The organism is Kitasatospora setae KM-6054 (genome assembly GCF_000269985.1).
In the GTDB taxonomy this organism is placed as follows: domain Bacteria; phylum Actinomycetota; class Actinomycetes; order Streptomycetales; family Streptomycetaceae; genus Kitasatospora; species Kitasatospora setae.
In genome coordinates this window covers 2346468-2577153 of the sequence record NC_016109.1, presented here as the reverse complement: position 1 = coordinate 2577153, position 230686 = coordinate 2346468, and the positions used below count along the sequence as shown (strand labels likewise).

203 protein-coding genes, 5 pseudogenes and 3 riboswitches (2 of these 211 only partly in view) are annotated in these 230686 nt (G+C 74.0%); of the genes and pseudogenes, 110 read left to right on the top strand and 98 right to left on the bottom strand.

Annotation, left to right across the window (positions count from 1 at the left end; genetic code table 11):
• On the top strand, positions 1-479 hold the 3' portion of the coding sequence (locus KSE_RS11405) for a DUF1697 domain-containing protein (RefSeq protein ID WP_014135458.1). It extends 73 nt beyond the left edge of the window; 479 of the gene's 552 nt are visible here — the last part of the coding sequence; the start codon falls outside the window, past its left edge; it ends in the stop codon at positions 477-479.
• 30 nt (positions 480-509) lie between these two features.
• Here the strand turns inward: KSE_RS11405 and KSE_RS11400 are convergent, their stop codons facing one another.
• From KSE_RS11400 to KSE_RS11390, 3 genes are all read right to left on the bottom strand, one after another.
• Positions 510-1478, bottom strand: coding sequence for a DUF1152 domain-containing protein (locus tag KSE_RS11400; RefSeq protein WP_014135457.1), 969 nt, complete (start codon positions 1476-1478; stop codon positions 510-512).
• 216 nt (positions 1479-1694) lie between these two features.
• On the bottom strand, positions 1695-2666 hold the full coding sequence (hemC, locus tag KSE_RS11395; RefSeq protein WP_014135456.1) for a hydroxymethylbilane synthase: 972 nt from the start codon (positions 2664-2666) through the stop codon (positions 1695-1697).
• Positions 2617-3141 (bottom strand): NUDIX domain-containing protein, encoded by a 525-nt coding sequence (locus KSE_RS11390; RefSeq protein WP_051055181.1) that lies wholly within the window; start codon positions 3139-3141, stop codon positions 2617-2619. Before KSE_RS11390 ends, hemC begins: the two co-directional genes overlap by 50 nt.
• 440 nt (positions 3142-3581) lie before the next feature.
• Between KSE_RS11390 and KSE_RS11385 the strand changes: the two genes are divergently transcribed.
• The 3 genes and pseudogenes from KSE_RS11385 to KSE_RS39895 form a co-directional block, all read left to right on the top strand.
• Positions 3582-4412: a helix-turn-helix domain-containing protein gene (locus tag KSE_RS11385; protein ID WP_033259612.1), complete on the top strand. Its 831-nt coding sequence runs from the start codon at positions 3582-3584 to the stop codon at positions 4410-4412.
• Positions 4409-4621 carry a DUF397 domain-containing protein gene (locus tag KSE_RS11380; protein WP_014135453.1) on the top strand — a complete coding sequence of 71 codons (213 nt, stop codon included), beginning with the start codon at positions 4409-4411 and terminating at the stop codon, positions 4619-4621. The genes KSE_RS11385 and KSE_RS11380 overlap by 4 nt, the downstream gene beginning before the upstream one ends.
• 58 nt (positions 4622-4679) lie before the next feature.
• A pseudogene (locus KSE_RS39895) lies at positions 4680-4943 on the top strand (NUDIX domain-containing protein); the annotation flags it as partial.
• A 21-nt stretch (positions 4944-4964) separates the two neighbouring features.
• On the opposite strand, the gene KSE_RS11375 reads toward KSE_RS39895, so the two are convergent.
• From KSE_RS11375 to KSE_RS11365, 3 genes are all read right to left on the bottom strand, one after another.
• Entirely contained in the window at positions 4965-5927 is a 963-nt protein-coding gene (locus KSE_RS11375) for a DUF1152 domain-containing protein (protein WP_014135452.1), read from the bottom strand.
• A 68-nt stretch (positions 5928-5995) separates the two neighbouring features.
• A complete protein-coding gene (locus KSE_RS11370; RefSeq protein WP_014135451.1) occupies positions 5996-6856 on the bottom strand; it encodes a siderophore-interacting protein in 861 nt (286 codons plus the stop codon).
• Between the two features lie 122 nt (positions 6857-6978).
• Entirely contained in the window at positions 6979-7338 is a 360-nt protein-coding gene (locus KSE_RS11365) for an arsenate reductase family protein (RefSeq protein WP_014135450.1), read from the bottom strand.
• Between the two features lie 117 nt (positions 7339-7455).
• On the opposite strand from KSE_RS11365, the gene KSE_RS11360 reads away from it, so the two are divergent.
• The gene (locus KSE_RS11360) at positions 7456-8751 is read left to right on the top strand and encodes a cytochrome P450 (protein WP_014135449.1); all 1296 of its coding nucleotides are present in this window, start codon (positions 7456-7458) and stop codon (positions 8749-8751) included.
• A gap of 159 nt (positions 8752-8910) precedes the next feature.
• Positions 8911-10101 (top strand): PP2C family protein-serine/threonine phosphatase, encoded by a 1191-nt coding sequence (locus KSE_RS11355; protein ID WP_081539377.1) that lies wholly within the window; start codon positions 8911-8913, stop codon positions 10099-10101.
• A gap of 24 nt (positions 10102-10125) precedes the next feature.
• On the opposite strand, the gene KSE_RS11350 is transcribed toward KSE_RS11355, so the two are convergent.
• The 6 genes from KSE_RS11350 to KSE_RS11325 all read right to left on the bottom strand — a co-directional run bounded on the left by KSE_RS11350 (position 10126) and on the right by KSE_RS11325 (position 16280).
• Positions 10126-11040, bottom strand: coding sequence for a transporter substrate-binding domain-containing protein (locus KSE_RS11350; protein ID WP_033259613.1), 915 nt, complete (start codon positions 11038-11040; stop codon positions 10126-10128).
• A 303-nt stretch (positions 11041-11343) separates the two neighbouring features.
• Positions 11344-11910: a hypothetical protein gene (locus KSE_RS11345; RefSeq protein WP_014135446.1), complete on the bottom strand. Its 567-nt coding sequence runs from the start codon at positions 11908-11910 to the stop codon at positions 11344-11346.
• Between the two features lie 34 nt (positions 11911-11944).
• Positions 11945-12442: a hypothetical protein gene (locus KSE_RS11340; RefSeq protein ID WP_014135445.1), complete on the bottom strand. Its 498-nt coding sequence runs from the start codon at positions 12440-12442 to the stop codon at positions 11945-11947.
• A complete protein-coding gene (locus tag KSE_RS11335) occupies positions 12439-14202 on the bottom strand; it encodes an alpha/beta hydrolase (protein ID WP_051055177.1) in 1764 nt (587 codons plus the stop codon). Before KSE_RS11335 ends, KSE_RS11340 begins: the two co-directional genes overlap by 4 nt.
• Positions 14203-14204: 2 nt before the next feature.
• A complete protein-coding gene (locus tag KSE_RS11330; RefSeq protein WP_014135443.1) occupies positions 14205-14549 on the bottom strand; it encodes a type VII secretion target in 345 nt (114 codons plus the stop codon).
• Between the two features lie 135 nt (positions 14550-14684).
• On the bottom strand, positions 14685-16280 hold the full coding sequence (locus tag KSE_RS11325) for an MFS transporter (RefSeq protein WP_014135442.1): 1596 nt from the start codon (positions 16278-16280) through the stop codon (positions 14685-14687).
• Between the two features lie 130 nt (positions 16281-16410).
• Between KSE_RS11325 and KSE_RS11320 the strand changes: the two genes are divergently transcribed.
• Positions 16411-17073 carry a TetR/AcrR family transcriptional regulator gene (locus KSE_RS11320; protein WP_014135441.1) on the top strand — a complete coding sequence of 221 codons (663 nt, stop codon included), beginning with the start codon at positions 16411-16413 and terminating at the stop codon, positions 17071-17073.
• A gap of 150 nt (positions 17074-17223) precedes the next feature.
• Here KSE_RS11320 and KSE_RS11315 read toward each other — a convergent pair whose 3' ends face one another.
• Together KSE_RS11315 and KSE_RS11310 are read right to left on the bottom strand one after the other, a co-directional pair.
• Positions 17224-18687, bottom strand: a complete 1464-nt coding sequence (locus KSE_RS11315) for a phytoene desaturase family protein (protein WP_014135440.1) — start codon at positions 18685-18687, stop codon at positions 17224-17226.
• Positions 18688-18768: 81 nt separating this feature from the next.
• Positions 18769-20166, bottom strand: a complete 1398-nt coding sequence (locus KSE_RS11310) for an MATE family efflux transporter (protein WP_014135439.1) — start codon at positions 20164-20166, stop codon at positions 18769-18771.
• A gap of 112 nt (positions 20167-20278) precedes the next feature.
• On the opposite strand from KSE_RS11310, the gene KSE_RS11305 reads away from it, so the two are divergent.
• Positions 20279-20803 (top strand): PadR family transcriptional regulator, encoded by a 525-nt coding sequence (locus tag KSE_RS11305; protein ID WP_014135438.1) that lies wholly within the window; start codon positions 20279-20281, stop codon positions 20801-20803.
• 52 nt (positions 20804-20855) lie between these two features.
• Here KSE_RS11305 and KSE_RS11300 read toward each other — a convergent pair whose 3' ends face one another.
• The 4 genes from KSE_RS11300 to KSE_RS38310 form a co-directional block, all read right to left on the bottom strand.
• Positions 20856-22340, bottom strand: a complete 1485-nt coding sequence (locus tag KSE_RS11300; RefSeq protein ID WP_014135437.1) for a pyridoxal phosphate-dependent decarboxylase family protein — start codon at positions 22338-22340, stop codon at positions 20856-20858.
• Positions 22337-23773: an MFS transporter gene (locus KSE_RS11295; RefSeq protein WP_014135436.1), complete on the bottom strand. Its 1437-nt coding sequence runs from the start codon at positions 23771-23773 to the stop codon at positions 22337-22339. The genes KSE_RS11300 and KSE_RS11295 overlap by 4 nt, the downstream gene beginning before the upstream one ends.
• Positions 23770-24426, bottom strand: a complete 657-nt coding sequence (locus KSE_RS11290; RefSeq protein ID WP_014135435.1) for a TetR/AcrR family transcriptional regulator — start codon at positions 24424-24426, stop codon at positions 23770-23772. The genes KSE_RS11295 and KSE_RS11290 overlap by 4 nt, the downstream gene beginning before the upstream one ends.
• 114 nt (positions 24427-24540) lie before the next feature.
• A complete protein-coding gene (locus tag KSE_RS38310) occupies positions 24541-27747 on the bottom strand; it encodes an AfsR/SARP family transcriptional regulator (RefSeq protein WP_158413054.1) in 3207 nt (1068 codons plus the stop codon).
• 235 nt (positions 27748-27982) lie between these two features.
• On the opposite strand from KSE_RS38310, the gene KSE_RS42080 reads away from it, so the two are divergent.
• From KSE_RS42080 to KSE_RS11250, 7 genes are read left to right on the top strand one after another with little or no spacing between them, the layout of a single operon-like run.
• Entirely contained in the window at positions 27983-29023 is a 1041-nt protein-coding gene (locus KSE_RS42080; RefSeq protein WP_014135433.1) for a ScbA/BarX family gamma-butyrolactone biosynthesis protein, read from the top strand.
• Complete coding sequence (locus KSE_RS11275) at positions 29014-29691, top strand: HAD family hydrolase (RefSeq protein ID WP_014135432.1); 678 nt, start codon at positions 29014-29016, stop codon at positions 29689-29691. Before KSE_RS42080 ends, KSE_RS11275 begins: the two co-directional genes overlap by 10 nt.
• On the top strand, positions 29688-31319 hold the full coding sequence (locus tag KSE_RS11270; RefSeq protein ID WP_014135431.1) for an FAD-dependent monooxygenase: 1632 nt from the start codon (positions 29688-29690) through the stop codon (positions 31317-31319). Before KSE_RS11275 ends, KSE_RS11270 begins: the two co-directional genes overlap by 4 nt.
• A gap of 8 nt (positions 31320-31327) precedes the next feature.
• The gene (locus KSE_RS11265) at positions 31328-33664 is read left to right on the top strand and encodes an MMPL family transporter (RefSeq protein WP_014135430.1); all 2337 of its coding nucleotides are present in this window, start codon (positions 31328-31330) and stop codon (positions 33662-33664) included.
• A complete protein-coding gene (locus tag KSE_RS11260) occupies positions 33661-34695 on the top strand; it encodes an NAD-dependent epimerase/dehydratase family protein (RefSeq protein ID WP_014135429.1) in 1035 nt (344 codons plus the stop codon). The genes KSE_RS11265 and KSE_RS11260 overlap by 4 nt, the downstream gene beginning before the upstream one ends.
• Positions 34692-35921 carry an alpha/beta hydrolase gene (locus KSE_RS11255; RefSeq protein WP_051055175.1) on the top strand — a complete coding sequence of 410 codons (1230 nt, stop codon included), beginning with the start codon at positions 34692-34694 and terminating at the stop codon, positions 35919-35921. Before KSE_RS11260 ends, KSE_RS11255 begins: the two co-directional genes overlap by 4 nt.
• A 44-nt stretch (positions 35922-35965) precedes the next feature.
• Positions 35966-38236, top strand: coding sequence for an MMPL family transporter (locus tag KSE_RS11250; RefSeq protein WP_014135427.1), 2271 nt, complete (start codon positions 35966-35968; stop codon positions 38234-38236).
• Between the two features lie 93 nt (positions 38237-38329).
• Here KSE_RS11250 and dacB read toward each other — a convergent pair whose 3' ends face one another.
• Positions 38330-39919, bottom strand: a complete 1590-nt coding sequence (dacB, locus tag KSE_RS11245; protein WP_014135426.1) for a D-alanyl-D-alanine carboxypeptidase/D-alanyl-D-alanine endopeptidase — start codon at positions 39917-39919, stop codon at positions 38330-38332.
• Between the two features lie 851 nt (positions 39920-40770).
• Here dacB and KSE_RS11240 point away from each other — a divergent pair.
• Both KSE_RS11240 and KSE_RS11235 read left to right on the top strand, forming a co-directional pair.
• Entirely contained in the window at positions 40771-42093 is a 1323-nt protein-coding gene (locus KSE_RS11240) for a hypothetical protein (RefSeq protein WP_014135425.1), read from the top strand.
• Between the two features lie 129 nt (positions 42094-42222).
• A complete protein-coding gene (locus tag KSE_RS11235) occupies positions 42223-44424 on the top strand; it encodes a tetratricopeptide repeat protein (RefSeq protein WP_014135424.1) in 2202 nt (733 codons plus the stop codon).
• A gap of 57 nt (positions 44425-44481) precedes the next feature.
• On the opposite strand, the gene KSE_RS11230 is transcribed toward KSE_RS11235, so the two are convergent.
• Positions 44482-46698, bottom strand: coding sequence for an MMPL family transporter (locus tag KSE_RS11230; RefSeq protein WP_014135423.1), 2217 nt, complete (start codon positions 46696-46698; stop codon positions 44482-44484).
• A 389-nt stretch (positions 46699-47087) separates the two neighbouring features.
• Between KSE_RS11230 and KSE_RS11225 the strand changes: the two genes are divergently transcribed.
• The 5 genes from KSE_RS11225 (at position 47088) to KSE_RS11210 (ending at position 51072) form a co-directional block, all read left to right on the top strand.
• Positions 47088-48272 (top strand): sensor histidine kinase, encoded by a 1185-nt coding sequence (locus KSE_RS11225; RefSeq protein WP_106437642.1) that lies wholly within the window; start codon positions 47088-47090, stop codon positions 48270-48272.
• The gene (locus KSE_RS11220; RefSeq protein WP_014135421.1) at positions 48269-48937 is read left to right on the top strand and encodes a response regulator; all 669 of its coding nucleotides are present in this window, start codon (positions 48269-48271) and stop codon (positions 48935-48937) included. Before KSE_RS11225 ends, KSE_RS11220 begins: the two co-directional genes overlap by 4 nt.
• A gap of 423 nt (positions 48938-49360) precedes the next feature.
• Complete coding sequence (locus tag KSE_RS42785; protein ID WP_014135420.1) at positions 49361-49534, top strand: hypothetical protein; 174 nt, start codon at positions 49361-49363, stop codon at positions 49532-49534.
• A 71-nt stretch (positions 49535-49605) separates the two neighbouring features.
• The gene (locus KSE_RS11215) at positions 49606-50034 is read left to right on the top strand and encodes a hypothetical protein (protein WP_014135419.1); all 429 of its coding nucleotides are present in this window, start codon (positions 49606-49608) and stop codon (positions 50032-50034) included.
• Positions 50035-50241: 207 nt separating this feature from the next.
• Positions 50242-51072, top strand: a complete 831-nt coding sequence (locus KSE_RS11210) for an SAM-dependent methyltransferase (protein WP_014135418.1) — start codon at positions 50242-50244, stop codon at positions 51070-51072.
• Between the two features lie 38 nt (positions 51073-51110).
• Here KSE_RS11210 and KSE_RS11205 read toward each other — a convergent pair whose 3' ends face one another.
• The 19 genes from KSE_RS11205 to KSE_RS11115 form a co-directional block, all read right to left on the bottom strand.
• Positions 51111-52082, bottom strand: a complete 972-nt coding sequence (locus KSE_RS11205) for a Scr1 family TA system antitoxin-like transcriptional regulator (protein ID WP_014135417.1) — start codon at positions 52080-52082, stop codon at positions 51111-51113.
• A 111-nt stretch (positions 52083-52193) separates the two neighbouring features.
• Positions 52194-52433, bottom strand: a complete 240-nt coding sequence (locus KSE_RS11200) for a DUF397 domain-containing protein (protein ID WP_014135416.1) — start codon at positions 52431-52433, stop codon at positions 52194-52196.
• Between the two features lie 246 nt (positions 52434-52679).
• Positions 52680-53549 carry an EamA family transporter gene (locus KSE_RS11195; protein ID WP_014135415.1) on the bottom strand — a complete coding sequence of 290 codons (870 nt, stop codon included), beginning with the start codon at positions 53547-53549 and terminating at the stop codon, positions 52680-52682.
• Positions 53546-54586 carry a 2,3-diaminopropionate biosynthesis protein SbnB gene (sbnB, locus tag KSE_RS11190; RefSeq protein ID WP_014135414.1) on the bottom strand — a complete coding sequence of 347 codons (1041 nt, stop codon included), beginning with the start codon at positions 54584-54586 and terminating at the stop codon, positions 53546-53548. Before sbnB ends, KSE_RS11195 begins: the two co-directional genes overlap by 4 nt.
• Positions 54583-55203, bottom strand: coding sequence for a thiamine pyrophosphate-dependent enzyme (locus tag KSE_RS11185; protein ID WP_014135413.1), 621 nt, complete (start codon positions 55201-55203; stop codon positions 54583-54585). Before KSE_RS11185 ends, sbnB begins: the two co-directional genes overlap by 4 nt.
• On the bottom strand, positions 55203-55727 hold the full coding sequence (locus tag KSE_RS11180; RefSeq protein WP_014135412.1) for a thiamine pyrophosphate-binding protein: 525 nt from the start codon (positions 55725-55727) through the stop codon (positions 55203-55205). The genes KSE_RS11185 and KSE_RS11180 overlap by 1 nt, the downstream gene beginning before the upstream one ends.
• Positions 55728-55741: 14 nt before the next feature.
• Positions 55742-56398, bottom strand: coding sequence for a pyridoxamine 5'-phosphate oxidase family protein (locus KSE_RS11175; RefSeq protein WP_014135411.1), 657 nt, complete (start codon positions 56396-56398; stop codon positions 55742-55744).
• Complete coding sequence (locus tag KSE_RS11170; RefSeq protein WP_014135410.1) at positions 56395-57363, bottom strand: TauD/TfdA family dioxygenase; 969 nt, start codon at positions 57361-57363, stop codon at positions 56395-56397. Before KSE_RS11170 ends, KSE_RS11175 begins: the two co-directional genes overlap by 4 nt.
• 105 nt (positions 57364-57468) lie before the next feature.
• On the bottom strand, positions 57469-58482 hold the full coding sequence (locus tag KSE_RS43805) for a FomB family phosphonate monophosphate kinase (protein ID WP_063747485.1): 1014 nt from the start codon (positions 58480-58482) through the stop codon (positions 57469-57471).
• The gene (locus KSE_RS43800) at positions 58479-59159 is read right to left on the bottom strand and encodes a maleylpyruvate isomerase family mycothiol-dependent enzyme (protein WP_014135408.1); all 681 of its coding nucleotides are present in this window, start codon (positions 59157-59159) and stop codon (positions 58479-58481) included. Before KSE_RS43800 ends, KSE_RS43805 begins: the two co-directional genes overlap by 4 nt.
• Entirely contained in the window at positions 59156-61432 is a 2277-nt protein-coding gene (locus tag KSE_RS11155; RefSeq protein WP_014135407.1) for an FAD/NAD(P)-binding protein, read from the bottom strand. Before KSE_RS11155 ends, KSE_RS43800 begins: the two co-directional genes overlap by 4 nt.
• The gene (locus KSE_RS39880; RefSeq protein ID WP_014135406.1) at positions 61429-63402 is read right to left on the bottom strand and encodes an aminotransferase class V-fold PLP-dependent enzyme; all 1974 of its coding nucleotides are present in this window, start codon (positions 63400-63402) and stop codon (positions 61429-61431) included. Before KSE_RS39880 ends, KSE_RS11155 begins: the two co-directional genes overlap by 4 nt.
• Positions 63399-64562: a nucleotidyltransferase domain-containing protein gene (locus KSE_RS11145; protein ID WP_014135405.1), complete on the bottom strand. Its 1164-nt coding sequence runs from the start codon at positions 64560-64562 to the stop codon at positions 63399-63401. Before KSE_RS11145 ends, KSE_RS39880 begins: the two co-directional genes overlap by 4 nt.
• Positions 64559-66226: an amino acid adenylation domain-containing protein gene (locus KSE_RS11140; RefSeq protein WP_014135404.1), complete on the bottom strand. Its 1668-nt coding sequence runs from the start codon at positions 66224-66226 to the stop codon at positions 64559-64561. The genes KSE_RS11145 and KSE_RS11140 overlap by 4 nt, the downstream gene beginning before the upstream one ends.
• Positions 66223-67206 carry a 2,3-diaminopropionate biosynthesis protein SbnA gene (gene sbnA / locus KSE_RS11135; protein WP_014135403.1) on the bottom strand — a complete coding sequence of 328 codons (984 nt, stop codon included), beginning with the start codon at positions 67204-67206 and terminating at the stop codon, positions 66223-66225. The genes KSE_RS11140 and sbnA overlap by 4 nt, the downstream gene beginning before the upstream one ends.
• 44 nt (positions 67207-67250) lie before the next feature.
• Positions 67251-68111, bottom strand: a complete 861-nt coding sequence (locus tag KSE_RS11130; RefSeq protein WP_014135402.1) for an isocitrate lyase/phosphoenolpyruvate mutase family protein — start codon at positions 68109-68111, stop codon at positions 67251-67253.
• 84 nt (positions 68112-68195) lie between these two features.
• Positions 68196-69797 carry an AMP-binding protein gene (locus tag KSE_RS11125; RefSeq protein ID WP_014135401.1) on the bottom strand — a complete coding sequence of 534 codons (1602 nt, stop codon included), beginning with the start codon at positions 69795-69797 and terminating at the stop codon, positions 68196-68198.
• Positions 69794-70039: a phosphopantetheine-binding protein gene (locus KSE_RS11120; protein ID WP_014135400.1), complete on the bottom strand. Its 246-nt coding sequence runs from the start codon at positions 70037-70039 to the stop codon at positions 69794-69796. The genes KSE_RS11125 and KSE_RS11120 overlap by 4 nt, the downstream gene beginning before the upstream one ends.
• A gap of 29 nt (positions 70040-70068) precedes the next feature.
• Complete coding sequence (locus KSE_RS11115; RefSeq protein ID WP_033260248.1) at positions 70069-71385, bottom strand: condensation domain-containing protein; 1317 nt, start codon at positions 71383-71385, stop codon at positions 70069-70071.
• Between the two features lie 228 nt (positions 71386-71613).
• On the opposite strand from KSE_RS11115, the gene KSE_RS11110 reads away from it, so the two are divergent.
• Together KSE_RS11110 and KSE_RS11105 are read left to right on the top strand one after the other, a co-directional pair.
• Positions 71614-72639: a helix-turn-helix domain-containing protein gene (locus KSE_RS11110; protein WP_014135398.1), complete on the top strand. Its 1026-nt coding sequence runs from the start codon at positions 71614-71616 to the stop codon at positions 72637-72639.
• 50 nt (positions 72640-72689) lie between these two features.
• Positions 72690-73979, top strand: coding sequence for an MFS transporter (locus KSE_RS11105; protein WP_014135397.1), 1290 nt, complete (start codon positions 72690-72692; stop codon positions 73977-73979).
• A gap of 40 nt (positions 73980-74019) precedes the next feature.
• Here the strand turns inward: KSE_RS11105 and KSE_RS11100 are convergent, their stop codons facing one another.
• The gene (locus tag KSE_RS11100; protein WP_051055777.1) at positions 74020-74301 is read right to left on the bottom strand and encodes a helix-turn-helix domain-containing protein; all 282 of its coding nucleotides are present in this window, start codon (positions 74299-74301) and stop codon (positions 74020-74022) included.
• 738 nt (positions 74302-75039) lie between these two features.
• On the opposite strand from KSE_RS11100, the gene KSE_RS11095 reads away from it, so the two are divergent.
• The 10 genes and pseudogenes from KSE_RS11095 (at position 75040) to KSE_RS11055 (ending at position 84140) form a co-directional block, all read left to right on the top strand.
• Positions 75040-75249: a hypothetical protein gene (locus tag KSE_RS11095; RefSeq protein WP_014135395.1), complete on the top strand. Its 210-nt coding sequence runs from the start codon at positions 75040-75042 to the stop codon at positions 75247-75249.
• Positions 75250-75273: 24 nt separating this feature from the next.
• Positions 75274-76098, top strand: a pseudogene (locus KSE_RS44530) (FAD-linked oxidase C-terminal domain-containing protein); the annotation flags it as partial.
• A 300-nt stretch (positions 76099-76398) separates the two neighbouring features.
• The gene (locus tag KSE_RS44525; protein ID WP_033260256.1) at positions 76399-77355 is read left to right on the top strand and encodes a TIGR03557 family F420-dependent LLM class oxidoreductase; all 957 of its coding nucleotides are present in this window, start codon (positions 76399-76401) and stop codon (positions 77353-77355) included.
• A gap of 778 nt (positions 77356-78133) precedes the next feature.
• Entirely contained in the window at positions 78134-79768 is a 1635-nt protein-coding gene (locus KSE_RS11085) for a PP2C family protein-serine/threonine phosphatase (RefSeq protein WP_081539373.1), read from the top strand.
• Positions 79769-79916: 148 nt separating this feature from the next.
• Entirely contained in the window at positions 79917-80390 is a 474-nt protein-coding gene (locus KSE_RS11080) for a hemerythrin domain-containing protein (RefSeq protein WP_014135391.1), read from the top strand.
• Between the two features lie 107 nt (positions 80391-80497).
• The gene (locus KSE_RS11075; protein WP_014135390.1) at positions 80498-80959 is read left to right on the top strand and encodes an SRPBCC family protein; all 462 of its coding nucleotides are present in this window, start codon (positions 80498-80500) and stop codon (positions 80957-80959) included.
• Between the two features lie 84 nt (positions 80960-81043).
• Positions 81044-81307 (top strand): hypothetical protein, encoded by a 264-nt coding sequence (locus KSE_RS46220; protein ID WP_014135389.1) that lies wholly within the window; start codon positions 81044-81046, stop codon positions 81305-81307.
• A 17-nt stretch (positions 81308-81324) separates the two neighbouring features.
• The gene (locus KSE_RS44520; RefSeq protein ID WP_014135388.1) at positions 81325-82614 is read left to right on the top strand and encodes a CinA family protein; all 1290 of its coding nucleotides are present in this window, start codon (positions 81325-81327) and stop codon (positions 82612-82614) included.
• A 177-nt stretch (positions 82615-82791) separates the two neighbouring features.
• The gene (locus tag KSE_RS11060) at positions 82792-83052 is read left to right on the top strand and encodes a DUF4235 domain-containing protein (RefSeq protein ID WP_014135387.1); all 261 of its coding nucleotides are present in this window, start codon (positions 82792-82794) and stop codon (positions 83050-83052) included.
• Positions 83053-83408: 356 nt separating this feature from the next.
• Positions 83409-84140 carry a hypothetical protein gene (locus KSE_RS11055; RefSeq protein ID WP_051055174.1) on the top strand — a complete coding sequence of 244 codons (732 nt, stop codon included), beginning with the start codon at positions 83409-83411 and terminating at the stop codon, positions 84138-84140.
• 811 nt (positions 84141-84951) lie between these two features.
• Here KSE_RS11055 and KSE_RS39860 read toward each other — a convergent pair.
• Positions 84952-85742, bottom strand: a protein-coding gene (locus KSE_RS39860; RefSeq protein ID WP_106437641.1) for an IS5 family transposase whose coding sequence is annotated in 2 segments (ribosomal slippage) — positions 84952-85427 and positions 85427-85742 — 792 coding nt in all. Because the reading frame shifts where the segments join, the coding sequence is not laid out codon by codon here.
• Between the two features lie 40 nt (positions 85743-85782).
• Positions 85783-86262: a hypothetical protein gene (locus tag KSE_RS42070; protein ID WP_148283086.1), complete on the bottom strand. Its 480-nt coding sequence runs from the start codon at positions 86260-86262 to the stop codon at positions 85783-85785.
• A gap of 550 nt (positions 86263-86812) precedes the next feature.
• On the opposite strand from KSE_RS42070, the pseudogene KSE_RS11040 reads away from it, so the two are divergent.
• Positions 86813-87343: pseudogene (locus tag KSE_RS11040) on the top strand (transposase family protein); the annotation flags it as partial.
• Between the two features lie 85 nt (positions 87344-87428).
• Here KSE_RS11040 and KSE_RS42065 read toward each other — a convergent pair.
• The 3 genes from KSE_RS42065 to KSE_RS11025 form a co-directional block, all read right to left on the bottom strand.
• Positions 87429-90620, bottom strand: a complete 3192-nt coding sequence (locus KSE_RS42065) for a P-loop NTPase (protein ID WP_148283085.1) — start codon at positions 90618-90620, stop codon at positions 87429-87431.
• A gap of 181 nt (positions 90621-90801) precedes the next feature.
• Positions 90802-91500 (bottom strand): hypothetical protein, encoded by a 699-nt coding sequence (locus KSE_RS11030; RefSeq protein WP_014135381.1) that lies wholly within the window; start codon positions 91498-91500, stop codon positions 90802-90804.
• 340 nt (positions 91501-91840) lie between these two features.
• Positions 91841-92848 (bottom strand): ISAs1 family transposase, encoded by a 1008-nt coding sequence (locus KSE_RS11025; protein WP_231873158.1) that lies wholly within the window; start codon positions 92846-92848, stop codon positions 91841-91843.
• Positions 92849-93787: 939 nt separating this feature from the next.
• Here KSE_RS11025 and KSE_RS39855 point away from each other — a divergent pair.
• The 5 genes and pseudogenes from KSE_RS39855 to KSE_RS46485 all read left to right on the top strand — a co-directional run bounded on the left by KSE_RS39855 (position 93788) and on the right by KSE_RS46485 (position 98097).
• Positions 93788-94578, top strand: a protein-coding gene (locus tag KSE_RS39855; protein WP_106437641.1) for an IS5 family transposase whose coding sequence is annotated in 2 segments (ribosomal slippage) — positions 93788-94103 and positions 94103-94578 — 792 coding nt in all. Because the reading frame shifts where the segments join, the coding sequence is not laid out codon by codon here.
• A gap of 108 nt (positions 94579-94686) precedes the next feature.
• Positions 94687-95541: pseudogene (locus KSE_RS39850) on the top strand (IS5 family transposase).
• Positions 95538-95936, top strand: a complete 399-nt coding sequence (locus KSE_RS10995) for a type IV toxin-antitoxin system AbiEi family antitoxin domain-containing protein (RefSeq protein WP_033260452.1) — start codon at positions 95538-95540, stop codon at positions 95934-95936. The pseudogene KSE_RS39850 and the gene KSE_RS10995 overlap by 4 nt, the downstream one beginning before the upstream one ends.
• Positions 95937-96028: 92 nt before the next feature.
• Positions 96029-96967, top strand: coding sequence for an IS630 family transposase (locus tag KSE_RS10990; protein ID WP_014135375.1), 939 nt, complete (start codon positions 96029-96031; stop codon positions 96965-96967).
• 66 nt (positions 96968-97033) lie between these two features.
• Positions 97034-98097 (top strand): IS630 family transposase gene (locus tag KSE_RS46485; RefSeq protein WP_456236163.1). Its coding sequence is split into 2 segments (ribosomal slippage): positions 97034-97481 and positions 97481-98097, totalling 1065 coding nucleotides; the frame shifts between segments, so codons are not numbered across the junction.
• A gap of 406 nt (positions 98098-98503) precedes the next feature.
• On the opposite strand, the gene glnA is transcribed toward KSE_RS46485, so the two are convergent.
• Positions 98504-99916 (bottom strand): type I glutamate--ammonia ligase, encoded by a 1413-nt coding sequence (glnA, locus tag KSE_RS10975; protein ID WP_014135372.1) that lies wholly within the window; start codon positions 99914-99916, stop codon positions 98504-98506.
• Positions 99917-100297: 381 nt separating this feature from the next.
• Between glnA and KSE_RS10970 the strand changes: the two genes are divergently transcribed.
• Both KSE_RS10970 and KSE_RS10965 read left to right on the top strand, forming a co-directional pair.
• Positions 100298-100765, top strand: coding sequence for an RDD family protein (locus tag KSE_RS10970; protein WP_014135371.1), 468 nt, complete (start codon positions 100298-100300; stop codon positions 100763-100765).
• 63 nt (positions 100766-100828) lie between these two features.
• Positions 100829-101743, top strand: coding sequence for an IS982 family transposase (locus tag KSE_RS10965; RefSeq protein ID WP_014135370.1), 915 nt, complete (start codon positions 100829-100831; stop codon positions 101741-101743).
• 144 nt (positions 101744-101887) lie between these two features.
• On the opposite strand, the gene KSE_RS10960 is transcribed toward KSE_RS10965, so the two are convergent.
• The 6 genes from KSE_RS10960 to KSE_RS10940 form a co-directional block, all read right to left on the bottom strand.
• Complete coding sequence (locus KSE_RS10960; protein WP_033258118.1) at positions 101888-102574, bottom strand: DUF4191 domain-containing protein; 687 nt, start codon at positions 102572-102574, stop codon at positions 101888-101890.
• Positions 102575-102742: 168 nt separating this feature from the next.
• Positions 102743-102895 (bottom strand): hypothetical protein, encoded by a 153-nt coding sequence (locus KSE_RS42780; protein ID WP_158413053.1) that lies wholly within the window; start codon positions 102893-102895, stop codon positions 102743-102745.
• Positions 102896-103071: 176 nt separating this feature from the next.
• Positions 103072-104028, bottom strand: coding sequence for a lipoyl synthase (locus tag KSE_RS10955; RefSeq protein ID WP_014135367.1), 957 nt, complete (start codon positions 104026-104028; stop codon positions 103072-103074).
• 117 nt (positions 104029-104145) lie between these two features.
• On the bottom strand, positions 104146-104949 hold the full coding sequence (gene lipB / locus KSE_RS10950) for a lipoyl(octanoyl) transferase LipB (RefSeq protein ID WP_014135366.1): 804 nt from the start codon (positions 104947-104949) through the stop codon (positions 104146-104148).
• 175 nt (positions 104950-105124) lie between these two features.
• Positions 105125-107017 (bottom strand): helix-turn-helix domain-containing protein, encoded by a 1893-nt coding sequence (locus tag KSE_RS10945; protein ID WP_014135365.1) that lies wholly within the window; start codon positions 107015-107017, stop codon positions 105125-105127.
• 211 nt (positions 107018-107228) lie between these two features.
• Positions 107229-108002 (bottom strand): 3-hydroxybutyrate dehydrogenase, encoded by a 774-nt coding sequence (locus KSE_RS10940; RefSeq protein WP_014135364.1) that lies wholly within the window; start codon positions 108000-108002, stop codon positions 107229-107231.
• 296 nt (positions 108003-108298) lie between these two features.
• Here KSE_RS10940 and KSE_RS10935 point away from each other — a divergent pair, with 296 nt between their 5' ends.
• Positions 108299-109915, top strand: coding sequence for a regulator (locus tag KSE_RS10935; RefSeq protein WP_202523297.1), 1617 nt, complete (start codon positions 108299-108301; stop codon positions 109913-109915).
• Positions 109916-109965: 50 nt separating this feature from the next.
• On the opposite strand, the gene KSE_RS10930 is transcribed toward KSE_RS10935, so the two are convergent.
• Together KSE_RS10930 and KSE_RS10925 are read right to left on the bottom strand one after the other, a co-directional pair.
• Entirely contained in the window at positions 109966-111291 is a 1326-nt protein-coding gene (locus tag KSE_RS10930; protein WP_014135362.1) for an FAD-dependent oxidoreductase, read from the bottom strand.
• A gap of 387 nt (positions 111292-111678) precedes the next feature.
• Entirely contained in the window at positions 111679-112602 is a 924-nt protein-coding gene (locus tag KSE_RS10925; RefSeq protein WP_033258117.1) for a TIGR01777 family oxidoreductase, read from the bottom strand.
• A 66-nt stretch (positions 112603-112668) separates the two neighbouring features.
• Between KSE_RS10925 and KSE_RS10920 the strand changes: the two genes are divergently transcribed.
• Entirely contained in the window at positions 112669-113172 is a 504-nt protein-coding gene (locus KSE_RS10920; RefSeq protein ID WP_014135360.1) for a GNAT family N-acetyltransferase, read from the top strand.
• A 116-nt stretch (positions 113173-113288) separates the two neighbouring features.
• On the top strand, positions 113289-113996 hold the full coding sequence (locus KSE_RS10915) for a hypothetical protein (RefSeq protein ID WP_033258116.1): 708 nt from the start codon (positions 113289-113291) through the stop codon (positions 113994-113996).
• A gap of 42 nt (positions 113997-114038) precedes the next feature.
• On the opposite strand, the gene KSE_RS10910 is transcribed toward KSE_RS10915, so the two are convergent.
• The 7 genes and pseudogenes from KSE_RS10910 to cobU form a co-directional block, all read right to left on the bottom strand.
• The gene (locus KSE_RS10910) at positions 114039-114554 is read right to left on the bottom strand and encodes a DUF4240 domain-containing protein (protein WP_014135358.1); all 516 of its coding nucleotides are present in this window, start codon (positions 114552-114554) and stop codon (positions 114039-114041) included.
• Positions 114555-114740: 186 nt separating this feature from the next.
• A complete protein-coding gene (gene sucB / locus KSE_RS10905; RefSeq protein ID WP_014135357.1) occupies positions 114741-116507 on the bottom strand; it encodes a 2-oxoglutarate dehydrogenase, E2 component, dihydrolipoamide succinyltransferase in 1767 nt (588 codons plus the stop codon).
• Positions 116508-116565: 58 nt separating this feature from the next.
• On the bottom strand, positions 116566-117972 hold the full coding sequence (lpdA, locus tag KSE_RS10900; protein WP_202523296.1) for a dihydrolipoyl dehydrogenase: 1407 nt from the start codon (positions 117970-117972) through the stop codon (positions 116566-116568).
• 367 nt (positions 117973-118339) lie between these two features.
• Positions 118340-119836: a leucyl aminopeptidase gene (locus KSE_RS10895; protein ID WP_033258115.1), complete on the bottom strand. Its 1497-nt coding sequence runs from the start codon at positions 119834-119836 to the stop codon at positions 118340-118342.
• Positions 119837-120061: 225 nt separating this feature from the next.
• Positions 120062-120886: an adenosylcobinamide-GDP ribazoletransferase gene (locus KSE_RS10890; protein WP_014135354.1), complete on the bottom strand. Its 825-nt coding sequence runs from the start codon at positions 120884-120886 to the stop codon at positions 120062-120064.
• 37 nt (positions 120887-120923) lie between these two features.
• A complete protein-coding gene (locus KSE_RS10885; protein WP_014135353.1) occupies positions 120924-122042 on the bottom strand; it encodes a nicotinate-nucleotide--dimethylbenzimidazole phosphoribosyltransferase in 1119 nt (372 codons plus the stop codon).
• An 11-nt stretch (positions 122043-122053) separates the two neighbouring features.
• Positions 122054-122602, bottom strand: a pseudogene (cobU, locus tag KSE_RS10880) (bifunctional adenosylcobinamide kinase/adenosylcobinamide-phosphate guanylyltransferase); the annotation flags it as partial.
• Between the two features lie 111 nt (positions 122603-122713).
• Here cobU and KSE_RS10875 point away from each other — a divergent pair.
• On the top strand, positions 122714-122914 hold the full coding sequence (locus KSE_RS10875; RefSeq protein WP_014135351.1) for a hypothetical protein: 201 nt from the start codon (positions 122714-122716) through the stop codon (positions 122912-122914).
• A gap of 59 nt (positions 122915-122973) precedes the next feature.
• Here KSE_RS10875 and KSE_RS10870 read toward each other — a convergent pair whose 3' ends face one another.
• A complete protein-coding gene (locus KSE_RS10870) occupies positions 122974-123618 on the bottom strand; it encodes a methyltransferase domain-containing protein (protein ID WP_014135350.1) in 645 nt (214 codons plus the stop codon).
• 266 nt (positions 123619-123884) lie between these two features.
• On the bottom strand, positions 123885-124487 hold the full coding sequence (locus tag KSE_RS10865; RefSeq protein ID WP_014135349.1) for a DUF3043 domain-containing protein: 603 nt from the start codon (positions 124485-124487) through the stop codon (positions 123885-123887).
• Between the two features lie 204 nt (positions 124488-124691).
• Here KSE_RS10865 and KSE_RS10860 point away from each other — a divergent pair, with 204 nt between their 5' ends.
• The gene (locus tag KSE_RS10860) at positions 124692-125480 is read left to right on the top strand and encodes a PspA/IM30 family protein (RefSeq protein WP_081539371.1); all 789 of its coding nucleotides are present in this window, start codon (positions 124692-124694) and stop codon (positions 125478-125480) included.
• 28 nt (positions 125481-125508) lie between these two features.
• Positions 125509-125802, top strand: a complete 294-nt coding sequence (pspAA, locus tag KSE_RS10855) for a PspA-associated protein PspAA (protein ID WP_014135347.1) — start codon at positions 125509-125511, stop codon at positions 125800-125802.
• Positions 125803-125874: 72 nt separating this feature from the next.
• Here the strand turns inward: pspAA and nadA are convergent, their stop codons facing one another.
• A complete protein-coding gene (gene nadA, locus KSE_RS10850) occupies positions 125875-127056 on the bottom strand; it encodes a quinolinate synthase NadA (protein WP_014135346.1) in 1182 nt (393 codons plus the stop codon).
• A 181-nt stretch (positions 127057-127237) separates the two neighbouring features.
• On the opposite strand from nadA, the gene KSE_RS10845 reads away from it, so the two are divergent.
• The 3 genes from KSE_RS10845 to KSE_RS10835 all read left to right on the top strand — a co-directional run bounded on the left by KSE_RS10845 (position 127238) and on the right by KSE_RS10835 (position 130235).
• The gene (locus KSE_RS10845; protein WP_014135345.1) at positions 127238-128164 is read left to right on the top strand and encodes an NADP-dependent oxidoreductase; all 927 of its coding nucleotides are present in this window, start codon (positions 127238-127240) and stop codon (positions 128162-128164) included.
• A gap of 84 nt (positions 128165-128248) precedes the next feature.
• On the top strand, positions 128249-128722 hold the full coding sequence (locus KSE_RS10840; RefSeq protein WP_014135344.1) for an Lrp/AsnC family transcriptional regulator: 474 nt from the start codon (positions 128249-128251) through the stop codon (positions 128720-128722).
• Between the two features lie 145 nt (positions 128723-128867).
• Positions 128868-130235, top strand: a complete 1368-nt coding sequence (locus KSE_RS10835; protein ID WP_014135343.1) for a pyridoxal phosphate-dependent decarboxylase family protein — start codon at positions 128868-128870, stop codon at positions 130233-130235.
• 16 nt (positions 130236-130251) lie between these two features.
• On the opposite strand, the gene KSE_RS10830 is transcribed toward KSE_RS10835, so the two are convergent.
• A complete protein-coding gene (locus KSE_RS10830; protein WP_014135342.1) occupies positions 130252-131142 on the bottom strand; it encodes a GNAT family N-acetyltransferase in 891 nt (296 codons plus the stop codon).
• A 197-nt stretch (positions 131143-131339) separates the two neighbouring features.
• On the opposite strand from KSE_RS10830, the gene erpA reads away from it, so the two are divergent.
• The gene (gene erpA / locus KSE_RS10825) at positions 131340-131693 is read left to right on the top strand and encodes an iron-sulfur cluster insertion protein ErpA (protein ID WP_014135341.1); all 354 of its coding nucleotides are present in this window, start codon (positions 131340-131342) and stop codon (positions 131691-131693) included.
• An 83-nt stretch (positions 131694-131776) separates the two neighbouring features.
• Here the strand turns inward: erpA and KSE_RS42060 are convergent, their stop codons facing one another.
• Both KSE_RS42060 and KSE_RS10815 read right to left on the bottom strand, forming a co-directional pair.
• Positions 131777-132397 (bottom strand): hypothetical protein, encoded by a 621-nt coding sequence (locus tag KSE_RS42060; protein WP_014135340.1) that lies wholly within the window; start codon positions 132395-132397, stop codon positions 131777-131779.
• 94 nt (positions 132398-132491) lie between these two features.
• A complete protein-coding gene (locus KSE_RS10815) occupies positions 132492-132710 on the bottom strand; it encodes a hypothetical protein (protein WP_014135339.1) in 219 nt (72 codons plus the stop codon).
• Positions 132711-132913: 203 nt separating this feature from the next.
• Here KSE_RS10815 and KSE_RS10810 point away from each other — a divergent pair, with 203 nt between their 5' ends.
• The gene (locus KSE_RS10810; RefSeq protein ID WP_014135338.1) at positions 132914-133891 is read left to right on the top strand and encodes a carbohydrate kinase family protein; all 978 of its coding nucleotides are present in this window, start codon (positions 132914-132916) and stop codon (positions 133889-133891) included.
• A 13-nt stretch (positions 133892-133904) separates the two neighbouring features.
• Here KSE_RS10810 and KSE_RS10805 read toward each other — a convergent pair whose 3' ends face one another.
• A complete protein-coding gene (locus KSE_RS10805) occupies positions 133905-135329 on the bottom strand; it encodes a cysteine desulfurase/sulfurtransferase TusA family protein (RefSeq protein ID WP_014135337.1) in 1425 nt (474 codons plus the stop codon).
• A gap of 363 nt (positions 135330-135692) precedes the next feature.
• Here KSE_RS10805 and ctaC point away from each other — a divergent pair, with 363 nt between their 5' ends.
• The 4 genes from ctaC to KSE_RS10785 all read left to right on the top strand — a co-directional run bounded on the left by ctaC (position 135693) and on the right by KSE_RS10785 (position 140220).
• The gene (gene ctaC / locus KSE_RS10800; RefSeq protein ID WP_014135336.1) at positions 135693-136550 is read left to right on the top strand and encodes an aa3-type cytochrome oxidase subunit II; all 858 of its coding nucleotides are present in this window, start codon (positions 135693-135695) and stop codon (positions 136548-136550) included.
• Positions 136547-138325: an aa3-type cytochrome oxidase subunit I gene (ctaD, locus tag KSE_RS10795; protein ID WP_014135335.1), complete on the top strand. Its 1779-nt coding sequence runs from the start codon at positions 136547-136549 to the stop codon at positions 138323-138325. The genes ctaC and ctaD overlap by 4 nt, the downstream gene beginning before the upstream one ends.
• Complete coding sequence (locus KSE_RS10790) at positions 138322-138738, top strand: cytochrome c oxidase subunit 4 (RefSeq protein ID WP_014135334.1); 417 nt, start codon at positions 138322-138324, stop codon at positions 138736-138738. Before ctaD ends, KSE_RS10790 begins: the two co-directional genes overlap by 4 nt.
• Before the next feature lie 231 nt (positions 138739-138969).
• The gene (locus KSE_RS10785) at positions 138970-140220 is read left to right on the top strand and encodes a L,D-transpeptidase (protein ID WP_014135333.1); all 1251 of its coding nucleotides are present in this window, start codon (positions 138970-138972) and stop codon (positions 140218-140220) included.
• Positions 140221-140275: 55 nt separating this feature from the next.
• Here the strand turns inward: KSE_RS10785 and KSE_RS10780 are convergent, their stop codons facing one another.
• A complete protein-coding gene (locus KSE_RS10780) occupies positions 140276-141736 on the bottom strand; it encodes a purine-cytosine permease family protein (protein ID WP_014135332.1) in 1461 nt (486 codons plus the stop codon).
• 109 nt (positions 141737-141845) lie between these two features.
• On the opposite strand from KSE_RS10780, the gene KSE_RS10775 reads away from it, so the two are divergent.
• Both KSE_RS10775 and KSE_RS10770 read left to right on the top strand, forming a co-directional pair.
• Positions 141846-142478, top strand: coding sequence for a TetR/AcrR family transcriptional regulator (locus KSE_RS10775; RefSeq protein WP_033258133.1), 633 nt, complete (start codon positions 141846-141848; stop codon positions 142476-142478).
• Positions 142479-142503: 25 nt separating this feature from the next.
• Complete coding sequence (locus KSE_RS10770; protein WP_014135330.1) at positions 142504-144105, top strand: amidohydrolase; 1602 nt, start codon at positions 142504-142506, stop codon at positions 144103-144105.
• A gap of 58 nt (positions 144106-144163) precedes the next feature.
• On the opposite strand, the gene KSE_RS10765 is transcribed toward KSE_RS10770, so the two are convergent.
• The 5 genes from KSE_RS10765 to ctaE all read right to left on the bottom strand — a co-directional run bounded on the left by KSE_RS10765 (position 144164) and on the right by ctaE (position 148894).
• On the bottom strand, positions 144164-144532 hold the full coding sequence (locus KSE_RS10765; RefSeq protein WP_014135329.1) for a GntR family transcriptional regulator: 369 nt from the start codon (positions 144530-144532) through the stop codon (positions 144164-144166).
• 109 nt (positions 144533-144641) lie between these two features.
• On the bottom strand, positions 144642-146300 hold the full coding sequence (gene qcrB / locus KSE_RS10760) for a cytochrome bc1 complex cytochrome b subunit (RefSeq protein WP_014135328.1): 1659 nt from the start codon (positions 146298-146300) through the stop codon (positions 144642-144644).
• Positions 146297-147364 (bottom strand): cytochrome bc1 complex Rieske iron-sulfur subunit, encoded by a 1068-nt coding sequence (qcrA, locus tag KSE_RS10755; RefSeq protein ID WP_014135327.1) that lies wholly within the window; start codon positions 147362-147364, stop codon positions 146297-146299. The genes qcrB and qcrA overlap by 4 nt, the downstream gene beginning before the upstream one ends.
• A complete protein-coding gene (gene qcrC / locus KSE_RS10750; RefSeq protein WP_014135326.1) occupies positions 147361-148182 on the bottom strand; it encodes a cytochrome bc1 complex diheme cytochrome c subunit in 822 nt (273 codons plus the stop codon). The genes qcrA and qcrC overlap by 4 nt, the downstream gene beginning before the upstream one ends.
• Positions 148183-148273: 91 nt before the next feature.
• Positions 148274-148894, bottom strand: coding sequence for an aa3-type cytochrome oxidase subunit III (gene ctaE / locus KSE_RS10745; protein WP_014135325.1), 621 nt, complete (start codon positions 148892-148894; stop codon positions 148274-148276).
• Positions 148895-149199: 305 nt separating this feature from the next.
• Between ctaE and KSE_RS10740 the strand changes: the two genes are divergently transcribed.
• The 3 genes from KSE_RS10740 to KSE_RS10730 all read left to right on the top strand — a co-directional run bounded on the left by KSE_RS10740 (position 149200) and on the right by KSE_RS10730 (position 152491).
• Positions 149200-149625 (top strand): response regulator, encoded by a 426-nt coding sequence (locus tag KSE_RS10740; RefSeq protein ID WP_014135324.1) that lies wholly within the window; start codon positions 149200-149202, stop codon positions 149623-149625.
• Between the two features lie 140 nt (positions 149626-149765).
• Complete coding sequence (gene trpD, locus KSE_RS10735) at positions 149766-150845, top strand: anthranilate phosphoribosyltransferase (protein WP_014135323.1); 1080 nt, start codon at positions 149766-149768, stop codon at positions 150843-150845.
• A 113-nt stretch (positions 150846-150958) separates the two neighbouring features.
• A riboswitch (SAM riboswitch) is annotated at positions 150959-151076 on the top strand.
• Positions 151077-151123: 47 nt separating this feature from the next.
• Complete coding sequence (locus KSE_RS10730) at positions 151124-152491, top strand: aminotransferase class V-fold PLP-dependent enzyme (protein ID WP_014135322.1); 1368 nt, start codon at positions 151124-151126, stop codon at positions 152489-152491.
• Between the two features lie 7 nt (positions 152492-152498).
• Here KSE_RS10730 and KSE_RS10725 read toward each other — a convergent pair whose 3' ends face one another.
• Together KSE_RS10725 and KSE_RS10720 are read right to left on the bottom strand one after the other, a co-directional pair.
• Entirely contained in the window at positions 152499-152780 is a 282-nt protein-coding gene (locus tag KSE_RS10725) for an Lrp/AsnC ligand binding domain-containing protein (protein WP_014135321.1), read from the bottom strand.
• Positions 152777-153580: a rhomboid family intramembrane serine protease gene (locus KSE_RS10720; protein ID WP_231873156.1), complete on the bottom strand. Its 804-nt coding sequence runs from the start codon at positions 153578-153580 to the stop codon at positions 152777-152779. Before KSE_RS10720 ends, KSE_RS10725 begins: the two co-directional genes overlap by 4 nt.
• A gap of 149 nt (positions 153581-153729) precedes the next feature.
• Here KSE_RS10720 and KSE_RS10715 point away from each other — a divergent pair, with 149 nt between their 5' ends.
• From KSE_RS10715 to KSE_RS10690, 6 genes are all read left to right on the top strand, one after another.
• On the top strand, positions 153730-153996 hold the full coding sequence (locus KSE_RS10715; protein WP_033258110.1) for a hypothetical protein: 267 nt from the start codon (positions 153730-153732) through the stop codon (positions 153994-153996).
• 283 nt (positions 153997-154279) lie between these two features.
• Positions 154280-155680: an NYN domain-containing protein gene (locus KSE_RS10710; RefSeq protein ID WP_051055772.1), complete on the top strand. Its 1401-nt coding sequence runs from the start codon at positions 154280-154282 to the stop codon at positions 155678-155680.
• A gap of 185 nt (positions 155681-155865) precedes the next feature.
• Positions 155866-156903, top strand: coding sequence for a C40 family peptidase (locus tag KSE_RS10705; RefSeq protein ID WP_014135317.1), 1038 nt, complete (start codon positions 155866-155868; stop codon positions 156901-156903).
• 392 nt (positions 156904-157295) lie between these two features.
• Positions 157296-157452: riboswitch (cyclic di-AMP (ydaO/yuaA leader) on the top strand.
• Between the two features lie 10 nt (positions 157453-157462).
• Positions 157463-158560 (top strand): C40 family peptidase, encoded by a 1098-nt coding sequence (locus tag KSE_RS10700; protein ID WP_014135316.1) that lies wholly within the window; start codon positions 157463-157465, stop codon positions 158558-158560.
• A gap of 228 nt (positions 158561-158788) precedes the next feature.
• On the top strand, positions 158789-159850 hold the full coding sequence (locus KSE_RS10695; protein ID WP_014135315.1) for a C40 family peptidase: 1062 nt from the start codon (positions 158789-158791) through the stop codon (positions 159848-159850).
• Between the two features lie 215 nt (positions 159851-160065).
• The gene (locus KSE_RS10690; protein WP_014135314.1) at positions 160066-161157 is read left to right on the top strand and encodes a gluzincin family metallopeptidase; all 1092 of its coding nucleotides are present in this window, start codon (positions 160066-160068) and stop codon (positions 161155-161157) included.
• 25 nt (positions 161158-161182) lie between these two features.
• Here KSE_RS10690 and KSE_RS10685 read toward each other — a convergent pair whose 3' ends face one another.
• Both KSE_RS10685 and KSE_RS10680 read right to left on the bottom strand, forming a co-directional pair.
• Positions 161183-162085 (bottom strand): carbohydrate kinase family protein, encoded by a 903-nt coding sequence (locus KSE_RS10685; protein ID WP_014135313.1) that lies wholly within the window; start codon positions 162083-162085, stop codon positions 161183-161185.
• A gap of 79 nt (positions 162086-162164) precedes the next feature.
• Positions 162165-163526, bottom strand: coding sequence for a glycosyltransferase family 87 protein (locus tag KSE_RS10680; protein ID WP_014135312.1), 1362 nt, complete (start codon positions 163524-163526; stop codon positions 162165-162167).
• A 268-nt stretch (positions 163527-163794) separates the two neighbouring features.
• Between KSE_RS10680 and KSE_RS10675 the strand changes: the two genes are divergently transcribed.
• Positions 163795-164937 carry a glycosyltransferase family 4 protein gene (locus tag KSE_RS10675; protein ID WP_014135311.1) on the top strand — a complete coding sequence of 381 codons (1143 nt, stop codon included), beginning with the start codon at positions 163795-163797 and terminating at the stop codon, positions 164935-164937.
• A 71-nt stretch (positions 164938-165008) separates the two neighbouring features.
• Here KSE_RS10675 and KSE_RS10670 read toward each other — a convergent pair whose 3' ends face one another.
• Complete coding sequence (locus KSE_RS10670) at positions 165009-166805, bottom strand: AMP-dependent synthetase/ligase (protein WP_014135310.1); 1797 nt, start codon at positions 166803-166805, stop codon at positions 165009-165011.
• Between the two features lie 248 nt (positions 166806-167053).
• On the opposite strand from KSE_RS10670, the gene KSE_RS10665 reads away from it, so the two are divergent.
• From KSE_RS10665 to KSE_RS10645, 5 genes are all read left to right on the top strand, one after another.
• Complete coding sequence (locus tag KSE_RS10665; protein WP_014135309.1) at positions 167054-167485, top strand: SRPBCC family protein; 432 nt, start codon at positions 167054-167056, stop codon at positions 167483-167485.
• Positions 167486-167493: 8 nt separating this feature from the next.
• Entirely contained in the window at positions 167494-168660 is a 1167-nt protein-coding gene (locus KSE_RS10660) for an ArsA family ATPase (protein WP_014135308.1), read from the top strand.
• Positions 168661-168709: 49 nt separating this feature from the next.
• Positions 168710-169039 (top strand): DUF5304 family protein, encoded by a 330-nt coding sequence (locus KSE_RS46215; RefSeq protein WP_014135307.1) that lies wholly within the window; start codon positions 168710-168712, stop codon positions 169037-169039.
• A gap of 196 nt (positions 169040-169235) precedes the next feature.
• Complete coding sequence (locus KSE_RS10650) at positions 169236-170177, top strand: ROK family glucokinase (RefSeq protein WP_014135306.1); 942 nt, start codon at positions 169236-169238, stop codon at positions 170175-170177.
• Positions 170178-170333: 156 nt separating this feature from the next.
• On the top strand, positions 170334-171092 hold the full coding sequence (locus tag KSE_RS10645; protein WP_014135305.1) for an endonuclease/exonuclease/phosphatase family protein: 759 nt from the start codon (positions 170334-170336) through the stop codon (positions 171090-171092).
• A 64-nt stretch (positions 171093-171156) separates the two neighbouring features.
• Here KSE_RS10645 and KSE_RS10640 read toward each other — a convergent pair whose 3' ends face one another.
• Entirely contained in the window at positions 171157-171816 is a 660-nt protein-coding gene (locus KSE_RS10640; protein ID WP_014135304.1) for a hypothetical protein, read from the bottom strand.
• A gap of 10 nt (positions 171817-171826) precedes the next feature.
• Entirely contained in the window at positions 171827-172609 is a 783-nt protein-coding gene (locus tag KSE_RS10635; protein WP_014135303.1) for an alpha/beta hydrolase, read from the bottom strand.
• 193 nt (positions 172610-172802) lie between these two features.
• Between KSE_RS10635 and KSE_RS10630 the strand changes: the two genes are divergently transcribed.
• The 3 genes from KSE_RS10630 to KSE_RS10620 all read left to right on the top strand — a co-directional run bounded on the left by KSE_RS10630 (position 172803) and on the right by KSE_RS10620 (position 175466).
• Complete coding sequence (locus KSE_RS10630) at positions 172803-173558, top strand: lysophospholipid acyltransferase family protein (protein ID WP_193365953.1); 756 nt, start codon at positions 172803-172805, stop codon at positions 173556-173558.
• 125 nt (positions 173559-173683) lie between these two features.
• Positions 173684-174796 (top strand): MacS family sensor histidine kinase, encoded by a 1113-nt coding sequence (gene macS / locus KSE_RS10625; protein WP_051055770.1) that lies wholly within the window; start codon positions 173684-173686, stop codon positions 174794-174796.
• Positions 174797-174812: 16 nt separating this feature from the next.
• The gene (locus tag KSE_RS10620) at positions 174813-175466 is read left to right on the top strand and encodes a response regulator (RefSeq protein ID WP_033258109.1); all 654 of its coding nucleotides are present in this window, start codon (positions 174813-174815) and stop codon (positions 175464-175466) included.
• A gap of 10 nt (positions 175467-175476) precedes the next feature.
• On the opposite strand, the gene KSE_RS42775 is transcribed toward KSE_RS10620, so the two are convergent.
• Both KSE_RS42775 and KSE_RS10615 read right to left on the bottom strand, forming a co-directional pair.
• On the bottom strand, positions 175477-175647 hold the full coding sequence (locus KSE_RS42775) for a hypothetical protein (RefSeq protein ID WP_014135299.1): 171 nt from the start codon (positions 175645-175647) through the stop codon (positions 175477-175479).
• A 530-nt stretch (positions 175648-176177) separates the two neighbouring features.
• A complete protein-coding gene (locus KSE_RS10615; protein ID WP_014135298.1) occupies positions 176178-178115 on the bottom strand; it encodes a phenazine-specific anthranilate synthase component I in 1938 nt (645 codons plus the stop codon).
• Between the two features lie 306 nt (positions 178116-178421).
• Here KSE_RS10615 and KSE_RS10610 point away from each other — a divergent pair, with 306 nt between their 5' ends.
• Entirely contained in the window at positions 178422-179753 is a 1332-nt protein-coding gene (locus tag KSE_RS10610) for a class II 3-deoxy-7-phosphoheptulonate synthase (RefSeq protein ID WP_014135297.1), read from the top strand.
• Between the two features lie 131 nt (positions 179754-179884).
• On the top strand, positions 179885-180139 hold the full coding sequence (locus KSE_RS10605; RefSeq protein ID WP_014135296.1) for a (2Fe-2S)-binding protein: 255 nt from the start codon (positions 179885-179887) through the stop codon (positions 180137-180139).
• A 30-nt stretch (positions 180140-180169) separates the two neighbouring features.
• Here KSE_RS10605 and bfr read toward each other — a convergent pair whose 3' ends face one another.
• On the bottom strand, positions 180170-180649 hold the full coding sequence (bfr, locus tag KSE_RS10600; RefSeq protein ID WP_014135295.1) for a bacterioferritin: 480 nt from the start codon (positions 180647-180649) through the stop codon (positions 180170-180172).
• Between the two features lie 299 nt (positions 180650-180948).
• Here bfr and KSE_RS10595 point away from each other — a divergent pair, with 299 nt between their 5' ends.
• Positions 180949-181578: a sulfite oxidase-like oxidoreductase gene (locus KSE_RS10595; RefSeq protein ID WP_014135294.1), complete on the top strand. Its 630-nt coding sequence runs from the start codon at positions 180949-180951 to the stop codon at positions 181576-181578.
• Positions 181579-181603: 25 nt separating this feature from the next.
• On the opposite strand, the gene pknB is transcribed toward KSE_RS10595, so the two are convergent.
• From pknB to thiO, 5 genes are all read right to left on the bottom strand, one after another.
• Positions 181604-183340 (bottom strand): Stk1 family PASTA domain-containing Ser/Thr kinase, encoded by a 1737-nt coding sequence (gene pknB / locus KSE_RS10590; RefSeq protein ID WP_051055172.1) that lies wholly within the window; start codon positions 183338-183340, stop codon positions 181604-181606.
• Positions 183341-183422: 82 nt separating this feature from the next.
• Positions 183423-183737, bottom strand: a complete 315-nt coding sequence (locus tag KSE_RS10585; RefSeq protein WP_014135292.1) for a hypothetical protein — start codon at positions 183735-183737, stop codon at positions 183423-183425.
• A 117-nt stretch (positions 183738-183854) separates the two neighbouring features.
• Positions 183855-184646, bottom strand: coding sequence for a thiazole synthase (locus KSE_RS10580; protein ID WP_014135291.1), 792 nt, complete (start codon positions 184644-184646; stop codon positions 183855-183857).
• A 3-nt stretch (positions 184647-184649) separates the two neighbouring features.
• Positions 184650-184859, bottom strand: coding sequence for a sulfur carrier protein ThiS (gene thiS / locus KSE_RS10575; protein WP_014135290.1), 210 nt, complete (start codon positions 184857-184859; stop codon positions 184650-184652).
• The gene (thiO, locus tag KSE_RS10570; RefSeq protein ID WP_148283084.1) at positions 184856-186055 is read right to left on the bottom strand and encodes a glycine oxidase ThiO; all 1200 of its coding nucleotides are present in this window, start codon (positions 186053-186055) and stop codon (positions 184856-184858) included. The genes thiS and thiO overlap by 4 nt, the downstream gene beginning before the upstream one ends.
• A riboswitch (TPP riboswitch) is annotated at positions 186023-186136 on the bottom strand. Its footprint overlaps the gene before it by 33 nt.
• A gap of 91 nt (positions 186137-186227) precedes the next feature.
• On the opposite strand from thiO, the gene KSE_RS10565 reads away from it, so the two are divergent.
• The 4 genes from KSE_RS10565 (at position 186228) to KSE_RS10550 (ending at position 189389) form a co-directional block, all read left to right on the top strand.
• On the top strand, positions 186228-187433 hold the full coding sequence (locus KSE_RS10565) for an NAD(P)/FAD-dependent oxidoreductase (RefSeq protein ID WP_014135288.1): 1206 nt from the start codon (positions 186228-186230) through the stop codon (positions 187431-187433).
• Between the two features lie 17 nt (positions 187434-187450).
• Positions 187451-187816, top strand: coding sequence for an Rv2175c family DNA-binding protein (locus tag KSE_RS10560; protein WP_014135287.1), 366 nt, complete (start codon positions 187451-187453; stop codon positions 187814-187816).
• On the top strand, positions 187813-188460 hold the full coding sequence (gene thiE, locus KSE_RS10555; RefSeq protein ID WP_014135286.1) for a thiamine phosphate synthase: 648 nt from the start codon (positions 187813-187815) through the stop codon (positions 188458-188460). The genes KSE_RS10560 and thiE overlap by 4 nt, the downstream gene beginning before the upstream one ends.
• A 269-nt stretch (positions 188461-188729) precedes the next feature.
• Positions 188730-189389 carry a VanZ family protein gene (locus KSE_RS10550; protein WP_033258108.1) on the top strand — a complete coding sequence of 220 codons (660 nt, stop codon included), beginning with the start codon at positions 188730-188732 and terminating at the stop codon, positions 189387-189389.
• Positions 189390-189417: 28 nt separating this feature from the next.
• Here the strand turns inward: KSE_RS10550 and KSE_RS10545 are convergent, their stop codons facing one another.
• The gene (locus tag KSE_RS10545) at positions 189418-190524 is read right to left on the bottom strand and encodes a polyprenyl synthetase family protein (RefSeq protein ID WP_014135284.1); all 1107 of its coding nucleotides are present in this window, start codon (positions 190522-190524) and stop codon (positions 189418-189420) included.
• A 171-nt stretch (positions 190525-190695) separates the two neighbouring features.
• On the opposite strand from KSE_RS10545, the gene metF reads away from it, so the two are divergent.
• Positions 190696-191610, top strand: coding sequence for a methylenetetrahydrofolate reductase [NAD(P)H] (gene metF, locus KSE_RS10540; protein ID WP_014135283.1), 915 nt, complete (start codon positions 190696-190698; stop codon positions 191608-191610).
• Between the two features lie 161 nt (positions 191611-191771).
• Positions 191772-192488: a hypothetical protein gene (locus tag KSE_RS38300; RefSeq protein ID WP_014135282.1), complete on the top strand. Its 717-nt coding sequence runs from the start codon at positions 191772-191774 to the stop codon at positions 192486-192488.
• 7 nt (positions 192489-192495) lie between these two features.
• Here the strand turns inward: KSE_RS38300 and KSE_RS10530 are convergent, their stop codons facing one another.
• A complete protein-coding gene (locus KSE_RS10530) occupies positions 192496-193884 on the bottom strand; it encodes a phytoene desaturase family protein (RefSeq protein WP_014135281.1) in 1389 nt (462 codons plus the stop codon).
• A 290-nt stretch (positions 193885-194174) separates the two neighbouring features.
• Positions 194175-194783 (bottom strand): DUF4126 domain-containing protein, encoded by a 609-nt coding sequence (locus KSE_RS10525; RefSeq protein WP_014135280.1) that lies wholly within the window; start codon positions 194781-194783, stop codon positions 194175-194177.
• Between the two features lie 483 nt (positions 194784-195266).
• Here KSE_RS10525 and KSE_RS10520 point away from each other — a divergent pair, with 483 nt between their 5' ends.
• The 3 genes from KSE_RS10520 (at position 195267) to KSE_RS10510 (ending at position 197266) form a co-directional block, all read left to right on the top strand.
• The gene (locus KSE_RS10520) at positions 195267-195752 is read left to right on the top strand and encodes an SAV_6107 family HEPN domain-containing protein (protein WP_014135279.1); all 486 of its coding nucleotides are present in this window, start codon (positions 195267-195269) and stop codon (positions 195750-195752) included.
• A 151-nt stretch (positions 195753-195903) separates the two neighbouring features.
• Complete coding sequence (locus KSE_RS10515; RefSeq protein ID WP_033258106.1) at positions 195904-196656, top strand: methyltransferase domain-containing protein; 753 nt, start codon at positions 195904-195906, stop codon at positions 196654-196656.
• Between the two features lie 232 nt (positions 196657-196888).
• A complete protein-coding gene (locus KSE_RS10510) occupies positions 196889-197266 on the top strand; it encodes a DUF3040 domain-containing protein (RefSeq protein ID WP_014135277.1) in 378 nt (125 codons plus the stop codon).
• 127 nt (positions 197267-197393) lie between these two features.
• Here the strand turns inward: KSE_RS10510 and KSE_RS10505 are convergent, their stop codons facing one another.
• From KSE_RS10505 to KSE_RS10490, 4 genes are all read right to left on the bottom strand, one after another.
• Positions 197394-199850: a transglutaminase TgpA family protein gene (locus KSE_RS10505; RefSeq protein ID WP_014135276.1), complete on the bottom strand. Its 2457-nt coding sequence runs from the start codon at positions 199848-199850 to the stop codon at positions 197394-197396.
• Positions 199847-201175 (bottom strand): DUF58 domain-containing protein, encoded by a 1329-nt coding sequence (locus tag KSE_RS10500; RefSeq protein WP_033258105.1) that lies wholly within the window; start codon positions 201173-201175, stop codon positions 199847-199849. The genes KSE_RS10505 and KSE_RS10500 overlap by 4 nt, the downstream gene beginning before the upstream one ends.
• Position 201176: 1 nt before the next feature.
• Complete coding sequence (locus KSE_RS10495; protein ID WP_033258122.1) at positions 201177-202124, bottom strand: AAA family ATPase; 948 nt, start codon at positions 202122-202124, stop codon at positions 201177-201179.
• 265 nt (positions 202125-202389) lie between these two features.
• Positions 202390-202905: a beta-class carbonic anhydrase gene (locus KSE_RS10490; protein ID WP_014135273.1), complete on the bottom strand. Its 516-nt coding sequence runs from the start codon at positions 202903-202905 to the stop codon at positions 202390-202392.
• A gap of 483 nt (positions 202906-203388) precedes the next feature.
• On the opposite strand from KSE_RS10490, the gene rsmH reads away from it, so the two are divergent.
• From rsmH to KSE_RS10410, 16 genes are all read left to right on the top strand, one after another.
• Positions 203389-204357, top strand: a complete 969-nt coding sequence (gene rsmH / locus KSE_RS10485; protein ID WP_014135272.1) for a 16S rRNA (cytosine(1402)-N(4))-methyltransferase RsmH — start codon at positions 203389-203391, stop codon at positions 204355-204357.
• A 126-nt stretch (positions 204358-204483) separates the two neighbouring features.
• Complete coding sequence (locus tag KSE_RS43235; RefSeq protein ID WP_033258104.1) at positions 204484-204954, top strand: hypothetical protein; 471 nt, start codon at positions 204484-204486, stop codon at positions 204952-204954.
• Positions 204951-207107, top strand: a complete 2157-nt coding sequence (locus tag KSE_RS44510) for a peptidoglycan D,D-transpeptidase FtsI family protein (protein ID WP_014135270.1) — start codon at positions 204951-204953, stop codon at positions 207105-207107. The genes KSE_RS43235 and KSE_RS44510 overlap by 4 nt, the downstream gene beginning before the upstream one ends.
• Positions 207108-207210: 103 nt before the next feature.
• On the top strand, positions 207211-208755 hold the full coding sequence (locus tag KSE_RS10470) for a UDP-N-acetylmuramoyl-L-alanyl-D-glutamate--2,6-diaminopimelate ligase (protein WP_014135269.1): 1545 nt from the start codon (positions 207211-207213) through the stop codon (positions 208753-208755).
• On the top strand, positions 208752-210155 hold the full coding sequence (locus KSE_RS10465; protein WP_014135268.1) for a UDP-N-acetylmuramoyl-tripeptide--D-alanyl-D-alanine ligase: 1404 nt from the start codon (positions 208752-208754) through the stop codon (positions 210153-210155). Before KSE_RS10470 ends, KSE_RS10465 begins: the two co-directional genes overlap by 4 nt.
• Positions 210152-211213 carry a phospho-N-acetylmuramoyl-pentapeptide-transferase gene (gene mraY / locus KSE_RS10460; protein WP_014135267.1) on the top strand — a complete coding sequence of 354 codons (1062 nt, stop codon included), beginning with the start codon at positions 210152-210154 and terminating at the stop codon, positions 211211-211213. Before KSE_RS10465 ends, mraY begins: the two co-directional genes overlap by 4 nt.
• Entirely contained in the window at positions 211198-212640 is a 1443-nt protein-coding gene (gene murD, locus KSE_RS10455) for a UDP-N-acetylmuramoyl-L-alanine--D-glutamate ligase (RefSeq protein WP_014135266.1), read from the top strand. The genes mraY and murD overlap by 16 nt, the downstream gene beginning before the upstream one ends.
• Positions 212641-212747: 107 nt before the next feature.
• Positions 212748-214115: a putative lipid II flippase FtsW gene (gene ftsW / locus KSE_RS10450; protein ID WP_014135265.1), complete on the top strand. Its 1368-nt coding sequence runs from the start codon at positions 212748-212750 to the stop codon at positions 214113-214115.
• A gap of 6 nt (positions 214116-214121) precedes the next feature.
• On the top strand, positions 214122-215228 hold the full coding sequence (gene murG, locus KSE_RS10445) for an undecaprenyldiphospho-muramoylpentapeptide beta-N-acetylglucosaminyltransferase (protein WP_014135264.1): 1107 nt from the start codon (positions 214122-214124) through the stop codon (positions 215226-215228).
• Entirely contained in the window at positions 215221-215997 is a 777-nt protein-coding gene (locus KSE_RS10440; RefSeq protein ID WP_014135263.1) for a cell division protein FtsQ/DivIB, read from the top strand. Before murG ends, KSE_RS10440 begins: the two co-directional genes overlap by 8 nt.
• Before the next feature lie 334 nt (positions 215998-216331).
• Entirely contained in the window at positions 216332-217552 is a 1221-nt protein-coding gene (gene ftsZ / locus KSE_RS10435) for a cell division protein FtsZ (RefSeq protein ID WP_014135262.1), read from the top strand.
• Positions 217549-218283 carry a peptidoglycan editing factor PgeF gene (pgeF, locus tag KSE_RS10430; protein ID WP_014135261.1) on the top strand — a complete coding sequence of 245 codons (735 nt, stop codon included), beginning with the start codon at positions 217549-217551 and terminating at the stop codon, positions 218281-218283. The genes ftsZ and pgeF overlap by 4 nt, the downstream gene beginning before the upstream one ends.
• Complete coding sequence (locus tag KSE_RS10425) at positions 218280-219068, top strand: YggS family pyridoxal phosphate-dependent enzyme (protein ID WP_014135260.1); 789 nt, start codon at positions 218280-218282, stop codon at positions 219066-219068. The genes pgeF and KSE_RS10425 overlap by 4 nt, the downstream gene beginning before the upstream one ends.
• 195 nt (positions 219069-219263) lie before the next feature.
• A complete protein-coding gene (locus KSE_RS10420) occupies positions 219264-219890 on the top strand; it encodes a cell division protein SepF (protein WP_014135259.1) in 627 nt (208 codons plus the stop codon).
• A 78-nt stretch (positions 219891-219968) separates the two neighbouring features.
• Positions 219969-220259: a YggT family protein gene (locus KSE_RS10415; protein ID WP_014135258.1), complete on the top strand. Its 291-nt coding sequence runs from the start codon at positions 219969-219971 to the stop codon at positions 220257-220259.
• A 46-nt stretch (positions 220260-220305) separates the two neighbouring features.
• Complete coding sequence (locus tag KSE_RS10410) at positions 220306-221649, top strand: DivIVA domain-containing protein (protein WP_033258101.1); 1344 nt, start codon at positions 220306-220308, stop codon at positions 221647-221649.
• Positions 221650-221812: 163 nt separating this feature from the next.
• On the opposite strand, the gene ileS is transcribed toward KSE_RS10410, so the two are convergent.
• On the bottom strand, positions 221813-224944 hold the full coding sequence (ileS, locus tag KSE_RS10405) for an isoleucine--tRNA ligase (RefSeq protein WP_014135256.1): 3132 nt from the start codon (positions 224942-224944) through the stop codon (positions 221813-221815).
• 609 nt (positions 224945-225553) lie between these two features.
• On the opposite strand from ileS, the gene KSE_RS10400 reads away from it, so the two are divergent.
• The 3 genes from KSE_RS10400 (at position 225554) to KSE_RS10390 (ending at position 227916) form a co-directional block, all read left to right on the top strand.
• A complete protein-coding gene (locus tag KSE_RS10400) occupies positions 225554-226054 on the top strand; it encodes a TraR/DksA family transcriptional regulator (RefSeq protein WP_231873154.1) in 501 nt (166 codons plus the stop codon).
• Between the two features lie 67 nt (positions 226055-226121).
• The gene (lspA, locus tag KSE_RS39845) at positions 226122-226913 is read left to right on the top strand and encodes a signal peptidase II (protein WP_014135254.1); all 792 of its coding nucleotides are present in this window, start codon (positions 226122-226124) and stop codon (positions 226911-226913) included.
• 130 nt (positions 226914-227043) lie between these two features.
• The gene (locus KSE_RS10390) at positions 227044-227916 is read left to right on the top strand and encodes a DUF3592 domain-containing protein (RefSeq protein ID WP_014135253.1); all 873 of its coding nucleotides are present in this window, start codon (positions 227044-227046) and stop codon (positions 227914-227916) included.
• Positions 227917-227946: 30 nt separating this feature from the next.
• On the opposite strand, the gene KSE_RS10385 is transcribed toward KSE_RS10390, so the two are convergent.
• On the bottom strand, positions 227947-229464 hold the full coding sequence (locus KSE_RS10385) for an FMN-binding glutamate synthase family protein (protein WP_014135252.1): 1518 nt from the start codon (positions 229462-229464) through the stop codon (positions 227947-227949).
• A 260-nt stretch (positions 229465-229724) separates the two neighbouring features.
• Between KSE_RS10385 and KSE_RS10380 the strand changes: the two genes are divergently transcribed.
• Together KSE_RS10380 and KSE_RS10375 are read left to right on the top strand one after the other, a co-directional pair.
• Positions 229725-230663: an RluA family pseudouridine synthase gene (locus KSE_RS10380; RefSeq protein WP_014135251.1), complete on the top strand. Its 939-nt coding sequence runs from the start codon at positions 229725-229727 to the stop codon at positions 230661-230663.
• 1 nt (position 230664) lies between these two features.
• Positions 230665-230686, top strand: partial view of a GNAT family N-acetyltransferase gene (locus tag KSE_RS10375; RefSeq protein ID WP_014135250.1) — the beginning only. It continues 455 nt past the right edge of the window; the window shows 22 of its 477 coding nt (coding positions 1-22); the start codon lies at positions 230665-230667; the stop codon falls past the right edge of the window.

The window sequence follows — 230686 nt, the reverse complement described above, 5'->3', positions numbered from 1 at the left end:
AGCTGTTCGCGGAGCTCGGGCTGGAGGGGGTGCGGACGTACATCCAGAGCGGGAACGTCTTCTTCCGCACTGCGGAGACCGACCGGGAGGCGCTGGTGGCCCGGATCGAGGCGGGGCTGGAGGCCGGGCTGGGCTACCCGGTGCCGGTGGTGCTGCGGACGGTCGGCGAGGTCGAGGCGGTGCTGGCGGCGGAGCCGTTCGCGGGGGTGGAGCCCGGTGAGGACAAGCGGCTGTTCGTGCTGTTCCTGTCCGAGCCGCTGCCGGCGGAGGTGCGGGCCGAACTGCCCGTCGTCTCGCCGAAGGGCGACTGGGAGATGATCGGCGCCACCCCGGGCGAGGCGTTCGTGGTGATGCACCTCCGCAACGGGCGGCTGAACGGCAACCCGGCCACCGCCTTCCCCAAGTCGTACCGGGGGCAGGCGACTTCGCGGTTCCTCCACACCACCGGGAAGATCGTCGCGGCGGCCCGGAAGGGCTGAGCGGCGGGAACGTCGTGGGGCGTCGCGCGGTCAGTGCGGGAAGGCGCGGGCCGGGCGGAGGCGGGGCAGTTCCTCGCGGAAGTCGGCGATCGCGGAGGCGATCTCCCGGGTCGTGGTGGTGCCCTCCAGGCGGTCGAGGTAGAGGTGGTGGGCGGCCAGGGCTTCGACGGTGGTGCCGAAGTAGAGCGTCATGAGGGGGTTGATGAACAGGGCGCTGTCGCCGGTGCGTTCGGTGAAGCGGGCGTCGCCGAACTCGCCGCGCAGGGCGGCGGCGACGGAGCCGTGCACGATGCTGGGGTGTTCGGGGCATTCGGTGCGGGCGTGGGTGACGGCGTCCAGGTAGTGGGCGGCCTCGGGGGAGTCGGGGGGAATGGAGAACGCGCCGAGGTAGCCGCCGTCGCGCTGGAGGGCGGCGAGGTTCTCCAGGACCAGGCTGTGGCTGACGCCGTGGTGGGCGTCGATGCCGAAGCCGAGGCAGGCGACCAGGCGGGTCGGCACGTTCCGGAGTCCGGCGACGGCGGCCAGCGAGGCCATGTCCTCCTCCGGGGTGCCGAGGCCGGCCTCGTCGCCGCGCAGCAGGATGTCGGTGCCGCCGTCGACCAGCAGGATCGCGTCCACGCCCAGGCGCCGCACCAGGGTGCGGTAGGCCGCGCGCAGCGGTTTCACTCCGACCGAGGCGAACGCCCAGACAGTGTCCGGGAGTTGCCGCGCGCGCAGCCAGCGGGCCAGCGAACGCTCGGGGAACCCGGTCTCGGCGGAGCGGGTGTCGGGCGTGATCCGGGCGAGGTGCGGTGCCTCCCAGGCGGTGCCGTCCAGGCCGTAGTGGTGGGTGAACGACAGGTTCGCCAGGTGCACCTCGCGGCCGGCGGCCCGCAGGGCGAGGGCGAGCGGCAGGCCCGCGTAGACGTCGTGGCCGCCGCCCGCGCCGGCGACCAAGATCCGTTCGGCGGCCAACAGGCGCGTGAGCAGGGGAGGTTCGAGGGCGCTCGTGGTGGTCACCGGGCGGACGGTAGCAGCCGTCGGCCGCCGGGGCGCGGGGTTTTCGGCGGCGCAGAGGCAACAGCTGCGGGTGGGGCTCCGAGGCGGTGCCGTCCTCGGGGGTGCACTTCCACGAGGGAACCTGCGGCGGGATCCTGCGCTCGAACGGCGGGGAAGGTGCGGCAGGGGAGGCGTGGCAGGCAACGGGTTCGCCAGGCCGCCGGCCCGCCGGGCGGGTCAGTGCGGGATGCCGGCGATGATCTCCCGCGCGCCCTGGCGGAGGAGTTCGGCGGCGACCCGGGCTCCGAGGGTGGCGGGGTCCTGGCGGTGCTCGTTCCACAGCATCGCGTTGGCGAACTTGCTGCCCTCGCGGTCGAACACCATGCCGCGCAGCGACAGTTGCCCGTCCGGCTCGGTGGTGCAGTACCCGGCGATGGGGCTGTTGCAGTGCCCGCGCAGGTTGTGCAGCAGCACGCGTTCCGCGGTCACCTCCCGCTGCGTGCGCGGGTGGTTGATCTTCTCCAGCAGGGCCGCCGTGGCCGGGTCGCCCTGGCGGCACTCCAGTCCGAGCACGCCCGCGCCGACGGCGGGCAGCATCTCGTCCATGCTCAGCACGTAGCCGGGACGCTCGATGCCGAGCCGGGCGAGCCCGGCCGCCGCGAGGACCATCCCGTCCGCGTGGACGTCGATCTGCTTCGCGCCGTCCAGCTTCTCCAGCCGGCTGCCGACCGCGCCGCGCACCCGCACGACCTCGAGATCGGGGCGGGCCCGCAGGATCTGCGCCTTGCGGCGGACGGCCGAGGAGAGGATGACCGCGCCCGGCGGCAGGTCGGCCAGCGTGCGGTACCCCGAGCCCTCGGGGAACAGCAGCACGTCCCGCACGTCCGGGCGTTCCATGTACGCGGCGAAGACCAGCCCGCGCGGCAGCGGCACGTCGCCGGGCACGTCCTTCACGCAGTGCACGGCCATGTCCACCGCGCCCGCCTGCAGCATGGCGTCGATCTGCTTGGTGTACAGGCCCTTGCCGCCGAGCTGCGCGAGGTCGCCCTGCCACAGGTCGGCCTCGGTGGTCACCGGCACCGTCTCGGCCACCAGGTCGGGGACGTGCTCGCGCAGCGCCGCAACGACCATGTCGGTCTGCGCGAGGGCGAGCGGCGAACTACGGGTGCCGATCCGCAGCGTCCTGGCGGGGTACTCGGCCGTCGTCATGGCGGGCCGTCCTTTCGGTTCGGGTCTCTCGGTAGGTGACGCTTCCGGGCCACTGGAGAGGCGCCCGGACCCGGGCGGCGACCGCGGGGTGCAGCAGCCGGCGGGCCTCGTCCCGGTCGGCCCACCGCCACGCCGACAACTCCCGCGCGTCCAGCACGATGCGGTCGGTGTCGGCCGCGCTGAGCATCGGCCCGGACCACAGGAACACGATCCGGTCCCGGGCGCCCTCGCGGCGGGCCTGGGCCCACTCGATGCCCAACAGGTCATCGGGCAACAGGTCGAGTGCGAGGGCCAACTCCTCGCGGCTTTCACGGCGGGCAGTGTCGAGCGGGGATTCCCCCACCTCGACCACGCCGCCGGGCAGGTGCCACGTGCCGATTCCGGCCGCCCGTACGATCAGCAGACGGGACGCGGGGTCGGTGCACAGCACGTAGGACGTGATCGGGTGTCCGGGGGCCTTGCTGCTCGACTTCACTCCCGCGGGGCGTTCGCGAACGGCGGGCGTGTCCGTCCGCATCGGCTGGGCGGGACCCGGTACGCCGTGTCGCAGGAACGGCACGTCATGTCGCCGCCCCGTGTGCGGGGCACCGGCAGGCCGGCCACGTGGTGGAGGAGTAGTGCGCCGGAAGTTTCCAGTCGTCCGGCACGGGGTCCGGATGCTCCTCCCGGGAGCCGTCGGCATCGACCGTGTAGACCCGGAGGGTCATCCCGCCCATTCGGGGCAACCGCTCCTCAAAGCCCGTTCTGTCAGCAGGTTTTCTTCCAGGCTCTTGCTGAGCGTCCGTCATGATCACTGCTCCGTAGCGTGGTTGCTCTCCGCGATGGTTACCGTCCGTGCTTCAAGCATCGACAGATCTGGCTACGATCGGAAGGGCTTGACCGTTGACTGGATCTGCTTGTCAAAGGGAGACGACCATGGAAGACGATCTCGAAGTTGACGCGGTGTCATCTCCGGCGCTTCGCTTCGGGAGGGAACTTGCCAGGTCAAGGGGTGCGCGCGGATGGTCGCAGACAGCGTTGGCCAAGCGCATGGGCTATGCCAACAGCTACGTCTCTCTGATCGAACGGGGTAAGCGCGCTCTGACTTTTACTTTCGCTGTCAAAGCCGATGAAGTGTTCGAAACCGGGGCTCGGTTCCAAGAGCTTTACCGCCTGTACTCCAGCTCCGCGCTACTGGAGGGCTTCTCGGAATTCGCCGAGGCGGAGGCAGGATGTTCACTGCTGCGGACCTTCCAGCTCAGCGTTGTACCCGGGCAGCTTCAGACGCCCGCCTATGCTGCGGCGCTCGCCGCGGCAGCAGTACACCGGGGTGACATCACCGAGGCGCAAGCCGAAACGAGAGTCTCGCTCTTGGCGGCTCGGCAAGAGTCTTTGCGGAGGGCCGACCCACCCCTCGTCCATGCGGTGATGGATGAGGGGTGCATCCGGCGGCCGATTGGGGGCCGGAGGGTGATGGCCGAACAGCTCGCCTACCTGGAGAGCTTGGCGAACAGCCCGCACTTCATGGTGCAGGTGGCCCCGTTCGACCTGGCAGAACGCGTGCCGTTCAGGATGCCCGTCGTTCTTCTCACCCTCGCGGACAGGTCAATCCTGGGGTACGCGGAGTCCTTGGCCCGGGGGCATGTGGAACGGGATCGCAAGACAGTGACGGCCTGGTCCGGACGCTACGATCGGTTGCAGGTGGAGTCCCTGTCGATGGCCGCTTCACTCGCCAGGATCCAGGCTGTTCGGAAGGAACTTGAATGATCGACATCGACCATGCCGACCTTCGCTGGGTGAAGAGCAGTTACAGCGACAACGGCGGCGACTGCGTTGAGGTGGCGCTCGGCGCCCATCCTGTCGTGATGCCTGTCCGGGACTCCAAGGACCCTGCCGGTCCCGTCCTGGTGTTCCCGACCGCCGCTTGGACGAGCTTCGTCGCTGCTGCTGCCGCAGGTGCGTTCGGCGAGCTCTGAGCTCCGCCGAACCCCCAACCTTGGGTGCTGCTGCTCGGGCGGCCGAGAGCCCCGCCATCTGCACGCCAGGTGGCGGGGCTTCGCCGTTCCTGCGCCGAGAGCCGAGCTGCCCCGCATAGTGGTGACCGGCAGTGAGGGGCGGGTGCTGCTCCAGCGGCGGACCGACAACGGCCTGTACGCGTTGCCGGGTGGCGCCATGGATCTCGGTGAGTCGCTTCCGGGGGGCGTTCGGGATATGCGTGAGGAGAGCGGCCTCGATGTGGAGATCACCGGGCTGGTCGGCACGTACACCGATCCCCGGCATGCGATCGCCTACTCGGACGCCGGGGCCTCGGGGCGGGTCTCAGTGGGGGAAGGCGCGGGGTGGGCGTTGGCGGGGGAGGGAGTCCTGGAAGCGGCCGATGGCGGAGGCGACCTGGCCGAGGAGAACGGTGTGTTCCAGGCGGTCGAGGTAGAGGTGGTGGGTGGCCAGGGCTTCGACGGTGGTGCCGAAGTAGAGCGTCATGAGGGGGTTGATGAACAGGGCGCTGTCGCCGGTGCGTTCGGTGAAGCGGGCGTCGCCGAACTCGCCGCGCAGGGCGGCGGCGACGGAGCCGTGCACGATGCTGGGGTGTTCGGGGCATTCGGCGCGGGCGTGGGCGACGGCGTCCAGGTAGTGGGCGGCCTCGGGGGAGTCGGGGGGAATGGAGAACGCGCCGAGGTAGCCGCCGTCGCGCTGGAGGGCGGCGAGGTTCTCCAGGACCAGGCTGTGGCTGACGCCGTGGTACGCGTCGATGCCGAAGCCGAGGGCGGCGACCAGGCGTTGGGGTACTTCGGTGAGTCCGGCGACGGCGGCCAGCGAGGTCATGTCCTCCTCGGGGGTGCCGAGGCCGGCCTCGTCGCCGCGCAGCAGGATGTCGGTGCCGCCGTCGACGAGCAGGATCGCGTCCACGTCGAGCAGGTCGACCAGCGCGCGGTAGGCCGCGCGCAGCGGCTGTACTCCGGTCGGGGGGAACGCCCAGACGGTGTCCGGGAGTTGCCGCGAGCGCAGCCAGCGGGCCAGTGAGCGTTCGGGGAAGTACCGGTCGGCGGAGCGGATGTCCGGGGTGATCCGGGCCAGGTCGGGGGCCGCCCAGACCTCCCGGTCGAGGCCGTGCAGGCTGCTGAACGACAGGTTCGCCAGGTGCACCTCGCGGCCGGCGGCCCGCAGGGCGAGGGCGAGCGGCAGGCCCGCGTAGACGTCGAAGCCGCCGCCCGCGCCGGCGATCAGGATCCGTTCGGCGGCCAGCAGGCGGGTGAGCAGCGGCGGCTGCAGGAGGCTCGTCACCAGCGGAAGGTACCAGGGGAGCGGGGGGAGCTCCGGGCACTCCGGGCAGTTCGCGGGGGCGGGCGGGGCTAGCGCTGGAGGTCGCGGAGGATCTCCTGGGCGTCGGCGAGGTCCTCGGGGGTGGGGGCGTCGTCCTGGGTGAGGCGGGCCCGCCAGTAGCCGGTGGCGTGGAGGGCGGCGCGGGGCAGGCCGCGGTCCTCGGTGAGGTGGCGGCGCAGGGCGCGGACGGTGCCGGCCTCGCCGGCCAGCCAGGCGGCGCCGGGGGCGGACGGGAGGGTGGCGGAGCCGAGGGCGGCCAGCAGCCGGGTGCCGTGCGGGGCGTCGCCGCGGTGGACCCAGTGGACGGTCAACTCGCCGAATCCGAGCAGGGGTTGCTCTTCCTCGGGGCCGGCCACCTCGATCCAGGCGTGGGCCCGGGCGCCGGCCGGCAGGGCCTCGGCCAGGGTGCCGAGCGCGGGCAGCGCGGACTCGTCGCAGGCGAAGAGCAGCGGCCGGCCGCCGTCCAGCGGGAACGGGCGGGCGAACTCGGGGGAGGGGCCGAACATCGCGAGCCGCTGCCCCGGCCGGGCCCGCGCGGCCCACGCGGCGGCCGGGCCGCCCGCGCCGTCGGTGCCGTGCAGGACGAAGTCGACGTCGACGGTGTGGAGTTCGGCGTCGTGGGCGCGGAGGGTGAAGGAGCGCATCCAGGGGCGCTCGGCCTCCGGGACGGCGTGGCAGGCCCCGTACCAGTCCATCAGGGACTGGCCGGGGGCCGGGGCGGGGAGGGCCGGGCGGTCCTGGCCGGGGCGCGGGAAGTACAGCTTGACCTGCTGGTCCGGCCCGGCGAGGGCGAACTCGCCGGGCGGCAGGGCGAAGGTGACCCGGACCGTCCGCGGCGTGGGCCGGTGCACGGCGGCGACGGTCAGGCGGCGGATCGGCAGGTCGGACACGGGCGCTCCCGGCGGGTGGAGGACGGACGGCTTCCGGACGTCGCCCAGCCTGCCGGGGGCCGCTGCCAGCCCGCTGTCAGGCCGCTGTCACCGGTGGTGCGGGGCCGGGCCCGGGGCGCGGTTCAGTGCGAGAGGACGTCCTTCAGCGCGTCCGGGGTGCGCCCGATCACCGTGTAGCCGTCGTCCGCGGTGATGATCGGCCGCTGGATCAGCTTCGGGTGCGCGGTCATCGCCGCCACCCAGCGGGCCCGGTCGCCCTGTTCGCGGCCCCAGGAGCGCAGGCCCAGCTCCTTGGCGACGGCCTCGTCCAGCCGGGCCACGTTCCACGGCTCCAGGCCCAACCGGTCCAGTACCGCCGTGAGTTCGGCGGCCGTCGGCGGCTCGTCCAGGTAGTGGCGGACGGTGTACTCGGCGCCCGCCGCGTCGAGTTCGCCGAGGGCGGTGCGGCACTTGCCGCACCGCGGGTTGATCCAGATCTCCATGGCCGCCCACCCTACCCACCCGGGCCGGGAACCCACCCGAGCCGGGCCGGGAACCCCGTTGCGCGGACCGGCCGTTGTGGAGAGAGCCGCGGGAACACCAGTGCGCAGGGGGAGAGCATGGACGACGTCATGGCGGCGACGGAGATCGTCGACGATCTGGTCGGACCGGAGGGCCGGCAGGACCCGTACCCCCGGTACGAGCGGCTGCGCGCGTACGGTCCGGTGGTGCGGACCGGCGCCGGGATGCTGGTGGTGACCGGCTACCAGGAGGCCGAGGAGGTGCTGCGCGCGCCCGGCTTCCTGGTCGAGGACGGGCAGATGCGGGCCGCCCTCGATCCCGGTTTCCTCGACCACCCCGGCGAGTACCTGCTCTCCTCGTCGATCCTGCAGCGCAACGCGCCCGACCACGGCCGGATGCGCTCGCTGATCGCCTCGGTCTTCACCCCGCGCCGGGTCGCCGCGCTCGCCCCCGCCGTCACCGCCGCCGTCGACGACCTGCTCGACGACCTGGCCCGGCGCGGCGCCGACGGCACCCCGGTCGACTTCCTGGACGCGTTCGCGTTCCGGCTGCCGGTCGGCGTGATCTGCGAACTGCTCGGCGTCCCCGTCGAGGACCGGCACCTGTTCCGCCCGCTCGCCGCCGACCTGACCGTCACCCTGGAGTTCGACCCGGACGAGGACGAGCGGGCCGCCGCCGACCTGGCCGCCGTCCGGCTCTCCGACTACTTCGCCGAACTCGCCGCCGCCCGCCGCGCCGACCCGCGCGACGACCTGGTCAGCGCCCTGGTGCGGACCGCCGACGCCGAACCCGACCGGCTCTCCGACCGCGAGCTGATCGCCAACCTGGCCCTGCTGCTGGTCGCCGGCTTCGAGACCACCGGCAACCTGATCGGCAACGCCCTGGCCCGCCTCTTCGCCCACCCCGAGGCCGCCGCCGCCCTGCGCGACGGCACCCTCGACCCCGGCGCCCTGGTCGAAGAAGTGCTCCGGCACGACCCGCCCGTCCAGCTCACCTCCCGGCTGGCCGCCCAGGACGGCCTCACCGCCGCCGGACTGCCCGTCGAGGCCGGCACCGCCGTCCTGCTGCTGCTCGGCGCCGCCAACCGCGACCCGCGCCGCTACCCCGACCCCGGCCGCTTCGACCCCTGGCGCTACCAGGCCGCCGACGGCCGGGAACCCGCCGGGCGGCCGCTCAGCTTCGGCAGCGGCCCGCACTTCTGCCTCGGCAGCCAGCTCGCCCGCCTGGAGGCCGCCACCGCCCTGCCCGCCCTGCTCCGCCGCTTCCCCGACCTCGCCCCCGCCGGACCGGCCCCCCGGCGCACCCGGCTGGTGCTGCGCGGCTACGGGACGCTGCCGGTCACCCTCGGGCCGGTCACCCCCGCACCGGTCGCCCCCGCGCCGGACGGCCGGTGACGCGGTCGGTCGGTGACGCAACTCACGACACGCTCCGCCGCCCGGCCGGAACAGGGCCAAGGTCCCGAGCCGTCGGGACCTTGGCAAGGGGTGGCCGGCCCGCGCCGCACGCGACCATGGGAGGAGCAGCACCCCCGTCCGGCCGCCGAGGAGGTCAGCATGGCAGCGCCGCCCGCCCCCGACGTCCGACCGGTCGATCCGGCTCCCGCACCGCCGCCGCGGCCCGCGCCCCCGGCCGACCAGCGCCGTCCCGCCGCGCCGTCCCCCGGCAGCGCCCGCTGGGAGGCCGCGATGGCCGCCGCGCTGCGCACCCCGACCTGGGTGCGGCTGCTGCCGGTCCTGCTGGTGATCGCCGACCTGGTGCTGGAACGCTCGATCCCCAGCTCCATCGCGGCCGGCTTCCTGCTCACCGTGATCCCGGTGGTCGTCGCGTTCAGCGGCGGCCCCGCGCTGGTCGCCGCCGCCACCGCCGTCACCGTCGTGCTGCAGGCCCTGCTCGGACTGCGTGCCGGACACCTCACCGAGCAGCACCACATGTGGACGTACCTGGCCACCGTGCTGGCCGGCACGATGGGCGCCGGACTCGCCTGGCAGCGCCGCCGCCAGGCCCGCGACCTGGTCCGGGTGCGGGCCGTCGCCGACGCCCTCCAGCACACCGTGCTGCGCCCCGTCCCGGCCCGGGCCGGGAGCCTGCGCACCGCCGGCCTCTACCACCCCGCGCAGGCGGACGTCGGCGTCGGCGGCGACCTGTACGAGGTGTGCGAGACCCGGTACGGCACCCGGATCCTGCTCGGCGACGTCCGCGGCAAGGGCCTGGACGCCGTCCGCACCGTCGCCGACGTGATCGGCGCGTTCCGGATCGCCGCCCACGAGACCGCCGGACTCGGCGAACTCGCCGACCAGTTGGACCGCGCCGTGCGCCGCGCCGCCGAACAGGACGGCGACCGCGAACTGTTCGTCACCGCCGTCCTCGTCCAGCACCGCCCCGGCACCGACCGGGTCGAGGTGGTCAACCGCGGTCACCTCAGCCCGCTGCTGCTCGCCCCCGGCCGGGTCGACGCCGTCCACTGCCCCGAGGACCTCCCGCTCGGCCTCGGCCACCTCGCCGCCGGTCCCGCCGAACCGCCCACCGCCGTCCCGCTGCCGCCCGGCCGCACCCTGCTGCTGCACACCGACGGCCTCACCGAGGCCCGCGACCGCGGCGGCGCCTTCTACCCGCTCGCCGACCGCCTCGCCACCCTCCCCGCCACCGGACCGGACGACGCGGTCGCCTTCCTCGACCACGACGTCCGCCGCCACGCGGGCGCGCTCACCGACGACGTGGCGGTGCTCGCCTTCGCCACCGGCTGAGACCCCGGGGGCGCGGCCCGCGGTCTACGGCCCGTTGGTGACCGCGTTCTGGATCGCGCCGACCGTCAGCTGGTGGTCGGCCAGCACCTGGTCGTACGTCCCGTCCATGATCAGCCGGTTCATCGCCCGCATCAGCACGTCCCGCAGCCGGCCGTCCTCCTTGCGCAGCGCGATCCCGAACGGGCGCGGCTGGATCTGCGGGCCGCCGATGTCGAACAGGGTGCCGTTCCCGACCGTCTGCACCGCGTACGTCGCCTTCGGGTAGTCGGTGATGTACGCGTCCGCCGGGCCCTTCAGGTTCTCGATCGCGGCGTTGTCGCTGTCCGTCTCCATGATCGTCAGCGGCCGTCCGGCCGGATCGCAGACCGCCTTCTGCCGGGCCGCCAGGTCGGCGTGCGTGGTGCCCTTCTTGACCGTCACGGTGTGCCCGCAGAGCCGGTCGATGTCGGTGATCTCCTTCGGGTTGCCCTTGTCCACGGCGATGCCGATGCCCGCCATGAAGTAGTCGACGAAGTCCACGCCCGCGTTGACCTGCTTGCCGTTCTTGTCCAGGCCCTGCTCGCGCTCCCGGGTGTCGGTGATCCCCGACATCGCGATGTCGTACTTGCCGCCCAGCAGGCCCGGCAGCACGTTCGCGAACACGCCCGCGTCCTGGAACTCCACCCGCACCCCCAGCAGCGACCCCAACTTCTGCGCCAGGTGCGGATCCAGGCCGTCCGGCTCGTTGCGGTCGTTGCGGTACACCACCGGCGCCGCCGTGAACGACGACCCCACCGTGAGCACCCCCGCCTTCCGCACCCGCTCCGGCAGCAGCGCCCGCAGGTCCGCCTGGTCGCTCGAACCGCCACCGATCCCGATGACGCCGCAGCCGCTCAACAGCAGCGTCCCGCCCGTCAAAGCGGCCAGCACGCTGCGCCTCCGCCCGGTCAACTGAGCCATTGCCGTCTCTCCCCGTGGTCGACGCGGAACACGACAAGCCCAGGGGCGACGGCCGGCACGGCGGCACGGCGCGCCGGAACGCGACATGGCGGTACCGAGGAAGACCCCTCGGCCGGCCGCCGTTCCGGCTAGATCGTTCCGACTATAACCAGCATGGTCACGTCAGCCCAATGCCACCCGCCAACTACTGTGCGTCAGACCGGTCCTGACGCCCGATCGGCACCGGTCGGCCCCGATTCGTCCGCACGGTGGGCACGCGGTGGGCACGCGGCGGGCACGCGGTGGGCGCCCGCCGAGGCGCGTTCAGGACCAGGCCGGGTCCTCGAAGGTCGGTACGGTGTCCGGCCCGCCGTCCTTCCCGGTCGGCAGCGGGCTCGGGGCGGGGCCGAACGGGGCGGTGCTGCCGGGGTCCCGCACCCAGGCGTCGGCGATCACGGTGACGTTGCCGACCGCGCCGACGCTGACCGTCACGCCGGTGCCGTCGGGGGCGGTGGCGCTCGCCAGGTCGGGAGCGCCGGTGTCGTGCGGGGTGTAGCCGAGGCCGCTCCAGTAGGCCCGGACCTGCTCCAGCAGGCGCGGCTGGTTGGCGGCCGACACCTTGGTCAGCACGTAGCGGCGGAGCGTCAGTTTGGCGGTGCCGTCGTTGTCCCGGGCGGCGTTCTCGTGCGGGACGGCCCGGTACGCGTCGTCGGCGTACCGGACGGCGGGGGTGAGCGCCCCGGTGGTGCCCTCGACCAGTTCGCGCAGCCGGGTACGGGCGGTGTCCAGTGCCACCACCGGCGGCTTCGAGCCGCCCGCGGACTCGCCGCAGCCCGCCGTTCCCAGGCCCAGCACCAGCAGTGCGACGGCGCCCGCCACCCGCAGCCTCATCCGTGTCCCCTCCGTCGGATCGCCTGCCCAGACCCTAGACCGACCAGAACGGGTCCTGCCGCCGGGGCATGGTGTCCATCGAACCGTCCGGTCCGATCGGCACCGTGCTGGCCCCGCCGAACGGGTAGGAGACGCCCGGCGCGGCCAGGCCGTCGACCCGGGCCAGCAGGGTGCCGTTGCCGGCGAAGCCGATCCTGAACTCGGCTTGCCCGTAAGGGGATTTGGCGCGCAGTACGGGCAGCACCGGGTCGTCCTCGGCCTCCACCGCCCAGCCGCGTTCGCGCCAGGAGCGGCCGAGTTGGGCGAGCAGGTCGGGGTAGCGGTGCTCGGCGATCCGGGTCAGCAGGTAGCGGCGCTTCTCCAGGTGGGCGGTGCCGTCCGGTTCGCGGGTGAAGGCGTGTTCGTGGGCGACCGCGACGTACGGGCCGTCTGCCCAGGCGACCGCCGGGACGAGGGCGGCGGGGGCGGAGTCGAGCAGTTCGTCCAGCGCGGCGCGTGCGGCGAGCAGCTCGGGCCCGAGGTCCTCGTTCATCGGTACTCCTGTCCGGACACCCGGTCGCCGTGGCCGGAGACGATCAAGCCCATGTTGCGCAGCGAGTGCCCGTCCCGGCCGTCGCCCTGGTTCCAGTAGTCGGAGTGCGATTCGAAGCCCAGCGGGCCGTCGGCGACGTCGAAGCGGTGCGCCCCGAACTCGCGGCTCGCCGGGTCCTGGCCGAACCACAGCTCGTCGGGGTCATTGTGCCCCGCGATCTTGTCGCCGAGGAAGCCGCCGGCCACCGCGCCGAGCGGGCCGCCGAGCAGGCCGCCGATGCCCGCGCCGATGCCGATGCCCTTGGCCTCGTCGTGGCTGGGCAGCTGGGAGACCGGGTCGTGCTCGGCCGCGCCGACCCACACGTGCCCCGCGCCGACGCCGAGTTGGGACGCCTGCTGGGCGCCGGTGCCGGGCGAGCCGACCAGGATGACGTCGTCCGCCGGGATCCCGCCGGGGCGCTGCGCGGCCTGGCCGACGGTGAACGAGCCGTACGAGTGGCCGAGCGCGGTGAGGTGCGCGGGCTGTCCCTCGTGCGAGGCGCGCAGGCCCTGGAGGAAGTCCTGGTAGGCCGCGCCGCCTTGTCTGGCCCGGTCGTCGCCGGCCACCGCGAACATGTCGGGGCTGATGCCCTTGACCTGCGGGGTGTCGTAGCCGAGCCAGGCGATCGAGGCGGTGGAGCGGCTCGGGTCGGTGTCGTGCGCGGCCTGCCACAGGTCGCGGGCCCGGTTGGCGTCGCCGCCCGCCATGTTCTTGACCTCGGTGTTCAGGCCGGGCACGTAGGCGACCACGTCGTCGGCGGTGTCCGGGTTGCCGTAGGCGATCGCGGCCCGGCCCTGGCCCTGGTCGCCGATCACCATCAGGTAGGCGGGGGGCTGTTTGCCCCGCTCCTCGGCGAGCCGGCCCTGGATCGCCCGGAAGCCCTCCAGCTTCTTCCGGTCCCAGTCGGAGAGGTCCTGGCGGCCGGAGAGTTCGGTGACCAGCCGGTCCAGGTTGATCCGGTTGGCCTGGTCGCGGGCGGGCGTCGGCAGGCCGTCGCGGTTGCCGAGTTCGGCCGGGTACGCCTGGAGCAGGCGCTGCTGTTCGTCCGGCGGGAGCGACTTCCACCAGGCGTTGACCTCGGTCGGCGGGGCGTCCTTGCCGGGCAGGCCGGCCCGGACCAGGTCCTCGCCGCCGCCGAGCGGGCTGAGCGCGTCGACCACGGCGCTGTTCAGGCGCATCGCGGCGGTGCCGGGGTCGAGGCCGGCGCCGGTGCGGGCGTCCTCGGTGTACCGGCGCAGGCGCTGGGCGGTGACCTGGTCGGCGTGCGCGGCCTCGGTGAGCGCGTCGGCGATCCGGTCGCGCAGGTCGCCGCCCTGCCGGGAGCGGTCGGCGGCGTCCGGGTCGTGGAGTTCGGCGGGGGTGGGCGCCGGCCAGGAGACGCCGCCGTCGTCGGCGACGGTGAAGCCGTGCGCGGCCGCGTAGGCGAGCGCGGCCCGCAGTTTGGAGCGGGCGCTCAGGAACGCCTCGGCGCCCTCGCGCAGCACCGGCGCGATCCGGGACAGCTCCAGGTGGGCGGCGGCCAGCTTGCCGGTGGTGCGGGAGAGCGAGCGGTGGGCGCCGTCGGCGGCGGTGCCGGTCCAGCCGGAGTGCCGGACGCGGCCGTCGACGCCGGTCCGCCAGGTGTCGGCGTGGCCGGAGAACGCCTCGGCCAGCGCGGCGTACGCGTCGGCGGCGCCGAACAGCCGCTCCGGGTCGGCGTCGCGCAGGGTGGGGACGTCCATGCTCACCGCCCCGCCGTCAGGCCGCGGGCGGCCTCCTGATCGGCCCGGCGGTAGTTCGCCGCGGTCCGCCGCAGGTCGTCGCCCTGCCGGTCCATCTCGGCGGAGAGCGCGTCCAGCAGCCGCCGCCACTCGTCGGTGCAGGAGTCGAGTTCGCCGCCGGTGCTCCAGCCGCGCAGCCCGGCCTCGGCGGCGTCCGAGGCGCCCAGCACCCGGGAGGTGCCGCCGGGGACCTGCTCGGCGACGCCGCTCGCCGTCCGCCCGGCCCCGTCCAACTCGCCCGGCTCCACCCGGAAGCCGTCCCCGCCGCCGCCACTGCCGCCGTTGCCGTCCGGGCCCACGCTCAGCACGCCATCCTCCACTGCCGGTGTCGGTCCGACCACTTGAGCCGGTCATGCTAGCGAACGGAGGCGTCGAAACCGTACGCGTTCACCACACTCGCTCAACTGCCCGCCGAGCCCGGACGGGTCGTGGCTGATGTAGCGTCAGATGGCGTCGGCTGGTGCGGGGTTGGGGACGGGTGCGGCCGGGGTGGGCGCCGGGGCGGCCGACGGCACGGCCGACGGGCGGAGCAGCAGGGCGACCAGGACGGCGGTCGCGGCGAGGGCCGCCGAGCCGCAGCGCAGTGCCAGGTGCAGGGCGTCCACGAAGGAGGCGTCCACGGCGGCCCGGACGGGCGCCACGGCCGGGGCGGCGTCCGCCGCGCCGTGGCCGGCGAGCGCGGCGACCGCGTGCGGCACGCCGTCCGCGGGCAGGCCGAGCCGGTGCAGGGAGCCGGTCAGTGCGCCGGTCAGCCGGTCGGTCAGGACGGCGCCCAGCACGGCGATGCCCAGCACACCGCCGAGTTCGCGCAGCGTGTTGACGGCCGCCGAGGCCATGCCGGTGCGCTCCGGGGCGACCCGCCCCAGCACCGCGATCGACACCGGCGTGAAGGTCAGGCCCATGCCGAGGCCCAGCAGCACCAGGGCCCACGCGTACGACCAGTAGTGCGCCTGCCCCGAGTACAGCGACAGCCCGCCCAGGCCCACCGCGCACAGCGCGATGCCCAGCGCCAGCGGCCGGCGCGGCCCGTACCGGGCGGTCAGCCGACCCGACAGCGGCGCCGCGAACACGATCACCACGCTCATCGGCAGGCCCGCGTACCCGGCGGCGGTCGGCGACCAGCGCATCACGCCCTGCAGCATCAGCGGCAGGAAGAACAGTGCGCCGAACATCCCGAAACTCACCATCAGCCCGCTCAGCAGTGCCCCCGCCAACACCCGGTCGCGGAACATCCGCAGCTCCAGCATCGGCTCGGCGACCCGCAGTTCGACCAGGACGAACAGCCCCAGCAGCACCGCCGCCGCCAGCCCGCAGGCCAGTACCCGGCCGTCCGTCCAGCCCCGGCCCGTGCCCTCGACCAGCCCGTACACCAGCGCGCCCAGCCCGCCCGCCGACAGCGCCAGCCCCACCGCGTCCACCCGCCGGGGGCGCGGCGCGACCTCCGGCAGCACCCGGTACGCCAGCACCAGGCCGACCAGGCCGACCGGCACGTTGATCCAGAACACGCCGGCCCAGCCGAACGCGTCCACCATCGGACCGCCGACCACCGGCCCGACCGACAGGCCCAGCGCCGAGACGCCCGACCAGAGGCCGATCGCCCGGGCCCGCTCCCGCTCGTCCGTGAACACCTGCCGCAGGATCGCCAGGCTGCCCGGCGTCAGCAGCGCCGCGCCGACACCCTGCAGCATCCGGGCCGCGACCAGCGCGCCGATCCCGCCGAGCCCGCCCGCGAGCGCGGCCCCCGCCGAGCCCAGCGTGAACAGCGCCAGCCCGAGCCGGAACACCCTGGTCCGGCCGTACCGGTCGCCGAGCGTGCCGCCGGTCAGCAGCAGCGCCGCGTACACCAGGCTGTAGCCCTCGGCGACCCACTGCAGGCCGCTGATGCCCGCGTCCAGGTCCCGGCCGATCCGGGGGAGGGCGATGTTGACGATGACGTTGTCCAGCATCGCCATGAACATCGTGACGCAGAGCGTGGCGAGCGCCTGCCGCTTGCGGCGGGCGCTCGTGGTGCCGGTGGTGCCGGTGGCGCGGTCGTCCATCTCTCCCCCTGCGGGCGTGCCGAATAGGCCCCTAACGGTGTTAGGGGCTGCGATCGCGCCCCCAGCATCGCTCTAACGGTGTTAGATTGCAAGCGCGAAACCGCGCCGTCCGCCGCCCCCAGGAGCAACCGTGGCCCCGCCCCCCGCGCGCACCGTCACCCGCGAACGCATCGCCGACGCCGCGCTGCTCGTCCTCGAACGCGAGGGCCTGACCGGCCTCTCCATGCGCAAGGTCGCCGCCGAGATCGGCGTCCAGGCCGCCTCGCTCTACTGGCACGTCCGCAACAAGGAGGAACTCCTCGACCTCCTCAACGACGCGATCATCGCCGACGCCGAACTCCCGCCCCGCACCGGCGACTGGCGCCACCAGTACCTGGAGTACGGCCGCCGCTACCGCGCCCTGCTGCTCGCCAAACGCGACGCCGCCAAGGTCGTCGCCGGACGCCTCGCCCCCGGCCCGCACATCCTCGCCGTCCTGGAGGACCAACTCGACCGCCTCCGCGGCGCCGGCTTCACCGACGCCGACGCCGCGATGGCCTCCTACCTGCTCTCCGCCTACGTCCAGGGCTTCGTCCTCCAGGAGCAGTCCCCCCTCTCCGCCACCGAAGCCGCCGGCGCCGGCCGCGGCCAAGCCGCCCGCGAAGCCGGCGACACCTTCCGCGCCCTCGCGCCCGACACCTACCCCAACCTCGTCGCCCTCGCCGACGACCTCACCGACCCCGACATGAACACCCGCTTCGAATTCGGCCTCCAACGCCTCGCCGACGGCCTCGCCACCCGCCTGCCCAAGTAGCGCCCCCGGGCGGCATGTTGTCCCGCCTGGGGCGGTGCTGGGCCTGCGGCCCTTGCTTCCCGCCTGCGGCGTGGTGTTCCGCTTGCCCAAGTGGCTTCTCTGGGAGGCGTGTTGTCGTGCCGGGGGCGCGGTGTTCGGTGGGCGGGGGTGTCAGGCGGGTGGGTGCGGGGCCAGGGAGGGGAGGCGGCGGAGGCCGAATTCGTGGCGGAGGGCGGAGCGGGCGGCGTAGTACCCGGGCATGCCGTGGACGCCGGGGCCGGGTGGGGTGGCGGCGGAGCAGAGGTAGACGCCGGGGAGGGGGGTGGTGTGCGGGTCGGGGCGGAGGGTGGGGCGGATCAGGGACTGGGTGAGGGTCATCGCGCCGGCCGCGATGTCGCCGCCGACGTAGTTGGGGTTGTAGTGCTCCAGTGCGGCGGCGCTGACGCCCCGGGAGGCCAGCACGGTGTCGGTGAAGCCGGGGGCGTACGCCTCGATCCGGGCGGTGACCAGGGCGACCGGGTCGGTGTCGTCGCCGTTCGGCACGTGCGCGTAGGCCCAGAGCGGGCGGGCGCCGGGGCGGGCCCGGGAGGGGTCGGCGGCGGCCGGGTCGACGACCAGGACGAAGGGGCGGTCGGTGCGTACGCCCCGGGAGACCAGGGTCTCCTGGCGGAACACCTCGGTGTGGCTGCCGCCGAGGTGCACGGTGGCGGCCCGGCCGACCTCCGGGTTCGCCCACGGGACGGGGCCGCTGAGCAGGTAGTCGACCTTGGCGGCGCCCGGCCCGTACCGGAACGCGGCCAGGGCGCGGCGGTAGCGGGCGGGCAGTCGGGGCGCGGCGATCCGCAGGAACTCCTTCGGGCCGACGTCGAGCAGCACCGCGCGGGAGCGGTGGAACTCGCGCAGGTCGGTGATCCGGCGGCCGGTGTGCACCCGGCCGCCGTGCGCGGTGAAGTCGTCGGCGAGGGCACGGGCCAGCGCGCCGCTGCCGCCGCGGACCACCGGCCAGCCGGTGCCGTGGGCGAGGTGGCCGAGCAGCAGGCCGACCGCGGCGGAGGCGGGTGTCGGCATCGGGCCGACCACGTGCGCGGCGACGCCGGCGAGCAGCGCGGCCGCCTCCGGCCCGGTGAACTGCCGTCCGGCCAGCGGGGTGCCGTGCCGCAGTACCCGTCCGGCGAGCAGGAACGGCACGGCCGGGTCGGTGGGTGGGTGCCGCTGGTCGGAGAGCATCAGGTCGACGAGGGCGCGGCTGCGGTCGAGCAGCGGTGCCATCAGGGCCCGCCAGCGCGGCCCGTCCGGTCCGAGCCGTTCGCAGGTGGCGTCGAGCGAGTGGTGGGCGAGGCCGGCCCGGCCGCCGTCCAGCGGGTGGGCGTAGCTGATCTCGGGGAGCAGCAGGTCGACGCCCCGGGCGGCCGGGTCGAACGCGCGGAAGAAGCGGGAGGCCGCCGCCATCGGGTGCACGGCGGCGCAGACGTCGTGCACGATGTCGTCGCGGAACAGCGCCTTCGAGCGCAGCCCGCCGCCCAACTCGTCGGCGGCCTCGTACAGTTCGACGTCCAGGCCGGCCCGGGCCAGTATCACCGCGGCGGCGAGCCCGTTCGGCCCGCTGCCGACGACCACCGCGTCCGGGGCGCTCACCGCGCGCTCACCGCCGCGCCCGGCACCGGCACCGGCACGCTCATGACCGTCCTCCGACCCGTGGGATCCCCGTTCGCGGCGTCAACGTACACCCCTGGCCGCGGTGCCGGGGCGGTGGCGCGGGTCGTCCCCGGACGGTTCGCGGCCGGGCGGTCCGGGCCGTTCCGGCGGGTCCGGGGGTGCCGCGCGCCGGTACAGCCGGGCGGCGGCCGCGCACTGCGCGGCCATGGCGGCGGCCATGGCCGCGCAGACGCCGGGCAGTCCCGCCCCCGACAGGGCGTGGGCGAGGGCCAGTTGGAGCGCCACCCCGTACGTGGTGATCCGGGCCAGGGCGGTGCTGTCGCCCCCGCCCTGGAACACTCCGCCCAGGGCGATGAAGCAGGCGAGCAGCACCAGGTAGGGCCCCAGGCAGCGCAGGTAGAGCGCGCCGGCGGCGGTCACGGCGTCCGAGGCGTGGAAGGCCAGCATGATCCACCGCCCGGCGGCGAGCAGCGCCAGCGCGGCGGCGAGCCCCAGCGTCCCGCCGAGGAGCAGCGCCTGCCGTCCGACGGCCCGCCGTTCGTCGTGTCCGGCGCCGAGCAGGTGGGAGGTGTGGATGGCGGCGGCCTGGCGCACCGCGTAGAAGGCCATCGTCGCGACGTACCCGGCCTTGGTGGCGATCCCGTAGGCGGCGACCTCGGTGACGCCGATCCGGGCGACGACGGCCACCAGGACGAGCGCCCCGGTCATCCGGACGACGAAGTCGGCCGACATCGGCAGCCCGGTCGCGGCGACCCGGCGGGCGTCGGCGCGGAGCGTTCCCGTCCGGGCCCGGGGGGCCCGGGCGGCCCCGCGCAGCAGGGCGTTGCGGCGGAGCGCGCGCAGCCCGCAGCCGAGCGCGGCGGTGCGGCCCAGCACGGTGGCGATCGCGGCGCCGCGGACGCCGAGCCCGCAGCCGAGGATGAGCAGCGGGTCCAGGGCGAGGATCAGTCCGTTGGCGAGCAGGGCGAGCCGCATCGGGGTGCGGGTGTCGCCCGCGCCCTTGAGCACGCCGTCGACCACGTTGCCCGCGAAGAACACCGCGACGCCCGGCAGCGCGACGGACAGGTAGTCGGTGGCGAGCGGCAGCGCGCCGCCCTCGCCGCCGCCGAGCACCAGCCGGGCGAGCGGCTCGCGGCACAGGAACCCGCCCGCCGCCACCACCGGGGTGACCGCCGCCCACAGCGCCCAGCCGCCGCGCACGGCGGAGCGCACCGCCGCCGGGTCGTCGGCGCCCCTGGCCCGGGCGACCAGCACGGTCGTGCCCGAGCCGGCGGCCAGGATCACGCCGAGCAGCAGGTTCTCCAGGTTGGTGGCGACCGCCACCGCCGCGACGGCCGCCCCGCCGAGCCCCGCCACCCAGACCATGTTGACGATCCCGGCGGTGACGCCCGCGAGCAGTTCCAGGTAGACCGGGTACGCCAGCGACACCAGCGCGCGCCGGTGCTCCGTCCCCCTCATGGCCGAGCCCCCCTCTTTTCGCTGTACCTCGAATCGAGGTACAGCGAAAAGAGGTAGCATGGCCGGGTCGGACGGGCAAGGGCCCGGACGGGCGTGGGAAGGGGCCGGCCGCGTGCTGGAGCTGTCGATTCTGGGTTTCCTCCACGAGGAACCCCTGCACGGGTACGAGCTGAAGGCCCGCATCCAGGGCCTCAGCGGCCACATCCGCCCGGTCAGCGACGGCGCGCTCTACCCGGCCATCGCCCGGCTGGTGAAGGCCGGGCTGGTCGAGCAGGGCACCGAGCCGGGCAGCGGCGCCGCACCCCGGCGGACCCTCTCCCTCACCGGGGCGGGCCGGGCCCGCCTGCGGGAGCGGCTGCGGAGCCCCAAGGAGGTCGAGATCACCGACGGGCAGCGCTTCTTCACGCTGCTCTCCTTCCTCCGCCACCTCCCCGACCGGGCGGAGCAGGCCGCCGTCCTCCGCCGCCGGCAGGTCTTCCTCGACACCCCGGCGAGCTTCTTCTACCGCGACGGCGAGCCGGTCCGGGCCGAGCAGGCGCCCGACCTCTTCCGGCAGGGCATGCTGCGGATCGCCCGCGCGACGGGCACCGAGGAGAAGCGCTGGCTGGCCGAGGCGATCGCCGCGCTGGAGGGCTGAGACCGCCCCGGCGCGATCAGCCGCTCCGGCGCGGTCAGCCGCCCAGGTACGGTCAGCCGCCCAGGTACGGGGAGTACAGCGCGGAGAGGAAGCGGGTCGCCAACTGGTCGCGCAGGTGCGGGGGGAGCGCGTCGAGGAGCCGGTTGACGCCGGCCATCCGGGTGCCGGACCCCGCCCCGGAGTCCGGGTCGGGGGCGAGGGCGAGGCCGGTGGCGGGGAGCAGCGAGGCGAAGGCGGCGTCGTCCAGCAGGTAGAGGTCGAGGCCGTCGAGCAGGGCGAGGACGTCGGTCGGCGGGGCGACCGGGCCGCGGGCGCGGACGGCGGCGACGCTCTCCCGCACCGCGGCGAGCAGCGCGTCGACGCCCTCGCCGCTGACCCCTGTGAGGGTGACGTGCAGGCTGGCGGGCAGGCCGTCGACGCTCAGCTGGGGCTGGAGGAAGAAGCCGCGGGCGCGCGACTCGTCGGCGAGCTCCCAGAGGTCGAGCGGGTCGTCGCCCGAGGTGCCGATGGCGACCAGGGTGGCGTCCGGGGCGCCGAGCACCCGCAGGCCGTCGATCGCCCCGACGCCCGCGACCAGCCGCCGGGTGGCGTCGAGCGCGGCGCGCCCCAACGCGCGGTAGCCGTCGGCGCCGAGGGCCTGCAGGGTGGCCCAGGCGCCGGCCAGCGGGCCGGCGCCCTTGCTGCTCTGGACGGTCGAGTTGACCACCGGGTAGCCGGGCCACTGGGCGCAGGCGAAGTACGCGGCGAGCCGCATCGGCTGGTCGCGGAAGAGCAGCACGGACGCCCCCTTGGGCGCGTACCCGAACTTGTGCAGGTCGCAGGAGAGCGAGGTGACGCCCGGCACCGACAGGTCGAACGGCGGGACGTCGGCGCCGGCCTCGGCCAGCCAGGGCAGCAGCCAGCCGCCGACGCAGGCGTCGACGTGGCAGGGCAGGCCGCGCTCGGCGGCCGCCGCGGCGATCGCGGCGACCGGGTCGACCACGCCGTGCGCGTACGAGGGCGCGGAGGCGACCAGCAGGACCGTCCGCTCGGTGCAGGCCGCCGCCATCGCGGCCGGCACCGCCCGGAAGGTCTCCGGGTCGACCGGCACCGCGACGACCTTCACCTTCAGGTACTTCCCGGCCTTGAAGAACGCGGCGTGCGCCGTCGCGGGCACCACGATCTCCGGTTCGGCGACCTCCGGCCGGGAGTCCCGGGCGGCCTTCACCGCCAGCATGATCGACTCGGTGCCGCCGCTGGTGAACACGCCGGGCGTGGCCCCGTCCCCGCCGAGCCGGGCGGCGACCGCGCCGACCACCCGCCGCTCCAGCGCGACGATGCTCGGGAACGCCGTCGGGTCCAGGCCGTTGACCTCCAGCATCGCCAGGTACGCGCCCTCGGCGGCGGCCCGCACCTCGGGCCGGCCGGCGTCGTAGGTGTAGGCGGTGGTGCGTCCGCCCCGGGTGGGCAGGTCGGCGGCGGTCAGCGCGCGCAGCTCGGCGAGCAGGTCGGCGGCGGGGCGGCCGGCCTCCGGAAGGAAGGACTGACGGTCCGTCATGAAAGGTCTCCAGCAAGGGAATCGGCGGGCTCGCCGGGTCCGCCGGGTTCGGCGGGGCCGCCGGGTTCGGCGGGGCCGCCGGGTTCGGCGGGTCCGGCGGGGGAGGGTGCGGCGGCCCGGCGGCGGCCGTACGCGCGCAGCGCGGGCAGCGAGGCCAGCATCAGCAGCGCCGGGACGAGGCTGAACCCGAGCAGGACGCCCGCCCGGGCCGTCGCGGTCTGCGCGACGGGGTGGTCGGTGGTGGCGGAGGCGAACCCGGCGGCGGCCAGCGCCAGCGAGAACAGGCCGGGCCCGGCGGCCAGTCCGGCCGTCTCGCCCGCCGTCCACAGTCCGGTGAACGCCCCGGACTGCAGGCGCCCGGTGCGCGCCGCGTCCGCGTGCACGGTGTCCGGCAGCAGCGACAGCGGCAGCACCTGCAGTGCCGCGTACGCCACCCCCAGCACCGCGCACAGCGCCAGCACCGCCGCGACCCGCGTCGTCCCCGTCCCGGCGGCCGGCCACAGCGCCGCCGAGGCCAGCGCGAACAGCACGGTCGCCGCCGTCAGGCAGCGCAGCCGCCCCCAGCGGGCCGCGGCCCGGCCCCACAGCGGGACGGCCACCGCGCTCGGCGCGACCAGGCAGACGAACAGCACCGACGTCAGCCCGTAGCCGCCCAGCCAGTACGTCGCGGCGTACGGCGCGGCCGCCAGCATGATCGCCACCGCCGCCGCCTGCAGCACGAACCCGCCCAGCAGCGCGAAGAACGCCCGGTTGCCGCGCGCCGTGCGCAGCGCCGCGAGCAGCCCGAGCGGCTCCGGCCCCGGCCGGGCGGGCACCCGGCGCGAGCCCAGCGCGGGCACCAGCAGCGTCACCAGCAGCAGGACGGCGACCACCGCGCCCATCACCGCGTAGCCGCGCCGCCCGTCCCCGGCCAGCGACACCACGGCCGGGGCCAGGCCGCCCGCGACCAGGATGCCGACGGTCAGGCAGACGATCCGCCACACCATGATCCGGGTGCGGACCTCGGGCCGGTCCGACATCTCGGCGGGCAGCGCCACGTACGGCACCTGGAACAGCGCGAAGGCGCTCGACGCCAGCACGAAGGTCACCGCCACCCAGGCGGCCGCGCCGGAGCCGGTCAGCGGGGAGAGGAACATCGCGGCGAACGCCGCTGGCAGCGCCAGCGCCCCCGCCAGCAGGATCCGGGTCCGGCGGCCGGTGCGCAGCGCCTCCCGGTCGCTGGCGGCGCCGACGGTCGGGTTGAACAGCGCGTCCCACGCCTTGGGCAGCGCCACCACCAGGCCCGCGACCCCGGCCGGCACGCCCAGCGCGTCGGTCATGAAGTACAGCAGCAGCAGGCCGGGGACGGTCGCGTGGATGCCCGTCCCGACCGAGCCCAGCGCGTACCCGGCGAGCTGCCGGCGGCCTGTCGCGCCGTCCGCCGCCGCGCTCACGACCCCGCCCCCAGACCCAGCTCGCGCAGCACCAGGCCGCGCAGGTGGACGCGGAACCGGGGGACCTGCGCGCGGATCATCGAGCGGCAGAAGCCGTGCACCGTCCACAGCACCGTCCAGACCGCCAGTTCGGCCCGCTCCGGCGGCACCCCGGGCAGCGCGGCGGCCAGCGCGTCGCGCACCGACTCCAGCAGCGGCCGGGCGTACTCCTCCTCCAGGCCGGCGAACTCGGCGGCGTCCGCCAGCCAGCGCCGCATCCACAGCGCCGGGACGTCCGGCCGCTCCAGGCAGAAGTCCAGGTACCGGTCGGCGAACCCCGCCGCCGCCCCCGCCGGATCCGCCCCGGCCCGCCCCGCGAACTCGCCCAGCGCCGCCGCCACCGCCGCCCGCTCGGCCTCGTGCGCCCGCCGCATCACCTCGCGGTACAAGTCGGCCTTGCCGCCCACGTGGTACGCCACGGTCGCGACGTTCAGCCCGGCGGCGGCCGCGATCGTCCGGGTGGTGGTGCCGTCGTAGCCGTGCTCCGCGAACAGCTCGGTGGCGGCCGCGACGATCCGCTCCCGGCTCAGGTCGGCCTGGCTGGGCGGCGGCGCGGGCGGGGACGCGGGCGGGGGCGGGGGTGACGACGCGCCCGGGGACGGTGGCTCGGTCATGGCGGGGAGCGTACGCGCGGCACCTCGGTCAATCAACCGTTTGATGGATGACGGGTGCATTAAATCCGCAGCCGAAGGAACGCGGCCGGGGCGCCCGCCACTTCCCGGGCGTCGTCAGCAGCCCAGCTGCGCCCGGTCGGCGGACGCGGGCTCGGGCGCGGTGGCGGGCTCGGGGTCGGGAGCAGCGTCCGGGGTGGCGCGGAGGCGGCCCTCGATGCGGAGGGCTTCGGCGGCCAGCGGGAGGTGCCCGAGGCCGGCGGCGGCGGCGCGGGCCCGGCCCGCGTAGTCCGCGGCGCGCTGGGTGTCGCCCCGGCGCAGGGCGGTCTCGGCGAGGCCGAGCAGGGCCTGGAGTTCGGCCCGGCGGTAGCCGAGGCGGGTGGCCAGGGTCAGCGCGGCCCGGTGGCGGGCGGCGGCGGTGTCGGTGTCGCCGGTGGCCAGCGCGGTGCGGGCCGTCGTGTTCAGGCACTCGGCCTCGATCCAGCGGTCGCCGTGCGCCTCCGCGACGTGCAGCGCGTTGCGGGCCTCGGCCAGGGCCTCCCGCGGCCGGTCGCCGCCGGCCCGCAGCAGGCTGAGCCGGGCGAGGGCGAGCGCCTCGGCGCGGCGGTGGCCGCCGTCGCGGGCGAGCGCGAGGGCGGCGCGCAGGGAGCGGGCGGCGTTCTCCGGCCGACCCAGGGCGGCGTGCAGGACGCCCATCTCGACCAGGGCCATGGTCTCGACGGCGGCCGCGCCGATGGTCCGGGCCAGCCGCAGCACCTGGGAGCAGTGCAGGGCGGCCTGTTCGGTGTGGCCCGCGTCGAACTCGGTCCGGCCCAGCGCCGACAGCGAGACGGCCAGGCCGAGTCGGTCGCCGGTGCGGGTGTGCGCGTCGACGGCGGCGGTCAGCAGCGTCCGGGCGGTCTCCAGGGCGCCGCGGATCCAGGCGGCCCGGCCGAGCTGGTCCAGCGCGGACGCCTCGATCCGGCCGAGGCCGAGTCCGCGGCCGAGCGCCAGCGCCTGCCGGGCGTGTTCGGCGCCCTCCTCCACCAGGCCGGAGTTGTGCTCGGCGTCGCTGAGGTTGAGCAGCATGGCGGCCTCGGCCCGCCGGTCGCCGGCCCGCCGGGCGGCGGCCAGTCCGGCCCCGGCCAGCCGGGACCACTGCGCGGTGCGGGCGTGCTGCTTGCAGAACGGCCGCAGTGCGTCGGCGAGTTGCCAGACGGGTGGGTACGGTCCGGCGGTGGCGGCGTGCAGGACGGTCGCCATCAGGTTGTCGAACTCGCTTTCCAGGTCGTCCTCTTCGAGGTCGGCGTCCGGGAAGTCGGGGTCGGAGAGGTCGGAGAGGTCGGAGAGGTCCGAGGGGTCCGAGGGGTCGGAGGGCTCCGAGGAGGCCGGGAGCGCCGGGAGGTCCGCGCCGGCGGCCCTGCGGTCGCGCCCCTCGGCGCGGAGCACGGCGGCCAGGTAGTGGCCCAGCAGCCGGTGCAGGGCCTCGTCCCGCCGGGCGGCGGGCACCTCCCGGTGGGCGCGTTCCTGGGCGAACAGCTGGAGCAGCTCGTGCGGGAAGCGGTAGCGGTCGGCGGTGCGTTCCAGCAGGTTGGCGACTTCCAGGTCGCGCATCCCGCGTTCGGTCGCGGCGGCTCCGGCGCCGGCCATCGCGGTGGCGGCCCGGAGGGTGAAGTCCGGTCCGGGGACGAGTCCGAGCAGGCAGAAGAGTTCCCGGTGGCCGGGCGGGAGCAGGTCGTAGGAGAGGCCGATCGAGCAGTCCAGCGCGGTCTGCGCCTCGTCCGGGACGGAGAGCGCGGCCACCCGGTCGCGGGCCAGTTCGCGGGCGATCCGGGCGAGCGGGAGGTCGGCCCGGTGGGCGGCGTTGGCGGTGACGATCCGCAGGGCGAGCGGGAGTCCGGAGCAGAGCGCGATGATCCGGTCGACCGCCGCGGTGTCCCGGGTCTGCCCGGGGCCGAGCAGCGAGTTGACCAGTCCGCGGGACTCCTCGGCGGTCAGCACCGGGACGATCAGCCGGTGCGCGCCCTCCCGCACGGTCAGGCTGATCATGCGGCGCCGGCCGGTCACCAGGACGGCGCACCGGTTGCCGCTGGGCAGCAGCGGCCGGATCTGGTCGGCGTCCCGCGCGTCGTCGAGCACCACCAGGACGGCCCGGCCGGCCAGGATCGACCGGTAGAGGCCGATCCGCTCGCCGAGGTCCTGCGGCAGGCGTTCGGCGGGCACCCCGAGGGCGCGCAGGAAGCCGCCGAGCACGTCGGACGGGTCGGCGGGCAGGCCGCGGCCGAAGCCGCGCAGGTCGGCGAAGAGCTGCCCGTCCGGGAAGAGCCCGGCGGCCCGGTGGGCGGCGCGCAGGGCCAGCGCGCTCTTGCCGACGCCGGCGGTGCCCTCCAGGCAGACCAGGGGTGGCGGCCCGGTGGGCGCCAGGAGTTCGGCGAGCCGGGCGGTGAGTGCCGTGCGGCCGACGAACACCCTTGGAGCGGGCGGGAGTTGGGCTGGTGGCAGGGCGGCGGGGGAGGAGAGGGCGGCGGGGGAGGAGAGGGCGGGCGGGGTGGCGGGGTCGGCCGGGGCCGCCCGGTCCGAGGCCATCCGCAGGACCTGCTCCTGGGCGGCCCGCAGGTGCGGGCCGGGGTCGAGGCCGTGCTCGTCGGCGAGCCGGCGCCGGGCCCGGTCGTGCTCGGCGAGCGCCTCGGCGGGCCGGCCGGCCTGGGCCAGGGCCAGCACGAGCTGGGCCCGGAACCGTTCGCGCAGCGGGTGTTCGGCGGTGAGCCGGCGCAGTTCGGGGAGCCGGTCGGGCAGTCGGCCCAGCTCCAGCTCGGCGTCGAACAGGTCCTCCTTGGCGGCGAGCCAGGATTCGGTGAGCCGCAGCCGCAGCGGTTCGATGCCGGGCCCGCCCATGCCCTGGGCCAGCGGGCCGCGCCACAGCGCCACCGCCTCGGCGAGCGCCGCCGCCGCGGCGGCCGGGTCGCCGCCGGCCCGGGCGGTGCGGCCCGCGGTGAGCAGCGCGTCGAACCGCTCGACGTCCACCGTGCCGTCCGGCACCAGCACGTACCCGGCCTCGGTCCAGGAGAGTTCGGCGACGCCCTGGAGGACGCGGCGCAGCCCCGAGACGTACTTCTGCACCAGGTTGACGCCGCGGTCGGGGGCGTCGGCGCCCCAGACCAGTTCGACGATGCGCGAGGTCGACACCGGGCGCCGGTGGTTGAGGATCAGGACGGTCAGCACCGCCCGCTGTCTGGGTGGTCCGAGGTCCAGTTCCGCCGGCCCCCGCCGCACCCGCACCGGTCCGATCGCCTCGAACCACGTCCCGCCCGCCATCGCCCCCGCCTCGTTGTCATCCGTGGACAACCGACCGGGCGCGACGCTACCACCGCGTTCCGGCCGGGTCCGCGCTTTTCCGCCGCCGTCACGGGGACGTCACGGGGCCGCTTCCCGACGGCTTCCCGCCCGGGTCAGCCGATGGGAAGCGCCGACCAGCACAGTGGTGGCCGAGGCGGGGCGCGGCGGGGGAACGCAGCGGACCCCGGGCACACGGCGGTGTCCCGCCCACGCGATTCCAGATGTCATACGGGGGATAACAGAAATGAACGCGATACCCGACGTCCTGCCGCGCGATCCGCAGGAGCACGGGCGGGAACGGCCCCGGCCGCAGGCCGACCTCCGCTTCGACGCGACGGTCCCGCGCGCCCTGGTACACCGCGCCGCGGTCGCCGAGGTGTTCGTCACCGACTCGGCCCGGATCACCGAGGCGGAGACCGCCGACGACCGGCACACCTTCGAGGTGGCCGCCCAACTGCCGCGCGGCCACGTGGTCGGCGAGCACGGCGACAGCTACGACTTCCTCCTGCTGGTCGAGGTGCTGCGGCAGTCCGGCGTGCTGGTCGCCCACCGCTACCTGGACGTGCCGCTCGACCGGGCCTTCATCTTCAGCGCCCTCAACCTGGACGTGGTCGACCTGGAGGCGCTGCGGATCGGCCGCCGACCGGCCCACGCCGTGCTCTCCACCACCGTCAGCCCGCAGCGCAACGGCGGCGGCCGGGTGCTCGGCTTCGACTTCACCGGCACCCTCTGGCTGGACGGCGAGCCCGCCATCGTCGGCTCCGGCGCGCTGACCTTCGTCAGCAGCCGGGCCTTCCAGATGCTCCGGGCCGGGAACCGCAAGAAGCTGGACGGCCGCTCGCCGCGCCACCCGCAGCTGCTGCGCTCCGAGCCCGCCCTGGTCGGCCGGCGCGACGAGGCCAACACGGTGCTGACCGAGCCCTCGGTCAGCGACTCCGGCACCGCCTCGGCGCTGCTGGTGGTCGACACCGGGCACCCGCACCTGTTCGACCACCAGTTGGACCACGTGCCCGGCAACCTCCAGCTGGAGGCCGCCCGGCAGCTGTCCGTCGCGGCGGTCGCCAAGCTGCACGGGCTGCCCGCGGAGAGCCTGGTGGTCACCGCCGCCCGGGCCGCGTTCACCGACTTCGCCGAACTCGACCTGGTCACCAGGGCGGTCGCCCGGGTCGGCGAGGCCGGCTTCGACGGCGGCCTCGGCGCCGTCACCGTCCCGGTGGAGATCACGGTGTCCCAGGAGGGCCTGCCGGTCGCCACCCTCTCGATCGAGGTGACCCAGTGGAGCTGACCCCCGGACACCCGCCGGTCGGGCCCGTCGACACCGTGGTGTTCGACTACGGCGGCGTCCTGACCAACCCGCTGCCGGAGACCTTCGCCGCGTTCGGCCACCGCACCGGCATCGGCACCGCCGACATCGCCAAGGCGTTCGCCGCCGCCACCGAGCGCCACGGGATCAGCCCGATGGCCGAGCTGGAGGTCGCCGCGATCACCGAGCGGGAGTTCACCGAGCGGCTGCTCGCCGAGCTCCCGCCGGGCTCGGAGGCCGTCCTCGGCGGCCGCCCGTTCGGCGAGCTGTGGTTCCTCGGCCGCCGGGCCAACGACCGGCTCGTCGACTACGCGCGCAAGCTCAGGGCCGACGGCCACCGGATCGCGCTGCTCACCAACAACGTCGTGGAGTGGGGCCCGCGCTGGCGCGCTACCCTCCCGGTCGACGAGCTGTTCGACGCGGTCGTCGACTCCTCCGCGGAGCGGGTCCGCAAGCCCGACCCGGAGCTGTACCGGCGGCTGCTGGACCGGCTCGGCACCACCGCCGAACGCTGCCTGCTGGTCGACGACACCGCGGAGAACTGCGTGGCCGCCGAACGGCTCGGCTTCAAGGCCGTGCTGTTCCAGGACGACGCGCAGGCCGTCCGGGACGTCGACGCGCTGCTGGCCGCCGGGGCGGGGGAGCGGTGAGCGCGGCCCCCGAGGTACTGGTCGCGGGCGCCGGGCCGACCGGCCTGACCGCGGCCTGCACCCTGCTCCAGCACGGCGTCCCGGTCCGGCTGGTCGACCGCCGGGCCTGCTTCACCCCCGAGCCGAAGGCCCTGGTGATGTGGAGCGGCGCCCTGGAGGCGCTGCACCGGCTCGGCGTCGCCGACGCGCTGGCCGAGCGCGCCCTGCCGCTCAACGGTGCCTCCTACTGGTCGGGCGGCCGCCGACTGGCCGGCGTCCGCTTCGGCGGCCTGTCCGGCACCCGCTTCCCCCGGCCGCTGTGCGTGCCCCAGCCGGTCACCGAGGAACTGCTCTACGAGCGGCTGCTCGACCTCGGCGGCCGGGTCGAGTGGGGCACCGCCGTCACCGCGGTCGCCACCGCCGACGGCCGCGCCGAGGTGGCCCTGACCAGGGCCGACGGCACTGCCGAGACCGTGTCGGTGCCCTGGCTGATCGGCGCCGACGGCACCCGCAGCACCGTCCGCGAGAGCATCGGCGTCCCGTACCCGGGCAGCAGCCACGACCGCGAGTTCGTGCTCGGCGACGGCCGGATCGACGGCGACCTGCCGCCCGACGAGGCCCAGTACCACCTCAGCCCGGACGGCGTCCTGGTGCTGGTCGCGCTGCCCGACGGCGGACACCGGATCTTCTTCGACCTGCCGCCCGGCACCCGCACCGGCCCGCCCGACGACGCCGAGCTCCAGCAGCTCCTGGACGCCCGCGGCCACGGCCGCTGGACCGTCCGGGAGACCTGGTGGACCAGCCGCTTCCGGGTCCACACCAAGGTCGCCGAACGCTTCCGGCACGGCCCCGTCCTGCTGGCCGGCGACGCCGCGCACGCGCACAGCCCGGCCGGCGGGCAGGGCCTCAACACCGGCGTCCAGGACGGCTTCGACGCCGGCTGGAAACTCGCCGCGGTGCTCCGCGGCGCCGACCCGGCCCTGCTCGACAGCTACGACCCGGAGCGCCGGCCCGTCTCCGCCAGGGCCGTGCGCAACTCCGAACGGCAGACCAGGCTCTGGCTGCTCCGGCCCCGCCCGGCCCGCGCGCTGCGCGACCTGCTGCTCGGCACGCTCGCCCGCACCGGCGCCCTGGAACGCCGGATCGTCCCCGAACTCGCCCAGCTCGACCTCGACCTGACGGCCAGCCCGGCCGTCCGGCCGACCACCGTCCCCGGCGCCCCCGTCCCCGGCCGCCGGCTCGGCGACGCCCCGCTGCGGCCGCTCCGCGGCACCTCGGCCACCAGCCTGCACGACTACCTGGCGACCGGCCGGCACACCGTGCTGATCGCGGGCGACGGCCCGGCCGCCGCCGACGCGGCCGAACGGGCCACCGCCGAACTCACCCTGCGCGGCCTGCCCGACCTCACCGACGTCCTGCTGCTGCTGCCGCCCGGCACCGCCGCGGACCTCCCCGCGGGCCCGGCGAACCCCGACATCGCGGCCGGCACCCTGCCCGGCCACCCGCCGACCCCCGGCCCCGCGCTGGCCTGCCTGCTGCGCCCGGACGGCGTGGTGGCCGGTGCCGTCGCCCTCGACCGGCCGGACGGGGTGGACGCGCTGCTGTCCGCCCTGCCGACCGGGCAGCGCTCCGCCGCCCCCGCCCCGTGAGGATCCCGATGCTCCACCGACTGAGCCGGACGGTCACCCTCCGGCCCCGCACCGTCCTGCTGTTCGCGCTGGTCTTCCTGATCAACGCGCTGGTCGTCGGGGCCGGGGTCACCGACCGCCTGCACAGCGGCGGCACCACCGACCCGTCCTCCGAGTCGGCGCACGCCGCGACCCTGCTCGAACAGTCCTTCCCCGGCGGCTCGCCCAACCTGGTCCTGGAGGTCACCGCCAAGGACGGCGGCAGCGTCGACCGCCCCGCCACCGCCCGGGCCGGCGCCCGGCTCGGCGAACGGCTGGCCTTCGAACCCGGCATCGCCGGCGTCGGCTCCTACTGGCAGACCGGCGCCGTCGAACTGCGCTCCGCCGACCACGGCAAGGCGCTGATCGTCGCCCGGATCGAGGGCGGCGAGGACCGCGCCCGGGCCGTCTTCGACCGGATCGCCCCGCACTACCGGGGCAGCCCCGCGGACCTGCCCGAGCTGGACGTCAGGCTCGGCGGCACGGTCGCCGTCCGCGAGCAGATGCAGGGCACCATCGCCGAGGACCTGGCCCGCGCCGAACTGATCGCGCTGCCCGTCACCCTGCTCATCCTGGTGCTGGTGTTCCGCGGCCTCACGGCCGCCCTGCTGCCGCTGGTCGTCGGGATCTGCGCGATCCTCGGCACCAACGCGGCGCTGCGGGTGATCACCTCCTTCGCCGAGGTGTCGGTGTTCGCGCAGAACCTCACCACCGCGCTCGGCCTCGGCCTGGCCATCGACTACGCGCTGCTCGTGGTCCGCCGCTTCCGCGAGGAGCGCGACCGCGGCTCGGAGGTCCGCGAGGCGGTCGCCACCACCCTGCGGACCGCCGGCCGGGCGGTGCTGTTCTCCGCGCTGACCGTCGCCGTCTCGCTCTCCGCGATGCTGGTCTTCCCGCTGTACTTCCTGCGCTCCTTCGCCTACGCGGGCATCAGCGTGGTGCTGATCGCCGCCGCGGCCGCGCTGATCGTGCTGCCCGCGCTGCTCACCCTGCTCGGCCACCGGATCGACTCGCTGCGCATCCCGCTGCCCCGCCGCCCGCGCCGCCCGGCCGCCCCCGACGGCGGGCCCGGCGCCGGTTGGTACCGGGTCGCGACCGCGGTGATGCGCCGCGCCCCGCTGTTCGCGCTCGCCGTCACCGCCCTGCTGCTGGCTGCCGGCGCCCCGTTCCTGCGGGTCCAGTTCGCCGCCGCCGACGACCGGCAGCTGCCGGCCGGGACCGAGGCCCGGGTCGTCCAGCAAGCCGTCCGGGACGAGTTCACGGCCGGCGCCACCGGCGCCGTCGACGTGATCGTCCGCGTCACCGCCACCGCCACCGGCACCGTCACCGGGCCCGACCGGGCCGCGCTCGCCGACTACGCGGCGAAGCTCTCCGCGCTGCCGGGCGTCACCGAGGTCGCCACCCCGCTCGGCCCCTACCGGGCCGGCGCCCCGGCCGGCGCCGCCGGGCCCGCCGACAGCGTCCGCACCGCCGACGGGTACGGCCACCTGACGGTGACCCCCGCCGACCGGCGCGGCGACGTCTCCCAGGCCAACCAGGACCTGGTCGGCGAGATCCGCCGGGCCGGGCAGGGCTTCCCCGCGCTGCGGCCGGCGGTCGGCGGCCAGGCCGCCGGCCTGGTCGACGCCAAGCACGCCATCGCCGTGCGGCTGCTGCCCGCCGGGGCGCTGATCGCCGTCGCCACCCTGGTGCTGGTGTTCCTGCTCACCGGCAGTCTGCTGATCCCGCTGCAGGCCGTGCTGCTGAACGCGCTCAGCCTCACCGCGATGTTCGGCGTGGTGGTCTGGGTCTTCCAGGAGGGCCACCTGTCCGGGGTGCTCGGCTTCACCCCGACCGGCAGCGTCGAGACCACCCTGCCGGTGCTGATGTTCTGCGTCGCCTTCGGCCTCTCCATGGACTACGGGGTGTTCCTGCTCGCCCGGGTCAAGGAGGAGCGCGACCGCGGCGCCGACCCGCACGGGGCCGTCGCCGCCGGCATCCGGCACACCGGCGGACTGATCACCGCCGCGGCGGTGATCCTCTCGGTGGTGCTGATCGCGATCGGGACCTCCCGGATCACCAACACCAAGATGCTCGGCCTCGGCGTCGCGCTCGCCGTCCTGGTCGACGCCACCGTGGTGCGCTGCGTCCTCGTTCCCGCCGTGATGGCGCTCGGCGGCCGCGCCACCTGGTGGGCGCCCGCCCCGCTGCGGCGCTTCCAGGAGCGCTTCGGCCTGCGCGAGGAGGCCCGCCCGGCGCCCGCCGGGCCCGCGCCCGCCGCAGACCCCGCGCCCGCCGAGCCCGCGCCCGCCGCCACACCCGCCGCCGCGGGGAAGGAGACCCGATGAACGACGTCCGCCCCGCACCCGACCGGGTGGTGGTCACCGGCGCCACCGGCCTGCTCGGCGGCGCCGTGGTCCGCGCCCTGCTCGCCGCGGGCCACCAGGTGACCGCGCTGGTCCGCGACCCGGAGAAGGCTGCCCGGCTGCTCCCGGCCGACACCCGGATCACCGTCGCGACCGCCGACATCACCGACCCGGCCGCCTACCGCCACGCCCTGCGCGGCGCCGACGCCGTCGTGCACACCGCCGCGTACTTCCGCGAGTACTACCAGCCCGGCGCCGACCACGGCCGGATGCACGCCGTCAACGTCGAGTCGGTCACCGCGCTGCTGCGCGAAGCCGTGGACGCGGGCGTGCCCACCGTCGTCCACACCAGCTCGATCACCACGATCGGCCCCGGCACCCCCGAGGCGCCGGCCGACGAGGACACCCCGCCGCCCGCGCACTGGGAGCGCAACGGGTACCGCGCCAGCAAGGTCCGCGCCGAGCGGGCCGTCGCCGAGTTCGGCGACCGCGAAGGGCTGACCGTCCCGCTGGTGCTGCCCGGCTGGATGTGGGGGCCGGGCGACGACGGGCCCACCTCGGCGGGACGGCTGTTCCTGTCCGTCGCCCGGGGCGAACTGCGGGCCGTCCCGCGCTCCGGCAACCACGTGGTCGACGCCCGCGACGTCGCCGACACCTGCGTCGCCGCGCTCACCCGCGGCCGCGGCCTGCGCCGCTACGCGGTGGCCGGCTCCTGGTACGGCCTGCACGACCTGGTCGGCGGCATCGCCGCCGCCACCGGCCGGCCCGCCCCCCGGGAGATCCCGGCCGCCGCCGCGCTCGCCTTCGCCACCGTCCTCGAACAGGGCGCCCGGCTGCGCGGCCGGCCCCCGGTCGCCACCCGGGAGGGCGTCCGGGTGCTGCTCGACGGCGCCCGCACCCGGATCTCCTCCGCCCGGGCCCGGCAGGAGCTCGGCACCGCCTTCCGGCCGCTCGCCGAGACCCTGGCGGACGAGGCCCGCTGGTACCGCGACCAGGGACGGCTCCCGGCATGACCACCACCGACACCGCAAGGACCGAAGAAAGGGCCGCCGTCGTGCCCCGCTCCAGGAAAGCCACCCTGTGGACCACCGTGGCCGCGCTGCTCGCGCTGTCACCCGCCGCGGCCGCCGTCGCGGTCCGCGACACCGGCGCCCCGGCCGCCGCCACCGCCGCCACCGCCGGGGCCCCGGCCGCGCTGCCCGCCGCCGACGCCGAACGGGCCGCCGCCGACACCCGGGCCCGGCTGGCCGCCGAGGGCATCGTCGACGTCCCGGTCAGCTTCACCGTCCAGAACATCGACCGGACCCCGGCCGCCTGCCCCGTCGACGGCCGCACCTACCAGGTCAGCGGCCACCTCACCGCCCCCGCCGCGCTGCTCGCCGACGGCGCCGGGCCGCGCGCCGTCACCTTCTACGAGCACGGCATCGCGGCCGGCGAGTGGTACTGGCGACTGGACGCGCCCGGCTACCACCACACCGAGGAGATGGCCCGCAAGGGCGACGCCTCGCTCACCATCGACCGGCTCGGCTACGGCGCCAGCGACAAGCCCGACGGCTTCGAGAGCTGCATCGGCGGCCAGGCCGACATCGCCCACCAGATCGTCCAGCAGCTCCGCTCCGGCGGCTACCGGGTGGGCCCGGACGGCGGCCGGAGCGCCGTCCCGTTCGACAAGGTGGTGCTGGCCGGGCAGTCCAACGGCGGCCAGATCTCCGAGATCGAGGCCTACGGCTTCCAGGACGTCGACGGCCTGGTGCTGATGGACTGGGCCGACCTCGGCCTCACCCCGCAGGCCAACGCCCGCTTCTTCACCTCGCTGCAGACCTGCCTGCACGGCGGCTCCCCGGTCGACGGCGCCGGCGGCCCCGGCGGCTACGCCTACTACGACCTGGGCACCGAGGAGTTCCAGGCCGGCAACTTCCACGACACCGACCCCGCCGTGCTCGCCCTCGCCGCCCCGCACCAGAACCGGCATCCCTGCGGCGACATGGCCTCCCAGCTGAACGCCGTCCTGGTCGACCTGCGGCACCTCGCGGAGATCAAGGTCCCCGTGCTGTTCCTGTACGGCGAGAAGGACGCCCGCGTCCAGGGCGGCGCCGAGCACCGCGCCCTGTTCACCGGTGCCGCCGACACCCAGCTGGTCGAGATCCCGGGCGCCGGCCACTACATGGGCATGGCCCGCGGCGCCCACCAGGTCCACGACAGCCTCGCCGCATGGCTGGCGGCCCACCGGCTGCGCTGAACCCGCCGACCCAGCCCGTACCCCGACCCAGGAGAACCGCCGCCATGACGACCACCCGAGAACCCGGCACCGCCCGGCCGCCCCGGCCCGCGCCCGGACTGAACCGGCTCGGCCACCTGCTGGCCGCCCGGCGCCGTGCCGTGCTGATCGCCGGCAGCCTGCTGCTGCTGATCGCCGCCGCGCTGGGCGCCGGGGCCCAGAACGCCCTGTCGCTGTCCCGGTTCGAGGCGCCCGGATCGGCCTCCCACCGGGCCGAGCGGGCGCTGCACGCCGAGTTCGGCCAGGGCAGCCCCAACATGGTCCTGCTGGTCACCGCCGAGCACGGCACCGTCGACGACCCCGCCGTCGCCGAGGCCGGCCGGCGGCTCGCCGCCGAACTCGCCGCCGCCCCCGGCGTCCGCACCACCAGCTCCTACTGGGCGCAGGGCGACAGCCCCGCGCTCGCCTCCACTGACCGCACCAAGGCGCTGGTGACCGCCTGGCTGGACGGCACCGCCACCGAGTCCCGGGCGAAACTGGCCGAGCTGTCGCCGCGCTTCACCCGGCAGGACGCCACCGTCAAGGTCGAGGTCGGCGGCCAGGACGAGGTGTTCCGGCAGGTCGGCGCCCAGGCCCGGAAGGACTTCCTGGGCGCGGAGGCGATCGTGCTGCCCGCCGTCCTCCTGCTGCTCCTGCTGGTCTACCGGCGCTGGTCGGCGGCCGGGCTGACGATCGGCGTCGGCCTGTTCTCGGTGTTCGCCACGCTCGCCCTGCTGCGCGGCGTCACCCTGTTCACCGAGGTCTCCACCTTCGCCGCCAATCTGGCCCTGGTGATGGGCCTGGGCCTGGGCATCGACTACAGCCTGTTCGTGATCTCCCGGTTCCGGGAGGAGCGGGCCGCCGGGCTGGACCGGCCCGCGGCCGTGGTCCGCACCGTCGAACGGGCCGGCCGGACGGTGCTGTTCAGCGGCGTCACGGTGGCGATCTCGCTGCTCGCGCTGTTCGCCTTCCCGTTCGGGTTCCTGCGCTCCTTCGCCTACGCGGGCGCCTTCGTGGTCGCCACCGCCGTGTTCGGCGCCGTCGTGCTGCTGCCCGCCGCGCTCGCCGCCGTCGGCGACCGGGTGCTGCGCCCGGCCGCGGCCGCCCCGCCCCGGACCGAGGACGGCCGCTGGTACCGGTTCACCCGCCGGGTGATGGCCCGCCCGCTGGCCTTCGGCACCCTGGCGGTCGCCGTCCTGCTGCTCCTCGGCGCGCCGTTCCTGGGCGTCCGCTTCGGCCTGCCGGACGAGCGGGTGCTGCCCGCCGACGCCACCAGCCGGGTCGTCCAGCAGCAGGTCAGGGACGGTTTCCCGGCCCGGGAGACGGACGCGCTCCAGGTCGTCGCGACCGGCGTCGGCGACCCCGGTTCCGGTTCCGGCCCCGAGGAGACCGCCGGCTACGCGGCCCGCCTCTCCACGCTGCCCGGCGTCTTCCAGGTCGACACCTTCACCGGCTCCTACGCCCACGGCAAGGCCCTCGCCGGCCCGGCCGCCGGGGGAGCGGCCACCGGCAGCCCGGCCACCGGCGGGCAGGCCACCGACACGGCGCGCTTCCGCGCCGGCGGCGCCGTCCGGCTCGCGGTGATCCCGGAGGAGGCCGCGCTGGCCGGGGACATGCCCGCGCTGGTCGGCAAGGTCCGCGCCGAGGCCGCGCCCTACCCCGTCCTGGTCGGCGGCTTCCCCGCCGACCTGACCGACTTCCGCTCCGGCCTGCTGGACGCGCTGCCGCTGGTCGCCGCCCTGGTGCTGGTGCCGACCTTCGTCCTGCTGTTCCTGATGACCGGCAGCCTGCTGATCCCGGCCAAGGCCACCCTCTCCAACCTGCTCAGCCTCACCGTGATGTTCGGTGTCCTGGTCTGGGGCTTCCAGGACGGCCACCTGGCCGGGCCGCTCGGCTTCACCTCCACCGGCACGATGGAGCCCAGCATCCCGATCCTGATGTTCTGCATCGCGTACGGCCTGTCGATGGACTACGAGGTCTTCGTGGTCGCCCGGATCAAGGAGGAGCACGACCGCGGCGCCGACACCGAGACCGCCGTCGCCACCGGCGTCCAGCGCAGCGCCCCGCTGATCACCGCCGCCGCCGGGATCCTCGCGCTGGGCTTCGCGGTGTACGCCACCGGCTCGGTGGTCTTCCTCAAGGAGCTCGGCGTCGGTCTGGCCCTGGCCGTCCTGGTCGACGCGCTGCTGATCCGGAGCGTCCTGCTGCCCGCCGTGATGCGGCTGGCCGGGCCCGCCAACTGGTGGGCGCCCGCGCCGCTGCGCCGCCTGCACCGGCGGATCGGCCTGGCCGACTGAGCGGGCCGCCGAGCCGCTGTGCCGCGGTCGGGAACGCCGGACGGGCCCGGTGCGCGGGTGGCGCACCGGGCCCGTCCGGCGGGGGCACGGCACTCAGCAGTGCGCGACCGCCTCGCAGTCCTCCCAGCGGGTGCCCTGGTAGCCGTCGTCCGCGGCCGGGGCGCCGAAGGTGCGGGCCTTCGCCTGGGCCGGGGCCGGGCCGGCGGCGAGGCGGACGGCGATCGCGTCCAGGACCGGGCGGGGGCTGGTGCCCGCGAAGTCGTTGACCATCACGGCGAAGACCAGCCGGCGGCCGTCGGGGGCGGTGGCGTAGCCGACCAGGTTGTCCACGCCGCCCATCGAGCCGCTCTTGGCGTGCACGTTGTTCTCGGCCTTGGTGCCGCGCATCCGGGCGGCCAGCGTGCCGCCGACCATCCGCTGCGGGTTGCCCGCCACCGGCAGCGCGTCGTACCAGGCGCCGAACCACGGCCGGTCCTGGGCGAGCTTCAGCAGCGCGGCCATCCTGGCGGGCGTCACCAGGTCGTAGCGGGACAGGCCGGAGCCGTCGACCTGCCGCCCGGCCGGGGTGCCCAGGCCGTTCGCGTTCAGGAAGCCGCGGACCTGCGCGACGCCGGTCGCCCAGTCGCCGCGTCCGCCCTTGACCTTGCCGATCTCCTTCAGCAGGTGCTCGGCGATGCCGTTGTTGCTGAGCTTCAGCATCGGGACGATCAGCTGGGCCAGGGGCTGCGACTGGTGCGCGACCAGCGGCTGCGAGGCTTCCGCGCCGGTCGCCGCGTCCACCCCGCGGACCACCCGCACGCCGTGCCGGGCCAGCGCGCCCTCGAACACCCGGCCCGCGTACGTCGACGGGTTCTCCACCGTCACCCACGAGGTGACCGGCGCGGAACCGGTCGCGATGCTCCCCGACAGCGCCAGCTCGTTGGCGCCGCGCCGCCGGTCCACCCCGACGGACGAGCCGCTGCCGGCCGCGCCGGTGGTGATCCGCCCGGTGAACGACATCGGGGCCTGCGCCGGGTCCAGGGTGACCGCGGCCTCCTCGCCGGCCGCCCCCGGGGTGACCGTGACCCGCACGGTGTCCATCAGGTACTCGGGGTCGTTGGCGACGGTCAGGCCGGCTATCTGCGGGCTGTACGAGTACGGCTCGTCGTCCCAGGCCCAGCCAGGCCCGAGCGGCGTCGTCTCGTAGCGGCTGCCGTCGGCCAGCACCCGTCCGGTGACGGTGCTGATCCCGGCTGCGGCGACCTGCCCGGCCAGGTCGTCCAGGTCGGCCGCCAGCAGGGTCGGGTCGCCGCCGCCGCGCAGCACCAGGTCGCCCACCAGGGCGCTGCCGGCCCGGTCGCCGAGGGTGCGCACCTCGGTGGTGAAGCGGTGGTCCGGGCCGAGCAGGTCGAGCGCGGCCGCGGTCGTCACCGTCTTCAGGGTGGACGCCGGGGTGAGCAGCGCCTGCGGCTGCCGGGCGTACAGCACCTGCCCGGTCGCGGCGTCCAGCACCTCGACGCCGGTCTGCGCGTTGGCCAGCCGGGAGTCGGCCAGCAGGGCGTCCAGGTCGGCGGTCAGCGCGACGTCGACCGGCGCCGGGTCGTCGGCCTGCGCGGAGCCGGCGAGCAGCGAGGCGGCCAGCACCGCGGCGGCCAGCGGCAGGCTGCGGCGGTAGAGGCGGTGGCGGAGCGGGTGTCCGGGCAAAACGACTCCAGGGTGCGTGCGTGCGTGCGGGAACGGTCGGGCACGCGAGCCCCCCACGCCCCCGATTTGCCATGAACATTACCATTTGATGGCGAATCAGTTGATCTTGCCCGGGCCCTCCCTATAGACGCGCCGGCGCCGCGAAACGTCGCACCCCGGACCGGCGGTCGACCAGGCCGCCCCGCCGGCCACTCCGGTCACATCCGGCCCGTCATTCCCGTGAATCCATCGGATCCGTTTCCGCCACTCTGCTTACGGAAAGCCCCGGCGCATCCCCAGGAATGCGTATTGACGCCACTTCGACAAGGTGGGAATCTTCGATGGTCCGCGCCCCCGGTGAATGTTTGACACCCGGCCGCGCGACAGGCTTCCGGCGATGCCGGGACCTCTTTACGGTGATGTTATGGCGTGCATTCGACCGCCCCACACACCGCTGGTCGCCGCGAGGGCGATTTGTGCTGCCATTTTTCGGAAGACTCGACATTTCCCCAGGTCAGAGGCATGTCGGCAGCTCATCCGGGCCGTTTGTGACAAAGCGGAATGCGCAATTGCACCCTGTTGACACGGCTGTAACACGCAATTCATGATGGGACCGCCGCAAGGGCCCCGGAGAAAATTCTCCGGCCCCCGGTGGGGGAATCCGCCGGATTTCCCGTCAGTGTCCATGGAGGGAGAGATCATGAAGAAGATCGTTATCCGCAAGGCCGGTTCCGTCCGTCTCACCAGCTCGGCCCAGACCATGTACAACTGCAACTGTTCCGCTGCCTGAGGTCTGACCGCCTGGTAGTCACGGGGCCGGCCGCGCGAACAGCGGCCGGCCCCGTCCCCGCTTCCACCTGGGAGGATGACAGATGCACCCCTCGTCCGCCGCCGGTCCGGCCACCAGCACCGCCGACGCCGACCCGGCCGCCGACACCACGGGCGACGCCGCCGGCGCCGTGGACACCGCCACCCCCGGCGTCGACCCGGACCGCCCCGTCGCGCTCCACCCCCTGGTCTACCTGGAGGAGGGGGACGAGGTCACCGTCGGCCGGGTCGAGACCGACTCGTACGCGGTGTTCCCGCCCGACGGCGCCCAGTTGGTCCGCTGGCTGGCCGACGGGCTGACCCCGCGCCAGGCCGCCGAGGCGTACGAGCGCGAGCACGGCGAGGGCGTCGACGTCGCGGACCTGGTCGCGGGGCTGGACGAGCTCGGCTTCGTCCGCGCCGTCCGGGCGGACGAGGCCGCCGCCGCGCCGGAGCCGGCCGCGCCGCCGGTGCGCTGGCAGCGGCTCGGCCGGGCCGCCTTCGCCCCGCTCGCCTGGGCCGGCTACCTGCTGGTGATCGCGCTCGCGGTGGTCGCGACCGTCCGCACCCCGGACCTCGCGCCGCGCCCCACCAACATCTTCTTCACCCCGTACTTCACCGTGGTCTCCCTGGTGCTGTTCGTCGGCCAGTTCCCGCTGATCCTGGTGCACGAGGGCTTCCACGCCCTCGCCGGGCGCCGGCTCGGCCTGCCGACCCGGCTGCGGATCAGCCACCGCCTGATCTTCATCGTGCTGGAGACCTCGCTGGACGGCCTGGTCGCCGTCCCGCGCCGCCGCCGCTACCTGCCGATCCTGGCCGGGATGCTCGCCGACACCGTGCTGACCGCCGCCCTCACCCTGGCCGCCGCCGTCACCCGCCACGCCGACGGCACCCTCAGCGGACCGGGCCGGCTCTGCCTCGCCCTCGGCTACGCCACCCTGCTCCGGCTGGCCTGGCAGGCGTTCCTGCACCTGCGCACCGACCTGTACGTGCTGCTCGGCACCGTCCTCGGCTGCCACGACCTGCACGCCACCGCCCAGGGCGTGCTGCGCAACACGGTCCGCCGCCGGCTCGGCCGCCCGCTGCTGGACGAGTCCGCCTGGTACCCGGCCGACCGCCGGGCCGCCCGCTGGTACGCCTGGCTGATCGTCGGCGGCTACGCGTTCTCGCTCGCCGTCTTCGCGGCCGGCGTCCTCCCGGCCATGTCCCGCATCGTCACCGACACCGTGGCCCGCCTCGGCGGCCGGGGCGCGGGCGGCGAGTTCCTCGACTCCGCGGTCTTCCTCGGGCTGACCCTCCTGCAACTCGGCACCGTCGCCTACCTCTCGCTGCGCGACCGGCACCGCCGCCGCGCGGCCACCCCCGCCACCGCCGCCGTCCCCGCCTGACGCGCCGCTCCCGTACGCCCGCTCCCGCACGCCCGCTCCCGCACGCCCGCCGGGCCGCCGTTCGCCCTGCCCGCGCGCGCCCAACTCCGTTATTCCACCAGCCAGTTCCGGACGAAAGGCACCACCGCCATGGCCGACCACCGCCACCACTGGGTGCGGGCACCGCACCGCGCCGCCCGCGCCGAGGCCCGCGCCGGGCTGACGCTGCCCCCCGGCCTGGCCACCGTCAGCGCGGACCGGCGCCTGCGCGGCCCGTACACCGCGGTCGGCACCCTGCTGCGCGCCCTGGTGCCGGACGCGCTGGAGCGCTGCCCCGACGCCGTCCGCCGGCACGACGTCGAACTCCTCACCACCACACCCGAGTTGCACGGCGTGGTGCCCGCCACCCGGGAGACCCTGACCTCGCTCGCCGTCCCCAAGGAACGCACCCGCTACTACTCCCGGCTGCGCACCCTGCGGATCGCCCACGGCCTCGCCGAATTCCTCACCGAGTACCTCCGCGCCCTCGGCGACGGCCCGCGCACCCTGGTCGTCGAGGACGCCCACCGCGCCGACCCGACCGACGGCGAGTTCCTCGCCGTCCTGCTCCGCCGGATGGACCCGGCCCTGCTCACCGTCGTCGTCGGCGCCGACGACGGCCCGCTCGACACCGCGAGCAGCCCCGCCGCCCCGCTCGCTCGCGCCCTCGCCGCGCACTGCGCCCGCACCGACGCCGCCGGAACCGCCCCCGAACCGGCCACCGAGACCCACGCCGAGACCGACGCCGAACTCGCCGCCCGCTACGTCCGCGAGGACGGCACCACCGACGACCCGCGCGCCGCCCGCGCGCACGCCGGGCTCCCGGACGCCGAACGCCGCGCCCTGCACGACGCCCGCCGCGCCGAACTCGAAGCCCTCGCCGAGCCCTCGCTCCGCCTCGGCGCCCAGCTCTGGCACGCCGAACAGGGCAGCGACCCGTCCGGCGCCGGCGCCGACCTGCTCCGCGAGGCCGCCAACCACTGCTGCGACCTCGGCTTCTACCACGCCGTCCTGGACTACGGGCGGCGCGGCGCCGCCCTGGTCGACCACGCCACCCACCCCGGGCACTGGTGGACCTTCATCGCCAAACCCACCACCGCGCTGGCCGCCCTGGAACACAGCGACGAGATCCTGCCGTACTACGAGCGGGCCCGCGCCCTCAGCGCCGACCCCGACATCCACCTGCAGTGCGCGTACGGCACCGCGATGCTCTACACCCGCTTCCTGGCCGGCGAACAGCGCGACTACCAGCTCGCCCGCGGCTGGATCAACACCGCGATCGCCCTCGCCGGCCAGCACCCCGAACCGAAGGAACGGGCCTTCCGCACCGCGTTCAACCGCAACGGCCTCGCCCTGATCGAGGTCCGCGAAGGCCGCCCGGAAGCCGCCCTCGCCCTCCTCGACACCTGCATCGCCGCCCTCGACGAGGTCCTCGAACCCGGCGACCACGCCCTGCACCGCTCCGTCCTGGTCTACAACCGGGCCCAGGTGCACGCCGGCCTCGGCCGCCACGAGGACGCCGTCGCCGACTACACCGCCGTCATCGCCGTCGACCCCAACTACGCCGAGTACCACTTCGACCGGGGCATCGTGCTGCGCCGCACCGGCCGCCTCCAGGAGGCGCTCGCCGACTTCGAGGCCGCCGTCCGGCTCTCCCCGCCGTTCCCCGAGGCGTACTACAACCGGGCCGACGTCCGCGCCGAACTCGGCGACACCAAGGGCGCCGCCGACGACTTCGGCTACGTCCTCACCCTCGACCCCGACTTCGTCGACGCCCGCCTCAACCGGGCCAGCCTGCTCGCCGAACTCGACGACCCCGACGCCGCCCGCGCCGAAGTCGAAGCCGGCCTCGCCACCGACCCCACCCACCCGCAACTCCTCACCCTCAAAGCCCAGTTGCTCGCCGCCGAAGGCGACACCGACCAGGCCGCCGCCGCCTGCACCGCCGCCCTCACCGCCGACCCCGGCTGCGCCCCCGCCTGGGCCCTGCGCGGCGAACTCGCCTACGGCGCGGGCGACCTGGCCGCCGCCACCGCCGACCTGGAACACGCCGTCGCCCTCGACGACGACCCCGGCATGCGCTTCAACCTCGCCGTCGCCTACCACGACGGCGACCGCCACCCCGACGCCGTCGCCCTCCTCGACGCCGTCATCACCGAGACCGAGGACCCCGCCGCCCGCCTCCAGCGCGCCCGCTCCCTGCTCCACCTCGACCGCCCCGCCGCCGCCGAAGCCGACCTCCTGCTCGCCCTCGCCGACGACCCCGACCTCACCACCGAAGCCGAACCGCTCCTCGCCGCCCTCCACGACTGACCCCGCACACCCCGAAGGCCCGGCCCGCGCCACGCGCGGACCGGGCCTTCGGCGCGGCTACCTGACCTGCTGCCAGGGCAGCGCCTCCGGTGCCGGTGCGGCCGCCGCCGCCGCGGGCACCGGCTCCGGGTCCGGCTCCGGCTCCCGGCGGAGCGGCCACCACAGGGCGCGGCCGAGCAGGGCGGCCAGCGCGGGGACGACGGCCAGCGAGAGGACGACGGCGGAGAGCAGGATGCCCAGGGTCAGGGCGAACGCGTTCTGCTGGTTGCCGGGGACGGTCGCCAGCGAGGCGAAGGAGGCGGCCAGCACCACGCCGGCGGTGGCGACGGCGGGGGCGGTGTGCCGGACGGCGCGGGCCACGGCGGCGCGGGCCGGGCCGGGGCGGCGCATCTCCTCGCGGATCCGGTCGGTGATCAGGATGTTGTAGTCGGTGCCGAGCGCCACCACGAACAGGAACAGCACCAGCGGCAGCGCGAAGTTGATGCCGGGCTCGTCCAGCAGGTGCTGGAAGACCAGGGTGGCCGCACCGAGGGTGGCGGCGAAGCCGGCGCCGACGGCGAGCAGCAGCACCGCCGGGGCGAGCAGGCTGCGCAGCAGCAGCACCAGGATCAGCGCGATCAGCGCGGCCGCGACCGGGAACACCACCTTCAGGTCGTGGTCGACGGCGGCGGAGACGTCCGCGAAGACGGCCGCCGTCCCGCCGACGTGCGCCTCGGTGCCGGCCGGGGCGTGCGCCGCGGCGGCGGCGCGCAGCGGGCCGGAGACCAGGTCGCGGGCCTGCCGGCTCTGCGGGTCGGCGGTCGGGTACAGGTCGATCCGGACGGCCCGGCCGTCCCCGCTCGCCACCGCCGGGGCGACCTGGCCGACGCCCGGGACCTGGCCCAGCGCCTTCGCCAGCCCGTCCACCCGCCCGGCGTCGACCGTCCCGCCGTCGCGCGCCGTGACGTACACCGTGGTCGGGTCGGACACGCCCGCGGGCAGCGCCCGGGAGATCTCCGCGGCGGTCGCGGCGGCCGGCGTGGTGCTCGCGCCGCCCATCCCGTAGTCCATCCGGATGCCCGCGATGCCCGCGGCCAGCACGCCGAGCAGCGCCGCGGACACCGCCAGCACCGCGCCCGGCCGCCGCGCCACCAGCGCGCCCCAGCGGGCCGCCGCCCCGGCCGGGGGCTGCCGGCGCAGCGCGCGCGAGGGCCAGAACATGCCGCGTCCGCAGACCGCGAGCAGCGCCGGCATCAGGGTCAGGCTGCCCAGCAGCATCACCAGCACCGCGACGGCGATCGCCGGGCCGAGCGAGCGGAACTGGCCGAAGGTCGCCACGCCCAGGCTGGCGAACGCCGCGACGATGGTCAGCGCGGCCGAGGTGATCGCCGTCCCGACCCGGGCCGACACCTCGGCGGCGGCCCGCCGGGCGGGCTGGCCGGGGTTGGCCCGCAGGTGCTCGCGGAACCGGAACAGCAGGAACAGCAGGTAGTCGACGCCGATGCCGAGCAGCACGACCGAGATCAGGCCGGGCGTGTTGGCGTCCAGCCGCAGCCCGGTCAGCGCGGCCGTCCCGCCGACCGCGCCGCCGGCCACCCCGCCGATCAGGGCGACCGCCAGCAGCGGCAGCAGGGCCGCCGCCACACTGCGGAACACCAGCACGTTGACCAGCACGATCAGCCCCATCACCAGGGCGTTGCCGACGACCGCCATGGTCTTGGTGTCGTCCGTGGTGTCGACGGCCTCGGCCAGCGAGCCGGTGAACCCGGTGCGCAGCCCGGCCTCGGCGAACCGCTCGCGGGCCGAGTCGCGGAAGGCCCGGTAGACGTCCTGCACGCCCGGGTCGCCGACGCCGCCGGTCAGCTCGACGCCGAGCAGTTCGAAGCTCCGGTCGGGCGCGGTGGTCACCGGCGCGACCTTCGGGGTCTGCGAGCGGTCGGGCAGCAGGAAGGACGGCTCGTCCTTCGCCCGCGGCATCTCGACCCGCCGCCCGCCGAGCGCCGCCGCCTCGGCGCCGATCCGCCGCTCGTCCTCGGCGGTGAGCGGCGCGCCGTCGGCCCGGGCGACCAGCACCGTGACGGTGGTGGCGTCGGGCCGGAGCCCGAAGTGGTCCTCGGCGGTCCGCAGCGCGGCGGCCGAGTCGTAGCCGCGCGGCAGGAAGTCCGCCGTCCCGGCCTGGGTGGCCTTGGCGAACAGCAGCGGGCTCAGCCCGGTCAGCGCCACGCCCAGCACCGCCCACACGGCGATCACCTTCCAGGCGTGTCTGGTGGCTGCTGCGGTCAGTGCGCGGATCACGGTGGGTGCCCCCTGGGCTGGTCCGTCGGTCGTCGGCACGGGTCCTCCCGGCCTGCCCCAAGCCCATCAGCCGGACCCCGGCCCGGGCGTCGTGGCGGCGGACGATCCGCACCGGGGCCCGCGCTCCCGCCCCCGCCCCCGGCTGGGAGCGTGCTCCCGGTCCGCCCGTCCCGCCCCCGCCCTGGGAGCGTGCTCCCAGCCGGGCCGCCCGGCGCTCGCCCCGGGGGACCACGACCGGCCCGACCGGCCGGTGCCAGAATGAACGCGCAGGCCGGACGGGCAGCCCGGCCAGGTGGACCAGACCAGACCAGGTGGGCCAGACCAGGCCGAAGCAGGCGGGCCGAAGCAGGCGGGCCGACCGGCCGGGCCGAACGGGGGAGCGAACGACGATGGACAGCCGACCGGAGACCGCCGCCGCCCCCCTCCGGGCGCTGTGGACGCACGCGGACGCCCTGCTGGTCGTCGCCGCCGCCCTGGCCGACGTGCTCGGCTACCTGCTGCTCGGCGCGATGGACGGCGGCGGCGCCGCGCCGATCGCGGGGATGCTCTGCCTGGCGCTGTCCGCCGTCCCGCTGCTGGCCCGCCGCCGGGCCCCGGTGCCCGCGCTGGCCGGGGTGCTGGCGCTGCAGGCGGTCGCCGACCTGGCCGGGCCGGGCACTCCGCACTTCGGCGCGGCGCTGGTCCTGGCGCTGTTCTCGGCCGCCCGGGCGAGCGGCGTCGCGGTGAGCGCCGCGGCCGCCGCCGCGGCGTCCGTGGTGACGATGTTCGGGCAGAGCCACCTCACCCTGCCGAGCTGGGAGGCCGCGGTCTCCGCGCCGATCTCCGCGCTGCTGGTGGCCGGCGCGGGCCTGGCGGTGAGCCGCTGGCAGCGCGAGGTGACGGCCAACCGCCAGCTGCTGGCCGACCGGGCGGTCGCCGAGGAGCGCCGCCGGATCGCCCGCGAGCTGCACGACATCGTCGCCCACCACATCACCACCATGCAGCTGATGGCCGGCGGCGCCCGCGCCAACCTCGCCCACCCCGAGACCGCCCGGGAGGCCCTGGTCACCCTGGAGTCCTCCGGCCGCCTCGCGCTCCGCGAGATGCGCCAACTCCTCGACGTGCTGCGGGCCGAGGACGAACCCGACACCGCCCCGCCCGCCCCGCAGCCCGGCGCCGACGACCTCGGCCGACTGATCGAGGACTCCCGGCGGGCCGGCCTGCCCACCGACCTCGCCGTCGACGGCCCGGCCCGCCCGCTGCCGCCCGCCCTCGGCCTGACGGTGTTCCGGATCGTCCAGGAGGCCCTCACCAACACCCGCAAGCACGCCGGCCCCGCCGCCACCGCCCGGGTCACCCTCGCCTACGGCCCGGAACTGCTCCGGGTCGAGGTCACCGACACCGCCCCGAGCCCCGGCCCGCGCACCAGGGCCGGCAACGTCCCCGGCGGCCACGGCCTGATCGGCATGCGCGAACGCACCGCCCTGCACGGCGGCACCCTGACCGCCGTCGCGCACCCCGGCGGCTTCACCGTCCGGGCCGAACTCCCGCACCCCGCCACCGAATCCGACGCCCTCGCGGGAGCCCGCCGATGACCCCGATCCGCCTGCTGATCGCCGACGACCAGCCGCTGGTCCGCCGCGGCCTGTCCCTGATCCTCTCCCCGGACCCGGCCCTCCAGGTCGTCGGCGAGGCCGAGAACGGCGCCCACGCCGTCGAACTCGCCCGCGAACTGCGCCCCGACGTGGTGGTGATGGACATCCGGATGCCCGTCCTCGACGGCGTCGACGCCACCCGCGAACTCGCCCGCGTCCTCCCCGACTGCCGGGTCCTCGCCCTCAGCACCTTCGACCTCGACGAGTACGTGGTCGCCGCCCTGCGCGCCGGCGCCTGCGGCTTCCTCCCCAAGGACGTCTCCCCGGAGGAGCTCGGCGCCGCCATCCGCACCGTCCACACCGGCGAGGCCGTCGTCGCCCCGCGCCTGCTCACCCGCCTGATCTCCACCTACGTCCGCACCCCCGCCACCCCCGCCGTCCCGCGCCCGGCCCCCGCCCCCGCCGACCTCACCCCGCGCGAGACCGAGGTCTGGCGGCTGATCGCCACCGGCCTCGACAACGACGCCATCGCCGCCGCCCTCGACCTCAGCCGCTCCACCGTCAAGAACCACATCACCGCCCTGTTCGCCAAACTCGACGTCCGCGACCGGGCCCAGGCCGTCATCGCCGCCTACGAATCCGGCCTGGTCACCGCGGGCGTCTAGGGCCGCGTCAGGCAACCTTCGCACCGTCTGACGCCGCGTCGACTCCGTTCCGTTCGAAGGGCGTACGCATGGTCGGGCTCATCTGACCGGCGCTTTCGCATCGGTGTCGCAGCATGACCGTTCCGGATCGCAATCCGCCTGAACCGGTCGCTCGGACGGCACCGAAACGTCCGTTGCAGACGGGGGATTCCGCAGGGCCTTTCGGGGCCCGCGCGCCCTGGTCGGCGGGGTACGTTTCCCGTAACGGCCTTGCCCCGCTCGGGGGTTGCCCCGCCCGGTGTTGCGAGCACCGGCCGGGGCGGTCAGGCCAGTCATGGAAGGTGCCTACCTGTGGATGACCGACCCGCTCGTGGACGGGCAGCCCTGCCCGAGATCCTGGCCCACGCTAGCAGGGGCGACCGCCCCTTCGCGGGATTGCGCGGAGTGCGCAGCTGGCGCGCTGCGGCGCAACTGCAGGCGCTGCTCGCCCCGTTGGTGCTCGCCTGGGCGACCCTGTCGCCGGCCGAGGCCGAATGGGCCCGGGCCGCGCTGATCCTCGGCGTGCTGCGGATGTGCCGCGGCACCGGCGTCGAGTGGACGCTGGTCCGCCGGTTCTGAACCCGGCCGCGCCCCCGTGCCGTCCCGCGCCCACTGCCCCCGTCCCGCCGTCGACGTCGAACGGAGCCCCGGTGTCCATACCCCCTGTCGGCTACGCCGCTTTCGTCGAACTCCACCTCTGCCACTACGAGATGTACGCGCTGGCCCGCCTCGGCGACGCCCGCCTCGCCGGGCGGGTGGTCGAACTCGTGCTGCGCCGGACCGAGGCCGACTGGGCCTGGGTGCTGCGCGACGACCCCGCGGCGGCCACCTGGCGGACCCTGCGCGAGGCCGTCACGCTGGCCCGGAAGGACGCGCCGGCCTCCCCGTCGGACGGCCTGCACCGCAGCATGCCCGAACGGCCGGCCGACGCCGCGCTCCTGCACGAGCACCTCGGCCTGGCCCCGGCCGACGCCGCCGCGCTGATGGGGCTGGAGGAGCCCGCCGTCCGCGCCCACCTGAAGGCCGCCCACCGCTGGCGGGCCGACCGCGGCCCCGCCGGCCCGGCCGGGGCCGCCTGACCCGGCGTCGCCGTCCGGTCCGCCGGCGGGCGGTGGTGCGGGCCTGGTGAACCGACCAGGTGTACCCCGGTTCGCCAGGTCTTTCGCCATGCCTTCGCCACTGTCACCCAGGGGTGTGAGTTTCGGCCTTTTCCGGCCCGGTGCGCGGTGACGGAGCGCCATAATTGCTCGCTGGCACGAAAGTTCGGATCATGCTGGGGGTAGCGGGTGAACCGGAACGGAACCGGCTGGCAAGAGCCCATTGACAGGGGCAGACCAAGCGTCGCGCGGATAAAGGACTGCCTGCTCGGAGGGAACCGCAACTACCCGGCGGACCAACGGGCGGTCGCGGAGCTGCTGGAAACCGCCCCCAACGCCCGGGAGCTGGCCCGGGCCGGCCACGACTTCCTGATCCGGACGGCACGCCACCTCGCCGAGAAGCACGACATCAGGCAGTACCTCGACCACGGCTCCGGCCTGCCGCTGCCCGCCCTCAACCTGCACGAGGTGGTCGGGGCCGTCCACCGCGACGCCCGGGTGGTCTACACCGACACCGACCCGATGGTCCTCGCCTACGGCCGGGCCGTGCTGGACGAGAGCCCCAACGCGGTCATCCTCGACGCCGACCTCACCGACACCGCCCGGATCACCGCCGGCCTCGACGGCCGGATCGACCTCCGGCGGCCGGTCGGCGTGCTGCTCGCCTCCGCGTTCCACCGCATCCCCGGCCGGGACGGCGACGACCCGAAGGCCGCCGTCGGGGAGCTGATCGGACTGCTCGCCCCGGGCAGCTTCGTCGCCCTCTGCCAACTGGTCAGCGACGACGACGACGCCCGCGCCGCGCTGACCGGCCTGATGCGGCGGCAGACCGGCGAGGAGTGGGGCCGCGCGCGCACCGAGGCCGACGTCCGGAGCTACTTCGACCTCGACCGGCTGGCCCTGGAGGGCCCCGGCCTCGGCGACGTCACCGCCTGGCACCCCGACGCCCCGCCCCGGGGCTCGGAGTCGCGCCCGGCCGCGACCTGGACCGCCTTCGGCGGCCTCGCCAGGGTCGTCTGAACCCTCCCCGGCCCGAACCGCCGGGAGGATCCCCGCCGCTACAGGCGTAGTTGGGCCTCCAGCAGCGCGTTCTGGATCAGCCGGCGGCTCTCCTGGAAGCCGGGCGCCCGCAGCAGCACGTTGTCGATCAGGTCGTTGAGGTCGACGTAGCCCGGGTCGGCCACCTCGTTGGCCCCCGGCAGCGAGCCTCGGTGGAAGGCCGCCTGCCGCCCCAGCTCGTTGTAGATGACGTCGGGCACCGAGTCGGCCACCGACCGGCGGAACCCCAGCCGGGTCAGGGTGTTGATCGGGATGGCCAGCGGGATCCGGACGGTCATCACCCGGATGCCGACCGGCAGGCTCCGGTCCTCCACCAGGTCGAGCAGCGCCTGGAGTTGGTCGATCAGGATCTCGGGGCGGCCGAAGTCGGCGTGCAGCACGGACTGCTCGATGAAGAACCGGGCCTTCGGCCGGTCGGTGGCCAGCCGCTCCGCGAACCGGTGGCGCCGTTCGGCCCGGAGGCCGACCACCACCTCCTGCAGCCCGGCGTCCTGGAGGCTGGCGGGCAGGGTGTAGCGGGTGATCAGCCGGGAGTACGCCTCGGTCTGCAGCTGGCCGGGGATCGCGTTGCGGTCCACCACGAACAGCTCGGTCGCCGACTCCTCCAGCGAGGTCAGCCGGAGCATCGTCTCGGGCACCGCCATCCGGTTCCCGCTGCGGAACCTGGCGGCCCAGCCCTCCTGCGACGCGGCGAACGCCAACTCCACCAGCCGGTCCCGGTGTTCCCCCGGCCCGATGCCCTGGGCGTCCAGGATGAGCGGGATCAGGTGCGGCTTGTCGATCCTGATGTCCCCGCGCTCGATCCGGCTGTAGTACGAGGGGCTGACCAGTTTCCCGGTCGCGGCCACCACCTCGCTCTGCGTGCGGTTCCCCCGGGAGACCTCCAGGTGGGCGCCCAGGAGCAGCGCGGCCTCGGCCCACGGCCGAGCCGCGCCGCCCCCGCGGTCGGAGTGGAACGTGTCGACGGCCATCGGCCCCCCAGTGCTTTATCCCAACCTCTACTCCAGTCGGATGAGTTTTGCACAAGGTGGGCCCGGGCGTCACATCAATCCATCCGTACGGTAAATCGGCACTGGTTGGTATCAGCGCGCCAGGTGGTCGAACTCACCATTGCGCGCGCCGTCCAGCATCGCCTCGACTTCGGAGCGGGTGAACAGCAGCGCCGGCCCGCCGGGAAAGCGGCTGTTGCGCACCGCCACCGTCTCCCCGTCGTCCAGCGCCCGGAACTCCACGCAGGACCCGGTACCCACGCTGAGCTGGGCCTTCTGCCACGGCGCCGCCGCCTCGATGCCGTCCGCCGCCATGCCGTTGAAGATCTCCATGCGAGTCCTCCTCCATGATCGAATGGCACCCAGACCTCATTTGTCATATGAAAATGAGGCCCCGATCGGGGTCTGCGGAATCCCGTGCGGGATTCCGCAGCTGAGCGGTACGCATCATTCACCGTTGCCAGGGTCACGGGCCATTACACGGTCGGGTGAATTCCGCCGAACCCGGCACACCTATGAACGCCATATGATCCGACCGCAATGCGGTCCGAGCGGTGCGGGCGTCCGGTCGGCGGCCGGTCAGTGGGTGGCGCCGAGCAGGACGACGCCGGCCACGACGACGGCTCCGGCGCAGAGCCGGCGGCGGCCGAGGGGTTCGCCGAAGAGCGCGGCGCCGATCAGGGCGGCCCAGATGATGCCGGTCTCGCGGAGGGCGGCGACCTCGGCGGCGGGGGCGCGGGTCTGGGCCCAGAGGACGGCGCCGTAGGAGAGGGTGGCGACCAGGCCGCCGGCGGTGGAGCGCAGGCGTTCGGGCCGCAGCAGGTCGGCCAGCGGGCGGCGGCGCAGCCGGGGCATCAGCAGGGCGACCAGGACGCCCTCCAGGGCGGCCATCCAGGCGGTGTAGCCGAAGGCGTCGCCGGAGCGCCGGACCCCGACGGCGTCGATCAGGGTGTAGGCGGCGATCCACCCGCCGGTGGCGAGGGCGGCCCGGACGGCCGGGCCGCCGATCGCGCGCCCGCCCGGGACGCCGTTCAGGGAGAGGGCGGCGAGTCCGCCGCAGACGGCGAGCAGTCCGCCCAGCCGCCAGGGGCCGAAGTGCTCGCCGAGGAGCAGGACGGCGACCGCCGCGACGCCGACCGGGGCGACGCCGCGGGCGACCGGGTAGACCTGGCCGAAGTCGCCGAGCCGGTAGGCGCGGGAGAGTTGGGCCATGTAGGCGGCGTGCACCGCCGCGGAGGCGGCCAGGTAGGGCCAGCTCGCCGCGGCGGGCGGGGTGAGCAGGAGCAGCAGCGGCAGGCAGAGCGCGGTCTTGGTGACGCTGATCAGGGTGAGCCCGGCGTCCCGGTCGCGGGCGGCCTTGGCCAGGGTGTTCCAGGCGGCGTGCAGCAGCCCGGCGGCGAGGACCACGGCGACCGGGAGGCCCGGGAGGGCGGCCTGCGGGGGCGTCATCCGGCGGTCGGCGGGGCCTCGTGCCGCTGCAGGTCGTGGAAGAACCCGGGGACGTCCTCCAGTTGTCCGGTGGCGGCGAGTCGGTCGTGGACGTGCTTGGCCAGCGCGAGGTCGAGCACGCCGAGGCCGAACGGGGAGAAGACCACGGTCCGGTCCGCGGGGACGGCGCGGTCCCCGGCGAGGTGGTCGTAGAGCGTGCCGTCGACGAAGTCGCGGTGCCCGGCCCGCTGTTCGGCGAGGTGCGGGGAGGTGCCGGCCTTGAGGCAGTGGTCGACGTCGTCGAGCACGTTGTAGGCGCCGAGGATGACGTCGGGCCCGAGGTCGCGCAGCGAGATGTTGAGCACCAGCGGGTGGTGGTCGAACCAGGCGGGGTCGGTGAGGTGCGGGGCGGGGGCCACCGTGGCGATCACCAGCAGGTCGCTGGAGCGGACCAGGGACTCGGTGGTGGAGTGCAGTTCGGCGGTGGCGCCGGCCGCGGCGAGGTAGTCGCGGAAGCCCTCGGCGTGGGCGGGGACGCTGTCGTGGACGCCGACCCGGGTGGTGTCGAAGCCGATGGCGGCGAGGTGGTCGAAGAGGTAGCGGGCGATCAGGCCGGTGCCGACGAAGCCGATCCGGGCCGGCCGTACGCCGCGGGCGCGGCTGAGCCGGTCGGCGGCCAGCGCGGCGGAGCCGGCGGTGCGGGCCGCGCTGATGATGGAGCTCTCCAGGCAGGCGAAGGGGTAGCCGGTCCTGGTGTCGTTGAGGATGAGCACCGCGGAGGCGCGGGGCAGTCCGTCGGCGACGTTCTCCGGGAAGCCGGCGATCCACTTGATGCCGTGCACGTCGACCTCGCCGCCGACCGAGGCGGGCAGCGCGATGATCCGGGAGGACGGCCGGTCGGGGAAGCGCAGGAAGTAGGAGTCGGGGTTGACGGTGCGTCCGTCGCCGTGCAGGCGGTAGGCGCGCTCGACGACGTCGACGACCTCCGACTCCCGTCCGGCCAGCACCTGGTGGACCTGGCGGCCGGGGATGACCGAGAAGGCGGGGGCGGCGTTCACGCGGCGGCTCCGGCGAGGACGGTGCCGCGGGCGGGCGCGGCGGGAGTGGTGGGCGTGGTGGGGGCGGGCGCGGCGAGGGCGGTGCGGACCCGGCTGACCAGTTCCTGCGGGGTGTGGGTGACCCGGCGGCCGGCGCCGGCGGTGCGCGGGCCGGTCAGGACGTGCAGCAGGGTGAGTCCGGGGCCGAGCCGGGCGGCGCGCAGTTCGTCGGCGTCGGTGACCAGGACGGTGTGGGGGTACCCGGCGGCCCGGGCCAGCGCGGTGAAGTCGGCCTGCTGGACGGTGCGCTGGCCGCCGGTGCTCTCGTGCATCCCGTTGTCGGCGACCACGTGCAGCAGGTCGGCGCCGGCGGCGGCGAGCAGCGGGAGCACGTTGAGGTTCATCAGCAGCGAGCCGTCGCCGTCGAGCGCGATGACGGTGCGGCCGGGCCGGGCGAGGGCGATGCCGAGCGCGATCGGCGCGGCCATGCCCATCGAGCCGACCAGGTAGAAGTTCTCCGGCCGGTCGGCGGCGTTGAAGAGTTCGCGGCTGGTGAAGCCGCAGGTGGAGACGATCACCGCGTCGGGGTGCCGGCGGAGCAGTTCGAGGGCGATCTCGGAGAGCGTGAGCTGGGACATCAGATGCCTTCCCGGACGACGAGGACGGAGCAGCGGCCGTGCTGTTCCATCTGGGCGAGGACCGCGGTCACCGAGCCGGCCACGTCGGCGTGGTCGAGGACGGTGTGCGGGAGTGCGAACAGGTCGAGCAGGTTGAGCAGTTCGGCGCCGATCACGTCGTGCTCGACGGCGTCGTTGCCGTCGTGTCCGCGCCAGCTGACCACCAGGAGCACGGGGACGTCGTAGATCAGGTTGAACGAGGTCAGCACGTTGAGGGAGTAGCCGAGGCCGGAGTTCTGCATCAGCACCACGGCGCGCTCGCCGGCCACCGCGGCCCCGGAGGCGATGCCGATGGCGCTGTCCTCGCGCGGGGCGGGGACGTAGCGCAGGCCGGCCAGGTCCGGGTCGGAGCCGGTGTCTTCGAGCAGGGTGAAGGCGCCGGCGAGCAGGCTGCAGGGGACGCCGGTGGCGAGGGTGAAACCGTGGTCGACCAGGCCGGTCAGCAGGGCGCGGGCGGCGCGGGTGTCGAGGGCGGTGCCGGACATCGTGGGTCCTTCCTTCAGGGGGACGGGTCGGTCGGGGACGGGGTGCCGTAGAGCTGCCGGGCGTAGCCCGGGCCGTAGCGTTCTTCGAGTTCGGCGAGGGGGGTGTCGGTCCACTCGGTGGCGCCGGCGATCCGGGCCCGGGAGGGGACGGCGTCCGGGTCCCAGCTGTCGGGTTCCCAGAGCCGGGCGCGCAGGAAGGACTTGGCGCAGTGGAAGTAGACCTCCTCGGGTTCGACCAGCAGGGCCAGGGTCGGGACGTGGCCGCGGTGGGCGAGGTCGGCGAGGAAGGGGGCGTCGGTGACCAGGCGGCCGCGGCCGTTGACCCGCAGGGTGTCGCCGCGGCCGGGGACGACGAACAGCAGCGCGACCCGCGGGTTGCCGAGCAGGTTGCGCCAGCTGTCGGCGCGCCGGTTGCCGGGCCGGTCCGGGAGGGCGAGCAGCCGGTCGCCGAGGACGTGCGCGAAGCCGGGCGGGTCGCCGCGCGGGGAGACGTCGCAGTCGCCGTCGGCCCCGGAGGTGGCCAGCACGCAGAACGGGGACCGGGCGATCCAGGCGCGTTCCAGCGGGCCGAAGCGGTCGGCGCTCTTGCGGTGGACCACCGGGTTGGGCGGGGCGATCAGCTCGCGCAGCTCGTCCTCGGTGGCGATCTCCCGGTACGGTCCGGAGGTCACTTCCGGGACCACATCCGGAACATGTACCGGTTGACCCGGTCGGGCCGGTCGGTGTCGAGGTCGATCTCGCGCGGCTCGTACCGGTCGACGAAGGCGGTCCTGGAGTGCAGGAAGCGGTCGTCGGCGGAGACCAGGGTCTGGCCGCGCTCCAGCCGGATCCGGTACTGCACGCCGGACTGGTCGAGCACCGCGTCGAAGAAGTCGAGGGCGGCCCGCTGGCGGTCGTCCATGGGGACGCCGAGCTTCTCGTGGGCGCCCTCCATGTAGGTGCGGAAGTAGCGGACCAGGGCCTCGCCCCCGGGGCTGTAGCTGATCACCGGGGAGCGGAAGAAGCCGTCCTCGGCGGTGGTCATGCCGCGCTTCTCGAACCAGAAGTCCCCGGTCAGGACGTCCAGGACCTCCGGGTACGCCTTGAGCGTCTCGTGCACCGAGCGGGCGTCCACCAGGATGGACTCGCCGCCCAGGTAGGCGCTCTGGCCGCAGGAGAGCAGCAGGTAGTCGATCGGCTCGGGGTCGTTGACGGCGTCGTTGTGCATGTGCGCGCCCTGCTTGGTCTGGTGGTACCGGGCGCCCTGCTCGACGGTCCCCTGGTTGCCCCGGTCGTAGACCTCGATGAACCGCCAGCCCTGGTGGTTCTGCACCATCGGGCGGCCGAGCGCGCTGCCCAGCAGCCAGGCGTAGAGGGCCTGGCCGCGGAGGCTGTCCACGCCCTCGACCCGGTCGTAGACGATGAAGTGGACCCGGGTGTCGATGATCTCGCGGGTGGCCTCGATCTCGGCGCGGAACCGGGGCATCCGGTCGAGGCCGACCTCCGCGTCGGTGAGGTCGTCGATCCGGCGGCCGGCCGTGGCGGCGGTCAGTTCGGCGACGCGGGCGGCGATCTCGCGCTGGGCCTCGGGGCCGAAGGTGTGGATCGCCTCGGCGGGGACGGCGAGCGTGCGGGCGTCCGGGGACGCTATTGCCATGGACATGTCCATCACTTTCCGGTGAATGGTCGGGAAGGGTCGGGAAGGGTCGGGAAGGAGGGAGGGGCCGTGCAGGGGAGCGCGGGGGAGCGGGGGCGGGGCGGGTCAGCCGGCCAGGCGCTCCAGCACCGCGTCCCGGACGGCCGGGTCGCGCAGGTCGGCGTTGACGCGGAAGCAGCGCGCGCTGCACACCAGGCCGGCCAGCTGGCGGTTCATCCGCCCCAGCACCCGGCTGAACGCCGCCACGTCGCGGCCCTGGTGGGCCAGCACGTCGTCCTTCAGCCCGTAGGTGGTGACGGCGTGCGCGTACTGGGAGAGGAAGGTCTCGGCGGTGGCCGGGTCGATCTCCTCGACGCCCACCCGGCCGCGCGGGTTGTAGTCGACGACGACCACGTTGCGCACCACCGCCCGGTCCACCGGGCGGCCGCCGAAGACCAGTTCGGCCGGGGCGAGGTAGTCGCCGCTCTCCAGGTGCGGGGTCAGGCCGTGCCGGTCGATCAGCGGCCCGAACCGGTCGTCCCGGCGGATCCGCACCGAGGTCGGCACCCCGTGGGCGACGCCCTCCCGCACCAGCACGTGGGTGTTGGTGAGGAAGCGCGCCCCGGCCAGGCACGCCTGGGAGAGGAAGACGGTCTTGCCGCCGCCGTTCGGCCCGACCAGCAGGGTCGCCCGGCCCCCGCCCAGCGCGAACCCGGCGGCCTTCAGGTGCAGGTAGCCGCGGTCCGCCGCGAAGTCGGTCAGGACCCGCTTCACGAAGTACGGCCACACCGTCCGCTCCAGCCGCCGGCCGAAGACGTACGCCCGGCTGCCGTCGGTGCGCAGGTAGGCGGGCTCGCCGTGGATGTGGCTGAGGTAGTACCCGCCGCGGAACCGGCGGGCCCGCAGCGAGTCGTCCGCGAGGGCCGCCACCTCGGCCGGGTCGAAGGCGTCCCGGTCGAGGTCGAGGCAGTCCACCCGGTAGTCGGGGCGGGTGCCCTCGGCGGCGTCGCGGGCGAAGTAGGCGTGCCCGTCGAAGTGTTCGAGGTTGCTGGTGACCTGGAGGGTCAGCAGGCCCAGGTCCGCGGTCCGGGTGGAGCGGACCGGGAGCGCGGAGAGGTCGAGGGGGGTCGGGCGGCTCACGGCCACGCCGTCAGCTCGGGCAGCGGACCGCCGTCGACGGCCGCCGGCCGCTCGGCCGCGGGCCGGCCGGAGATCCAGGCCGCCAGCGCCCGCAGACTGCCGCGCACCGTCCGTCCCTCGCCCCAGGTCCGGCCGGTGTCGACGGCCTCCAGCCGGGTGCCCGCGGGCAGCCGCGACTGGAGGAACTCCACGACGTGGCCGGACAGTTCGGCGCTCCACTGCTCGCTCCGGCGGCCGACGTCCAGGTCGACCAGGTGCAGGGCGCTCTCCCGCCACCAGGCCAGCCGGGTCGCCCACAGCGGCGAGTCGCGGTAGGCGCAGGGACGCTGCCAGTCGTCCTCGGACAGCGCCGCCCAGGACTCCTCCAGCGCCGCCAGCCCCTCGGCCAGCCGCTCGTTCAGCCACTCGGCCGGGCGGCCGTGCAGCTCCTCGATCCGGCGGTCCCGGGTCGGCCGGCCGCCGTCGTACACCTCGATCAGCTCGCCCTTGGCGGCGTACCGGGCCTGCCGGGCGAACGCCTGCGACAGGTCGGCCAGGTGGATCAGCACGTGGGCCCGGGTCCAGCCGGGCAGCTCGATCGCCGCCCTGGCCTGGCTCTCCGTCAACTTCTCCGCGAGCAGGGCGCGGTGGGCGTCGGAGATGTCGGCGAACTGCACCGCGGGGTCGAGGTCGTTCATGCGTCGGTCCTTTCGGGGCGGTCGCCCGGCTCGGCCGGGCGGGGCAGGAAGGCGTTGGTCCAGGACAGGATGTCCCGTAGGACATGGTGGTCCTTGTGGGGGCGCAGCGCACCGATCTGGTGGTACATCACCCCCTCGCTCGGCGGGCCGAGGACGGTGATCCGCCGCTCCACCCGGCCGTCGGCCCGGTACGGGTGGAACTCCGGGGTGAGGTCGAGGCCGCCCGGCACGAAGTCCGGCTCGTCCAGGCCCGGGTTGGCCCACTTCCGGACCAGGCCGCGGCGCAGCAGGTTGGGGTAGATCGGCCGCACGTCGCGGGCGGCGTCGAAGCCGTGCACCCGGGCGTCGACCAGGGTGTCGGCGAGCCGGTGCGCGCCGGTGACCGCCCCGCCGATCCGGAACCTGCCGGTGGCGGCGTCGCAGGAGACCTCGGTGTCCGGGCCGAGCGAGACGTCGACCAGGCCGGCCTCGATCAGCGCCCGCACCTTCTCCATCGCCTCCCGCGAGGCGCCCTGGCAGAGCCGGTTGTGGTGGCCGGTGTAGACCTCCAGGAAGGTGCGGTGGGACCCGGCCCGCAGCCCGCCGAAGTCGACCGCCTCGATCACCACGCCGCGCAGGTCGCGCCAGGCCGCGTCGGCGGCGGCCTTCGCCGGGTTGTCCAGGTTGCCCTGGGCGGCCCAGCGGATGTCCCGGTCGAGGAAGTCGAGCAGCGCCTCCCGGTACCCGGCCGCGGTGCGGTAACTGCCGCGCGGCACCGGGTCGATGGTCCGCTCCCAGGAGAAGGCGTGCCCGGCGGCCCGGGCGGCGTGCCGGTACGGGGAGACCGCGGCGGCCACCGCGGCGGCGAACGCGGTCGGGTCGCCGGCCCGTTCGAGCAGCCGGTCGGCGGTCTCGGCCCCGTGCACCACGGTCAGGAAGCTCCGCACCAGCGGGGCGAGTTCCAGGCCCGCCGGGGCGGGGCGGCCGCCGTCGAGCGGGTCGGCGCCGTCCAGCACCCGGTCGACCGCGGCGGCGGTGGCGGCGGCCAGTTCGTCCAGCGGGGCGGTCAGCGCGGCCGCGGCGGCCCGGTGGTCGGGGAAGGCGTCGGCGTCCGCGAGGAACTTGTCGTAGCCGGGCCGGGCCGCCTCCACGGCCGCCGCCCGGAACTCCGGGCCGTACAGCGTGCCGTACTGGATCAGCGCCATCTCCAGCACGATCAGCGGGAACAGGTGCCGCTCGAAGTCGAGTTGGCGCTGCTCCCGGCCGCCGAGCAGGGCCGGCCGGCCGACCGTGCGGCGCAGTTCGCCGACGGCGGGGACGGTGAGGAACGCGCCGCGGTACTCCAGCGCCGCGATGTCGCGCTCCTTCTGGTTGAACGGCCGGGCGAAGGTGAACAGGCCGTTGCGGCTGAAGGCGACCACCGAGTCCGGTTCGCGGCCGCTGCGCCGGTACACCAGCCGGCCGTCCTCGCCGGGCTCGAAGGTGCCGCCGCGGCCCTCGGTGAGGTAGAGGATCACGTCGATGCCGGTCAGGCCCATGCCCAGGCAGGCCACGGTGTTCCCGGGCCCGGTGCCGGGGACCTCCAGCGAGTGCTCCAGCGGGTACGCGGAGGCGATCAGGGTGCTGCCGTGCTCGGCGGCGAACGCCGCCCAGCCGGCGGTGCGGGCCTCCAGCGCCGGGTCGTTGGACGAGTGGCCGGTCAGCATCAGGACCAGGTCGGCCCGGTACGGGTCGGCGCCGTCCGCGGTGAGCAGCGCCAGCCGGTCGCCGTCCTCCGCCAGGTCGACGACCTCGGCCTGCCGCAGGTCGACGGTGACGCCCGGGGTGGCGCGCAGCAGGTCGACGTAGCGGCGGAAGCGGTCCTGCAGGGCCTCGCCGTGCAGGTAGCGCTTGGGCCAGTCCTCGGCGACCAGGTCGTAGGCCGCGTCACCGGTCGCGGCGAACCGGTCGCGGCACCATTCGAGCAGGGTCGGGCGGTCGGCGGCGGGCAGCAGCGGGCCGGCGTCGACCACGCTCTCGTCGGCGCCGAAGGCGACCTGGCCGACGATCCGGTTGAGGTAGCTGGTGCGGCTCTGCCGGGGGCTGTGCACCTTGCCGGAGCCGAACTCGCCGGACCGGTCGTAGACGACGATCTCCAGCTCGGTGCCGGCGTCCGGCCGGCGGGTCAGCGCGGCGAGGCGTTCCAGCACGTAGGTGCAGGTCGGTCCGCCGCCGACCACGGCGAGGCGGGTGGGGCCGGACTGCTCCGCGCCGGACTGGGCGGGGCTGGGCTGGGTGGGGCTGGGCGGTGTCACCGGGTCTCCTTCCGGGGGAGGGGGTGCGGGGGCTGGTGGGGGGCGGCCGCGTCGGCGTGCTCCTTGCGGACCTCGTCGAACGCGCTGAGCAGGCCCTGGACGTCGCGGTCGGTGAGCTGGCCCATGTTGGCGATCCGGAACACTCCGGCGGCGGCGCTCTGGGTGGCGTAGACGACGTAGCCGCGCTCCTTGAGGCCGTCGTGCAGTTGCTGGTAGCCGAGGCCGTCGTCGAGGAAGGCGTTGGTGAGCGAGGTGGCGCACTGCTCGGGCGGCAGCAGCAGGCGGACGCCGCGCTCGGCGAGGCCGGCCCGGACGGCCGCGGCGCGGGCCGCGTAGCGGGCGGAGCGGGCGGCGACGCCTTCGGCCAGGGTGAGGTCGAGCGCCGCGTCGAGGGCGCGCAGCACCTGCACGGCCGGGGTGAACTGCGGGCTGGCGGAGCCGACCTGGGCCCGGTAGTTGGCGTGCAGGTCGAGGTAGAAGGTGCGGGCGGGCCGTCCGGCGAGTTCCTCGAACCGGGCGCGGGGGGCGGTGACGAAACTGATCCCGGGCAGTCCCTCCAGGCACTTGTTGGCGGTGCCCACGCACCAGTCGATCCGGTCGGCGACCACGTCGAGGGCCTCCGCGCCGAGGCTGCTGATCGCGTCGACCACCAGGCTGCGGCCGTGTTCGGCGGTGATCCGGCCGATCTCGGCCACCGGGTTGAGCATCCCGGTGCTGGTCTCGTGGTGGACCACGGCGACGTGCGTGATGCCCGGGTCGGCGGCGAGCGCGCGGTCGACCGCGGCGAGGTCGACCGGGCTCGCCCAGCCGAACTCCAGCCGCACGGCCGGGATCCGGTGGGTCGCGGCGATGGCGTGCAGCCGCTCGCCGTAGTGGCCGTTGTCGAGGACCAGGAGCCGGCCGTCCGGGGGCACGGCGGAGCTGATCGCGGCCTCCAGCGCGGCGGTGCCGGAGCCGGTGAGCAGCACGGTGGCGTGGGTGTCGGCGCCGCCGCCGGCCACCTCGGTGGTCTTCCGGGCGACCGCCGTGAGCAGCGCGGCGGCCTCCGGTTCGCGGTGGCACTCGTCGGGCGAGCCGATCGCGGCGCGCACCCGGGGGTGGACGTTCACCGGCCCGGGGTTGAGCAGCACGGTGCGGGCGGGGACGATCCGGTCGGTGGCGATCTCGGTGTACGGCAGGTGTTCCGGCCAGTCCTCCAGCGGGTCGAAGAGGTGGCCGAGGTCCCCGGTGCGCCCGCCCCGGGTGATCACGCACTGGGCGCCGCGGCGGGCGTGCGCGGCCAGCGCGTCGATCTTGCCGCGCATCGCGCCGGTGGCGTCCCAGGAGCCGGTGGGCCACAGCAGGTGGTCGGCGGCGGCCGGGTCGGCGGCGTCCAGCCGGCGCAGCACCGGGCTGGTGTCGTCGGGTCCGGTGAGGACGCCGGGGACGTCGGTCAGCGCGACGATCCGGACGGCGTACGGGTCCTCGCCGAGCAGCAGGGCCGGGGCCTCGTCACTGCTGACGATCCGCAGGGTGCCGTCGGCGGTGAGCGCGCAGTCGCTGGAGAGCACCGGCAGGGCGTGCTCGGCGAGCAGCCGCCGGACGGCGGCCGGGTGGGTCTCCTCGGTGCCGTCGGGGTGCTCCCCGTACAGGCCGGTGAGCTGGAGCGGCACGGCGCGGACGCCCAGCCGGCGCAGCTGGGAGGTCCACTCCCAGCGGACCGCGAACGCGGGCGCGGTGAGGGCGAGGGCGGACCAGGGGTCGCGGGCCGGGTCGACGGTCCGGCCGACCTCGTGGCAGGCGGCGCCCCCGCCGGTGACCAGCACCACCCGGCCCGGCCGGGCGGCCGCCAGGTCGCGCACCTGGCGGGCGTAGTCGGCGACGGCCCGCGGGTCGGTGCCGCCACCGCCGCGCTTGTCGGAGAACAGGCTGCCGCCGACCTTCAGCACCAGCAGCTCGGGGACGCGGCCGGGCGCCGCCGGGGCGCTCACGCGCCGGCCCCGGTGGTCAGCGGGACGGCGGAGGCGCTGCCCTCCTCGCGCCGGCCGGAGTGGAACAGCCGGGGCAGGAACTCCATCGACCAGCGGGCGCGCCGGCCGTCCAGGTCGCCGAACTCGTCGAGGTAGCCGAGGTCGGCCGGGCGCAGCCGGTCCAGCACGGCGGCGGGGACGGCCTCCGGGTACAGCTGGTCGACGTAGTGCAGCGCGTAGTAGACGATCGCGGCGGCGTCGTACTCCTCGACCCGGGCCAGGAAGGCCCCCCACCCGTCCTCGTCGAGGCCGGCCACGACGAGGGCGACGTCGAGGAACTTGGCGAGCTGCAGGTCGATGTTCTCGCCGATGAAGAACAGGCTGGTGGCCTCCTTGTGGAGGTGCGAGCAGAGGTCGAGCAGCCGGTCCTCCGGGCCCTGCACCCAGGCGTCGACGCCGCACACGGTGCGCGGCACGGCCCGGTCGAGCAGCTCGGCGGCGGGCGCGGTGCGGCCCGACTTCTTCTGGAAGATGTCGTGCGTCAGGTCGACGTCGAACTCGGGCACCGCCGCCCGGTGGCCGCTCTTGCGGAACGGCAGCTGCTGGCTGAGGTTCAGCCGCCAGAACAGCTGGGTGTCCCGGCTGAACGGCTCCACCCGTTCGCCGTCGGCGGCGAGGTTGCCCTGGAGGTAGCCGAGGCGTTCCAGCACCTCCCGGGCCCGGGCGGCGTCGGCGCGGTCGATCAGCAGGTCGAGGTCGGTCATCCGGCGCAGCGCCGGATCGCCGTACTCGCCCTCGGCGAGCGGGAAGCCCTTGCGGACGGCGTACCTGATCCCGGCGGCCCCGAGCTCCCGGAAGATCAGCCCGAACTCGTCGGCCAGCGCGTGGTTGCGCTCCCGGTTGGCCAGGTACGCGCCGGTGAACACCCACGGGTACGGGAAGGTGCCGGGGCCCTTGCGGTCGAGGCGGTGGCGGTGCACGTGCCGGCCGACCAGCGGCAGCAGCTTGTGCCGGGCGGCGGCGTCGGTGAACGCGCCCCAGTCGAGGTCGGGCCGGTCGGCGAGGGCGCGGACCAGGTCGAGCCGGTCCGGGTCCAGGTGGAGCCGGGCCATGGTGAGCAGGAGCCGGGCGTGCGGCGGCAGCCGGTCGGTCCGGGGGCGGGCGTCGGCGCTGGTGGTCATCGGTGGCCCTCTCGGCGGTCGGCCTCGGCGAGGAGGCGGTGGTCGGTCTTTCCGTTGGCGGTGAGCGGGAGCCGTTCGTGTCGGTGCCAGCTGCGCGGCACCTGCCCGGCGGGCAGCAGCTCCCGCAGGAAGGCGCGCAGCTCGGCGGGGGTGACCGGGCTCCGGGGCACGTAGTGGGCGGCGAGGTCGTCGCCGGCGGCGGTGACCGCGCACTGGGCGAGCGCGGGGTGCCGGGCCAGGGCGAGTTCGACCTCGTCGAGTTCCATCCGCACCCCGGCGACCTTGACCTGCCGGTCGTCGCGGCCGAGGTAGTGGACGACGCCGTCCTCGATCCGGGCCAGGTCGCCGGTCCGGTAGAGCCGGCCGGTGGGGGAGTCCGGGTCGATCGGGTCGGCGAAGAACGCCCGCGCGGTGGCCGCCGGGTCGTTGACGTAGCCGCGGCCGACCGGCAGGCCGCCGACGAACAGGTCGCCGGCCTCGCCCGGTGCGGCGGGCCGCCAGCGGCCGTCCGGGTCGGCGACCAGGACGTGCAGCACGGCGTTGGCGATCGGCCGCCCGACCGGCAGCCGGGGCAGCCCCAGGTCGGCGGCGGTGACCCGGTGGTGCGTCACGTCGTCCGAGCACTCGGTGGGGCCGTAGGCGTTCAGCAGCGCGGTGCCGGGGAAGGCGGCGGCGATCCGCCGGGCCGCTTCGGGGCGCAGCTCCTCGCCGGTGGAGATCAGCGTCCGCAGCGCGGGCCGGGTGCCGCCCGGCCGGCTCGCCTCGTCGGCCAGCCAGCCGGCCATGGTGGGCACCAGCTCGGCGACCGTCGCGCCGGTGCGTCCCAGGGCGGCGGCCAGCCGTCGCGGGTGGGCGAGTTCGGCGTCCCGGACGACCGCGACGGTGCCGCCGGCCAGCAGCGGCGCGAGCATCTGCCAGACCGAGATGTCGAAGACCAGCGGGGCGGTGAAGGCCAGCGTGTCCTCGGCGGTGAGCGCCAGGTCGTCGAGCTTGGCCCGGAGGTGGTTGAGCAGGCCGCGCCGTTCCACCACCGCGCCCTTGGGCACGCCGGTGGTCCCGGAGGTGAAGATCAGGTACGCGGGGTCGGCGGGCGCGCCCGGGTCGTCCGGCGGTGCCGGGTCGGCCTCGGTGTCGGTGTCCCGCAGCCCGGTCACCGGGACGCCCGCCCCGGCGGCGGCCGTCGCGGCCGGACCGTCCGGCGCCCCCGTGTAGTCGAGCAGCAGGGCCGCGCCGGAGCGGCGCAGCACGTCGGCGGTGCGGGCGGCCGGCCAGGCCGGGTCGACCGGCAGGTAGACCGCGCCGAGCCGTTCGGCGGCGAGGAACACCGTCACGGTGTCGGCGCTGCGCGGCCCGGCGGCGGCGAGCACCCCGCCGCGCCGCAGGCCGTCCCGGTCGAGCCGGTCGGCGAGCGCGGCGGCCCGGCGGGCCAGCGTGCGGTAGTCGACGGACCGGCCGGCGTCGGTCACGGCGGTGCGCCCGGGGTCGCGGCGCGCGGTGTCCAGCACGTACGCGTGGACCGGCCGGTCGAGCCTGACCGGGCGGGGCCGGCGCAGGGCCAGGGCCGCGGCCGCCGCGGCGGCTTCCGGGCGCATCGGCAGCGCGGCCGGCTCCGCGGTGGTGGTGGTCGTCGTGGTGGTCGTGGTGGTGGTGCGGGGCGCGGTCATACGAGCAGCTCCCTGGTGTGCGGTGCGGCGGCGGCCGCGCCGAAGTGCCGGGTGACCCAGTCGTCGTCGTAGACGGTGTCGAGGTAGCGCTCGCCGAGGTCCGGGGCGATGGCCACGGCGGTGAGGGCGCGGTCCGGGTCCTCGGCCTCCAGCCAGGCGGCGGCGGCGCTGACCACGGTGCCCGAGGAGCCGCCGAGCAGCAGGCCGCGGGCGGCGAGCCGCCGGCACATCCGGACGGTGTCGGCCTCCGGCACCCACAGCACCCGGTCGACCGGCGCGCCGTCGACCAGCGGCATCGGCTCGGCGGCGCCGAGCCCCGGGATGTACCGGGGGCCGGGCCGGCCGCCGAAGTTGACGGAGCCCTCGGCGTCCACCGCGACCACCCGCACACCGGGGTGGTGGTCGCGGAAGTAGCGGGCGCAGCCGGTGAGCGTCCCACCGGTGCCGACCCCGACGAACAGCACGTCGAGCGAGCTGAACTCCTTGGCCAGCGCCGGGCCGGTGTGGTGGTAGTGGGCGAGCCAACTCGCCTCGTTCTCGTACTGGTTGAGCCACAGGTAGCCGCCGTCCCGGGCGCACAGCGCCCGCACCCGGGCCTTCCGGGCCGCCAGCAGCCCGCCGCCGTCCGCGGCGGGCCGGTCGACCACGTCGACGACCGCGCCGAGCGCGCGCATCAGCCGGATCGTGGACGGGTTGCACTTGGTGTCGGTGACGCAGTGGAAGCGGAGGTTGCGGGCGGCCGCGACCACCGCCATGGCGACGCCGAGGTTGCCGGAGGAGGACTCCACCAGGGTGGTGTCCGGGCCGATCCGGCCGGCCCGCTCGGCCTCCGCGACCATCCACGCCGCGGCCCTGATCTTGACCGAGCCGGCGAAGTTGAGCCCCTCGCACTTCAGGTGGAGGTTGACGCCGAGCTGCGGGGCGAGGTCCACGAAGACCTCGGTGTCGAGTAGTTCGTGGGCACCGGTGACGACTGGCACGTCAACTGCCTTTCCTCGGAGGCGGTCCGACCGGCCGGCGGGGCTCAGGCACCGAGCTTCTGCCACTCGGCGAGCCGCTGGAGCTCGAACAGGTCGCCGACCGAGGCGATGGACTCCTCGATGCCGGTGGTGTCGCCGTCCCGGACGATCGCGCCGTAGGCGTCGCGCAGCGAGGAGACGCTGGCGCGCAGGCCCTGGTTGGCGTAGATCACCACGGAGACCCCGGCCGCCCGCACCTCGTCGATGTGCCAGTCGGGGTAGGTGGTGGGCACGATGACCACCGGGACGCGGCCGTCCCAGCCGTCCAGGAAGGCCATCACCTGGTCCTTGGTGCGCTGCTTGGAGTGCACCAGCACGGCGTCCGCGCCGGAGTCGGCGTAGGCGCGGCAGCGCTCCAGCGCCTGGGTGACGTCGAGGCCGCTGATCAGCGCCTCGGTGCGGGCGATGACGAAGAAGTCGGAGCTGTGCTGGGCGTTCTTGGCGGTGCGGATCTTGGCGGCGAAGCCGGCGGTGTCCAGCAGGGCCTGGCCGCTGCCGACGAAGCTGTTCATCTTCGGGAACAGCTTGTCCTCGATGCAGACCGCGGTGATCCCGGCGCCCTCGAACTCGTGGACCATGTGCGCCACGTTGAGGTTGTCGCCGTAGCCGGTGTCGCAGTCGGCGACCACCGGGATGCTCAGCGCCTTCTGGATGTTGGCCGCCGCCTCCAGGTACTCGGTCATGCTCAGGATGCTGGCGTCGGGCAGGCAGCGGGAGGCCGACACCTCGAAGCTGGACGACCAGACGGCCTGGAAGCCCGCCTCCTGGGCCAGGTAGCCGCTGAGCGCGTGGTGCGCCCCGGCGACGCGGACGACGTCCGACTCGGCGAGAACGGTGCGGAAGGACTGGTGGTTGACACGCAACACGACGGATCTCCTGTGGGTGGTGGGGGCGTGGAAGGGAAGGAACGGACGGACGGAAGGGGTCGGACCGGCGGGCTGAGCCGGGGCTCAGCGCAGCGCCCGGTGGTCGACCTCGCCCTTGCGGGTCAGCGGCAGGACGGGCAGCAGGGTCCAGCTCAGCCGCAGCTCCGGGTGCCCGGGCACGGCGGTCCGCTCCCCGGGCGGGTCGCCGGGGTCGGCGGCGGTGTAGAACACCGCGAGCGCGGGGGCGCCGTCGTGCTCGGCGGCGAGCACCGCGCAGCGCCGGACGCCGGGGTGGCGCTGGAGTTCGCGCTCGACGTCCTCCAGGGCCAACCGCCCGCCGGGGAGGGCGAGTTGGCGGTCGGCGCGGCCGTGGTAGCGGACCTCGCCGGCGTGGAAGGACACCAGGTCGCCGGTACGGAAGGCCAGCCCGGTCGGCCCGGCGTCCGGGGTGGTGTCGCGCAGGTAGGCGCCGGTGCGCAGGACGCCGTCGGCGAGGTGGCCGAGGCCCACCGGGGCGCCCTGGACCAGGAGTTCGCCGATCTCGCCGGGTTCGGCGTGGCGCCAGGCGCCGTCCGGCGCCGGCAGCACGGCGGAGAGCACCGCGTTGGGGATCGGGCGCCCCCGGGGGATCCGGGCCCCCGCCAGGTCGGCGGGCCGCACCCGGTGGTGCAGCACGTCGTCCGAGCACTCGACCGGCCCGTTGGCGAACACCGTGGCGACACCGGGCAGGACGGCGCCGATCCGCGCGGCCAGCTCCGGGCCGAGCTCCCCGCCGGTCGCCACCAGCAGCCGCAGCCCGCTGCCGGGCGGCGGTGCGCCGGCGGCCTTGCCGGCGCGGTCGAGCAGCCAGCCGATGGCCGTGGGCACCAGCTCCACCACGGTGGCACCCGTGCGGTCCAGGGCGCCGGCCAGCCGGCGGGGGAAGGCCGTGTCGGCCTCGGCGACCACCGCGACCGCGCCCCCGACCAGCAGCGGGGCGAGCATCTGCCACACGGCGGTGTCGAACACCTGCGGCGCGCTGTAGGCGACCCGGTCCGCTGAGGTCAGACCGAGGTCGTCGATCTTCGCCCAGAGGTGGTTCACCATGCCGGCGTGGGCCGTCACCGCGCCCTCGGCGCCACCGGCGAACTCGGCGGTGTAGAGCGCGTACCGGGGTTCGGCGGCGGAGGCCCGCTCGCGCGGCGCCGGCAGCCCGGCCGCCTCGTCCGCGCCGTCCGCACCCTCGACGCCCTCCGTGCCGGGCTCCTCCGCCAGGGCGACGAGGCGCAGCCCCCGGGGCGCCGGCCCGGCGGGGCCGCCGTGCCGGACCAGCCGGGTGGCGCCGCAGTGCCGGGCCACCTCGGCGATCCGCTCGGCCGGCCAGCCGGGGTCGAGCGGGACGTGCACGCAGCCGAGGCTCTCCATCGCCAGCAGGACGGCGATCGCGGTGGCCGAGCGCGGCCCCTGGACCAGGACGGCCTCGCCCGAGGCGCAGCCCGCCGCGCGCAGCGCCGCGGTGTGGCGCCGCACCGCGGCGTCCAGCCCGGCGTAGTCGACGGCGGTGCCGCGGTCCCACACGGCGGTGCGGCCGGGGGTGCGGGCGGCCTGCCGGTGGACCCGGCCGGCCACGGTGGCCCGCAGGTCCAGCGGCCGCGGGCGGCGCAGCGCCCGGTCGGGGCCGCGCAGCAGGAGCTCGGGGGTGGTCACAGCAGCGGCTCCAGGGCGAGCCGCAGGGTGCCGGGGGTGGTGAAGGTGTCGGGGGCGAGCAGTTCCTCCGGGAACTCGATCCCGTAGTGGTCCTCGATCGCGGTGACCAGTTCCACCACGAGCAGGGAGTCGATGCCGACCTCGACCAGCAGGGTGTCGTCGGTCAGCGCGCGGTCGGGCGGCAGTTCGCGGCAGTACGGGCGGAGGAAACGGGTGAACTCGTCGGCGGTAGCGGTGTCCATGGCGGAATCTCCTCTATGGTCTAGACAATTCACACGGGATTCGGAACCTCGGCCCGATCCAGTCGGTCCGCCAGTTCCCTTGCGGTGTCGCCGGGTTGCGCAATCGCGTCGAAGACCGCCAATGCGTCGGCGCACAGTTCTTCGGCGTCGCGGATACCGTCCGGTGAACCCCCGGAGAACACCCGGGTGAACAGTCGGGACTCGCTGAACCGGAACCGCAGCGTCGTCACCGTGAGGTCGTGGGCCGGCGCGAACGGACCCAGGGTGCGCACCCCGGTCGACCCCCCGGGACTGCTCAGCACGCCGGTGGCGTCGGCGCTCTGCACGTCCACGTGCAGCTGCAGGTAGTCGGCGCCGTCCTCCAGCAGGGCCGCCCCGTACTCGGGCACCGCGCACAGCAGTTCCGGCACGCTCAGCCGGGCGTACCTGGCCGCCCGCCACACGGCGGCCTGCACCCGTCCGACCAGCGCGGACAGCGGCTCCCCGGGGTCGATCCGGCACGGGATCGGACGGTCCATCACGAAGTTGCCGGCCGTGGCCCGCTCCACCGCGTCCCGCCGGGTGGAGACCGGCGTGTGCAGCAGGAAGGCCGAACGGCCGGAGCGCCGCCAGACCGCGACCGCGGTGACCGCGGCCAGCACCGCGAAGGGGGTGGCCCGGCACGCCTGCACCAGCTCGCGCAGCCGCCGGTGGGCCTCCCCGCCCGGCACCTCGCGGTCCACCTGGGCGCGCACCCACGCGGCGCGCGGCCCGGCCCGCCGGACGATTCCCGCGAGCGGCCGCGTCCCGGCCGCCGCCCGGCGCCAGTGGGCGATTTCCGCCGCGGCCTCCCGGTCGCCGACCGCGCGGGCCAGGGCGATTTCCGGAAAGCTCCCGGTGGATTCCGTCGGACGGCCCGCGAGAAGCGCCGAAAGGTCGTTTCCGAGCAGCCCTCCGGAATACCCGTCGGCCACCAGGTGATCGACCGTCCCGAGTACCTGGAGAGGGTCTCCGGCATCGTTTTTGATGATGTCGAAACGCGCCCTCGAAGGCGCCAGGGGGATATTGTGAAGATCGCTGCGGAGGCGGTCGAACTCCGCCTCCAGGGAATTCCCGGAGAGCCCTCGCGAAACCGGCTCGACCGTCTCCCGGGAGACCGCCTGGAGGAACGGCGAGGAGCCGACCGAGCGGCTGAGCAGCCCATCATGCCTGCTGGTCAGGGCGGCGATCGCGGTGCGGACGGCCTCCTCGGAGGTGCCCGCGGGGACGGCTGCCCCAAAGCTGACATTGTGGAATATGCCGGGCCCGAAGACCCCGTCGAGAAACAGCATGCTGCGCTGCTCAGCGGTCAAGGGAAATGCACTCACCCGAGCACCTTCTTCCGGCACGGAGGACACCTTGCGAGCGCGCTCGGACAAGGGATCGCGAACTTGACACACCAGCGGACAAGCCTTGTCGGGCTATCCGCCGCTCGCTACCCTCCGATTGGCTCTGCACCCATTCTTGAGCGGGCGGTTCCCTCGTCACAACGCCGCCCGTGTGGCAAGGAAGTGCAGGGACAGAAGTGGACAGTCACCGGATAAGGGGGATCCTCGATGGACTCAGCACCCAGGACGAGACCGCAACCGGAAGAGCCCGACGACCTGTCACGCGCGGTCTACCTGCACTGCCTGGTGCACGAGGGCAGCGACGCGCACGCCGTCTGCCGGGCGCTCGACCTGTCGGCGGCGGAGGCCGAGGCGGCGATCGCCGTGCTGCTGGAGCTCCGGCTGCTGCGCGCGGTCGGCCCGCACGGCGTCCTGGTGCCGGTGTCGCCGCAGTCCGCCGCCGCGGACCTGATCGAACCGTGGCAGCAGGAGGTGCAGGAGCGCCAGCAGCGGATGGCGGTCGTCGGCGACCGGATCCGCGGCTACGTCGGCACCTACGCCGACTTCCTGAACGGGCACACGCCGACCGGGTCCAGCTTCCGGGTCGACGACCGGGGCTCGCTCGTCCAGCGGCTGCGCGAGGCCGCGCACGCCTGCCGCGGCGAACTCCTCGTGCTGCGCCCGGCGGACTCGGCGCCCGCCGACTCCGGCGACCTGCTCGCGGACACCGAGGACGCCGTGCTCTCCGGCCTCGCCCCCGACGTGGAGCTCCGGGTGCTCACCCAGCACGCCGCCCGGTCCAGCCCGGCGGCCCGGTCCGGGCTGCACGGCCTGCACCAGGCCGGCGCCGAGATCCGCACCACCGCCGACGTCCCGCTCCGCCTCCTGCTCTTCGACCGCGAACTCGCCGTGCTGTTCGCCGAACCCGACGACCCGGGGTGCGCCACCGTGGTCACCGACCCCCGGATCGCCTCCTTCCTCGGGACCCTGCACGACCGGATGTGGGACACCGCGGCGGCGTTCATCCGACGCGCCGACGAGGCGGCGCCCCGGCTCGACGCGGGCGACCTCCGCACGGCCATCCTCGAACTGCTGTCGGCCGGCCACTCCGACGACGCGATCGCCCGCAAGCTCGCCATCTCGCTGCGCACCTGCCGCCGGCACGTCTCCGAACTGCTCACCACCCTCGACGCCCGCACCCGCTTCCAGGCCGGCGTCGAGGCGGTCCGCCTCGGACTGGTCCCCACCCCCTGACCACTCCTTCCTCCCCGCCCTTCCCCGGCACCGACCGAACGGACCCGCCCATGGCCACCCCCACCCCCACCCCCGCGACCGCCGACGAGCCGGCCGGCCGCCCCGCCGTCCCGCTGTGGACCCGGGACTTCCGCTACTACTTCACCGCCCGGCTCGTCTCGCTGCTCGGCGACGCGATGCTGCCGGTCGCCCTGATGTACGGCGTGGTCTCGCTCGGCTACGGCGCCTCCGGAGTCGGCTACGTCCTCGCCTCCCAGATGCTCCCGCTGGCGGTGTTCGTGCTCTTCGGCGGCGTGCTCGCCGACCGCTTCACCCCCCGCCGGATGATGATCGGCGCCGACGCGCTCCGGCTGCTGGTCCAGGGCTGCGCCGCCGCCTCGTTCGCCGTCGGCCACCCCCCGCTGTGGCTGCTGATGGGCCTGGCCGCGCTCAGCGGCACCGCGACCGCCGCGTTCCAGCCCGGTGTCGCCAGCGTGGTGCCGCAGGTGGCCGTCGACCTCCAGCGGGCCAACGCCACGCTCCGGATCGCCGAGGCGATCGCCACCATGGGGGGCCCGACCCTGGCCGCGCTGCTGCTGGCCGTCGGCGACGTGGCCACCGTCCTGGCCCTGGACGCCGGGACCTTCGCGGTCAGCGGCCTGTGCCTGCTGATGCTGCGGCTGGCGCCGGTGCCCCGGCCGGCCCGCAAGGCGTCGACCTGGCGCAACCTGGTGGAAGGCTGGCACGAGTTCCGGTCCCGCACCTGGCTGTGGGCGGTGATCGTGGTCTGGGTGGTCAACGGCCTCGTCGCCTTCGGCCCGATCCGCCCGGTCACCACCGTGCTGGTGACCGGCGCGTACGGTGCGGCCGGCCTCGGCGCGGTGTGGACCGCGTTCGGCGCGGGCAACGTCCTCGGAGGTCTGCTCGGCGTCAGGCTGCGCCCGGCCCGCCCGCTGGCGGCCGGCGCGACGGCGATGCTGGTCTGGGCACTGATGCCGCTGTCGAACGCCCTGGCGCTGCCGCTCTGGGGCCGGGCCGCCTGCTTCGCCGCCGGCGGCGCGGCCTGGGCGTTCTGGAGCGTCATGTGGGCCACCAGCGTCCAGTCGCACGTGCCCGGCGAGGTCCTCAACCGGGTGTACGCCTACGACGTGGCCGGCTCGCTGATCGCCTTCCCGGCCGGCCAGGCGCTGGCCGGCCCGGTCAGCGAACTGCTCGGCGCCCGCACCGCGCAGACCGCGTCGGCCGTGGTGGCCACCGCCTCCTTCGTCGTGCTGCTGCTGGTCCGGGCCGTCCGCACGCTCCCCCGCGCCGACCGTCCGCGACCCGCCGCGGCCCCGGCGCCCGAGCCCGCCGACGCCTGACCCCGGCCGCCGGGCGGCCGGGGTGCCGGGGTGCCACGGGTCAGGTGTCGGCCGCGGGGTCCGAGCCGGCCCGGCGGTCGCGCAGCTGCTCGTTGACGCGCAGGGCTTCTTCGAGCTGGTCCTCCAGGATGATGATCCGGCAGGCCGCGTCGATGGCGGTGCCCTGGTCGACGAGGTCGCGGGCGCGCATCGCGATGCGCAACTGGTAGCGGGAGTAGCGGCGGTGGCCGCCCTCGGAGCGCAGCGGGGTGATCAGGCCCTGGTCGCCGAGTGCGCGCAGGAAGCCGGCGGTGGTGCCGGTCATCGCGGCGGCGCGGCCCATGGTGTAGGCGGGATAGTCGTCGTCGTCGAACGAGCTGACGGGGTCCGGGGTGGGGGGCTTGTCGGTCGTCGTAGTCACTGCACCTCTCTTGGTTCCCGAGGAACGCGTCGAGGGGCCCCGGCGCCATGACGGCTCCGGGGCCCCGAAGGGGAAACAACACCACCTACCGGCCTGGGCCGGCTTCCTTGTTCCGCGCCGCCCCGGTGAAGGGGACCTGCGGGGATCGCGTATGCGTGACCGGAAACCACCGTCCTCGTGCTCAAAGGGGGTCTGCGGTGTCCGCCCGGGTGAAAGGCATCACGGGCCGGGCGATCCTGATGGCGCTCTGTCCCTCCGTTCTTCCTCTTCTTCGCGGATTCTTGCCTCTACTGCTGGTCCTGCCGGCCGCGGCACGTGCCGTACCACCGCCGTCACTCGTCGGCAGCCCCTGATGCCTGCGGGCCGCCCAGCCCGGTCGTCGGCCCCGTCGCCTCGATGCACACTCCGGCTCCAGGACCCCACAACCGTGCCGACCTGCGAACTTCTCTGAACTCTTCCCGCCAGTTCGTGTCTGCCGGGCCTTCAGCTGACTGCGCTTACGAGAGAAACGCTAGCTCCGCGCTATCGCAATGTCTACTCCGGCTGGCATAGATTTTCCGGTGTCCAAGGCAGAGGTAGTCTGCGCTCCGCGGAGTCGGGGCGAGGCGCGCGGAAATCCGGCCAGGGCCACGAGCGGCAGCACGGACAGGAGGGGCACCGGTGGAAGAGCCGAACACCACAGGCCGAGAGGGCGCCCCCGACCCGCACGGGCGGACCTCCCTGGTGGCCGCCCTCGCCGAAGCCGTCCGCGACCGCGACGAGCGGAGCCTGCGCCGCCTGCTGGCCCGCTTCGCCGAACAGGTCACCGTCACCGACCTGCACGCCCTGCGCGACGCCCTCGACCCCCGCCGCCACCCCGACTCGCCGTGACCCGCCGCCGCGAAGGCCCGCGCGATCGGCCGCGGTGAGGACGACCCGTCGGCGGCGCTCCCGGACGAGCCGGCCCGCGAGCGGGAGTTGCTCAAGGCCCGCGAGGCCGGGCTCGGGGTGACGGCCCGCCCGCCGGACGGCTCCGAGACCTGGGAAGGCCGGGAGGACTCGGCCGTCGCGCGGCAGAAGCTGGGCGCCTACCTGCGCGACCTGGAACGGCTCTTCGACCGCTACGGCTACCAGCAGACCTCCCTCTACGGGCACTTCGGGCAAGGCTGCGTGCACACCCGCATCCCGTTCGAGCTGCGCGAGGGCAAGGGCGTCGAGGCGTTCGGGAACTTCCTCTTCGACGCCGCCGACCTCGTCGCCTCCTGCGGCGGCTCCCTGTCCGGTGAGCACGGCGACGGGCAGGCCCGCGGCGAGCTCCTGCCCCGGATGTTCACCCCGCGGCTCATCGAGGCCATGGCCGGGCTCAAGGCGCTGTTCGACCCCGGCAACCGGATGAACCCCGGCAAGGCCGTCCGCCCGAACCCCGTCGACAGCCACCTGCGCCCTCGTGCGCACTACGCCATGGGCTGGCTCCCGCTGCGGGCCCGCCTCACCCGGGCCGTGCCGGGCCTCGCCCCGGCGGCGAACGCCGCCCTCGCCCAAGCCCACGGCCTGCAGCCGTCCGGGCACTGCGCCCCACGCGTTCACGCCCACCCGGCCGCGTCGATCCCCGACCTGCGCCACCTGGAGTGGTTCCACGACCACGCCCGCATCGAGGACCTGCTCTTCGACGGCGCTCCGCACCCCGACGACGGCCTCCTGAACCCCGGAGCCGACGGCCGGCCCGGGCTGGGACCGGCGCTCCGCGCCGACGTCGCCGAGCGGTACCGGGACCCCGGCCGACACCGTGCCCCGCGCCGCGGCCCAGTACGGCATCGGACGGCCCGAAGGGGTCCGCAGATCCAGCGGAGGCTGCGGGCGCTGCGGGGAGGGGCGCTCGACCACCTTGATCCTGACCATGTCCAGCACCTCCTCGATCATTCGAGCGCCTGCCCGCCCGGCCCCGTCCCATCGAACCGGGGCCGCTCGGGCGTGATAGTCGCGCGCCATCGGGGCACCCGCTCATGGAGGGGGGACCCCACCGGAGAGGAGCGGGAACCGATGACCGAGTACGGGTACTTCCTGTCGTGCGAGGAGTTCACCCCGGCGGAACTGATCGAGCAGGCCCGGCGGGCCCAGCAGGCCGGGTTCACCCGGCTGGCGATCTCCGACCACTTCCACCCCTGGAACGACGCCCAGGGCAACAGCGCGTTCGTCTGGTCGATGATCGGCGCCCTGTCGCAGGTGGTGGGCCTGCCGGTCACCACGCTGGTGACCTGCCCGACGGTGCGGCTGCACCCGGCGGTGACCGCGCAGGCCGCCGCGACCTCCAGCGTCCTGCTCGGCGGGCGCTTCGCGCTGGGGGTGGGCACCGGTGAGGCGCTCAACGAGCACGTCCACGGTGACCGGTGGCCCTCCTTCGACGAGCGCGCCGACATGCTGGAGGAAGCGGTGGAGGTGATGCGCGAGCTGTTCGCCGGCGAGTCGGTCAGCCGTCGCGGTCGGCACTACACGGTGGACAACGCCCGCCTGTACACCGCCCCCGAGGGCCCGCTGCCGGTCCTGGTGTCGGGGTTCGGTCCGAAGGCCGCCCACCTGGCCGGCCGGATCGGGGACGGCTTCGTCACCATGACACCCGACGCCGACCTGGTGGGCGCCTTCCGCGAGGGCGGGGGAGCGGGCAAGAAGGTGGTGGGCGGAGTGAAGGTGTGCTGGGGCGGCGACCGCGACGAGGCCGTCGACACGGTGCACCGGCTGTGGCCGACCGAACTGCTGCCGGGCGAACTCGCCCAACTCCTGCCCACCCCGGCGCACTTCGAGCAGGCCAGTGCGTTGGTCACCCGCGAGATGGTCGCCGACGCGGTCACCTGCGGGGACGAAGCGGAAGAGCACGTGGAGACGGTGCGGGCCTACGCGCGGGCCGGGTTCGACGAGGTGTACGTCGGGCAGATCGGCCCGGACCAGGACGCCTTCTTCGACGCCTACCGCGAGCTGGTGCTGCCCGCCCTCGGCCGCTGAGGCGCGAGCTGTTCGCAGGAGCGGGATTGGGCCCGCGCCGCGGGGGCAGACGCGAGTGCGCGGCGCGGACCGGCTCGCCGCCCGCCGGCGAGGAGCGTGGGCGTGACGAGCGGCGATGACAAGGTCCGTGACGCGGCGGAGCAGGCCAAGGACGCGATCCACCACTGAGGAAGGTGCCATCGAATGAGCGGCCAGGACGAGAAGGAGCGCGCACGGCGGGCAGAGCCGCCGGTGCGCCGTGAGACCCCCGGCTCCCGGATGACCGGTGAAGGGGCACCGCCCCCGGACGAGGACGAGGAGCCCCGGGACGGCGAACCCGGAAACGGAGCGGGCGCCCCGAGACCGTCGGCGTGAGGGCCGGTTACCGGGGCTCGGCCGGCCAGATCGTGAACGTCCCCCGCTCCTCCCGTACGAGATCCCCGTCGCGCTCGATCGGCCCCGTCTGCGGCGGCTGATCCGGGACAGCCGCGATTCATGACACTTCACGGACCCGGCGCCGCCCGAACCGTGGTGATCACCGGCGGCATCGGCCTGGACGGCGCCCCACGCGAGGCCGAACGGGCAGGCGCGGCGAAGGCGATCGCCATCGAGGCGGACGTCGCCGACCCGGCAGCGGTGGAAGCCGCCGCCCCGCGCGCCGACGACGAACTCGGACCCGTCGACGTGTGGGGCAACGTCGTCGGGTGGGAGGAGCGGTCGGCGGTCGTCGGGGGGGGGGGGGGGGGGGGGAGTCGTACCCGCGGCCCGTGCGGAGCCCGCCTCGTGTCATGCTCGTACCATGGACGTCCATGCCGAGCACGAGACTTCGCGGCCCGGGGGGAGCGGTGACGAGGACGTCTTCTCCTCGCGCCGGTACCTGGCACGCCGGCAACCGCCCGTGGCCGGTGCCGGCACCGGTTCGGCGGGATCCGTGGTCCAAGACGTGCTGGCCGGTGTACCCGGGTCGGTGACCTTCCTGCAGCCGGTTCTCGGCCCGGACGGTGAGATCCGGGACCTTCGCTTCGCGGCGGCGTCGCCCGGGGCAGTGGACATCGGCGGACGGCGGGGCCGCGGACTGCTCGGGCTCCAGGTGCTCCGGACCTACCCCGGGGCGGCGGGCACCGACCTCTGGCAGGGCTATCTGAAGGCCCTGCGGACCGGCGAGGTCCACGAGGGGGAGCTGGAGTACGAGGAGGTCGCGGCCGGTATCCCGCGTCGCTCCCGCTACCGGGTGCGGGCCGTGCCGTGCCAGGGCGGTCTGATCGTTTCGTGGACCCGCCTGGACACCGGCGAGCGCCGGCAGCGCCGCCTGGCGGACATGCAGCGCCTGGCCCGGATGGGCTGGGCCGACTGGGACCTGGCCCGCGACGTCATCACCTGGTCCGACGAGGTCTACACGGTCTTCGACCGTGATCCGGCCCTGGGCCCCATGGGCCTGGAGGAGCTGCCCACCCACGTGCCCGCCGAGGACCTGCCCGCCCTGGGTGCCGCGGTCCGGCGACTGCTGGGCGACGGCGAGCCGATCGACCACACCTTCCGGATCGCCACCCCGCGCGGAGAGGTGCGACACGTGCGGATCGTCGCGGAGGCCGAACCCGACGTGCACGGCGACCCGGTGGAGGTCCACGGCTTCTTCCAGGACCGCACCGGCGCGAAACGGGCCGAGCGGCAACTCCTCGACCACCAGCAGGCCGTGCTCGCGCAGCAGAGCCAACTGACGGCCGAACGCCGGCTCGCCGCCCGTCTCCAGGAGACCCTCCTTCCGGTGTCCCACCAGACCCGGCACCTCGCGGGCCTGACCGTCGACGTCGCCTACCAGCCCCTCCAGGAGGGCCTCAACCTCGGTGGCGACTGGTACAGCGTCATCGAACTGCCGGACGGTGACGCGCTGTTCGTCGTCGGTGACGTCGCCGGCCACGGACTCGACGCGGTCGCCACCATGGCTCTGCTGCGATTCACGGCCAAGGGCATGGCCATCACGGGCACACCGCTGCCCGCCGTCCTGACCCGCCTGAACGCCTTGCTGCTGCACACGCCTGACCACGGCGTCGACACCGCCACCATGATCATGGCCTGCTACGACCCGGCGGCGTCCCGGCTGACCTGGGTGCGGGCCGGTCACCTGCCCCCGCTGCTGGTGCGCGGCGGGAAGGCCCGTCTCCTGGAGGCCCCGGCGGGGATGCTGCTGGGTGCCGCCACGCACGCCCACTACGAGGCGGCCACCCTGGACCTGCTGCCCGGCGACCACCTGCTCCTGTACACGGACGGTCTCGTGGAGCTCCCGGGCGAGCCCCTCGACAAGGGCTTGGCCCGTCTGGCCCGCACGGCCGAGTCCCACCTGGCCGGCCCGCGCTGCGTGGGCCCGCTCGTGCGGGCGCTCGTGGGGCCGTACGAGCGCCGCGACGACATCTGCGCCCTGCACATCGCCCGCTGACGCCGTACTCGGTGCCGCCGGGCACCTCCGCCCCGGTGAGCCTGCCGGGGTACGCGGGTGGTCGCCCGGCCGCGGCGCGGAGTGAGGTGCGCCGGCCGGGGTAGCCGAGGGTGCGTCCCGAACGTGTGCGAAACAGGAGGAACCCGGCGTGGACGCGATCGTGCTGCTCAAGGACGACCACAAGACGGTGGAGAAGCTGTTCAAGGAGTTCGAGAAGGCCGGCGAGGAGGCGTACGCGGAGAAGCGCCGGATCGCCGACCAGGTGATCGAGGAGCTGACCGTCCACGCCGTGATCGAGGAGCAGGTGTTCTACCCGGCCGCCCGCGAGGCCGCCCCCGACACGAAGGACCACGTGCTGGAGAGCGTCGAGGAGCACCACGTGGTGGTGTGGATGCTCGCCGAGCTGGCCGGCCTGGACCCGGAGGACGAGCGGTTCGACGCGAAGATGACGGTGCTGATCGAGAACGTGCGCCACCACGTCGAGGAGGAGGAGAAGGAGTGGTTCCCCGAGGTCCGCAAGGCCATGGGCCGCAACCGCCTGGTCGAGCTCGGCGAGCGGCTCCAGGAGGCGAAGAAGACCGCCACCCGCGACCCGCTCGAGGTCCCCAGCGCCACCGCCTGACGCCCGCCGAAGGGCAGGGGAGAAACCGGGCGGCTCGGTGCATCAGCGGCCGCGGGCGGGGCAGACGAACGGACGAAGTGTCCGATTCGTCCGGAAGGAATCTCGCGATGAGCACGGTGCAGGAGTCCATCGAGGTCGAGGTGCCGCTGAGCACCGCCTACAACCAGTGGACGCAGTTCGAGGACTTCCCCCGCTTCATGGAGGGCGTCGAGCAGGTCACCCAGGTCGACGAGCGCCACAACCACTGGCGCACCAAGGTCGCCGGGGTGACGCGCGAGTTCGACACCGAGATCGTCGACCAGCTGCCTGACCACAAGATCGCCTGGCGCACGCTGGGCGGCGAGGTCCGGCAGATGGGCGTGGTCACCTTCGAGCCGCTCGACGAGGCGCGCACCCAGGTGCGCCTGGCGATCGACTTCGAGCCCGACGGCGTCGCGGAGAAGGCGGCCGACGCGATGGGCCTGGTCGACCGCCGGGTGAAGGGCGACCTCAAGCGGTTCAAGTCCTTCGTCGAGGAGCGCGGCGTGGCGGAGGGCGGCTGGCGCGGGCGGATCACCCCCGGCAGCTGACCTGGGCACCCGCGGTGCGGGGGCGCCGACCGGACGGGTCGGCGCCCCCGTTTTCCGTTCCGCCGGCCGGGCACACGCCGGGGCATGGACCAACCCCAGGCACCGGTGCTCGAAGCCCTCGCCGCGTTCCACGCGAACCCGCCGACCACCTGCACGCCACCCGGTTACCAGCAGGGCCGCGGCACCGACGCGTGCGTCCACGTTCCCGGTATCCCCGCCGCCCTGCCGGGCGAGCGCCTCGACCAGGACGTCATCGACTACCCGCGGACCGGCCTCGACGCCGGCATGCCCATCCCCGATCGCGCCGACCCGCGCCCGGACAGCGTGCGCGTCGCCGTCGAAACCTGACCCGCCCGCCGGTCCTCATGCCGTACTCCGCCGTACCCCCGTCCTCCCGCCGCACAGCGCGGGCGGCGCCCGAGCGCCCGGGCCGCGGTCGGACCGGTGTCCTGGCCCGCCGGATCACCGCCGCCCTCGCGGCGGCCGGGCACACCGTCGCCGTCGCGGAATCCCTCACCGCCGGCCGCCTCGCCACCGCCCTCGCGGACGCCCCGGGCGCCGGACGGACCTTCCTCGGAGCCGTCGTCGCCTACGACACCCGCCTCAAGGCGACTCTCCTGCGCGTCGACCCCGTCCTCCTGGCCGAGCGGGGAGCCGTGGACCCCGACGTCGCCGCACAGATGGCGCACGGCGCCCGCGTCCTGACCGGCGCCACCTACGCCCTCGCCACCACCGGCGTCGCCGGCCCCGCCCCGCAGGACGGCCGGCCGGTCGGCACCGTCCACCTCGCCGCCGCCACCCCGGCCCGCACCGTCGTCACCGCACCGTCGTCACCGCACCCGAACCGCCGTCGGGCCGCCGCGAGGCCATCCAGGACGGCGCCGTCCTGGCCGCGCTCCAACTCCTCCACGACCTCCTGCGGCCCCCCGCCTCCGGGCCCCGGCCGGGGCGAGCCCCGTGAGGCGGCCCCAGCCAGGGGAAGCCGCGCGGGCGCGGGCGCCGTCGGCCGCCGCCGCTCCGGGCCGGTGGGCTCGTGCTCTGCTCATGTCGCCCACAGCGGCTCGCCGACGCTTCGCCCCATGCAAGGGCGCCCCACGTCCGGGGCGCCGCCGCCAGCCAGCCAGGAGGGCAGGATGTCTCCTTCACCCCGGGTGCGGCCCCTCGCCGTCTACCTCAACGACCACCTCACCGGAGCCACCGCGGGCGTCGCCCTGGCCCGCCGCACGGCCGGTTCCCACACCACCGGCAGCCGAGCCGGCGCACTGCGGGAACTGGCCGACGACATCGCCCGGGACCGCGACGCGCTCCTACGGATCATGCGGTGCCTCGGCGTACCCGTCCGCCGCTACCGCACCTGGCTGGGCCTCGCGGCGGAGAGGGCCGGCCGCCTCAAGCCCAACGGCACCCTCGTCCGCCGAGCCCCGCTGTCCGACCTGGTCGAACTGGAAACCCTGCGCACCGGCGTCGAAGGGAAAGCCGCCCTCTGGCGGGCCCTCCTGGCCATCGCGGAGCAGGAACCCCGGCTGCGCGCGCCCGAGTTGGAACGCCTGGCCGAGCGGGCCCGGGACCAGGCGCGGCTCCTGGACGGCTGGCACCACGCCGCCAGTACCCAGGTCCTCCCCCCGGACCCGCGGCGCACCGCCTCCGCCGGGTGACCCGCGCAGAGGCCACGCCGCTGCTCGGCGCGTTCGTCCGGGGCGCCCGCCGCCTCGACCGCCGCAAGCCCCCGAGCCCGCCGGGGCAGGCCGGCGGTGGCGAGGCATGGTGCCCCGCCTTCCCGGAAAGACGGGTTGACGTCCGTACCCGTCGGCACCCCACCCCGGAGGTCCGCCATGGTCAAGATCCTCTACAAGCCGCTCGGGCTGCTCCTCGGCGCGCTCGGCGGACTCACCGCCGGGGCGCTCTTCCGGCGCCTGTGGGCGCTGCTGGGCCACCAGGAGGACGCGCCGTCCCCCACCGACCCGGAGCGCACCTGGAAGGAGGTGCTGACCGCAGCCGCTCTGCAGGGTGCGGTCTTCGCCCTGGTCAAGGCAGCGGTCGACCGCGGCGGCGCCGCCGCCACCCACCGCCTCACCGGCACCTGGCCCGGCTGAGCACTCGTCACCGACCCGGACGCCGCGCCCCGGTGACAGCCCCCCGCAAGCGCCGATGGTCGACGTCGCGGGCACCGAGAAGCGGGCCGCCGCCGTACGACGCGTCGTCCGGAACGCCGACGTACCGCACTGAACCCGCACCCGCACCACCGGACAGGGGGACCAGGTGCCACAGGGCGCCTCATCGCGGCGGTCTCCACCCCGCGCTTCACCACGCTGCCCACCTTCGACCGCCACCTGTACGTCACCACCGTCATGCTCGGCGCGGCCGGCAGCCGCGGCCGCTGGTACCGCCGGTGGCCATCGGTGGCACGGGGCAGGGAAGGCGTCGGCACCACCGAGGAGGCGCCGGAACGATGACCGCGCACCATCCTGACAAGCCGAGGCCGGGGCTGCCTCGGCGCCATCCCCGGCACGAGCGCCGGGGCGAGGCCCGGCTGCCCGGGGTGATCGCCACCCTGGTCGCGGCCCTGCTCTACCTCGCGCTGCCGGAGAACCTGCTCGTCGGCCCGCGCTACGTCCTGCCCGCGCTGGAGGTCCTGCTGCTGATCCCGCTGATCGCGGTCAACCCGCGCCGGCTCACCCGGCAGAACCGGTTCTCCCGGACCGTGTCGCTGGCGCTGGTCGGTGTCATCGGCATCAGCAACCTCATCGTGCTCGGCCTGCTCGTCCGGGCGCTGGTCTCCACCGACGTGAAGGACGGCGGCTCGCTGCTGCTGGCGGCCCTCCAGGTCTGGGCGACCGACATCATCGTCTTCGGCCTGGCCTTCTGGGAGCTCGACCGGGGCGGGCCCGTCGTCCGGACCCAGGCGCCCCGCTCCGAGCTGCCGCTCGCCGACTTCCGCTTCTCGCAGGACGAGAACGACGACGCCGTCCAGGAGGTCGCCGACGGCGGCAGCCGCTCCAGCGACTGGACCCCCGCGCTGGTCGACTACCTGTACGTGTCGGTGACCAACTCCACCGCGTTCAGCCCGACCGACACCATGCCGCTCACCACCCGGGCGAAGCTCCTGATGAGCATCGAGAGCATCGCCGCGCTGATCACGTCACTGCTGGTGATCGCCCGCGCCGTCGGCGCCCTGCAGTGAATCCGCCACCCACCTCGATGGGGCGGTGCCGGGTACCGCTTCGTCGGCGCCGGTCGCGCTGACGATCCGCTTCACGGCCCGGTGAGCAGGTCGAGGACGGCACGCTCGACGTCCGCGGTCCGGTGCCGGGCAGACCGCCCGGCTCGGCCGGATCGGGAGCGAGGTCGGGCAGCGCGTCCGCGATGGTGCGGCCTCGGTCGTAGAGCTCGAAGAGGCAGGGGTTGATGGAGGAGGCGCGGCAGACGGCCGGGGTGTTGCCCAGGTATCCGGCGGTCCCCCGGACCACCCGGGCGGCGGCCCGGGACCCGGCCGCGGCGAACCGGCCGGCCGGGCGCCAGGACACGGCGAGTCCGACGGCGGCCGGCACCTCGGTGTTCGACGGCTCGGGGACGGCTTGAGAGCGCAGTCGATGACGAGAGCCCGCATACGCGTCGGCTACCCGGGGCCACCGCACTGATGGCCTGCATCCGGCCCCGGCCACCCCGACGGCCCAGCGTTTCCGCCGGCCAGAGCGCTCCCGACCTGCGGAAACGCTAAGGGGCCGGATCACGTTTCCGCAGGTCAGAGGGGGCCCTACAGGTCGTAGTTCTGATCAAACATGCCTCTGACCTACGAAAACGCAGCCCTCAAACAAGATCATTTCACAACCAGTGCACACGCAGCGCTGATGACGATGGGCGGCCGTGAGAACTGCCGAGCGGTGATGAGCGCATCATGACGGTTGCCCATGCTGGCTGCTACGCGGGGTTGCCGGGGGAGAGGTGTTGTCGTCGCGCAGGCGGGGCTCAGTGCCTACGAACTCGTAACACGATCATGAGGGTGGGTTGTTGAGGCGTCGCCAGCAGATGAGTGCGCAGGCAAGTGAGACGAACGCGTTGTGGAGGTCGAGGCGCCTCTCCCAGCGGACGGCGAGGCGCTTGAACTGGTGGAGCTGGGCGAAGGTCTGCTCGACGACGTAGCGGAGCTTGCCGAGGCCGATGATGTCGGGTTCGCCGCGGCGGGAGATGACGGGCGGGATCCGGCGTTTGCGCAGTTCCTGGCGGTTGGGGTTGCTGTCGTGGCCCTTGTCGCCGAGCAGGGCGTCGGGGCGCTTTCGGGGGTGTCCGACCCGGCCGGCCACGGGAGGGACGCCGTCGACCAGTGCGAGGGCCAGGGTGACGTCGTTGACGTTGGCGGCGGCGGTGATGACATGGAACGGGATGCCGCCGCCGTCGCTGATCAGGTGGTGTTTGCTGCCGGTCTTGCGGCGGTCGACCGGCGAGGGCCCGGTTGCCTCGCCCCCTTTTTCGCGCGTACGTGGGAGGCGTCCACGCAGGCGCGCGTCCAGTCGATCGGGCCGGCCGCGTTCAACTCGGCCAGGAGTATGCGGTGCAGGGCCTCGAAGGCCCCGGCCTTCTGCCAGCGGCCGAGCCGCCGCCGGCGGGTCTGCCCGGAGCCGAAGCCCAGCTCGAGCGGCAGTTGCTGCCAGGTGATGCCGGTGTACGGCACGAACAGGATGCCCTGCAGCCACAGCCGGTCGTCCACCGGACGCGGGCCCGGCGACCGCTCCGGCCACGCCGGAAGCAGCGGCTCGATCCGCGCCCACAACTCGTCGTCCACCATCCACGGCTTCTTGCTCACGCCATCACGAACGGACGAATCGTCACATCGGTAACGCCCCACCAGCGACGATCAGCAAGATCGTGTTACGAGTTCTACGGTGAGGAGGGCGCTGGCGCCGTACGGATGCCAGGGGGACTGGCGTCGTGGGCGCTGTTGCCGGATCCACCCACGGCATTGGCTGGGTGTTCCCGGCCCACCCTCCGAGCTGCAACTGTCTCTGGCAGGAGCCGCAGTGGCCGATGCGGTGGAGGGTCATCAGGGTCGCGTAGTGCAGGGAGAGGCGCCAGATTTCGGCCGCGATTCCTTCGTATGCATATAGATTTTCGGCGAGGATCTTGGGATGGACCAGCCGGTTGCGGATGCGGGTGACGGCTGTGGGGCCGTCGATTCGGCGGTCTGTCGCGTACTTGGCCAGGGCGGGGAGGGCGACCGGGTCGATCGAGGTCGGTTCGCCGGCGGAGGTCAGCAGATACCGCAGTTTGTCCTCGGCGGGGCAGCTCTTGAAATCCTCCCGTGTCATCAGATTCCCCAGGATCAGTTTCGTCCAGGTCAGGTTCTCCAGATACGGGCGCGGCGGAGAGGATCCGTTGTTCGACGAAGCCCGTGGCCACCGCTTCGGTGGCCATCTGCATCTGAAAGCGTGTGGTGCCTTTGAGGGTGAGGTCGGTGAACGCCTGCACGGCGCGGGTGACGAGTTCGGCGCAGTCGTCGGGGCTTGTTGCGGTTGGGCCATCCCGATCCGGTGGTCTGGGCCCGGTCGAGGAGGGGGAGAACCACTGTTCCCAGACGATCTCCCCGCTCGTGTCGTAGCCGATGGAAAGTGCAAGGACGACCTTGCGACCGAACCCGAACGGCAGGCTGACACGGAGGCATTCCAGGACTTCTCGGCCCTCAGTGGGGGAAAAGTCCTCGCCATTGGCGCGCTTGAGTTCCATGACGTGCGTCAGGACGGAGGTGAACTGATCGGTGGCGGTTCGCAAGGCGTCCGAGCGGTCGGGGCGTTGGTCGGTGGTCACCGTCCATCCGTCGACGTCGAAGGACCACCGGCCCCTCCAGTAGCGGGTGCGCTCGCCGTTTCTCTCCCCGAGGCCCTGGTGGGACTGGACGAGTGCGACTTCGTGATCGTCGACGGGCCCCTGATCCCAACCGGCCGGATCAAGGCGGACGAGCCCTACCACTCGCACAAGCACCGCAAGCACGGGATGAACGTGCAGGTCGTCGCCGCACCCGACGGCACGCCCTTGTGGTTCTCCCGCGCCCTGCCGGGTCGCACACACGACCTGACTGCCGCCCGCGCCCACGGAATCGTCCAGGCCTGCCTGACCCGGGAGGTACTCGTCTTGGCGGACCGGGCCTACCGAGGCGCCGGCGCCACCTTCCGCACCCCGTACTACAACCACCACGAACTCCCGGATCACTACCAGCAGTACAACCGCGACCACGCCCGACTCCGAGCACCAGGCGAACGCGCCTTCGCCCAGCTGAAGGCCTGGAAGGTCTTCAGCAGAGCCCGCTGCTCGACCAACCGCATCAGCCGCCTGATCGCCGTCGTCCGCACGCTCATGATCCACACCCTCCTCACCTGCAAAAACTCAGGATGAAAGAGGCTCACTCACGTGCGCGCTCCTTGGCTGGCGAAGGCTCAACAAACAGACCTCATGATCGTGTTACGAACTCCACGAACTCTTACACAGGGAGGCCGAAGTTGTACTTGATGATCCTTTGGAGCCTCGGTTCGTAGGCATCCGCCGCATGCATGGCCTGGTGATTGTCCTGGCAGATCCTGCGGCCCAGTTTGACGACATCAAGGATCCGCCCGGCGATGTGGATTCGCTCGTTCGCCGGCAGCACGTTCTGGCAGGCCGTCAACCATTCCGTTCCACTCCGCGCGATAACGGCGAAGCTATGCGGCGATGAGTTCCCTCGTGTCCTGACGACATGCTCAAGGGTGCTGATGGCTTCCAAGGCGTTCTGCAGCAGGCTGCTGTCCCGAGGACTGTCGGCAGAGCGACGCAACGTTACGGCGCTCCACGCGGTCTGCACCAGGTAGTCCCCGGTTCCCCCGCTGCCGCGAGCCGACTCGAGGTAGTTCGCTGCGAGGTCGATGTTCCCCGTCTCAAACTCAAACTCACCGCGCTGCAGCCAATAGTGGAAGTCGTCTTGCAGGAGGTCGTGGACGGACGAATAGATGTCGCGCACTATATTATTTGGCAACCGGAGGCTTACCATAAGGGAGTGGTTGAGTAGACGGATCATAATCCTGCGGTACGGGTCATCATTGTCCACGAGGTGTCCGGCATATCCAGCGTAGAACTTGAGTAGGAATTCAATTACAGACCCAAGCTGTTTGGGATCCTCTTTAAGGACGGTTTCGACCATGGTGTCGGCAATCGTCCGCTGACGGCATCGCAGCATGCCGTCCTGGGCGCGATCGATGAGCCGCATGCCTAGCAGGCGGTCGATGGCTATTTTCATCTTGGGTGTCGGGCCGTGAGGCGAGACGATTTGCAGCAGGTCTGCCTCCTCGATCCCGCGCTTCTTGAAGACTATCGCTGATTCGAACACGCAGACCGTTGCGTAGAGCGCGCGCTGCTCCGGTGTCAGCTGGATGAACTCGCCTCGCACCTTTTCCTCGAACGGTTTCCCAGTGACTACCTGGATCATCGCGGCGAGGAGGCTCCGCTGGCAGATCTCTCGGAGCTTGTTGAGCCGACCATCGGGCGAGAATCGGTACTGCTTCAAGATGCCGAGCAGTCCGTTTTTCTTCAGCACCTTGATGAGCGATTTGAGGTCGCCATCCGTCATCGGATGGTCCGCATCGACCTTTCTCGGGCGGAACGTGGCATCGATTACCTCTGAGCGAGTGGTTCGGATTGCGGCGACCACGAGCGTACTTCCGCCGTTCCGTAGTTCTTTTAGTAGCCTTGCGGCCTGCCCGCCGAATATGTCGACGTCATCGACGAACACCGCGTGGAGGTCCATCTCTTTCGCCTGGCTGCGGATCTCCGGCAATGGGATCGTGGCCTCGCGGTCAATCCACCCGACAGCACTTCCATGTTTGTGGAGATCGTACGCATAAGCCATGAGTGCCGCCGTCTTCCCGGATCCTGCGCGCCCCTCCACCAGAATGATCGGAAGTTGACCATCGCTGTCGGGAGCCGATTTTGCGCGGATCGCCTCCACGATCGAAAGGTTGGCGGCATAACCGTCAACGATGTCGCCCCATTTGGGGTCACTTCCTTTCAGGAAGTCAGAAGAACCCCCAGGGGCCCTGTCGAGGAGAGACCTCAAAACGCTGATACCAGTTCCGCGTCGCACGTTTTGAAGAACCTCGGCCTGGCGCTTCTTCCCCTCCGCCAGGGGCTGCTGACCTGCCATCAAGCGGCGTATCGAAAATTCGGCCGGGCTGCGGCGGATGTGTGTGAGGCCGTTTTGATTCATGCGAACGCGGTCGGCTGAGGTTCCTGCAGGCGTCACGATGAACCGTGGAAAAGCATTCGCACCTCCCGGCGGGCCGAACAGGCTAACTGTCTGCCAGAGAGCCGCACTGCTCGGCGATGAGGCCATGAAGACCACGGGATGGCAGAGCATTTCGGCCTTGAGGCGTTTGAGCCACAATGAGCGGGCGTCGGTGTCGTCACTGTCCGGGTGGTGGAAATCCACTGATGTAAGCGTGCCGCTAGCGATGCCGTTCATGGCCACCAATTCGACCAGGCTGTTTTTCTTTCCCGGTTTATCATGGCATGCGTTGATCACTGTCACCGAGTCCGCCGGCCGGGGAGTGAGTGCCGCTACCGATGAAAGCGCATCCGAAGCGGTGAAGTCGTAAATGCGCGACCAAGGGGTGCCAAGGATTCGATGGGCAGTCGGCGAGGTTGTCTTCTGGTCATTGTATAGGGCTGAAATTTCCCTTTCGATCACCTGTGGCTCCATTTGTGCCAATGCGGCCGACCATGTTTCCGACATCGCGGGCGGCGGAACTGGTACTTCTCCGAAGACTGCTTTGGCAAGACGTTGGCCGAGTTCGTCCACGGTGATGAGGCCTCTCTCTTCCTCAACTCCGGAGACGAGGACCAACACCATCTGGCCTGTGGCCACCTGTTTGTAGAAGCTGGCGAGGAGACTTTCCTCGTCGTAGGTTTCGGCTGCCGTCTGCACGCGGGATGCAGTAGGCCGCGGGCGTGTGATTGTGATCCGCTGCTCCGATCGAGCGGCGGCGAGATCTGTCAGTGCCGGGCTTTCGGAACCGCCCCCGCTGATCCTGAGAAGTCGGTGGCGCCGTCCCGGTGTACGGGAAACCGTTAGCCAAGGGTGGGCGGTGCTGACCGTCGACTGGCCCTCGTTTGCGGCGACCAAGAGATCTGACGCGCCCAGATCGATGGCATCAGGCCAGGGAGCGGCCTGGCCAGCGAGCACCATACTCAAGTGGTTGCGATGCCTCCAACGATTCCAGTCACCGCCGGCAGCCGCTGAGAGTTGCTCGGCTGTGCACGTTGCAAGATCGGGGGACGGATCGGGTAGCACCATTCGGAAGACAGAATTGACGACGACCAGACCGAAAGTCATGCCGGACTTCTCCAACAGCACCGATCCCTCGCCCGGGAGGATCCCGGGATGCCAGCCGATCAGGCCGCTGCGGGCTGCGGCCGCCCATGTCTCGAAGTCCGCGAACACATCCTTCCGCAGACCATCAATAATGTCGTCCTGGTCCTGCAGACCGCTGGATCCCCACCATTGAGTGAGGGCGTTCGCCAACATCCGGTTCGGGGAGAGCGATGTGATATCTCCGCTCCCTGGCACGGGCACGACGGGAGGCGGTTCTTCGTCCGGGCCGTACTCCATAGATTCGAGCAGTACTGATTCGATGATGTCGTTCACGCCGGAGTAGCCTGTGCGATTTGCTACGGAATTCGTACCGAGAACAACGACAGCGTCGAGTCCCTGGCCGACCTCGTGCAATGCGCGAAGGCTGGTGGTAACCTCGTTTTCGTAAAGCGAGCGATCTTCTCCCTCCTCAGTTAGCGGCCCCATGCAGAGGAGGTTTAGCGTCGTGTGCGAGCTAGTCATCGTTATCCATACTGATTGCTGTTACTTCGGACTTGGGGATGCGCAGAGTAGTGCTGCCATCGGCGCAGTGTCCAATTGATACCTCAACCTTGATGAACTGGCTGTTCAGGCTCGATATGTCGATCCGTCCGCTGACTTTGTTGCCCGAGAGGCCACAGAGTTCCTGGAGTACATTGTTATAGGACTGGCTCACAGCGACTGTGCCGTTGGCTGAATTCTCTGCGGGGCCCACTAGGACGCCCAGTGCGACAGTGATCGCGCTTGCGATCAAGGCGAGAACCGCGATGGCGTTGGCGCCTCGTTGGCGCCTATCAACGTGGGCGGCTTCTTGGTCCGCCTTCTCGAGGACCATTTCGATGAGGTTTAGTCGAGAGGTCACGCCTCCTCCCCATGCGAGCGCGGGTACGGGCAGCGCCACTGCCCGCAGGTACATCACCGCTGCGACCATCCAGAGAGAGACTGCGACGATGCCCGAGACCTGGGTGATCACGGGCCGGTCGGCCAAGGCGGTGAACGTCAACGTGGCAACGAGCCCGCCCGCGAATAGCGTGATCGTGGACTGGGCGGCTTGGGCCCGGACCCGTGCGGCGCTGCCCGAGCGGACGCGGTCCGAGTAGTAGGCCTCGCCGGCCGGCCCGACCACGGCATCGATCACGCGCTCGAGTTCGTCTTCGGCGGAGAGCTGGCTCACGTTGACTCCCGGAAACGCATAAGTGCCTCGTCCAACGAGTCAGAGGATAGAAGAAAACTGGCTGCTTCGCCGAACTGGCCCGAGGGAATCGGCCAATGGATACCAGTTTCGGTGTTTTGCGGGTTTTGCCCAGATGATCAATACTGACTTTGGCCCGTCAAGGTGGACCTGCGCGAAGTGCCTGATGAGCCTGAAGCGGTGGCTGTACCGGCGGTGTGTGAGATATGCGGATGGGGGCGGGCTGACCGCCGCGGGAAGGCTGCGCCGGGAGTCAGGGCTTCGGCGTAGTCGAGTGATGTCCGGTTTGTGATCACGCAAGTCTGAGGAGTCCGAGTGGTCTCTACGGGTCGCGTGCGTTGCGGCGGAGGGCGGCGGTGATGTTCGTGACGCCGGTCCGCTTCAGGGCTCCGATGGCCGGGTTGCGCAAGGTCGCCATCGCGCGTGGCGCACTACCGGTCCGCAGTTGGGAGGCGTCCTCGGCGAGCGTGGTGTCCCGGACGTGGTGCAGGACCTCGACAGTCCAGTGGTCGCGGATCAGCCTCGCGAGCTGGGCCGGGGTGGCCTGGTCGGCGGTGAGGCTGGTGACGGCGTAGACGCTCTTGATGGTGATCCCGCCCGTCTTGCGGTCGGTGCGGCGGCGCTTGATCTGGATGGCCTGCCGGGCGGCGGGGAACAGCAGGCTGTTCACAGTGGCAACCTTGATTCGACAGATCTCGGACCGTCCGTGGCCGGTGTTCTTGGTTCGGCCCTGGAGCGGGATCTCCTTCCAGGGAAGGGACTTGAGCTGCTTGCGGAGGTTCTTCTGGTTGCCCTTGACGATCACGATGTAGTGGGCGCGTCGATCGAGGAGGTACTCGGCATGCTCGCGCTGGGTGTGTATCGCGTCGCTGGTGACGATGAGGCCGGCAATGTCGGCGACGGTGTCCAGCAGCGGCTGGAAGCAGGTGATCTCGTTCGTCTTCTCGCCGACGCCCAACTGGGCCAGGACCAGGCCGGTGGTGTGCGCCATCGCGGCGAGGAGGTGGATCTTGCGGCCATGGGCCTTGGCGGCTCCGCGCAGGCTCTTGCCGTCCACCGCCAGCCCGCGTAAGCCGGCGGTCGCGGGTCGGCGGTCTGCGAGCCAGCGGCCTACGGCCCGGTCCAGCGCGTCGGCGTCGGTGCGAGCCGGCAGCCGGCGGACCGTCGATTCGGCAGGAAGAAGCCGTTCGGGCATCAGAGGATCGGGGCGGACACCGAGGCGCTCCAGCACCTGGGCTGGGGCGTCGGCGATCCATTCGCCCACCGCCAGAAGCGAGGTCGCCCCGGCCAACACCGCGCACGCGGTCAGCGCGAGCACGACGGCAGGCACGTGGCGCACCCCGCGTGGATCACGAGGGTCCGGCACCGCGGCCAATCGCTCCAGCAGCCCCGGAACCTCGGCAGGAGCGACATCGGGTTGCTCGCGGAGCTGGTCAAGGGCAGGCGAGATCAGAGATGATGCGTCGACAGGCACAGTCTTCCACTTGGATCGCGGGGCCGAGAGAACTCCATGATCTTGGAAGCCGTGCCTGCCTGACCTGGGCAAGCATCAGCGACGGGGTCCGACGGCGCGTAGCATCAGCCTGTGACGAGGACACCGAGGCCAGGAGCCCGTTGCCCTGTGTGCGGGCTCGATCAGGGATTCGACCCTTGGGGTTCCGACGGACTGACGCCGTCGTTCGCAATCTGCAGCTGCTGCTTCATCGAGTTCGGCTACGAGGACGCCTCGAATGCGGGGGTCATGACCGCGCGAGCTGCATGGATCGAGGCTGGCTGCCCTTGGCGCGGATCGGTGAGCGAACGCCCGGCGGCGTGGGATCCCCAGGTGCAGCTGATCGACAGCTTGAAGCTGCCGTAAGGCTGGGTCTCGGGCTGGATATCCGTATCCGTGAATGCCTCTCACCCGCTTGAGGCCACATGCTCACGAATCGGACATCCCGCGACTTCGCCGAAGCCCTGCCCTCGCGGCGTAGACGGAGAGGGTCCAATCGCAGGGTGGAACTTCAAGTTCGATCTACCTCTGCTCATTTCACACTCATTTCACATCGCGAGCCTCAGAGGTGTTGCAACCGACCCCTCTTCATGCGCTTCCGCAGCTCAGAGGGAGTTTTACAGGTCGTAGTTCTGATCGAAAATGCCTCTCACCTGCGAAATTACAGCTCTCAGAGGGCGTTAAGAACTCGTAACACGATCTTGCTGATCGTCGCTGGTGGGGCGTTACCGATGTGACGATTCGTCCGTTCGTGATGGCGTGAGCAGCAAGCCGTGGATGGTGGACGACGAGTTGTGGGCGCGGATCGAGCCGCTGCTTCCGGCGTGGCCGGAGCGGTCGCCGGGCCCGCGTCCGGTGGACGACCGGCTGTGGCTGCAGGGCATCCTGTTCGTGCCGTACACCGGCATCACCTGGCAGCAACTGCCGCTCGAGCTGGGCTTCGGCTCCGGGCAGACCCGCCGGCGGCGGCTCGGCCGCTGGCAGAAGGCCGGGGCCTTCGAGGCCCTGCACCGCATACTCCTGGCCGAGTTGAACGCGGCCGGCCCGATCGACTGGACGCGCGCCTGCGTGGACGCCTCCCACGTACGCGCGAAAAAGGGGGCGAGGCAACCGGGCCCTCGCCGGTCGACCGCCGCAAGACCGGCAGCAAACACCACCTGATCAGCGACGGCGGCGGCATCCCGTTCCATGTCATCACCGCCGCCGCCAACGTCAACGACGTCACCCTGGCCCTCGCACTGGTCGACGGCGTCCCTCCCGTGGCCGGCCGGGTCGGACACCCCCGAAAGCGCCCCGACGCCCTGCTCGGCGACAAGGGCCACGACAGCAACCCCAACCGCCAGGAACTGCGCAAACGCCGGATCCCGCCCGTCATCTCCCGCCGCGGCGAACCCGACATCATCGGCCTCGGCAAGCTCCGCTACGTCGTCGAGCAGACCTTCGCCCAGCTCCACCAGTTCAAGCGCCTCGCCGTCCGCTGGGAGAGGCGCCTCGACCTCCACAACGCGTTCGTCTCACTTGCCTGCGCACTCATCTGCTGGCGACGCCTCAACAACCCACCCTCATGATCGTGTTACGAGTTCTAAGTCCGTTTCTGGATGATCTGGTGTCGCCCGTTCGTGGGTAGGGAGCCGTTCGGGCTGACCGCGGTGTCGTGTGCATGGTGGAGTCGGAGCATGGAACGGATGCCGTACTCAACGGACTTGTCCGACGGGCAGTGGGCCCTGATCGAGCCGCTGGTCACCGCCTGGAAGCAGGAGCGGGTTTCGCGGTCGGCGACCGGGGACCCGGGCTCCTGCGACCTGCGCGAGGTCGTGAACGCGCTGCTGTACCAGAACCGGACGGGGTGTCAGTGGCGACTCCTGCCACATGACTTACCGGCCTGGTCGGCGGTGTTCTACTACTTCACACTGTGGCGCCAGGACGGCCTTGACCAGCGGATCCAGGAGATCCTGCGCTGCCGGGTGCGGGAGCGGGCCCGGCGATGAGAGGACCCGTCCCCGGTGATCATCGACACCCAGTCCGTCCGTGCGGCGGCCGGGGTGCCGAAGGCGACCACGGGGCTGGACGCGAACAAGAAGACGCCCGGCGGGAAGCGGGGACTGGCCGTCGACGTGCTGGGCCTGGTCATCGGCGTGGTGGTCCTGGCCGCCAGCGCGCACGACAACGAGGCCGGCATCGCCCTGCTGGACCAGGCGGCGGTGCGGTGCGGGATGCGTCTGGAGAAGGCCCTGGTCGACCAGGGCTTCAAGGACGCGGTGATCATCCACGGGGCGGTGAAGGACATCACCGTCGAGGTGGTCCGGCGCAACCCCGACGACGCGGGCAAAGGCTTCGTTCCCCAGCCGAAGCGGTGGGTGGTCGAGCAGACGAACGGCACCCTCATGCTCCACCGCCGCCTCGCCCGCGACTACGACCACCGGCTGGACAACGCCGCCTCCCGCGTCTACTGGGCCTCCACCGCCGGCATGCTCCGCCGCCTCACCACCCCCAGCCCCGCCTGGCGCGACGACATCGAGCTGGCCGCGTGAACGTCACCGAACTCCTACGGCTGCTGCAGGCCGAACACGACGAGACCGCCGCACGCGCCCACAGCCTGCACGAACAGATCGACCGACTGACCGCCGCGCTCGCAGACACCGAAGCCCGCCTGGCCGAGCTCACCGCGACCCGCAAGGTCATCGACGACCTCACGCCGCCCGACCACGAACCGACCCCCTCGGACACGGACATCGTCTACCAGCGCATCGTGACCGCCTTCAACGAGCGTCCCGAGCGGGTCTTCCGGGTTCGCGAGCTACACGAACTCCTCGGCCTGCCCACCGACGAGCCCTCGATCAACGTCACCCGCTCCCGCCTGGGACGACTCGTTCGTCAGGGACTCCTCGAACAACCCGGACGAGGTCACTGCCAGAAACGGACTTAACGCCCTCTCAAAGGAGATCATTTCACAACCAGTGCACACGCAGCGCTGATATTGACCCGAAATGGTAAGGTCCGGCGCTCGTTGGTCCGGGCGTGACGGATCTGGTCGGGGATGCGCGGCGGCCGTCGCCGGAGGCCCAGGAAGCCCTGCGGATGCGGGCGGTTGCCGCGCTTCGGGCGGGCCGGGACCGGCGTGAGGTGGCCGAACTACTTGGCGTGACCGTGGAGTCGGTGACCGACTGGTGGGCCGCGTGGCAGGTTGGCGGCCTGGAAGCGCTGGTGTCCAGGACCCGTGGCCGGCCGGTGGGCGAGCACCAGGTGCTCGATCCGGACCGGCAGCAGTGCGTCCGGCAGTCCCTGGTCGATCACCGCCCCGAAGACCTCGGCCTGGGCGGGCAGTTGTGGACCCGCGCGATCGTCAGCGACCTGATCGCCCTGCTGTACCGGGTGCGGCTGACCGAGCAGGGCGTGGGCAAGTGCCTCAAGCGCTGGGGCCTGTCGTTCCAGCGCCCGGACAAGCGCGCGGTCGAGCAGAACCCGGAGGCGGTCCGCGCCGGGCGTGAGGTGAGGTGGCCGGCGATCCGCGAGACGGCCCGAGCCGAAGGCGCCGAGGTGCTGTTCGCCGACCAGACCGGTATCCGCTCCGACCAGGTCTCCGGCCGGACCTGGGCCCCGCGCGGCCGGATGTGGTTCACGGTCTACCGGGGATTGTTCACCGCCGAGGTGTTCTGCGACTTCCTCGACCGCCTGAACCGCCAGTTCGACCGCCCGGTCCACCTGCTCGTCGACCGGCACTCCGTCCACCGCAGCAGGAAGGTTCGCGCCTGGCTCGCCGACCACCCCGGCCGGATCACCATGCACCTGCTGCCCGCGTACGCGCCCGAGACCAACCCGGACGAGCTGGTCAACGCGGACCTGAAGCGGACCCTGCTGCCGACCTCCCGGGCCCACAGCGTCGACCAGCTCGTCGACGAGGTCCGACGCTTCTTCCACCGCCGCCAGAAGCAGCCCCACATCGTCTGCGGCTACTGAACTTGATTGGGTGATGTCGGAGCTGTTCGCCCGACAGGGCCGAACTGGTTCCGGTAGCCCTGGGACATGAGGTATGCGCAGGGCGGTGGGTTGACCGACGCCGGGAGGGCCGCGCGGGAGCGGTTGCGGCTGCAGGCTGTGGAACGCTTCGAGGGCGGGCAGAAGAACGGGGAGATCGCTGCCGGGCTGCGGGTGAGTGAGCGGTCGGTGGAGCGGTGGCGCCGGGCCTGGCGCGAGCGTGGGGAGGCCGGGGTCCTGTCCAAGGGATCGCCCGGGCGCCCGAGGCTCAGTGACAAGCAGATCGCCAGGCTGGAGCGGGAGTTGGAGCGCGGCCCGCTGGTCCACGGCTGGGCCGATCAGCGGTGGACGCTGGCGCGGGTGAAGACGCTGATCGGCCGGCTGTTCCACGTGTCGTACACGGTGGAGGGCACCTGGCGGCTGTTGAAGCGGCACGGCTGGTCGTGGCAGCAGCCGGCCCGCCGGGCGATCGAGCGCGACGACGCGGCGGTGGAGTTGTGGAAGAAGGAGACCTGGCCGTTGGTAAGAGCACCGCGGCGGCCCTCGGCGCCTGGGTCGTCTTCGAGGACGAGGCCGGGCAGTCGATGACTCCGCCGCGCGCCAGAACCTGGGGCCGCATCGGGCGCACGCCGGTGGTCCGCGTGCGCGGACGGGGATCCGGCCGCGTCTCGATGGCGGGCATGGCCTGCTACAAGCCGGGCGAACGGTCCCGGCTGATCTACGCGATCCGCGAGTACCGGGGACGCAAGGGCGAGCCGAAGGGCTTCGGCTGGCGCGACTTCCGCGACCTGGTCGTCCGCGCCCGCGTCCAGCTCGGCGGCCCGCTCGTCCTCGTGTGGGACAACGCCCGCATCCACCTCGTGCCACCGCTCAGGGCGTTCTTCGAGGCCAACGCGCACTGGCTGACCGTCTTTCAGCTGCCCACCTACGCGCCCGACCTCAACCCGCAGGAGGGTATCTGGTCGCTGGTCAAACGCGACATCGGAAACCTCGCGGCCGCCGACCTCGGCCAGCTGACCCGGGCCGTCAAGCGCAAGCTCAAGATGATCCAGTACCGTCCCCACCTCGTCGACGGCTGCCTCGTCGGGACCGGCTTGATCATGGATGGCTGACCGACATCACGAGTTCAAGTTCAGTACTTCCAGGGCCCACACGTCCGCTACATCACCGAGACGCTGGAAATTTAGTGTTTCGGGTCAATAAAAGTGCACCATCTCCGACGCCGGGTGCGTTGATGGATCGACCCGTGTTGCAGTGCCTGCCGGGCCCTCAGGTGCTCCCGCGACTGGTCCGAGCGACCTATGATGCTGGGCGCACGAGAGCGAGGGTCGTCACACTCGGTTACGGGTGCAACGACCCCGCTCGACTCACTGAACGTCAGCTTTCGGCGTCGCCATTTCACGCTCATTTCACATGAGGGCGAGGAGGGGCAAGCAGCGACGAGCGCTCATGAGAGAAGTTTTCGCAGGTCAGAGGCCATAAAATGGCTTCCAGGGCAAGTGGCCCATGGGGGCCGATTCAGAGGTCGTAGTACAGCTCGAACTCGTGCGGGTGCGGCCGCAGCGCGATCGGGGCGATCTCGTGGGTGCGCTTGTAGTCGATCCAGGTCTCGATCAGGTCGGTGGTGAAGACGCCGCCCGCGAGGAGGTACTCGTGGTCGGCTTCCAGGGCGTCGAGGACGGCGCCGAGGGAGGCGGGGACCTGGGGGACGGCGGCGTGCTCGTCGGGGGCGAGTTCGTAGAGGTCCTTGTCGACCGGCTCCAGCGGTTCGATCTTGTTCTTGATGCCGTCGAGGCCGGCCATCAGCATGGCGGAGAAGGCCAGGTAGGGGTTGGAGGCCGGGTCGGGGGCGCGGAACTCGATGCGCTTGGCCTTGGCGTTGGAGCCGGTGATCGGGATGCGGATCGCGGCGGAGCGGTTGCGCTGCGAGTAGACCAGGTTGACGGGGGCCTCGAAGCCGGGCACCAGGCGGTGGTAGGAGTTCACCGAGGGGTTGGTGAAGGCCAGCAGCGAGGGGGCGTGCTTGAGGATGCCGCCGATGTAGTAGCGGGCGGTGTCGGAGAGGCCCGCGTAGCCCTGCTCGTCGTAGAAGAGCGGGTTGCCGCCGGTCCACAGCGACTGGTGGACGTGCATGCCGGAGCCGTTGTCCCCGAAGATCGGCTTGGGCATGAAGGTGGCGGTCTTGCCGGCCCGCCAGGCGACGTTCTTGATGATGTACTTGAACAGCATCAGGTCGTCGGCGGCGTGCAGCAGGGTGTTGAACCGGTAGTTGATCTCGGCCTGTCCGGCGGTGCCGACCTCGTGGTGCTGGCGCTCGACCTCCAGCCCGGCCTTGGCGAGTTCCAGGGACATCTCGGCGCGCAGGTCGGCGAAGTGGTCGACCGGCGGGACGGGGAAGTAGCCGCCCTTGTACTTGACCTTGTAGCCGCGGACGTCGCCCTCGGCGGAGCCGCTGTTCCAGGCGCCGGCCACCGAGTCGATGTGGTAGTAGGAGGCGTTGGCGGAGGTCTCGAAGCGCACCGAGTCGAAGACGTAGAACTCGGCCTCGGGGCCGAAGTAGGCGGTCTCGGCGATGCCGGAGGAGGTCAGGTACGCCTCGGCCTTGCGGGCGACGTTGCGCGGGTCGCGGCTGTACGCCTCGCCGGTGATCGGGTCCTGGATGAAGAAGTTGATGTTGAGGTGCTTCTCGGTCCGGAACGGGTCCAGCCGGGCGGTGGCGAGGTCGGGCACCAGGGCCATGTCGGACTCGTGGATGGCCTGGAAGCCGCGGATCGAGGAGCCGTCGAACATCAGGGTCTCGGACGGGTCGAAGGTCGCCGCCGGGATCGAGAAGTGCTGCAGCACGCCCGGCAGGTCGCAGAACCGGACGTCGACGAACTTGATGTCGTTGTCCGCGATGTACTGCTTCACCTCGTCGGCGTTGGTGAACATCCGTACTCCTCCTCGGCGTGCACGGTCTGAGTCTCCGTCAGGGGCGACGGGAGCCCCGGTGCTGGGGGCTCACGATAGGAACGGCCCGTTTCCGGTTCGTGACTCGCTTGTTTCCCACATGTTAACCAGGCCATTCGGGCGACTGGCAAAGCGGGACGGTTCCGGGCAAAATCCCTGCCCCGCCGACCCCCTGGTCAATCACAGGTCTAGACCACTTGCGGCAGTCGGCCGAACGGGGTTCACCCCGACGGGAGCCGCCCCGGACGCGCCACCGGCCGCCACCGCCACCCGCCCCGCCCCGGCCCCGCCGACGGCCCCGCCGCCGCACCCGCCGACGGGCCCGCCACCGGCCCCCGCCGTAAGCCCGGTTAGGGTGGATTCGTGGACACCAGAGAAGCACTCGGATCGTGGATCGACGGCCCGAAGGCGGCCGCCGAGAAGATGGGCGCCGATTTCGGCTACCGCGGCGAGCGCCTCGGCCTCCCGCAGACCGGTCCCGGCTCGATGGCCGGCCCCGGCCGCCGCCTCGGCGCGCTGTTCGTCGACGGCTGGCTGGTCAGCCTGGTCGCGTACGGCTTCCTCGCGGGCGGCGAGCAGGGCTCCGCCAACCTGTGGACCACCCCGCTGTTCTACGCGGTGACGGTGCTGTTCCTGGCCACCACCGGCACCACCATCGGCAAGCGCCTGTTCGGCCTGCGGGTGGTCCGGCTGGACGGCCGCCGCGCCACCATCCCGCAGGTGCTGCTGCGCACCCTGCTGCTCTGCCTGGTCGTCCCGGCCGCCGTCTGGGACCGCGACAGCCGCGGCCTGCACGACAAGGCGGTCGGCACCGTCGAGGTCCGCTTCTAGATGATTGATGCGAAGGGCTTGCTGGCGCGCATGAGATGAAGCGAGGGAGTCCAAAGGTCGGTTGTGACGCCTGACCTGGACTCCCTCGCGACCGCACTCTACGTGAAGACCGACGACCTGCTGAAGCAATCGCCGCATCTGGCACCCTGGCGGCCCGCGGTCGGCCTCAAGCCCCGGCTCACGGACGCCGAACTGGTCACCCTCGCGGTGATGCAGGCCCTGCTCGGCTTCACCTCCGAACGCCGCTGGCTCCGCCATGCCTCGTCCCACCTGCGGCACCTGTTCCCCTACCTGCCCGGGCAGTCCGGCTACAACCGGCGGCTGCGCAAGGCCGCCGACCTCATCGCCCACGTCAACCGCCTGCTCGCGAGGGACACCTCGCTGTGGAGCGACAGCGTGTGGGTCGTGGACTCCACACCGGTGGAGTGCGGCCGCTCCCGGGAGACCGCCAAGCGCTCCGACCTGGCCGGATGGACCGAGTACGGCTACTGCGCCAGCCACTCCCGATACTTCTGGGGCCTTCGCCCGCACCTGGTGTGCACCCTGCACGGCCTGCCCGTCGCCTTCGCCCTCACCGGAGCCAAGGCCGACGAACGCCAGACCCTGCTCGGCATGCTCCACGCCGAATCCGACCTCGTCCGCACCCTCCCGGGCCAGACCCTCATCGCCGACCGGCACTACTACGGCGCCGCATTCGAGCGCGAACTGGCCGAATGGGGACTCCACCTGCTGCGGCCGGCCCGCAAGGGCGAGCCCCCACGGGCCGGATCCAGCCTGTTCAAGCCCCTGCGACAGGTCATCGAGTCCGTCAACCAGACCTTCAAGGCCCAACTCGACCTCGAACGCCACCAGGGCCGCACCCCGACCGGGGTGACAGTCCGCGTCCTGCAACGCATCCTCGCCCTGACCACCGCGATCTGGCACAACGACCGCACCGGCCAACCCGTCATGCGCTCGCTGACCGCCTACGACCACTAACCCTTCGCATCAATCATCTAGACCGTCCCGGACCCCGGACCCCCCGGACCCCCCGGACGCCCGGGCCCGGGAACGTCGAACGGCCCCGCTCGCGGAGGGGAACCTCGCGGGCGGGGCCGTGGTGTGGAACGGGGGAGGGGCGCCTCAGCGGGCGCCGCCCTTGGGCATCCGGGCGCCCTTCGGCATCGGGCCCTTGGGGATCGGCGCCTTGGAGAGCAGGTCGCCGAGCGCGCGCAGCCGGTCGTTGGTCTCGGTGACCTGGCCGGCGCTGATCGCCCGGGGCAGGCGCATCAGGTGGATCTGCAGCTTCTTGAGCGGGATCTCGCCCTCGCCGTTGCCGACCATGATGTCGTGCACCGGGATGTCGCCGACCACCCGGGACATCTTCTTCTTCTCGGCCGCCAGCAGCGGCCGCACCCGGTTCGGGTTGCCCTCGCCGATCAGCGCGATGCCGGCCCGGCCGACCGCCCGGTAGACCGCGTCCTGGTTGCGGGTGACCGCGACCGGGGTCTGGTTCGCGCTCCAGCCGCGCCGGATGTTGCCCAGCACCGCCGCGACCGCGCCCGGCTGGCCCTCCATCTGCCCGAACGCGGCCCGCTCGGCGCGCCGGCCGAACACGATCGCGACCGCCAGCACGGCCACCACGAAACCGAGGATGCCCAGGTAGACCGGGTGGTCCAGTGCGAAGCCGATGGCGAGGAACACGCCGAAGGTCAGCAGGCCGACGCCGGCGATGATCAGGCCGATCTTGGTGTCGACCTGCTTGGTCATGACATATGCCTGGCGGATCTGTGCGAGCCGCCCAGGGGTATCGGATTTTTGCCTCGCCATACCGCTCATGGTACGTGGCGGCACACGTGATCTTCCAAGGCGGTGCCGGTTCGTGACCCTGGTCTTCCCCCGACGGCCCCTACCCGGTCCCCTACCCCGCCCCCGACCCGCGACCGGGCCCGTGACCCGACCCGCGACCGGCCCCCGCTCCCGCCGCCGAGCAGCGGCTCAGACGCCGGGCCCGAACGCCCGGACGGCCTGCTCGCGCTCGCCCGCCAGCCGCCGGTTCTCGCACACCGCCGCCCACGCGTTGCGGCGCGCGCCGCGGATCAACAGCATCTGCTCGGCCCGCCGCAGCGCGGTCCGGATTCCCGTACGCATCAACACCAGCTCCTCGACCCGGGTACCGCTCCAGCGTCCCGGACGCCCGTTACCGTACGGTGACCCGGCCGTCAATGCCACGTGAAACGTCGGTACTGCGCCGGACGGCCCAACCCCGTCCGGACGCGCGGCGGGGCGGGCCCGTCCGGGCCCGCCCCGCCGCGTCAGGGAGCCGCTCAGAGCGCGGCGGCCCGCTCGCGGTGCTCCAGCGCCTGCCGGTACAGCCGGCCGGCCCGGTAGGAGGAGCGCACCAGCGGACCGGACATCACCCCGGCGAAGCCCAGCTCCTCGGCCTCCTGCTGGAGCTCGACGAACTCCTGCGGCTTCACCCAGCGCTCCACCGGGTGGTGGCGCAGCGAGGGCCGCAGGTACTGGGTGATGGTGATCAGCTCGCAGCCGGCGTCCACCAGGTCGGCCAGTGCCTCGCTGACCTCCTCGCGGGTCTCGCCCATGCCCAGGATCAGGTTGGACTTGGTGACCAGCCCGGCCGCCCGGGCCTGGGTGATCACGTCCAGCGAGCGCTCGTAGCGGAACGCGGGGCGGATCCGCTTGAAGATCCGCGGCACCGTCTCGACGTTGTGCGCCAGCACCTCGGGACGGGACGAGAAGACCTCGGCGAGCTGCTCCGGGACGGCGTTGAAGTCCGGGATCAGCAGCTCGACGCCGGTCCGGCCGGTCGCCCGCGAGGCCGTCATCGCGTGCACCTGGCGGACGGTCTCGGCGTACAGCCAGGAGCCGCCGTCGGGCAGGTCGTCACGGGCGACGCCGGTGATGGTGGCGTAGTTGAGGTCCATCGTGACGATGGACTCGGCGACCCGGCGCGGCTCGTCCCGGTCGAACTCGGCGGGCTTGCCGGTGTCGATCTGGCAGAAGTCGCAGCGGCGGGTGCACTGGTCGCCGCCGATCAGGAAGGTCGCCTCGCGGTCCTCCCAGCACTCGAAGATGTTGGGACACCCGGCCTCCTGGCAGACCGTGTGCAGCCCTTCCTTCTTCACCAGGGACTGCAGGGCGTTGTACTCCGGCCCCATCTTCGCCCTGGTCTTGATCCACTCGGGCTTCCGCTCGATGGGGGTCTCGCTGTTGCGGACCTCCAGCCGGAGGAGCTTCCTGCCGTCGGGTGCGACAGCGGACACGTGCGACTCCTAGAACTAGACGGGGTACCCCTCAGGGTACGCCTGCACTTCAACGGCCTGCGCCCGGCCCCGGGCTTGCCTTCGAAAGGCAACGCTCGGCGCGCCGCGCGGATTCCGCTACCGGGCGGCGGCCACCGGCTCGGGCAGCTCGGCGAACACCTCGGCCAGCTTCCGCTCGACCGCGTCCACCGCCGCCCCGACCGGGAACGGGCGGGCCAGCTCGCCGCTCAGCGAGGCCACCCCGGCGTCCCGGATCCCGCACGGGACGATCCGGTCGAACCAGGTCATGTCCGGGTCGCAGTTCAGCGCGAAGCCGTGCATGGTCACCCCGCGCGCCACCCGCACCCCGATCGCCGCCAGCTTGCGGTCGTCGCCGCGCTGGCCCGCGTTGGACGGCGCGTACTCGGGGCCGGCCAGCCGCGGGTCGATGCCCAGCGGCAGGCCCATCCGCAGGGTCAGCTTGCCGATCTCCAGCACCTGGGACGGGTCGACCACCGCGCCGGGGATCTCCGCGCCGAGCTTCCACACCCCGCTGCGGCCCTCCACCCGGGTGGTCTCCACGCCGAACTCGGCGCAGGCCCGGATCAGCGCCTCCTCCAGCCGCCGCACGTACGCCACCACGTCCATCGGGTCCGGCAGCTTCACGATCGGGTAGCCGACCAGCTGGCCGGGGCCGTGCCAGGTGATCTCGCCGCCGCGGTTGACCTCGACCACCGGGGTGCCGTCCAGCGGCAGGTCCGCCGGGTTGGTGCGCTTGCCCATCGTGTAGACCGGGTCGTGCTCCAGCAGCAGCACGGTGTCCGGGATCTCGTCCGCGACCCGCAGCGCGTGCAGCCGCTGCTGCTCGGCCCACGCCTCCTGGTAGGGGACGGTCCGCTCGCCTATCCCCATCCGCACGAACCGCACGTTCTCGCTCACCACACCACGCTCCCTGCCGGCCGGACAGCCCAACCTCGCCACTGTACGCCGCCCGGCCGCGACACCCGGAGGCCCGGCCCAGCCGCCCGGCCGCGACACCCGGAGGCCCGGCCCGGCCGCCCGGCCGCGGCACCCACCGGCCCGCCCGGCCGCCCGGCCGCGGCCCCGGAGCCCCGGCTCAGCCGCCCGCCAACAGCTGGAGCCGCAGCGCGAGTTGCAGCTCCAGCGCCCGTTCCGGCTGGTTCCAGTCGCGGCCCAGCAGCACCTCCACCCGGTCGAGCCGCTGCACCACCGTGTTCACGTGCACGTGCAGCAGGTCCTTGGCCCGGGTCAGGCCGCCGCCGCAGTCGAAGTAGGCCCGCAGCGTCCGCACCAGCTCGGTGCCGCGCTTGGCGTCGTAGTCCAGCAGCGGGCCCAGCGAGGCCCGGACGAAGCCGTCCACGTCGTGGCCGTCGCCGAGCAGCACGCCCAGGAAGCCCAGGTCGGCCGCGCCCGCCCCGTCGCCCTCCCGCCCGAGCACCCGCAGCGCCCGGGCGCAGCGCACCCCCTCGGCGTAGCCGGCGGCCAGCGCGACCGGGCCGGCGGCCGGCCGGCCGGCGCCGACCGTGACCGGCCCGCCCGCCAGCCGGGCCAGCCGCTGTGCCGCGAGCGCGGCCACCGCGCCGTCGCCGCCGCCCTCGTGCGGGACGAGCAGCACCACGCCCTCGCCGAACTCGGCGCTGATCCCGCGCGAGCCGAACAGGTAGCGGGCCGCCGCGCCCGCCAGCCGCTCCCGGGCGGCGGGCTCCTCGGCGACCGCGACCAGCGCCAGGTGCGGCCGGTTCAGGTCGACGCCGAGCCGGCGGCCGCGCGCGGCCAGGCCCGCCGGGTCGCGGTCGGGCGCGGTCAGCAGGTCGGCCAGCAGCTCGCCGCGGACCCGGTTCTCGGTCTCGGCGACCGAGCGGCGCAGCAGGAGCAGCAGCGCCGTGACGACGCCGGCCCGTTCGAACACCCGCCGGTCCGCGTCGTCCAGGTCGGGCCGCCCGTGCAGCACGAGCGCGCCCAGCAGCTCCTGCCCGGCCAGCACCGCGCACACCCACTCGGTGCCGTGCCGCACCGCGTGGCCCGCGGCCCGGGAGGCGGCGACGGCCTCGGCCAGGCCCTCGGCGGCGCCGCCGGGGCCGGTCAGCGGGCCGCCCTCGGCGTCGTGCACGGAGGCCCCGCCGTCCAGCAGCGCGGTCACCTCGGCGGCCACGTCGGCGACCTCCGCGCCGCGCAGCACCAGGTCGGTGAGCCGGTCGTGGGCCTGCTCGGCGCGCTGCACGGCGGCGGCGTGCGCGCCGATCACCGCGTTGGCGCCGGCCAGCTCGGCCAGCGCGGCCCGGGTGTCGGCCAGCGCCTTGGCGGTGTCCAGCGCGATCGCGGCGTGCGCGGCCAGCGTGCACAGCAGCGCCACCTCGTCGGGGGAGAACGCCCGCGCCGAGCGGTCGGCCGCGAACAGCACCCCGATCACGCTGCCGCCCAGCAGCAGCGGCACCCCGATGATCGCCACCAGGCCCTCGTCCAGCACGCCCGCGTCGATCCGCCCGGTGTGCCGGAACCGCTCGTCCACCCGGTAGTCGTGGGTGGCGTACGGGCGGGCGGTCTGCGCGACCAGGCCGCCCAGGCCGTCGCCGAGGCCGAGCCGCAGGCTCTGGAAGAGCGGCGAGACCGAGCCGTCGGTGACCCGCATGTACGTGTCCCCGGCCCGCTCGTCCGGCAGCGTCAGGTACGCGGTGTCGGTGCCCAGCAGCATCCGGGCCCGCCGGACGATGGCCTGCAGCACCGCGTCCAGGTCGCGGGAGGCGGCCAGGTCGCCCGCGGTGTCGAACAGCGCGGTCAGTTCGGCCTCCCGCCGGCGGTGCTGGCGCATCGTCCGGTGCACCCGCAGCGCCTGCCAGGTGGCGTCGTCGATCTCGGTCAGCACCTCGGCGGGCGCGCCCCGCCGGCGGGCCTCGGCGAGCACCTCGCCGAAGTCCTCGGTGGCGGCGCCGGTCGCCAGCAGGTCGAGGAGCCTGCGCAGCGCCGGAGCGGCGGTGGTGTGGCGGTCCATCACGGTCTTCCCTCTGTGTCGCTCGTGCCCCCGTGCCCCCGGTGCCCCGCCCGCCCGCCGGGGCGGACCGGGGCCGCGCCCTCCCCGGGCGGCGGCCGCCGCCCTGCTGCGCGGCCCCGATCCTGCCGGAAGCGCCCGCCCGCCGACAGCCCTCCCGCACGGCGCCCGCCCGCACGGCGCCCGCCCGTCGGCGGTCTGCCACGGCCCCGGCTCAGTGCGCGGTCCAGCCGCCGTCCACCGGCAGGCTCGCGCCGGTCACGTACGAGGCGCCCGGCGAGCACAGCCACAGCGCCAGCCGGGCCACCTCGTCCGGCTCGATCAGCCGCTTCACGGCGGTCCGGTCCAGCAGGATCCGCTCCACCACCTCGTCCTCGCGGATGCCGTGCGCCAGCGCCTGCGCGGCGATCTGCCGCTCCACCAGCGGGGTGCGCACGTACGCCGGGTTCACGCAGTTGCTGGTCACGCCGTACGGGGCGCCCTCCAGGGCGACGGTCTTGCTCAGGCCCTCCAGGGCGTGCTTGGCCGTCACGTACGCCGACTTGAAGGCGCTGGCGCGCAGGCCGTGCACCGAGGAGATGTTGACCACCCGGCCCCACCCGCGCCCGTACATGTGCGGCAGGGTGCGGCGCAGGATCCGGAACGGGGCCTCCACCATCACCCGCTGGATCAGCGTGAACCGCTCCACCGGGAACTCGTGCACCGGGGCGACGTGCTGCAGGCCGGCGTTGTTGACCACGATGTCCGCGTCGGCCGGCAGCGCCTCCACCGCCTCCGGGTCCGACAGGTCCGCGACGTGCGCGGTGCCGCCGATCGCGGCCGCCAGCTCCTCGGCCGCGGCGCCGGCCAGGTCGACGACGTACACGTGCGCGCCCGCCGCGGCGAACGCCTCCGCGCAGGCCCGGCCGATGCCGGAGGCGGCTCCGGTGACCAGCGCGGTGCGGCCCGACAGCGGGGGGCCGGAGGGCGGGGCAGAAGTGGTGTCCATGGCCGAGAACGGTAGGAATCCGCGGGCCCGGCAACGATGTGGGCGGACACCACAGCATCCGGCACCCCTGTGGTGGTCGGCGCCATGCGGCCGGAAGGCGGGCAGCGGCCCCCGAACTCAAACACGCGGCGGCCGTGCTTCCTCACAACGGGCGGGGATGGTTCACCCGTTCGGAGGACGGGTGGCCCGAATCCACCCATAGCGCCCCAATGCTCGCTACATTCGCGCCGATTCCCGATAGGGGGCGCCGTCCGGGCAGGAGGGGCCGGAACGGCGCCTGAGAGGTGTGGACTGCTATGCCCCAACGGCCAGTGATCGACAGCCCGGCCTACCGACCGCTCGACCCGCTCGATCCGCGCCCGACCGGAGCGGCCGAGACCCCTCCGCGCGCCCCCGGGCCGACCGGGCCGACCGAGCCGCCGGCCCCCGCGGCCGGGCGCGCCCAGAACCCGCAACTCGCCGCGCTCATCGAGGAGTCCGGCTTCTCGCACGCCGGCCTCGCCCGCCGGGTCGACCAACTCGGCCTGGAACACGGACTCGACCTGCGCTACGACAAGACCTCGGTGACCCGCTGGCTGCGCGGCCAGCAACCCCGGGGCGCGACCCCCGCACTGATCGCCGAGGTCTTCACCCGCCGCCTCGGCCGCCGGCTGACCGCCCAGGACGTCGGCCTCGACGCCTGCGCCCCGGTCTACGCGGGCCTGGAGTTCGCCGAGACCCCGCAGGAGGCCGTCGACATCGTCGCCTCCATGTGGCGCAAGGACAACGGCCCCTACGCCGAACTCCGCAAGATCGCCTTCACCCCGGCCGGACTCGTCGTCCCCAGCCGCGACTGGCTGATCGGCCGCACCGACGAACGGGTCGCCCGCGACGGCACCACCCTCACCCCCGAGGAGCTCCGCACGCCCCCGCAGGGCGCCCGGGTCCCCCAGCAGGGCCCGCGCCGCCCCGGGAACGCCGCCGGCGCCGAACCCGCCGCCGAACAGCGCGAGGCCAGGCCGCCGGTCCGGGTCGGCCGCGGCGACATCGCCGCGATCCGCGCCGTCGGCGACCTGTTCCGCGCGCTCGACCACGCCTACGGCGGCGGCCACGCCCGGCAGGCCCTGGTCCGCTACCTGGAGAGCGAGGCCGAACCGATGCTCCGCGGCCGCTACGGCGAACAGATCGGACGCGCCCTGTTCGGCGCCGTCTCCGACCTGACCCGGCTGGCCGGCTGGACCTCCTTCGACATCGCCGCGCACGGCCTCGCCCAGCGCTACTTCGTCCAGGCCCTGCGGCTCTCCCAGGCCGCCGGCGACCGCGTCCTCGGCGGCTTCGTCCTCACCACCATGAGTCAGCAGGCCGTCCACCTCGGCCACGCCCGCGAGGCCATCCAGCTCGCCCGGGTCGCCCAGCAGGGCGTCGGCACCACCGCCGCCCCCGTCGTGCAGGCCCTCATGCACGCCGCCGAGGCCCGCGGCCACGCCCTGGCCGGCGACGTCCGGGCCTGCACCACCGCCCTGGTCCGCTGCGAACGGGCCCTCGCCACCGCCCGCAGCGCCGACGAAGTCCCGTCCTGGGCACGCTACTTCGACGACGCCCAGCTCGCCGACGAGTTCGCCCACTGCTACCGCGACCTCCAGCAGTGGCGCCCTGCCGCCCAGCACGCCGAGAAGTCCCTCCGGCTGCGCGCCCCGGCCTACTCCCGCAGCCGCATCCTCTGCCGCCTCGTCCTCGCCTCCGCGCGGCTCGGCATGGGCGACGTGGACGAAGCCTGCTCGATGGCCACCGACTCGCTCCGCGCGGCCGGCGAGATGCGCTCCGCCCGCACCGTCGAGTACCTCCGCGACTTCCACCGCCGCCTCACGCCCTACCGCACCACCCCCGCCGCCCGCGCCTTCGAAGAGGCGTCCCGCCAGGCGGGGGTGATCTAGGGCCCGTCCTGCCCGGGCGGGGCCCCTGCCGGAGGGTCCCGCCCGGTCCGCTACGCCGCCGCCTCCTCCGCGAGCTCCGGCTCGACCCGGACGCCGAGGTCGCGCAGCACCGCCGTCGCGGCCCGCCGGCCGGAGACCAGCGCGCCCTGCACCGTCCCGGTGTCCCGGTGGTCGCCGCACACGTACAGCCCGGCGAGCAGCCGGACCGAGCGGCGGAAGTGGTGCGGCGGCGGCATCGAGACCACCGCGTCGGCGACGTGCCGGACGGTCAGGAACTCCCACGCCCCGGTGGCGGTGCCGTACAGCTCGGCCAGCCGCCGCCGCACCACCGGCTCGTCGCCGGCCGGGCCGCCGGAGTCGAAGGCGCGGCGGCCGAGCACCGTGGTGGCGATCAGCGCGCGGCCGTCCGCCGCGTACGAGGGGTCGGCGTCGCTGAGCACCAGCGAGTGCGAGACGCCGGAGCGCTCGGCGTCCAGCAGCAGGACGGCCTCGCCCAGCGGGGAGCGCTCCGCCGCGTGGTAGTAGGTGGTGACGGGGTGGAAGCCGGGCTGCCGCAGGCCGGGCAGCAGGCCGGCCGCGGTGGCCGCGTCGGTGGCGACGACCACCGCGCGGGCCCGGATCCGGCCGTGCGCGGCGGTCTCCACGCCGTCCGCGCCGACCGAGACGGCCTCGACGCCGAGCCGCAGCGCGCCCTCCGGGAGCCGCCCGGCGAGCTGCTCGGGCACCGCCCCGATGCCCGCCGCCGGCACGCACAGCCGGCCGCGGGCGTACGCGCGCAGCACCAGGTCGGCGACCCGGCTGGAGGTGCCGAGCGCCGGGTCGGACAGCAGCGCGCCGAGCAGCGGGCGCAGGAACCCGTCGATGGTGCGGGCCGGCAGCCCGCGGTCGGCGAGCGCCCGGGCGGCGGTGGTCTCCGGGCGGGCCAGCACCCGTCCGGGCGGCGTCGCGGCGAGCCGGGAGAGCGTCGCGGCCAGCCGGGCCTTGTCGAGCGGGGTGCCGAGCGGCCCGCGCGCGGCGGCCTGCCGGGCGGGGGCGAGCTGCGGGTCGCCGACCCGGTAGCCGCGGCCGCCGCTGTGCACCAGGACGCCGGGGGAGAGCGGACGCAGCTCCAGCCGGTCGAGGTCGAGCCGGCGGCCGAGCTCGGGGTAGTCGGTGTTCAGCAGGTGGCCGCCGTGGTCGAGCCGGAAGCCGTCGAGTTCGCGGGTGGCCATCCGGCCGCCGACGCGCTCGGTGGCCTCCAGCACCTGGACGTCCAGGCCCTGGGCGGCCAGCGCGGTGGCGGCGGTCAGTCCGGCGACGCCGGCGCCGACGACGATCGCGTCGGGGTCGCCGGACGGGCCGCGGCGGGCGCGGCCGATGAAGTCCTGTGCGGGCACGAGTTGGGTGCTCCCTCCCTGGCGGAGCCCCCCGCGGCCGCCGCGCGCGGCAGCGCCCGCGGGCGCGGGAACGCGCGAGCGGGTGGGTGCCGGGGCGGGCGGCGGGGGGCCGGGACGTGGTCCGCACTGGTGATGCCCCGTCACCCGCCGGTCCAGACAGCCGGGCGGCCCCCAATCGGCCCCGCACCTCGCAACGATCACGCAGCGATTCGGAACGGTCACCCACCGTGAGTCGAATCGGGCGCGCGGCGCGGGAACGGGCGCGCACCGTCACCGCCCGCACCCCGCGCGCCGCCCCCCTGCACCCGTGCGCCCCTCACTGGCGCCCCGCGCCCTGCGCGACCTGTCCCGCCTCCGCCGCTCGCCGCTGCCGCCCGGCCCCCGCCGCTACCGCTCGCCGAGCGCCGCCGCGACGATCGCCGCCACGTCCGGGTCGCGGAACGCGAACCCCGCGTCGGTCAGCGCCTTCGGCACCACCCGGTGGCTGCCCACCACCTCGACGGCCATCTCCCCGAGCGCCGTCCGCAGCGCCCACTCCGGCACCGCGAACACCGCCGGGCGCCCCAGCTGCCGGGCCAGCTCGGCGGTCAGCTCGCGGTTGGTGACGGGCGCGGGCCCGGTCAGGTTGACCGGGCCGGAGAGTTCCTCGCGGTCGATCAGGAAGCGCAGCGCGGCGACCTCGTCGGCCAGCGAGATCAGCGACCAGTACTGCTCGCCGCGCCCCAGCCGCCCGCCCAGGCCGAGCCGGAACAGCGGCAGCAGCCGCGCCCCGGCGCCGCCCGCCGGGTCGAGCACCAGTCCGGTGCGCGGGTGCACCACCCGGATCCCGGCGGCCGCGGCCGGCCGGGCGGCCTGCTCCCACTCCCGGCAGACCTCGGCCAGGAAGTCGCCGCCGGCCGGCGCCCCCTCGTCGATCACCTGGTCGCCGGTCTGCCCGTAGTAGCCGACCGCGGAGGCGCTCACCAGCACCCGCGGCGGCCGCTTCAGCCCGGCCAGCGCGGCGGCCAGCGTCTCGGTGCCGAGCACCCGGCTGTCCCGGATCTCGCGCCGGTAGGCGTCCGTCCAGCGCCGGTCGCCGACCCCGGCCCCGGCCAGGTGCACCGCGGCGTCGACGCCCTCCAGCGCGGCCGCGTCGATCTGCATCAGCAGCGGGTTCCAGCCGACCCCGACCGTCCCGTCCGGCTGCGGCCCGGTGCGCGAGTGCTGCCGCACCAGCCGCAGTACCTCGTGCCCGTCCGCCAGCAGGGAGTCCACCAGCGCGGACCCGATCAACCCCGTGGAGCCTGTCACCGCGATTCGCATGGTGGCCATCCTCCCAGTCCGTCGCCGCCCCCCTGCCCCGAAACCCCGGAGACCCGCCCGGGAACGGCGTCTAGCATGACCGCCATGCCCTCCAACGATGTGATCATCCGCCCGGCGCTGGACGAGGACGAGCGCGCGATCCGCGCCGTCGACCACGCGATCTGGTCCCCGGTCAGCGAGGTGGCCCCGCGCAGCCGGGAGGACGCCCCGGTGTTCGACCGGTCGCACACCCCCGACCAGTACCTGCTGGCCGAACTCGACGGCCGGGTGGTCGGCTACGTCCGCCAGGTGCGGGAGATCCCGCTGCCCTCCAACGCGCACGTCCGCCAGATCCAGGGCCTCGGCGTGCTCCCCGAGGCCCGCGGCCGCGGCGTCGGCGACGCCCTGCTGACCGCCGCCTGCGCGGCCGCCCGCACCGCCGGCGCCCGCCGGATCACGCTCCGGGTGCTCGGCCCCAACGCCCCGGCCCGCCGCCTGTACGAGCGCAACGGCTTCGAGGTGCTCGGCGTGCTGCCCGAGCACTTCCTGCTGGAGGGCGGCTACGCGGACGACGTCTGGATGGGCCGGGCCCTGGACTGACCGCCGCCCCCGCGCCGCCCGGCTGCCGACGGTTCGTCAACAGAGCGCCCGTGCCGCCCGGTTCGGGACCGTCCGGCACCTCCCGGGGGTACCGGGCGGACGGTACGGTAGCCGCCGTGAGCACCCCGCCGCCCCCGCCCCGCCGCCGGGGCCCGCCGCCGGCCGCCGCGTTCGCCGTGCTGCTGGCCTGCGCGGTCGGCGCCGGGGTCTGGGCGCTGGGCCCGGACCGCTCGAACCGGCCCGGCCCGACCCTCGTCGTCGCGCTCTCCACCCCGCCCGCCGGCTCCCCGCCGCCGCACCCGGCCCCGGACGACACCGCCGGAACGGGCACCGCCCCCGCCCCCGCCCCGACCCTGGCCGACCGGACGCACGGCTGGGGCGTCCCGCTCCCGGCCGGCTGGACCGCCGAACCCGCCACCGAGCGGGCCGCGGTGGTCGAGGTCGCCGGCCGGTACGCCTGCGGGCAGTCCGCGGCACCGTGCCCGCGCGGCCGGTTCGCGATCGCGGCGGACAGCGTCGGCGCCGCCGACGCCCAGCGGGCCGCCGAGCGGGAGATGGCCGCCTTCGCCCCCGAGGTCTTCGGCGAACTGCGCGCCCACCGCGAGGAGTCGGCCGGCACCCTCACGGTGGCCGGCCGCGAGGGCTGGGCGATCCGCTGGTACGCCGAGCCGTGGCGGGGCGCCGCCGGCCACGTGGTGGTCGCCGCCGTCGCCGACCCGCACGGCACCGGCTACGTCGTCCTGCGCGGCGGCGTGGACGACGACCCCGGGGCCCCGGCCGCCTCCGTCCTGGACGGCATCATCCGGGGCATCACCGCCGTCTGACCTCCCCCCGGGGCCGGTCCCACCCGGACGGCCGCCACCCGGTCAGTCCCCGTACAGCTCCCACAGCCGCGGGTAGCGGGCGGCCATCGCCGCCCCGTCCGCGAAGTCGAAGGACGGGCCCGCGGCGACCGGCGGCTGCCGCACCCCCAGGTCGGGCAGCGGCAGCCCGGTCAGCCGCTCGTACGCCTCGTCGGCGGCGTAGCCCAGCTCCTCGCCGTCGCCGTCCTCGTCCTCGTCGAAGTCCGGCACCAGCTCGGCCAGCTCGTCCGGCTGGTGCACGGCGCCCTCGAAGACGTCCCGCCCCTGGCCGATCAGCCAGCAGCGGAAGTAGTCGAAGCCGTCCTCCGAGGCCCCGCCGAGCAGCAGGTACGCGGCGCCCCACAGCTCGACCGTGTACGCCCGCTGGAAGCGCGCCTCGAACTGCCGGGCGAAGTCCACCACCTCGTCCGGGGTGAGTCGCAGCAGCCGCTCGACCAGCGCCTCGGCCTGCTCCTCGGGGTCGCCCGCGGCCGCGTCCCGGGCGTCGTCGACCAGCTGCCAGAATCCCGTCTCGTCCATCACCGCTCCAGCCTCCACGATCGCCGCCCCGCCCGCACCCGGTCGGACGGCGGTCGGCACAGGCTGACACGCCGACGCGCCCGCCGCTACCCGCCCTGTCCGGTCCCGTCCCGTCCCGTCCCGGGAACGCCGCGGCCCCCGCCCGCCCGTCCGGGGACGGGGAGCGGGGGCCGCGGAAAGGCCGCCTTACAGGCCGAGCTCGACCTCGAACTCGCCGGCCTCCAGGATCTCCTTGACCGCGACCAGGTAGCGGGCGGCGTCGGCGCCGTCCACCAGGCGGTGGTCGTAGGAGAGCGACAGGTAGGTCATGTCGCGGATGCCGATGGCGGTGCCGCCGTCCGCCTCGATGACCACCGGGCGCTTCACGGTCGCGCCGATGCCCAGGATGGCGACCTGGTTCGGCGGGACGATGACGGTGTCGAACAGCGCACCGCGCGAACCGGTGTTGGAGATGGTGAAGGTCGCGCCGGACAGCTCGTCCGGGGTGATCTTGTTGCCGCGGACCTTCGAGGCCAGCTCCGCGGTCTTCTTCGAGATGCCGGCGATGTTGAGGTCGCCCGCGCCCTTGATGACCGGGGTCATCAGGCCCTTCTCGGAGTCCACCGCGATGCCGATGTTCTCGGTGTCGAAGTAGGTGATGGTGCCCTCGGCCTCGTTGATCCGGGCGTTGATGACCGCGTGGGCCTTCAGCGCCTGGGCGGCGGCCTTCACGAAGAACGGCATCGGGGACAGCTTCACGCCCTCGCGGGCCAGGAAGGAGTCCTTCGCCTTCGCGCGCAGCGCGATGATCCGGGTGACGTCCACCTCGACCACGCTGGTCAGCTGGGCCTGCTCGTGCAGGGCCTTCAGCATGTTGTCGCCGATGACCTTGCGCATGCGGGTCATCTTGACGGTCTGGCCGCGCAGCGCGGACGGCGCGGCGGCCGCCTTCGCCGGGGCGGCCGGAGCGGCGGCGGGGGCGGCGGCCGGAGCCGGCGCGGCCTTGGCGGCCTCGGCGGCGGCGATCACGTCCTGCTTGCGGATACGGCCGCCGACGCCGGTGCCGGCGACGGAGCCGAGCGCGACGCCGTGCTCGGCGGCGAGCTTGCGCACCAGCGGGGTGACGTAGGCGTCACCGGAGTCCGCGACCGGCGCGGCCGGAGCGGCGGCGACCGGGGCAGCGGCGACCGGAGCCGGGGCGGCGGCCGGAGCGGCCGGGGCCGGGGCAACCGGGGCCGGGGCAGCCGGAGCGGCAACCGGGGCCGGGGCGGCGGCCGGAGCGGCGGCAACCGGAGCCGGAGCAGCCGGGGCGGCCGGGGCGGCAACCGGAGCCGGAGCAGCCGGGGCGGCGGCGACCGCGCCCGCGGCGCCGATCAGCGCGAGCTGGGCGCCGACCTCGGCGGTCTCGTCCTCGCCGACCAGGATCTTCACCAGGGTGCCCGCCACGGGGGAGGGGATCTCGGTGTCGACCTTGTCGGTGGAGACCTCGAGCAGCGGCTCGTCGACCTCGACGGTGTCGCCCTCGGCCTTCAGCCAGCGGGTGACGGTGCCCTCGGTGACCGACTCGCCCAGCGCGGGCAGCAGCACCGGGGTGGCGTCGCCCGCGGGGGCGGCGGCGGCCGGAGCGGCGGCCGGCGCGGGGGCCGCGGGGGCCTCCTCGACCGGGGCGGCCGGGGCGGCGGCCGGGGCCGGAGCGGCCTCGGCGGCGGGGGCCGGGGCGGCGGCGGGGGCGCCGGAGCCGTCGTCGATGATCGCCAGCTCGGCGCCGACCTCGACGGTCTCGTCCTCGCCGACCTTGATCGAGGCCAGGATGCCGGAGGCCGGCGCCGGGATCTCGGTGTCGACCTTGTCGGTGGAGACCTCGAGCAGCGGCTCGTCGATCTCCACGCGCTCACCCTCGGCCTTCAGCCAGCGGGTGACGGTGCCTTCGGTCACGCTCTCGCCCAGCGCGGGCAGTGTTACTGAGACCGCCATGGTTCCAGCGACTCCTATCAAGTCTTGCGTACAGGAATGAACGGGGACGGGGGCGCGATCAGTCGTGCGCGTGCAGCGGCTTGCCGGCCAGCGCGAGGTGGGCCTCGCCGAGGGCCTCGGACTGGCTCGGGTGCGCGTGGATGAGCTGCGCGACCTCGGCGGGCAGGGCCTCCCAGTTGTAGATCAGCTGGGCCTCGCCGACCTGCTCGCCCATGCGGGCGCCGACCATGTGGACACCCACGACGGCGCCGTCCTTGACCTGGACCAGCTTGATCTCGCCGGCGGTCTTGAGGATCTTGCTCTTGCCGTTGCCGGCCAGGTTGTACTTGAGGGTGACGACCTTCTCCTTGCCGTACTGCTCGACGGCCTTGGCCTCGGTCAGGCCGACGGAGGCGACCTCCGGGTTGGAGTAGGTCACCCGCGGGATGCCGTCGTAGTCGATCGGGACGACCTTGAGGCCGGCGATCCGCTCGGCCACCAGGATGCCCTCGGCGAAGCCGACGTGGGCCAGCTGCAGGGTCGGGACCAGGTCGCCGACGGCGGAGATGGTCGGCACGTTGGTGCGCAGGTACTCGTCGACCAGGACGTAGCCGCGGTCCATCGCGACGCCCTGCTCCTCGTAGCCCAGGCCGGCCGAGACCGGGCCGCGGCCGATCGCGACGAGCAGCAGGTCGGCCTCGATCGACTTGCCGTTCTCGGTGGAGACCCGGACGCCGTTCTCGGTGTACTCGACGCCGGAGAAGCGGGACTTCAGCTCGAACTTGATGCCGCGCTTGCGGAAGGCGCGCTCCAGCAGCTTGGAGGAGTTCTCGTCCTCCAGCGGCACCAGGTGCGGCAGGCCCTCGACGATGGTGACCTCGACGCCGAAGGACTTCCAGACCGAGGCGAACTCGCAGCCGATCACGCCGCCGCCGAGGATGATCGCCGACTTCGGGATGTAGTCCAGCTTGAGGGCGTGGTCCGAGGAGATGATCCGGTTGCCGTCGATGTCCAGGCCCGGGATCGAGCGCGGGACCGAGCCGGTCGCCAGGATGATGTGGCGGCCCTCGATGCGCTGGCCGTTCACGTCCACCGAGGTCTGCGAGGAGAGCGTGCCCTCGCCCTGGATGAAGGTGACCTTGCGCGAGGCGACCAGGCCCTGCAGGCCCTTGTACAGGCCGGCGACGACGTCGTCCTTGTACTTGTGGACGCCGTTGATGTCGATGCCCTGGAAGGTGGCGAGCACGCCGAACTCGGCGGCCTCCCGGGTCTCGTCGGCGACCTCGGCGGCGTGCAGCAGCGCCTTGGTCGGGATGCAGCCGCGGTGCAGGCAGGTGCCGCCGAGCTCACCCTTCTCGATCAGCGCGACGCTCAGGCCGAGCTGAGCGCCGCGGAGGGCCGCGGCGTAACCGCCGCTTCCGCCTCCGAGAATGACTACGTCGAAAACGGTGCTGGCGTCGTTCGCCACGTCACGTCCTCCAAGCAAAAGGTGCGGATCGCCGGGCCGGTCGCGGTCCGGTGGGTGAGTGCCCTTGTAAGAGCGCCCAGTCGTGCCGGAAATACATCTTTGCACTTGTTGGCGGCGGGTGGCGTCGGAGGGTGGCCCGAGGCGCCCCCCACCCGGTTCGCGCGGCGGCGGTATGACCCGTTCTCGGAGGTATCGTCGCAGCTCACAGCCGGGAAAACGGCAAGCGGAGGTACTCCGTCCGGGGGGCTTCGCCCGCCTGGTTCCGCCCTGCGGAATCAATTTTCGCCGGAGGCGAACACGGCATCGAATTGGCCCGGCGGGCTACCGGCTGGTAATGCGCGTGGGGCCCGGCACCCACCGGTGCCGGGCCCCACGCGTGGACGGGTCACTTGCCCGCGGCGGTCTCCTCCGCGAAGCGGACCAGGGTGCGCACCGCGCTCGCGGTGCCGCCCTTCGGGGTGTAGCCGTACGGGCCGCCCTCGTTGAACGCCGGGCCGGCGATGTCCAGGTGCGCCCAGGCGGTGCCCTCGGCGACGAACTCCTGCAGGAACAGGCCGGCCACCAGGCCGCCGCCCATCCGCTCGCCCATGTTCGACAGGTCCGCGACGGTCGACTCGACCATGCCCTTGCGCAGCTCGGCCGGCAGCGGCATCGGCCAGGACGCCTCGCCCGCCGCGCCCGCGGTCTCGTGCAGCCGGGTGCGCAGCGCCTCGTCGTTGGCCATCACGCCGAAGGTGCGGGTGCCCAGCGCCAGCACCATCGCGCCGGTCAGGGTCGCCACGTCGACGATCACGTCCGGCTGCTCCTCGCCGGCCCGGACGATCGCGTCGGCCAGCACCAGCCGGCCCTCGGCGTCGGTGTTCAGCACCTCGACGGTCTTGCCGCCGTACATCCGCAGCACGTCGCCGGGGCGGGTGGCCGAGCCGGACGGCATGTTCTCCGCCAGCGCCAGCCACGCCGTCACGTTGACCTGGAGGCCGAGCCGCTTGGCGGCGACCACGGTGGCGAACACCGCGGCGGCGCCCGCCATGTCGCACTTCATGGTCTCGTTGTGGCCGGCCGGCTTCAGCGAGATGCCGCCCGAGTCGTAGGTGATGCCCTTGCCGACGAACGCCAGCGTGGCCTTCGCCTTCGGGTGGGTGTACGCCACCTTCACCAGCCGCGGCGGGTTGGCCGAGCCGGCGCCGACGCCCAGGATGCCGCCGAAGCCGCCCTTGAGCAGCGCCTTCTCGTCCAGCACCTCGACCTTGAGGCCGTGCTCCTTGCCGACCGCCTGGGCGAGGGTGGCGAAGGACTTCGGGTTCAGGTCGTTCGGGGCGGTGTTGACCAGGTCGCGGGCCCGGTTCATCTCCTCGCCGACCGCGGCGGCGCGCTCCACGGCGGCCTTCGCGTCCTTGGAGCCCTTGCGCTCCACCAGCAGCACCAGCTCGGCCACCGGGGCCTTGGCCACCTCGGCCTTGTAGGTGCCGAAGGAGTACGCGCCGAGCAGGCCGCCGAGCGCGACCGCCTCGACCTCGTCGGCGGAGACCGCGGGCAGCGCCAGCGCGACCTTCTTCGAGCCGGCCAGCGTGCGGGCGGCGACACCGGCCGCCTTGCGCAGGTCCTCGGCGCCGAACGCGCCCTCGGGAGCGGTGCCCAGGCCGACGGCCAGCACCAGCGGGGCCTTCGCCCCGGCCGGCGCGGGAAGCTTGACGGCCTCGCCCTCGGCGCCGGTGGCGCCCAGGGCGGTGAGGACCTCGGCCAGCTTGCCCTCGAAGGCCTCGACGACGGCATCGGCGCCCGGAGCGACGACCAGGCCCTTGGGGCCCTTCGCCACACCGACCACCAGGGCGTCCGCCCGCAGGCTCACGGCGGAGGAGGTGCTCACAGACAGTGCAGTCACGACAAATGCGTCCTGTTCTTTTCGCGGTCCACAGCCGGTGACGGCTCCGTTGCCGACCGGCGAAACCCAGGCAGACTCCGCGGCGAGACGGGGCGCGAGGCCAGGGTGCTCACCGCATGGTAGTCCGCATACTGGGATCGCGCCGCCCCGCCTGTCCCCGTGCACGAACAGCCGCAGTCCGTGACGGTGCGTGAGTTCGTGTACGGGGGCGGGGCGGACGGGTCCTCAGAGCAGCGCGGCCGCCACCAGGGCCGCCGTCGCCGACGTCTCCACCAACGCCCCCAGCACGTCCCCGGTCACGCCCCCGAACCGGCGGACGCACCGCCGCAGCAGCACCCCGGCCGCCAGCACCCCCGCCACCGCCGCGACCCCCGACTGCCAGCGCACCGCCGCCGCGGCCGCCGCCACCAGCACCGTCACCGCGACCGCCGCCCGCGGCCGCACGGTCGCCGCCACCATCGCCCCCAGCCCGCCCGGCCGGGCCGCCGGCACCGACCGCAGGCAGCCCCAGGCCAGCGCCGCCCGCCCCGCCACCGCCGCGACCACCGCCGCCACCGCCCCGCGCCCCGGCGACACCGCGAACTCCCCGGCCAGCGCGGCGACCTGAGCCAACATCAGCAGCAGCAGCGTCAGCACGCCGAACGGCCCGATGTCCGACTGCTTCATGATCCGCAGCGCGTCCCCGGCCGGCTTCCCGCTGCCCAGCCCGTCCGCGACGTCCGCCACCCCGTCCAGGTGCAGCCCCCGGGTCAGCAGCGCCCCGACCGCCACCACCGCCACCCCGCCCAGCAGCCCGCCGCCGCGCCAGGCCGCCAGCGCCCCGGCCAGCCCGGCCGCCCCGCCGACCACCAGGCCCACCGCGGGCGCCCACAGCATCGCGGCCCCGCCCGCCGCCCGGTCCCACCGGTGCACCCGCACCCGCAGCACCGTCAGCGTCCCGAACGCGAACCGCACCCCGTCCCCGACCCGCGCGGGCCCCCCGGCGGCCCCCGCAGCGGCGGAGCCCCCCTCCGGGGACCCCGCCGTCCGCTCCGCGTCCTCGCCGCTCATCCCGTACCCGTACCCGTGTGCCCCTGCCCCGACGGAGTCAGTAGCGGTCGAGCAGGTCCGCCGCCGTCGGCAGCTTGGCCGGCACCCGCGGCGGGAGCGGCTTCGCGTGCGGGACGGCGGCCGGTTCGGCGAGGGTGTCGCCGGCGGCCTGCAGCAGGGGGAGGGCCAGCACGGCGCTGACGCCCTCGCCCATGGTGACGCCGGTCTCGTGCAGCGGCGTCAGGGTCAGCCGGTCGTAGGCCTTGGCCTGGGCCGGTTCGCCGGTGAGCGCGGCGGCCCGCCACCACTCGGGGGAGCGGAAGGCGATCCGCTGGGCGACCAGCGCGCAGGCCGCGGAGACCACGCCGTCCAGGACGACGGGCAGCTTGCGGACGGCGGCCTGCAGCAGGAAGCCGGTGATCGCGGCGAAGTCGGCGCCGCCGGTCGCGCCGAGCAGCGCGAGCTGGTCGCCGAGGACCGGGCGGGCCCGGCGCAGCGCGTCCCGGACGGTGGCGCACTTGACCATCCAGGTCCGGTCGTCGACGCCCGAGCCGCGGCCGGTGACGGCGGCGGCGTCGGTGCCGCAGAGCGCGCCGATCAGCACGGCGGCGACGGTGGTGGCGCCCACCCCGAGGTCGCCGAGCAGGACGAGGTCGGTGCCGGCGTCGGCCTCCTCGTCGGCGATCGCCATGCCGGTCCGGAAGGCCCGGGCGGTCTCGTCGGCGGTGAGCGCGTCCTCGACGTCGATCCGGCCGGAGCCGCGGCGGACCCGGTGCCGGACGACGTCCTCGGGGAACTCGTTCGGATCGGCGTCCACGGCGATGTCGACCACCCGGACGTCCGCGCCGTAGCGGCGGGCCAGCACGGCGACCGGCGCGGTGCCGTCCAGCACGGCCCGGACCCGGTCGGCGGTGCCGCCGCGCGGCTCCAGGGTGGAGACGCCGAGCGCGGCGACGCCGTGGTCGGCGGCGAACAGCAGCACCCGGGTGCTGGTCAGCGGGCGGAGCTCCCGCTCGCCGCGGGCGGACGCCAGCCAGGCACCCAGCTCCTGCAGCCGGCCCAGGCCGTCGCGCGGCATGGCGAGCTGCTGCCAGCGTTCCTCGGCGCCGCGCCGCGCCCCCTCGTCGGGGCGTTCGACGAGCGAGGAGAAAGTGTCGAGATCCACGGTGGTGTCCATCGCTCGGCAATCTACACGGACACCGCTTTGATGGTCAGCACCTGTCCGGCGACCACCAGCAGCACCCGCTCGGAGGCGTCGGCCACCGCCATGTTGAGCCGTCCGAGGGTGTCCCGGAAGCGGCGTCCGGCGGGGGTCGCGGGCACCACGCCCATCCCGACCTCGTTGGAGACGGCGACCGCCTCCCGGCGGGTTCCGGCCCAGGCCGCGGCCAGCGCCGCGCAGCGGGCCTCGACGGCCTCCTGCCCGCCGCCGAGCCAGGTCGCGTCGTCCCAGGCCCCGCACTCGTCCATCACGGCGGTCAGCCAGAGCGCCAGGCAGTCGATCAGCACCGGCGCCGGGTCGGCGGCGTCCGCGAGCACCGCCTCCAGCTCGCAGGTCTCGGCGGTCCGCCAGGACTCCGGCCGCCGGGCCCGGTGCAGGTCGACCCTGCGGGCCCAGTCGGCGTCGCCGTCCCGCCGCCCCGAGGTGGCCACGTACAGCACGTCGGGACGGTCGGCGAGCAGCCGCTCGGCATGGGTGGACTTGCCGGAGCGCGCGCCGCCGAGCAGCAGGGTGCGGGGGAGAGCCATGCGATCATCCTGCCGGACGGAGCTTCGCCCCCTCGCCGGGTGGGCACGCTACCGTCACGAACCCAGTAACCGGCGGCACGATTCGCGGAGGAGCCCGGCATGGTGTGGACCTGGCGGTACGAGAAGAACGACGGCACCGTGGTGGAGCCGGCCGACGGCGTCGAGGAGTTCTCCAGCCAGGGCGACGCCGAGTCCTGGATCGGCGAGGAGTGGAAGACCCTGCTGGACGGCGGGGTCGACCGGGTCGTCCTGGTCGAGGACGGCCGGGACGTCTACCCGATGAGCCTGCACGAGGCGTAGCGGACCCGGTCCCGACCCCGGCCGGCGGCGGTCACTCCCCGCCGGTCACTCCCCGCCGGTCACTTCCCGGCGACCACGTGCAGCAGCGCGGCGACCTGCCGGTACGGGTCCTGCTTGCCGGCCCGCTCCTCGGCGTCCAGCAGCTGGGCGAGCTGCCGGCCGTCGACCGGGGCCGCCTCGTCCGGCATGGTGTCGGTGAAGACCCGCACGCCGTACCAGTGGCGGACGGGGACGGCGAAGCCGGCCAGCGTGCCGCCCAGCTCGGCGAGCCGGTCGGCGCGGGCGGGCAGGCCGAGCCGGTTGGTGTACCGGGTGGAGTCGAAGGCGTCCTGGCAGGCCCGCCAGTCGCCCATCAGCCCGGCCCGCATGGCCAGCGCGTCGCCGTTGCGGACCAGCAGCGAGAGCAGCCCGCCCGGGGCCAGGATGCGCGCCACCGAGGCGAGCATCGGCTCCGGGTCCGGCAGGTACATCAGGGTGCCGTGGCAGAGCACCAGGTCGAAGCTGCGCGGCCCGAACCAGCGGCCCACCTGGTGGCCGTCGCCGGTCAGCAGCTGGACCCGCTCGCGGACCTCCGCCGGCTCGGCGGCCAGCGCCTGGTGCGCGACGCCGAGGGTGGTCGGGTCCGGGTCGATGCCGGTGACGAAGTGGCCGGCCCGGGCCAGCCGGAGCGCCTGGACGCCCTCGGCGCAGCCCACGTCCAGCACCCGCAGCGCGACGCCGCGGGTCAGCTGCTCGGCCAGCTGCCGGGTGACCAGCTCCTGGCGGACCAGGTTGTGCAGCCCGCCGTGCCGCTCCAGCCACTCACCGGCCCCGCTGTGGTACGGCCCGCCGCGCGCGGGCAGCCGCCCGTGCCGCCCCCGCGGGGCGAAGTTCTGCTGCGGGAGGCCCTGCTGCGGGGGGATGCCGGCGCCGAAGGCCCCGACCGGCTGCTGCGCCGGCGGGGCCCAGTACGGCGGAACGGCTTCCGCGGTCAGGGCCGCTCGCCCCGCTTGACCATCGGCTTGGGCAGCCGCAGCCGGCGCATCTGCAGGGTGCGCATCAGGCCGTACATGACCGCGCCGCGGGTGTCCTGGTTGGGGAAGCGCTCGGCCAGGTTCTTGCGCAGCGTGAAGCCGATCCGGACGAAGTCCAGGATGACGACCACGAAGAAGACCATGAACAGCAGCGTGGAGAGCAGCTGCAGGTAGTTGATCTTCGTGATGCTGAGCACCAGCACGACGACCGCGTACGGCAGGAAGAACTCGGCCGTGACCCAGCGGGAGTCGATGAAGTCGCGGACGTAGCGCCGCACCGGCCCCTTGTCGCGCGCGGGCAGGGCGCGCTCGTCGCCCTCCAGCAGCGCGGTGCGCTGCTTCTCGCGCTCGGCGCGCATCCGCTCGCGGGCCTGCTTGGCGGCCTCCTTGCGGTCCTTGGGGACGGTGACCCGGGTCTTCCGGTTGGCCTCGGCCTCACTGCGTTTGGGCGTGGGCCGGCCCTTGGGAGCCTGCGGGTCGCGGGCCTGCTTCTCGTCCTCCTTCGTCAGGGTGACGGTGGAGGAGGAGGCGGCGGATTCATCAGAGCGGCGTCGGAACACACTCCCAGCGTACGGGTTGACCGGCGGCTTTCCGGCGCGCCCCCGGACGCGAACCGATATCGATCGTGAGGACGATGCCGAACGGCCGTCCGCTGTAGCAGCATTGTTGCAGGCCGGTGCACTGCGCCGGTGCCCGCACCGCGCATACACTCGACCTGTCACGAGACGCAAACCCAGGCCCGAAGAAGGGGGCTATCGAGGCCCATGAGCGACGGAATCATGAAGCGTATGGGGCTGATCTTCCGCTCCAAGGCGAACAAGGCCTTGGACCGGGCGGAGGACCCGCGCGAAACGCTCGACTACTCCTACCAGAAGCAGCTGGAACTGCTGCAGAAGGTGCGCAGGGGCGTCGCCGACGTGGCCACCTCCCGCAAGCGCCTGGAGCTCCAGCTGACCCAGCTGCAGCAGCAGTCCGCCAAGTACGAGGACCAGGGCCGCAAGGCGCTCTCCCTCGGCCGGGAGGACCTCGCCCGCGAGGCGCTCACCCGCAAGGCCAACCTGCAGTCCCAGATCACCGACCTGGAGACGCAGTACCAGGCCCTGCAGGCCGAGGAGGAGAAGCTCACGCTCGCCTCCCAGCGCCTCCAGGCCAAGGTGGACGCCTTCCGCACCAAGAAGGAGACCATCAAGGCCACCTACACCGCCGCGCAGGCGCAGACCCGGATCGCGGAGTCCTTCTCCGGCATCTCCGAGGAGATGGGCGACGTCGGCCTGGCGATCCAGCGCGCGGAGGACAAGACCGCGCAGATGCAGGCCCGCGCGGGCGCGATCGACGAGCTGCTGGCCTCCGGCGCGCTCGACGACGCCAGCGGCCTCGGCCGCAAGGACGACATCGAGGCCGAGCTGGAGCGGGTGGCCGGCGGCAGCGACGTCGAGCTGGAGCTGGCCCGGATGAAGGCCGAGCTGACCGGCGGCAGCCCCGCCTCCCAGCCGCAGGCGATCGAGCAGGGGAAGAACGACACCCCGCCGCCCACCATCAACTACCAGAAGTAAGCGCCGGGAGCAGGGGAGAAGCACCAGCATGATCATGCGGGTCTTGGGTGAGGGGCAGTTCGAGGTCGCCGAGGCCGACCTGAACCGGCTGAACCAGCTGGACGACGACCTGCTCCAGGCCGTCGAGGCGGGGGACGAGGCGGCCTTCAGGTCGGCGCTCGGCACCCTGCTGGCGGCGGTCCGCGAGGTGGGCACGCCGCTGCCGCCGGAGTCGCTGGAGCCGTCCGACCTGATCCTGCCGGACGCCGAGGCGTCCCTGGAGCAGGTCCGCGAACTCCTGCGGGACGAGGGCGACGGCCTGATCCCCGGCCTCCCGGAGTAGTTCGGGCGCCACACGTGACAGCAGGGCGGGCCCCCACCGGGGGCCCGCCCTTTCACACCGTCCGCCGAATCGTTACGGCAGGGCCAGCATCCGGTCCAGCGCGGCCTTGGCGTACCTCTCGGTCTCGGCGTCCACCGTGATCACGTTGGGGACCCGGCCCTCGGCCAGCGACTCCAGCGTCCACACCAGGTGCGGCAGGTCGATCCGGTTCATGGTCGAGCAGAAGCACACCGTGCGGTCGAGGAAGACGACCTCCTTGTCCGGGTGCGCCTTGGCCAGCCGGCGGACCAGGTTCAGCTCGGTGCCGATCGCCCACTTCGAGCCGGGCTCGGCGGCGTCCAGCGCCTTGATGATGTACTCGGTCGAGCCCACCATGTCGGCGGCGGTGACCACCTCGTGCTTGCACTCCGGGTGCACCAGCACGGTCACGCCCGGGATCCGCTCGCGGACCTCGTCCACCGACTGCACGCTGAACCGGCCGTGCACCGAGCAGTGCCCGCGCCACAGGATCATCTTCGCGTCCCGCAGCTGCTCGGCGGTCAGCCCGCCGTTCGGCTTGTGCGGGTTGTAGAGCACGCACTCGTCCAGCGGGACGCCCATCTCCAGCACCGCGGTGTTCCGGCCCAGGTGCTGGTCCGGCAGGAACAGCACCTTCTCGCCCTGTTCGAAGGCCCACTCCAGGGCCCGCTTGGCGTTGGACGAGGTGCAGATGGTGCCGCCGTGCCGGCCGGTGAACGCCTTGATGTCGGCCGAGGAGTTCATGTACGACACCGGCACGGTGGCGTCCGCCACGCCCGCCTCGGTCAGCACGTCCCAGCACTCGGCGACCTGCTCGGCGGTGGCCATGTCGGCCATCGAGCAGCCGGCCGCCAGGTCGGGCAGCACGACCCGCTGGCGCTCGGAGGTGAGGATGTCCGCGGACTCGGCCATGAAGTGCACGCCGCAGAACACGATGTACTCGGCCTCGGGCCGGGCCGCGGCGTCCCGCGCGAGCTTGAACGAGTCGCCGGTGACGTCGGCGAACTCGATCACCTCGTCGCGCTGGTAGTGGTGGCCCAGGATGAAGACCCGGTCGCCGAGCTTCTCCTTCGCGGCGCGGGCGCGCGCCACCAGGTCGGGGTCGGAGGCGGCGGGCAGGTCGCCGGGGCACTCGACGCCGCGCTCGCTGTTCGGGTCGGCCTCCCGGCCGAGCAGCAGCAGGGCGAGCGGCGAGGGCGCGGGGTCGGTGCCGTAGGTCTCGGTGGTGGTGCTCACGGGCGGCTGCCCTCCAGGTGCGGCCGGATCTTCACCAGCCTTCTCGTCTATCTGACGCTATCTATGATAACCGCTTCCCGTCACCCGGACGATGGACGTCCTGTCGATGTGACGAGAACCGCTCACCGGGATGGCTGCCTCCGACGCGAGGACCCGCCGCACCGTCGGGTTGGCTGGAGCCATGAAGGCAATCGCGATCCACCGCTACGGCGGCCCCGACGTGGCCGAGTACACCGAGCTCCCCGACCCGAAGGTCGGCCCCGACACCGTACTCGTCCGCACCCGGGCCGTCGGCGTCAACCCCGTCGACTGGAAGATCCGCGAGGGCTACCTCGACGGCGTCCTCGACTCGCACTTCCCGCTGGTCATGGGCTTCGACCTGGCCGGCGTCGTGCAGGCCGTCGGCGGCGCCGTCACCGAGTACGCCCCCGGCGACGAGGTCATCGGCTACGTCCGCAAGGACGTCATCGAGCGCGGCACCTACGCCGAACTCGTCGCCGCCCCCGTCCGCACCCTGGCCCGCAAGCCCGCCTCCCTCGACTGGGCCCAGGCCGGCGGCCTGCCCACCGCCGGGCTCACCGCCCGGCAGGCCCTGGTCCACGCGCTCGGGCTGCGCCGCGGCGAGACCGTGCTGATCCACGCCGCGGCCGGCGGCGTCGGCTCGATCGCCTGCCAGGTCGCCGTCGCGCTCGGCGCCCGGGTGATCGGCACCGCCGGCGAGCACAACCACACCTTCCTGCGCGGCCTGGGCGTCGAACCCGTCCAGTACGGCCCCGGCCTCGCCGACCGGGTCCGCGCGCTGGCCCCCGAAGGCGTCGACGCCGCGCTCGACCTGATCGGCGGCGACGCCGTCGAGACCTCGATCGGCCTGCTCAAGGACCCCGCCCGGATCGCCTCGGTGGTCGACTACACCGTCACCGCCCGCGGCGGCCGCTACGTCTTCACCCGCCCCGACCCCGAGGACCTCGCCGCCGTCGCCCGGCTCGCCGAGGACGGCCTGCTCACCGTCCCGGTCGCCTGCACCTTCCCGCTCAGCCAGGCCGCCTCCGCCCAGGCCCTCAACGCCGAGGGCCGCACCCGCGGCAAGATCGTCCTGCTGGTGGACTGACCCCGGCCGGGCCGTCCGCGAGAATGGGGCCCGCGGAACCGTTTCGGCCGCCCACCCTCACCCTCACTCCCGTGGAGCCCCGCCATGAGCAGCCACCGGCCGCCCGATCCCGACCCCGGGCCCGTCCGGCCGGACCTCGACGACACCGACCGGCTGCTGATCGAACACCTCAGCCGCGACGGCCGGGCCTCCTACGCCGAGATCGGCCTGCTCGCCAACCTCTCCGCCACCGCCGTCCGCCGCCGGATCGACCGGCTGCGGGCGCGCGGCGCGGTCCGCGGCTTCACCGTCGTCCTCGACCCCGCGCTGCTCGGCTGGCGCACCGAGGCGTTCGTCGAGGTCTACTGCCGCGCCCGCACCTCGCCCGAGGAACTGCTCGCCACCCTGCGCCAGTTCCCCGAGGTCGCCGCCGCCTGGACGGTCACCGGCGACCCCGACGCGCTCGTCCACCTGCGCGCCGCCGACACCCGCCACCTCGAAGCCGTCATCGAACGCATCCGCAAGGAGCCCGGCGTCCAGCGCAGCCGCTCCTCCGTGGTCCTCTCCCAGCTGCTCTGACCCACCCCGCGCAGCTTTCCTGCGCGCCCCCGCCCGAACACGCAGGAAACCCGCCCCGGACGGCCGCGTTCCGACGCGCGCCCGCCCACCCCCGCTGCCTACGCTGATCAAGCCCCCAGCACCGCCCGCAGCGAAGAGGACACCCGTGTACGCAGCCCCCGACCGCATGCACAAGCCGGACAACGAACTGGTCGACCTGGTCTTCGGCTACATGCGCGAACGCCTGCAGTACGACCCCGTCCCGCTCGACCACCCCGGCGACGGCGCCCACCTGCGGGAGGCCCTCGCCGGGCTGCTGAACGACCACGGCAACAACCCCGCCGACGTGCTCAAGCTCTACGACCACGAGCTCTCCCGCGCCGTCATCTCCGCCGACAGCCCGCGCTACCTCTCCTTCATCCCCTGCGCCCCGACCAAGGCCGCGCTGCTCTTCGACATGGTGGTCTCCTGCGCCTCCCTGCAGGGCATCTCCTGGCTGGAGGCGGCCGGCGCGATCGCCGCCGAGAACCAGGTGCTCCGGCTGATAGCGGACCGGGCCGGCCTGCCCGCGAGCGCCGGCGGCACCTTCGTCTCCGGCGGCTCGGCCGGCAACCTCTCCGCCCTCGTCGTCGCCCGCGACACCGCGAGGCGCCGGCTCGGCGTCGGGCCGGAGGCCCGGCTGCGGATCGCCGTCGCCGACCAGGTGCACTCCTCGGTCAAGAACACCTTCAACATCATCGGCGTCGAGCCCCTCCTCGTCCCCGCCGTCGACCGCCGCCTCACCGGCCCCGCGCTGCGCGCCGCCCTCGCCGCCGACCCCCACCCCGAGACCGTCATCGCCGTCGTCGGCACCGCCGGCACCACCAACGAGGGCATCATCGACGACCTGGCCGGCATCGCCGAGGTCGCCCGCGACCACGACCTCTGGTTCCACGTCGACGGCGCGTACGGCGGCGCCGGCCTCTTCGCCCCCTCCATCCGCGACCGCTACGCCGGCATCGAGCACGCCGACAGCTTCGTCGTCGACCCGCACAAGTGGCTGTTCGCCCCCTTTGACTGCGCCGCGCTGCTCTACCGCGAACCGCGCCTGGCCCGCGCCGTCCACACCCAGGACGCCTCCTACCTGGACGTCCTGCACACCGAGGGCGACGAGTGGAACCCCACCGACTACGCCTACCACCTCACCCGCCGCGCCCGCGGCCTGCCGCTCTGGTTCTCGCTCGCCGTCCACGGCGTCCAGGCGTACACCGACGCGATCGAGGCCGGCCTCCGCCTCGCCCGCGACACCGCCCGGCTGATCCGCGACACCGAGCACCTCGAACTGCTGCACGACCCGCAGCTCTCCGCCGTCTGCTTCCGCCGCAAGGGCTGGACCCACGACGACTACTACCGCTGGTCCCGCCGGCTGCTCGCCGACCAGATCGGCTTCGTCACCCCCACCGGCTGGGACGGCGAGACCGTCGCCCGCTTCGCCTTCCTGCACCCGGGCACCACGATGGAGACGGTCGAGGAGATCCTCGCCACCATGGCGTGAGACCGGCCCGGCCGGCCTACAGGTAGCCCCCGTTCGGGACGTACGGCGCGGGCGGCCGCATTCCGCGCAGGCCCAGGTAGCCCCGGGTGGACAGCGACAGGCCCAGGTCGAGGCCGACGTCGACCGCCCACTCCTGCTCGGCGGTGAGGAAGGAGACGCTCGCCTCCGTCCCGACCGGGACGCGGGCCAGCGCCTCGCGCAGCAGCCGGACGGCGATCCGCTTGGAGGTGGCGGCGACCAGCTCGACCTCGCCGCCGTCCCGGTAGCAGTAGCCCGTCCCGGCCAGGGTGTCCGCGACCAGCAGCTCCTCGTAGTGCGCCAGCATGAACCGGTGGTCCGGCCCGTGCGCGGCGCCGCGCACCCGCCGGTCGACCGAGTCGAGCAGGTGCAGGTGCGTCGCGTTGCCCGCGTGCACCGGGATCTCGCCCGGGTCGAGCAGCCGCTCCCGGTCGACCCGCCCGGTCAGCCGCATCGCCGGGTGCAGGGTGAACCCGGCCCGCCGGTAGCGCCGGGCCGCCGCCGGGGACGGCGAGGCGCACAGCATGCCGCGCAGGCAGCCCCGCCCGTACGCGGTGGCCCGCTCCAGCAGCAGCCGGCCCACGCCCTGCCCCTGCGCGCTGGGCAGCACCACGAACAGCGGCAGCACCCACACCCCCTCGCGGCGCAGCGACAGCGCCGCCCCGACGGCCTCGCCGTCCTGCTCGGCGATCCAGCACCCCTCCGGGTCGGTGACCGCCAGGTGGCGGGTGCGGGCCCGGCTGCGGATCCCGCGGCGGACGTCCGCCGGGCCCTGCGCGTCGTCCTGCGGCCGGCCGTCGAGGTCGCGGAAGGCCGTCCGGGCGACCCGGTCCACGGCCTCGGCGTCCTCCGGGGTGTCCCTGAGCTGACGAATGATCACCCGGCCCATCCTGCTGCGCCCGGTGCCCGGACGGTAGCGGTTTGCCGAAGTGGGCGGTGACCCGCCACGTCCGGTGTGCGAGCATGGAGTCCGTGGGGGAGTGGGCGACGAAAAAAGTCCCCCGAACGCACCACCTCCCGGAAATGAATCCGGGGGGCCGCTGGTTGGCACTGGCGGATCACCGTCGTCACAGACCGGGAGTAAGCATGACCGTCCAGGACGAGACCACTGTCGAGAGTGGCATCCTCCTCACCGACGCCGCCGCGGCCAAGATCAAGGGCCTGCTGGAGCAGGAGGGTCGCGACGACCTCTCGCTGCGCGTCGCCGTGCAGCCGGGCGGCTGCTCGGGCCTGCGCTACCAGCTGTTCTTCGACGAGCGCTCGCTCGACGGCGACGTCGTCAAGGACTTCGACGGCGTCCAGGTCGTCACCGACCGGATGAGCGCCCCCTACCTGGGCGGCGCCACCGTCGACTTCGTCGACACCATCGAGAAGCAGGGCTTCACGATCGACAACCCCAACGCCACCGGCTCCTGCGCCTGCGGCGACTCGTTCAGCTAAGCCTGAGCGCGAGAACGCCGAGGGCGGCCCCCCGATCCGGGGGGCCGCCCTCGCGGCGTTCCCGGCGCGTGCGGCGCCGGAGGTCAGCGCGGGTCGCCGCCCGCGACGCCGCTGACCACCGGCAGCTGCTCGCCCGTCGCGGTGTCCACCACGCCGCCGCCGGTCATCGGCTGCGACAGCCTGACCACCGCCTGCTGCTCCTTGACCGCCTGCGGGCACGCCTTGCCGGGCTCCGCGGTCTGCGTGACCACCACCCGCAGCTTCACCACCGGCGGGGCGTCCTCCTCGACCCGGACCCCGTACTTGTCGCAGATCCCGGCGGTGAAGAACACCGTCAACTGGGTCGGCCCGTCCTGCCGGTAGCCGGTCGCCGGGATCTTCACCGCCGTCGGCGGGCGCTCGCCGACGGCTATCCCGGGCGTGGTGGGCTGCGCCGAGGGCTGCGGGCTGGCCTCCGGCGCCGGGCTCGACGCGGCGGCCGAGGCCGGGGCGGACGGCGTGGCGGCCGAGGCGGACGGTGCGGGGGCGGACGGCGAGGCCGGGGCGCTCGTACCGGAGCTCGCCGTGCCGACGGCGACGGTGGGCGTGCCCGAGCTGCCGCACGCGGTCAGCAGGCCGGCCGCGAGGGCCGCGCCGGCCAGCGCGGCGGCCGCCCGGCGGGCGTACGGGGTCCTGGCGGAGACGGCTGCGGTGCTGTCGTCCATGATCTGCGTTCCTCCCGAGGGTCGCGCGGAGCCGCCCGGAGCGGTACCGCGCCGATCTGACGTGTCCCGGAGGAGAACGGTTCCGCCCGCGGCGTCAGCCGCCGTACTCCGGCATGCCCGCCACCACCCGGCGCGCCGCCACCGGCACCCGGAGCGTCGGCGCGGCCGGCGCGGCGACCGCCGGGAGCGGCCCGGCGACCGGCCAGAACCGGCCGAGGCGGCGCGAGGAGTCCAGCAACTCGGCCAGCGTCTCGGTCTCGGCGTCCTCGCCGCGGCGCCCCGCGAGCCACCCGGAGGAGTGATCGATCACCATGCGGTACCCAGCTCCGATCGCCGTGCCGCGGCCACGGCGCCGCGGACTGGACGGGGCCGCGCCGGCCCCCGTTACTCGCGACCCTAGGCCGGGGGGTGTCCGGAAGACAGCCCTACCATCCGGTAGTACCCGGTCGGACGGGTACCGTAAGCCGGGTTGTTGCCCCCATCTCAGGCCACCGCCAGGCCGCCAGAGGAGACCCCGTGCGCATCGCCGTCGCCGGCTCGATCGCCACCGACCACCTGACGACCTTCCCCGGGCGGTTCGCCGACCAACTGGTGCCCGAGCAGCTGCACACCGTCTCGCTCTCCTTCCTGGTCGACACCCTGGACATCCGCCGCGGCGGCGTCGGCCCGAACATCGCCTTCGGCATGGGCGTGCTCGGCCTGAACCCCGTCCTGGTCGGCGCGGCCGGCGCCGACTTCGCCGAGTACCGCAGCTGGCTCGACCGGCACGGCGTCGACACCGAGTCCGTGCACATCTCGGAGAGCCGGCACACCGCCCGCTTCATGTGCACCACCGACCAGGACCACAACCAGATCGCGTCCTTCTACACCGGCGCGATGGCCGAGGCCCGCAACATCGAGCTCAAGCCGATCGCCGACCGGATCGGCGGCCTCGACCTGGTCCTGATCGGCGCCGACGACCCCGCCGCGATGGTCCGCCACACCCAGGAGTGCCGCACCCGCGGCTACGCCTTCGCCGCCGACCCCTCCCAGCAGCTCGCCCGGCTGGAGGGCGACGACATCCGGGAGATCGTCGACGGCGCCGCGTACCTCTTCACCAACGAGTACGAGGCCGCGCTGATCGAGTCCAAGACCGGCTGGTCCCCGGACGAGATCCTCGACCGGGTCGGCACCCGGGTCACCACCCTCGGCCCCAAGGGCGTCCGGATCCAGCGCAAGGGCGAGCCCGACGTCGTCGTCGGCTGCGCCGCCGAGGAGCGCAAGGCCGACCCCACCGGCGTCGGCGACGCCTTCCGCGCGGGCTTCCTGGCCGGCCTCTCCTGGGGCCTCGGCCTCGAACGCGCCGCCCAGACCGGCTGCATGCTCGCCACCCTGGTCATCGAGACCGTCGGCACCCAGGAGTACGACCTGCGCGGCGGCCGCTTCCTGGAGCGCTTCGAGGACGCCTACGGCCCGGAGGCCGCCGCCGAACTGCGGGACCGGATCAGCCTCTGACCGGCCGACGGGGCTACCCCCGCACCGTGACCAGGTACGCCGTGCCGTGGCCCCCGCCGTACTCCGCGGCGGGGGCCTCGCCGGTGTAGCTGTGCCCGCACATCCCGCACCAGGCCGGGATGTCGTGCCGGGCCGCCTCGTCGTCGGAGAGGACGGCGACCAGGCCGCCGGGGGCGACCTCGCCGACCCGCTTGGCGAGTTCGATGATCGGGACCGGGCAGCGCTTGCCCAGGGTGTCGATCACCAGGGCCGCGGCGGAGCCGCCCGCCGGGCCGTCCGCCGAGCCGTCCGCCGGGCCGCTGCCCGGCAGCGCGAGGTCGAGGCCGAGCGGGGCGCGGACCTCGGCGACGACCCGGGGGAGCACCTCCAGGAACGCGTCGACCTCGGCGCGGGTGGTGCCGGCGGGCAGCGAGACCCGCAGGTTGCCCTCGGTGAGGACGCCCATCGCGGCCAGCACGTGGCTGGGCGTCAGGGTGCTGGAGGTGCAGGAGGAGCCGGAGCTGGCGGCGAAGCCGGCCCGGTCCAGCCCGGTGAGCAGCACCTCGCCGTCGACGTACAGGCAGGAGAACGTCACCAGGTGCGGCAGCCGCAGCTCGGGGTGGCCGACCACCTCGACGGCCGGGACCAGCTCGGGCACGCGGTGCCGGACCAGGTCGACCAGCTCGCGCAGCCGCGCGTTCTCCGCCTCCGCCTCGGCCCGGACGGCCCGCAGCGAGGCCGCCGCAGCGACGATCGCGGGCACGTTCGGGAACCCGGGCGCCCGGCCGCCCTCCCGCTCGTCGGCGGGCAGCGCGGAGGAGAACCGCACCCCCTTGCGGACGGCGAGCACGCCGACGCCGGCCGGGCCGCCCCACTTGTGGGCGCTCGCGGTGAGCAGCGACCAGCCGGCCGGGACGGGCAGCCGCCCGGCGCTCTGCGCGGCGTCGACCAGCAGCGGGACGCCGCCGAGCAGTTCGGCGGTCTCGGCGACCGGCTGCAGGGTGCCGACCTCGTGGTTCGCGGACTGCAGCACGGCGAGCGCGGTGTCCGGCCGCAGTGCGGCGGCGAACTCCGCGGCGGAGACCCGGCCGTGCCGGTCGACCGGGACGGCGGTGGCGCTGCCGCCGTCGGCCGCCCAGCGTTCGGCGGTGTGCAGCACGGCGGAGTGCTCGACGGCGGAGTGCAGCAGGTGGGAGCCGCGGCGGCGGTGGCCGCGCAGCGCGCCGAGCAGGCCGGAGTGCAGGGCCTGGGTCCCGGAGGAGGTGAAGGAGACCTCGTCGGCCCGGGCCCCGAGCGCCTCGGCGACGGTCTCCCGGGCGGCGTCCAGCAGCATCCGGGCCTGCCGCCCGGAGCGGTGCAGCCGGGCGGGGTCGGCCCAGCCCTCGTCGAGGGCGGCGAGCAGGGCCTGCCGGGCCACGGGGTGGAGCGGGGCGGTGGAGGCGGCGTCGAAGTAGGGCACCCGGCCACCGTAGACGACCGCGTCCGCCGCCCCTTACGGGGTGATTCCTCCCGGCCCGTCAGCCGTCCGACGGTCCGTCACCCGTGTGTCGCAGTACGGTCGCCCGTTCGGTCGTGAGAGGCTCGGAAGTCCGCCATGACCTGCGACTCCATCCGTGCCGCGGAGGCACTTCACCCCCCGGGGGCTGATCGGGTAGCCGGGCGGCGCGTTACCGGGGGCTGCCCGTGAGTGCCGCATAAGGATGGAGTAGCGTTTGGCCCGCATAAGCATTCAAACCGTGCCCGTGGCCGGACCGCCCAGGGGACCTGGCAACAGGCTCATCCCGGCGGTGCGTTCGCGGGCGAGACTTCGGGAAGGCGCTACGTGAGTCCCAACGGCTCCGACCGCTCGCCGCGGCGCACGATGCGGCGGAAGCTGCCTCAGGCGCTGGCACTGGGCCTCGTCATCGCGACCGCCACCGGCTGCTCGGCCAACGACCTGCCCAGGCTTGGCCTCCCCAGTCCCGTCACCAAGGAAGGGCCGCTGGTCCTTCACATGTGGCAGGGCTCGTGGATCGCGGCTCTGATTGTCGGCGCACTGATGTGGGGTCTGATCATCTGGAGCGTGATCTTCCACCGGCGTAGCCGCACCAAGGTGGAGATCCCCGCTCAGACCCGGTACAACGTGCCCATCGAGGCGCTCTACACCGCGGTTCCGATCGTCATCGTCTCGGTGCTGTTCTACTTCGTCGCCCGTGACGAGTCGGCCCTGACGAAGGTCGACGAGAAGCCCCAGCACACCATCAACGTGGTGGGCTTCCAGTGGAGTTGGGCGTTCAACTACGAGAACTCCGAGATCCCGGACCCGGCGAGCACCACCGCCGCGTACGACGTCGGCAGCACCAAGGAGCCCCCGACGCTCTACCTGCCGATCAACGAGACCGTGAAGTTCCGGCTGACCTCCAACGACGTCATCCACGACTTCTGGCCCGTCAACTTCATGATGAAGATGGACGTCGTCCCCGGTGTGGTCAACGAGTTCCAGGTCACCCCGACCGCGCTCGGCACCTACCGCGGCAAGTGCGCCGAGCTCTGCGGTGTCGACCACTCGCGGATGCTCTTCAACGTGAAGGTCGTCACGGCCGCCGAGTACCAGCAGCACCTCAAGGACCTCCGCGACAACGGCAAGGCCGGTGCGGTTCCCGCAGGCATCCTCCCCACGGGAAGTAGTGAAGAGAAGTGACCATCCTCAACGAGCCCGCCGCGGCCGGCGGGGGAGCCGGGGCCGTCACCTCGGGGACTCCGCGGGTGCGCAAGCCGGGCAACGCGATCATCAAGTGGCTCACCACCACCGACCACAAGACGATCGGCACGATGTACCTGGCGACCTCGTTCGCCTTCTTCCTGATCGGCGGCGTGCTCGCCCTGGTCATGCGTGCCGAGCTGGCCCGTCCGGGCACCCAGATCCTGTCGAACGAGCAGTTCAACCAGGCGTTCACCATGCATGGCACGATCATGCTGCTGATGTTCGCCACCCCGCTGTTCGCCGGCTTCGCCAACTGGATCATGCCGCTCCAGATCGGCGCCCCCGACGTGGCCTTCCCGCGTCTGAACATGTTCGCCTACTGGCTGTACCTGTTCGGCTCGGTCATCGCGGTGGCCGGCTTCGTGACCCCGCAGGGCGCCGCCGACTTCGGCTGGTTCGCCTACTCGCCGCTGAGCGACGCGGTCCGTTCGCCCGGCATCGGCGCCGACATGTGGATCATGGGTCTGGCCTTCTCCGGCTTCGGCACCATCCTCGGCGCGGTCAACTTCATCACCACGATCATCTGCATGCGCGCGCCCGGCATGACGATGTTCCGGATGTCGATCTTCGTCTGGAACGTCCTGCTGACCGCCGTGCTGGTCCTGCTGGCCTTCCCGGTCCTCGCGGCCGCGCTGTTCGCCCTGGAGGCGGACCGGAAGTTCGGGGCGCACGTCTTCGACCCGACGAACGGCGGCGCGCTGCTCTGGCAGCACCTGTTCTGGTTCTTCGGCCACCCCGAGGTGTACATCATCGCGCTGCCGTTCTTCGGCATCGTGTCCGAGATCATCCCGGTCTTCAGCCGCAAGCCGATGTTCGGCTACTCCGGCCTGATCGCCGCGACCATCGCCATCGCCGGCCTCTCGGTGACGGTGTGGGCGCACCACATGTACGTGACAGGACAGGTACTCCTCCCGTTCTTCTCGTTCATGACCTTCCTGATCGCGGTCCCGACCGGTGTGAAGTTCTTCAACTGGGTCGGCACCATGTGGAAGGGCTCGCTGAGCTTCGAGACCCCGATGCTCTGGACGATCGGCTTCCTGGTCACCTTCCTGTTCGGCGGTCTGACGGGCGTCCTGCTCGCCTCCCCGCCGATCGACTTCCACGTCTCGGACTCGTACTTCGTCGTCGCGCACTTCCACTACGTGGTGTTCGGCACCGTCGTGTTCGCGATGTTCGCCGGCTTCCACTTCTGGTGGCCGAAGATGACCGGCAAGATGCTGGACGAGCGCCTCGGCAAGATCACCTTCTGGACGCTGTTCATCGGCTTCCACTCCACCTTCCTGGTCCAGCACTGGCTGGGCGCGGAGGGCATGCCGCGCCGCTACGCCGACTACCTGGCCTCGGACGGCTTCACCACGCTGAACACCGTCTCGACCATCGGCTCGTTCCTGCTCGGCCTGTCGATCCTGCCGTTCCTCTACAACGTCTGGAAGACGGCGAAGTACGGCGAGAAGATCGAGGTCGACGACCCGTGGGGCTACGGCCGTTCGCTGGAGTGGGCGACCTCCTGCCCGCCGCCGCGGCACAACTTCACCACCCTGCCGCGGATCCGCTCCGAATCCCCGGCGTTCGACCTGCACCACCCGGAGATCGCCGCGCTGGACTACCTGGAGAACCACGGTGAGCCGGCCAAGCACTTCGAGGGCGTGACCCCCGCGCAGTACGACCGTCCGTCGCTGGGCAAGGGCAAGAAGGATGGTGACGCCCGATGAAGGAACAGGGCAAGATCTTCGCGGGTCTCTCGGTGTTCGTGCTGGCGATCGCCATCACCTACATGGTGTGGACCATGAAGTCGGACCACGGCCTGGAGGCCGCCGGCACCACCGCGCTGTTCCTGGCCTTCGGCCTGTGCGCCTTCATCGGCTTCTACCTGGCGTTCACCGCCAAGCGGGTGGACACCGGCGCGGGTGACAACCCCGAGGCCCAGGTCTCGGACGACGCCGGCGAGGTGGGCTTCTTCGCCCCGCACAGCTGGCAGCCGCTCTCGCTGGCCATCGGTGGCGCGCTCGCCTTCATGGGCGTCATCTTCGGCTGGTGGCTGCTGTTCTGGTCGATCCCGATCATCCTGATCGGCCTGTTCGGCTGGGTCTTCGAGTTCTACCGCGGCGAGAACCAGAACCAGTAGGTTCCGGACCGCAGCACCGCACGGCGGGCCGGGCACTCCCTTCGGGGGGTGCCTGGCCTCCGTCGTTCCCGGGGCGGGGGCGGGGCCGGGGCGGGCGAAAACATCCATCCGGGTTACCCGGAGTGCCGCCCGGGTGACGCCTTCCTACGCTCTGAGGCAGGTTCATACCCCTGGGAGGTTCCGTTGAAGGGCTCTCGGATAGCCGGCAGCAGCCGGACCGCACTGGCCGCCATGCTGCTCCTGGCCCCCGCCGCGGCCTGCTCCGGAGGCGGTGGCGGATCGGAGAAGGACGCGTCCCGCCAGATCGACGTGGCACCGCTGGTGCACACCTCTGCCGCCGGGGAGAAGGCCGACCCGGCGAAGGCGTTCACCGTCAGCACGGACGGCGGCAACAAGCTGGCCGCCGTCACCGTCACCGGCCCCGACGGCGTACCGTTGGCCGGCGAGCTGGCCGCCGACGGGCAGCACTGGCAGACCACCGACCCGCTCCGGGCCGGCGCCGCCTACCGCGTCAAGGTCGCGGCCGAGGACGGCAAGGGCGGCCACGGCGAGACCGACTCGGCGTTCACCACCGCCGACCCGCAGCACGTCGTCACCGCCGAACTCGGCCCGGACAGCTCGGGCAGCGGGGTCTACGGCGTCGGCCAGCCGCTCACCGTCAAGCTCTCCGAGGCGGTCACCGACCCGGCGGCCCGGCAGCAGGTCGAACGCGGACTGACCGTCACCTCGCAGCCCGCCGTGACCGGCGCCTGGTACTGGGTCGACGACGAGAACCTGCACTTCCGGCCGCAGGAGTACTGGCCCGCCAACACCACCGTCAAGCTCGCCTACGACCTGCCGGGCGTCCGGATCTCCGACGGTGTCTACGGCGGCGAGCAGCGCAGCCTGGCGCTGCGGACCGGCGACCGGATCGAGGCGCTGGTCGACGCGGGTAGCGACCAGCTGACGTACAAGCGCAACGGCGAGGTGGTGAAGACCATCCCGATCACCACCGGCAAGCCCGGCTTCGACACCCGCAACGGCGTCAAGGTGGTGCTCGGCCAGGAGTCCGACGTCCGGATGAGCAGCGAGACGATCGGCATCGCGGCCGGCAGCAGCGAGTCCTACGACCTCGACGTGAAGTGGGCGACCCGGGTCACCTGGAGCGGCGAGTACGTGCACGCGGCGCCCTGGTCGGTGTGGGCGCAGGGCAAGGAGAACGTCAGCCACGGCTGCACCGGGATGAGCACCGACCAGGCGAAGTGGTTCTTCGAGAACACCCGGGTCGGCGACATCGTGCAGGTGGTCAACAGCAAGGGCCACGAGATGGAGCCGTTCGGCAACGGCTTCGGCGACTGGAACGTGGGCTTCGACGAGTACGTGAAGCACAGCGCGCTGGGCAAGCCGGTCAGCACCGCGCCGACTGGGCAGGCGGCGGCCGACGCGACCCCGAGCCCGTCGGTGAACACCGGCCCGAGCCCGTCCGCCGGCGCGGGCCGGTGACGCGCGGGAGCCCCGCGCCCCGGACGGGGGCGCGGGGCTCGCTGCTCCCCGGGCCCTACCCGGCCGTCCGGCGGGGCGTCAGCAGCCAGTAGGCCGCGGCGGCGGTGAGCATCCCGGCCGGGAGGGAGAGGTCGGTGCCGGCCAGCGCGCCGGCGATCCAGCCGGTGAAGACCGGGGTGGACAGGCAGAGCGTGGCGGCGGCGGTGCCGAGCAGCAGGGCGACGGCGCCGGCCGGGTTGACGCCGCGGGCGTACCAGTGCGGCGAGGCGGGGGTCTCGTCGGTCAGGTCGGGGCCGTGGTACCGGTTGCGGCGCAGCACGATGTCGGTGGCGTAGACGGCCATCACCGGGCCGGTGAGCGCGACCATCAGCTCCAGCACGCTGTTGACGGTGTCGAGGAAGTCGGAGACCAGCAGCGCGTACAGGGTCAGCGCGACGCCCAGCGCGCCGTCCAGGGCGACGCTGCGGGAGCGACGGATCCGCAGGCCGACTGCCTGCAGGGCGAGGCCGGAGGAGTACGCGGTCATCGCGTTGTTGGCGACGGCGCTGAGCACGATGGCGAGCAGGAACAGCGGCCGGGCCCAGCCGGGCAGCACGGCGGTGAGGGCGGACTGCGGGTCCGTCATGTCCAGGGTGGTGGCGGCGAGGGTGCCCAGCGCGGTGAACAGCACGCTGGGCACGAACGCGCCCAGCGCCGTCCAGCCGGCCACCGCGCGCGGGGAGGCGGTGCGCGGCAGGTAGCGGGAGAAGTCGGCGCTGGTGGAGTACGAGAGCGGGGCGGAGGCGATCAGCGCGGTGCCGCCGGCCAGCGCGGCGAGCAGCGCGGTGCCGTGCAGCGGCTCGGCGGGCCGGTAGTGCCAGTCGGTGTGGCCGCCGGTCAGCAGGTAGCCGGTGAGCAGCAGGAAGACCGCCGTCAGCACCAGGGTGAACGGCCCGTACAGCCGGACGATGGTGGCGTGGCCGTACACCGAGATGGCCAGCGTGGCGGCCGCGACCAGCACGATGACCAGGACCTTCAGCGGGGTGCCCGGGGTGAGGCCGGCCCGTTCGGCGAGGCCGAACGCGGCGAGCGAGGCGGCGGCCCAGTTGAGGGCGAGGTAGCAGACCGAGACCAGCCAGCCGGTGACGGCGGTGTTCACCCGGTTGCCGCGGACGCCGAACATGGCCCGCATGATGACCTCGCTGGGGGCGCCCGCGGCCGGGCCGCTCACGGCGAGCAGGCCGACGCCGGCCCAGAGCAGGTTGCCGGCCGCGATGACGGCCAGCGACTGCCACAGGTCGAGGCCGATCAGCACCAGGGTGCCGCCGACCACCAGGTTGAGGTAGCTGACGTTGGGGGCGGCCCAGACGGCGAACAGGTCGCGGGGGCGGCCGTGGCGCTCCTCGTCGGGGATGTGGTCGATGCCGTGGGCCTCGACCCGGGGGGCCCGGCCGGCCCGGTCGGCGGCGGTTCGGTCGGCGGGGGCGGGCGGGTGCGTGGGGAGCTCCGTGTGGGGGTCTGGAATCGTGGATTCCATGGAGTCCTCCGAGGTTTCGAGTACGGGTGCCGGTGCGGTCGGCGGTGCGGGAGCGGCCGATGCGGAAGGCGGCTTGTCTATTGGTCGCACATCCAATAGCGTGCGGGGCATGTCGTCAAGCGTCCAGCCGAAACGGGTGCGCAAGAACCCCGAGGCCAGGCGGGCGGAGATCGTGGCCACCGCGGCCCGGATCGCCCTCGCCGAGGGCCTGGAGTGCATCACGATGCGGCGGGTCGCCGAGGAGCTGGACGTCCGCCCCGGACTGATCAGCCACTACTTCCCGGTCGCCGAGGAGCTCGTCGCCGAGGCGTTCGGCACCGCCGCGTCCGGGGAGCTCGCCGAGCTGCTGCCCGCCGCCGACGCCGCCCTCCCGGCGGTCCGGCGGCTGGCCCGCTTCCTCGGCCGCACCGCCGGGCCGCGCTACGACGAGCTGAGCCGGCTGTGGCTGAACGCCCGCCACCTCAGCCGGTTCCGGCCCGCCCTGCGGGAGCGGGTCGGCCAGCAGGAGGCGCTCTGGCGGGACGGGCTGACGGCACTGCTGGAGGCCGGCACCGCCGCCGGGGAGTTCCGCACCCCGGACCCGCGGGTCACCGCGATCCGGCTCCTGGTCGTCCTGGACGGCCTCGGGGCGCACGCCAACACCGACCGCACCGGCCGACCCGGGGCGGTCACCGGGATGGCGCACGCCCTCGCCGAAAGCGAACTCGGCCTCCCGGCCGGGGCGCTCGGCACCCCGCACTGACCGCACCACCGCTGAGGAGCCACCCGTGCACCCCGACCTCGTCCTGACCAACGCCCGGCTGCTCGACCCCGGCAGCGGGTCCTTCCTGCCGCACGACACGCTCGCGCTGAGCGGCGGCCGGATCGCCGGGTTCGGGGCGGCGGCCGTCCCGGGCGCCGAGGTGGTCGACCTGGACGGCGCGGTGGTCGTCCCCGGCCTGGTGGACGGCCACCTGCACCCGGTCTCGGGCGCCGAGCGCACCGCCGGGGCGGACCTCTCCGGCTGCCTCGACCTGCCCGCCCTGCGGGCCGAACTGGCGGCGGCCCGCAGCGAGTTGAAGGACGGGCAGTGGCTGCGCGGCTGGGGCCTGGACCCGAACGCGTTCGGCGGCCTGCCGCTCTCCGCCGACACCGTCGGCCCGGTGCTGGACGGGATCCCCGCCGCGATCGACCTGTTCGACGCGCACTCCATGCTGGTCAGCCGCCGGGCGCTGGAACTCGCCGGGATCGACGGCCCACGCCGCTTCGAGCAGGGCTCGGCCGAGGTGGTCTGCGACGCCGACGGCCGCCCGACCGGCCTGCTGCTGGAGGACGCCGCCTGCGAACTCGTCGAGGCGGTCGCCCCCCGGCCGAGCTTCGAGGAGCTCTGCCGGGCCAGCGCCGACGTGCTGCGGCGGATGGCCGCGGCCGGCCTCACCGGCGGCCACGCGATGGACGCCAACGGCGGGAGCCTGGCCGTGTACGCCGCGCTGGAGGAGCGCGGCGAACTCCCGCTGCGGCTGCGGATCGCCCCCTGGGTGCAGCCCGGCGCGGGCCCCGCCGAACTGGCCGAGCTGGTCCGCCGGCAGGGCGAGGGCGGACGGCGCTGGCGGGTCGCCGGGGCCAAGCTGTTCATGGACGGCACCATCGACAACGGCACCGCCTGGCTGGAGCACCCCGACTGCCACGGCGAGTCCACCGGCGCGTTCTGGCCCGACCCCGCCGCCTACACCCGGGTGATCGCCGAACTGCACCGGGCCGGGGTGCCCACCGCCACCCACGCGATCGGCGACGCCGCCGTCCGGCACGTCCTGGACGCGGTCGCCGCGGCCGTCGCCGCGCACGGGCCCGGCGCCCGGCACCGGGTCGAGCACGTCGAGACGGTGCCCGACGACACCGTCGCCCGGTTCGCCGCGCTGGGCGTCACCGCCTCCATGCAGCCCACCCACTGCACCGAGTACACCCGGGCCGACCACACCGACAACTGGTCCCGGCGGCTCGGCGAGGAGCGCGCCAACCGGGCCTTCCGCTGCCGCGACCTGGCCGCGGCCGGCGCCCGGGTGGTGCTCGGCTCGGACTGGCCGATCGCCCCGTTCGAACCGCTCGGCGTGATGGCCGGGGCCCGCCACCGCCGCCCCAGCCGCGACCTCGCCCAGCCCCCGCACCTGCCGGGCCAGGCCCTCACCCCGCTGCAGGCGCTGGCCGGCTACACCCTGGCCCCGGCCTGGGCGGCGGGCGAGGAGGCCACCGCCGGGCGGCTCGCGCCCGGCCACCGGGCTGACCTGACCGTGCTGGCCGGCGACCCGCTGACCACCCCCGACACCGAACTGGCCGCGCTGCCCGTCCTGTTGACCGTCCTCGACGGCGGAATCACCCACCGGGCGCGCTGAGCCCCGGACGCACCCGCGACGACCGGTCCCGCTCGGCGGGGCCGGTCGTCGCGCCGTCTCAGGCCGGGTACGCGGCCCGCAGCGCGGTCACCGCGGCGGCCAGCGCCTCGTCGTGCGCCAGGCCCAGCCGGACGGCCCGCTCCGCGTACTCGGCGGCGGCGCCGGCCGCGAGCCGGTGCGAGGCGTCCCCGGTCGGGGCGACGGTGGTGCCGGCCCGGCCGCGGGTCTCCACCACGCCGTCCGCCTCCAGCTCGCGGTAGGCGCGGGCCACCGTGTTCGCGGCCAGGCCGAGCCGCTCGGCGAGGGCCCGCACGGTGGGGAGCTTCAGGCCGACCGGCAGTTCGCCGCTGCGGGCCAGGGCCGCGATCTGCGAGCGGACCTGCTCGTACGGCGGGGTGGGGGACTGGTGGTCGATCTCCAGGTGCACCCGGCCAACATAACAGGGCGTCAGGGCCGGTCCGGGGCCGGGAAAGCCGGAACCCCCCTCCGGCCGGGGCCGGAGGGGGGTTCTGACGTGGCGTGACAGCTACACGGGATCAGTGGTGGCCGTGGCCGCTGGTGATCTCGTGGTACTCCTCGGTGGTCGGCTTGGCGATCTGGTTGCCCTCGCCGTAGAAGCCCTCGGAGAGCTTCACCCGGGTCTTGGTGATGACGCCGGCCTTGCGGGCCACCCCGTTCTCGTCCGTCTCGGCGGGCAGCTCCAGCGGCTGGGGCTGCTCGTGGGCGGTGAGGGTGTGCAGGTCCTTCTGCGCCAGCGGGGTGTGGACCTCGATGAACTCGCCGTGCGGCAGGCGCTTGATGATGCCGGACTCGCGCCCGTGCAGCACCTTGTCCTTGTCGCGGCGCTGGAGGCCGAGGCACCAGCGCTTGGTGACGATGAAGGTGAGGACCGGCACCACGAAGAAGCCGACGCGGACCGCGTAGGTGATCGTGTTGATCGACAGGTGCAGGTGGGTGGCGAACAGGTCGTTGCCACCACCGACCAGCAGGATCAGGTACAGCGAGATCCAGGCCGCGCCGAACGCGGTGCGGACCGGGGCGTTGCGCGGGCGGTCCAGGATGTGGTGCTCGCGCTTGTCGCCGGTGACCCAGGACTCGATGAACGGCCAGATCGCGATCGCGACCAGGACCAGCGGGAAGACCGCCAGCGGGACCATCACGCCGAGGTTCAGCGTGTGGCCGCCCCAGACCGAGATCTCCCAGCCCGGCATGATGCGGATCAGGCCCTCGGAGAAGCCCATGTACCAGTCGGGCTGGGCGTCGGTCGACACCTGGTCCGGACGGTACGGGCCGACCGACCAGATCGGGTTGATCGTCGCGATCGCGGAGATCGCCGCGATGATGCCGAAGACCAGGAAGAAGAAGCCGCCCGCCTTGGCCATGTAGACCGGCATCAGCGGCATGCCGACGACGTTCTTCTCGGTCTTGCCCGGGCCCGCCCACTGGGTGTGCTTGTGGTAGAAGACCAGGATCAGGTGCGCGACCAGCAGGCCCAGCATGATGCCCGGGATGAGCAGCACGTGGATGGTGAAGAAGCGCGGGATGATGTCGTGCCCGGGGAACTCGCCGCCGAACAGGAACATCTGGATGTAGGTGCCGACCAGCGGCACCGCCAGGATCGCGCCCTCCATGAACCGGATGCCGGTGCCCGACAGCAGGTCGTCCGGCAGCGAGTAGCCGAAGAAGCCGTCGAACATGCCCAGCACCAGCAGCAGGAAGCCGAAGACCCAGTTGATCTCGCGGGGCTTGCGGAACGCGCCGGTGAAGAACACGCGCATCATGTGCACGAGCATCGCGGCGACGAAGACCAGCGCGGCCCAGTGGTGGATCTGGCGGATCAGCAGGCCGCCGCGGATCTCGAAGCTGATGTTCAGCGTCGAGGCGTAGGCCTCCGACATCCGGATGCCGTTCAGCGGCAGGTACGAGCCGTGGTAGACGGTCTCGCCCATGCTCGGGGTGAAGAACAGCGTCAGGTACACACCCGTGAGGATGATGATGATGAAGCTGTAGAGGCAGATCTCGCCGAGCATGAAGGACCAGTGGTCCGGGAAGATCTTGCGCAGGTTGGCCTTGGCCAGCGAGTAGATCCCGACCCGCCCGTCGACCCAGTCGACCGCGGCCTCGGCCTTGTTGGCCGGCTTCGCGCGGGTGCTCGCCGGCTTGGAGGCACTGTTGGTGCCGCTTGCGGAACTCATCGCGGACGCTCCCAGTAGCTCGGGCCGACGGGCTCGTCGAAGTCGCCGGTGGCGACCAGGAAGCCCTGCTCATCGGTGGTGATCTTCAGCTGCGGCAGCGGGTGGCCGGCCGGGCCGAAGATGACGCGAGCGCCGTCCGCCAGGTCGAAGGTCGACTGGTGGCAGGGGCAGAGCGCGTGGTGGGTCTGCTGCTCGTACAGCGAGATCGGGCAGCCGACGTGGGTGCAGATCTTCGAGTAGGCGAGGATGCCCTCGAAGCCCTTGTCGCGGGACTTGGCGTCCTTGATGTCCTCCGGTGCGATCCGGACCAGCATCAGGGCGTCCTTGGCGATCTGCTGCTGGAAGTCCTCGTCGGACTCCTCGAGGCCCTCGGGCTTCGCGAAGGTCAGCGAGCCCTGGACGATGTCCTCGGCCTTCATCGGCTGGTCGGTGTTCATGTTGACCAGGCGCAGCGGCTTGCTGGGCTCGGCCTCGACCCAGCCGGTGTGCAGCAGCTTCTTCTCCGGCAGCGGGCCGAGGTCGCGCAGCAGCACCACGCCGGACAGCGGCACCAGGGCCAGCGAGCCGAACAGGGTGTTGCGGATCAGCTTGCGGCGGCCGAAGCCGGACTCCGCGGCACCGGTCTTGAACTGCTCGATGACGTCGTTGCGGACGTCGTCGTCGGCCTCGATCGGGTGGCGCTCGGCCGGCAGCTCGTGGTCCGACATCAGGGTGCGGGCCCAGTGGACCGCGCCCGCGCCGATGCAGAACAGCGCCACGCCGAGGGTCATGCCCAGGGCGAAGTTGAGGGCGCTGACGTGGCCCAGCGGGAAGATGTAGACGATCTTGTCGGCATCGATCGACGCGTAGGACGCGATGAAGCCGACGGTCGCCAGCATCGACACCACGAACATCAGCGACACCTGGCGCTCGGCCCGCTGGGCGGCCCGCTCGTCGATGTCGGTCCGACGCGGTTCGTGGGCCGGCAGGCCCGGGTCGGCGAACGGGTCGCCGTGGGTGGCGACGTCCGTGCCGTGGGAGGCGTCGTGCGCCTCCGGCAGGTTCTCTGACATGTCGTGGCTCATGACTTCTTGGCCTTGGTGGTGTGGGCGGCGACCCAGATCGCGACCAGGATCAGCGTGCCGAGACCGAAGATCCAGCCGAACAGGCCCTCGGTCACCGGACCGAGGCTGCCCAGGGTGAGACCACCGGGGTTGGGCTCGTCGTTCGTGCTGCGGACGAACGCGACGATCTCGCGCTTCTGCTCCTCCGGCATGGTGGTGTCGGGGAAGGACGGCATGTTCTGCGGGCCGGTCTGCATGGCCTCGTAGATGTGCTTCGAGTCCACGCCCTCAAGCGACGGGGCGTACTTGCCGTTGGTCAGCGCGCCGCCCTTGCCGTTGAAGTTGTGGCACTGGGCGCAGTTGGTGCGGAACAGCTCGCCGCCCTTGGCCACCTGCTCGGCGTTGGTCACCGGGTCGCTGGAGGGCTCGTACTGCTTGCTGTCCGGAGTGACCGGGCCCGGGCCGAGCGAGGCCACGAAGGCGGCCAGCTGGTCGGTCTCGGCCTGGGTGTAGATGACCTTCTTGCGCGGGACCTGGGCGCCCGGCTGCTGGGCCGGCATGCGACCGGTGCCGACCTGGAAGTCGACCGCGGCCGAGCCGACGCCGACCAGCGACGGGCCGTCGGAGGTGCCCTGGCCGTTCAGGCCGTGGCAGGAGGAGCAGCCGACGGCGAAGAGCTTCCTGCCCTCGTCGATGGCGAGCGACTGCGCCGAACTGTCGGCCTGCGCCTTCTCGGCGGGCGCGAAAGCGGCGTACAGCCCCCCGGTGGCCGCCAGGGCGAGAAGTAGAACGACGACCGCCGCCAGTGGGTGGCGCCGTCGTGCGGAGAGCTTTTTCACGGAATAACCCCGGTGTCAGGATCTGGTCGGCAGCAGCCTGCCCCCGACTCCCACGCGTCCAGGTGACGCCGGGTCAGGGGCGGGGCGGCTGTTACTTGATCAGGTAGATGGTCGCGAACAGGCCGATCCACACGACGTCGACGAAGTGCCAGTAGTACGACACCACGATCGCGGCGGTGGCCTGCTCGTGGGTGAAGCGCCGCGCCGCGTAGGTCCGTCCGAGGACCAGCAGGAAGGCGATCAGACCACCCGTCACGTGGAGTCCGTGGAAGCCGGTGGTCAGGTAGAACACCGTGCCGTACGGGTCGGAGGACAGCGACAGGCCGTCCTTCTTGACCAGCTCGGTGTACTCGTAGATCTGGCCGCCGATGAAGATGGCGCCCATCACGAAGGTGATCGAGAACCACGAGCGCAGCTTCTTCACGTCACCGCGCTCGGCGGCGAACACGCCGAGCTGGCAGGTGAGCGAGGAGAGCACCAGGATCGTGGTGTTGACCGAGGAGAACGGCACGTTGAGGGCGTGGGCCTTCTCGTGCCAGAACTCGGTGCCCTTGACCGAGCGGAGGGTGAAGTACATCGCGAACAGGGCCGCGAAGAACATCAGCTCCGAGCTCAGCCAGACAATGGTTCCGACGCTGACCAGGTTCGGCCTGTTGACCGCTCCGTGCGCGTGTCCGGTTTCTGTTGCTGTTGCTGTCGCCACGACGGACATTATGTCGGTCCCTTATTCCGTCTTCACGCCGGGGGGTCTCCCTCGGAGTGTCCGGTGCGTGAGGTATGCCCGCCTCGCGGGCCGCCCGTTTTCTGACGGTTGTTCGGACCGGGTGACCCCGCTGGGCCGCCGGGGTGAGTCCAGGGCGCGGCGGCTTGAGCGAGATCGCGTCGGGGCCTCCGCAGGACGGGTGCGCGGGGGTAGCATCCGTCCAAGGACGTGGCCCGGGTCACACTGGGCCGTTCGGTCGGGGCCGCCCCGCGTGGGCACACATATAAGAGGACGAGCACCAGGAAGCAGGGGCCATGGCGCAGCACTCCGACGAGACGCTCACCGTTCTCGTCTACAGCGACGACCGCAACACCCGCGAGCAGGTGACCCTGGCCCTCGGCCGGCGCCCCGCCGCGGACGTCCCCGCCGTCGAGTACCTGGAGTGCGCCACCGCGCCCGCGGTGCTGCGCGCCCTGGAGAAGGGCGGCGTCGACCTCTGCGTGCTGGACGGCGAGGCGGCCCCGGTCGGCGGGCTCGGCCTGACCCGGCAGCTCAAGGACGAGATCTACGGCTGCCCGCCGGTGCTGGTCGTGATCGGCCGCCCGCAGGACTCCTGGCTCGCCGCCTGGAGCCGGGCCGACGCCGCGATCTCGCACCCCGTCGACCCGGTCGCGCTGGCCCAGGCGGCGACCACGCTGCTGCGGGCCCGACTGGCCGGGCGGGCCCCCGCGGGGCGCTGAGTCCCGGCCGGCGTCTCACCGGCGCGTCTCACCTGGAGAGAAGGGGACGGCAACTCCCGGCGGCCGTCCCCGCGCGCTCGATAGGCTGACGCCCGAACCCCGGCGATACGCCTGGGGCGGGACGAGAGTGGGAGTCAGCCATGGTGAACGCGCAGCCTGCGAACGGCGGTAGCGGCCCCGCGCAGGTGGTCCGCACCTGGCCCGACCTGTTGAGCTCGCTGCTGCGGGGGGAGGACCTGGACCAGGCCGACACCGCCTGGGCGATGGACCGGATCATGAGCGGCGAGGCCAGCCCCGTGCAGGTGGCCGGCTTCCTGATCGCGATGCGCGGCAAGGGCGAGACGGTCGAGGAGATCGCCGGCCTGGTCGAGTCGATGTACGCGCACGCCCTGCCGCTGGAGATCCCCGGCCCGGCGGTGGACATCGTCGGCACCGGCGGCGACCGCGCCAAGACCGTCAACATCTCCACCATGTCCGCGGTGGTCGCGGCCGCGGCCGGCGCCAAGGTCGTCAAGCACGGCAACCGGGCCTCCTCCTCCGCCTCCGGCTCCTCGGACGTGCTCGGGCGGCTCGGCATCAACCTGGAGCTCTCCGCCGAGCGGGTCGCCGCGGTGGCCGAGGAGGTCGGCCTGACCTTCTGCTTCGCCGCCAAGTTCCACCCGTCGATGCGGCACACCGCCCAGGCGCGCGCCGAGTTGGCCGTCCCGACGGTCTTCAACATCCTCGGCCCGCTGACCAACCCGGCGAAGGTCACCTCGCACGCGGTCGGCTGCTTCGACACCCGGCTGGCCGGGCTGATCGCCGGCGTGCTGGCCCGGCGCGGTGCGCAGGGCCTGGTCTTCCGGGGTGACGACGGCCTCGACGAGCTGACCATCACCACCACCTCGCACGTCTGGGTGATCCGCGGCGGCGAGGTGACGGAGGCCGTGTTCGACCCGCGCGAGGTCGGGATCGAGCTGGTCGGCATCGAGGCGCTCCGGGGCGCCGACCCCGAGTACAACGCGGAGGTCGCGCGCCGGGTGCTGAACGGCGAGCGCGGGCCGGTGCGGGACGCCGTCCTGCTCAACAGCGCGGCCGCGGTGGTCGCCCTGGAGCTGGGCGACGCGCCGCTCACCGAGCAGATCGCGGCGGCGATGGCGCGGACCGCGGCGGCGATCGACTCGGGCGCGGCGGGGGAGCTGCTGAAGCGCTGGGCCGAGGCCACCCAGGCGTCGGCCTGACGGTCGGGGGCGGCGGGCCCGGCCCGCCGCCCCGGGCCCCGGCCGGTATTCCGGAAGTCTCGGGATGCGGACGGGTGTTGAGATCCGGGGGATCTCGTGTACTGTCTTCCACAGGTCATGAGCGACAGCGACAAGCCCCAGCTTGCTGTCCGGCAACCCTCCGTCCGTGGCGGGGTGCCCTGGGTGAGGACCAGGCCGTGCGGCGACCAGTCCGCGCGGCAAGCGCGGACTTCCGGTGGGTGCACTTCCGGGGTCCTGACCCCTGGAGGAGTGCACCCATGTCTGTTGCCACCGAGATCTGTGAGCCGCTGGCGGTCCTGGGCGGGGACGTCGAGGTTCCGCTGGCCTCCGGCGAGAAGGTCGGGTACGCGGCGCTGGACTACGCGGCGAGCGCCCCGGCGCTGAAGCGGGTCTGGGACGACGTCGCGGCGTACGCGCCGTACTACGGCTCGGTGCACCGCGGGGCCGGCTACCTCTCGCAGCTGTCGACCGACCTGTTCGAGCAGAGCCGGCGGACCGTCGCCGACTTCCTCGACCTGCGCGAGGGCGACCAGGTGGTGTTCACCCGGGCGACCACCGACTCGCTGAACCTGCTGGCGGGCGCCGTCCCGGCCGGGACCGAGGTGTTCGCCTTCGAGACCGAGCACCACGCCTCGCTGCTGCCGTGGCGCCGCGAGGGCCTGACCGTCAGCTACCTGCGGGCGCCGCGCTCGCACGACGAGGCGGTGGCGGCGCTGGAGGAGGCGCTGCTGGGCGCGTCCGAGGGCCCGAAGCTGTTCTGCGTGACCGGGGCGTCGAACGTCACCGGCGAGCTGTGGCCGGTCAAGCGGCTGACCGAGGTCGCCCACCGGCACGGCGCCCGGGTGGTGCTGGACGCGGCCCAGCTGGCGCCGCACCACCGGGTCTCGGTGCGGGAGCTGGACGTCGACTGGGTGGCGTTCTCCGGCCACAAGCTGTACGCCCCGTTCGGCGCCGGCGTGCTGGCGGGCCGCTCCGACTGGCTGGACGCGGCCGAGCCGTACCTGGCCGGCGGCGGCGCGAGCCGGACGGTCGCCCGGGAGCTGGACGGCTCGGTGGCCGTCGAGTGGCACACCGGCCCGGCGCGGCACGAGGCCGGCTCGCCGAACGTGATCGGCGCGTACGCGATCGCCTCGGCCTGCCGGGCGCTGGACGAGGCCGGCTTCGAGGAGCTGGAGGCCCGGGAGCGGGCGCTGGTGGCGAAGCTGACCGAGGGCCTGGCCGCCGTCCCCGAGGTGCGGGTGCTCAACCTGTTCGGCGAGGGCTCGGACCGGGTCGGCGTGGTGTCGTTCGTGGTGCGCGGCTGGAACAGCTCGCACTTCTCGGCCGCGCTGTCCGCCGAGTACGGCATCGGCGTCCGGGACGGGCTGTTCTGCGCGCACCCGCTGGTGCGCACCCTGCTGGGCGGCGAGGAGGCCGCACCGAGCGAGTGCGGGGCGCCGGAGTCCTCGCTGCCCGGCGAGCGCAGCCTGAACGCGATCCGGGTCAGCTTCGGCGCCGGTACCCCCGTCGAGCACGTGGACCGGTTCCTGACCGCCGTCCGCGAGCTGGTCAGCGACGGCGCGAAGTGGAGCTACCGCAACGAGGGCGGCCGCTGCGTCGTCGACACCCAGGGCCAGCAGCGCTGAGCGGTGCTCAGCCGTCCAGGCCGAGCGAGAACGCGGCCTCCAGGTCGTGCTGGGAGTAGGTGCGGAAGGCGATGTGGGTCTCGGTGTTCGTGACGCCCGGGACCTTGTTGAGCCGGCCGGGGATGACCTCGGCGAGCTCCTCGTGGCCCCGGACCCGGACCATCGCGACCAGGTCGTAGGTGCCGGTGACCGAGTAGACCTCGCTGACGCCCTCGATGGCGGCGATCGCCTCGGCGATCTCGGGGATCCGGTCGACGTCGGTGCTGATGAGGACGATCGCGGTGATCACTGGGCAACTCCCGTTCGAGAAGGTCCGCCCAGGGTAGCGCCCGCCGGACGGGCGGCCCAGGCGAGCAGCCAGCCCGCCGCGAAGCCGATCACGTGCACCAGGTAGGCCACCCCGTCACCGCCGGAGGTCACCGACCAGAACTGCAGGGCGAACCACAGGCCGAGCACCAGCCAGGCCGGGAAGCGCAGCGGGAGGAACAGCAGCAGCGGCACCAGGGTGGTCACCCGGGCCCGCGGGTACAGCCGGAGGAACGCGCCCAGCACGCCGGAGATCGCGCCGGACGCGCCGACCAGCGCCCGCACCGCGTCGGGGGTGCCGGTCTCGGCCAGCGCGTAGCCGTAGGTGGCCAGGCAGCCGACCGCCAGGTACCCGGCCAGGAAGCGGAACCGGCCCAGCCGGGCCTCCACCGCCGGGCCGAAGACGAACAGGAACAGCAGGTTGCCGATCAGGTGCAGCCAGCCCGCGTGGACGAACAGCGCGGTCAGCACCGAGAGTTCGGGGATCTTGCCGGGAGTGGCCGGAAGCACGCAGCCGGGCGCCGCCGGGGGGAGCACCGACAGCTGGGCGGCCGTCAGGGGGCGGCCGCCCAGCAACTCGGCCGGCACGGCGCCCCAGCGGTGCTCGTAGCGCTGCTCGGCACAGGCCCGGGCGTCACCGCTGCCGTACGCCGGATTCAGGCCGGCCGGACCGAGCAGCATGACCAGCGCGGCCAGCGCGACCAGCAGGTACGTGGCGACCGGGGCACCGGCGGCCCGCTCGGCCGCCGGCGAGCCGGCCCGGGCGGGGGCGGAGAGCACCATGCCGGTCAGCATTCCTCGGGGGCGCGCCCGCGACACCGGGCGCTGCTCCGGCCGGGTGAGCGTCCGGGCTGTGGACCGGTGATCCGCCCGCCCGCCGGCAGGCAATAGGCTGGAGGCCCGGAACCGGGACCAGCCGAGAGGGACCACTGATGAGCATTGCCGTGCCGACCGCCGAGACCCGTTGGCGCTGCACCCTGTGTGGCAACCTGACCCGCTTCGACGTCACCCGTTCGTCCCGGGTCACCGACTTCCTGCACGTCGACCTCTCCGGCGAGTCCAAGGTCGAGGAGACCCAGGTGCTCTCCGAGACCGTCGAGTCGGTGCGCTGCCGCTGGTGCAACGCCGTCGACCAGGTCGAGCTGGTGGCCCGCCCGGGCGCCGACGAGCCCGCGGAGGGCGACGCCCAGAAGGGCTGACCCGGCACCGACCGCCCCGCGCCCCCGTCCGCCCGGACGGGGGCGCGGGGCGGACTCGTGGGTGGGGTGCTGTCGGAGCGGCACGGTAGACGGGACAATTGGCAGCAGCGGCGGACAGCAACGCCCCGCCCGGCACCCGCCGGGCGGGCACCGCCCGGGAACAGGATCGGAGCCGAGGACAGTGGCGGAGGCAGCGAACGCGCCCGCGGGCACGGACGGGACCGCGCCCGCCCCGGCCCCGGACCTGGCGGTCGGCGAGGCCCGGGCGGGCGCGGACAGCGCCGTGGCCGGCGGCGCGGACGGCGGCGTCGACGAGACCGGGCAGCCGGGCGGCGGCGAGCAGTCGGCCGACACCGGGCAGCCGGCCGGCGGCGCGGAGCCGGCCGGGCGTCCGCTGCCCGAGGGCGTGCGCCGGCGGGTGGTCGGCATCGCCTCGGACGCGCTCGGCGGCATCGCGCCCGGCGAACTGCCCGCCTCGCTCCGCCCGTACGCCAAGTTCACCCCCGCCCGGCGGGCCAAGTACGCGGCGACCGCGCTGGCCGCCGCGCTGGAGTCGGACCCGGCGTTCCGGGTCCGGATAGCCGAGCGCCTGCGGCTCGGCCAGCCCGACCTGGTGCAGGCGCTGGAGTCGGGCACCGTCCCGGCCGCCGCCGACCCGATGGACGTGGCGGCCGCCGCCTACCTGGTCCGGCCGTCCGGCTGGGCCCGGCTGGTCGAGGAGGCCGGCGAGGAGGCCGAGCGGGCCGACGCCGAGGGCGCCGCCGCCGAGGCCGCCCGGCTGGCCGAGCGGCTCCAGGAGGAGCTGGCCGAGGCCAGGACGGCCGCCCGGGCCGAGCTGGACCGGCAGCGGGCCGAGGCCGAGGGCGTCCGCAAGGAGGCGGAGTCGCTGCGCAAGAAGGTCCGCTCGCTGGAGGCCGACACCCGCCGGGCGCAGGCCGAGAGCCGCCGGCTGGCCGCCGAGCTGGAGGCCGCCCGGGCCGCGGCCGGGGCCGAGCGCAGCGCCGCCGAGGGCGAGGCCCGGCGGCTGCGGCACCGGGTCGCCGAGCTGGAGGCCGCGGTGGAGAGCGGGCGGCGCACCGTCCGGGAGGGCCGCAGCGTCGAGGACATGCGGCTGCGCCTGCTGCTGGACACCGTGCTGCAGTCCGCCCAGGGCCTGCAGCGCGAGCTGGCGCTGCCGGTCACCGCGCTGCGCCCGGCCGACCTGGTGGAGGCGGTCGAGCCCGGCTCGGCCTCGCCGCACGACGTGGCCCGGCGCGGTCTGGCCGAGGACGACCCGGCGCTGCTGGACCAGCTGCTGGCGATCCCGCAGGTCCACCTGGTGGTGGACGGCTACAACGTGACCAAGACCGGCTATCCCCAACTGCCGCTGGAGCAGCAGCGGATGCGGCTGCTGGGCGGCCTGGCGATGCTGGCCCAGCGCACCCAGGCCGAGGTGACCTGCGTCTTCGACGGCCAGGACCTGGACGTGCCGGTGATCATGGCGCCGCCGCGCGGGGTCCGGGTGCGGTTCAGCCGCACCGGGGAGACCGCGGACGAGCTGATCCGCCGACTGGTGCGGGCCGAGCCGCAGGGCCGTCCGGTGGTGGTGGTCTCCGCGGACAAGGAGGTCGCGGACGGGGTGCGCAAGGCCGGGGCGCGGCCGGTGGCCTCGGTGCTGCTGCTGAACCGGCTCTCCCGCAGCTGAGGGGCGGTCAGGGGGCCCGGAGGCGGCCGGAGTGTGACGGCCTTGTGAAAGGGGGCGGGGCGGTGGGACCGGAAGCCCCCCGGGAGTGGACGCGGAGGCAGGGACTTCACTAGGGTCTGGCGTCAAACCTATATTCCGGACCATCACTCGTTGGGGTGAGTCCAGCAGGAAGAAGGAGCTCCCCCTTGGCCTCCCACCGGCGTCCCAAGCAGCCGAGCCGTGCGCGGATCTCCGTGTTCACCGCCGCCGCCGCGACCGCGGTCGCCCTGACGGCCCAGGCCGGCGCGCACGCCGCCCCGGCCCAGCCGAACAAGGACGAGGTCAAGGCGCAGGTCGACAAGCTGCTGGAGGAGCAGGAGCAGGCCGCCGAGAAGTTCAACGGCGCCAAGGAGCGGTCCGACCAGCTGCGCAAGCAGGCCGACGACCTCCAGGACCAGGTGGCCCGCGGCCAGGAGCAGCTGACCGAGCTCTCCTCCGGCCTCGCGGCGGTCGCCGGGGACCAGTACCGGCAGGGCGGCGTCGACCCGTCGATGCAGCTGATGCTCTCGTCCAACCCGGACAAGTACCTCGCCCAGGCGGCCTCGTTCGACCAGGCCGCCAGCACCCAGGCCGAGACGCTGAAGTCGCTCAAGGAGCAGCAGCGCCGCCTGGACCAGCAGAAGCAGGAGGCCGCCCAGGTCCTGCACGAGCTGGACACCCAGACCCAGGCGCTCAACGACGCCAAGAGCGAGGTCAACGGCAAGCTCGCCGAGGCGCAGAAGCTGCTCGCCAAGCTGAGCGCCGCGGACCGCGCCGCGATCCTGCGGGACACCGGCGGCACCGCCTCGCGCAGCTCCAACCGGGTCGACCCGGCCTCCCTGCCGCAGGCCAGCGGCTACGCCGCGACCGCGGTGGCGGCGGCGCTCGGCAAGCAGGGCTCCGCGTACGTGTGGGGCGCCACCGGCCCGAACACCTTCGACTGCTCCGGCCTGATGGTGTGGGCGTACGCGAAGGCCGGCGTCTCGCTGCCGCGCACCTCGCAGTCGCAGGGCAGCTACGGCGTGAACGTCGGCACCGACTGGCACAACGCGCAGCCGGGCGACCTGGTCGTCTACTACGGCGACCGGCACCACGTCGGCATGTACATCGGCGACGGCATGGTGGTCCACGCGCCGCGCACCGGCGACGTGGTGAAGGTGATGAAGGTCGACACCCTGCCGATCTCGACCATCCGCCGGGTCTGACCCGCGCCGGTCCGACGGCTTCCGGTCTGACGGGCCGACGAATCGGACAAACGCCCCACCGGGCGACAACTGACGCATAGTGACACGCCCGGGCGGGCCGAGATCCCCTTGTGATCTGCGACACGTCCGGGTCTGTCGCTTCTGGACCACATCATGAGAATTGCTACGCCCTGCGTCATGAAGTGCTCACTATCGGTCACATTTTGCCGGGTGTTTGATTCAGAATCAGATTTTTTTCCGACAAAGATTTGAGCGGATCACGGATCGGTTACTAGGGTCATGTCTCGACCACCGCAGAGTCGATCGCCCAAGGGGGGCGGCGGCGGGGGTCGCCGCCGAGTCCGTGACGCAGCGGGCAGACCGTCAACACCGGGTCTGCTGACGGGGATACCCCTGCGGGGGTGCTGTCGAACGGAGCCGGGGAACCACGTTCCCCCGGGGTGAATCGGCGCCAGGTCGGCCGCCGCGCGCGGCCGGTGAGGCGTCGTAGGGCAATCTCTTCCAGCCCGAACCCGTCAGCTCACCCGGTAGGCGGTCGAGGAAGAAGGAGTCCGCCTTCGTGGCGTCCCATCGTCGTCCCAAGCCCGCGAGCCGTGCCCGGGTCTCGATTCTCACTGCGACCGCCGCCGCCGCCGTGGCGCTCTCCGCCCAGGGCGGGGCGCACGCCGATCCCGCGCCGACCAAGGACCAGGTCAAGCAGCAGGTCGACCAGCTCAACGAAGAGGCCGAGATCAAGACCGAGGCGCTGAACGCCTCGGTCGAGAAGCAGCAGGACCTGCAGAAGCAGGTCGGCCAGCTGCAGGACCAGCTCGCCCGGCAGCAGGGGCAGGTGACCACCGTCCAGGAGAGCCTGGCCGGGATCGCCGCCGAGCAGTACCGGACCGGCAGCATGCCGCAGACCATGCAGCTGATGCTCTCCAGCACCCCGGACGCCTTCCTCGGCCAGGCCGGCGCGCTGAACGTGGTCGGCTCCACCCAGGCCGACCTGCTCAAGAGCTTCAAGGACGAGCAGTCCAAGCTCGACGCGCAGCGCAAGGAGGCCGAGAGCAAGCTCGCCGAGCTGGACACCACCACCAAGGCCCTGCAGGCCGACAAGGCGGACGTCCAGGCGAAGCTCGCCAAGGCCCAGGAGCTGCTCAACACGCTGACCCAGCAGGAGCGCGAGCAGATCGCCGCCGCCGAGGCCAAGGCCGCCGCGGACGCCAAGGCGAAGGCCGACGCCGCGGCCTCCGCGGCCTCCGCCGCCTCGCAGGACCGCGCCTCGCGGAGCACCGACCGGCCCGCGCTGGACGCGCCCGCGCCCTCGAACTTCTCCGGCAACGCGGTCGGCGCGGCCGTCTCCAAGCTGGGCAGCTGGTACGCGTACGGCGCCGCCGGGCCGAGCAGCTTCGACTGCTCCGGCCTGATGCAGTGGGCCTACAAGCAGGCCGGCGTGTCGATCCCGCGCACCTCCCAGGCGCAGGCGGGGGCCGGCACCAGCCTGGGCACCGACATCGCCAACGCCCGCCCGGGCGACCTGATCATCTACTACGGCGACCAGCACCACGTCGGGATGTACGTCGGCAACGGGCAGATGATCCACGCCCCGCACACCGGCGCGCAGGTCCGCTACGAGTCGGCGACCGCGATGCCGATCAACCGGATCGTCCGGATCTGACCCGGCCCGGGGCCCGTTCGGGGCCCCGGCGGGACGTGCGGCCCGGTGCCCCCAAGGGGTGCCGGGCCGTTCCCGTGCGGATGTCCGATTGGGGGTCAAATATTCGGGGCTGTCGGGGTTTGGACTGGATCGATCCGACTCGCTAACCTCTGCCCCCGGGCCCCCGCGAGGACGGCCGTCCGACCGCGGACGGCGGCGGAGGCCGGCCGCAGAACGGAGCCGTCGCGCGTGTCCGTGCCCCGCCGCACCCCACTGCCCGGTGTCCAGCGCATCGCCCGGGCCCTGGCGCTCACCGCCGCCGCGACCAGCGCGCTCGGACTGACCGTCGGCGGGGCCGCCGCCGCCCCGCTGAGCCCCGCCGACCCGCCGAACCGGGCCGAGGTCAAGCAGCAGGTCGACCAGCTCTACGAGGAGGCCGAGCGGGCCTCGGAGACGTACAACGCGGCGCAGGAGCGGCTCAGGACCCTGCAGGCCGAGACCGGCACCCTCCAGGACCAGGTCGCCGCCGGGCAGGACGAGCTCAACCGGATGCGCGGCGACCTGGCCGCCGTCGCCGCCGCCCAGTACCGCTCCCAGGGCGTCGACCCGACCGTCCGGCTGATGCTCGACCAGGACCCGGCCGGCTACCTGACCGGCGCCCGCTCGCTCGAACAGGCCACCGCCCGGCAGAGCGACAGCCTGCGCGACCTGGCCGAGCGGCAGCGCCGGCTGGACGAGCGGCGGCGGGAGGCCGGCGGCAAGCTGGCCGAGCTGGAGCAGGCCAGGCAGCGGCTGGCCGCCGCCAAGGAGGACGTCCACGAGCGGCTGCTCCGGGCGCAGCGGCTGCTGAACTCGCTGGCCCCCGCCGAACGGGTCCGGATGGCCGCCGACGACGCCCGGGAGGCCCGGCAGCGCGCCACCCGCGGCACCGACCGGATCGACCTCGGCGACCAGCCGCCGTCCTCCGACCGGGCCGGGGCCGCGCTGGCCGCCGCGATCTCCAAGATCGGGTCGCCCTACGTCTACGGATCGACCGGCCCCGGCACCTTCGACTGCTCCGGTCTGATGTACTGGTCGTGGCGGCAGGCCGGAGTGACCCTGCCGCGGACCTCGCAGGAGCAGGCCTCGGCCGGCCGGCGGGTGAGCCTCGCCGACGCCCGGCCCGGAGACCTGGTGATCTTCTACAACGACAGGCACCACGTCGGCATGTACGCCGGGGGGGGCGTCGTCGTGCACGCGCCCTACCCGGGCGCCCGGGTCCGCTACGAGAGCGTCGGCGCGATGCCGGTGAACACGGTGGTACGGGTCTGAGCCTCGTCGACGAACCCCTGGTCACCGACCTGCCGACGGCCACCGGGCCGCGGCGGGCCGGTGCTCCGCTGTCCCGGCGCGCGGCCCTGCTGCTGGCCGCGGGCGGGGCGCTCCAGCTGTCGCCGCTCCGGGTCGCGCCGGCCGGACCGGCCCCCGCCGCGGCGAGCGGCCCGGCGGGCGCCGTCGCGGGCGCGGCCGGGGCCGCACCGGCCGGGGTGCGCGAGGAGGTGGTCCGGCTGCTCGGGCAGCGGGCCCGGGCGGTGGCCGGACGGGACACCGCGGCGCTGCTGGCGGTCTCCGCGACCGGCGCCGAGGAGGCCGACCGGGACCTGCTCACCCGGACCGCCGCGCTGGCCTTCGCCGGCTACGAGCTGAAGCTCACGGTGTTCGCCGAGCCGCCCGCCGACGCGGACCGGCTCAGCGTCGGCGCCGAGCTGGCCTACCGGCTGACCGGGGTGGACGACTACCCGGCGCTGCTGGAGCGGCGGATCGAGCTGGTCCGGGAGCCGGCCGGCTGGCGGGTGGCCGCCGAGACGCCGACCGGCGCGGCCGCGCCCTGGGACCTGGGCACCGTCCGGGTCGCGGAGGGGAAGCGCTGCCTGGTGCTCGGCCTCGGCGAGCCCGCCGAGCTGGCCGCGCTGGTCGCGCTGGCCGACCGCGCGGTGCCCGCCGCGGCCGGCGTCTGGGGTCCGTCCGACACCCGGCTGCTGCTCGAACTGCCGCTCACCGTGCAGCAGTTCGCCCGCCGGATGGACGTCTCCGCGGACGCCTACCAGGGCATAGCCGCGGTCACCCTGGCGGTCGGCGGCGCCCCCGTGCACACCCCCGCCGACCGGATCGTGGTCAACCCCGACGCGTACCGGCAGCTCAGCGAGCTCGGCCGCCGGGTGGTGGTCACCCACGAGGCCACCCACGTCGCCACCCGGGCCGACACCAGGGCCTGGACGCCGCTCTGGCTCTCCGAGGGCGTCGCCGACTACACCGGCTACCTCGGCACCGGGCGCACCGCCCGGCAGATCGCCCCCGAGCTGGCCAAGGACGTCCGGGCCGGCCGGATGCCGACCGCGCTGCCCGCCGACACGGCCTTCGCGGCCGGGTCGGACGGCATCGCCCAGGCGTACGAGCTGTCCTGGCTGGCCTGCGACCTGATCGCCCGGACGCACGGGCAGGACCGGCTGGTGGCGCTCTACCGGACCGTCGGGGCGTTCGGCGAGGGCGGCCTCGACCGGGCGATGAAGGCGCAGCTCGGGGTCGGGGTGACGGAGTTCACCAAGAGCTGGACGGCCGAGGTGGCCAAGCTCGGGTAGCGGGGGCCGGGGGAGGGGCGGCCGGTCAGCCGGCCAGCGCCCGCTCCAGGCCCGGCGCGTCCAGGAACGCGGTGTGGGTGCCCGCGACGGTGCAGGTGTACGCCCCGGCGGCCGCGCCCGCCCGCATGCACTCCTCGACCGGGCGGCCGGCCAGCCGCCGGTGCAGGAAGCCGGCGACGAAGGCGTCGCCCGCGCCGTTGCTGTCGACGACCGGCGCGCCCGGGTCGACGGTCGGGAAGTGCCGGGGCGCGGCGTCCGCCCGGGTCAGCAGGAAGGCGCCGTCCGCGCCCGCCGTGGCCACCACCAGCTCGGCCCGGCCGCGCTCCAGCACGGCGCGCATCGCCGCCTCCGGGCGGTCGGCCAGCCGCGCGGCGGAGAGGAAGACGAGGTCCGAGCGGAGCGCGTAGTGCAGGTGGTGCTCCTCGACGCCGTCCCAGGCGTGCAGGTCGGTGGAGCTGGTGCGGCCCAGCCGCTCGACGTCCGGGTACATGTCCCGGTTGACGCCGGTGATCGACAGGTGGACGTGCGCCGAGCGCTCCAGCAGCGGCAGCCAGAACGCGCGCGGCAGCCGGGCGTCCGCCGGGTGCCGGCCGTCGTAGAAGGAGAACCGGCGGCCCTCCCGGTCGACCAGGTTGACGCTGCGCGGGGTGCCGTTCGGGGCGGGCAGGTGGCTGAAGTCCAGGCCGCGGCGGGCGTACTCGGCCAGCACCAGGGCGCCCTGCGGGTCGTCGCCGAGGAAGTCGGCGAACTTGGTGCGCAGGCCCAGCGCCAGGCAGGCCAGTGCCACGCCGTTGCCGGTGTGCGCCGGGTAGTCCAGCACCGGGGGGACGGCGAGCGAGTCGCCGCCCGACGGGACCTCCAGCCGGTCCACCCGGACGATGGTGTCCACGCCGAGGCCGCCGACGATCAGGATGTCGTAGTCGATCATCCCGCGATGGTGGCAGCGCCGGACCCCGTCTGCAAGAAGTTTCGCAAACTTGCAGCAACGGGATCCGGCGGCCGGCGGGTCAGCCCCGGTCGGCCGGGGTCAGGTCGTCCAGCAGGTCCTGCTCGTAGGCGATCCCCGGCCGCACCGGGTACTGCGGGGTGACCTGGTCGGCCGGCAGCACCACCGTGGTCAGCGCCTCCCGGCGCCGGGTGGAGCGCCACAGCCGGTACGCCGAGAGCACCGTGGTCACCAGCAGCAGCAGGTTGCGGGCGGTCAGCACCAGCACGCCGCCCAGCTCGCTGCGGTTCACCGCGCCGAACATGACCGGGAACTCCAGCGTGGTCAGCACCGCCGTGACCAGCACCAGCACCGCCACCGGCCGCTGGCTGCTGCCGCGCACCGTCAGGCAGACGGCGGTCAGGCCGACCACCCAGATCATGTACTGCGGGGAGATCACCCGGCTGGTCGTGGTGAAGATCAGCAGCGCGCACAGCGCCGCGTCGAAGGTGGTCGCCGAGGTCCAGCGGGCCGCCCGCAGCCGCCACACCAGCAGCCAGCCGAAGCCCGCCACCGACAGGCCCACCATCACCTTGGAGATCACCGGCACCCACGGGCCGAGGAACTCCACCGAGCCGTAGTTCATCGTCACGGTGCCGTTCCACGACCCCGCGAGCTTCGCGTAGTGCAGCGGCAGCGCGCCCAGCGACTCGATCTCGATGCCGCGCTCCGACTGGAACTTCAGGAACTCGAAGGCGCCGTTCATGCCCGCCATCAGCAGGAAGCCCAGCGCGGCCGCGCACGCCACCGCCGAGGTCCAGGCCCGCCGGGTCCGCCGTCCGCGCGGCGAGCCGATCAGCGCCAGCAGCGGCCACACCTTCACCAGCCCGCCCAGGCCCAGCAGCACCCCGCTGAGCGCCGGGCGGCGCAGCATCACCAGCAGGCCCGCGATCGCCAGCGCCGTCACGATGATGTCGTACCGGCAGTACACCGTCGGCCCGAGCAGCGGCACGCCCGCCACCCAGAACCAGCCGCCCAGGTAGCTGCGGCCCCGGCGGACGCCCGCCCGCATCAGCAGCGCCATCGCGAAGGCGTCCACCACGCCGCAGATCACGAAGAACGACACCAGGTACGACCAGGGCAGCAGCCCCGGCAGCAGGATCACCAGCGCCGCGCCCGGCGGGTACTGCCAGGTCACGTCGTCCAGCGGGAAGGTGCCGGTCCGCAGCACCTCGTACCAGCTGTGGTAGATCACCGAGATGTCGGTGGTCACGTCGGTGTCGGCGATCCGCAGCACGCCCGCGACCATCAGCACGATCAGCGTCCGGGTCGCCAACCAGCCGCCCGCCAGCGCCCACAGCGGGCGGCGGCTCGGTTCGGCGGCCCGGGGCGACGGCGCCGACGGCTCCGCACCACCGGCCTTCTCGGCCTGGGCTGACTCCACTGCGCTCCTTCGGGTCGTCGCGTGCACGCCGGAACACCGGACGGACCGGGGCCTCCCCGGTGATAGACCGGCGCTCCGCCCCCACGGTTGCGGCGGCACCCGGACCTTCACCGAACCGTGTCCCACCCGCCCCCGCGGACGGGCGGACCCGTCCCGGCGCCGCCCCGGTCGGCGGTGCGGGCCGCGTTCCCGGAGAACGGGCACGGTGACCTATCGTACGGACCACTCACAGGTAGTCCGAGCACCCCCCGACCGAGCGAGCCGCGGCATGCACAAGACCCTCATCGTCACCAACGACTTCCCGCCCAGGCCCGGCGGCATCCAGGCGTTCGTCCACAACATGGCCGTCCGGCAGCCCGCCGGCTCCGTCGTGGTGTACGCCTCCACCTGGAAGGACGGCCGCGAGGTCGCCGAGTTCGACGCCGCGCAGCCCTTCCGGGTGATCCGCGACCGGACCCGGATGATGGTCCCCACCCCCCGGGTGACCCGGCGGGCCGCCGAGATCCTGCGCGCCGAGGGCTGCACCTCGGTCTGGTTCGGCGCCGCCGCCCCGCTCGGCCTGATGGCCCCCGCGCTGCGCCGGGCCGGCGCCGAGCGGCTGCTCGGCATGACCCACGGGCACGAGGCCGCCTGGGCCCAACTGCCGGTCTCCGCGCAACTGCTGCGCCGGATCGGGGCCGGCACCGACGTCCTCACCTACCTGGGCGAGTACACCCGCTCCCGGATCGCCCGCGCGGTCGGGCCGGACGCCGCCCGGCGGATGACCCAACTGCCGCCCGGGGTCGACGAGTCGACCTTCCGGCCGGACTCCGGCGGCGACGCCGTCCGGGCCCGGCTCGGGCTCAGCGAGCGGCCCGTCGTGGTCTGCGTCTCCCGGCTGGTGCCGCGCAAGGGGCAGGACACCCTGATCCGGGCCCTGCCGCGGGTGCTGGCCGCCCAGCCCGACGCGGTGCTGCTGATCGTCGGCGGCGGCCCCTACCGGGCCGAACTGGAGAAGCTCGTCGACACCGTCGGCGTCCGCTCCTCGGTCGTCTTCACCGGCGCCGTCCCCTGGGCCGAACTCCCCGCCCACTACGGCGCCGGCGACGTCTTCGCGATGCCCTGCCGGACCCGGCGCGGCGGCCTCGACGTCGAGGGCCTCGGCATCGTCTACCTGGAAGCCTCCGCGACCGGCCTCCCGGTCGTCGCCGGCGACTCCGGCGGCGCGCCGGACGCCGTCCGCGAGGGCGAGACCGGCTACGTGGTGCCCGGCACCGGCGGCGAACAGCTCCTCGCCGAGCGGCTGGTGCGGCTGCTCGGCGACGAGGGGCTGCGCCGCGAGATGGGCGAGGCCGGGCGGAAGTGGGTGCACGCGGCCTGGCGCTGGGACATGCTCGCGGAGCGGCTCACCGGGCTGCTGCGGGAGCGCTGAACGCGCGGGGGCGATGAGACGGCGGCGGTGGGGTACGGCGGCGGTGGGACGGAACCCCCGTCCCGCCGCCGCTACTTGGTGTAGAGGCCCTCGATCTCGGCGGCGAAGTCCTTCAGGACGACGTTGCGCTTGAGCTTGAGGGAGGGCGTGAGGTGGCCGCCGGCCTCGGTGAAGGTGGTGGTCAGCAGGTGGAACTTCTTGACCGCCTCGGCGTGCGAGACGGCCTGGTTGCCGTCGTCGATCGCGGCCTGGACGGCGGCGAGCAGGTCCGGGTCGTCGCGGAGCTGTTCGAGGGTGGCGTCGGCGGGCTTGCCGTTGAGGGCCTTCCAGCGGGGCAGGAACTCGTCGTCGACGGTGACCAGGCAGGCGATGAAGGGCTTGCGGTCGCCGACCACCATGACCTCGCCGATGATCGCGTGGGACCGGATCCGGTCCTCGATCACGGCGGGGGCGACGTTCTTGCCGCCGGCGGTGACGATGATCTCCTTCTTCCGGCCGGTGATGGTCAGGTAGCCGTCGCCGTCCAGGGTGCCGAGGTCGCCGGTGGCGAACCAGCCGTCCCGGAGGGCCTCGGCGGTGGCGGCGGGGTTGTTCCAGTAGCCGGTGAAGATCTGCGGGCCCTTGAGCAGCACCTCGCCGTCCTCGGCGATCCGGACCGCCGAGCCGGGCAGCGGCTGGCCGACGGTGCCGATCTTCGGCCGGTCGTGCGGGTTGAAGGCGGTGGCGGCGCAGGACTCGGTGAGGCCGTAGCCCTCCAGGACGACGAAGCCGATGCCGCGGTAGAAGTGGCCGAGCCGCTCGCCGAGCGGGGCGCCGCCGGAGATGGCGTACCGGCAGCGGCCGCCGAGGGCGCCCCGGAGCTTGCCGTAGACCAGCTTGTCGAAGACCGCGTGCCGGATCCGCAGGCCGAGCGAGGGGCCGCCGGCGTCCAGCGCGCGGCTGTAGGCGACGGCGGTGTCGGCGGCGCGGTCGAAGATCTTCCCCTTGCCGTCGGCCTGGGCCTTGGCGCGGGCGGTGTTGTAGACCTTCTCGAAGACCCGGGGGACGCCGAGGATCAGGGTCGGCTTGAAGGAGCCGAGCTCCTCGGTGACGTTCTTGATGTCGGAGACGTGGCCGAGCCGGACCGGGGCGATGGCGGTGGCGATCTCGGCGATCCGGCCGAGCACGTGGGCCAGCGGCAGGAAGAGCAGGACGGAGGACTCGCCGGTGCGGAACAGCTCGGGCATCCGGGCGGTGACGTTGCCCAGCTCGGCCAGGAAGTTGCCGTGGGTCAGCTGGCAGCCCTTGGGGCGGCCGGTGGTGCCGGAGGTGTAGACGATGGTGGCGATCGCGTCGGGCCCGGCCAGCCGCCGGCGTTCGGCGATCACCGCGTCGTCGACGCCGGCGCCGGCCAGCGTGAGGGCGGCGACGCCGCCCCGCTCGATCTGCCAGGCGTGCTCCAGCCCCGGCAGCCCGGCGCGGACCTCCTCGACCACGGCGGCGTGGGCGTCGGTCTCGGTGACCACGGCGAGCGCGCCGGAGTCGCCGAGGATCCAGCGGACCTGCTCGGCGGAGGAGGTCTCGTACACCGGGACGGTGATCGCGCCGGCCGTCCAGATCGCGAAGTCGAGCAGCGTCCACTCGTAGCGGGTGCGGGACATCACGGCGACCCGGTCGCCCGGGCCGACGCCGGAGGCGACCAGGCCCTTGGCGACGGCGTGCACCTCGGCGAGGAACTGGGCGGCGGTGAGGTCCTGCCACTGCCCGGCGGACTTGCGGCTGAGCACAGCGACGCCCGGGTGGCGCTCCGCGTTCTGGTGGACCAGGTCGGCGAGGTTGCCGTCGCTCGGTACCTGGTAGCGGGCCGGAAGGCTGAACTCGTCGAGCAAGACTGCTCCTCGTCTGCGACGCTGCGGGACGACTGGACGTTACTGCCGGGTAGGCGCGTTCGACCAGAGGGGTCGGCCCGGGTGTTCCGATCGTCACACCGCAGGTCGGACGCGCGGGCGACCCGAATCGAACCCTACGGCAGTGCGCAGGTGACCCGCCGGTAGGTGCCCGCGCGGGAAACGGGCGGCCCGGCCCGCGATAGCCTCTGCTGGGCGCACAGCAGCACAGGGAGATCGCGGAGGCCGCAATGGCGGAGCACACCAGGTCGAGCATTGTCATCGACGCCACCCCGGCCGAGGTCATGGCGGTGATCGCCGACTTCGCCGCCTACCCGCAGTGGACCGGGGAGGTCAAGGAGGTCGACGTCCTGGAGACCGGCCCCGACGGCCGCGCCACCCGGGTCCGCCTGCTGCTGGACGCCGGCGCGATCCGCGACGAGCACACCCTCGCCTACACCTGGGACGGCGACCGCGAGGTCGGCTGGACCCTGGTCAGCAGCCAGATGCTGCGCGCCCTGGACGGCTCCTACGCGCTCGCGCCGGCCGGCGCGGGCACCGAGGTCACCTACCAGCTGGCCGTCGACGTCAAGATCCCGATGCTCGGCATGATCAAGCGCAAGGCCGAGAAGGTCATCATCGACCGGGCGCTGGCCGGCCTGAAGAAGCGCGTCGAGGGCTGACCCGGCTCGTGGCCACCCGCACCGTACTGGTCAGCGGCCCGGAATCCGGCCGGATCGCCGCCGCCACCGCCCTGCACCACGCCCGGCGGGGCAGCGACACCCTGCTGCTCGCCGCCGACGACCCGCACCGCGCCGTCGACGACCTGCTCGGCGTCCGGCTCGGCCCCGACGCCGTCGCGCTCGAACCCGGGCTGACCGCCGCCCGGATCGACGAACAGGCCGCCCTCCGGGCCGCCCTCGACGGCTACCGCGACCGGCTCGCGCCCGCGCTCGACCTGATCGGCGCCCAGCCGCTCGACCCCGACGAACTCGCCCCGCTGCCCGGCACCCGCGCCCTCGCCCTGCTGCGCGCACTGCCCCGGGCCAAGGCCGAGGTGCTGGTGGTCGCCGCCCCGCCGCCCGCCGAACTGGTCGCCACCCTCGCGCTGCCCGCCCAACTGGAGCGCTACCTCGCCCGGTTGCTGCCCGAACAGCGGCAGGCCGCCCGCGCGCTGCGCCCGCTGCTGGCGGGCCTGGCCGGCCTCCCGCTGCCCACCGACCGGCTGTTCGAGGCCCGGGCCGCCGCCTCCGCCGCGCTCGCCGAGGCCGCCGCCGCGATCACCGCCCCCGGCACCACCGTCCGCCTCGTGCTGGACGCCGCCCGCCCCGCGCCGCGCGCGCTGGCCCGGATCCGGGCCGGACTCGCCCTGCACGGCCTGCCGCTGGACGCCGTCGTCGCGCACGGCGCGCTGCCCGCCGCCGCGGCCGCCTCGCCGGACCCCTGGCTGGCCGCCACCGCCGCCCGGCAGGACGAGCAACTCGCCGCCATCGGCGAACAGTTGGGCGAGGTCCCGGTACTGCTCGCCCGGCAGCCGGACGGCGGCCTGGAGGAACTCGCCGACCGGCTCTACGCCCAGGGGGCCCCGCACCCGCCCGCGCCCGCCGACCCCCGGGTCGAGGACCGGCTGGCCGCCGAGAACCTGCTGGTCTGGCACCTCCCGCTGCCCGGCGCCGACCGCGGCGAACTCGAACTGCTGCGCCGCGGCGACGAACTGGTGGTGGGCGCCGGAGGTTACCGGCGGGTCCTGGCACTCCCGTCCGCGCTGCGCCGTTGCACGGTCAGCGGGGCCGGACTGGCGGACGGCGTGCTGTCGGTGCGGTTCACGCCCGACCCCGCGCTGTGGCCGCGGGGCTGACCGGGGCCGGAGCCGGACCGGACCGGACCGAGTGATGAGGAGTGGCGCGGTGAGCACCGAACAGCAGCAGGCAGAGCAGGCAGAGCAGGCGCAGCGGGAGCGGCGGGCCCAGGAACCGGGCGGGGCGGGGGAGTTCGCGCCGCTGGTGGAGGAAGTCCGCAAGTTCGCGGCCGCGTTGGGCGGCAAGGCGGTGGAGATCGGGGGCCGGCTGCGCGAGTCCAACCCCGAGGTGTACGGCCACCTCGCCGCCGCCGGCGGGGAGTTGCTGGCCGCCTACCGGGCCGCCGTCACCGGGCACGAGCGGCGCTGGTCCGCGCCCCAACACGCCGAGGCCGAACGGGTGGACCTGGACGGGGCCCCCGGGGCCTCCGACAAGTAGTTAATCCGGTCGCGCGTGCATGTCACGCTGCGCCCACAATCCATCACCGAACGGCACCGTCAATATGACTTCTGAAGGCACCATGACCAACTGCTCCGGGAATGCCTTCGAATAATGTACGCCGGACTGTATACGTGGGTACCCCTCAGCGGGTACGGTTCCGCTGAGCGGGAACGAGTGAATAGCTGAGGGACACATGGCTCTGACCATCGGCGTGGACGTCGGCGGTACCAAGATCGCAGCAGGCGTCGTCGACGAGTCCGGCGAGATCCTCGCCAAGACCCGGGTGCCCACCCCGGCCGACCCCCAGTGGGCGGTCGACGCGATCGCCCAGGGCGTACGGGAGTTGAAGGAGCAGTACCCGGACGTCAGCGCCGTCGGCGTCGGTGCCCCGGGCTTCGTCGACCGGGACCGCTCCACCGTCCTGATGGCGCCCAACATCGCCTGGGAGAACGAGCCCCTCAAGCAGCGGATCGAGGAGCTCACCGGCCTGCCGACCGTCGTCGAGAACGACGCCAACTGCGCGGCCTGGGCCGAGTTCCGGTTCGGCGCGGCGGCCGCGTTCGACGACATGGTCCTGATCACCGTCGGCACCGGCATCGGCGGCGGCATCGTCCTCGACGGCCGGCTGCACCGCGGCCGGTTCGGCGTGGCCGGCGAGATCGGCCACCTCAACATGGTCCCGGACGGCCTGGACTGCGGCTGCGGCGGCCACGGCTGCTGGGAGCAGTACGGCTCCGGGCGGGCGCTGCGCCGCTACGGCCGCGAGCGGGCCGCCGCCGACCCGATCGCCGGCAAGCGGATGCTCGAACTCAACGACGGCGTCGCCGAGACGATCCGCGGCATCCACATCACCGAGGCCGCCGAGGAGGGCGACCCGCTGGCGCTGTCCTGCTACCGGACGCTCGCCGACTGGCTCGGCCGCGGCATGGCCGACCTGGCCGCGCTGTTCGACCCGGAGGTGTTCGTCCTCGGCGGCGGCGTCTCCGACTCCGGCCACCTGCTGCTCGACCCGGTCGCGGCGAGCTTCGGCGCGTACCTGACCGGCGGCCCGGCCCGGCCGCGCGCCAACGTGGTGCTGGCGTCGATGGGTTCGGCCGCCGGCATCGCCGGCGCGGCCGACCTGGCCCGGATCTGAACCACCCGTAGGGCGCCACCGGCGGGACGCACGGGCAGGGCGCTGCCCGCAGGACGCCGCGCGAGGCCGCGGCGGGAACGGCAACTCGCCGTCCCCGCCGCGGCCTTGCCGCGTTCCCGCCCGCCGCGCGCGGGCGGGCCTGTTACTGTCGGTCAGGTGACGGACACTGAGGTCGGACTGGCGTCGTCCGGGGCCGAGCCCGGCGGGGCCCGGCGGGTACGGGTGCTGAGCTACAACGTGCGGTCGCTGCGCGACGACCGGGCCGCGGTGGCCCGGGTGATCCGGGCCTGCGCGCCGGACGTCGTCTGCGTGCAGGAGTCGCCGCGGTACTGGAAGACCGAGAAGGCGGCCGCCTGGCTCGCCCACAAGACCGGGATGGTGATCCTGGCCGGCGGCGGCCGCGTCGCGGCCGGGCCGCTGCTGCTCGGCAACCTCCGGGTGGACGTGCTGGAACTGCGCGACGCACTGCTGCCGAAGACCCGCGGACTGCACGCCCGCGGCTTCGCGAGCGCGCTGCTGCGGATCGGCGGCAGCCGCCCGTTCTCGGTGACCAGCTGCCACCTGAGCCTCGAACCCGCCGAACGGCTACGGCAGTTCGACCTGCTGCGCGGCCAACTTCGGCCCGGTGAACCGGGCGTGATCGCCGGAGACTTCAACGAGGGCCCGGACGGCCCGGGTTGGCGCTCGCTCGCCGCCGAACTGACCGACGCGCACGCCAAGGCGCCCTGGGGCGGCACGTACACCTCGGTGCCCGAGGAGCCCTACCAGCGGATCGACGGGGTGTTCGCCACCCCGGACGTCGAGGTGCTGGGCTGCGGGGTGCCGTACCCGCTGCCGGGCGTCGCGGAGGCGGACCTGCGGGCCGCCACCGACCACCTGCCGGTGCTGGCCGCGCTGCGGATCCCGGCGCCGTAGCCGCACGGGCGGTTCCGGCCCGGGGCCCGGACGGTCGGGCGATCCCCGGGCGCGGTGCGGCCGCTCAGACGACGGCGCCGCCGTTCGGGTCCTCCGGCTCGTCCTCGTCGCGGTCCTTCATCCGGGCGACCAGGGTGCCGAAGCCGCCGAGGAAGGACAGCAGGCCGACCCAGGCGGGCCAGCCGGAGACCTCGTGCCAGACCACGGCGTCGAACAGCAGCAGCGCCGGGCCGCCGAGCACGGCCAGCCAGGCGAACTTGGCGGTGACGTCGGCGGCGGGCAGCGGCGGGGGCTCCGGCGGGACGAAGTGGCCCTCGTCCGGGTCCTCGGCTGGCGTGTAGTCGCGCGGTCCGTCACCCGGGCGCGGGACCGGGCGCGGCGTGAAGTCGCCCAGGCCGCCGTTGGTGGTGGTGGGCGCGGTCGGGCCGCGCCTGCCGCTGGTCCCGCTGCTGCCGCGCCCCTCGCGCTCGTTCTGCGCGCGCACGTTCTCGACCTCGGGCCAGGCCGGGTCGGTCAGGTCGACCGGGTCGTCGAACTGGGCGACCAGCGCGGCGAAGATCGCGTCCTGTTCGGCCTGGCTGCCCGCGGCCGGGCGGCGCGGGGCGGGCCCGGGCGCGGCCTCGGCGGGGGCCTCGGCGGCGGCCGCCTCGGCCGGCTGCGCGGCCCGGACGTCGTCCTCGCGGGGCAGGTCCTCGTCGTCGTTCGCCTTGCTGGTCTCGTTCACGTTCGGCCTTTCAGCCCGAGTGGTGGGTCCCGGCATCGACCGCCGCTGCCGGGGCCAGTCGCCGGACGAAGTCGAGGCTCGCCCCGAAGATCAGACCGGCGTCGTGGTCCAGCGTGGCCACGTGGAAGCTGCGGTCGAGCAGCAGCTCCGTCACATCGGTCGAGGATATCCGGGCGAGCACCATGGCCGAGTTGCGCGGCGAGACGACGTGGTCCTGCGGACTGTGCATCAGCAGAACCGGCTGGGTCACCGACGGCATTCCCGCCCGGGCCTCCTTCCACAGCCGGGCCAGCGACCAGGCGGCGTGCAGCGGCACCCGGTCGTAGCCGACCTCGGCCGCGCCCGGCAGGGCGATGTCGCCGGCCACGCCGGGCAGCGAGGGCAGCAGGTGGCGCAGCGCCGGAAGAAGCACCGTCGCGGGGTTGTCGGAACGCACCGAGGGGTTGACGAGCACCAGTCCGGAGACCCGTCCGCCGTGCTTCGCGGCCAGCCGCAGGGCCAGCGACCCGCCCATCGACAGCGCGCAGACGAAGACCTGCGCGCACTCGGCGGCCAGCTCCTCGAACGCGGCCTCCGCGGTCGCGTACCAGTCCTCCCAGCGGGTCGGCTGGAGGTCCTGCCAGCGGGTGCCGTGGCCCGGCAGCAGCGGGGCGGAGACCGTCAGGCCGGCGTCGGCGAGGTGTTCGGCCCAGGGGCGCATGGACTGCGGCGAACCGGTGAAACCGTGGACCAGCAGCACGCCGACCGGACCGCCCGAGCGGCGGAACGGCTCGGCACCCGGCAGCAGCGGCATGCGTGGACTCCTGGGAGGTGCGGGCGGGGTGAGGGTGATTCCGATGGTCCCACGGGCGCGATGCCCCGTACAGGGGCCCGTGCGCGGGCGGACGGTTCGCCGGTACGGGGTTCGCCGGTGCACCGGGCGGGAGGCCGGGGCATTAGGATCGTCCGGTCCGCACCACAGGAGGCCCCGGTTGTTCTACCGACTGATGAAGATGATCGTCGCGCCGCTGCTGCGGATCTTCTTCCGGCCGTGGATGGAGGGCGAGGAGAACATTCCGGACGAGGGTCCGGCCATCCTCGCCAGCAACCACCTTTCGTTCTCCGACTCGTTCTTCCTGCCGGCGCTGCTCAAGCGCCGGGTCACCTTCATCGCGAAGGCCGAGTACTTCACCACCCCCGGCATCAAGGGCCGGCTGACCGCCGCGTTCTTCAAGGGCGTGGGCCAGCTGCCGGTGGACCGCTCGGGCGCCCGCGGCGCCGGCGAGGCGGCGATCCGCAGCGGCATCGCGGTGGTCGAGCGCGGCGAGGTCTTCGGCGTCTACCCGGAGGGCACCCGCTCGCCCGACGGCAAGCTGTACCGCGGCAAGGTCGGCGGCCTGGCCCGGGTCGCGCTGGCCACCGGCGCCCCGGTCATCCCGGTCGCCATGATCGACACCGAGAAGGTGCAGCCGCCCGGCCAGGTGATCCCCAACTTCGGCGTCCGGCCCGGCATCCGGATCGGCCGCCCGCTCGACTTCTCCCGCTACCAGGGCATGGAGAACGACCGGTTCATCCTGCGCTCGGTCACCGACGAGGTGATGTACGAGATCATGCGGCTGTCCGGCCAGGAGTACGTGGACATCTACGCGACCGCCGCCAAGCGGCAGCTCGCCGAGGAGAAGAAGGCCGCCGACGCCGACCGCAAGGCCCAGCAGAAGGCCGACGCGGAGCAGGCCACCGAGGAGAAGGACGCCGGGGCCTGACCCGGCACCCGGCCGGCACAGGGGGGATCGGGCTGGTGGAGGAGAACAGACCCGCGGTCGCGGAGCGCCGCCCGCCGGCGCCCGCGGCGCCGGCCGGGGTGGCGGCGGCCGTGGCGGCCGGCGGGATGTCGGTCGAGCTGCCGCTGTGGCGCGCCATCGGGTACTTCCGGGTGCTCGCGCTGGCGTACGCGGTGCTGCGCTTCCTCACCTCGTTCCACCACTTCCTGCACCCGGTGTCCGGCTGGATCTTCCTGGGCGCGCTCAGCCTCTGGACGCTGGCCTCCACCCGGGCGTTCGCCGGGCCCGAGCGCTGCACCTGGCCGGTGCTCGGCAGTGACCTGGCGTTCGCGGTCACCGGCATCGTGATGAGCGGCGTGATCGACACCCCGGCCCGGATACACGCGGGCGCGCCGACCCTGCCCACCATCTGGGCGGCCGGCACCGTGCTGGGCTTCGCCGGCAAGGGCGGCTGGCGGGCCGCCGCGTTCGCCGGCGCGGTGATCGGCGCCGCCAACATCCTCGGCCACGGCGGGATCAGCCCCGACAACCTGCACAACATCGTGCTGCTGCTGCTCGCCGGCTGCGCCATCGGCTACGTGATCGAACTGGCCCGGGCCAGCGAGGCGGTGCTCACCCGGGCGCTCCAGGTGGAGGCCGCCACCCGGGAGCGCGAACGCCTCTCCCGGGACATCCACGACGGGGTGCTGCAGGTGCTCGCCCTGGTCCACCGGCAGCAGGGGGACGCCGCCGAGCTCGGCCGGCTGGCCGGCGAGCAGGAGCGCGCGCTGCGGGCCCTGATGGCCGGCGGCCGGCCCGCCGAACCGGCCGGGCCGGACGGCGAGCTGGACCTGCGTCCGCTGCTCTCCCGGCACGCCGACGAGCGGATCACCGTCTCCGCGCCCGCCACGCCCGTCCCGCTGCCCGCCGCCGCCGCGTCCGAACTGGCCGCCGCGGTCGCCGCCGCGCTCGACAACGTCCGGCGGCACGCGGGCGACGGCGCCCGGGCCTGGATCCTGATCGAGGACGAGCCCGACGCGGTCACCGTCTCGGTCCGCGACGACGGCCCCGGCTTCCCGCCCGGACGGCTCGCCGAGGCCCAGCGGGACGGCCGGCTCGGGGTCGCGCAGTCGATCCGCGGCCGGATGCTCGACCTCGGCGGCAGCGCCGAGCTGTACTCGGTGCCCGGCGAGGGCGTCGAGGTGGAACTGCGGTGGCCCAGGAGGGGACGTGACGACTGATCAGCCGGTGCGCGTGATGGTGGTGGACGACCACCCCATGTGGCGCGACGGGGTGGCCCGCGACCTGGCCGAGGCCGGGTTCGCGGTGGTCGCCACCGCCGGGGACGGCGAGGAGGCGGTGCGCCGGGCCCGGGCCAGCACCCCGCAGGTGGTGGTGCTCGACCTCAACCTGCCCTCGCTCTCCGGCGCCGAGGTGTGCCGCCAGGTGGTGGCCGCCGACCCGGCGGTCCGGGTGCTGGTGCTGTCCGCCAGCGGCGAGCACGCCGACGTGCTGGAGGCGGTGAAGTCCGGCGCCACCGGCTACCTGGTGAAGTCGGCCGGCCGCGAGGAACTCCTCGACGCGGTGCGCCGCACCGCCGTCGGCGACCCGGTCTTCACCCCCGGCCTGGCCGGCCTGGTCCTCGGCGAGTTCCGCCGCCTCGCCACCGAGCCCGGCACCTCCGCCGAGCCCGCCGCCCCGCAGCTCACCCCGCGCGAGACCGAGGTGCTGCGGCTGGTCGCCAAGGGCCTGTCCTACCGCCAGATCGCCGACCGCCTGGTGCTCTCGCACCGCACCGTGCAGAACCACGTCCAGAACACCCTGGGCAAGCTCCAACTGCACAACCGGGTCGAACTCGTCCGGTACGCGATCGAGCAGGGCCTGGACGAGGAACTGGGCCGCGGCGAGTAGCCGGCCGCGCTCACCCCTCCGGCACCAGGCCCAGCAGGGCGCCGAGCTCGTCCGGCGCCCGGCGGGGGTCGCGGTGCTCCGGGCAGGCGCCGGCGATGTCGCGCAGGTGCAGGTGCGCCAGCGGCTGGGACGCCACCCGGAGTTCCTGGCCCGGGCCGAGCCGGTCGTTCACCAGCCGCACCAGGCACTCCCGGACCGGCCCGGGAGACCGGCACCGCCTGCCGGGCGATCCGCCCCAACCCCGGCTCGAACCGGTCGAGTTCGGCCAACAGCGGCCCGGGGCCGCCGAACAGCCCGGAGTGGCCCACCGGATCGGCCAACCGCAGCGGACTCAGCCGGCCCGGCGCGACCGGGGGGAAGCGCAGCACACCCGCGATCACGACCAGGTCGGCCCGCTGCCCGCCGGTCGCCCCGGCCAGGTTCTGCATCCGGGCCGGCAACGCCACCCAGCGCCGGCCCGGCCCGCCCCCGGCGCCGTCGGTGAGCCGGACGGCGGCGGCGTGCGCGCCCGGGGCGTTCACGCCGTCGGGCGGCCGGTCCGCCGGGCCCCGCCCGTCCGGTGGGCGGGCGGGGCGCCGGGCGCGGGCGCGTTCGTCATGGGTCCCCCGACTGGTGTCCGCCGTGCAGCCCATGCCTACCAGTCAGGTCGGGAGGGGGTCCGGACTTCGCCGAAACGGCGCCCGGCCCGCCCACCGGCCCGGCACCCGGTGCTCAGCTCCGGACGGCCGTCGCGCTGCGCAGCAGTTCGGCGACGACGGCCACGCCGTCCCGGGTGAGCACCGACTCGGGGTGGAACTGCAGCCCGGCGAAGCCGGGTCCGCGCAGCGCGTGCACGTCGCCGGTGCGGGCGTCCCGGGAGAGTTCGACGCCCTGGGCGGCGAGCCGGGCGGCCCCGGCGTCGTCGCAGCGGGCGGTGAAGGTGTTGTAGAAGCCGACGGTCCTGGGGGTGCCGAACAGGTCGATCCGCTCCTGGGCGCCCTGGTAGGGCACCGCCTTGCGGGCCAGCGGGAGCCCCAGCTGGGCGGAGAGCAGCTGGTGGCCGAGGCAGACGGCGAGCAGCGGCGCGGTGCGCTCCCCGGCGCGGACCGCGGCCAGCGCGTCGGCGGCGACCGGCCGCAGCAGCGCCATCTTCGGGTCGTCCGGGTCGGCCGGGTCGCCGGGGCCGGGGCCGAGCAGCAGCGGTCCGCGGTGGGCGGCGGCCCGCTCGCGCAGGCCGGGGGCGTCGTAGCGGAGCACCGTGACGGTGTGGCCGAGCGAGCGCAGCAGGTGGGCGAGCATCGCGGTGAAGGTGTCCTCGCCGTCGACGACCAGGGTGTCGGCGCCGGGCAGCGGTTCGGCGGGCCGCTGCATCCGCAGCCAGAACGGGGCGAGTCCGGCCCGGCGGGCGTCGAGCGCGGCCTGCACCCGGTGGTCCTCGCCGAGCAGGGGCCGGGCGGCGTTCTGCTCGGCGGAGCGGGCCGGGCGGGCGCCGATCGCGGCCAGCACCCCGGCGGCCTTGGCGTGCGTCTCGGCGACCTCGGAGTGCGGGTCGGAGTGCCGGACCAGGGTGGCGCCGACCCGGACGACCAGCGAGCCGTCGGCGGGGTCGAGGTCGGCGGCGCGGATGCAGATCGGCGAGTCCAGCTGCCGGCCGCCGCTGGCCGAGCGGCCGATCAGCGCCAGCGCGCCGGAGTAGTAGCCGCGCCCGCCGCGCTCGTACCGGTCGATCACCCGGGTGGCGTTCTGCACCGGGCTGCCGGTGACGGTGGCGGCGAACATGGTCTCCCGCAGCACCTCGCGGACGTCCAGCGAGGTGCGGCCGCGCAGCTCGTACTCGGTGTGCGCGAGGTGCGACATCTCCTTCAGCCGGGGGCCGAGTACCTGCCCGCCGAGGTCGCCGACCGCGCACATCATCTTCAGCTCCTCGTCGACCACCATGGTGAGCTCCTCCAGCTCCTTGGGGTCGCGCAGGAACTCCAGCAGCGACTCGGCGGTGGGGCCGCCCGCCGGGTAGCGGTAGGTGCCGGAGATCGGGTTCATCACCACCGTGCCGCCGGACTGCCGGACGTGGACCTCGGGGGAGGCGCCGACCAGCACCCGGTCGCCGGTGTGCACCAGGAACGTCCAGTACGCGCCGCGCTCGTGCTCCAGCAGCCGGCGGAACAGGGTCAGCGCGGTGGCCGTCGAGTACCCGGCCAGCTCGGCCCGGAAGTCGCGCCGGATCACGAAGTTGGCGCCCTCGCCGCGCCCGATCTCGTCCCGGATCACCCGGCGGACGATCTCCGCGTACTCCTCGTCGTCGATGTCGAACGCGCCGCCGCGCAGCTCCACCGGCGCGTCCGGCAGCGCGGCCAGCACCTCGGCCAGCGGCAGCGCGTGCTGCTCGGTGACGGACAGCGCCCGCAGCGGGGTGCCGTCCTGCCGGGCCGCGAAGCCGCGCTCGCGGATCTGCGCGTACGGGACGAGGGCCAGCAGGTCGTGCCGCGGGCCGCCGTCCGGGACGCCCTCCGGCAGCGGGAGGTCGGCCAGCAGCTCGTGGTCGGAGACCGTGCCGGTCAGCAGCTCGACGGTGTCCGGGGCGAGCCGGGGCGCGCGGCGGTGCAGCAGGGCGAAGGCGGGGGCGCCGGGGGCGGTGAGCCGGGCGATCAGTTCGGCGGTGGTGGTGGTCACGACTGCGGTGGTCCTTCCGGGAGGTGGCTCTGCGGGGGTTCCGCCGCCTCCGGGAAGCCGTGACGCTGCGCACACACGCCGACGGCCGCCCCGGAGGGCGGCCGTCGTTCGTCGCTAGGGACGCGCGATCCGTGGGCCGCCCAACGGGCTGGCCCACCACCAGGAGAAGGTGTGCGTCGCGGTCACGCAGCAGACCATAGCCCACCGGCGGGCGGCCCGGTGCGGGAACGGCCGGGATGTCCACGCGCTGTCTCACCCACCGGGCGGCACCCCCGAAACGGTTGTCGCACCCCGTAGCCTTGCCCTGTGACCGTGACTAACCACTCCTGGCAGTCCCTGCCCGCGGCGCAGCAGCCTGAATGGCCGGACCAAGAGGCTCTGCGCAAGACCCTTGCGGAGCTCGCCTCCTATCCGCCCCTCGTCTTCGCCGGCGAGTGCGACCAGCTGCGCGCCCGGCTCGCGGCCGTCGCGCGTGGCGAGGCGTTCCTGCTCCAGGGCGGCGACTGCGCCGAGGCGTTCGACGCCGTGTCGGCCGACCACATCCGCAACAAGCTGAAGACCCTGCTCCAGATGGCCGCCGTGCTCACGTACGCCGCGTCCGTCCCGGTGGTGAAGGTCGGCCGGATCGCCGGCCAGTACTCCAAGCCGCGCTCGAAGGGCACCGAGACCCGCGACGGCGTGACCCTGCCGACCTACCGCGGCGACTCGGTCAACGGCTTCGAGTTCACCGCCGAGGCCCGGATCCCGGACCCGGAGCGCCTGAAGCGGATGTACAACGCCTCCGCGGCGACGCTCAACCTGGTGCGCGCCTTCACCACCGGCGGCTACGCCGACCTGCGCCAGGTGCACGCCTGGAACCAGGACTTCGTGCGCAACTCCCCGGCGGGGCAGCGCTACGAGCAGCTGGCCCGGGAGATCGACCAGGCGCTGGCCTTCATGAACGCCTGCGGGGTGGCCCCGGAGGAGTTCAAGACGGTCGAGTTCTTCTCCTCGCACGAGGCGCTGATCCTGGACTACGAGACGGCGCTGACCCGCACCGACTCGCGCACCGGCGAGCTGTACGACGTCTCCGGCCACATGGTCTGGATCGGCGAGCGCACCCGGCAGCTGGACCACGCGCACATCGAGTTCGCGTCCAAGATCCGCAACCCGATCGGCGTCAAGCTCGGCCCCACCACCACGGTGGACGAGGCGCTGACCCTGATCGACCGCCTCGACCCGGAGCGCGAGCCCGGCCGGCTCACCTTCATCACCCGGATGGGCGCGGGCAAGATCCGCGACCACCTGCCCACCCTGGTGGAGAAGGTCACCGCCTCCGGCGCCCAGGTCGTGTGGATCACCGACCCGATGCACGGCAACACCTACGAGGCGTCCAGCGGCCACAAGACCCGCAAGTTCGACGACGTGCTGGACGAGGTCCGGGGCTTCTTCGAGGTGCACCGCGCGCTCGGCACCCACCCGGGCGGCATCCACGTCGAGCTGACCGGTGACGACGTCACCGAGTGCGTCGGCGGCGGCGACGAGGTGCTGGTCGACGACCTGCACCAGCGCTACGAGACGGCCTGCGACCCGCGGCTCAACCGCAGCCAGTCGCTGGACCTGGCGTTCCTGGTCGCCGAGATGTACCGGGGCCAGTGAGGCCCGCGCGGTAGGTGTGACGAAGGCCCCTCCGGTTTCGGACGTTCCGAGACGGAGGGGCCTTCTTCGTGCCCGGAGCACCAGGTAAGGTAAGGCTCAGTAAACCGCAGCAATCGTGGAAGGGGCAGCACATGTACGTGTGCATGTGCCACGCGGTCACCGAGGCCCAGGTCAAGCAGAAGATCGACGAGGGGGCCAACACCCCCCGCCAGATAGCCCAGGGCTGCAAGGCCGGCACCGACTGCGGCTCCTGCGTGCGCCGGATCCAGGCGCTGCTCGGCGAGCACGGCGCCCGCCCCTGCCCCACCGCCCGGCTGGCCGAGCGCCTCGGCCTGGCCGACCCGGCCGCCGCCACCGCGGCCGTCACCGCCCCGCAGGCCGCCTGAGCCCCCGGCGTCCTGAGCCTTCCGGCGTCCTCAGCTCTCCGGCTGCTCGATCAGCTGCGCGATGTAGAGCGCCTCGCCGAGCTTGTCCAGCAGCTCCAGCTGGGTGTCCAGGTAGTCGATGTGGTGCTCCTCGTCCGCCAGGATCGACTCGAAGATGTTCGCCGAGGTGATGTCGTTCTTGGCGCGCATCACCACGATGCCGCGCTTGAGCCGGTCGATCGCCTCGACCTCGACCTGCCGGTCGGCCTCGAACATCTCCTTGACCGTCTGCCCGATCCGGACGTGGAACAGCCGCTGGTAGTTCGGCAGGCCGTCCAGGAAGAGGATCCGGTCGGTCAGCACCTCGGCGTGCTTCATCTCGTCGAAGGACTCGTGCCGGGTGTACTTGGCGAGCTTGGTCCAGCCGAAGTTCTCCTGCATCTTCGCGTGCAGGAAGTACTGGTTGATGGCGGTGAGTTCGGCGGTCAGCTGCTCGTTGAGGAACTCGATGACCTCGGGGTCGCCCTGCATGGCCTGCCTTCCTGGTGCGCATTCCGGTCGGTCTCCGGATGCCCCGCATCGTGGCAGCTGAACGGGTGCACTTCCAGTAAGTTCACGCTTACAGACGCGCCCCCCGGTGGTTTTCACGCCCCGTTCGCACCGCTCTGACCTGCGGCGATGTCCGATCGATTGGGCCATTCGGCGGTATCTGCATCGAACGCGCGCGCGTATTCGCCGGGTGTTGCCCCCCTCCGCCGGCCGGTATTTCCCCGGGGGCGTGCGGCGGGGGCGCGCGCGATTCGGCGTCCGCCGTCTGTCACCATGGGGGCATGGGTCAGCAGGAACCGGAACAGCAGCCGTCGACTGACCCGAGGCTCCCCCCGGGACAGCGGCCGCAGCGCGGCTGGCCCGTCCTGCACTACGGGCCGGTGCCCCGGTTCAAGCCGCAGAGCTGGGACTTCCAGGTGTTCGGGGCCACCGCCGACGCGGAGAAGGCCAGTTGGGACTTCGCGGCCTTCCACGCGCTGCCCAAGACCACCGTCCGCGGCGACTTCCACTGCGTCACCAAGTTCTCGATGCTCGGCAACGAGTGGGCCGGCGTCGCCGCCGCGACCGTCCTCGACCTCGTCCCGCCCGACCCGGGCGTCACCCACGTGATGGTGTGGGCCGAGTACGGCTACAGCGCCAACCTGCGGCTCGCCGACTTCGCCGACCCGGCCACCGTCTTCGCCACCCACCACGACGGCCGGCCGCTCACCCTGGAGCACGGCTTCCCGGTCCGGCTGGTGGTGCCCCACCTGTACGCCTGGAAGGGCCCCAAGTGGGTGCGCGCCGTCGAGTACATGCGGGCCGACCGGCGCGGCTTCTGGGAGGAGCGCGGCTACCACAACCTCGCCGACCCCTGGCGGGAGCAGCGCTACTCGTACCAGGAGCTGCCCGGCGACGGGCCGCTGCGCTGAACCCGCGGGCGCGGCACCGGAGCGGCTAGAACAGGCTGACCGCGATCGTCACCGTGCTGCCCTGCCGGGCCGGGGTGCCGGCCGCGGGGGACTGGCCGGTGACCTTGCCGAGCGGCAGCAGGCCGGTGACCTGCGGGACGAAGCCGGCCGCGGTCAGGGCGGCCGAGGCGTCCTCCTTGCTCAGGCCGCCGACGTCCGGGACGAGGTGCATCCCCTTGGAGACGGTCAGCGCCACCGGCGCGTTCGGGGCCAGGCTGCTGCCCGCCGCCGGGGCGGTGGAGATCACCGAGCCCTTCGGCACGGTGTCGCTGAACTCCTCGCCGCTGGTGCCCGCGGTCAGCCGGGCGTCGCCGAGCGCCTTCCGGGCGTCCGCCAGCGGGCGGCCGGTGACGTCCGGCACCTGGAGCCGCTCCGGGCCGCGCGAGAGCAGCACCTTCACCGAGTCGCTCTTGCGGACCTTCGCGCCGACCCCCGGGTCGGTCGAGATGACCTGCCCGGCCTGCACCGACTCGCTGTACTGCTCGGTGAACGCGCCGTGCAGGCCCTGCTTGTCGAGCGTCGCGGCGGCCTGCTCCCGGCTCTGCCCGAGCACGCTCGGCACCGTCGCGTACACCGCGCTGGACAGCGCGTACGTGATGCCGCCGACCACCAGCAGCAGCGCGACCAGCGCCGCCGACCAGATCAGCGGGCGGCGGCCGTAGCCCGAGCGGCGGGCCCGGCCGGGCAGGCCGCGCGGCGGGTCGTCGTTCACCGCCGGGCGCACCGGCGGCAGCAGTTCCGGCGGGACCTCCAGCACGCTGGTGCGGTCCATCGGGTGCGCGGTCTCGATCACGGCGGTGGCCTCGCCCGGGTTGTGCACCGGGGTGGGCCGGGTCGAGGCGGGCGGCTCCGCGTCCAGCCGGGCCGGGGGCAGCGAGCGGCGGGCCCGCTGCACGGCGGCCAGCAGCTCCACCGCGTCCCACGGCCGGGCCTCCGGGTCGCGGGCGGTCGCCGCCGCGACTATCGCGTCCAGCTCCGGGCCGACCGCGGGCGCGGTCCGGGACGGCGCCGGGACGTCCTCGTGCAGGTGCCGGTACATCACCTGGGCGGCGTGCTCCCCGGTGTGCGGCCTGGTGCCGGTCAGCATCTCGTACAGCAGGATGCCCGCCGCGTAGACGTCGACCCGCTGGTCGGTGTCCTCCTGGCGGATCTGCTCCGGGGCCAGGTACGAGACGGTGCCCAGCAGTTGGCCGGTCCCGGTGGCCGAGGTGGCCGCCGAGTCGGTGCCCGCCAGCACCCGGACCAGGCCGAAGTCGGCGACCTTCACCAGGCCGGTGTCGGTGATCAGCACGTTCTCCGGCTTGACGTCCCGGTGCACCAGCCCGGCCCGGTGCGCGGTGCCGAGCGCCGCCAGCACCGGCTCCAGCACGTCCAGCGCGGCCCGCACCGAGAGCGCGCCGCGGTCGCGCAGCAGGTCGCGCAGGGTGCGGCCGGGCACGTACTCCATGGCCATGAACACGCCGCGCGGATCGGCGCCCTGGTCCAGCACGTTGACCACGTTCGGGTGGGCGAGCCGGGCCACCGCCTTCGCCTCCCGGATGAAGCGCGCCGTGAACTCCCCGTCCGCCGCCAGCGCCGGGTGCATCACCTTCAGCGCCACGGCCCGGTCCAGCCGGGTGTCGGTGCCCCGGTAGACGGTCGACATGCCGCCGACCGCGATCCGCTGCTCGACGCGGTAGCGGCCGTCCAGCAGCGCGCCGTACAGGGGATCGTCGAGGGTCATGTCCACCCGAGGGAGTCTAGGGGTTCGGTGTCGGAGCGGGCCCGTCGGCGGGCCGGTCGACAGGTCGGTCGGCAGGGGGGCGCTACGGCTCGGAGCGCCAGAGCAGGAACAGCAGCACGAGCACCAGGAGGAGGTTCGTGACCAGGGCGCCCACCCCCGCCCGGTACAGCCGGACCGAGGCCGACGCGTTCGGGCGCCCGGTGGCCGCGCCGAACAGCGCCCCGAGCAGCACCAGGAACATCGGCACCGCCACGAGGGGCACGCCCACGGTCAGCAGCCAGCCGTCGAACAGCACCACCGGCCCGCAGGTCAGCACCGCGCCCGGCACGTTCGTCCGGCGCGCCCCCGCCCCGGGCCCGTCCGCCCCGTGCCCGTCGTGCCCGTCCGCCCCCGTCATCAGCCCCCCCTGGTTCCCCGTACGGCGTTGCCATGGTGGCAGCCGCCCCCGGCCCGGGCGCGGTCGCGGGCCGAACCGTTCCAGAACCGGGACACGGGGGCGGGTGGGGCGGGCGGGTCAGAACGCCGGGCGTTCGCGGGTGTCGGCCAGGCCGGCGGTGGGGGAGGACGCCTCGGCGTAGTAGCGGCGGGGGATCCGGCCGGCCCGGTGGGCGAGGCGGCCGGCCTCGACCGCCCGGCGCATCGCGCCGGCCATCAGCACCGGGTCCTGGGCGCGGGTCACGGCGGACGCCAGCATGACGGCCGAGCAGCCCAGCTCCATCGCCAGCGCGACGTCGCTCGCGGTGCCCGCGCCCGCGTCCAGCACCACCGGGACGTTCGCGGCCTCCACGATCAGCTGGAAGTTGTGCGGGTTGCGGATGCCCAGGCCGGAGCCGATCGGCGAGCCCAGCGGCATGATCGCCGCGCAGCCGACGTCCTCCAGCTTGCGGGCCAGCACCGGGTCGTCGTTGGTGTACGGCAGCACGGTGAAGCCGTCGTCGACCAGCGTCTCGGCGGCGTCCAGCAGTTCGATCGGGTCGGGCAGCAGGGTCCGCTCGTCGGCGATCACCTCCAGCTTCACCCAGTCGGTGCCGAGCGCCTCGCGGGCCAGCCGGGCGGTCAGCACCGCCTCGCCCGCCGTGTAGCAGCCGGCCGTGTTCGGCAGCACCCGGATGCCGTTGCGGGACAGCACCTCCAGGACCGAACCCTGGGTGGCGGTGTTCACCCGGCGCATCGCGACCGTGGTCAGCTCGGTGCCGGACTCCCGCAGCGCCTGCTCCAGCACCTCCAGGCTGGGGGCGCCGCCGGTGCCCATGATCAGCCGGGAGCCGAAGGACGTGCCGGCGATCACCAGTTCGTCGTCAGCCATGGTTCAGCCTCCTTGGACGGCGGTCAGGATCTCGACCCGGTCGCCCTCGCCGAGCGCGGTGGCGGGCCACGAACTGCGCGGCACCACCGCCTCGTTGACGGCGGCTGCGACGCCGGTGTTGGCGGCCGACACCTCGGCGACCACCACGTCCAGCGTGGTGGCGGCGGGCAGGGTGCGCGGCTCGCCGTTGACGGTCAGGGCGATGGTGTTCATGCGGGGACCTTGGGGGCGAAGCGGTCAGGGGTGAAGTCGCTTGCCAGCGGCGGGAGTTCGCCGGTGGCCAGGTAGTCGGCGAGCAGGTCGGCGGTGACCGGGGTGAGCAGCACGCCGTTGCGGTAGTGCCCGGTCGCGGCGGCCAGGTCGGCCAGCGCGGTCGGGCCGAGCAGCGGCGCGTTGTCGGGCGAGCCGGGGCGCAGCCCCGCGCCGGTCTCCACCAGCGGCAACTCGGTGATGCCGGGCACCAGTTCGTGCGCGTCCCGGAGCAGCTCGTAGACGCCGCCCGCGGTGACCGTGGTGTCGTGCCCCAACTCCTCGGTGGTCGCGCCGACCACCAGCTCGCCGTCCGCCCGCGGCACCAGGTACAGGTGCTGCCCGCGCACCACCGCCCGCACGTTCCGGGACAGGAACGGCCCGTGCGCGGTCGGCATCCGCAGCCGCAGCACCTGGCCCTTCACCGGGCGGACGGCCGGCAGCACCCCGTCCGGCAGGCCCGGCAGCAGGTGGCTGCGCGAACCGGCGGCCAGCACCGTGCGCCCCGCCGCCACCCGCTCGCCGGTCGACAGCCGGACGCCCGCCGCCCGGCCGTCCTCGACCAGCAGCTCGACGGCCTCCGCCCGGTGGAACACCACGCCCGCCAGCGCGCAGGCCGCGACCAGCGCGGCGGCCAGCCGGCGGCCGTCCACCTGGTGGTCGTCGGCGACGTGCAGGCCGCCCCGGACGCCCGGCGCCAGCATCGGCTCCAGCCGGCGGCACTCCCGGCCGGTCAGCCACGTGGACGCCAGGCCCAGCCGGCCGTGGAAGGCGTGCAGCTCGCGCAGCTCCTCGCGGTCGTCGGAGTCCAGCGCGACCGCCAGCGTGCCGGTCGCCCGGTAGCCGGTGTCCAGGCCGGTCAGCTCGGTCAGTTCGGCGGCGAACGCCGCGTACCGCTCGTTCGAGGCCATCCCCAGCCGCAGCAACGGCTCCTCGCCGTACTGCAGTTCGGTGACCGGGGCGAGCATGCCCGCCGCGACCCGGGCCGCGCCGCCGCCCGGATCCGGGTCGGCCACCGCGACCGCCAGGCCGCGCTGCGCCGCCCGCCAGGCGACGCCCAGCCCGATGATGCCCCCGCCGACCACCAGCACGTCAGGCGCGTGCCCTGCCCCGGGCGCGTGGAAAGCTGCCACAGCCGCTGATGCTCCCTTCGCCGGCATGACCCGGATCAGGTTCGGACGGTCGCGGGCCGCCACAGCCCGCCTCTCAGCCCGGTGCGCCGGGCTCCCGTGATGACGTACGTAGGTTGTTGAACCACCCCCACCATAACGCCGCCCCGACCCCGCCCAGAAGGCGCGTACGCGGGGTGGACGCCGACCGCGCCCCGATAGGGTGGACGCCGTGGCTGAACTGAGCGGAACGGACCGGGTCGTCGTGGTCGGCGCGGGCATGGCGGGCGCCCAGACCGCCCTCAACCTGCGGCAGGGCGGCTGGCACGGCCCGCTCGCCCTGGTCGGCGCCGAACTCCACCTCCCCTACGACCGGCCCCCGCTCTCCAAGGACGTGCTGCTCGGCAAGGCCGACGCCACCGCCTTCGAGATCGACTGGCACCACCTCGGCGTCGACCTGCTCACCGGCCGCCGCGCCACCGGCCTCGCCGACGGCGTCCTGCACACCGACCGCGGCGAACTCCCGTACGACGCCCTGGTGATCGCCACCGGCGCCGAGGCCCGCACCCTCCCCGGCCTGCCCGGCGCCCGCACCCTGCGCACCGTCGACGACGCCCACGCGCTGCGCGCCGCGCTCACCCCCGGCCGCCGGATCGTGCTGGTCGGCGCGGGCTGGATCGGCGCCGAGACCGCCACCGTCGCCCGCGAACTCGGCTGCCACGTCACCGTGGTGGAAGCCGCCGCCGCCCCGCTGGCCGGCGCCCTGCCCGCCGAACTCGGCGCCCTGATGGCCGACTGGTACGCCGCCGCCGGCGTCGACCTGCGCTGCGGCACCGCCGTCGCGGGCGCCGCCGACGGCGGCGTGCTGCTCACCGACGGCACCCACCTGCCCGCCGACGAGGTCGTCGTCGGCATCGGCGGCCGCCCCGCCACCGACTGGCTGCGCGGCGGCCCGCTCGCCCTCGACCCCGACGGCACGGTCCCGGTCGACGACCGGCTGCGCACCGCGCTGCCCGGCGTCCTCGCCGCCGGCGACTGCGCCTCCTACCCGTCCGCCCGGGCCGGCGCCCGGCTCGCCGTCCAGCACTGGGACCACGCCCTGCACTCCGGCGCCGCCGCCGCGGCCGCGCTGCTCGGCACCCTCGACGGCCCGTACGACCCCGTCCCGTACTTCTGGTCCGAGCAGTTCGGCCGGATGGTCCAGTACGCCGGCCGGCACGCGGGCGCCGACCACCTGCTGTGGCGCGGCTCCCCGTCCGGACCCGGCTGGACGGTGCTCTGGCTGCGCGACGGCGCCCTCACCGCGCTGCTCGCCGTCGACCGGCCGCGCGACCTCGCCCAGGGCCGCCGGCTGATCGAACGCGGCACCCCGGTCGACCCCGCCCGGGCCGCCGACCCGGCCGTCCAGTTGAAGGCCGCGGCCCGGTAGCGCCTAGGCTGGGGACCGTGAGCGAGATTGATCCCAAGATTGACGCCCTGGTCCCCGCCTGGCTGTACCTGCCCGACATCTCGGAGCGGTGGGGCGTGGTGATCACCGAGGTCCGCGACATGGTGCGCAACCGCAGCCTGCTGGCCGTCCGCCGGGGACCCAACAAGTCCCTCCAGGTCCCCGCCGACTTCATCGAGGACGACGGCCCGGTCAAGCACCTGGTCAGCACCCTCACGGTGCTGCGCGACTCCGGCTTCTCCGACCAGGAGATCCTGGAGTGGATGTTCACCGAGGACGACTCGCTGCCCGGCAGCCCGATCCAGGCCCTGCGCGAGAACCGCGGCACCGAGGTCAAGCGCCGCGCCCAGGCCCTGGCCCTGTGACGGCCGCGCCCACCGCCCGGCAGCGCCTGGCCGACGCCCGGCTCTACCTCTGCACCGACGCCCGCCGCGAACAGGGCGACCTGCCCGAGTTCCTGGACGCGGTGCTCGGCGCCGGCGTCGACGTCGTCCAGCTCCGCGACAAGGGCCTGGAAGCCCGGCAGGAGCTGGAACACCTGGAGGTCTTCGCCGACGCCGCCCGCCGCCACGGCAAGCTGCTCGCCGTCAACGACCGCGCCGACGTCGCGTACGGGGCCCGCCCCGACGTGCTGCACCTCGGCCAGGACGACCTCCCGGTCGCCGTCGCCCGCCGCATCCTCGGCGACGACGTGCTGATCGGCCGCTCCTGCCACGCCGAGAGCGAGGTCGACACCGCGCTCACCGAACCCGGCGTCGACTACTTCTGCACCGGCCCGGTCTGGCCCACCCCGACCAAGCCCGGCCGGCCCGCCCCCGGCCTCGACCTGGTCCGGTACGCCGCGGCGCGGCGGCCCGAACGCCCCTGGTTCGCCATCGGCGGCATCGACCAGGACAACCTCCAGCAGGTCCTCGACGCCGGCGCCACCCGCATCGTCGTCGTCCGCGCCCTCACCGCCGCCGAGGACCCCGCCGCCGCGGCCGCCGCCCTCGCGGCCCGCCTCCGCTAGGCCCTCCGGCCCCGCGGCGCCCCGGCCCGCGCGAGGACACGCCGGAACACCCGCGCTCCGCGCCCCGTGCGCGGCGCGGGGAAGCGCGCGAGGGCGGAAGGGCAGTCGGGCGGGTCCTGGTGCGGGGAGGTCGGTGCCCCGGCCGGGGGCCTGGCGGTGCGCGCGGTCGGCCTCCGTGCTTCGCGCCCTCGGCCGGGCAGGCCCGGCTCGGGAGCGGCTCCGCCCCCCGGCCGGGAACCGCGGGGGCGCGGTGCGTACTCCGTGCAGGCATGGATTCCCTCGTGCCCGCCCGCCGGACCCGGCGGTTCGTGCTGTTCGTCCCGGTGCTGCTCGGCGCGGCCGTTCTCGCTTTCGTCGCGCAGCGCCCGCTGGGCCGGCGCGCCGGGTGGGACGGCTGGGTGGGGACGGTCAACGGCGTCGTGTTCCTGGCCGCCGTCGCGCTGCCGGTGGCGGCCGCGGCGGTGTGGTGGCTGGCGCGCCGCCGCCGGGTGGCCGGTGCGGGGCCGGGGTGGGCGCGGCGTTCGGCGCTGGCCGACGTCGGGATGGTGTACGGGACGCTGCCGTGGGTCTGGATGATCCTGCTGCCGGGCGTCGACCCGGGCGGCCCGCGCCGCCGGGTGAACCTGGTGCCGCTGCACGACCTCGCCGAGGTGGTCGCGGCCGGGCCGCCGGCCACCGCGGTGGCGCAGATCGGCGGCAACCTGCTGGTGTTCGCCGCGTTCGGCTTCCTCGCCCCGCTGCGGTTCGCCGCGCTGGCCTCGGGGTGGCGGGTGCTGGCGCTGGGCTCGGCGGGTTCGGTGCTGGTGGAGACCGCCCAGTACGTGCTGCGGCTGGACCGGGTCTCCTCGGTCGACGACGTCCTGTTGAACGCCGGCGGCGCCGCCCTCGCGGCGCTGGCCTCCCGCCGCTGGTGGCGGCGGACGGCCTGACGCGGCCTTCTTCCGGTCAGTCTTCCGGTCAGTACTTGCGGACCGTCGCGGCGTCCGCGAGCGCCCGCAGCACCTCGCGGGTGGGTCCGTCGGCGACCGGGGCCGCGGCGAGGGCGGCGAGGGCCTCGGCGAGCAGGGCCTCGATCCGGTCCTCGACGGTGGAGGGGGCGCCGCTGAGGGTGATCAGGTCGCGGAGTTCGGCGATCTGCCCGGCGTCCAGGTCGGGGGCGCCGAGCCGGGTGTCGAGGTGGGCGGCGTCGGCGGGGGAGAGGCCGCGCATGGCGTGGGCGACGAGCAGGGTGCGCTTGCCCTCACGGAGGTCGTCGCCGGCCGGCTTGCCGGTGACCGCCGGGTCGCCGAAGACGCCGAGCAGGTCGTCGCGGAGCTGGAACGCCTCGCCGAGCGGCAGGCCGAAGCCGCCGAGGGCGTCGACCAGGTCGGGTCCGGCGCCCGCGAGCAGCGCGCCGACCTGCAGCGGCCGCTCGATGGTGTACTTCGCGGACTTGTAGTGCAGCACCGTCCGGGCCCGGTCGAGCGCGTCCGCGTCGGTGGAGTCGCCCGCGACGGGCTCCAGCACGTCCAGGTACTGGCCGAGCATCACCTCGGTGCGCATCAGGTCGAACACCGGCTTCGCGGAGGACACCGCGCCGGTCGGCAGCCCGGAGCACTGGAACAGCTCGTCGCACCAGATCAGCAGCAGGTCGCCGAGCAGTACCGCGGCGGACGCCCCGTACTGCTCGCGGTCGCCGCGCCAGCCGCCCGCCCGGTGCAGGTTCTCGAAGCGGCGGTGGACGGCGGGCAGGCCGCGGCGGGTGTCGCTGCGGTCCATCAGGTCGTCGTGCACCAGGGCGCTGGCCTGCAGCAGCTCCAGCGCGGCCGCCGCCCGTTCGATGCCGGGCTCGTCCGGGCCGCCGCCGGCCGCCCGCCAGCCCCAGTAGCAGAACGCCGGGCGCAGCCGCTTGCCGCCGTCCAGCAGGAAGTCGCGCAGCGCGTCGGAGACCGGTCCGAGCTGGTCGGAGATCCCGGAGAGCAGGGCCGTCCGCTCGGCCATGAACTCGCCGAGCGTGCGGTTCACGCGCTCGCGCACGTCCTCCGCGTCGACGGGGTTGCGGGGAAGGCGGATGGAGGAGGGCACCTGAGACTCCGGATCGAGGGGGCTGACAGTCAGATTAACGCGCCCGGTCGGGTCCCCCGTTCCACCCGCCCGCCGGGCCGCCCGGGCGGGAACGGCCGAAAATCTCAAGCGGCGTCTCAATGGTTGGACCAGGTTTGTCCGGCTCGCGCCGCCGACGGCTAACCTGCCTGCATGGCACTCGGCATTCCCTCCACCAGAAGCGACCGCGCGCAGACCGTGCGCGACCTGCTGGCGGCAGGCGACCGCTCCTTCTCCTTCGAGTTCATGCCGCCGCGCGGCGAAGTCGGCGAGCGCAAGCTCTGGGACGCGATCCGCCGGGTCGAGTCGCTGGAGCCGAACTTCGTCTGCATGACGTACGGCGCGGGCGGCTCCTCGCGCGGCCGCACCGTCGACCTGGTCGGCCGGATCGCCACCGAGACCACCCTGACCCCGGTCGCCCACCTCACCGCGGTCGACCACTCGACCGCCGAACTGCGCAACATCATCGGCCAGTACGCCGACCAGAACGTGCGCAACGTGCTGGCCGTGCGCGGCGACCCGCCCGGCGACCCGATGGGCGAGTGGGTCCGGCACCCCGAGGGCGTCACGTACGCCGCCGAGCTGGTCGAACTGATCAAGGGCATCGGCGACTTCTGCGTCGGCGTCGCCGCGTTCCCGCAGATGCACCCCCGCTCGGTCAGCTGGGACGAGGACATCCGGCACTTCGTCGCCAAGTGCCGGGCCGGCGCGGACTACGCGATCACCCAGATGTTCTTCGAGGTCGAGGACTACCTCCGGCTGCGCGACCGGGTCGCCGCGGCCGGCTGCGAGACGCCGATCATCCCGGAGATCATGCCGGTCACCAACATCCGCCAGCTGGTGCGCTTCCCGCAGCTCTCCGGCTCCGACTTCCCGCCCGAGTTCCGCCGCCGCCTCGAAGCCGCCGCCGACGACCCGGCCGCGGTCCGCGCGGTCGGCCTGGAGCACGCCACCACGATGGCCGAGCGGCTCCTCGCGGAGGGCGCCCCCGGCCTGCACTTCATCACGCTCAACCACTCGACCTCGACGCTGGAGATCTACCAGAACCTGGGCCTCCACACCCGCTGACCCGCTCCGGCCGAGCCGCGCGCCCGGCCCCCGGCTGCCCGTCCGGGCAGGCTTGTGCGGGGGTCTCGGGGAGGTCCGGTCCGGGATGCGGTGGTGTTCGCCCGGAGGCTGTACAGTCGCCCGCAACCGCGCGGTGATGGTGGCGTCTGGAGGTTGCGGGGATGAGCGTCGGATACCTGCTCCTCTATGGCGCGCTGGCCCTGGTCGGGCTCTGGCTGACCGCCGAACTGCTGCTCCAGCACCGGGCCGCGCTGCACTGGCGGGCGCTCGCGCTGGCGGGTTTCCTGGGCGTCGTGGCCGGGATGCGGATGTCCTCGCTGCCGGTGATAGCGGCGGGCGCCGCCGGGTTCGGGCTCGGCCAGCTGATGGTGACGGGCTCGGTGCGGCGCGGCCGCCCGGTGGGCTGGTCGCTGCGCCGGGCGGACGGCCGGCTGCCCGGCCCGCTGGCGAAGGTCCCGCTGCTGGCGGCGGCCACCGGCGGGGCGGCCGCCGCCGCCGTGGAGCCGGAGCCGGTGGAGCCGGTCGGCGAGGTCGGGCCGGTCGAGGACGAGTCGGCGCCGCCGTTCGCGGAGCAGCCCTTCGCCTACGAGGAGTTCCAGCAGCTCGACGCGGGCGTCTACGCCGAGGAGCAGCCCGCCTACCAGGTCCCGCAGCAGCCGCAGTACGGCTACGCCCAGCAGGACCACGGCTACCAGCAGCAGCAACAGCACTACGCCCAGCCGCAGTTGCAGCTGATCGGCTACGACCAGTACGGGCAGCCGGTCTACCAGGACCCGTACACCCAGCAGCAGTACCAGCAGCCGTACGTCCCGCAGCAGCAGCAACCCCAGCCGCAGCCCCAGCAGGACCAGAACTGGTACTACCAGCAGCAGTACTGACGCACCGTCAGGCCGGGCCGAGCAGCCCGGCGGTGATCGAGGCGGACATCCCGACCCGGGCCAGCCCGCCGCCCGGGTGGGCGTGCGCGCCGATCAGGTAGAGGCCCTCGGGGCCGGGCCGGTTGGCCTGGGCGAGGTGGCCGCCGGCCAGCGAAGGCGGCGGGACGGAGGCGGTCAGTCGGGTCTCCCGCCAGCGCAGCCGGGGGCGCAGGTCGAGGCCGGCGGCGGCCAGGTGGGCGAGCAACTCCCCGGCGTACGCGTCCTGTTCGGCGGCGCTGAGGGCGAGCCGGGCGGGCACGGTGACGGTCAGCACGGCGGCCTCCGCGTCCGGTCCGGGGACGAGCGACGGGTCGTCCGGACGCAGCACCTGCACGGTGGGGCGGTCCGGCAGCACGCCGTCGGCGAAGACCGCGCGGGCCTCGGCCGCGCCGTCCGCCGCGTGCACGACGGTGCGGTGCGCGGTGCCCGCCGGACGGGCGCCGTCCAGCGCGAGCAGCACGGTGAACCGGCCCGGCGCGGGCGCGGCGGGCTCGGCCGCGCCCAGCCCGGGGACGGCGGACAGCACCGCGTCCGCCGCCAGCACGCCCTCGTCGGTGCGGACGCCCACCACCCGCTCGCCGTCCCGCTCCAGGGCCCGCACCGGGGTGTCGAAGCGGAACTCCACGCCGCGCTCGCCGCAGCGCGCGAACACCGCGTCGGCGAGCGCCCGCAGGCCGCCGTCCACGTACCAGACGCCGAACGACTGCTCCATGTACGGCAGCACCGTCGCCGAGGCGGGCGCGCCCAGCGGGTCCAGGCCGTAGCGCAGCGCGTACTCGCCCAGCAGCGCCGCCGGACCGGGCCCGCCGCCCAGCTCGCGGGCCACGTCGCCCAGGGTGTGCCGCCCGCGCGGCAGCAGCCGGGACAGGCCGCGGCGCGGCGGCACCGGGTACGGGTCGGCCGGGTCGACGGCCGGCCGCGGCTCCTCCAGCAGCGGCCGCCGGGTCGCCTCCCACACCGCGCGGCCCCGGTTCAGCAGCTCGCCCCAGCGCGCGCCGGCGCCCGCCCCGAACGCGGCGTCCAGCGCCTGCCCGACCCCGCCCCGCGAGGCGTTCGGCAGCAGCAGCTCCGTCCCGTCCGGGAACAGGTGCCGGCTCTCCGGATCGACCGGCCGCAGCCCGATCAGCCGCTCCAACGGCTCCCGCCCGGTCTTCAGCGCCAGGTCCCGGTACACGGCGGGCAGCGCCAGCAGCCCCGGCCCGGTGTCGAACCCGAACCCCTCCCGCCGGTACGCCCCCAGCTGCCCCCCGTACGTGCCGGCCGCCTCCAGCACCGTCACCCGGTGCCCGAGCGTGCCCAACCGGGAGGCGGCCGCCAGACCGCCCATGCCTGCGCCGACGACGATGATCCGAGCCATGGCAGAAGATCCTATGCGCCCCCGCACCCCGGCCCCACGCCGCGCCCCGCCCCTCCCGCCCCGCCCCCGGCGGAGCCGGGCCGTCGCGGTCGGCGCCCCCGGCGGGCGCCGTCGTGCCTCTGCCGCGCTGGGCGCGCGCTTGAGCCTGCCTGGCGGCGCGGCGCCCCGCGTCGGGCGGTCGGTGGCGGCCTGGCGTCCGGGTCCGGTCCGGTGCCGCCCCCGGCGGAGCCGGGCCGTCGCGGTCGGCACTTCCGGGCCCGGCCGCTGCGCCGCGTCCCCGCGCGGCGTGCTCAGGCCGGGGCGGCCGCCCCCGTGCGGCGCCGGGCGCGGCGCTCCTTGCGGCGGAGCCAGAAGCGGCGGATCCGGGAGACCGCGAACCAGGCGAGCAGCAGGCCGAGGGCCAGCAGGACGGCGGCGGCGGAGGCGGCCAGCCAGGGGTGGAAGAGCGCCAGGGTGACCAGGCCCGCGACGGAGAGGTCCTCGGCGAGGCTGACCAGGATGTTGGAGGCCGGTTCGGGCGAGGTGTTCACCGCCATCCGCAGGCCCGCCTTGACGCCGTGGCTGAGCAGGGCGGTCGTGCCGCCGACCGCCCCGGCCGCGACCTCGCCGAGCGAGCCGGGGTCGTGCGCGGCGAGCAGGGCGCCGACGGTCGCCCCGGCGACCGGGCGGACGAAGGTGTGCACCGCGTCCCAGGCGCTGTCCACGTACGGGATCTTGTCGAGGACCGCCTCGCACAGGAACAGCACCCCGGCGGCGACCAGCACGTCCGTGCGCCCCAGCACCGGCGGCACGGTCTCCGCCCCGCCGAAGCGGCCGAACAGGCCCAGCAGCAGGACCACGGCGTACGCGTTGACGCCGCTCGCCCAGCCGCTGGTGAAGATCAGTGGAACGGCCCCCACGGCGGCCCCCTCCCGTACGCCCCCAGCCCGGACCTCGGACGGGACGCGGCCACCGTACCCGGCCCGGCCGACCTCCGGCGGGCCTGAGTACGCGTACTCAGACCACCGGTTGAGTACCCGGGCGGATACCCGGCGCCCCCGCCCGGCGGGCAGAGTAGTGCGCACCGGGAAGGCCGCCGCCGGGCGGAGCCACCCGGAGCGTTCCGGGGCGGTCGTCGAACCCGGGGGGATTCGGCGGACCATGCCGCGTCCGGAACGCGAACCAACGGCCGGAGCGAGGGGGCCGGGCACCGCCGACACGGGGCGGCGGAGCCCGACCCCCTCCCCCTGGGGGGGAACCCGGGACGGCCGTGGGGGACGACGGAACGGGGTCGGGGGGCCCCGCGGGGTGGGGGACCCCGAGTTGTCAGACCCCCCGTTCACGATGGATGCATGCGCGGACCGACCGGTCCGGGCAAGGTCCGGAGTGAACGGGGGAGACCCATGACCATCAGTCGTCCTGAGCCTGTCGCCCGCCCTGCCGTCGATCAACCCACCCTGCCGGCCACCCGCGGCGCCGACGTCCACCCGGTGCTGCGCCGGGGCTCGGCCCCGCCCGCGGCGCTCGAACTGCTCCGCCACGCGCACCGCACCCTGGTGTACGCCCGCGGCCGACAGGACCCGCTGGAGCGGTACGCCACCGCCCACCTCGCCGCGCTGCGCGCCACCGCCGCCGTGCTGGCCGTTCGCGGCCGCCCGGTGCGCGGCCCGCGCCGCCGCCAGGCGATCCGCCCGGCCTGGGAGCTGCTGCCCGAGGTCGCTCCCGAACTCGCCGAGTGGGCCGCCTACTTCGCGGCCGGCGCGCGCCGCCGGGCCGCCGCCGAGGCCGGCATCACCGGCGCCGCCGGCGAGCGCGACGCGGACGACCTGATCCGCAACACCGCCCTGTACCTGCGGATCGTGGAGCGGATCCTGGCCCTGCACCCCTGAGCCCCGCCGCCGAGCCGCCCGGTGCTGCGCCGCACCTCAGCCGCACCTCAGCCGCACCTCGGCCGCGCCTCGGCCGCACCCCGGCCGCCCCGCCCCGGCGGATAAGGTGGAGGTGTCCCGCCGTGGAAGACCTGCCAAGAGGGGTGCCGCCTTGTATCCGACTCGTCCCCGCAGTGCGTTGCGTACCGCCGTGGTGTGGGAGGTGGTGCGGGCGGCGCTGGAGCGGCGCTCGGCCGAGCTCGGACGGCCGGTGCTGGAGGTCGTCGACACCGGCGGCGGCACCGGCAACTTCGCCGTGCCGGTGGCCCGGCTGGGCCACCGGGTCACCGTGGTCGACCCCAGCCCGGACGCGCTGTTCGCGCTGGAGCGCCGGGCCGCCGAGGCCGGTGTCACCGAGCTGGTCCGGGCCGTCCAGGGCGACGCCCAGACGCTGCCCGAGCTGGTCCCGGCCGGATCGGTCGACGCGGTGCTCTGCCACGGCGTCCTGGAGGTCGTCGACGACCCGGCCGAGGCGCTCGGCAACCTGGTCGGCACCCTCGGCAAGGGCGGGCTGGTCAGCCTGCTCGCCGCCAACCGCAACGGCGCCGTGCTGGCCCGCGCGGTGGCCGGCCAGTTCACCGAGGCCCGCACCGCGCTGGACGCCGCCGACGGCCGCTGGGGCCCCGGCGACCCGATGCCCCGCCGCTTCACCGGCGAGCAGCTGGACGCGCTGACCGCCGACGCCGGGCTGAAGGTCACCTCCGTGCACGGCATCCGGGTCTTCGCCGACCTCGTCCCCGGCGTCCTGGTCGACACCGAGCCGGGCGCCCTCGACGCCCTGCTCAAGCTGGAGCTCGCCGCCGCCGAGCAGCCCGCCTTCCACGCCGTCGCCACCCAGCTCCACCTGCTGGCCGAGGCCCACTGAATCCTCCCGGCGGGGGCACCAAGCGGGCCCCCCGCTCGTTGCAGGGGTGCGGGCCGCCGACGCGGCGGCCCGAGCCACGCCTGATTGACCACGCCGAACCGCGGCCGTGGACCGTATGATCTGGGTAAAGCCGGTAAGCATGACGGCCAGACCGGTGGGGCATATGGACCACACAGGCCCGAGCCAGGGGTGGCGGACCGGTCGCCCCGCGACCGACGAGTAGGAGGACTCCGTGCCGCTCTCGGAGCACGAGCAGCGACTGCTCGAGCAGATGGAGCGAGCGCTGTACGCCGAAGATCCCAAGTTCGCGTCAGCGCTCGAGGGAACCGGCCTGCACACCTACACGCGTCGGCGGGTCTACCTGGCCGTGGCGGGTTTCGTGGCGGGCATCGCGCTGCTCATGGGGGGCCTGGTCGCCCAGGTCATCTGGGTCAGCGTGGTCGGGTTCCTGGTGATGCTCGGCTGCGCCGTCCTCGCGGTCACCGCGTGGCGTCGCGGCCCGGCCGGACACGGCCCACGGCAGGCGGCAGCGCCACGCCGGAAGACCGGTGTCGTCGATCGAATGGAACAGCGCTGGCAGCGCCGCCGCGACGAGCAGAGCGGCCTGTAGCACCGACCGGGACGGCACCCTGCGGGGCGAGCGGCCCACCAGACGCGATCCGCCCGGCGAGGGAGACCCTCGCCGGGCGGATCTTTTGTCGCGGCCGCCGCCGCGCCCGTGGCTGCCGCCGCTGCCGCTAGCCGTCCCGCCGGTCCGGTCCGCCCGGCCGGTCCCGCTCGTCCCGCTCGGGCTTGCGCCGCAACGGCCGGGTGACCGCCGCGCGGAGCGCCGCCACCCGTACGGCGGTGCGCTCCCGGCGGGCCGCGGCCCGGTCCTGGGCGCGCCACCACAGCCGGACCGCGGAGGCCGGCAGCAGCAGGGCGCGCAGCCGGCGCCGGCGGGTGGCCCGGACCAGCAGCGCCTCGCGGGTGGTGCGGACGTCGCCGCCCAGCTGCTGCGGCGCCTGCGACTCGCGGGCGTACATCACCCGCTCGGTGGCGAGCGCGACCCGGCCGGCGGCGGCCGTCGCGTCGGCGTCGAGCCGCGCGTCCTCGGCGAGCCGGCGGGCGGCGTGCCGCGGGGTGCGGGCCTCGTCGGGCGGGATGCCGAGGTCCCACGCGGAGTCGACGAGTTCGGCCCAGGCGGCCAGCACCTGCTCGTCGGTGAGCGGCGGGGCGCCCGCGCCGGGCAGGTGGCGGCCGGTGCCGAGGCGGCGGCGGCGCAGCCTGGTGCGCCACAGCATCGGGAAGGCCAGCAGGCCCGCCACCAGCAGTCCGCCCAGGACGCCGGCCAGCACCGTCCAGGACCGCCACCAGGCGGTGGTGGTCGTCTTCCGCTCGGCCAGCGCGGTCTCGTCGGCGCAGTCGCCCAGCTTGTGCTGCTGCGGCGGGCAGCTGCTGGAGGAGGACGGCTGGGCCGAGGGCTGCTCGCTCGGCGCGGCGCTGCTCGGCGCGGTGCTGGGGGCGGTGCTGGGCGCGGCCTGCTGGACGGAGTACAGCGGGGTGCTGCCCCGGTTCGGGGTCGGTTCGAAGCGCATCCAGCCGTAGCCGTTGAAGTACAGCTCGGGCCAGGCGTGGTAGTTGGAGCTGCGCACCACCCGGCTGCTGCCGCCGCCGCTGCCCGGGGTGAAGCCGATCGCGACCCGGGCCGGGATGCCCAGCGAGCGGGACATCGCCGCCATGGTGGCGGCGAAGTGCACGCAGAAGCCCTCCTTGTCCTGGAGGAACTTGGCGATGGCGTCCGGCCCGGTGCGGGCGTCGATCTTGGTGTTGTAGGTGAAGCCCCCGCCGGTGAAGTACTGCTGCAGGGCGACGGCCTGGTCGTACGGGGTGGTCTTGCCCTTGGTGACGGTCCTGGCGGTCTCGCCGACCACGGCCGGCAGGTTCGCGGGCAGGCCCAGGTAGCGCTTGCCGACGGTCTCGGGGGTCGGGCCGGCGGCGCGCAGCTGGGCGGCGGTGGCGCCCACCGCGACCGAGCCGACGGAGTACGTCAGGCCCTTGCTCTTCTGGCCGTTGACGCCGCTGACGGTGCGCCCGGTCGGGTCGAAGCGCCAGTCCGAGGTGCTCGGCAGCTGCACCCAGGACATCGGGTACGGCATCGGCAGCCAGGCGGTGCTGAGCTGGTCCGCGACGGTGATGTTGGTGCGGACCGAGGAGGTCGGCAGGTTCGGCGAGAGGCCCTCGGGCGCGGGCACCGTGGTGGGCATCGGCTGCGGGTCCTGCGGGCCGGGCAGCCACTCCTGGCCGTTGAACTCGCTGAGCGCGGCGATCCGCAGGTAGAGCTGGTCGGGGTCGGGGGAGTCGGTGGAGAAGGACAGCAGCTGGGTGTCGTCGTTGGAGCGCAGGTTGGCGGTGAGCGCGACGACCAGGTTGAGCGAGCGCTGGTCCATGGTGCCGTTCCCGCCGCCCGTCCCGGTGCCGTCGCCCGAGCCGTGCCCGCCGAACAGGCCGGGGCCGACCGCGGGCACGAACACCGGCAGCAGGACGGCGGCGGCCAGCGCGATCACGCCGATCCGGCGGCCGCCGTTGGAGAGCGTCACGGCGGAGCGGCCGGTGCCGTGGAAGACCCGGCCCCAGCGGGTCAGCCGGTCCTGGCCCTCGACGTACAGCAGGGCCAGGTAGCCGGCCGAGCCGAACAGGAACCACAGCCACATGCCGCCCGGCGAGTCGACCAGGCCGCCGGCCACCGAGTACAGGGCCAGCAGCGGCAGGCCCGCGGCGGCGGCCCGGCGGTAGGTGACCGCCAGGGCGTCGACCAGCACGGCGATCAGGGCGACCGAGCCGACCACGATCAGCCGCAGGCCGTCGGTGGCCGGGGCCGGGATCGCGTACTCCTGGACGTCGCTGCCGCCCTGGGAGAGCAGCGTGGAGACCGCGTCCAGCGCGCCCGGGCCGGGCAGCAGGCCGGCGGCCATCGCGGACCGCACGGTGGTCAGCAGCAGCACGTACAGCACCACGAGGAGCTGCAGCGGCGGCACCAGGGCCCGCGGCAGCGGCAGCGCGCGCAGGCCGGCGCCGGCGCCGGCCGCGACGGCAACCATCAGCAGGCCGTGCGGGGCCAGCGCGAAGGAGTCCTGGAACAGCGGGGACAGGCACAGCGCCGCCAGGGCGGTGGCCAGGGCCGCGCAGAGCGTCAACTTGGCCCGGGTGGTCACGCGCCGACCTCGTCTCGGTAGGGAACGGTGGTGTTCTGGGTGCGGTCCGCGGTCCGCCACAGCGCGGGCAGCGAGTCGCCGGCCCGCACCGGCAGCACGGTCCAGCCGGACTCGCGCAGCCGGGTGACCCGGGCCGCGGCCCGCTCGCCGGCGCCGTCCGGCAGCCCGTGCCGCAGGCCGGCCCAGGTGCCGGTGTCCAGCAGCAGGACGACGGCGCCGCCGGTGCGGCGGCGCAGCCGGGCCAGCCGCTCGGCCTGCTCCTCGTCCAGCTCGCCGACCACCGCGACCAGCAGGCCCTCGCCGCCGAGCCGGAGCACCTCCTCGGCCCGGGCCAGCGTGCCGCCGTCGGAGTGCTCGACCACGGCCAGCGCGTCCAGCAGCAGGCCGACCGACTCGGCGGCGGTGGTGCCGCCACCGCCGGCGCCCGTCGCGGGCACCGCGAAGCCGGTGTCGGTGAGCAGCCGGGTGCGGTAGCCGCGCTGCACCAGGTCGACCGCGACCGAGGCGGCGCAGGACACCGCCCACTCGAACGAGGAGGCCGGCCCGGAGCCGCGGTGCGCGGTCTCCCGGGTGTCCAGCAGCACGGTCGCGCGGGCCTGCAGCGGCTGCTCCTCGCGCCGGACCATCAGCTCGCCGTACCGGGCGGTGGACCGCCAGTGCACCCGGCGCAGGTCGTCGCCCTGCCGGTACTCGCGCGGGATGACGTCGTCGTCGCCGGCCAGCGCCAGCGTGTGGGTGTTGGAGTCGCCCTGCCCGCCGGACTCGCCGGGCAGCCGCACCGCCGGCAGGTCCTGCACCTGCGGGACGACGGTCAGCACGTCGGCGGCGCTGAACGCGCGGGTCAGCTCGCACATCCCGAACGGGTCGGAGAGCCGCAGCTGCAGCGGGCCCAGCGGGTAGCGGCCGCGCAGGTCCGAGCGGACCCGGTAGGACACCTCGCGGAAGCCGCGCGGCTCGACCCGGTCCAGCACGAAGCGCGGGCGCGGGCCCAGCACGTACGGGACCTTGTCCTCCAGCAGCAGCAGGCCGGTGGGCACCCGGGAGACGTTGTCCAGCCGCAGGTGCACCCGGGCCTCCTGGCCGGCCGCCGCCCGGTGCGGGCTGAGCCGGCGGCCCGAGGCCACCCGGTAGCGGGTGCGCACCAGCATCCCGGCGGCCGCCAGCGGCAGCGCCGCCAGCAGCACGCCGACCTGGAACAGCGCGGCCTGGCCGAACGCGAACGCGCAGAGCGCCGCGGTCACGCCGGCCGCCAGGAAGGAGCGCCCCCGGGTGGTCAGCCCGCGCAGCGCGGTGCGCACCCCGGAGGCCCGGGCGGGGCGCGCCACCTCAGCGGCCCTGCGGGCGCGGGATCGGCAGCCGGGCCACCAGGTCGAGCACGACCTGCTCGACCGAGCGGCGGCTCAGCTGGGTCTCCGAGGTCGGCAGCAGGCGGTGCGCCAGCACCGGCACGGCCAGCGCCTGGATGTCGTCCGGCAGCACGTAGTCGCGGCCGTCCAGGGCGGCGTGCGCGCGGGCCGCCCGGACCAGGTGCAGGGTCGCCCGGGGGGAGGCGCCCAGCCGCAGCTCGGAGGTGGTGCGGGTGGCGGCGACCAGGTCGACGGCGTAGCGGCGGACCGGGTCGGCGACGTAGACGGTCTTCACCAGCTCGATCAGCTTGAGCAGGTCGGCGGCGTGCGCGACCGGCTGCAGGTCGTCCAGCGGGTTGGCCGCCGAGTGCAGGTCGAGCATCGCGAACTCGGCGTCCGCGCTGGGGTAGCCGATCGAGATCCGGGCCATGAAGCGGTCGCGCTGGGCCTCCGGCAGGGCGTAGGTGCCCTCCATCTCGACCGGGTTCTGGGTGGCGATCACCATGAACGGCGAGGGCAGTTCGTGGGTGGTGCCGTCGATGGTGACCTGGCGCTCCTCCATCGACTCCAGCAGCGCGGACTGGGTCTTCGGCGAGGCCCGGTTGATCTCGTCGCCGACCACGATCTGCGCGAAGATCGCGCCGGGCCGGAACTCGAAGTCCCGCTGGTGCTGGTCGAAGACGTTGGTGCCGGTGACGTCGGAGGGCAGCAGGTCCGGGGTGAACTGGATCCGGCGCACCGTGCAGTCGACCGAGCGGGCCAGCGTCTTGGCGAGCATGGTCTTGCCGACGCCGGGCACGTCCTCCAGCAGCAGGTGGCCCTCGGCGAGCAGCACCGTCAGGGCGATCCGGACCGCCTCCGGCTTGCCCTCGATCACGCTTTCCACGGACTCCCGGACCCGGTCGACCACCGCCGCCAGCTCCGCCAGACCGACCGGCTCCCGCCGGTCGTAGCGGCCCGGCTCCGGCTGCTCCGCGCCCTGTCCGTTGATCGTCGTCACCCGTCAGCTCCCATGTTGCACAGTCGCCGGGCGGCTGGTTCGAGCCCGGCCCACCCCGAATACCTGGCGCATTCTTCCCTGTCCCACGGCCAGAAGTCACCCGCCCGGGCGACACGCGAAGGCTGTCCCGGTTTGGGACGAGAAGCGGGGCCCGGCGGTTTCGCCCGGAGCCTGCGGAGAACCGCCGGACGTCTCAGTGGACCTCGCGGAGCAGGCCGGTGTGCACGTCGAACACGAAGCCCCGGACGTCGTCCGTGTGCGGCAGGAACGGCGAGGTGCGCACCCGCTGGACGGACTGCCGGACGTCCGCGTCCAGGTCGGTGAAGGACTCCACCGCCCACTGCGGGCGCTGGCCGACCTCGCGCTCCAGCTCGTGCCGGAACTCCTCGGTCAGGCCGAGCAGCCCGCAGCCGGTGTGGTGGATCAGCACCACGGTGCGGGTGCCCAGGGCGCGTTGGCTGATCGTCAGCGAGCGGATCGCGTCGTCGGTGACCACGCCGCCCGCGTTGCGGATGATGTGCGCGTCGCCCAGCTCCAGGCCGAGCGCGGCGAACAGGTCGAGCCGGGCGTCCATGCACGCCACCACCGCGACCCGGCGCACCGGGCGGGCGTCCATCCCGCCGTCCCGGAAGGTCTCGGCGTAGGAGCGGTTGGACAGCACGAAGCGGTCGGTCTCGGACGGCCGCTCGGGGCCGGGGGCGGGAGCCATGGCGTCGACCGTAGCCCGCCCGGGCGCGGTGCGGGGCCGAATGCCGCAAGCCCCGGCCGGCCGGCCCGCTCGGACGGCTTCGCCCCGGTTCGTCCGGCGCGCCCCGCCGGGCCCGCGCCCCGCCCCCGGGCGCCCCCGGGAACCGGTCCGACCTGCGCCGATCCGTACCGCCGCCCGGGTGGTGCGCCGGAGCGGGGCGTTGACTGGCGGGGCGCGGGCGATAGGCTGCAGGCGCAGTGGAGCACGGCGGACGGCGCCCGGCAACCGGGCGGTCGCGGCCGCTCTCCGCACCGGGCCGACCGGCCCGTACGCAGCCCGCGGCCTCCTCCCGCTCCGTGCCCACCTGGCGCACCTTCCCCGGTGCCGGGCGGTCGCACCTTCCCCGAGCGAGCGGGCGGGGACCACGGGCGGCGTGCGCCCCGGCCGGCCGGGTGCGCGAGAATGGCCGGGCCACACCGCACCTGAGGAAGGCCCCGCCCCCGTATGAGTACCGACAGCCCCGCCCCCCGGCACATCCCGGTGATGCTGGAGCGCTGCCTGGACGCCCTCGCCCCGGCGATCTCCACGCCCGGCGCCGTCGTGGTGGACGCGACCCTGGGCCTGGGCGGCCACAGCGAGGCCCTGCTGACCCGCTTCCCGGACGTCCGCCTGATCGCCGTCGACCGCGACCCGCGCGCCCTGGAGCTCTCCGCCGAGCGGCTCGCCCGGTTCGGCGACCGGGCCACCCTGGTGCACGCCGTGTACGACGAGATCCCGCGCGTGCTGGACGAGTTGGACGTCCCCGAGGTGCACGGCGTGCTGTTCGACCTCGGCGTCTCCTCGATGCAGCTGGACGAGGCCGACCGCGGCTTCGCCTACTCCCAGGACGCCCCGCTGGACATGCGGATGGACCAGACCCGGGGGATCTCCGCGGCCGAGGTGCTCAACACCTACGGCCACGGCGACCTGGCCCGGATCCTCAAGGTCTACGGCGAGGAGCGGTTCGCCGGGAAGATCGCCTCCGCGGTGCTCCGCGAGCGCGAGCGGGAACCGTTCACCAACAGCGCTCGTCTTGTCGAGTTGGTCCGCAACGCCATCCCGGCGGCCACCCGGCGCACCGGCGGCAACCCGGCCAAGCGGACCTTCCAGGCGCTGCGGATCGAGGTCAACGGCGAGCTGGAGGTGCTCGACCGGGCCATCCCGGGCGCGCTGGACGCCCTCGCGGTGGGCGGTCGGATCGTCGTGATGTCCTACCAGTCGTTGGAGGACCGCCTGGTCAAGCAGTACTTTCAGGCCGGTGCCACCTCCACCGCCCCGCCGGGCCTGCCGGTGATCCCCGAGGAGCTCCAGCCCTGGCTGAAACTGCTCACCCGCGGTGCCGAACTGGCCACCGAGGAGGAGATCGAGGAGAACCGGCGCGCCGCGCCCGTACGGCTGCGCGTGGCGGAGAGGATCAGACGGACCCGGCGGTAGCCAGCCCCCGGGAGCAGCGGAGCGAAGGGGAGTGGAGCGGTGCCGGTGGCCGGCGAGCGGACCCGGGGGAGCGTCCCCGGGCAGGGGGGCAGGGCGCGGATCACCGTCCGCCCCGGAGCGCGCTCGATGCGGGGGCGCACCCCCTTCGCGGTGCTGGTGGTCGCCCTGCTGTCGGCCGGGCTGCTCGGCCTGCTGATGCTCAACACCGCCCTGAACGAGGGCTCGTTCACCCTCTCCAAGCTGCGCAAGCAGACCACCGAGGCGACCGACCAGCAGCAGACCCTGCAGCAGCAGATCGCCGAGCAGTCCGCGCCCGACGCGCTGGAGCGGCGGGCCCGCGAGCTCGGCATGGTCCCCGGCGGCGATCCGGCCTTCCTCAACCCGGACGGCACGGTCACCGGCAAGGCCAAGCCCGCCGAGGACAAGCCGCCGGTGCCGCGCCCCAGCACCGCCGACCCGTCCGCGTCGGCCGGCGCCACCGGCTCGCCCCAGCCCTCGCCCGGGGCGAGCGGCAGTCCGGCCGACCCCGGCATCGACCTCGCCCCGGCCCCGCCGGCCGGCCCCTCCGGCAGCCCGTCCGCCGGGGCGCAGCGGTGAGCCGCCCGCCCGGAGACGCCCCGCGCCCGCGCCGCACCCCGCCGGCCGGCGGGCGCCCCTCCGCTTCCGGCGGCGGCCGGTCCGCCGAGCCGCCGCGCCGCCGGGTCGGCGAACCGCGCCGCGCCGACGGCGCCGCCGCCCGCCCGGCCCGGCCGCGGGCCGCCTCCGCCGGGCACCGCGAGGTCGCCCCGCCGCGCCCCAGCGCCCGCCCGGCCCGCCGCCCGGCGCCGCCGCGCCGCCCCGCCCCGTCCGGCCCGCGGACCATCAGGCTGGCCGACCCGCGCCGCCGGCTGCGGCTGGTGACGGTCTGCCTGCTGCTGGTGTTCGCGGTCTTCGCGGGCCGGCTGGTGCAGCTGCAGCTGCTGGACTCCGACGCGCTGGCCGCCGCCGCGGGCGCCAACAAGTACGTCCGGGTGTCGCTGCCCGCCGAGCGCGGCTCGATCACCGCCGCCGACGGCACCGTGCTGGCCACCTCGGTCGACGCGTACGACATCACCGCCGACCCGACCATGTTCACCCCGGAGGCCACCCACCTCCCGGACGCCCCGGAGCAGGCGGCGGCGCTGCTGGCGCCGATCCTCGGGCAGCCGAAGGAGAAGCTGGCCGAGAAGCTGCACCTGAACAGCAAGAACCCGAAGAGCCAGTACGCGCTGCTGATGGCCCGGCAGACCCCGGAGGCGAAGAACCAGATCGCCGACCTGCGGTCCTCGCTGACCAAGCAGGCCGACACCGCCGCCTGCCGGGCCCAGCTCCTGCTGCTGAAGAAGCCCGCCGACAAGGGCGGCCGGCAGTTCGTCGACCCCGGCTGCGCCAACCCGCTGTCCGGGATCTTCTGGGACCAGTCGACCCGGCGCAGCTACCCGGCGGGCGGCCTGGGCGCCAACCTGGTCGGCTTCGTCAACGCCGAGGGCACCGGCACCGGCGGCCTGGAGCTGCAGTACCAGCAGCAGCTGGCCGGGCAGGACGGCCACTCCACGTACGCCGCCTCGGGCGGCCGCCGGGTGGCCACCGCGGGCGGCGCCCGGCAGGACCCGGTGCCCGGCACCGACCTGCGGCTGACCGTCGACCCGGACGTCCAGTGGGCCGCCCAGCGGGCCATCACCGACCAGGTCGCCAACGCCGGGGCGGAGAAGGGCTACGTGATCGTCCAGGACGTGCGGACCGGCCAGGTGCTGGCGATGGCCACCTCGCCCGGCTTCGACCCGAACGACCTGGCCTCGGCCCGCGCCGACCAGCTCGGCAACGCGGCCCTGCAGGACGCGTACGAGCCCGGGTCGACCGCGAAGCTGATGACCATGGCGGCGGTGCTGGACACCGGCAAGGCCAACTGGGACACCCACGTGGAGGTGCCCAACACGCTGCAGCGGGCCGACCGGGTGTTCCACGACGACATCGACCACGAGACCTGGTACCTGACGCTGGCGGGCGTGCTCGCCAAGTCGTCCAACATCGGCACCATCGAGGCCGCCGAGCACCTGGGCGCCACCCAGGCGGAGTCCAACAAGGTGCTCGCCGACTACCTGGACCGGTTCGGCATCGGCAAGCCCAGCGGCCTGGGCTTCCCCGGCGAGACCCGCGGCATCCTGGCCAAGCCCGAGGACTGGAACGGCTCGCAGCAGTACACCATCCCGTTCGGCCAGGGCCTGTCGGTGAACGCGCTGCAGGCCACCTCGGTGTTCTCCACCATCGCCAACGGCGGGGTGCGGGTCGCCCCGAGCCTGCTGGCCGGGACCACCGGGCCGGACGGGAAGTTCACGCCCGCGGCGGCCGGGGCGCGCAACCGGGTGGTGTCCGAGCAGACCGCCAAGACCCTGACCGAGATGCTGGAGTCCGTCGTCACCGACGAGCAGGGCACCGGCAACACCGCGAAGATCCCCGGCTACCGGGTGGCCGGCAAGACCGGCACCGCCAACCGGGTGGACCCGAAGACCGGCAAGTACTCCGGGTACACCGCCTCCTTCATCGGCTTCGCGCCCGCCGACCAGCCCCGGGTGACGGTCTCCTGCGTCATCCAGGACCCGGTCAACGGGCACTTCGGCGGGCAGCTGTGCGGCCCCGTCTTCAAGCAGGTGATGGAGTTCACCCTCAAGACCCTCCAGGTCCCGCCGAGCGGCAGCGAGGCGCCGAACCTGCCCGTCGACTGGAAACCCTGAGATGAGCGAAACCCCCCGGCGCGCGGAGCGCCCTGTGAGCAAGGTCACGGCCCGGCAGGCCCGGTTTGGCCCCGGGGGGCGCGGGGCCGATAGCCTTCCGGCCGTGCCGAAATCCGATCAAATCTCCGCGAGCCCGCCCCGACCCGACCGCACCGCGGCGCTGCCGCTCGCCGAGGCGGCCCGGCTGCTCGGGCTGGCCGGCGTCGAGGGCCCCGAGGTCACCGGCGTCACCCACGACTCCCGGGCGGTGCGGCCCGGCGACGTGTACGTGGCCTTCCCCGGCGCCAACCACCACGGCGCGGCGTTCGCCGCCGGGGCCGCCGCCGCGGGCGCGGTCGCGGTGCTCACCGACGCCGCCGGGGCCGAACTGGCCGCCGCCGCGGGCGTCCCGCTGCTGGTCGTCGACAGCCCGCGGGAGGCGATGGGCCCGCTGGCCGCCGCCGTCTACGGAGCGCCCAGCGAGCGGATGCTGATGATCGGTCTGACCGGCACCAACGGCAAGACCACCACCTCCTACCTGGTGGAGGGCGGCCTGCGCGGGGCCGGCCGGCTGCCCGGCGTGATCGGCACCGTCGAGATGCGGGTCGGCGAGGAGCGGATCAAGTCCGAGCGGACCACCCCCGAGGCCACCGAACTGCACGCGGTGCTCGCCGTGATGCGCGAGGCCGGCGCGGACGCGGTGGTGATGGAGGTCTCCAGCCACGCGCTGGTCTACGGCCGCACCGACGGCGTGGTCTACGACGTCGCGCTGTTCAACAACCTGACGCCCGAGCACCTCGACTTCCACCCCGACATGGAGGACTACTACCGGGCCAAGGCCCGGCTCTTCCAGCAGGGCAAGTCCCGCCGCGGCGTCGCCAACCGGGACGACTCCTACGGCCGCCGGCTGGCCGGCGAGGCCCGGATCCCGATGACCACCTTCTCGGCGGCCGGCGACCCGGCCGCCGACTGGCGCGCCGTCGACGTCCGGCCCGGCCCGTCCGGCTCGACCTTCCGGGTGCTCGGCCCGAACGGCGAACAGGCCGACGCCGCGGTGCCGCTGCCCGGCCTGTTCAACGTCTCCAACGCGCTCGGCGCGATCACCGCGCTGGTGGTCGCCGGCGTCGAACTGGCCGACGCGGTGGCCGGGGTGGCCGCCGTCCCCGGCGTCCCCGGCCGGCTGGAGGAGGTCGACGCGGGGCAGGACTACGTCGCCGTGGTCGACTACGCGCACAAGCCGGACGCGCTCAGCTCGGTGCTCGCCTCGCTCCGCGAGGTCACCAAGGGCCGGCTGCACGTGGTCGTCGGCTGCGGCGGCGACCGCGACCCGTACAAGCGCGGGCCGATGGGCGCGATCGCCGCCCGGCTCGCCGACACCGCCGTCCTCACCAGCGACAACCCGCGCTCCGAGGACGCGCTGGCGATCCTCGCCACCATGCTCTCCGGCGCCGCCGAGGTGCCCGAGCAGGAGCGCGGCGAGGTCCTCGCCGTCCCCGACCGCGGCGAGGCGATCGCCCTCGCGGTCTCCCGCGCGCACAGCGGCGACACCGTGCTGGTCGCGGGCAAGGGCCACGAGCTGGGCCAGTACGTGAAGGGCGAGGTCCGCCCGTTCGACGACCGCCAGGTCCTGCGGACCGCGATCGAGCAGATCATGGAGGTAGACCGGTGATTGCCCTGACCCTGGCCGAGGCCGCGCAGGCGGTCGGCGGGACGCTGGACGGCGCCGACCCGCAGGCGCTGATCACCGGCGCGGTGGTCACCGACAACCGGCGGATCGAGCCCGGCGGGCTGTTCGTCTGCGTGCGCGGCGAGCGCGTCGACGGCCACGACTACGCCGCGAAGGCGGTCGCCGACGGCGCCGTCGCGGTGCTCGCCACCCGGCCGGTCGGCGTGCCCGCGATCCTGGTGGACGACGTGGTGGTGGCCCTCGGCCGGCTCGCCCGCGCCGTGGTCGCCCGCGCCGCCGACGTGCGGATCGTCGGCCTGACCGGCTCCTCCGGCAAGACCTCCACCAAGGACCTGATCGCCCAGGTGCTGGCCGGGCACGGCGAGACGGTCTTCCCCGCCGGTTCGAACAACAACGAGATCGGCCACCCGCTGACCGCGCTGCGGATCGCCCCGAGCACCCGGCACCTGGTGATGGAGATGGGCGCCCGGCACAAGGGCGACATCGAGTACCTCACCGGCATCACCCCGCCGACCGTCGGACTCGTCCTCAACATCGGCACCGCCCACCTCGGCGAGTTCGGCTCCCGCGAGGGCATCGCCGAGGCCAAGGGCGAGATGGTGGAGGCCCTTTCGCCCGAGGGCGTCGCGGTGCTGAACGCCGACGACCCGCTGGTGCGCGCGATGAGCAGCCGCACCAGGGCCCGGGTCGTGCTGTTCGGCGAGTCCCCGGACGCCCACGTCCGGGCCACCGACGTTCGCCTGGACGCCACCGGCAGGCCCCAGTTCACGCTCAGCACCCCGGCCGGTTCCGCGCCCGTGCGGCTGCGCCTGTACGGTGAGCACCACGTCTCGAACGCCCTCGCCGCCGCCGCGGTGGCGGTGGAGCTCGGGATGCCCGTCGACCGCGTCGCCGAAGCACTCAGCGAGGCGGGTGCGCTGTCCCGCTGGCGCATGGAGGTGGTCGACCGGGCCGATGGCCTCACCGTCGTCAACGACGCCTACAACGCGAACCCGGAATCGATGCGGGCCGCGCTGCGGGCCCTCGCGACGATGGCGGGCACCGGCCCGGAGCGCCGCCGCACCTGGGCGGTGCTCGGCGAGATGCGGGAGCTCGGCGAGGACAGCCTCGACGAGCACGACACCATCGGAAGACTCGCGGTGCGGCTGGACATCACCAAGCTGGTGGCGGTCGGCGGACGCGAGGCGGCCCGGATGGAACTGGGCGCGAGGAACGAAGGTTCGTGGGGTGAGGAGTCGGTGCTGGTGTCCGACGCGGACGCGGCGATCGAGCTGCTGCGCAGTCAGGTCCGGCCGGGGGACGTGGTCCTGGTGAAGGCCTCCCGTTCGGTGGGGCTGGAGAGGGTCGCCGAGGCGCTGCTCGCGGACGGTGCCGCGAAGTGAAGCAGATCCTCTTCTCCGGCATGATCGGCCTGGTGCTGACCCTGCTCGGCACCCCCGCCCTGATCAAGCTGCTCGCCAAGCACGGCTACGGCCAGTACATCCGCGACGACGGCCCCAAGGCGCACCACAGCAAGCGCGGCACGCCCACGATGGGCGGCATCGCCTTCATCCTGGCCACCCTGATCGCCTACTTCGCGACCAAGGCGATAACGGGTGAGCTGCCCACCGCCTCCGGCCTGCTGGTGCTGTTCCTGACCACCGGCCTCGGCCTGGTCGGCTTCCTGGACGACTACATCAAGGTGGTCAAGCGCCGCTCGCTGGGCCTGCGGGCCAAGGCGAAGCTGCTCGGCCAGTCCTTCGTCGCCCTCGCCTTCGCCATCCTGGCCATGCAGTTCAGCGACAGCCGCGGCCTGACCCCGGCCTCCGACCACCTGTCGTTCGTGCAGGACTTCAAGTGGGCGATCGGCCCGGTGCTGTTCGTCATCTGGGCGTACTTCATGATCGCCGCGATGTCGAACGGCGTGAACCTGACGGACGGTCTGGACGGCCTGGCCACCGGCGCCTCGGTGATGGTGTTCGGCGCGTACACCTTCATCGGCCTCTGGGAGCACGGCCAGAACTGCGCCTACGCGATCAAGGCCACCGCGTCCTGCTACGACGTCCGCGACCCGCTGGACCTCGCCGTGGTCGCCGCCGCGCTGATGGGCTCCTGCTTCGGCTTCCTGTGGTGGAACACCTCGCCCGCCAAGATCTTCATGGGCGACACCGGCTCGCTGGCCCTCGGCGGCGCGCTGGCCGGCCTGGCCATCGTCTCCCGCACCGAGCTGCTGCTCGCCATCCTCGGCGGCCTGTTCGTGATCATCACCCTTTCGGTGATCATCCAGGTCGGCTCGTTCCGGATGACCGGCAAGCGCGTTTTCAAGATGGCACCGCTCCAGCACCACTTCGAACTGAAGGGCTGGAGCGAGGTCCTGATCGTGGTCCGGTTCTGGATCATCCAGGGCCTGTGCGTGGCCGTCGGCCTCGGACTCTTCTACGCGGGATGGGTGACCGGATGAACAACCCGGAGTGGGCCGGACTGCCGGTCGTCGTCACGGGACTCGGCCTCTCCGGGATCAGCGCCGCCCGCGTCCTGCACCGGCTCGGCGCGCACGTCACCGTCGTCGACGGCGGGGACGGGCCGGGCCTCGCGGCCAAGGCCGCCCCGCTGGTCGAGCAGGGCCTCGCCGTCCGCCTCGGCGACGGCGCCACCCTGCCGGACGGCACCGCGCTGGTCGTCACCTCGCCCGGCTGGGCCCCCGACGGCCCGCTGTTCGCCGCGGCCGCCGCGGCCGGCGTCCCGGTCTGGGGCGACGTCGAACTCGCCTGGCGGCTGCGCGCCCCGCACCCCGCCACCGGCGAGCCGGCCCCCTGGCTGGCCGTCACCGGCACCAACGGCAAGACCACCACCGTCCAGATGCTGGCGTCCATCCTGACCGCCGCCGGCAAGCGCACCGCCGCCGTCGGCAACGTCGGCGTCCCGGTGCTGGACGCGGTGCTCGCCGAGGAGCCGTACGACGTGCTCGCCGTCGAGCTCTCCAGCTACCAGCTGCACTGGGCGCCCTCGCTGCGGGTGCACTCCGGCGCGGTGCTCAACCTGGCGCCCGACCACCTCGACTGGCACGGCTCGATGGAGGCGTACGCCGCCGCCAAGGGCCGGATCTACGAAGGCAACCAGGTCGCCTGCGTCTACAACCTGGCCGACCCCGCCACCGAGGCGCTGGTCCGCGAGGCCGACGTCGAGGAGGGCTGCCGGGCCGTCGGCTTCGGCCTGGACGCGCCGAGCGTCTCCAACCTCGGCGTGGTCGACGGGCTGCTGGTCGACCGGGCGTTCGTCGCCGACCGGGCCAACTCCGCCGCCGAACTCGGCGCCGTCGCCGACGTCAACCCGCCGGCCCCGCACAACATCGCCAACGCGCTGGCCGCCGCCGCGCTGGCCCGCGCCTACGGCGTCGACGCCAAGGCGGTCCGGGACGGGCTGCGCGCCTTCACCCCGGACGCGCACCGGATCGCGCACGTCGCCGAGATCGACGGCGTGGCCTACGTGAACGACTCCAAGGCCACCAACACGCACGCCGCCGCCGCCTCGCTGGCCGCGTACCGGCCGGTGGTCTGGATCGCCGGCGGCCTCGCCAAGGGCGCCACCTTCGACGAGCTGGTCGCGGCCGCCGCGCCCCGGCTGCGGGCCGCCGTGCTGATCGGCCAGGACCGCGGGCTGATCCGGGAGGCGCTGGAGCGACACGCCCCAGAAGTCCCGGTCCTCGAGCCCGCCCCGGGCCAGACTGGCGCCGAGGCGATGACCGCGATCGTCGCCGCCGCGGCCGCCGCCGCCGAGAAGGGCGACACCGTCCTGCTGGCACCCGCCTGCGCGTCGATGGACATGTTCACCCACTACGGTGAGCGCGGCGACGCGTTCGCCGCCGCCGTCCGGGCCCTGCGGGCCTGAAGCACGCACCACGAGGTCGCGCCCGCCGGCGGCACACCGCCGGGCGCGGCCTCGCCGTCGGACGACCCCGGCGCGCCCGTAGCCCGTGAGCCGAACCGAGAGGAGCCGTGGTGCCGACCAGGGAGAAGGAGCCGCCGCGCGGCCTCCAGCTGATCTCGGCCACCACCACCACCTTCAAGTCGGCCGGCCCGGTCGCCCGCTTCCGGGCCGCCCGCGAGCGCTTCGGCTACCTGATGGCCCGCCCGCTCACCCCGTACTACCTGATCCTCGGCGCGGCCCTGCTGCTGGTGGTGCTCGGCCTGGTGATGGTGTTCTCCGCCTCGCAGAGCGTGGTGGTGGAGTACGGCCTGCCGATGACGTTCTTCTTCCGCAAGCAGCTGGTCGCCCTGCTGCTCGGCGGCGCGATCGCCGTGCTGCTGACCCGGGCCCCGGTGCGGGTGCTGCGCACCGCCGTCTACCCGCTGCTGTTCGGCGTGGTCGGCGCGCTGGTGCTGGTGGCGATCCCCGGCGTCGGCGTGCGGATCAACGGCAACCGGAACTGGATCAGCCTGGGCTTCTTCCAGATCCAGCCGTCCGAGTTCGCCAAGCTCGCCCTGCTGCTGTGGGCCGCCGACCTGCTGGCCCGCAAGCAGCGCACCCACATGCTCGACCAGTGGAAGCACCTGCTGGTCCCGCTGGTGCCCGGCACCGTCGTGCTGATGATGCTGATCATGGTCGGCGGCGACATGGGCACCACCATGGTGCTGATCGCGATGCTGTTCGGCCTGCTCTGGATGGTCGGCGCCCCGCTGCGGCTGTTCGCCGCCACCCTCGGCATCGCGGTGGTCGCCTGCACCGCGCTGATCATCACGGTGCCGCACCGGCTCGGCCGGCTCGCCTGCGTCGGCGTCACCAAGCCCGACCCCAACCTGGACTGCTTCCAGGCCCTGCACGGCCTCTACGCGCTGGCCGCGGGCGGACCGTTCGGGTCCGGACTGGGCGCCGGGGTGGAGAAGTGGGGGCAACTGCCGGAGGCCCACACCGACTTCATCTTCGCCGCGACCGGCGAGGAACTCGGACTGGTGGGGACGCTGTCGGTGCTCGCGCTCTTCGCGGCACTAGGCTACGCGGGTATCCGAGTGGCCCTCGGCACCACGGACCCCTTCGTGCGGTACGCGGCGGGCGCCGCCACCACGTGGATCATGGCTCAGGCCGTGGTCAACCTGGGGTCGGCGCTGGGACTCCTGCCCATCGCGGGCGTCCCGCTGCCGCTGTTCTCGTACGGCGGCTCCGCGATGCTGTCGGCCATGTGCGCCATCGGGCTGTTGCTCTGCTTCGCACGCAGCACCCCGGCGGCGAAGGCAGCGCTGGCTGCCCGGCCCCGCAAGTGGCGGAAGGGGGCCAACTCCCGGTTCGGGCCCGTCCTGGGCCGGGTGCTGCCAGGTAGGAAAACCACAGCGCGCGAGGCCGCCCGGCCGCCGCGCAGGGAGCGGTGAATTTCGGTGCATGTCGTACTCGCCGGCGGCGGGACCGCCGGTCACATCGAGCCGGCCATGGCGCTCGCGGACGCGCTGCGCAGGCACGACCCGTCGATCGGGATCACCGCCCTCGGCACCGAGCGCGGCCTGGAGACCCGGCTGGTCCCGGAGCGCGGCTACGAGCTGGCGCTGATCCCGGCCGTCCCGCTGCCCCGCAAGCCCACCCCGGAGCTGATCACCGTCCCGGGCCGGCTGCGCGGCACCGTGCGCGCCGCCCAGGAGGTCATCGAGCGGGTCAAGGCGGACGCCGTGGTCGGCTTCGGCGGCTACGTCGCGATGCCCGCCTACCTCGCGGCCAAGCGGGCCGGCGTGCCGATCGTGGTGCACGAGGCCAACGCCCGCCCCGGCCTGGCCAACAAGATCGGCGCCCGCTACAGCGACTTCGTCGCGGTCTCCACCCCCGACTCCAAGCTGCGCGACTCCCGGTACATCGGCATCCCGCTGCGCCGCACCATCGCCACCCTGGACCGCGGCACCGTCCGCCCGGAGGCCCGGCACTACTTCGGCCTCGACCAGCGGCTGCCCACCCTGCTGGTCTCCGGCGGCTCGCAGGGCGCCCGCCGGCTGAACGAGACGGTGCAGGCGATCGCGCCCCGGCTCCAGCAGTACGGCGTGCAGATCCTGCACGCGGTCGGCCCGAAGAACGAGCTGCCGACCATCGACGACATCCCCGGCATGCCGCCGTACCGGGCGCTGCCCTACCTGGACCGGATGGACCTGGCCTACGCGGCGGCCGACATGATGCTCTGCCGGGCCGGCGCGATGACGGTCGCCGAGCTGGCCGCGGTGGGCCTGCCGGCCGCGTTCGTGCCGCTGCCGATCGGCAACGGCGAGCAGCGCCTGAACGCCCAGCCGATGGTGAAGGCGGGCGGCGGCCTGCTGGTCGACGACGCCGAGCTGACCCCGGACTGGGTGCTGAAGAACGTCCTGCCGGTGCTCACCGATCCGGCCAAGCTGTGGGAGATGTCGCGCTCCGCCGCCGAGTTCGGCCGCCGGGACGCCGACGACCTGCTGGTGCAGATGGTCTACGAGGCGATCGAGGCCGCCCGCGGCGGCCGCCGCCGTGGCTGACGAGGAGTACGAGGAGGAGCTCGGGGAGGACGGCGAACCCGCCCGCCCGCCCCGGCTCCGACTCTCCCGCCGGGGCGTCGGGGCGCTGGTCGCCCTGGGCGTGCTGGTGGTCGGCGCCCTCGGCTGGACGGTGTTCTTCTCCGCCGCGCTGGACGTCCGCGGGGTCGCCGTCCAGGGACTGGACTCCGGCAGGCTGAGCCGGGAGGACGTCGAGCGGGCGCTCGGCGGCACGGCCCGCGGCCCGCTGGCCCGGGTCGACCTGGACGAGGCCCGGAGCGAGGTGGCCGGGCTGTCCCGGGTCGCCTCGGTCGAGGTCTGGCGCGGCTGGCCGCACACCCTGCGGGTGAAGGTCACCGAGCGCCGCCCGGTGGCGGCGATCCGGCGCGACGGCGGCGACGGCTTCGTCCAGGTCGACGCCGACGGTGTGGAATTCGCCACTGAGCCGCAGCCCCCGCCGGGCGTCCCGGTGGTGGGCCTCGAACTGAGCCGGCCGGCCCAGGACGCGGTGGCGGTGATCGACCGCCCGGCGCTGGTCCGCGCGGCGGTCACGGTGGCCGCCGGACTGCCGCCGGAGGTGGCGAAACAGGCCGGTTCGCTCACGGTCTACTCCTACGACGACATCCGGCTGGGGCTCTCCTCGGGCGCGACCGTCCGGTGGGGGAGCGCGGAGCAGACCGATCGGAAGGCGAAGGTGCTGACCGCGCTGCTCGGCCGGAAGGCGTCGAATTACGACGTGAGTGCGCCGGATGCCCCGGCGGTGTCGGGTTGATCCGGTAAGTTCTGTGTCCGGGGGCGGTATTGACGGAGCCACGGCTCCGGTCCGACCCTTGGTGGTCACCCCGGTTTCACCGAGGGGTCGATGATCACATAGGCTCAAAAGAAAAAGGGAAGCTCGGCGTGTTCGTTGAAACGCGCGCCGGTTGCGACCTACTGTCCTGTGTCAACGAGCTGTGCTCGACACCGCGGTGACACCGGCACAGCCATAACCCTCAACCTCAAGTTTAGGGTTCGGGTTGGAACCACGTGCTTCCCACCCATCGACATCCGTCGGCCTTCACAATCCAGGGGAGCCGACCCGGAAATTCGAGGCGAGAGGCCCCGACGTGGCAGCACCCCAGAATTACCTCGCGGTCATCAAGGTCGTCGGCATCGGCGGCGGCGGAGTCAACGCCATCAACCGGATGATCGAGGTCGGGCTCAAGGGCGTCGAATTCATCGCGATCAACACCGACGCCCAGGCGCTGCTGATGAGCGACGCCGACGTGAAGCTCGACGTCGGCCGCGAACTCACCCGCGGCCTCGGCGCCGGCGCCAACCCCGAGGTCGGCCGGAAGGCCGCCGAGGACCACCGCGAGGAGATCGAGGAGGTCCTCAAGGGGGCCGACATGGTCTTCGTGACGGCCGGCGAGGGCGGCGGCACCGGCACCGGCGGCGCGCCCGTGGTGGCCAACATCGCCCGCTCGCTCGGCGCCCTGACCATCGGCGTGGTCACCCGCCCGTTCACCTTCGAGGGCCGCCGCCGCGCCAACCAGGCCGAGGACGGCATCGCCAGCCTGCGCGAGCAGGTCGACACCCTGATCGTCATCCCGAACGACCGGCTGCTGTCGATCTCCGACCGCCAGGTCTCGGTGCTGGACGCGTTCCGCTCCGCCGACCAGGTGCTGCTCTCCGGTGTCCAGGGCATCACCGACCTGATCACCACCCCCGGCCTGATCAACCTGGACTTCGCCGACGTCAAGTCGGTCATGTCGGACGCCGGTTCGGCGCTGATGGGGATCGGCTCGGCCCGCGGCGAGGACCGCGCCAAGGCCGCCGCCGTGATGGCGATCTCCTCGCCGCTGCTGGAGGCGTCCATCGACGGCGCCCGCGGCGTGCTGCTCTCCATCTCCGGCGGCTCGGACCTCGGCCTGTTCGAGATCAACGAGGCCGCCCAGCTGGTCAGCGAGGCCGCCCACCCGGAGGCCAACATCATCTTCGGCGCGGTCATCGACGACGCGCTCGGCGACGAGGTCCGGGTCACCGTGATCGCCGCCGGGTTCGACGGCGGGCAGCCGCCGGCCATCGTCCGCGAGCCGGTGGTGAAGTCCACCTCCTCGGCGGCCTCGGCCTCGGCCCCGGCCGCCGCCGAGCGCCCGGCCGGCCGGCCGTCCTACGGCTCGATCGGCTCGGTGACCCGGCCCGAGGAGCCGGCGGCCCGCCCGGCCGAGGCACCGGCCCCGGTGACGGCCACCGCCCCGCCGGTGCCGCCGCAGGTGCAGCCGGTGCACCGGCCGTACGTCGAGAGCCCCGCGGAGGAGCTCGACGTGCCGGACTTCCTCAAGTGATCCAAGCGGTCTTCCGCGACGGTGCTCACTTCGCCTCCACCACCCGGTGGGGCGGGGTGAGCACCTCGCCGTACGGGGAGCTCAACCTCGGCGGCGCGGTGGGCGATTCGCCCGAAGCCGTCAAGCAGAACCGTTTCCGCGCGGCCCGGGAACTCGGGCTGGACCCGGCCGACGTGGTCTGGATGAACCAGGTGCACGGCGCCGAGGTCGCGGTGGTCACCGGGCGGCAGCCCGACGGCACCGCCCCGACCGTGGACGCGGTGGTCACCGACCGCCCGCTCGCCCTCGCCGTGCTCACCGCCGACTGCGCGCCCGTCCTGCTGGCCGACCCGGTCGCCGGAGTGGTCGGCGCGGCGCACGCCGGACGGCCGGGCCTGGCGGCCGGGGTCGTCCCCGCCGCGGTCGCCGCGATGCGCGAACTGGGCGCCCGGCCCGAGCGGATCCTCGCCGCGATCGGCCCCGCGGTGTGCGGCCGCTGCTACGAGGTGCCGGCCGCGATGCGCGCCGAGGTCGCCGCGCTCGTCCCGGCCGCGCACGCCGAGACCTCCTGGGGCACCCCGGCGCTGGACGTCCCCGCCGGGGTCGCCGCACAGCTCGCCGGAGCGGGGGTGCAGGATGTGGTGCGATCATCCGTCTGCACCCTCGAATCGCCGGACCACTACTCCTACCGTCGGGAGCAGCGGACCGGGCGACTGGCGAGCTACGTCTGGTTGGGGCCCTCACACTCATGACGAACGACATCTACGGTCCGTTCCCGGGTCGCGCGGAGTTCACCGGCGCGCTCACCGAGGGGCAGCGGGCCCGCTACGAGCAGCTCGGCGCCAACCTCGACGTGGTCGAGCGCCGGATCGCCGACGCCTGCGCCGCGGCCGGCCGCCCGCGCGGGGAGGTCACCCTGATCGTGGTGACCAAGACCTACCCGGCCGAGGACAGCGCGCTGCTCGCCGGGCTCGGCGTCACCGACGTCGCCGAGAACCGCGACCAGGACGCCGCCCCGAAGGCCGAGCGCTGCGTCGAACTCCCGCTGACCTGGCACTTCGTCGGCCAGTTGCAGACCAACAAGGCCCGCTCGGTGGTCCGCTACTCCGACGTCGTGCACTCGGTGGACCGGGCCCGGCTGGTCGACTCGCTGGCCGCCGCCGTCCGCGCCGCCGAACGCCCGCCGCTGGGCTGCCTGGTGCAGGTCGCCCTGGAGAAGGAGGCGGGGGAGGGCGAGCACCGCGCGGGCGTCGCCCCGGCCGAGGTGCTCGCGCTGGCCGAGCGGATCGCCGACACGCCCGGGCTGCGACTGGACGGTGTGATGACCGTCGCACCGCTCGCCGGACCGCTGGCGGGCGACCCGGCGCGGGCCTTCGCGCGGCTGGCGGAAATCGCAAGCGACGTACGCGCGGCCCATCCGGCTGCCACCATGGTCTCCGCAGGCATGAGTGGGGACTTGGAGCAGGCCATCGCCGCCGGAGCGACACATGTACGCGTCGGTACGGCGGTACTCGGAGTGCGGTCACCGCTCGGGTAACGTCACCGAGTAAGTAGATCAGACTGCAGGACAAAATAGGACAGAACCTAGCAGATGATCAGTCTGCAGGTAAACCGTGGATCGCATCCGAGCGCACACTCCGCGGTCTGACGGACCGTCGGCCTGACAGGTCGTAAGAGGACCACGGCATCCGCAGGGCGACACGGTGAGCGCATGAGCGGAGGAGACAGCAGCATGGCCGGCGCGATGCGCAAGATGGCGGTCTATCTCGGTCTGGTCGAGGACGAGACCTACGACAGCCAGGGGTACGACCCCGACGACGACTACGACGCGGACCCGGAGCCGATCCGCACCGGCCGGACCGAGGACCTCCGGTCCGCGGCCGCGGCTCCCGCCCCCGCCGCACCCGCCCCGCAGCCGGCGCCCGTGGCCCACATCGCGCCCCAGCCGGTGCCCGCCGCGGTGCCGATCCGGCAGGAGCAGCCGCGGATGGCTCCCGTGTCGTCCATCACATCCGAGCGCCACCGCAACCTGGAGAAGAGCACCCCGGTGATCATGCCCAAGGTCGTCAACGAACGAGAGCCCTACCGCATCACCACGCTGCACCCCCGCACCTACAACGAGGCCCGTACGATCGGCGAACAGTTCCGCGGCGGCACTCCCGTGATCATGAATTTGACCGAGATGGACGACACGGACGCCAAGCGGCTCGTAGACTTCGCCGCTGGACTGGTCTTCGGTCTGCACGGCAGTATCGAGCGCGTGACGCAGAAGGTGTTCCTGCTGTCGCCTGCTAACGTCGATGTAACGGCGGAGGACAAGGCTCGGATCGCCGAGGGTGGGTTCTTCAACCAGAGCTGACCCGAACCCACGACCACACGTGTGGGTCTGTTGACAGAGCGTCACTGACGGAACGTCGGCCAGGGAGAGGGAGACGCGATGGGGATCTTCGGTTCGGTGCTCTACTGGGTGCTGACCGTGTTCCTGCTGATCCTGCTCTTCCGACTCGTCATGGACTGGGTGTTCCAATTCGCCCGCTCATGGCGTCCGGGGAAGACCATGGTCGTGGTGCTGGAGGCCACGTACACTGTCACAGATCCGCCACTCAAGCTTCTTCGGCGTTTCATCCCGCCGTTGCGTCTCGGGGGCGTGGCGCTCGACCTGTCCTTCTTCGTACTGATGATCATTGTGTATGTCCTGATCTCGCTCGTGCAGCGCCTGTCGTTCTGAACGATGCGACAGGATGCCGGTCCGACGATCACGTTGAGGTGAAGAGATGCCATTGACCCCCGAGGACGTTCGGAACAAGCAGTTCACGACCGTCCGGCTGCGCGAAGGCTATGACGAGGACGAGGTCGATGCCTTCCTCGACGAGGTCGAAGCCGAGCTGACCCGCCTGCTGCGCGAGAACGAGGACCTGCGGGCCAAGCTGGCCGCCGCCACGCGTGCCGCCGCGCAGAACCAGGCCAACATGCGCAAGGAGCAGGCCCCGCAGGACGGCGGCCGCCCCGGCGCCCCCGTCCCCGCCGCCATATCCGGCCCGCCGGTGCCCGGCCAGCAGGGCCCCGGCCCGCAGCAGCTGGGCGGCCCGCAGCAGGGCATGGGCCAGCAGCAGGGCATGGGCCAGGGCATGGGCCAGCAGGGCATGGGCAACCAGCCGCTGGGCCTGCCGTCCGGCGCCCCGCAGCTGCCCGCCGGCCAGCAGCAGGGCATGGGCCAGCAGCAGGGCATGGGCGGCCCGATGGGCAACCCGATGCAGCAGCAGCAGATGGGCCAGACCATGGGCGGCCAGCAGCAGCTGGTCCAGCCGATGGGCGGCCAGATGCTGCAGCCGATGGGCAACCCGATGCAGCAGCAGATGGGCCAGACCATGGGCGGCCAGCAGCTGCAGCCGATGGGCCAGCAGCTCCAGCCGATGGGCGGCCCGATGGGCAACCCGATGCAGCAGCAGCAGGGCCCCGGCGGCGACAGCGCCGCCCGCGTCCTGGCGCTCGCCCAGCAGACCGCCGACCAGGCCATCTCCGAGGCCCGCTCCGAGGCCAACAAGATCGTCGGCGAGGCCCGCAGCCGCGCCGAGGGCCTGGAGCGGGACGCCCGTGCCAAGGCCGACGCGCTGGAGCGGGACGCCCAGGAGAAGCACCGCGTCGCGATGGGCTCGCTGGAGTCCGCCCGCGCCACCCTGGAGCGCAAGGTCGAGGACCTGCGCGCCTTCGAGCGCGAGTACCGCACGCGGCTGAAGTCCTACCTGGAGACCCAGCTGCGCCAGCTGGAGTCGCAGGCGGACGACTCGCTCGCCCCGCCGCGGATCCCCGCCACCGCCTCGCTGCCGCCGGCCGCGTCGTCGATGGCCCCCGCCGGCGCCAGCGCGATGTCCGCGCCGGCACCGTCCTTCGGCTCCACCCCGTCCTTCGGCGGGAACCAGTCCTTCGGCGGCTCGTCCTTCGGCGGTTCGACCGGCGCCCCGTCCTTCGGCGGCGGCTCGGCGGGCGGCAACGGGACGATGGCCCCGGCGGGCATGACCCAGCCGATGGCGGCCGTGCGGCCGCAGCCCCCGCAGCCGATGCAGCAGGCTCCCGCGCCGATGCGGGGCTTCCTGATCGACGAGGACGGCGACAACTAGCAGTTCCACCGAGCGTGACCGAAAGGGCGCCCTTGGCCATCGCGGCCGGGGGCGCCCTTCGCGTCGTGGGGCGTGGTGGGGCGGTGGTTCGCCGCGCCCCCGGTGCGCCCGCGCGCCCCCGGCGGTCGCTTTCCGCCGGGGGCGCGCGGGGCGCGCGCGGTGGCTACGCCTTGCGGAGGACGAACTCCAGGGCGAGGTTCTCGTCCGTGAAGCGCGGGGCGTCCGGGTCGGTGAGGGTCAGGCCGAGGGACTCGGCGAGGACCTCGGCGGCGATCAGGGACTGGTGCTCGGCGAGGCCGGCCTGGGTCTCCGGGTCGGCGCTGGCGAGCTGGAGGTGGATCCGGTCGGTGATCTCCAGGCCGGAGTTCTTCCGGGCGTCCTGGATCTGCCGGATCGCGTCGCGGGCCACGCCGAGGCGCTTGAGCTCGGGGCTGATCGCCAGGTCGAGGGCGACGGTGGCGCCGGACTCGTTGGCGACGGCCCAGCCCTCGCGCGGGGTCTCGGTGATGATCACTTCCTCCGGCGAGAGCGGCACGCTCTCGCCGTCCAGCTCGACCGAGGTCTCGCCGGTGGCGCGCAGCTCGGCGGCGAGCCGGGCGGCGTCGGCGGCGGCGACGGCCTTGGCGACGTCCTGGACGCCCTTGCCGAAGCGCTTGCCGAGGGCGCGGAAGTTGGCCTTGGCGGAGGTGTCGACCAGCGAGCCGCCGACCTCGGCCAGCGACTCCAGGGCGAGGACGTTGAGCTCCTCGGCGACCTGGGCGCGCAGGTCGGCGGGGAGCTCCTCCCAGCCCTGGGCGGCGATCAGCGCGCGGGACAGCGGCTGGCGGGTCTTGACGCCGGACTCGGCGCGGGTGGCCCGGCCGAGCTCGACCAGCCGGCGGACCAGCGCCACGTGGCGGGACAGCTCGGCGTCCACCAGGGTCTCGTCGGCCACCGGCCAGCTGCTGAGGTGCACGGAGAGCGGGGCGTCCGGGGTGACCGGGACGACCAGGTCCTGCCAGATCCGCTCGGTGATGAACGGGGTGAGCGGGGCCATCAGCCGGGTGACGGTCTCCAGCGCCTCGTGCAGGGTGGCCAGCGCGGCGGCGTCGCCCTGCCAGAAGCGGCGGCGGCCGCGGCGGACGTACCAGTTGGACAGGTCGTCGACGAAGCCGGACAGCAGCTTGCCGGCCCGCTGGGTGTCGTACGCCTCGTAGGCGGCGTCGACCTCGCGGACCAGGGTGTTCAGCTCGGAGAGCACCCAGCGGTCGAGCACCGGGCGGTCGGCCGGCGCCGGGTCGTTCGCCGAGGGGGACCAGCCGGCCGCGCGGGCGTACAGGGCCTGGAAGGAGACGGTGCTCCAGTAGGTGAGGAGGGTCTTGCGGACGACCTCCTGGATGGTGCCGTGGCCGACCCGGCGGGCCGACCAGGGGGAGCCGCCGGCGGCCATGAACCAGCGGACGGCGTCGGCGCCGTGCTGGTCCATCAGCGGGATCGGCTGCAGGATGTTGCCCAGGTGCTTGGACATCTTGCGGCCGTCCTCGGCCAGGATGTGGCCCAGGCAGACGACGTTCTCGTACGAGTTCCGGTCGAACACCAGGGTGCCGACGGCCATCAGCGTGTAGAACCAGCCGCGGGTCTGGTCGATCGCCTCGGAGATGAACTGCGCCGGGTAGCGCTTCTCGAACAGCTCCTTGTTGCGGTACGGGTAGCCGTACTGCGCGAACGGCATCGAGCCCGAGTCGTACCAGGCGTCGATCACCTCGGGCACCCGGACCGCGGTGGCGGAGCACTGCGGGCAGGGGAAGGTGACCTCGTCGATGTACGGGCGGTGCGGGTCCAGGCCGGACTGGTCGGTGCCGGTCAGCTCGGAGAGCTGGGCGAGCGAGCCGACGCAGGTCAGGTGGTCGTCCGCGCAGCGCCAGATCGGCAGCGGGGTGCCCCAGTAGCGGTTGCGGGACAGCGCCCAGTCGATGTTGTTGTTCAGCCAGTCGCCGAAGCGGCCGTGCTTGACGGTCTCCGGGTACCAGTTGGTGGCCTCGTTCTCGCGGATCATCGCGTCCTTGACGGCGGTGGTCCGGATGTACCAGGACGGCTGCGCGTAGTACAGCAGCGCGGTGTGGCAGCGCCAGCAGTGCGGGTAGCTGTGCTCGTACGGGAGGTGGCGGAACAGCAGGCCGCGGTCCCGCAGGTCGGCGACCAGGGTCTCGTCGGCCTTCTTGAAGAACACCCCGCCGACCAGCGGCACCTCGGGCGCGAAGGTGCCGTCGGTCTCCACCGGGTTGACCACGGGCAGGCCGTAGCGGCGGCAGGTCGCGAGGTCGTCGGCGCCGAACGCGGGCGACTGGTGGACGATGCCGGTGCCGTCCTCGGTGGTGACGTAGTCGGCGGTCAGCACGTAGTGCGCGTCCGGGATCTCGACGAGGTCGAACGGCCGCTGGTAGGCCCAGCGCTCCATCTCGGCGCCGGTGAAGGACTCGCCGACGGCCTCCCAGCCCTCGCCGAGGGCCTTGGCCAGCAGCGGCTCGGCGACCACCAGGCGCTCGTCGCCGTCGGTGGCGACCACGTAGGTCACCTCGGGGTGGACGGCCGCGGCGGTGTTGGAGACCAGGGTCCACGGGGTGGTGGTCCACACCAGCAGGGCGGCGGTGCCGGCCAGCGGGCCGGAGGTGAGCGGGAAGCGGACGAACACCGAGGGGTCGACCACGGTCTCGTAGCCCTGGGCCAGCTCGTGGTCGGACAGGCCGGTGCCGCAGCGCGGGCACCACGGGGCGACCCGGTGGTCCTGGACCAGCAGGCCCTTGTCGAAGATCTGCTGCAGCGACCACCAGACCGACTCGACGTACGACGGGTCCATGGTGCGGTACGCCTGGTCGAGGTCGACCCAGTAGCCCATGCGCGTGGTCAGCTCGGCGAACGCGTCGGTGTGCCGGGTCACCGACTCGCGGCACTTGGCGTTGAACTCGGCGATGCCGTACTTCTCGATGTCCGGCTTGCCGGAGAAGCCCAGCTCCTTCTCCACCGCGAGCTCGACCGGCAGGCCGTGGCAGTCCCAGCCGGCCTTGCGGGCGACGTGGTAGCCCTTCATGGTGCGGAAGCGCGGGAAGACGTCCTTGAAGACGCGGGCCTCGATGTGGTGCGCGCCCGGCATGCCGTTCGCGGTGGGCGGGCCCTCGTAGAACACCCACTCGGGGCGGCCCTCGGACTGCTCCAGGCTGCGCTGGAAGACCTGGTTGTCCTGCCAGAAGGACAGGATCCCGTGCTCCAGCGCGGGCAGGTCGACGGCGTTCGGGACGGCGTTGTAGACGGGGGGCATGGCGGGCGTTCAACCTCCGGCGGATGCGTGGACTGGCTCCGACGGAGGGACGAGACGGCGAGCCGCCCCGCGGTACCACCCTCCTTGACCGCGCGCGCTGCGGCCCTCTCTTTGGGTTTTGCGGCCGGTTCTACTGGGCCCGCTCGCGCGGGCCGTTCTTCCGGCGGCTCCGGGGTGATCTTCCCGCCGCGCACACCCCCGGGCTCCCACCGCCCCCGGGTCGCTACAGGCTGCGTGCGTCGGTACTCGTCCCATCTGCGCCTTGCGAGGCCCAGTGTATCGGCCCCCGCAAGCCGTTTCGCGCACCCGCGAGCCGGGGGCCGGCGGGCGGGCGGGTGGCCGGCGGGTGGTTAGCCGGGGGCGTTCTGGGCACAACTTGTGCAGCGCCGGACCGACGGAGGCTGCGCGAGTGGGATCGGTGAGGTGCATCGGTATGTCCCGTTGTGGGCTGATTCGATGAGGTTTATCGTTCCGGGACCGGCAAGATCGTCGGGAACCGACGCTTCTGATCATTCGTGAATGAGGTCGAAAGCCATGGCTGAGAAGGCGACAGGAACCGTGACCAAGAGGTCGCGCGAGGCCGTGGCGGGCGACCCAGGGGAGGGGACCGTGAGTACTGCGCGGCGAAAGACCGGCACCACCGGACACACCGCGGCGAGCAGCCGCACCCACGTGCCGGCGGGCAGCGGCGCCCGCGGCGGCGAACAGGCCGACCCGGCCGAGCTGCCGGTCCGGCCCGGGGAGGACCCGTGGACGGCGGAGGAGGTCACCGAGCTGCGCGACGAACTGGCCGCCGACCTGCTCCGGCTGCGGGCCGAGATCGAAGCCTCCGAGGCCGCCATCGCCGGCCTGATGCGGGACTCCAACGACGGCGCGGGCGACGACCAGGTCGACGCCGGCACCAAGAACATCAACCGGGAGAGCGAGCTCTCGCTCGCCAACAACGCCCGCGACAGCCTCGCCCAGACCGAGCGCGCCCTGGCCCGCCTGGAGGGCACCGCCTTCGGCCGCTGCGAGTCCTGCGGCCAGCCCGTCGGCAAGGCCCGGCTGCAGGCCTTCCCGCGCGCCACCCTCTGCGTCAGCTGCAAGGCCAAGCAGGAACGCCGCTGACCCCGGGGGCCGGTCGACCGGTCCGAAGGCCGGACAATCCCGGCCGCGGCGGCCAACGGGGCGAACGGTGCCGTACCCTCGTCCCCAGTACGTCGACCGGCATTCCCCCGGCGCATTCCACACGGCAGCGGAGCGGATCATCAGCACGCCAGGTTCCCACCAGACCCAGGACGACGCCGTCCCCACCGCCCGGCCCAGCGGGGCGGGTGAGCCGGCGGACGACGCGTTCGAGCACGCGGCGCCCGAGCAGCCGGGGAGCGCCGGCGCGACGGCCGCCGAAGGCGCCCGCGCCGTGGTGCGCCGCCGCCGGATCAGCGTGCTGCTCGCCGTCGCGCTGCTCGCCTACCTGATCGACCTCGGCTCCAAGATGCTGGTCGTCGCCAGGCTGGAGGGCCGCTCCACGCCGATCAGCGTGATCGGCGACTGGATGACCTTCCAGGTGATCCGCAACCCCGGCGCCGCGTTCGGCATGGGCCAGGCGATGACGCTGCTGTTCACCGCGATCGCCGCCGGCGTCATCGTGGTGATCTGGCGGATCGCCCGCCGCCTCTACAGCCTGCCCTGGGCGATCGCCCTCGGCCTGCTGCTCGGCGGCGCCTTCGGCAACCTCACCGACCGGCTGTTCCGCGCCCCGTCGGTGTTCCGCGGGCACGTGGTCGACTTCATCTCGGTCCAGCACTTCGCGGTGTTCAACCTCGCCGACTCGGCGATCGTCTGCGGCGGCATCCTGGTCGTCCTGCTCTCCTTCCGCGGCTCCAACCCGGACGGCAGCACGCACGGCGCGCCGGTCGAGAAGGCCGCCGGGGCGGAGCCGGCCGGGGAGGGCGAGCGGAAGGCCGAGGAGGACGGGGAGGGCTGACCGGGCCACTGTCCAGCGTTCAGCGTTTGTCGTTCAGGTGCCCGTCGGACCACAGGTCCGACGGGCATCCGCGTGTCGGGCGGGTGCCCGCGGGCACAGTGTCGGGGAGGACGGCCGCCGGGGAGGGCGCGTGGGGTGGGAGTCGGTGCTGCTGCTGTGGAGCGCGGCGTGGGGCGCGGTGGCGCTGGTCGGGGCCGGGCGGTCGCTGGCCGGGGTGACGAAGGCGCAGCGGACGGTCCGGCTGGCCGGGCGGATCGAGCGGGTCGGGGAGGTCGAGCACGGCAGCTCGCGGATCGGCGGCATCCCGGTCACGGTCGCCTGGCGCGACCCGGCCACCGGGCGGGAGGTCCTCGCCGAGGGCGACGACGGGCGCGGCGAGACGCTCACCGCGGCCTGGGTGGGCCGGGAGATCGGGGTCAGCCACCCGGCGGGCCGGCCGGCCGAGCACCGGTTCGCCAACGCCCCCGAACCGCCCGCCCGGGGCCTGGCGGGCCCGGCCGGCGCGCTGTTCGCGGCGTACGCGGGCCTGGTGGCGCTGGCCGCCGTCCGCTGGGACTGGCCGTGGGCGCTGGTCGGCGGCGCCGGGGCGTGGGCGCTGCTCGGCCTGTGGCACCTGCCCTGGAACGTCCGCGACCGGCGGGGGAAGCGGGCCCGGCTGGCCGTGATGGACGCGGTGCCGGGGCGGATCGTCGCCGTGTTCCGGGACGTCCGGGTCGACGAGGACGACGGCTCGACCATCACCACCCTCACCCCCGTCGTCGCGTTCACCACCCGGGACGGCACCGCCGTCACCGCGCACTGCACCGCCCGGCTCGCCGACCCGGCCCGGTCGCGCGGGCGGGCGGTGACCGTGCACCACACGCCCGCGGACCCGGCCGAGTTCACGCTGGACCCGGCGGCCGACCGGCGCTCGTGGGCGTGGGACCTGGCGGTGTCCGTCATCGTGCTGGTGCTGCTCGCGGCGACGGCGGCGGTCGGCGGGTGGCTGCTGCTCTCCCGGTGAGGGACCGGCTGGGGCCCGGCGGGTGAGGGGTCAGGCGGTGAGCAGGCGGGTGATCTCCTCGGCGAGCTCCGGGCCGAGCCGGCCCCAGCCGTCCTTGTAGCCGTACACCGAGGCCAGCGTGCGGGCCTCGTAGTCGCCGTTCAGCACCTCGATGTCGTCGGGCGTGATCAGCGAGGGGTGGGCGACGCCGAGCGCCGAGGAGACCTTGGTCAGCTCCCGGCGCAGGGTGCGCAGGTAGACGGCGGCCCGGGTGGCCTTGGACGCCGGGTCGATGCCGCGGGCCAGCCACGGGTTCTGGGTGGCGATGCCGGTCGGGCAGCGGTCGGTGTGGCACTTCTGGGCCTGGATGCAGCCGATCGACAGCATCGCCTCGCGCGCCACGTTGACCATGTCGGCGCCCAGCGCGAAGGCCACCGCCGCGTTCTCCGGCAGGCCGAGCTTGCCGGAGCCGATGAACGTCAGCCGGTCGGTCAGGCCCAGCTCGGCGAAGGTGCCGTAGACCCGGGAGAAGCCCATCCGGAACGGCAGCGACACCGAGTCGGCGAAGATCCGCGGCGCCGCGCCGGTGCCGCCCTCGCCGCCGTCGACCGTCACGAAGTCCACGCCGCGGTCGCCGCGCGCCATCATCGACGCCAGCTCCTGCCAGAAGCCCAGCTCGCCCACCGCGCTCTTGACCCCGACCGGCAGGCCGGTCTCGCCGGCCAGCAGCTCGACGAAGTCCAGCATCGAGTCGGTGTCGCCGAACGCGCTGTGCCGGGACGGCGAGGCGCAGTCCTCCCCGACCGGGATGCCGCGGATCTCGGCGATCTCCGGCGTCACCTTCGCCCCCGGCAGCATGCCGCCCAGGCCCGGCTTGGCGCCCTGCGACAGCTTGATCTCGATCGCCCGGACCGGGGCCGACGCCACCACCTCCTTGAGCTTCGCCAGGTCGAAGCCCCCGTCCGCGTTCCGGCACCCGAAGTACGAGGTGCCGAGCTGCAGCACCAGGTCGCCGCCGCCCTTGCGGTGGTACGGGGACAGGCCGCCCTCGCCGGTGTTGTGCAGCGCCCCGGCCTGCGCCGCGCCCTCGTTCAGCGCGGTGATCGCGGCACCGGACAGCGAGCCGAAGCTCATCGCGGAGACGTTCACCACGCTGGCCGGGCGGAACGCCGCCGCCCGGCCGCGCGGACCGCCCAGCACCTTGGCGGACGGCAGCGGGGCGGCCGGGTCGTGCGCGTCGGGCAGCGGGCCGGCGAAGGTGCGCTGCTTCAGGTAGGCGTGGCCCTGGACGTGCGCGACGTCGACCTCGGTGCCGAAGCCGAAGTAGTTGTTCTCCTCCTTCGCGGAGGCGTAGATCCAGCTGCGCTGGTCCCGGCTGAACGGGCGCTCCTCCTCGTTGGAGGTGACGATGTACTGCCGCAGCTCCGGGCCGATCCGCTCCAGCAGGTAGCGGGCGTGGCCGGCCACCGGGAAGTTGCGCAGCAGCGCGTGCCGCTTCTGCAGCAGGTCACGGGCCGCGAGCGCGGCCACCGCGGCCGCGGCGGCCGTACCGATCGTGCGGGCCTTCATGGCGGGTCCCCCCTCGGATCCGGCCCCGTCCCCGTTGACCGGGCCGTCGTGATGGTGGTGCGGCTCCGATGCTAGGAGGCGCACCGGAACGGTCGGCGACCAGGGGGGCGGACGGGTGGTGCCGCCGGGCCCGGGGGTGGTGGGGAGGTCATCGGGGCGGCCTTCGGGGGCGGTGGGGCGGCCGTCGGGGGCGGTGGGGAGGTTGTCGGGCGGGCCCCGGTGGGGTGGGGGGCGGGTGCGGGTCGGGCATACTCGGGTGGGTGAGTATCGCAGCGCAGACCCGTAGCCTCCCCGTACCCGACGGCCTGGAGGGCGAGCGGCTGGACGCCGCCCTGGCCCGGATGTTCGGGTTCTCCCGCACCAAGGCCGCCGAACTCGCCGCCGAGGGCAAGGTGACCCTGGACGGCGCGGTCGCCGGGAAGTCGGACCGGGTCACCGCTGGCTCCTGGCTGGAGGTCGAGATCCCCGCCCCCGCGGCGCCGGTGCAGATCGTCGCCGAGGCCGTCGAGGGCATGCGGATCATCCACGACGACGACCACGTCGTGGTGATCGACAAGCCGGTCGGCGTGGCCGCGCACCCCAGCCCCGGCTGGACCGGCCCCACCGTGATCGGCGGCCTGGCCGCGGCCGGCTACCGGATCTCCACCTCCGGCGCCGCCGAGCGCCAGGGCGTCGTGCACCGCCTCGACGTCGGCACCTCCGGGATCATGGTGGTCGCCAAGTCCGAGCGGGCCTACACCGACCTGAAGCGCCAGTTCCACGACCGGGTCACCGAGAAGAAGTACAACGCGCTGGTCCAGGGCCACCCCGACCCGCTGTCCGGCACCGTGGACGCGCCGATCGGCCGCCACCCCAGCAGCGACTGGAAGTGGGCCGTCACCCGCGACGGCAAGCCCTCCGTCACGCACTACGACCTGATCGAGGCGTACCGGGCCGCGTCGCTGCTCGACATCAAGCTGGAGACCGGCCGCACCCACCAGATCCGGGTGCACATGTCCGCGCTGCGCCACCCCTGCGTCGGCGACCTCACCTACGGCGCGGACCCGACGCTGGCCAAGCGGCTCGGCCTGACCCGGCAGTGGCTGCACGCCGTCTCGCTCGGCTTCGAGCACCCCGAGGACGGGCGCTGGGTCGAGTTCAGCTCCGACTACCCCGAGGACCTGCAGCACGCGCTGGACACCATCGCGGCGGAGAGCTGAGATGGCCGACCCGCTGAACGGCG

What these genes read in the sequence shown, in the direction of transcription:
- KSE_RS11200 (WP_014135416.1), bottom strand. Translation starts at nt 52,433, where the DNA reads ATGGAGATCTTCAACGGCATGGCGGCGGACGGCATCGAGGCGGCGGCG.
- KSE_RS11195 (WP_014135415.1), bottom strand. Translation starts at nt 53,549, where the DNA reads ATGACGCCCCCGCAGGCCGCCCTCCCGGGCCTCCCGGTCGCCGTGGTC.
- KSE_RS42070 (WP_148283086.1), bottom strand. Translation starts at nt 86,262, where the DNA reads ATGACACGGGAGGATTTCAAGAGCTGCCCCGCCGAGGACAAACTGCGG.
- KSE_RS10595 (WP_014135294.1), top strand. Translation starts at nt 180,949, where the DNA reads ATGGGTCAGCAGGAACCGGAACAGCAGCCGTCGACTGACCCGAGGCTC.
- KSE_RS10845 (WP_014135345.1), top strand. Translation starts at nt 127,238, where the DNA reads ATGAAGGCAATCGCGATCCACCGCTACGGCGGCCCCGACGTGGCCGAG.
- KSE_RS10935 (WP_202523297.1), top strand. Translation starts at nt 108,299, where the DNA reads ATGCCCCAACGGCCAGTGATCGACAGCCCGGCCTACCGACCGCTCGAC.
- KSE_RS11240 (WP_014135425.1), top strand. Translation starts at nt 40,771, where the DNA reads ATGCACCCCTCGTCCGCCGCCGGTCCGGCCACCAGCACCGCCGACGCC.
- KSE_RS11235 (WP_014135424.1), top strand. Translation starts at nt 42,223, where the DNA reads ATGGCCGACCACCGCCACCACTGGGTGCGGGCACCGCACCGCGCCGCC.
- KSE_RS11360 (WP_014135449.1), top strand. Translation starts at nt 7,456, where the DNA reads ATGGACGACGTCATGGCGGCGACGGAGATCGTCGACGATCTGGTCGGA.
- KSE_RS10940 (WP_014135364.1), bottom strand. Translation starts at nt 108,002, where the DNA reads ATGGACACCACTTCTGCCCCGCCCTCCGGCCCCCCGCTGTCGGGCCGC.
- KSE_RS10875 (WP_014135351.1), top strand. Translation starts at nt 122,714, where the DNA reads ATGGTGTGGACCTGGCGGTACGAGAAGAACGACGGCACCGTGGTGGAG.
- KSE_RS10815 (WP_014135339.1), bottom strand. Translation starts at nt 132,710, where the DNA reads ATGGTGATCGATCACTCCTCCGGGTGGCTCGCGGGGCGCCGCGGCGAG.
- KSE_RS10960 (WP_033258118.1), bottom strand. Translation starts at nt 102,574, where the DNA reads ATGGCGAGGCAAAAATCCGATACCCCTGGGCGGCTCGCACAGATCCGC.
- KSE_RS11085 (WP_081539373.1), top strand. Translation starts at nt 78,134, where the DNA reads ATGGACGTCCATGCCGAGCACGAGACTTCGCGGCCCGGGGGGAGCGGT.
- KSE_RS11145 (WP_014135405.1), bottom strand. Translation starts at nt 64,562, where the DNA reads ATGACCACCAGCGCCGACGCCCGCCCCCGGACCGACCGGCTGCCGCCG.
- KSE_RS10650 (WP_014135306.1), top strand. Translation starts at nt 169,236, where the DNA reads ATGGCTCTGACCATCGGCGTGGACGTCGGCGGTACCAAGATCGCAGCA.
- KSE_RS11205 (WP_014135417.1), bottom strand. Translation starts at nt 52,082, where the DNA reads ATGGCCGTCGACACGTTCCACTCCGACCGCGGGGGCGGCGCGGCTCGG.
- KSE_RS42780 (WP_158413053.1), bottom strand. Translation starts at nt 102,895, where the DNA reads ATGCGTACGGGAATCCGGACCGCGCTGCGGCGGGCCGAGCAGATGCTG.
- KSE_RS11100 (WP_051055777.1), bottom strand. Translation starts at nt 74,301, where the DNA reads ATGGGCCGCGCCGCCGCGATGACCGGCACCACCGCCGGCTTCCTGCGC.
- KSE_RS10630 (WP_193365953.1), top strand. Translation starts at nt 172,803, where the DNA reads ATGAAGATGATCGTCGCGCCGCTGCTGCGGATCTTCTTCCGGCCGTGG.
- KSE_RS10605 (WP_014135296.1), top strand. Translation starts at nt 179,885, where the DNA reads ATGTACGTGTGCATGTGCCACGCGGTCACCGAGGCCCAGGTCAAGCAG.
- KSE_RS10715 (WP_033258110.1), top strand. Translation starts at nt 153,730, where the DNA reads ATGAGCATTGCCGTGCCGACCGCCGAGACCCGTTGGCGCTGCACCCTG.
- KSE_RS10790 (WP_014135334.1), top strand. Translation starts at nt 138,322, where the DNA reads ATGAAGGAACAGGGCAAGATCTTCGCGGGTCTCTCGGTGTTCGTGCTG.
- KSE_RS10910 (WP_014135358.1), bottom strand. Translation starts at nt 114,554, where the DNA reads ATGGACGAGACGGGATTCTGGCAGCTGGTCGACGACGCCCGGGACGCG.
- KSE_RS10415 (WP_014135258.1), top strand. Translation starts at nt 219,969, where the DNA reads ATGGGGATCTTCGGTTCGGTGCTCTACTGGGTGCTGACCGTGTTCCTG.
- KSE_RS11170 (WP_014135410.1), bottom strand. Translation starts at nt 57,363, where the DNA reads ATGGCAATAGCGTCCCCGGACGCCCGCACGCTCGCCGTCCCCGCCGAG.
- KSE_RS11055 (WP_051055174.1), top strand. Translation starts at nt 83,409, where the DNA reads ATGACCGCGCACCATCCTGACAAGCCGAGGCCGGGGCTGCCTCGGCGC.
- KSE_RS42060 (WP_014135340.1), bottom strand. Translation starts at nt 132,397, where the DNA reads ATGGACGACAGCACCGCAGCCGTCTCCGCCAGGACCCCGTACGCCCGC.
- KSE_RS46220 (WP_014135389.1), top strand. Translation starts at nt 81,044, where the DNA reads ATGGACCAACCCCAGGCACCGGTGCTCGAAGCCCTCGCCGCGTTCCAC.
- KSE_RS10530 (WP_014135281.1), bottom strand. Translation starts at nt 193,884, where the DNA reads ATGGCTCGGATCATCGTCGTCGGCGCAGGCATGGGCGGTCTGGCGGCC.
- KSE_RS11060 (WP_014135387.1), top strand. Translation starts at nt 82,792, where the DNA reads ATGGTCAAGATCCTCTACAAGCCGCTCGGGCTGCTCCTCGGCGCGCTC.
- qcrB (WP_014135328.1), bottom strand. Translation starts at nt 146,300, where the DNA reads ATGAGTTCCGCAAGCGGCACCAACAGTGCCTCCAAGCCGGCGAGCACC.
- KSE_RS11325 (WP_014135442.1), bottom strand. Translation starts at nt 16,280, where the DNA reads ATGGACGACCGCGCCACCGGCACCACCGGCACCACGAGCGCCCGCCGC.
- KSE_RS11105 (WP_014135397.1), top strand. Translation starts at nt 72,690, where the DNA reads ATGGCCACCCCCACCCCCACCCCCGCGACCGCCGACGAGCCGGCCGGC.
- ileS (WP_014135256.1), bottom strand. Translation starts at nt 224,944, where the DNA reads ATGCCCCCCGTCTACAACGCCGTCCCGAACGCCGTCGACCTGCCCGCG.
- KSE_RS11385 (WP_033259612.1), top strand. Translation starts at nt 3,582, where the DNA reads ATGGAAGACGATCTCGAAGTTGACGCGGTGTCATCTCCGGCGCTTCGC.
- KSE_RS10585 (WP_014135292.1), bottom strand. Translation starts at nt 183,737, where the DNA reads ATGACGGGGGCGGACGGGCACGACGGGCACGGGGCGGACGGGCCCGGG.
- KSE_RS11075 (WP_014135390.1), top strand. Translation starts at nt 80,498, where the DNA reads ATGAGCACGGTGCAGGAGTCCATCGAGGTCGAGGTGCCGCTGAGCACC.
- thiO (WP_148283084.1), bottom strand. Translation starts at nt 186,055, where the DNA reads ATGCCGGCGAAGGGAGCATCAGCGGCTGTGGCAGCTTTCCACGCGCCC.
- KSE_RS44520 (WP_014135388.1), top strand. Translation starts at nt 81,325, where the DNA reads ATGCCGTACTCCGCCGTACCCCCGTCCTCCCGCCGCACAGCGCGGGCG.
- KSE_RS11355 (WP_081539377.1), top strand. Translation starts at nt 8,911, where the DNA reads ATGGCAGCGCCGCCCGCCCCCGACGTCCGACCGGTCGATCCGGCTCCC.
- KSE_RS10490 (WP_014135273.1), bottom strand. Translation starts at nt 202,905, where the DNA reads ATGGCTCCCGCCCCCGGCCCCGAGCGGCCGTCCGAGACCGACCGCTTC.
- KSE_RS10550 (WP_033258108.1), top strand. Translation starts at nt 188,730, where the DNA reads ATGGATTCCCTCGTGCCCGCCCGCCGGACCCGGCGGTTCGTGCTGTTC.
- KSE_RS11140 (WP_014135404.1), bottom strand. Translation starts at nt 66,226, where the DNA reads ATGACCGCGCCCCGCACCACCACCACGACCACCACGACGACCACCACC.
- macS (WP_051055770.1), top strand. Translation starts at nt 173,684, where the DNA reads ATGTCGGTCGAGCTGCCGCTGTGGCGCGCCATCGGGTACTTCCGGGTG.
- KSE_RS43235 (WP_033258104.1), top strand. Translation starts at nt 204,484, where the DNA reads ATGCGGGGGCGCACCCCCTTCGCGGTGCTGGTGGTCGCCCTGCTGTCG.
- rsmH (WP_014135272.1), top strand. Translation starts at nt 203,389, where the DNA reads ATGAGTACCGACAGCCCCGCCCCCCGGCACATCCCGGTGATGCTGGAG.
- KSE_RS11290 (WP_014135435.1), bottom strand. Translation starts at nt 24,426, where the DNA reads ATGACCGAGCCACCGTCCCCGGGCGCGTCGTCACCCCCGCCCCCGCCC.
- trpD (WP_014135323.1), top strand. Translation starts at nt 149,766, where the DNA reads ATGGTGAACGCGCAGCCTGCGAACGGCGGTAGCGGCCCCGCGCAGGTG.
- KSE_RS43800 (WP_014135408.1), bottom strand. Translation starts at nt 59,159, where the DNA reads ATGAACGACCTCGACCCCGCGGTGCAGTTCGCCGACATCTCCGACGCC.
- KSE_RS11180 (WP_014135412.1), bottom strand. Translation starts at nt 55,727, where the DNA reads ATGTCCGGCACCGCCCTCGACACCCGCGCCGCCCGCGCCCTGCTGACC.
- KSE_RS10860 (WP_081539371.1), top strand. Translation starts at nt 124,692, where the DNA reads ATGAGCGACGGAATCATGAAGCGTATGGGGCTGATCTTCCGCTCCAAG.
- KSE_RS10925 (WP_033258117.1), bottom strand. Translation starts at nt 112,602, where the DNA reads ATGGCCACCATGCGAATCGCGGTGACAGGCTCCACGGGGTTGATCGGG.
- KSE_RS10920 (WP_014135360.1), top strand. Translation starts at nt 112,669, where the DNA reads ATGACCGCCATGCCCTCCAACGATGTGATCATCCGCCCGGCGCTGGAC.
- KSE_RS11300 (WP_014135437.1), bottom strand. Translation starts at nt 22,340, where the DNA reads ATGACGGACCGTCAGTCCTTCCTTCCGGAGGCCGGCCGCCCCGCCGCC.
- KSE_RS11380 (WP_014135453.1), top strand. Translation starts at nt 4,409, where the DNA reads ATGATCGACATCGACCATGCCGACCTTCGCTGGGTGAAGAGCAGTTAC.
- KSE_RS11120 (WP_014135400.1), bottom strand. Translation starts at nt 70,039, where the DNA reads ATGGACACCGCTACCGCCGACGAGTTCACCCGTTTCCTCCGCCCGTAC.
- KSE_RS10945 (WP_014135365.1), bottom strand. Translation starts at nt 107,017, where the DNA reads ATGGACCGCCACACCACCGCCGCTCCGGCGCTGCGCAGGCTCCTCGAC.
- metF (WP_014135283.1), top strand. Translation starts at nt 190,696, where the DNA reads ATGGCACTCGGCATTCCCTCCACCAGAAGCGACCGCGCGCAGACCGTG.
- KSE_RS10720 (WP_231873156.1), bottom strand. Translation starts at nt 153,580, where the DNA reads ATGGTGCTCTCCGCCCCCGCCCGGGCCGGCTCGCCGGCGGCCGAGCGG.
- KSE_RS10665 (WP_014135309.1), top strand. Translation starts at nt 167,054, where the DNA reads ATGGCGGAGCACACCAGGTCGAGCATTGTCATCGACGCCACCCCGGCC.
- KSE_RS10580 (WP_014135291.1), bottom strand. Translation starts at nt 184,646, where the DNA reads ATGGCTGACGACGAACTGGTGATCGCCGGCACGTCCTTCGGCTCCCGG.
- KSE_RS10420 (WP_014135259.1), top strand. Translation starts at nt 219,264, where the DNA reads ATGGCCGGCGCGATGCGCAAGATGGCGGTCTATCTCGGTCTGGTCGAG.
- KSE_RS11110 (WP_014135398.1), top strand. Translation starts at nt 71,614, where the DNA reads ATGGACTCAGCACCCAGGACGAGACCGCAACCGGAAGAGCCCGACGAC.
- KSE_RS10775 (WP_033258133.1), top strand. Translation starts at nt 141,846, where the DNA reads ATGTCGTCAAGCGTCCAGCCGAAACGGGTGCGCAAGAACCCCGAGGCC.
- KSE_RS10385 (WP_014135252.1), bottom strand. Translation starts at nt 229,464, where the DNA reads ATGAAGGCCCGCACGATCGGTACGGCCGCCGCGGCCGCGGTGGCCGCG.
- KSE_RS11345 (WP_014135446.1), bottom strand. Translation starts at nt 11,910, where the DNA reads ATGAGGCTGCGGGTGGCGGGCGCCGTCGCACTGCTGGTGCTGGGCCTG.
- KSE_RS10785 (WP_014135333.1), top strand. Translation starts at nt 138,970, where the DNA reads ATGCTGCTCCTGGCCCCCGCCGCGGCCTGCTCCGGAGGCGGTGGCGGA.
- KSE_RS10425 (WP_014135260.1), top strand. Translation starts at nt 218,280, where the DNA reads ATGACGAACGACATCTACGGTCCGTTCCCGGGTCGCGCGGAGTTCACC.
- pspAA (WP_014135347.1), top strand. Translation starts at nt 125,509, where the DNA reads ATGATCATGCGGGTCTTGGGTGAGGGGCAGTTCGAGGTCGCCGAGGCC.
- KSE_RS11335 (WP_051055177.1), bottom strand. Translation starts at nt 14,202, where the DNA reads ATGGACGTCCCCACCCTGCGCGACGCCGACCCGGAGCGGCTGTTCGGC.
- KSE_RS11340 (WP_014135445.1), bottom strand. Translation starts at nt 12,442, where the DNA reads ATGAACGAGGACCTCGGGCCCGAGCTGCTCGCCGCACGCGCCGCGCTG.
- sucB (WP_014135357.1), bottom strand. Translation starts at nt 116,507, where the DNA reads ATGGCGGTCTCAGTAACACTGCCCGCGCTGGGCGAGAGCGTGACCGAA.
- KSE_RS10730 (WP_014135322.1), top strand. Translation starts at nt 151,124, where the DNA reads ATGTCTGTTGCCACCGAGATCTGTGAGCCGCTGGCGGTCCTGGGCGGG.
- KSE_RS42080 (WP_014135433.1), top strand. Translation starts at nt 27,983, where the DNA reads ATGAACGCGATACCCGACGTCCTGCCGCGCGATCCGCAGGAGCACGGG.
- glnA (WP_014135372.1), bottom strand. Translation starts at nt 99,916, where the DNA reads ATGTTCACCAACGCCGACGAGGTGAAGCAGTACATCGCGGACAACGAC.
- thiS (WP_014135290.1), bottom strand. Translation starts at nt 184,859, where the DNA reads ATGAACACCATCGCCCTGACCGTCAACGGCGAGCCGCGCACCCTGCCC.
- KSE_RS11310 (WP_014135439.1), bottom strand. Translation starts at nt 20,166, where the DNA reads ATGAGGGGGACGGAGCACCGGCGCGCGCTGGTGTCGCTGGCGTACCCG.
- bfr (WP_014135295.1), bottom strand. Translation starts at nt 180,649, where the DNA reads ATGCAGGGCGACCCCGAGGTCATCGAGTTCCTCAACGAGCAGCTGACC.
- pknB (WP_051055172.1), bottom strand. Translation starts at nt 183,340, where the DNA reads ATGACCCTCGACGATCCCCTGTACGGCGCGCTGCTGGACGGCCGCTAC.
- murD (WP_014135266.1), top strand. Translation starts at nt 211,198, where the DNA reads ATGGGTGACCGGATGAACAACCCGGAGTGGGCCGGACTGCCGGTCGTC.
- KSE_RS10780 (WP_014135332.1), bottom strand. Translation starts at nt 141,736, where the DNA reads ATGGAATCCACGATTCCAGACCCCCACACGGAGCTCCCCACGCACCCG.
- KSE_RS10635 (WP_014135303.1), bottom strand. Translation starts at nt 172,609, where the DNA reads ATGCCGCTGCTGCCGGGTGCCGAGCCGTTCCGCCGCTCGGGCGGTCCG.
- ctaE (WP_014135325.1), bottom strand. Translation starts at nt 148,894, where the DNA reads ATGTCCGTCGTGGCGACAGCAACAGCAACAGAAACCGGACACGCGCAC.
- KSE_RS11260 (WP_014135429.1), top strand. Translation starts at nt 33,661, where the DNA reads ATGAACGACGTCCGCCCCGCACCCGACCGGGTGGTGGTCACCGGCGCC.
- KSE_RS10740 (WP_014135324.1), top strand. Translation starts at nt 149,200, where the DNA reads ATGGCGCAGCACTCCGACGAGACGCTCACCGTTCTCGTCTACAGCGAC.
- KSE_RS11185 (WP_014135413.1), bottom strand. Translation starts at nt 55,203, where the DNA reads ATGTCCCAGCTCACGCTCTCCGAGATCGCCCTCGAACTGCTCCGCCGG.
- erpA (WP_014135341.1), top strand. Translation starts at nt 131,340, where the DNA reads ATGACCGTCCAGGACGAGACCACTGTCGAGAGTGGCATCCTCCTCACC.
- KSE_RS10685 (WP_014135313.1), bottom strand. Translation starts at nt 162,085, where the DNA reads ATGATCGACTACGACATCCTGATCGTCGGCGGCCTCGGCGTGGACACC.
- KSE_RS10620 (WP_033258109.1), top strand. Translation starts at nt 174,813, where the DNA reads ATGGTGGTGGACGACCACCCCATGTGGCGCGACGGGGTGGCCCGCGAC.
- KSE_RS11350 (WP_033259613.1), bottom strand. Translation starts at nt 11,040, where the DNA reads ATGGCTCAGTTGACCGGGCGGAGGCGCAGCGTGCTGGCCGCTTTGACG.
- KSE_RS11220 (WP_014135421.1), top strand. Translation starts at nt 48,269, where the DNA reads ATGACCCCGATCCGCCTGCTGATCGCCGACGACCAGCCGCTGGTCCGC.
- KSE_RS10675 (WP_014135311.1), top strand. Translation starts at nt 163,795, where the DNA reads ATGCACAAGACCCTCATCGTCACCAACGACTTCCCGCCCAGGCCCGGC.
- KSE_RS10840 (WP_014135344.1), top strand. Translation starts at nt 128,249, where the DNA reads ATGAGCAGCCACCGGCCGCCCGATCCCGACCCCGGGCCCGTCCGGCCG.
- KSE_RS11250 (WP_014135427.1), top strand. Translation starts at nt 35,966, where the DNA reads ATGACGACCACCCGAGAACCCGGCACCGCCCGGCCGCCCCGGCCCGCG.
- KSE_RS10830 (WP_014135342.1), bottom strand. Translation starts at nt 131,142, where the DNA reads ATGGGCCGGGTGATCATTCGTCAGCTCAGGGACACCCCGGAGGACGCC.
- hemC (WP_014135456.1), bottom strand. Translation starts at nt 2,666, where the DNA reads ATGACGACGGCCGAGTACCCCGCCAGGACGCTGCGGATCGGCACCCGT.
- KSE_RS38300 (WP_014135282.1), top strand. Translation starts at nt 191,772, where the DNA reads ATGAGCGTCGGATACCTGCTCCTCTATGGCGCGCTGGCCCTGGTCGGG.
- KSE_RS11365 (WP_014135450.1), bottom strand. Translation starts at nt 7,338, where the DNA reads ATGGAGATCTGGATCAACCCGCGGTGCGGCAAGTGCCGCACCGCCCTC.
- KSE_RS11255 (WP_051055175.1), top strand. Translation starts at nt 34,692, where the DNA reads ATGACCACCACCGACACCGCAAGGACCGAAGAAAGGGCCGCCGTCGTG.
- KSE_RS10410 (WP_033258101.1), top strand. Translation starts at nt 220,306, where the DNA reads ATGCCATTGACCCCCGAGGACGTTCGGAACAAGCAGTTCACGACCGTC.
- qcrA (WP_014135327.1), bottom strand. Translation starts at nt 147,364, where the DNA reads ATGAGCCACGACATGTCAGAGAACCTGCCGGAGGCGCACGACGCCTCC.
- KSE_RS10890 (WP_014135354.1), bottom strand. Translation starts at nt 120,886, where the DNA reads ATGAGCGGCGAGGACGCGGAGCGGACGGCGGGGTCCCCGGAGGGGGGC.
- KSE_RS10520 (WP_014135279.1), top strand. Translation starts at nt 195,267, where the DNA reads ATGACCATCAGTCGTCCTGAGCCTGTCGCCCGCCCTGCCGTCGATCAA.
- KSE_RS44525 (WP_033260256.1), top strand. Translation starts at nt 76,399, where the DNA reads ATGACCGAGTACGGGTACTTCCTGTCGTGCGAGGAGTTCACCCCGGCG.
- KSE_RS11265 (WP_014135430.1), top strand. Translation starts at nt 31,328, where the DNA reads ATGCTCCACCGACTGAGCCGGACGGTCACCCTCCGGCCCCGCACCGTC.
- KSE_RS11225 (WP_106437642.1), top strand. Translation starts at nt 47,088, where the DNA reads ATGGACAGCCGACCGGAGACCGCCGCCGCCCCCCTCCGGGCGCTGTGG.
- KSE_RS10885 (WP_014135353.1), bottom strand. Translation starts at nt 122,042, where the DNA reads ATGGACACCACCGTGGATCTCGACACTTTCTCCTCGCTCGTCGAACGC.